Origin of the sequence: Enterobacter sp. AC1, assembly GCF_050434705.1 — a bacterium.
GTDB lineage: Bacteria > Pseudomonadota > Gammaproteobacteria > Enterobacterales > Enterobacteriaceae > Enterobacter > Enterobacter cloacae_L.
In genome coordinates this window covers 284289-514974 of sequence record NZ_JBNDIZ010000003.1, presented here as the reverse complement: position 1 = coordinate 514974, position 230686 = coordinate 284289, and the positions used below count along the sequence as shown (strand labels likewise).

Genomic DNA, 230686 nt, shown 5'->3' with positions numbered 1-230686 from the left:
AGTAAATGCAGTGCTGATGAAACCCCGGTTTGCTGCTGTATGGATGTTGGGACCATCATGGACAACACCGATTGCACCGCCTCTTACAGCCGCGTATTCACCAACCGTGCCGAAGCGGAAGAGACCCTGGCTGCGCTGAGTAAGCGCGCGCGTGATGTTGAATCCGATCCGTGCGAAATCAAGTCTACCTTCACCGAAGTGGATGGCGGCGTGAAGCTGGACATCGATTTTGTCTTCGCCTGCGAAGCCGAAACGCTGATTTTCCAGTTAGGCCTGCGTTAATCTCTGCGGCCTGATGCCCTCACCCCCAGCCCTCTCCCACGGGAGAGGGTGCAAACACTAAAAACGGTAACCTATGGGTTACCGTTTTGCTTTTACCTCGGGGCATTTTTCTTTTTCTTCTCTGTGTTTTAGCTCGCACTTTTTCGTTTCCCCGATTGGCTGAATGTAAAAAAATGGTTAAGACTATTATCAGGTCAGACCACTTTATGTTTGAGTTAATTTTTTACAGGGGAGTGTTATGAGTCAGGCATTACCGCTTATTACCCGTCAGGGCGATCGCATTGCCATCGTCAGCGGATTGCGCACGCCATTTGCGCGTCAGGCAACGGCGTTTCATGGCATACCGGCCGTCGACCTCGGGAAAATGGTAGTGGGAGAGATGCTGGCTCGCAGCGAAATTCCGCCTGAAGTCATCGAACAGCTGGTTTTCGGCCAGGTTGTGCAGATGCCGGAAGCGCCCAATATTGCGCGGGAAATCGTTCTCGGTACCGGAATGAACGTTCATACCGATGCCTATAGCGTCAGTCGCGCCTGTGCGACCAGTTTCCAGGCCGTTGCTAACGTCGCAGAAAGCCTGATGGCGGGTACTATCCGCGCCGGGATTGCAGGTGGGGCGGATTCCTCTTCGGTACTGCCTATTGGCGTCAGCAAAAAGCTGGCGCGCATCCTGGTGGATGCCAACAAAGCCCGCACGACGGGGCAGAAACTCAAACTCTTCTCGCGTTTACGCCTGCGCGACCTGATGCCTGTGCCACCTGCCGTCGCGGAATACTCTACCGGCCTGCGCATGGGAGATACCGCTGAGCAGATGGCCAAAACGTACGGCATCACCCGCGAACAGCAGGATGCCCTGGCGCATCGTTCACATCAGCTTGCGGTAAAAGCCTGGTCGGAAGGCAAGCTGACCGACGAGGTCATGACCGCCTATATTCCCCCTTACCGCGAACCGCTCGCGGAAGATAACAACATTCGCGGCAACTCGACGCTGGCGGATTACGCAAAACTGCGCCCAGCGTTTGACCGCAAGCACGGTACGGTAACGGCGGCTAACAGTACGCCACTGACGGATGGGGCCGCCGCCGTGATCCTGATGACCGAATCCCGCGCGAAAGAGCTGGGCATCACCCCTCTGGGCTATTTACGCAGCTATGCCTTCACCGCCATTGATGTCTGGCAGGACATGCTGTTAGGGCCTGCCTGGTCCACGCCGCTGGCGCTGGATCGCGCGGGACTGACGCTGGCTGATTTAACCCTGATTGATATGCACGAAGCGTTCGCCGCGCAAACCCTGGCCAACGTACAGCTGCTGGCAAGCGAGCGTTTTGCGCGCGACGTGCTTGGCCGCGCGCATGCCACGGGCGAAGTGGATCAGAGTAAATTCAACGTGCTGGGGGGCTCCATCGCCTACGGTCATCCGTTCGCGGCGACGGGGGCGAGGATGATCACGCAAACATTACACGAGCTACGCCGCCGTGGCGGCGGTTTTGGTCTCGTCACCGCCTGCGCGGCGGGTGGGCTGGGTGCAGCAATGGTTCTGGAGGCTGAATAATGGACATGACATCTGCATTTAACCTAACGGTTCGCCTCGATAACGTCGCCGTGATAACCATTGATGTCCCTGATGAAAAGATGAATACCCTGAAGGCCGAGTTTGGTGTTCAGGTGCGCGCGATGCTAAAGCAGATCCGCGAAAACAAGGCTATTCGCGGCCTGGTGTTTATCTCTGCCAAGCCGGACAACTTTATTGCCGGGGCCGATATCAACATGATCGCCCGGGCGCAAAGCGCGCTGGAGGCGGAAGAGCTGGCGCGTCAGGGCCAGCAGGTGATGGCGGAGATTAATGGTCTGCCGATCCCGGTCATCGCAGCCATCCACGGTGCCTGTCTGGGCGGTGGGCTGGAGCTGGCGCTGGCCTGTCATAGCCGCATCTGTACTGACGATGCGAAAACCGTTTTAGGCCTGCCTGAAGTGCAGCTTGGCCTGCTGCCTGGCTCCGGCGGAACGCAACGTCTGCCGCGCCTGGTGGGCGTCAGCACGGCGCTGGAGATGATCTTAACCGGTAAACAGCTGCGTGCCCGCCAGGCGCTAAAGGCCGGTCTGGTCGATGACGTCGTACCGCATTCCATTTTGCTGGAGGCTGCCGTTGAGCTTGCGCTGAAGGGACGTCAGGCAAAACGTCCTTTGCCGGTCCGCGAGCGCGTGCTGGCCGGGCCACTGGGGAGAACGCTGCTGTTCAACATGGTGGGCAAAAAGACCGAACAAAAAACCAAAGGCAACTACCCGGCGGCAAAGCGGATCCTGGAGGTTATTGAAACCGGGCTGTCCCAGGGAAGCAGCAGCGGCTACGCCGCTGAGGCCAAAGCCTTTGGCGAACTGGCGATGACGCCGCAGTCGCAGGCGCTGCGCAGCATCTTCTTCGCCAGTACAGACGTGAAAAAAGATCCCGGTAGCGAGGCGCAGCCTGCTCCGCTGCGTGCCATTGGCGTGCTGGGTGGTGGGCTTATGGGCGGGGGCATCTCATTTGTTACCGCCAGCAAAGGTAAATTGCCTGTACGTATCAAAGACATTAATCCTAAGGGGATCAACCACGCGCTGCAGTACAGCTGGCAGAACCTTGATCAAAAGGTAAAACGCCGCCATATCAGAGCTAGCGAGCGGGATAAGACCCTGGCGCTAATCTCCGGCACGACGGACTACAGCGGCTTTGCCCATCGCGATCTGGTGATTGAGGCCGTGTTTGAAGACCTGGCGCTTAAGCAGCAGATGGTCGCTGACGTTGAGCAACATTGCGCCCCGCATACCATTTTTGCCTCAAACACGTCGTCATTACCGATTGGCGATATCGCGGCGAAAGCCGCGCGTCCGGAGCAGGTGATAGGCCTGCACTTCTTTAGCCCGGTCGAAAAAATGCCGCTGGTGGAGGTGATCCCACATGCCACGACCAGCCCGCAAACCATCGCCACCGTAGTGAAGCTGGCTAAAATGCAGGGCAAGACGCCGATCGTGGTGGCGGACAAAGCCGGCTTTTACGTCAACCGCATTCTGGCCCCCTACATAAATGAAGCCATGCGGCTGCTGACGGAAGGCGAGAAAATTGAGCACGTCGACGAGGCGCTGGTAAAGTTTGGTTTCCCCGTTGGCCCAATCCAACTTTTGGATGAGGTGGGAATAGACACCGGCACTAAAATTATACCAGTGCTGGAAGCTGCCTATGGCGATCGTTTTAGCCCACCTGCAAACATTGTTTCTGCAATTTTGAAGGACGATCGCAAAGGGAGAAAAAATGAACGTGGTTTCTATCTTTACGGCGCGAAAGGGCGTAAAAGCAGAAAACAGGTCGACCCTTCGGTTTATGGGCTTATTTCGACCACCGGTCAGGGAAAACTGTCCGCCGTTCAGTGTGCTGAACGCTGCGTGATGATGATGCTCAATGAGGCGGCGCGCTGCTTTGGTGAGCAGGTGATCAAGAGCGCGCGCGATGGTGACATCGGCGCGGTATTTGGTATTGGTTTCCCGCCGTTCCTTGGCGGCCCGTTCCGTTACATGGATACGCTCGGCGCGGATGAAGTGGTTGCAATACTGCAACGTCTGGCTTCGCAATATGGTCCACGGTTTACACCGTGTGACGAATTATTGCAGATGGCGGAACGGGGCCAGACATTTTGGCCCGCAAGGGAAACTGTCCTCGTAAGCTGAGGTCAAAGAAGGGTAAATCCTGAAGTGAATGAACCTGTTCTGGCGATTTTGTAAACAGAGATTGACTATACTTACGCCAATGAGGTAAAAAACAGCGTTTCATTCACCGAATGGATCAGGCACAATGCCCGGCCATCGGGTTTTCTACCTCTCAGTATTTATCGCGGGTAGTTAACGCCGGTGATTCTGGTTAACAAAAGCGGTGCAATATGCAAGTTTTTATCATGCGTCACGGCGACGCGGCACTCGATGCCGCCAGTGACTCAGTACGTCCTTTGACCGTCTGTGGCTGCGACGAATCTCGTCTGATGGCGACCTGGCTTAACGGTCAAAAAGTGGACATCGAACGCGTTCTGGTGAGTCCGTTCCTGCGTGCAGAACAGACGCTGGATGCGGTGGGGGAGTGTATGAACCTGCCGGCCAGTGTAGATGTTCTCCCTGAACTCACCCCCTGTGGCGATGTAGGCCTTGTCAGCGCTTATCTTCAGGCGCTGTGCAATGAAGGTGTCGCTTCCGCGCTGGTCATTTCCCACCTGCCACTGGTTGGCTATCTGGTATCTGAGCTCTGCCCGGGCGAAACCCCACCGATGTTCACGACATCCGCCATTGCTAATGTTTCTCTGGACGAAACGGGCAAAGGTGTCTTCAACTGGCAGATGAGTCCGTGCAATCTGAAGATGGCAAAAGCCATCTGACGTGACGTGCGTTAGGGCGGGGGAGCACAATCTGCCCCCACCGTCCTGTCAGGGTAATTCTGGCGGCTGCCACTCTTCCACTTCTATCAACACCAGTAATGCGGCATCTCCGCCGTACTCTTTGGGTGCCTGATGGAAAGCCATTACGTGTGGATGCTGAGCCAGCCACAGCGGTGTCTGTTGCTTGAGGATATGTTTACCGTGGCCGTGCATCACGCAGGCGCAAAAAACATGTTCACGGCGACAGGCCGCGATCAATGCACCCAGCTCCTGTTTGGCCTGCATCTGCGTTAACCCGTGCAGATCGAGAAACAGCTCTGGCGAATAATCCCCGCGACGTAATTTTTTCAGCTCAAAATGGCTGACGTCTTCGCGTACATACTTTACAGCCCCTTGCGTGTTCAGCAGCGGCTGAAATTCATCTGAAAAAAAGTGGCTGTTATCGGCCTGCTCCTGCAGCAGCCGTTTAACCGGTACTTCGCTGATTTTTTTACGCTGCGGGCGATGGACAATGGTGTCCTGCGCGATTTTACGCGTCCCGGTCATCAGCTGTCGGAAGAGCGCCTGATCCTCCTCAGTGAGCGATGTTTTCTTTTTCATTCGTCATTCTCATCTCGTATTTCCGATAGTGTACCCGACTAAACGCATTTTTTAACCTCAAGCGCGACGCGTCATTGCTGATTTATCGCCGTCTTCATGGCAAACTAGCCGCCGAAAATTATGCGAGCATGCCCTGGAGGAAAGAGTGGATAAAATATTTGTCGATGAAGCAGTAAACGAGCTGCATACCATACAGGACATGTTGCGCTGGTCGGTTAGCCGCTTCAGCGCCGCCAATATCTGGTACGGTCACGGTACCGATAACCCATGGGATGAGGCCGTGCAGCTGGTGCTGCCGTCTCTCTATCTGCCGCTGGATATTCCGGAAGACATGCGCACCGCGCGCCTGACCTCCAGCGAAAAGCACCGTATCGTTGAGCGCGTGATCCGCCGCGTGAACGAGCGCATCCCGGTCGCCTACCTGACCAACAAAGCCTGGTTCTGTGGCCACGAGTTCTATGTCGATGAACGCGTGCTGGTGCCGCGCTCGCCGATTGGTGAACTGATCAACAATCACTTTGAAGGCCTGATCGGCCATCAGCCGCAGCACATTCTGGATATGTGTACCGGCAGCGGATGCATTGCCATTGCCTGCGCTTACGCCTTCCCGGAAGCGGAAGTGGACGCCGTAGATATCTCCACCGACGCGCTGGCGGTGACCGAGCACAACATTGAAGAGCACGGCCTGATCCATCACGTTACGCCAATTCGCTCTGACCTGTTCCGCGACCTGCCGACGCTGCAGTACGATCTGATCGTCACCAACCCGCCGTACGTTGATGCGGAAGACATGTCCGATCTGCCGAACGAATATCGTCACGAGCCGGAGCTGGGTCTGGCGTCAGGCTCTGACGGCCTGAAGCTGACCCGCCGCATCCTGGCCTGCGCGCCGGATTATCTGACCGATGACGGCGTTCTGATTTGTGAAGTGGGCAACAGCATGGTACATCTGATAGAGCAGTACCCGGATGTGCCGTTCACCTGGCTTGAGTTCGACAACGGCGGTGACGGCGTCTTTATGCTGACCAAAGCGCAGCTGCTCGACGCGCGCGAACACTTCAGCATCTATAAAGATTAATCCAGCGGGCTTCGGCCCGTTTCACAACGCTCAAACACAAACAACTACATCGGAGCCGTGATGGCAGGAAACAGTATTGGACAGGTATTCCGGGTGACCACGTTTGGTGAGTCGCACGGGCTGGCACTGGGCTGTATCGTTGATGGCGTACCGCCGGGCATTGAACTGACCGAAGCAGATTTACAGCACGACCTTGACCGTCGTCGTCCGGGTACCTCTCGCTACACCACGCAGCGTCGCGAGCCGGACCAGGTCAAAATTCTCTCCGGCGTTTTCGAGGGCCGCACCACAGGCACCAGCATTGGTTTGCTTATCGAAAACACCGATCAGCGCTCTCAGGACTACGGCGCCATCAAAGACGTCTTCCGTCCGGGCCACGCTGACTACACCTACGAACAAAAGTACGGCTTCCGCGACTATCGCGGTGGCGGACGTTCATCGGCGCGTGAAACCGCGATGCGCGTGGCGGCAGGGGCGATTGCGAAAAAATATCTGCAGCAGAAATTTGGCATCGTTATCCGCGGCTGTCTGACCCAGATGGGCGACATTCCGCTGGCGATCAAAGACTGGGATCAGGTAGAACAAAACCCGTTCTTCTGCGCCGATGCGGACAAGCTTGAAGCGCTGGATGAGCTGATGCGCGGCCTGAAAAAAGAGGGCGACTCCATTGGCGCGAAAGTGACCGTGGTGGCCGACGGCGTCCCGGCTGGCTGGGGCGAGCCGGTATTTGACCGTCTCGACGCCGACATCGCCCACGCGCTGATGAGCATCAACGCGGTGAAGGGCGTAGAGATTGGCGACGGTTTTGACGTGGTTAAGCTTCGCGGCAGCCAGAACCGCGACGAAATCACGAAAGCAGGTTTCCAGAGTAACCACGCGGGCGGCATTCTGGGCGGTATCAGCAGCGGGCAGCAGATTGTAGCCAACATCGCACTGAAGCCAACCTCCAGCATTACCGTGCCGGGCCACACGATTAACCGCGATGGCGAAGAAGTAGAGATGATCACCAAAGGACGTCACGATCCGTGCGTGGGGATCCGCGCGGTGCCGATCGCCGAAGCGATGCTGGCGATCGTGCTGATGGATCACTTCCTGCGCCAGCGCGCGCAGAATGCGGATGTGACGACCACCATTCCACGCTGGTAAACATGAAAAAAACCGCAATTGCTCTGCTGGCGCTGCTCGCCAGTGGAGCCAGTCTGGCCGCGACGCCATGGCAAAAAATCACCCACCCGGTAGCAGGGAGCGCGCAGTCCATTGGCGCCTTTTCCAACGGATGTATCGTCGGTGCTCAGGAGCTGCCTCTGCAGTCTGATACCTACCAGGTGATGCGTACCGATCAGCGACGCTATTTCGGCCACCCGGATCTGGTGCTGTTCATCCAGCGTCTGGGAAATCAGGTGCATAACCTGGGGCTGGGCACGATGCTGATTGGCGATATGGGAATGCCTGCCGGCGGACGCTTCAACGGCGGTCACGCCAGCCATCAGACCGGGCTGGACGTGGATATCTTCCTGCAGCTGCCGAAAGCACGCTGGACCTCAGCCCAGCTGCTGAAGCCGCAGGCGCTGGATCTGGTGGCGAGCGACGGTAAGCGCGTTGTGCCTTCACTCTGGACGCGGGATGTATCCAGCATGATCAAGCTCGCGGCAGAAGATAACGACGTCACGCGGATTTTCGTCAACCCGGCCATTAAGCAGCAGCTCTGCCTGGATGCCGGAACCGATCGCGACTGGCTGCGCAAAGTGCGCCCGTGGTTCCAGCATCGTGCGCATATGCACGTTCGTCTGCGCTGCCCGGCGAACAGCCTCGAGTGTGAAGATCAGCCGTCACCTCCGCCAGGCGATGGCTGCGGTGCGGAACTGCAAAGCTGGTTTGAACCGGCAAAACCTGGAGCCTCTAAGCCTGAGAAGAAGACACCGCCTCCGCTGCCGCCTTCCTGCCAGGCGCTACTGGATGAGCATGTACTTTAATGGATAATTTTGTCGATCTGTTTATGGTGTCACCGCTGCTGCTGGTGGTGCTGTTCTTTGTGGCTATGCTGGCCGGCTTTATCGATGCGCTCGCGGGCGGCGGCGGATTATTAACCGTACCCGCGCTGCTGGCGGCGGGCATGAGCCCGGCTCAGGCGCTTGCCACCAATAAGCTTCAGGCCTGCGGCGGCTCGCTCTCCGCATCGCTCTATTTTATCCGCCGCAAGGTGGTGAGCCTGGCCGATCAGAAGCTCAATATCCTGATGACCTTTATCGGCTCAACGTCGGGCGCGCTGCTGGTTCAGCACGTGCAGTCCGATATTTTGCGCCAGATCCTGCCGATTCTGGTTATCTGCATCGGTCTTTACTTCTTGCTGATGCCAAAACTCGGTGAAGAGGACCGTCAGCGTCGTCTCCACGGTTTGCCGTTTGCCCTGATTGCCGGTGGCTGCGTCGGTTTTTACGACGGTTTCTTCGGCCCGGGCGCAGGCTCGTTTTACGCGCTGGCGTTTGTGACGCTGGCCGGGTTTAACCTCGCCAAATCCACCGCCCATGCCAAAGTGCTCAACGCGACATCAAACGTCGGCGGCCTGCTGCTGTTTATCATTGGCGGCAAGGTCATCTGGGCAACCGGCTTTGTGATGATGGCAGGGCAGTTTCTCGGGGCGCGCGCGGGCTCGCGTCTGGTATTAAGCAAAGGACAAAAGCTGATTCGCCCGATGATCGTTATCGTCTCGGCGGTAATGAGCGCCAAACTGCTTTATGACAGCCATGGACAGGAGATCCTCACCTGGTTGGGGATGAACTAATGAACAGTACGCATAAATACGAACAGCTGATTGAGATCTTTGACGGCTGTTTTGCTGATGATTTTAATACCCGTCTGATTAAAGGCGACGACGAACCGATCTATCTTCCTGCTGATGCCGAGGTTCCGTATAACCGCATCGTCTTTGCGCACGGTTTTTACGCCAGCGGCCTTCACGAGATTTCTCACTGGTGCATCGCGGGCAAAGCACGTCGCGAACTGGTGGACTTCGGCTACTGGTACTGCCCGGACGGACGAGACGCCGCCACGCAGGGACAGTTTGAAGATGTGGAAGTGAAACCGCAGGCGCTGGAGTGGCTGTTCTGCGTCGCGGCGGGCTTCCCGTTCAACGTGAGCTGCGACAACCTTGAAGGCGACTTCGAGCCGGACCGTATCGTTTTCCAGCGCCGCGTTCACGCGCAGGTGATGGAATATCTTGAGAAAGGCATCCCGGAACGTCCGGCGCGCCTGATCGAGGCTTTACAGAATTATTACCACACGCCGAAGATGACGGCGGAATGCTTCCCATGGCCGGAAGATCTTTAACAGAGGAAAGAAGATGATCGCAGAATTTGAATCACGCATTCTGGCGTTAATTGATGACATGGTGGAACACGCCAGTGATGATGAGCTGTTCGCCAGCGGTTATCTGCGTGGTCACCTGACGCTTGCCGTAGCCGAGCTGGAGGCTGGTGACGATCACTCTGCCGAGGCCGTTCACGATGAAGTGACTCGCAGCCTGGAGAAAGCCATTCTGGCCGGGGAGCTCTCTCCGCGCGACCAGTCACTGGTGCTGGGCATGTGGGACAACCTGTTCCAGCAGGCTAAACGCTAAGCCGCCTTCTCTTCCCTCTCCCCTTTGGGGAGAGGGTTAGGGTGAGGGGATTTGATCGCACCCTACTTAACCTTCTTACCCTTCAGCAGTTTCCGCACCCACAATCGATTCGGATTCAGTCCCGCAAGCGTAACCCTGTCCAGCGGAATCGGCTCGTCGCTCATTTGCGCGGCTAACACTTCAGCCAGCAGCGGCGCAGAGCACAGGCCGCGAGAACCCAGCCCGCCCAGCATAAACAGCTCCGGATACACCGGCGCGGCCACCGCCGTCTCCTTATGTTCAGCCAGAGCCTGATAGGCCTCAAGCGTGGCTTCGTAGTCCGGCACGTTTCCCGCCATCGGCAGATGATCGCGGGTGGCACAGCGCACGCCGCAGCGCGCATCACCCTTGCTGACGTCCACCTCTTTTGCCCACCCCGCATTCGGGAAACAGTCAATCAGACGCTGACGGTTTTGCACCTGATCCGCCTCGCTGTAGCGCATTTCCGTTTCGCCGCGATGATAGCTGGCCCCGATGCAGTGATGGCCGTTAGACGGATTTTGCGGCGTCAGATAGCCGTCATAGCACAGCACCTGGCGCAATTGGCCGAGCGCAGGCGCGGTCGGGATATGGCTCACCTGGCCGCCGACAGGATAAACCGGCAACGCTTCTGTCTGGATAAACTCGCTGATGTGGTGCCCGTTGGCCAGAACAACGCTGGCATGGTGCGCCTCTTTGCCATTGGCAAATCGCAGATGCCAGCGTTCCGTCCGGCGCAGCGATTCCACCCTGTGGGCATACTGCACCGTCAGCCCGCGCGACTGCGCGAGGGCAATGACCGCAGCGGTCAGCTCGGCCGGGCACAGCCAGCCGCCGAGAGGATACTGAATACCGCCGCAGCCGGTTTCCACGCCAGCGGTGTCTGCCACCTCTTGCGCACTTACCGCGCGGGCAATCTCTTCAGGCAGACCCAGTGAGAGCATCTGCGTAATTTTTTGCTGGCTCTTTTCATCCCAGCCGAGCTGCGTGACGCCGCACCAGTCATGGTCGAACGCTACCGGCAGAGCGTCATACAGGCGACGGGCGAAGGTAAACGCCGCCGGGAAAAACTGGAACAGCGCCGGGTCGTGCGCGCTTAAAAGCGGATAGAGCGCCCCCTGGCGGTTGCCGGACGCGCCGTGAGCTGGCGCGTCGTCAGCGCAGTAGAGCGTGACCTGCCAGCCACGGTGGAGAAGCGCGAGAGAGAGCAGGGCGCTGGCGATCCCCCCGCCGACTATCGCCACCTCACGCGAGGCGCTGGCACCGCGTGCAAACCAGGGGGCGCTGGCGGGGATGTCCAGCGTGCGCTCCATCCTGCCGACCAGCATGTCGCGCTTGCGGCCAAAGCCTTTGGTTTTCTGCATGGTAAAGCCCGCCTCCTGCAGCCCGCGGCGGACAAAGCCTGCCGAGGTAAAGGTGGCGAGCGTTGCGCCCGGGCGAGCCAGTCGCGCCATCGCGCTAAACAGGTGCTGGCTCCACATGTCCGGGTTTTTGGCGGGCGCAAAGCCGTCCAGGAACCATGCGTCCACCTTCTGATTCATCGCGTCGTCGAGCGTATCGGTCAGGTCGTTAATATCGCCCAGCCAGAGGTCCAGCGTGACGCGTCCGCCGTCCAGAATCAGGCGATGACAGCCGCCGATGTGTGGCGGCCACTGTGCCTGGAGCTGCTCTGCCCACGCTGCTAGCTCCGGCCAGCGCTGATGGGCAAGCCGCAGGTCATGCGCGGTGAGCGGGAATTTTTCGAAACTGATGAAATGTAATCTTTGTAGCGTAGCCTCAGGGTGTGCAGCGTGAAACCGATCGAACGCCTGCCAGAGGGTTAAAAAGTTCAGCCCGGTTCCAAATCCGCTCTCCGCGACCACAAACAGGCTGCGCGGGTGCGCCGGGAAGCGGGCGCTGAGCTGGTTTCCGTCGAGGAAAACATAGCGGGTTTCTTCAAGTCCGTTATCATTAGAAAAATAGACGTCATCAAAATCTCGGGAAACAGGTGTACCCTCAGCGTTGAATTCGAGGTTGGCGGGTTGTATAGCGTTTTGTTTCACGTAAGTTACTCGTCTGACAGGCAGTGGCACGATCTTAACGATGTGAGTCCATCGGTGCAAATTTCCGCAGAAAATGTCTGATCGGACTTGTTCGGCGTACAAGTGTACGCTATTGTGCGACTCGAAACTTACTATAGTGCGACTTACAGAGGTATTGAATGAAACGTGCAGTGATTACTGGCCTGGGCATTGTTTCCAGCATCGGTAATAACCAGCAGGAAGTCCTGGCATCTCTGCGTGAAGGACGCTCCGGGATCACTTTCTCTGAAGAGTTTAAAGATTCAGGTATGCGTAGCCACGTATGGGGTAACGTCAAACTGGACACCACCGGTTTGATTGACCGCAAAGTGGTTCGTTTCATGAACGATGCCTCTATTTATGCTTATCTCTCCATGCAGGAAGCGATCAAAGATTCCGGCCTGAGCGAAGAGGTTTATCAGAACAACCCGCGCGTGGGTCTTATCGCCGGTTCCGGCGGCTCATCAAAAGCGCAGGTATTCGGTGCTGACGCAATGCGTAGCCCGCGTGGTCTGAAAGCGGTAGGTCCGTACGTGGTCACCAAAGCCATGGGTTCTGCGGTTTCCGCGTGCCTGGCGACCCCATTCAAAATCCACGGTGTGAACTACTCCATCAGCTCCGCGTGTGCAACTTCCGCACACTGCATCGGTAATGCTGTTGAGCAGATCCAGCTGGGTAAACAGGACATCGTATTTGCTGGCGGCGGCGAAGAGCTGGGCTGGGAAATGGCCTGTGAATTCGACGCCATGGGCGCACTGTCCACCAAATACAACGAAACGCCAGATAAAGCGTCACGTACCTATGACGCGCACCGTGACGGTTTCGTTATCGCGGGCGGCGGCGGCATGGTTGTGGTTGAAGAGCTGGAGCACGCGCTGGCACGCGGTGCGCACATCTACGCTGAAATCGTGGGCTACGGCGCCACGTCTGACGGCGCCGACATGGTGGCTCCATCCGGTGAAGGGGCGGTGCGCTGCATGAAGATGGCGATGCACGGTGTTGATACCCCAATCGACTACCTGAACTCCCACGGTACCTCTACGCCAGTAGGCGACGTGAAAGAGCTGGGTGCGATCCGTGAAGTGTTTGGCGACAACAGCCCGGCGATCTCCGCCACCAAAGCCATGACCGGTCACTCTCTGGGTGCGGCTGGCGTGCAGGAAGCGATCTACTCTCTGCTGATGCTGGAAAACGGCTTTATCGCGCCAAGCATCAACATTGATGAGATGGATGAGCAGGCTGCTGGCCTGAACATCGTAACCAAACCAATGGACGAGACGCTGAACACCGTCATGTCCAACAGCTTCGGTTTCGGCGGCACCAACGCCACGCTGGTGATGCGCAAGCTGAAAGCATAAGTTTTATGTTTGATTCAGAAAGGGAGCCATAAGGCTCCCTTTTTTTTATGCATTGACAACCGGCTGATCTCACAGGCAAACTTCACCCCTCAACATTATCCTCACGATAATGCGTAAGCGTTTAACGTCAACCAACGCGCCTTAATCCTGATAGCCAGGTAGAGGGGGCGTGGCATTTTCCCGCCTTACTCTTCATTTCGGAGTAAAGCATGACTGCAGTAACTCAAACAGAAACAACGCCTTCAGCGAACGTCTCGCTGTTCCGTATCGCCTTTGCGGTATTCCTGACCTATATGACCGTTGGCCTGCCGCTGCCGGTGATCCCGCTGTTTGTTCACCAGGAACTCGGCTATGGCAACACCATGGTTGGCATCGCCGTAGGCATCCAGTTTTTAGCGACGGTTCTAACCCGCGGATACGCCGGACGGCTGGCGGATCAGCACGGTGCTAAACGTTCAGCGCTGCAGGGGATGTTTGCCTGCGGACTGGCGGGCGGCGCATGGCTGCTGGCGGCTCTCCTGCCGGTAGACGCCGCGTATAAATTTGCGCTGCTGGTGCTGGGCCGCTTAATCCTGGGCTTTGGTGAAAGCCAGCTGCTGACCGGCACCCTGACCTGGGGAATGGGCCTGGTGGGCCCGGCACGTTCTGGCAAAGTGATGTCCTGGAACGGCATGGCTATCTATGGCGCGCTGGCCGCGGGCGCCCCGCTTGGGCTGCTCATCAATAGCCAGTTTGGATTTGCGGCGCTGGCAGCTACCACCATGGTGCTGCCGCTGCTGGCGTGGGCGTTTAACGGCTCGGTGCGTAAAGTGCCCGCGCATAAAGGCGAGCGTCCTTCCCTGTGGAGCGTGGTCGGCCAAATTTGGCAGCCGGGACTTGGCCTGGCGCTGCAGGGCGTAGGGTTTGCGGTGATTGGCACGTTCGTCTCGCTCTATTTTATGAGCCGTGGCTGGGCGATGGCCGGTTTTACGCTCACCGCTTTTGGCGGCGCGTTTGTGCTGATGCGCGTGCTCTTCGGCTGGATGCCGGATCGCTTTGGCGGCGTGAGGGTGGCGGTGGCGTCGCTGGTGATAGAGACCATCGGTCTGCTGCTGCTGTGGAATGCACCCGTAGCATCCGTTGCGCTGCTTGGGGCGGCGCTGACCGGCTGCGGCTGTTCACTGATTTTCCCGGCACTCGGCGTTGAAGTGGTGAAGCGCGTGGCCCCGCAGGTGCGCGGTACGGCGCTGGGCGGCTATGCGGCGTTTCAGGATATCTCATACGGAGTCACCGGGCCGCTGGCCGGTCTGTTAGCCACCTCGTTTGGTTATCCGTCGGTCTTCCTGGCTGGTGCGGTTTCAGCAGTTGTTGGGATTGTGGTGACGCTGGTGGCGTTTTGCAGGACTTAAGCCGTTGTTGCCGGGGGCGGCTGCGCCTTACCCGGCCTACGGTTTGAGCCGTTGTAGGCCCGGTAAGCGTAGCGCCACCGGGCAAAACATCAGGCAACCAGCCAGAAAATCGCCAGCGCAATCAGTAGCCCAATAAACAGCAATCCTGGACGCGCAGAGAGGGTTCTGAACGTCTCCACGACGGGCGCAAACAGCGGGTTGTAGATTGGCTGAATGTTTCTCACCTCCGGCACGCCGCCTTCACGCTCGGCGCGGCGAACGAAGATCTGATTGAGCACATCCTGCACCTGTGCGGTGGTCAGTACCGTTTGCGGTGTGGCCTGCCAGTTTTGCTGGACGTAATCCCGAATCATCTCGAACTCACGCGGTTCAAGCGGCTGTTTCAGTGCGGCCTGAACGGTATGCAGGGTAGGCGCATTCTGGGTGCTGAGCGTCTGGCGCGCCTGGAGCCAGGTCACCAGATGGGTAAACTGTTTGGCAGGGATCAGCTCGCCCGCCTTCACGCCAGACAGTTCAAGCATGGATTGCCAGATAAGCTTCGTCGGTTCGCCGGTGGCCGCGGCCAGCTTTGTCACCATCTGTTTGAGGGTGTTGTGCTCGGCGGGCAGCAGCGAACGCTCGGTCGACGGGCGCACCTGAGGCTGTGGAATTGACAGCTCATTGTTCTGCAACAGCGTCAGCACGGTTTTAAGCTGGTCTGGCGTCAACTGGCCCAGGGCGGTTTGACCATACTGCTGGCGAATAAAATCACTCACCGCCTGGCGGTTATTTCCCTGTCCAAGCAGCTCCGTCAGCTGCGCGACAATCTGGCGCGTGGTGTGGTTCTGCTGCGCGTTATTGATACGCTGGTTCAGGTTTTGCTCGGCTGCAGGGAAGTGGCGCGACTGCAGCGGCGCGTCGTTTCTCATGCCCAAATCATGCTTTACCCCAGCCCAGACTTCCGCGTTTTGCTGCGAAGTCAGCGCAATCAGGCGCGTGATCAGTCGCTCCAGCACGGTGCGCTGTTGCGTGGATAGCGGTTGTTCGCCGGCAACGTTTGGCGTAACAGGGCCTTCACCCGGAGGGCGCGGCGGCGTGCCTGAAATGGGCTGCATCGTCAAAAATCCTTAAAGTCAAAACTCAGCGTAAACCTGGCAGACGTATATGCCTGGCGGCCAGATTATGGCACACTTGGCAGGTTTTCTTCCTCTCAAACAGGTACTCAGACGTGAAAATCCTCGTTGATGAAAATATGCCTTATGCCCGTGAGCTGTTTAGCCGCCTGGGTAACGTTAAGGCTGTCCCTGGTCGCCCGATCCCGGTCAACGAACTGGATGACGCAGACGCGCTGATGGTGCGCTCGGTGACCAAAGTAAATGAGTCGTTGCTCGCCGGTAAAGCGATTAAGTTCGTCGGGACCGCAACGGCAGGGACCGATCATGTGGATGATAAATGGCTTACGCAGGCCGGGATCGGTTTCTCCGCCGCGCCGGGCTGTAACGCCATTGCCGTCGTGGAATACGTTTTCTCCTCGCTGCTGATGCTGGCCGAGCGCGACGGTTTTATGCTGAAAGACCGCACCGTGGGAATTGTTGGCGTGGGTAACGTGGGCGGACGCCTGCAAAAGCGCCTGGAAGCGTTAGGGATCCGCACGCTGCTGTGCGATCCGCCGCGCAAAGACAACGGTGATGACGGGGATTTCCGCTCGCTGGACGAGCTGGTTGAGCAGTGTGACGTGCTGACTTTCCACACGCCGCTGTTTAAAGAGGGGCCGTATAAGTCGCTGCATCTTGCTGACGACGCGCTGATCCGCCGTCTGAAGCCTGGCACTATTCTGATAAATGCCTGCCGTGGCCCGGTGGTGGACAACGCCGCGCTGCTGACGTGTCTGAATGAAGGACAAGACCTCAGCGTGGTGCTGGACGTCTGGGAGCCGGAGCCGGATCTCAACGTTGAGCTGCTCAATAAGGTGGACGTGGGCACCGCGCATATCGCCGGTTATACCCTCGAGGGGAAAGCCCGCGGCACGACGCAGGTCTTCGAAGCCTACAGCGCCTTTATTGGCCATCCGCAGCAGGTGGCGCTGGATACCTTACTCCCCGCGCCTGAATTTGGCCGCATTACCCTGCACGGCCCGCTCGATCAGGCAACGCTGAAAAGGCTGGTGCATTTGGTGTATGATGTGCGCCGCGATGATGCGCTGCTGCGTAAAGTGGCGGGGATCCCGGGTGAGTTTGATAAGCTGCGCAAGAACTACGTTGAGCGCCGCGAGTGGTCTTCCCTGTATGTAATATGCGACGACGCCCCGGCGGCGACGCTGCTGCATAAGTTAGGGTTTAACGCCGTTCATCACCCGGCGCATTAATGTCTTCTTAATGCTCCCTGTCGGATACTCCGACAGGGACGCTTTTTTATTTCTGGAGTAAACCACCATGTCTGAAGGCTGGAACATTGCCATTTTAGGTGCCACGGGTGCCGTGGGCGAAGCCCTGCTCGAAACCCTTGCCGAGCGTCAGTTCCCGGTGGGCGATATCTATGCGCTGGCGCGTACGGATAGCGCGGGTGAGCATCTGCGTTTTAACAGTAAATCCGTGATGGTCCAGGATGCGGCAGCGTTCGACTGGACCCAGGCGCAGCTGGCTTTTTTCGCTGCGGGCGCTGAAGCCACTGCTGCGTACATTGAAGAGGCGACCAACGCAGGCTGTCTGGTGATCGACCTGAGCGGCCTGTTCTCAATGGAGCCGGATGTGCCTCTGGTGGTGCCGGACGTGAACCCATTTGTGCTGGCTGACTACCGCAACCGTAACGTCATTGCGGTACCGAACAGCCTGACCAGCCAGCTGCTGACCGCCCTGAAGCCGCTGATCGACGACGGCGGCCTGTCGCGCATTACCGTCACCAGCCTGCTGTCCGCGTCCGCAAACGGCAAAAAGGCCGTTGACGCGCTTGCCGGACAGAGCGCGAAGCTGCTGAACGGCATCCCGATTGACGAAGACGATTTCTTTGGTCGCCAGCTGGCGTTCAATATGCTGCCGTTGCTGCCGGATCGCGAGGGTTCCGTACGCGAAGAGCGCCGTATCGTCGATGAAGTTCGTAAAATTCTGCAGGATGACGGACTGATGATCTCTGCGAGCGTCGTGCAGTCCCCGGTCTTCTACGGCCACGCGCAGATGGTTGGTTTTGAAGCGCTGCGTCCGCTGGCAGCAGAAGAGGCGCGCGATGCGTTCGGCCGCGGTGAAGACATCGTGCTTTCTGAAGAGAGCGAGTTCCCGACTCAGGTGGGCGATGCCTCAGGGAGCGCACACCTCTCCGTAGGCTGCGTGCGCAACGATTACGGTATGCCGGAGCAGGTTCAGTTCTGGTCTGTTGCCGATAACGTTCGCTTTGGCGGCGCGCTGATGGCGGTGAAGATCGCTGAAAAACTGGTGCAGGAGTATCTGTACTGATGTCAGCAGTGGAGCAAAAGCCGGTTCATAAAATTGCCCTCGGCATTGAGTACGACGGCAGTAAATATTATGGCTGGCAGCGTCAGAATGAGGTGCGCAGCGTCCAGGAAAAGCTGGAAAAAGCGCTCTCTCAGGTGGCAAACGAGCCGATTAACGTCCTGTGTGCAGGACGTACGGACGCGGGTGTTCACGGCACGGGGCAGGTGGTTCACTTTGAAACCACCGCCGTACGTAAGGATGCCGCCTGGACGCTGGGTGTAAATGCGAATTTGCCTGGTGACATTGCGGTGCGTTGGGTAAAAGCTGTGCCAGATGATTTTCACGCGCGCTTCAGCGCCACGGCGCGCCGCTACCGTTATGTCATCTACAACCAGCGCCTGCGTCCGGCTGTGTTAAGCCAGGGCGTGACGCATTTTTATGAACCGCTTGATGCTGAACGGATGCATCGTGCGGCGCAGTGCCTGATTGGTGAAAATGACTTTACCTCGTTTCGTGCGGTCCAGTGTCAGTCCCGTACGCCGTGGCGTAACGTCATGCACATAAACGTTAGCCGTTATGGCGCGTATGTGGTGGTGGATATCAAAGCCAATGCCTTTGTACATCATATGGTTCGGAATATTGTGGGCAGCCTGATGGAAGTGGGTGCCGGACACCAGCCGGAGAGCTGGATTGCAGAACTGCTGGCAGCGAAGGACAGAACGCTTGCGGCAGCCACGGCGAAAGCGGAAGGATTGTATCTGGTCTCGGTAGACTATCCGGATCGGTTTGACCTGCCAAAACCGCCAATGGGCCCGCTGTTTTTAGCGGACTAAACAAAGGTGCAATTAGGGCTTAGACAATATGGACGTAATTCGTTTTTTGATTGATTTCATCCTGCATATTGATGTTCACCTGGCGGAGCTGGTCGCGCAGTATGGCGTCTGGGTATACGCCATTCTGTTCCTCATTCTGTTCTGTGAAACCGGTCTGGTCGTTACCCCGTTCCTGCCGGGAGATTCCCTGCTGTTCGTCGCCGGGGCGTTATCGGCGCTACCTACCAATGACCTGAACGTGCACCTTATGGTTGTGCTGATGGTGATTGCCGCCATTATTGGCGATGCGGTCAACTATACGATTGGACGCGTGTTCGGCGAGCGGCTTTTCAGTAATCCTGATTCGAAAATTTTCCGTCGCAGCTATTTAGATAAAACCCACGCGTTTTATGAGCGTCATGGCGGAAAAACCATTATCCTTGCGCGTTTTGTGCCTATTGTGCGTACATTTGCACCGTTTGTGGCGGGAATGGGGCATATGTCCTATCGTCATTTTGCGGCATACAACGTGGTTGGCGCGCTGCTGTGGGTATTGCTGTTTACCTATGCAGGCTACCTGTTCGGCGATCTCCCGGTGGTTCAGGAAAACCTTAAGTTACTGATTGTAGCGATTATTGTGCTTTCCGTACTGCCAGGCGTTGTTGAAATCATTCGTCACAAACGTGCGGCGGCAAAACAAGCGAAGTAAATGCACTCTGGCGGTTCGACCACTTTTTTATCCAAAGTTTCGGGCTGTTATGTTTTAATGTGCAACATTCATGGTCTGTTGGAGGCAAAAATGGCATTATTCGCCTCTTATAGCAAAACTGGCATACGACCAGGTTCAGGCAGAAAGGTTATCAATGAGCTGGATTGAACGAATTAAAAGCAACATTACCCCAACGCGCAAAGCGAGCATTCCTGAAGGGGTATGGACGAAGTGTGATAGCTGCGGCCAGGTTCTGTATCGCGCAGAGCTGGAACGCAACCTTGAGGTGTGTCCGAAGTGTGACCACCATATGCGTATGTCGGCGCGCAACCGCCTGCATAGCCTGCTGGACGAAGGTTCTCTGGTAGAACTGGGCAGCGAGCTTGAGCCAAAAGACGTGCTGAAGTTCCGCGATTCCAAAAAATACAAAGATCGTCTGGCCTCTGCACAGAAAGAGACCGGCGAGAAAGACGCGCTGATCGTCATGAAAGGCACCCTGCACGAGATGCCGGTTGTTGCCGCTGCGTTTGAGTTCGCCTTTATGGGCGGCTCAATGGGCTCCGTGGTCGGTGCGCGCTTCGTGCGTGCCGTTGAGCAGGCGCTGGAAGACAACTGCCCGCTGATCTGCTTCTCTGCCTCCGGCGGTGCGCGAATGCAGGAAGCGCTGATGTCTCTGATGCAGATGGCGAAAACCTCTGCAGCGCTGGCGAAAATGCAGGAGCGCGGTCTGCCGTATATCTCCGTGCTGACCGACCCAACCATGGGCGGCGTCTCGGCAAGCTTCGCGATGCTGGGCGATCTGAACATCGCTGAACCAAAAGCGCTGATCGGCTTTGCGGGTCCTCGCGTCATTGAGCAGACCGTGCGTGAAAAATTGCCGCCTGGCTTCCAGCGCAGTGAGTTCCTCATTGAGAAAGGCGCCATCGACATGATTGTCCGCCGTCCGGAAATGCGCCTGAAGCTGGCGAGCATCCTGGCGAAGCTGATGAATCTGCCGGCGCCAAACCCGGATGAGCCGCGCGAAGGCGTGGTGGTACCGGATCAGGAACCCGAGGCCTGATAACTGAAAAGGGCAGGGCCGTTTGGCGCTGCCCTTTTGCTTTCTAATCTGTTAATGACAACCGGGCATTATGGAAAATAAAAGCATTCCCCAAGCCACGTCGCCCCTGGCCGCGTGGCTTTCTTATCTGGAAAACCTGCACAGTAAAACCATCGATATGGGGCTTGAACGCGTAAGCCAGGTCGCCGCGCGTCTTGATGTGCTCAAACCGGCACCTTTCGTGTTTACCGTCGCGGGCACCAACGGCAAAGGTACCACCTGCCGTACCCTGGAATCCGTGCTGATGGCTGCGGGTTACAGGGTAGGCGTGTACAGCTCTCCACACCTGGTACGCTACACCGAACGGGTGCGCGTGCAGAACGGCGAACTGCCGGAATCGGCGCATACGGCGTCGTTCGCGGAAATTGAAGCCGCGCGCGGTGAAACCTCATTAACCTATTTTGAATACGGTACTCTGTCGGCGCTGTGGCTGTTCAGGCAGGCGCAGCTGGACGTGGTGATCCTTGAGGTCGGCCTCGGCGGTCGTCTTGATGCGACTAATATGGTGGATGCGGACGTGGCGGTAGTCACCAGCATCGCGCTGGACCATATCGACTGGCTGGGTCCGGACCGGGAAAGCATTGGCCGCGAGAAGGCCGGTATTTTCCGGGCCAATAAGCCCGCCGTGGTCGGCGAGCCGGATATGCCGCATACCATCGCGGACGTGGCAAACGAGAAGGGCGCGCGTCTGCTGCGCCGCGGCGTTGACTGGCAGTATGAAGTGCGTGACAACGCGTGGCGTTTTAGCGATGCACAGGGCGCGCTGGACAACCTGCCGCTGCCGCAGGTGCCACAGCCTAACGCGGCGACGGCCCTGGCGGCACTTCGTGCGAGCGGCCTTGCGGTCAGCGAGCAGGCGATCCGCGACGGCATACAGAACGCGATTCTGCCCGGGCGTTTCCAGATTGTCAGCGAGTCACCGCGTTTGATACTGGACGTGGCGCACAACCCCCATGCGGCGGCGTATCTCGCGGAACGTCTCAAATCGTTACCAAAAACCGGGCGCGTGCTGGCGGTTATCGGTATGCTTCATGATAAAGATATCGGCGGGACGCTGGCCTGCATGGAGAGTGTGGTCGATAGCTGGTATTGTGCTCCTCTGGAGGGGCCGCGCGGCGCGACGGCTGAGCAGCTGATGGAGCATCTCGGCAAAGGCGCAAGCTACAGTAGCGTGGCGCAGGCCTGGCATGCCGCGATGGCGGATGCTAAACCAGAAGATACCGTGCTGGTGTGTGGTTCATTCCATACGGTGGCACATGTCATGGAAGTGATGGACGCGGGGAGAACCGGTGGCGAGTAAGTTTCAGAACCGTTTAACAGGAACCATTGTGCTGGTCGCGCTCGGGGTGATTATTCTCCCGGGTCTGCTCGACGGGCAGAAAAAGCATTATCAGGATGAGTTTGCCGCTATTCCGCTGGTCCCTAAACCGGGTGACCGCGATGAGCCGGATATGCTGCCGGCGGCGACGCAGGCGCTTCCTGCTCAGCCACCGGAAGGTGCGGCGGAAGAGGTGCGTGCGGGCGATGCTGCAGCGCCGTCGCTCGATCCGTCTCGCCTGGCGGCAGCGAGCAACAGCGACATCGATCCTGTGCCGGTAGAGCAGCCTAAGCCTGTTGAAAAACCGAAGGCGGTCGACAAACCGCAGCCGAAACCGCAGCGTGATAAAACGGCAGAACAGCTTGCCGCGGCGTCAGAGACGCCTCCGCCAGCGAAACCGGCTCAACAAGAGGCCGCTACCCCAACGGGTAAAGCCTACGTAGTACAGCTGGGCGCGCTGAAAAATGCGGATAAAGTCAATGAGGTGGTGGGTAAACTGCGCAGTGCGGGATATCGTGTTTACACTTCACCAACCACGCCGGTGCAGGGTAAAATTACCCGTATTCTCGTGGGGCCAGAAGCGTCTAAGGACAAGCTGAAAGGTTCGCTCGGCGAGCTGAAGCAGATCTCCGGCCTGAGCGGCGTAGTGATGAGCTACAGCGCGAACTAAAAACCTGCCCCTCACCCCGGCCCTCTCCCCAGAGGGGAGAGGGTGAAAATCGCACTGAGTGAGCGTGTAACAGACTGCATCGTACAGTCCCCTCTCCCCTTTGGGGAGAGGGTTAGGGTGAGGGGGCGTTGAACATTTTTTCAGCGCCTTTTTTATTTACGCGGGGGAAGGAAATCCCTACGCAAACGTTTTCTTTTTCTGTTAGAATTCGCCCCGAACTGGATGACAGGGCGTTAAATCGTGGGACACATATGGTCTGGATTGATTACGCCATCATTGCGGTGATTGGTTTTTCCTGTCTGGTTAGCCTGATCCGTGGCTTTGTTCGTGAAGCGTTATCGCTGGTGACATGGGGTTGTGCTTTCTTTGTCGCCAGTCATTACTACACTTACCTGTCTGTCTGGTTCACGGGCTTTGAAGATGAACTGGTCCGAAATGGAATCGCCATCGCGGTGCTGTTTATCGCGACGCTGATTGTCGGCGCTATCGTGAATTACGTGATAGGTCAGCTGGTCGAGAAAACCGGTCTGTCAGGAACGGACAGGGTGCTCGGGATCTGTTTCGGGGCATTACGAGGCGTGCTGATTGTGGCCGCGATCCTGTTCTTCCTGGATACCTTCACCGGGTTCTCCAAAAGCGAAGACTGGCAAAAATCGCAGCTCATTCCAGAGTTCAGCTTCATCATCAGATGGTTCTTTGACTATCTGCAAAGCTCGTCGAGTTTTTTGCCCAGGGCATAAACCCTGAGATGTGGCTTAACGAGGAAAAGACGAATGTGCGGTATTGTCGGTATCGCCGGTTTCATGCCGGTAAACCAGTCGATTTATGACGCGTTATCGGTGCTTCAGCACCGTGGGCAGGATGCTGCGGGTATCATCACCATTGATGCAAACAACTGCTTCCGTTTACGCAAGGCGAATGGCCTGGTAAACGATGTGTTTGAAGCCCGCCATATGCAGCGTCTGCAAGGTAATATGGGTATCGGTCACGTTCGTTATCCTACTGCTGGCAGTTCCAGCGCTTCTGAGGCACAGCCTTTCTACGTCAACTCACCGTACGGCATCACGCTTGCTCATAACGGCAACCTGACCAACGCGCACGAGCTGCGTAAAAAGCTGTTCGAAGAGAAACGTCGCCACATTAACACCACCTCTGATTCTGAAATCCTGCTCAACGTGTTTGCCAGCGAGCTGGATAACTTCCGTCACTACCCGCTGGAAGCCGACAACGTCTTTGCTGCTGTCGCAGCGACAAACCGCCAGATCCGCGGAGCGTACGCCTGCGTCGCGATGATCATCGGTCATGGCATGGTGGCCTTCCGCGATCCAAACGGCATTCGTCCGCTGGTGCTCGGCAAACGTGACCTCGGCGATGGTCGTACCGAATATATGGTTGCGTCTGAAAGCGTGGCGCTGGATACCCTGGGCTTTGAGTTCCTGCGTGACGTTGCGCCGGGCGAAGCGGTTTACATCACCGAGAAGGGCCAGCTGTTTACTCGCCAGTGTGCCGATAACCCGGTCAGCAACCCGTGCCTGTTTGAATACGTTTACTTTGCCCGTCCGGACTCCTTCATCGACAAGATTTCCGTCTACAGCGCGCGCGTGAATATGGGCACCAAGCTGGGCGAGAAGATTGCCCGCGAGTGGGACGATCTCGACATCGACGTCGTCATTCCTATCCCGGAAACCTCCTGCGATATCGCGCTGGAAATCGCCCGCATTCTGGATAAGCCATACCGTCAGGGCTTCGTGAAGAACCGCTACGTTGGCCGCACCTTTATCATGCCTGGTCAGCAGCTGCGTCGTAAGTCCGTGCGCCGCAAACTGAACGCCAATCGCGCCGAGTTCCGCGACAAGAACGTTCTGCTGGTGGATGACTCCATCGTTCGCGGCACCACCTCTGAGCAGATTATCGAGATGGCGCGCGAAGCGGGTGCGAAGAAAGTCTACCTGGCCTCTGCGGCCCCGGAGATTCGCTTCCCGAACGTGTACGGTATTGATATGCCAACCGCTAACGAGCTGATCGCTCACGGCCGTGAAGTGGACGAAATTCGCCAGATCATCGGCGCCGACGGCCTGATTTTCCAGGATCTGAACGATCTCATCGACGCGGTGCGCGCCGAGAACCCGGATATTCAGCAGTTCGAATGCTCCGTGTTTAACGGTATTTACGTGACTAAAGACGTTGACCAGCAGTATCTCGACTACCTGGATTCCCTGCGTAACGACGATGCCAAAGCCGTTCAGCTGCAAAACGATCTCGAAAGTTTAGAGATGCACAACGAAGGCTGATGTTCAGGCAAGTGAGGGCATTCGCCCTCACTTGCAACTCCCCGCAAAATCCTGCACAGTCTGCCCTGAATCAGTAAGGGTAAAAATCATGAAACGACTCATTGTTGGGCTCAGCGGCGCCAGTGGCGCGATTTACGGCGTACGTCTGTTACAGGTTTTGCGTGACGTGGCGGAAGTCGAGACCCATCTGGTGATGAGCCAGGCGGCGCGGCAGACCCTCTCGCTGGAAACCGATCTCTCCCTGCGCGATGTTCAGGCCATGGCGGATGTCGTGCACGATGCCCGTGATATCGCTGCCAGCATCTCCTCAGGCTCGTTTAAAACAGCCGGCATGGTTATCCTGCCCTGTTCCATTAAAACGCTCTCCGGCATTGTGAACAGCTATACCGATACCCTGGTAACCCGCGCGGCGGATGTGGTGCTGAAGGAGCGTCGTCCTCTGGTGCTCTGCGTGCGGGAAACGCCGCTGCATCTGGGGCACCTGCGCTTAATGACTCAGGCCGCCGAGCTCGGCGCGGTCATCATGCCGCCGGTACCGGCGTTCTATCATCGTCCAGCTTCGCTGGATGACGTGATTAATCAGACCGTTAACCGCGTGCTGGATCAGTTCGACATTGACCTGCCGGAAGATCTCTTTACCCGCTGGCAGGGGGCCTGATTCTGTGCACAAACAGAGTGCATGAAAAGAGACGTTGCCCTGTTTCAGGGCAATTATGCAACGGCGATCATATCCTCGACATTTAATTCGTTTTTTCCCTTTTTCTCTCTCCGGTTCGTTCGGCAGACCTGCTATCTTTCACCATTAAGGCAATATCGCAACGTTTTATTAACATATTTAACGTCGAAGTTTTGAGCAGACGGCAATGTGGCATAAGACCTGCAAGATGAAGCCTGCAACACAACACACAACACAATACATAATAAAATCACGGTACTTGAGGGTAAATGTATGAAGAAGACGGTTCTGGCTCTGTCTTTGCTCGTGGGGTTAAGTGCGGCAGCAGGTAGCTACGCAGCGCTTCCACAGACGGTTCGTATCGGTACAGACGCAACCTACGCGCCATTCTCTTCCAAGGATGCGAAAGGCGATTTCGTGGGGTTTGATATCGATCTGGGTAATGAAATGTGCAAACGCATTGCGGTGAAATGCACATGGGTGGGCAGCGACTTCGACGCGTTAATCCCGTCGCTGAAAGCCAAGAAAATCGACGCCATTATCTCTTCTCTCTCCATCACCGAAAAACGTCAGCAGGAGATTGCCTTCTCTGACAAGCTCTACGCCGCAGATTCTCGCCTGATTGCCCCTAAAGGTTCCCCGATTAAGCCAACCATCGACTCGCTGAAAGGCAAGCATGTTGGCGTGCTGCAGGGATCGACCCAGGAAGGTTACGCCAATGCGACCTGGCGTGAGAAGGGCGTAGACGTGGTGGCTTACCAGAACCAGGATCTGATTTACTCTGACCTGGCGGCAGGCCGTCTGGATGCGGCATTCCAGGATGAAGTCGCGGCGAGCGAAGGCTTCCTGAAGCAGCCGGCGGGTAAAGATTATGCATTTGCAGGCCCGTCAGTGAAAGACAAAAAGTACTTTGGTGACGGCACCGGTATTGGCCTGCGTAAGGATGATACCGAGCTGAAGGCCGCCTTCGACAAAGCCTTTGCAGAGCTGCGTAAGGACGGTACTTACGACAAACTGGCGAAGAAATACTTCGACTTCAACGTATACGGTGACTAAGACCAGGCGATAGCGCACCGCAAAGGTGCGTTGTGGCAGCGGTTGACCCAATACGGTGCGTTTATTGCACCGTATTGGATCGCTATGTGCATACTTACGCATTTATAATGCAAAAATTCCCGACTGAAGGGCATTAGTCTTTGCCTGAAAGAGGGGATTGATGGCACATTAGCACCACCCCGTCGTCGTAAAAACCCCGTATGAAGACAGTTTGTTGAGGACAAATATGAAAAAACTCGTGTTGTCATTATCTCTGGTACTGGCCTTTTCCAGCGCCACCGCGGCATTCGCAGCCATTCCACAGAAAATCCGGATTGGGACCGACCCAACCTATGCGCCGTTCGAATCGAAGAATTCAAAGGGTGAACTGGTCGGTTTTGACATCGATCTGGCCAATGAACTGTGTAAACGCATCAAAGCACAGTGTACCTACGTTGAGAACCCGCTGGATGCGCTGATCCCATCCCTGAAAGCGAAAAAAATCGACGTGATCATGTCCTCTCTTTCCATCACCGAAAAACGCCAGCAGGAGATTGCCTTCACCGACAAACTCTACGCAGCGGATTCTCGTCTGGTGGTGGCGAAAGCTTCTGACATTCAGCCAACGCTGGAGTCGCTGAAAGGCAAACGCGTCGGCGTGCTGCAGGGCACCACGCAGGAAACCTACGGCAACGAGCACTGGGCGCCGAAGGGGATTGAGATTGTCTCCTATCAGGGCCAGGAAAATATCTACGCTGACCTGACGGCAGGCCGTATTGATGCGGCATTCCAGGATGAAGTCGCGGCGAGCGAAGGCTTCCTGAAAACGCCGGTGGGTAAAGATTATAAGTTTGGCGGTCCGTCCATTAAGGATGTGAAGCTGTTTGGCGTGGGCACCGGTATGGGCCTGCGCAAAGAAGACAACGAGCTGCGTGAGGCGCTGAACAAAGCGTTTGCTGAAATGCGCGCGGACGGCACCTACGACAAGCTGGCGAAAAAGTACTTCGATTTTAACGTTTACGGCGGCTAATCGCCCCGTCAAATAACGTGCGGCCCCTCCCGCTGCGGGAGGGGAAAAGACACGGTTCCACCACTCACGATACGACAGGGCTCGCGGTATGCTGTACGGATTTTCTGGCGTTATTTTACAGGGCGCGCTTGTCACCCTTGAGCTGGCTATCAGCTCCGTGGTGCTGGCGGTGCTGATAGGTCTGGCAGGCGCAGGGGCGAAGCTTTCAGCTAACAAACCGCTGGCGCTGATCTTTGAAGGCTACACCACGCTCATTCGCGGCGTTCCCGATCTGGTTCTTATGCTGCTTATCTTTTACGGTCTGCAGATTGCGCTTAACAGCGTGACGGATGCGATGGGCATGGGACAAATAGATATCGACCCGATGGTGGCCGGTATTATTACCCTCGGTTTTATCTACGGTGCCTACTTCACCGAGACCTTCCGCGGTGCTTACATGGCCGTGCCGAAAGGCCACATTGAGGCGGCGACCGCATTTGGTTTTACCTCTTCACAAACGTTTCGTCGGATTATGTTCCCGGCTATGATGCGCTACGCGCTGCCGGGCATCGGCAACAACTGGCAGGTTATCCTCAAAGCCACAGCGCTGGTCTCGCTGCTCGGTCTGGAAGATGTGGTGAAAGCCACTCAGCTGGCAGGCAAAAGTACCTGGGAGCCGTTCTACTTTGCGGTGGTCTGTGGCGTTATCTATCTGGTCTTTACGACCGCCTCCAATGGTGTGCTGCTTCTGCTCGAGCGTCGCTACTCCGTGGGTGTGAAGAGGGCTGACCTGTGATTGAGATTATTCAGGAATACTGGAAATCGCTGCTGTGGACAGATGGCTATCGCTTTACCGGCGTGGCGATCACGCTCTGGCTGCTGATCTCCTCCGTGGTGATGGGCGGCATTCTGGCGGTGTTTCTTGCCATTGGCCGCGTGTCGAACAATAAATTTATTCAGTTCCCTATCTGGCTGTTTACCTACGTCTTTCGCGGTACGCCGCTGTACGTACAGCTGCTGGTGTTCTACTCGGGGATGTACACGCTGGAGATCGTCAAAGGCACCGAGATGCTGAACGCGTTCTTCCGCAGTGGCCTGAACTGTACGGTGCTGGCGTTGACGCTCAACACCTGCGCCTATACCACCGAGATTTTTGCGGGGGCAATTCGCTCTGTGCCTTACGGCGAGATTGAAGCGGCGCGCGCGTACGGCTTCTCCTCAGTGAAGCTTTACCGCTGCATCATTCTGCCCTCAGCGCTGCGTATCGCGTTACCGGCGTACAGCAACGAAGTAATTTTGATGCTGCACTCCACCGCGCTGGCCTTCACCGCGACGGTGCCGGACCTGCTCAAAATTGCGCGCGATATTAACTCCGCGACCTATCAGCCGTTTACCGCGTTTGGCATTGCGGCAGTACTCTATTTAATTATCTCTTATGTTTTGATTAGCCTGTTCCGTAAGGCTGAAAAACGCTGGTTGCAGCATATAAAACCTTCGACGCACTGAGAAAGATGATGGCTGAGAACAAATTAAACGTTATTGATTTGCACAAACGCTACGGCGAACATGAAGTGCTGAAAGGGGTGTCGCTGCAGGCGAATGCGGGCGACGTGATCAGTATTATCGGCTCATCCGGCTCGGGGAAAAGTACCTTCCTGCGCTGCATTAACTTCCTCGAAAAGCCGAGCGAAGGCTCGATCGTGGTGAGCGGACAGAATATCAATCTGGTGCGCGATAAAGACGGCCAGCTGAAGGTGGCAGATAAGCATCAGCTGCGCCTGCTGCGTACGCGTCTGACGATGGTGTTCCAGCACTTCAACCTCTGGAGCCATATGACGGTGCTGGAGAACGTGATGGAAGCGCCGGTTCAGGTGCTGGGCCTGAGCAAGCAGGAAGCCCGCGAGCGCGCGGTGAAATACCTGGCGAAAGTGGGTATCGACGAGCGCCAGCAGATGAAATATCCGGTGCATCTCTCCGGCGGTCAGCAGCAGCGCGTCTCCATCGCCCGCGCGCTGGCGATGGAACCCGAGGTGCTGCTGTTCGACGAACCGACTTCAGCCCTGGACCCGGAACTCGTCGGCGAAGTGCTGCGCATCATGCAGAAGCTGGCCGAAGAGGGCAAAACGATGGTGGTGGTGACGCACGAGATGGGCTTCGCCCGTAACGTTTCGAACCACGTTATCTTCCTGCATCAGGGTAAAATTGAAGAGCAAGGGCACCCGGATGAGGTGCTGGCGAACCCGCAAAGCCCGCGTTTGCAGCAGTTCCTGAAGGGGTCTTTGAAGTAGGTTTTGCCCTTCTCCCTCTCCCTGTGGGAGAGGGCTGGGGTGAGGGCATCAGGCCGCACCGCACTCCAGTCGATACACCCAGTCGTCGTACCGCATGCCGTCAATCTCATACGCCTTTTCCAGCACCTGCGTACGCACAAACCCCGCTTTCTCCAGCACGCGCACCGAGCCGCCGTTATCGGCCAGCACGTAGGCGTTAATCGCTTTCACGCCGGTCTGGCTAAAGGCGTAATCACATACCGCGCGCAGCGCCTCGCTGGCGATACCTTTTCCCTGCGCGGCTGGCACAACCGTATAGCCGATGTCGGCCTCCTCTCGATTCTCAGCGCTGATTTGCAGGCCGATATCGCCAAGCGGCGTGTCATCATTCTGAAAGCGGATCACAAACACATGTGCAGCCGTGAGTCGTGCGGCAAACACGCGTCGCGTCTCTTTTTCGGGGGCGATGGCGGCCATATAGCGCATGATGGCGGGGTCTTCACGCAGCGAGCGGAAGAAGGCCCAGTCAGTGGGTTCGAAAGGGGTGAGGTGCAGACGGGGTGTGGTGATGGTTGCCATTGTTACGCCATTTCATCGGAACATGGCGTACGACTGTAGCATATTCACCGCACCACATCCCGCAGCGCTTCTTCTAAATCATACCAGCGGAACGCAAACCCGGCCGCTTCCAGCCGTTTGGGTAGCGCGCGCTGTCCGCCTAATACCAGCACAGAGGCTTCGCCCATCATCAGGCGGATGACCGTGGCTGGTACGCGCAAAATCGCCGGGCGGTGCAGGACATGCCCCAGCGCGTGGGCAAACTGTTCATTACGCACCGGATACGGCGCAACCATGTTAAACGGCCCGCGCAGGTCGTTATCCAGCAGCCAGAGAATACCGTTGACCATATCGTCGATGTGGATCCACGCCAGGTACTGACGGCCATTGCCGATGGGGCCGCCGAGGCCAAGTCGGAATGGTGGCAGCATCTTCCCCAGGATTCCGCCTTTCGGCGCAAGCACGACGCCGGTCCGCAGCAGGCAGACGCGGGTACGATCGCTCTGCGCCGCGCAGGCAAGACGCTCCCACTGGGCGCAGAGCTTATGGGTAAACTCGTTATGCGGCGGCTCTTCCTCGGTCACCACCACCTCGCCGAGATCGCCATAATAGCCCACTGCTGAGCCCGAAATCAGCACTGAAGGCGGCGTGTGGCTGTTGCGGATTAGCTCGACAAGCTTTTCGGTAATGTTCCACCGGCTGCTGCATAACAGCTGTTTTTGCTCTTGCGTCCAGCGCTTATCGGCGATGGGTTCGCCCGCGAGGTTAATGACGGCGTCGAAGCCGTCCAGATTTTGCTGCTCGGCCAGATTTTTCCAGATGTCGATACCCGCCCCCAGCACCTGGCGTGCCTTCTCCGGGCTGCGCGTGACCACGGTAACGTCGTGATGCAAGGCCTGCAGACGCGCAATAAGGTGGCGACCAATAAGGCCAGTACCGCCGGTCAGCAAAATCTTCATACAACCTCCAGGTTTACGCCTGGCGTTTCCAGCTTAACGTCATAGAGACGGAGTCGGCGTAACGCAGGGCGTGAAGTTTATCGATCTCAACTTCAGCATAAGTGACCCAGTGATGTTCGCGTGCGATATCGAGCACATCCTGAGTTAATTTTTCCAGCAGAGAGAAGCGGTTATTTTCCACGTACTGGATGATGTTTTTGGTGATGGTGCGGTAGTTCAGCGCGTCATTAATGTCTTCGCTTGCCCGCGCTTTGTCTGCTGGGTAGTGAATCACTACGTTAATGACAATATCCTGACGGTTGGCGATCTCTTCCTCTTTGATGCCGATAAAGGTACGCAAGCGTAAATTTTTTATACGAATAACAGCGTCTGGCTGTGACATTGCAGGTCTTCTCCGTGTCAGTATTTCCCGCTCATCATACATGAGAGGCTCGCGGGCACCCAGCCTCATACCGGGTTAAATCTGCTGGATTTTTTGCATCGCGCGTTCGGTGGCCGGGCGGGTCCGAATGCGCTCAAACCAGTTGTTCACGGCCGGGTAAGCGGCTAAATCAATTCGGTGTTTTTCATGCGTATTCACCCACGGCCAGCAGGCGATATCGGCAATGCTGTAATGATCGCCCCCGAGCCACGGCGTTTTCCTCAGCCGACGGTTCAGCACGTCATAGAGCCGTTGAGTCTCTACCTGATAGCGCTCTATCGCATAAGGAATAGGCTGCGGGGCGTAAGCGGTAAAATGGTGATTCTGCCCCAGCATGGGCCCCAGTCCGCTTGCCTGCCAGAAGAGCCACTGCAGGGTATGGTGACGTTCGCGCAACTCTCCGCTCAGCAGTTTGCCGGTTTTCTCCGCCAGGTAGAGCAAAATTTCACCGGATTCGAACAGGCTCAGCGGCCTGCCCCCGTCCGCCGGCTGGTTATCAATAATGGCCGGGATTTTATTGTTCGGCGAGATAGCCAGAAAGAGAGGGCTGAACTGATCGCCTTTGCTGATATCCACGCGAATGATCCTGTAATCCAGCTCGGCTTCCTCAAGAAAGAGGGTGATCTTATGGCCGTTTGGGGTAGGGGCATAATAAAGGTCGATCATTCTCAACTCCTGTCCATGCGAATAGTGATGCCATGACAAATGAGTATAGGTGGTTGTTGTAAATCGTGAGTTTTCATCAAGTGACAGCGAGGCAAAGAGATTATATGTTGAGTAAAAACCGATCAGCCGATGAGGATGTTATGAACCAGCCCGTAATCACGTTGTGGTCCGATGCGAATTTCTTTTCTCCCTATGTTATGAGCGTATACGTTGCGCTGGCCGAAAAAGGGCTCACTTTTACGCTGAAAACCGTCGATCTTGACGGCGGTGAACATCTCAAACCTCAGTGGAAGGGTTACGATCTGACCCGACGCGTGCCGGTGCTGGAAATTGATGGTTTTGCCCTGAGCGAATCCTCGGCGATCGATGAGTATCTGGAAGAGCGGTTCGCGCCGCCTGAGTGGGAGCGGATCTACCCGCACGACCTGCAAAAGCGCGCCCGGGCGCGGCAGATCCAGGCGTGGCTGCGCAGCGATCTGGTGCCAATTCGCGTGGAACGCTCAACGGATGTCGTGTTTGCCGGGGTGAAAAAGCCATCCCTGAGCGCAGAGGGCAACGAAAGCGCGCAGAAGCTGATTGAAACCGCCACCGCACTGCTCTCCCACGGCAACCCGAACCTGTTCGGCGAGTGGTGTATTGCCGACACCGATTTGGCGTTGATGCTAAACCGCCTGATCCTCAATGGTGATGAGGTGCCGCAGCTGCTGGTCGATTATGCCGCGTTTCAGTGGCAGAGAGCCTCCGTGCAGCGCTATGTGGCACTCTCCGCTAAGCGTGCGGGCTGATAAGCCCTGACGCTTCAGGTATGATGTGGGCAGTCTTTTTCCCGAGGAGTGACTGATGAAACTGATGTTTGCGTCGGATATCCATGGATCGCTGCCCGCTACCGAGCGCGTGCTCTCTCAGTTTGCACAAAGCGGCGCGCAGTGGCTGATTATTCTGGGCGATGTGCTCAATCACGGCCCGCGCAATGCGCTGCCGGAAGGCTATGCCCCTGCGCAGGTGGCTGAAAAACTGAATGCGTATGCCTCGCGCATCATCGCCGTTCGCGGCAACTGCGACAGCGAAGTGGACCAGATGCTGCTGCATTTTCCCATCACCGCGCCGTGGCAGCAGGTGCTGCTGGAACAAAGCCGCCTGTTCCTCACCCACGGGCATCTTTTTAGCCCGGATAATCTCCCGGCGCTCGCGGCTGGCGATGTCCTGGTTTACGGTCATACTCATATTCCGGTTGCTGAAAAACGCGGTGATATTTATCACTTTAACCCGGGTTCGGTCAGCATCCCGAAAGGCGGATATCCTGCGAGTTATGGCATGCTGGATGGAAATACCCTGAGTGTTATCGCACTTAATGATCAGCAAGTTATTGCGCAGGTAGCGATTAATCCGTAAGTTACACCTCAATTACAAACGCGCCGAAAGAGCGCTTAGACGAGAAGGTTTCCCGATGGTGGAGCAGAGTCATTTGGCAAGTACAGAGTGGGTTGACATTGTCAACGAAGAGAATGAAGTGATCGCGCAGGCCAGCCGCGAACAAATGCGTGCGGAGCGCCTGCGTCACCGTGCGACATATATCGTTGTTCATGACGGTATGGGCAAAATTCTGGTTCAGCGCCGCACGGACACCAAAGATTTTCTCCCTGGTATGCTGGATGCCACAGCCGGTGGCGTTGTTCAGGCGGATGAAGTGCTGCTGGATTCTGCGCGTCGTGAAGCGGAAGAAGAGTTAGGTATTGCCGGTGTGCCGTTTGCCGAGCACGGTCAGTTCTATTTCGAGGACGAGCATTGCCGCGTCTGGGGCGGGCTGTTTAGCTGCGTCTCTCACGGCCCGTTCGCCCTGCAGGAAGAAGAAGTCAGCGAAGTGAACTGGATGACGCCGGAAGAGATTACCGCGCGCTGCGACGAGTTCACGCCGGATTCGTTAAAAGCGCTGGCGCTGTGGATGACCCGTAATGCCAAAAACGAATCCGCTAAACCGGAAAAAGAGGAAGAGGCCGAGTAAGCTTCAGCAACTCTCTCTCAGACACAGACTGGACGCGATGGGCTTTTGATCGCGCCAGTCCCCGTCATTCAGCCGCTCCAGTAACGCTTTCCCGGCTTCAATCCCAATCTTACGATGCGGTACCGCCATCGTCGTCAGCGGCGGCTGACAGACGCGGCTGACGTCGCTATCGCCAAAACCCACGACCGCCAGATCGTCCGGCACCTTGATTCGCCTGCGCTGGCACTCGTACAGCACGCCACAGGCCAGCTCGTCAGAGACGCACACCAGCGCATCCAGCTCGGGCCAGGCCAGCAGGAATTCAGGCAGCTGCGCTGCACCGGTTGAGAAACTCGGCGACATCGCCGCGTTAATGACCCGGTTCGGCGACATATGGTGGCGAAGCATGGCCTTGTACCAGCCCTGCAGATGCTGCTGAAAAATCCACTGCTCCTGGTTGGCGCACAGCAGGCCAATATTTTGGTAGCCGCGCTTAATCACCATTTCCGTCAGCTCATACATGGCCGCCACGTTATCAATCCCGATGTTCATATCAATCGGGTCGGCACGCATGGCACCCATTTCCATCACCGGAATGGAGGCATTTTTGAGCCAGTGACGAACGGTATCGGTATGTTCAACGCTGAGCAGGATAGCGGCGGCAATATTCGACGCCAGCAGCGTCTCCAGCAGCTTCTCTTCCTGCTCAAGACGGTGCTGGGATTCAGCCAGCATGATCTGATATCCGGCAGGCTGCAGCACCTGCTGTAGCCCGGCGAACATCTCCGAGCAGCCGGCCTCGGAGAGATTAGGCACTACCATGGCTATCGTCCATGACGACGCCGAGGCCAGCGCGCTGGCGGCAAGATTAGGCATATAACCCAGCTCCTGCACCGCTGCTTCAATTTTTTCACGTAGTTTATCGGAAACCTGTTCGGGCGTGCGGAGTGCACGGGACACGGTCATCGTGCCCACACCGGCAAGCTGTGCGACATCGGCGAGTGTCACTTTACCAGTACTGCGCCGTTTTCGGGTTAGAGACATACACCTTCCTGCTGACCAGACGCGTTCTTATTTTCCTTCGCTTCACGTGACAGGCAGTATACGCCTTAAATCCCTTTTTTTGCTGTGTTTTAGCACAGTGATTGCAATTTGATAGCGCTATCACATTTCTGAATGTTAACGATTGGTAGCGCTATCTTTGTGATCGCGATCGCAGTCATTAGGCGATGCGTTGAATAAAGTTTGCTCATCTTTAGCGTGTATCGGGAGTGAAAAGTGCTCAAAAAATGGATATATGATACAACCATCACGCTGCAGGATAGCGTGGAAAACTGGCCGCAGGCGCTGGAGCTGTGCGCGAAACCGCTGTTGGATTTGCAGGTGATTGAGCCTGAATACGTCACGGCCATCATTCAGCAGCACCACGCGCTAGGACCCTATTATGTGCTGGCACCAGGGCTGGCGATGCCGCATGCGCGGCCGGAGGAAGGAGCCAAAGGACTGGGGTTGTCATTATTAAAACTAAAACAGGGCGTCTCATTTGGTGCCGGCGAGTTTGACCCTGTCGATGTGATTATTATGCTCGCGGCACCCGACAAAAATAGCCATATCGAAATGATCTCATCGCTGGCCGAATTATTTTCCAGCGATGAAGATATGGCTGAACTGCATCAGGCGAATACTCTGGAGGAGATAAAAACGATTATTAACCGCTTCTGATTTATTTTTAATCCGGTTTTTCACAACATTACGCGTCAGCGTGGTGGGGCGTACTCTACTCAAAATAAGGGGACAACAATGAAAATCATGGCTATTTGCGGTTCTGGCCTGGGCAGTAGTTTTATGGTCGAAATGAACATTAAAAAGGTTCTCAAAAAGCTGGACATTGAGGCCGACGTTGAGCACTCCGATCTCTCCTCGGCAACGCCGGGCGCGGCCGATCTGTTCGTGATGGCAAAAGACATTGCGGCCAGCGCCAGCGTGCCGGAAAGCCAGCTGGTGGTGATCAACAACATCATTGATATCAACGAACTTGAAGCGCAGCTGCGCGGCTGGTTCGAAAGACAATAACCCTGATAAGGCGAGGTGGATATGTTTATCCTTGAAACGCTGAATTTCGTTGTTGATATATTAAAAGTCCCTTCGGTACTGGTGGGGTTAATTGCTTTAATTGGTCTGGTTGCACAGAAAAAAGCATTTTCCGACGTGGTGAAAGGGACGATTAAAACCATACTGGGCTTTATTGTACTGGGCGGCGGGGCCACGGTGCTGGTCGGGTCATTAAATCCTTTAGGCGGCATGTTTGAACACGCCTTTAATATCCAGGGAATTATTCCTAATAACGAGGCGATTGTCTCCATTGCGTTGGAAAAATACGGTGCTTCAACCGCGCTCATTATGGCCTTCGGTATGGTGGCGAATATTATCGTCGCCCGCTTTACCCGTCTGAAGTATATCTTCCTGACCGGGCATCACACCTTCTACATGGCATGCATGATTGGCGTGATCCTGACGGTGGCGGGCTTTGAGGGCGTAGGGCTGGTGTTTACCGGATCGCTGATCCTCGGCCTGATCATGGCTTTCTTCCCGGCGATTGCGCAGCGCTACATGAAGCGCATTACCGGCAACGATGAGATTGCCTTCGGCCACTTCGGCACGCTGGGCTACGTGCTCTCCGGCTGGATTGGCAGCAAGGTCGGCAAAGGCTCACGATCAACCGAAGAGATGAACCTGCCGAAGAACCTGAGCTTCCTGCGCGACAGTTCCATCTCTATCTCCCTGACCATGATGATTATCTACCTGATCATGGCGGTGAGCGCCGGACGCGAGTACGTCGAGGCCACCTTCAGCGGCGGTCAGAACTACCTCGTCTACGCCATGATCATGGCGATTACCTTCGCGGCGGGCGTATTCATCATCCTGCAGGGCGTGCGCCTGATTCTGGCGGAAATCGTCCCGGCCTTTACCGGCTTCTCGGAAAAGCTGGTGCCCAATGCGCGTCCAGCCCTGGACTGCCCGGTGGTCTATCCGTATGCGCCAAACGCGGTGCTGATCGGCTTCCTGTTCAGCTTCCTCGGCGGGATTGTGGGGTTGTTCATCTGCGGGCAATTCAGCTGGGTGCTGATTCTGCCGGGCGTGGTGCCACACTTCTTCACCGGCGCGACGGCGGGCGTGTTCGGTAACGCCACCGGCGGACGTCGCGGGGCAATGATTGGTGCCTTCGCTAACGGCCTGCTGATCACCTTCCTGCCGGTCCTGCTGCTGCCCGTACTGGGCGCAATTGGCTTTGCCAACACCACCTTCTCGGATGCTGACTTCGGCGCCGTCGGGATTGTGCTCGGCAACCTGGCGCGCTTCCTGTCGCCGCTTGCCATTACCGGACTGGTCGTTGCGTTGTTCGCGCTGCTGGTGGCGTACAACGTCTTCGCGAAAAACAAACCTGCGGGCGGTAACGCGCAGGAAAACACCGGAGCCAAATCATGAATGAGAAAGAGATAACCGAACTCGCGCGTCAAATTCGTCTTGAGACCCTGAAATCGCTGACGCAGCTGGGCTTTGGCCACTACGGCGGCAGCATGTCGGTGGTTGAAACGCTGGCCGTGCTGTACGGCGCGGTGATGAAAATCGACCCGGCAGACCCGGACTGGCCAGAGCGGGACTATTTTGTCCTGTCGAAAGGCCATGCGGGCCCGGCGCTCTACAGCACGCTGGCGATTAAGGGCTACTTCCCGATGGAGGAGCTGAGCACGCTAAACCACAACGGTACGCGCCTGCCAAGCCATCCGGACCGTCTGAAAACGCGCGGTGTGGATGCCACGACCGGTTCGCTGGGGCAAGGTATTTCCATCGCCGCCGGCATGGCGCTGTCGCACAAGCTGGCGGGGCGTCCGAATCGGGTCTTCTGCATCGTCGGTGACGGCGAGCTGAACGAGGGGCAGTGCTGGGAAGCCTTCCAGTTTATTGCCCACCATCGTCTGAACAACCTGACGGTTTTCGTCGACTGGAACAAACAGCAGCTGGATGGCGAACTGGATGAGATCATCAGCGCATTCGATCTGGAGGGGAAATTCCGCGCCTTTGGCTTCGACGTGGTAACGGTGAAAGGTGACGATATCCGAACGCTGCTGGAGGTGACGTCTCGGGTGCCTGCCGCAGACGCTCGCCCGCGGGTGGTGATCCTCGACAGCATCAAAGGGCAGGGGGTGCCGTATCTTGAGCAGCTCAGCAACTCGCACCACCTGCGATTAACCCCGGAGAGCAAAGCGGCCCTCAACGAGACGATTCGCCAACTGGAGGCTTCACATGATTAAGGTTGCACCGGCAGGACAGAAAGATGCCGTTGAGATGCGTAAAGTTTACGCTGGCTTTGTGGCAAAACAGATTGAGGCTGGCAGTGAGATTATCGCCCTCGAAGCTGACCTGATGAGTTCGATGGCGATGGACGGCGTGGCGCGCGATTATCCGCAGCACGTGATTAACTGCGGCATTATGGAAGCCAATGTCATCGGCACGGCGGCGGGGCTGTCGCTTACCGGACGTAAGCCGTTTGTTCACACCTTCACCGCGTTTGCCAGCCGCCGCTGCTTCGACCAGCTGTTTATGTCCCTGGACTACCAGCGCAACAACGTGAAGGTAATTGCCTCGGATGCGGGGGTAACGGCCTGTCACAACGGCGGGACCCATATGTCGTTTGAGGATATGGGCATCGTACGCGGTCTGGCGCACTCGGTTGTGCTGGAGGTGACCGATGCGGTGATGTTCGAGGACGTGCTGCGCCAGCTTATCGACCTGGAAGGGTTCTACTGGGTGCGCACCATCCGTAAGCAGGCACCGAGCGTCTACGCGCCGGGCTCAACCTTCACCATCGGTAAAGGCAACGTGCTGCGCGAGGGGAGTGATATTACGTTGATCGCCAACGGCATCATGGTGGCGGAAGCGCTGGAGGCGGCGCGTCAGCTGGAGCAGGAGGGCGTCAGCGCGGCGGTTATCGACATGTTTACCCTGAAGCCCATCGACCGGATGCTGGTGAAAAACTACGCCGAGAAAACCGGGCGCATCGTCACCTGTGAAAACCACAGCATTCACAACGGGCTGGGATCGGCGGTGGCGGAAGTGCTGGTGGAAACCTGCCCGGTGCCGATGCGGCGGGTGGGGGTGAAGGAGCGTTACGGCCAGGTGGGGACGCAGGAGTTCCTGCAGAAGGAGTATGGCCTGACGGCACATGACATTGTGTCGGCGGCGAGAGAGCTGCTGTAAATAAAAAAGGCGACCGTGAGGTCGCCTTTTTGTTGCAGTAAAACTTACTGCTGCTGCGAAGACTGGATCGCGGTCAGCGCGATGGTGTAGACGATATCGTCAACCAGCGCACCACGGGACAGGTCGTTCACAGGTTTGCGCATGCCCTGCAGCATTGGCCCGATGGAGATCAGGTCTGCAGAACGCTGTACCGCTTTGTAGGTGGTGTTACCGGTGTTCAGATCCGGGAAGATGAACACGGTAGCGCGACCCGCAACCGGAGAGTTCGGCGCTTTGGATTTCGCAACGTCAGCCATAACGGCGGCATCGTACTGCAGCGGGCCGTCGATCATCAGGTCAGGACGTTTTTCCTGTGCCAGACGGGTCGCTTCACGCACTTTCTCTACGTCGCTACCTGCACCAGAGGTGCCGGTGGAGTAGGAGAGCATCGCCACGCGAGGTTCGATGCCGAAGGCAATCGCGGAGTCCGCGGACTGGATTGCGATTTCTGCCAGCTGCTCTGCAGTTGGATCCGGGTTGATCGCGCAGTCGCCGTAAACGTAAACCTGTTCAGGCAGCAGCATGAAGAATACGGAAGAGACCAGAGAGCTGCCCGGTGCCGTTTTGATCAGCTGCAGCGGTGGACGGATGGTGTTTGCGGTGGTGTGAACCGCACCGGAAACCAGACCGTCAACTTCGTCCTGCTCCAGCATCAGCGTACCCAGCACCACGTTGTCTTCCAGCTGTTCGCGCGCAACGGCTTCGGTCATGCCCTTGCTCTTACGCAGCTCAACCAGACGGGCAACGTAGCTTTCGCGAACCACTTCAGGGTCAACGATTTCGATGCCTGCGCCCAGCTCAACGCCCTGAGACGCCGCAACGCGGTTGATCTCATCAGGGTTACCCAGCAGCACACAGGTCGCGATGCCGCGCTCTGCACAGATAGCAGCCGCTTTAACGGTACGTGGTTCGTCGCCTTCTGGCAGAACCACGCGCTTGCCTGCTTTACGCGCCAGCTCGGTCAGCTGATAACGGAATGCAGGAGGAGACAGACGGCGGCTGCGCTCGGAGGTCGCGGTCAGGGATTCGATCCAGTCTGCGTTAATGTAGCCCGCAACGTATTCCTGAACTTTCTCAATACGCTCATGGTCATCAACCGGAACTTCCAGGTTGAAGCTCTGCAGGCTCAAAGAGGTCTGCCAGGTATTGGTGTTGACCATGAAGACCGGCAGGCCGGTTGCGAACGCGCGCTCGCACAGTTTGCTGACGCGTGGGTCCATTTCGTAAGCGCCGGTCAGCAGGATGGCACCGATCTCCACGCCGTTCATCGCGGCCAGACACGCTGCAACTAGCACGTCAGGACGGTCTGCGGAGGTCACCAGCAGGGAACCTGCGCGGAAGTGCTCCAGCATGTGCGGAATGCTGCGCGCACAGAAGGTTACGGACTTCACGCGGCGGGTGTTGATGTCGCCTTCGTTAACGATGGTGGCGTTCAGGTGACGCGCCATGTCGATTGCACGGGTGGCGATCAGATCGAAGCTCCAAGGCACCGCGCCCAGAACTGGCAGCGGGCTGGATTCCTGCAGCTTAGCCGGGTCAACTTTAACCACTTTCGCTTTGGAAGAGTCGTCGAAGATTTCGGACAGGTCAGGACGAGTACGGCCCTGCTCATCAACTGGCGCGTTCAGCTTGTTCACGATCACGCCGGTGATGCTGGTATTTTTCGCGCCGCCGAAGCTGCTGCGCGTCAGTTCGATACGCTCGTTCAGCTGCTCTGGGGTATCAGTGCCCTGAGACATCACGAAAATGATCTCTGCGTTCAGGGTTTTCGCGATTTCGAAGTTCAGAGACTGGGCAAACTGGTGTTTGCGCGTCGGGACCAGGCCTTCAACCAGCACCACTTCAGCGTCTTGCGCGTTAGCATGGTAGTTAGCGATGATCTCTTCCATCAGCACGTCTTTCTGGTTGCTGGACAGCAGAGATTCAACGTGGCTCATCTTCAGCGGTTCGGCCGCTGGCAGATTGGAATTCTTGCGAACGATGGTGGTGGTCTGGTCTGGCGCATCGCCACCGGCACGTGGCTGGGCGATTGGCTTAAAGACGCTCAGACGAACGCCTTTGCGTTCCATAGCACGGATCACGCCAAGGCTGACGCTGGTCAGGCCGACGCTGGTTCCGGTAGGGATCAGCATAATAGTACGGGACACGGTTTATCCTCTTTCGTTACCGCCCAAATGTGGCGGGTTACAAAACAGCACCGCCAGCATTGCTGGCGGTGTGGAATCAGGCAGTCAGGCGGTGCGCGTCTTGCGCAATGACCAGTTCTTCGTTAGTTGGGATAACGAGAGCAGGGCGGGTGCCTTCTTTGTTGATGAAGCCAGACTTGCCGAAGCGGGCAGCCAGGTTACGCTCGTGATCAACGTCGAAGCCCAGAACGCCCAGTTTGCCCAGGGACAGTTCACGAACCATTGCCGCATTCTCACCGATACCACCGGTGAAGATAACCGCGTCCAGACGACCGTCCATCAGCGCAGTGTAAGAGCCGATGTATTTCGCCAGACGGTGGCAGTAAACGTCCATTGCACGTTTAGCGTCTTCTTTCTCTGCGTAGTTGTCTTCAACGTAACGGCAGTCGCTGGTGACTTCGGTCAGACCCAGCAGGCCAGACTCTTTGGTCAGCATTTTGTTGATCTGGTCAACGCTCATGCCCAGGGTGTCGTGCAGGTGGAAGATGATCGCCGGGTCGATGTCACCGGAACGGGTACCCATCACCAGACCTTCCAGCGGGGTCAGACCCATGGAGGTATCAACACATTTACCGTTACGGATAGCAGAAACAGAACCACCGTTGCCCAGGTGGCAGGTGATGATGTTCAGTTCTTCAACCGGCTTGTTCAGAACTTTTGCGGCTTCCTGCGTCACATAGAAGTGGCTGGTGCCGTGCGCGCCGTAACGACGTACGCCGTGCTCTTTGTACAGGCTGTATGGCAGGGCATAGAGGTAAGACTCTTCCGGCATGGTCTGATGGAACGCGGTGTCGAATACGGCCACGTTTTTGTCTTTCAGATTCGGGAAGGATTTCAGCGCTTCAGCGATGCCGATCAGGTGCGCCGGGTTGTGCAGCGGTGCAAAAGAGGCGGAGTCTTTGATGCCCTGGATAACAGATTCATCGATCACGACGGAGCTGGTGTATTTTTCGCCGCCGTGGACGATACGGTGACCAATCGCAGTCAGCTGAGCAGACAGTTCTGGTTTTTGTGCCAGAATAGTGTTAACGATAAAGTTCAGCGCTTCACTGTGAGCGGCGCCTGCACCTAAAGCCGCTTCTTGTTTGCTGCCGTCCATCTTCCACTTGATACGTGCTTCAGGCAGATGGAAACATTCGGCCAAACCAGAGAGGTATTCGTCACCGTTGAGCGCATCGATGATGGCGAATTTCAGTGAGGAGCTACCGCAGTTCAGAACCAGTACTAACTTACTCGACATGGAAGTACCTATTATTGATACGTGGCTAAAAAAACGTCAGTGAGTCTAACAGCGTAACGCATGATGACTCAGACATTTATGATTAACATCATGCCAAACGAACATTGTGGCATGATGGAAGAAATAACTATGATTTTATGCCATTTTGCACAATTTTCAGCCAATGGCATAATATGCGATAATTTGACGAGTTAAAGATTCTCGTCTAAGGCCCTATCAGGCTGGCACAGGATACCCGATACGGGGTAGAGATGACAAAATATTTTGAACGTTGTCATAGCTTGTTGTGGTTTTGCACGAAAATTTTAATTTTTATATGTGAAGTTGAGGTACAGCCATGTCGACACCAGAGAACCCGTCCGTAAATTTCTTCAGTCTGTTTCGTCGGGGACAGCATTACGCAAAGACGTGGCCAATGGAAAAGCGCCTTGCGCCGATGTTCATTGAGAATCGCACTATCCGCGCCACGCGCTATGCGATTCGCTTTATGCCGCCCGTCGCTGTCTTTACGCTGTGCTGGCAGATAGCGCTGGGTGGGCAGCTTGGTCCTGCCGTCGCGACGGCGCTGTTCGCGTTAAGCCTGCCGATGCAGGGCCTGTGGTGGTTAGGTAAACGCTCTGTCACGCCACTCCCACCTTCTATTTTACACTGGTTTTATGAAGTTCGCGGAAAACTGGAGGAGGCCGGGCAGGCGCTCGCCCCGGTCGAAGGTAAACCCGATTACCAGGCGCTGGCGGACACGTTAAAGCGTGCTTTTAAGCAACTGGATAAAACATTCCTCGATGACTTGTGATTGATCATCGAAACGACGACGAAAAGAAGGCACAGTAACAATCAGTTACCGTGTCTTTTTTTTAAGTGCAATGCGCTACAGGAGTCGAAAGATGGAAATGACCCATGCTCAACGTCTGATTTTGTCTAACCAGTACAAGATGATGACTATGCTTGATCCCGATAACGCTGCGCGCTACAGCCGCCTGCAGACCATCGTCGAACGCGGCTTTGGTTTGCAAATGCGCGAACTGGACCGCGAGTTTGGCGAGCTGAAAGAAGAAACCTGCCGCATCGTGATCGACATCATGGAGATGTATCACGCCCTGCACGTCTCCTGGACGAATCTCAAAGATCAGCAGTCCATTGACGAGCGCCGCGTGACTTTCTTAGGCTTTGATGCGGCAACGGAAGCGCGTTATCTAAGCTATGTTCGCTTTATGGTGAATACCGAAGGGCGTTACACCCACTTTGACGCGGGCACCCACGGTTTCAACGCGCAGACCCCAATGTGGGATAAATACCAGCGAATGCTGAGCGCGTGGCACGCCTGCCCGCGTCAGTACCATTTAAGCAGCAACGAAATTCAACAAATCATTAATGCCTGACGGAGGTGCGTGTGCAGTGTAGAGGTTTTCTGTTTGATCTGGACGGTACGCTGGTGGATTCGCTGCCGGTTGTGGAGCGTTCATGGTGCCACTGGGCTGACAGACATGGCATCGACCATCAGGAGGTGCTGAATTTTATCCATGGCAAACAGGCCATTACCTCGCTACGGCACTTCCTGGCCGGACGCTCTGAGGACGAAATTCAGGCGGAGTTCAAATACCTGGAGCACATTGAAGCCACAGACACGGACGGTATTACCGCCTTACCGGGCGCGCGTGAACTGCTTGAGCATCTGAACGAAGCGCAGATCCCGTGGGCTATCGTCACCTCAGGCTCCATTCCCGTCGCCCATGCCCGCCATAAGGCGGCAGGGTTACCGAAGCCGGAAGTGTTTATCACTGCGGAACGCGTTAAGCGTGGCAAACCCGAACCCGATGCATTTTTACTGGGTGCTGAACTACTTGGGCTCGCCCCGGCAGAGTGTGTGGTAGTAGAAGATGCGGCCGCCGGCGTACTGGCCGGGCTGAACGCCGGAAGCCACGTTATCGCGGTGAATGTTCCGGCGGGATCTCCCCGCCTGGAGGAGGCCGACTTTGTGCTGGATTCTTTGACGGCCCTGGCTGTTTCGAAAGCCCCTGACGGCGTTGTAACCGTCTCGCTAAAAATGTAAACCCATGATATAGCCCCACGCTGATGGGGCTTTTTTATGGCAAAATTTCTCATCTCCCACTGACAAGGACATGTTGTGAACGGTGAACTAATCTGGGTCCTGAGCCTGCTTTTAATCGCCATCATCCTTTTTGCAACGGGCAAGGTGCGCATGGACGCCGTCGCCTTGTTTGTCATCGTCGCGTTTGTGCTGAGCGGTACGCTCACGCTGCCGGAAGCCTTCTCCGGGTTTAGCGATCCCAACGTTATCCTGATTGCTGCCCTGTTTATCATCGGCGATGGCCTCGTGCGCACCGGTGTGGCAACCATCATGGGGGCGTGGCTGATTAAGGTGGCCGGCAACAGCGAAACGAAAATGTTGATCTATTTGATGCTGACGGTCGCCGGGTTGGGGGCATTTATGAGCTCAACGGGCGTGGTCGCTATCTTTATCCCGGTGGTGCTGAGCGTCTCCATGCGCATGCAGAGCTCGCCGTCGCGCCTGATGATGCCTCTGAGTTTTGCCGGTTTGATCAGCGGCATGATGACGCTGGTGGCAACGCCGCCGAACCTGGTCGTCAACAGCGAGCTCATTCGGGAAGGCTTCCAGGGCTTCAGTTTTTTCAGCGTCACCCCGCTTGGGCTGGTCATTCTGGTGCTGGGCGTGCTCTATATGCTGCTGACCCGTTTTGCCCTCAAAGGTGAAAAACAGGACAAAAGCAAAGAGGGCTGGAAACGACGCACCTTCCGCGATCTGATAAAAGAGTACCGCCTCACCGGGCGCGCGCGCCGTCTGGCCATTCGCCCCGGCTCGCCGATGGTGGGGCAACGGCTTGACGACCTGAAACTGCGTGAGCGCTATGGCGCGAATGTGATTGGTGTCGAGCGCTGGCGTCGTTTTCGCCGGGTCATCGTCAACGTCAACGGGGTGTCGGAATTCCGCGCGCGGGATGTCCTGCTGATTGATATGTCCACCGCGGATGTAGATCTGCGCGAGTTTTGCAGTGAACAGCTACTCGAACCCATGGTGCTGCGCGGAGAGTATTTCTCAGACCAGGCGCTGGATGTCGGCATGGCCGAAGTGTCGCTGATCCCCGAATCGGAACTGTTGGGCAAAACCGTGCGGGAAATGGGGTTCCGGACGCGCTATGGCCTGAATGTCGTGGGGCTGAAGCGCGATGGCGTGGCGGTGGAAGGGGCGGTGGTGGACGAGCCGATCCTGCTGGGCGATATCTTTCTCGTCGTCGGCAACTGGAAGCTGATTAGCCAGCTCGGGCAAAAGGGCCGCGACTTTGTGGTGCTCAACATGCCTGTTGAAGAGAGCGACGCCTCCCCGGCGCACAGCCAGGCGCCCCATGCCATTTTTTGTCTGGTATTGATGGTGGCGCTGATGCTGACCGACGAGATCCCAAATCCGGTTGCGGCCATTATTGCCTGCCTGTTAATGGGGAAATTTCGCTGCATTGATGCCGAGAGCGCCTATAAAGCGATTCACTGGCCAAGCATCATTTTGATTGTAGGGATGATGCCGTTTGCCCTTGCCCTGCAAAAAACCGGCGGTGTGGATTTAGTCGTTAAAGGACTTATGGACGTTGGCGGAGGATACGGCCCGTATATGATGATGATGTGCCTGTTCGTCATGTGCGCCACCATTGGGCTGTTCATTTCCAATACCGCCACGGCGGTGCTGATGGCACCCATCGCGCTGGCGATGGCGAAATCCATGGGCGTATCGCCGTATCCCTTTGCGATGATGGTGGCGATGGCGGCATCAGCGGCGTTCATGACGCCGGTCTCTTCACCGGTCAATACCCTTGTGCTGGGGCCGGGGAACTACCGGTTCAGCGATTTTGTGAAGCTGGGTGTGCCGTTCACCGTGCTGGTGATGCTGGTATGCGTGGTGTTGATACCGGTGTTATTCCCGTTTTAGCGTGAGCGCAGAAACGTAGGCCGGGTAAGGCGAAGCCGCCACCCGGCGAAAAATTACAACGGAGAATCCTGGCTAATCTCATCCAGCGATAAATGGAAGCTCGGTACAAATACCTGCATAAAGTAATCCATCTCTTCGCTGCGGCGGGATTCCAGCGTTTTTTCCAGACGCGTTTTCGCCAGTAAAAACTCGTTATTCCCCGCGGACAGCTCTTCGAGACACTTCAGGTAGGCACACAGCGCGTCGGCTTGTTTGACCAGCGACTTTTCGTCTTCCGTATACTGATGCTCATCGATGAGCGGTTCAAAGATGTCGCGCAGCTCTTCTGGCACCATGTCAATCAGCTTCTGCTGGGCAATCTTTTCGATGGCCTTATATTCCTGCGCAATCTGCGAGTTGAAATATTTCACCGGCGTAGGCAGATCGCCGGTCAGCACTTCTGACGCATCGTGGTACATCGCCAGCAGAGCGATGCGTTCTGCGTTGACCTGTCCGTTGAATTTGCGGTTTTTAATGGCGGCCAGCGCGTGCGCGACCATAGCAACCTGCAGGCTGTGCTCTGACACATTCTCAGTGCGGACATTACGCATCAGCGGCCAGCGGTTGATGAGTTTCAGACGGGAGAGGTGGGCAAAGAAATGACTCTGACTCATAGGTTACCTTTTGTCTTTACTGCGACAGGCATTCATTGTGCGGGGAGGGGAAGGAAGATGCAAATCAGGCTACCGAAGTAGCCTGATTTTAAGATTACTGATGGTATCCAGAGAGGAATCGCCCGAAGCGGCTGATGGCCATTTCGAGGTCATCTTCGCGCGGCAGCGTCACGATACGCACGTGATCCGGCCACGGCCAGTTAAACGCCGTGCCCTGAACCAGCAGCACTTTTTCCTGCAACAGGAAATCGAGCACCATTTTCTGGTCGTCGTGAATGTTGAAGCGCTTCGCGTCGATTTTCGGGAACATATACAGCGCCCCATTCGGCTTCACGCAGGAGACGCCGGGGATATCGTTGATCAGCTCCCACGCGCGGTTACGCTGTTCGTACAGGCGACCGCCGGGAACGATGAACTCGCTAATGCTCTGATAGCCGCCGAGTGCCGTCTGGATCGCGTGCTGCGCCGGAACGTTGGCGCATAAACGCATGGAGGCCAGCATCTCCAGCCCTTCAATATAGCCTTTGGCGTGTTTTTTCGGACCGTTTAAGACCATCCAGCCCTGACGGAAACCGGCCACGCGGTAGGTTTTAGACAGGCCGTTAAAAGTGACGGTCAGCAGATCCGGGGCCAGCGCGGCAATAGAGTGGTGCTGCGCTGCGTCGTACAGGATCTTGTCGTAAATCTCGTCAGCGAAGATGATCAGGTTATGCTGGCGGGCGAGCTCGACGATCTCCATCAGCAGCTCTTTTGAGTAGACCGCGCCCGTCGGGTTGTTCGGGTTAATGATCACGATGCCGCGCGTACGAGGCGTAATTTTTGCGCGAATGTCATCGAGGTCAGGGAACCAGTCAGAGGACTCGTCGCACAGATAGTGCACGGCTTTACCGCTGGACAGCGATACGGCTGCCGTCCACAGCGGATAGTCCGGCGCGGGGACCAGCATTTCGTCCCCGCTGTTCAGCAGCGCCTGCATTGCCTGCACAATCAGTTCGGAAACGCCGTTACCGATATAAATATCTTCAACGGTAACATCACGCATACCGCGTGCCTGGTAGTGCTGCATGATGGCTTTACGTGCGGAGTAAAGTCCTTTTGAATCGCAATAGCCCTGTGCGGTAGGAAGGTTGCGGATCACATCAACCAGAATTTCATCCGGCGCTTCAAAACCAAATGGCGCGGGGTTACCAATGTTGAGTTTCAGAACCTTATTGCCTTCTTCCTCAAGGCGTTTAGCCTCTTTCAGAACCGGGCCACGGATGTCATAACAGACGTTATCAAGCTTGCTGGATTTTTCGATAGGGGACATGAACCTTTAACCTTTTCGCTATTATTGCCACTCCCTGCCGTGGAAGTCAGCACGGAATAATGTACTCCCCCCTCGCTTCGTTTTGAAGGGCGTGCAGTAGAAGATTTTGTGCCGGTAGCGAAATTTTGATAAATCTTTTTCTCTGAGGGTAAACTTTTTTACTGCCTTAAAGTTGTACACACAGAGAGGAATGAGGTTAATTGTGCTACGTGGTCGTAGAAATGCTGTATATTGTGCTGGTGAAAAATAAGTGATGAGGAGACAGCGGTGGCAATCACTCTGGGTGACTTTTCGTAAAACCTGAATGCTTGATACATCTTACGGTAATAGCATACTGTGGCTAAAAGTTACTCATGTGAAATTAATGTTAAGTGCCATTAATGAATGGTCTTAATCTAAATTAAAATTTATTTATTATTAACCTAAAAAATGCAACTTTAGTTAATTCTAATAAAATTAGTTTAGAAGCTTAACATTCTTCTTTAATCCTCAATATTGCAATAAGACTTATAAATAAAGTGGATTTGGGTTAAGATGTCTTTCAGGAAAGCAGAGGTCAGATGCCAGCTTTTTGTATATCAGACACTGATTTTCCGAATTAATTGATTGTTATTGTTGGAGTTATCTCTGGCTGGAATGTGTTGAACATCTCCTGCTACGTTGACAGCGCTGCGATAAAGATGGCAGAAAAGGTGTTATACCTTTAATGTAATTTACATAAACCTGCGAACATCTAAATATCCTGAACGTTAAAAGAGAATAAAAATAACGTCATGAAACGTGCTTTCTGACTGTTGATATAAAGCAGCACAATAACTATCTGTCAGGCAGTCTGCCGGGCCGGGATGCGAGGGAAAACCTTCAGAGGGAATTGCTTAACTGTTATACACACAGCTTCAACCCGGGCAGCTCCGCACGAGCAACCTGAAAGTGAAAAGATATGATAAATGCAAATCGTCCGATAATGAATCTCGACCTCGATCTGCTGAGAACGTTTGTTGCGGTCGCCGATCTCAACACTTTTGCAGCTGCTGCTGCCGCCGTTTGCCGAACCCAGTCCGCCGTTAGCCAGCAAATGCAGCGGCTGGAGCAACTGGTTGGTAAAGAGCTTTTTGCCCGTCACGGGCGTAATAAGCTTTTAACGGAACACGGTATTCAGCTTCTGGGTTATGCCAGGAAAATTCTTCGCTTTAATGATGAAGCATGTATGTCATTAATGTTTAGCAACCTTCAAGGGGTGCTAACGTTAGGCGCATCTGATGAGTCAGCGGATACTATATTGCCGTTTCTTCTCAACCGCATTAGTTCGGTTTATCCGAAGCTTGCGCTGGATGTCAGCGTAAAGCGTAATGCCTTTATGGTTGAGATGTTAAATGAGAATAAAGTCGACCTGGTGGTCACCACGCATCGTCCCGGGCAGTTTGATTGCCTGACGCTGCGTACATCGCCTACGCACTGGTATTGCGCAGCCGAATATGTGCTGCAAAAAGGGGAGCCGGTTCCTCTGGTGTTACTGGATGACCCGAGCCCGTTCCGCGATATGGTGCTGACGGCGTTGAATGAGGCCAACATTCCGTGGCGTCTGGCGTACGTGGCTTCCACGTTGCCAGCGGTTCGTGCCGCGGTGAAAGCCGGGCTTGGCGTAACGGCCCGTCCGGTAGAGATGATGAGCCCGGATCTGCGCGTCCTGGGTAAATCTGATGGGCTTCCAGCGCTGCCAGATACGGAATATCTGCTCTGCCATAACTCAAGCAGTCATAACGAGTTGGCAAAAGTGGTGTTCGAGGCGATGGAAAATTACCACAACCCATGGCAGTTCGAGCGTGTTACCTCCGAAGGGGGGGATGATTCCCTGATCGTTGAAGGTGACTTTGAGTGATCGCTAGCTCAAATTGTGGTAACAAAATGTAAGTGTAAAAAAAAGCCACTCGTGTGATTTTCACATGCAGTGGCTTTTTTTTAGCAATAATACCCGCTAGCGGTGAGTGGGTTTTCAGAATTACATATATTAATCAAATGGTTGAATTATTTTGGTTAAAGATTATCCGTTTTCCGTTCTCACGTCATCCGTATCCCACCTTTGTTAAAAAAACAGGAAAGATGTTGCCGTTTTCCAGGTTGAATTAACAAAAGCGTGTCTCAGATCAAGAAAATACTCCTATTTGGGGGGAGGAATCGTTGGCAAATCCTGTCAAAATAGGAGGGTTATTTTTTTTACTTCCGAAACGGACACGATTCAACAACATACATTTGACGGAAAGTCATGTACCCACCAGGGTTAAAGGGCACCAAATGTTAATGAGAATCGCTCGATGTAATTTAATGTGAAGAAACCTTTGTTAAAGTTGACAATAGGTTATAGAAAGGAGTAAAAAACCCCATCATTTTGCTGTCTACGTCTCATTTCTGACAGTTAGTGTAAGGTTATTTGTTCCTCCCCATGAATCGATGTGATGCCCATCTGCCAGCAAGAGCAGTGTCGTTGGTATCACTTTTGATGAGTAAGCAATGAGTATGTCAACATCCACAGAAGTCATCGCTCATCACTGGGCATTCGCAATCTTTCTTATTGTAGCCATTGGCCTGTGCTGCCTGATGTTAGTCGGCGGCTGGTTCCTGGGCGGTCGCGCCCGCGCAAGGCACAAAAACACACCTTTCGAATCAGGTATTGATTCCGTAGGTACCGCTCGCTTACGCCTGTCTGCCAAGTTCTACCTGGTAGCCATGTTCTTCGTCATCTTCGACGTGGAAGCGCTTTACCTCTTCGCGTGGTCTACCTCCATTCGCGAAAGTGGTTGGGTGGGCTTTGTCGAGGCCGCAATTTTCATTTTAGTGTTACTGGCCGGTCTGGTTTATCTGGTGCGTATTGGCGCGCTGGACTGGACACCTGTGCGTTCACGCCGTGAACACATCAACCCGGAAAACAGTATCTCTAATCGTCAGCAGTAACAGCGAGGCAATAAGATGGATTATACGCTCACCCGCATAGATCCTAACGGTGAGAATGACCGTTACCCCCTGCAAAAACAGGAGATCGTAACCGACCCCCTGGAGCAAGAAGTCAATAAAAGCGTGTACATGGGCAAACTCGAGCATGCCATGCACGATATGGTCAACTGGGGTCGTAAGAACTCCATCTGGCCGTACAACTTTGGCCTTTCTTGCTGCTACGTTGAAATGGTGACGTCATTCACTGCGGTGCATGACGTTGCGCGTTTTGGGGCAGAGGTATTGCGTGCTTCCCCACGTCAGGCTGACCTGATGGTGGTAGCCGGTACCTGCTTTACCAAGATGGCACCTGTTATTCAGCGTCTTTATGACCAGATGCTGGAGCCAAAATGGGTTATCTCCATGGGCGCATGCGCAAACTCTGGCGGTATGTACGACATTTATTCCGTCGTGCAGGGCGTAGATAAGTTTATTCCAGTGGATGTGTACATCCCGGGTTGTCCGCCACGTCCGGAAGCTTACATGCAGGCGCTGATGCTGCTGCAGGAGTCCATCGGTAAAGAACGTCGCCCACTGTCGTGGGTAGTTGGCGATCAGGGTGTGTATCGCGCGAACATGCAGTCTGAGCGCGAGCGTAAACGTGGTGAACGTATTGCCGTCACCAATCTGCGTACGCCTGACGAAATTTAATTTGCGCCTGTAGGCCTGGAGAATACCTTCGCATATCACTACTCAAATAGCGCGAAGCCAGGCTCAACAGTCACCACGGACCATTTGCAATGGTGAACAATATGACCGACTTAACCGCGCAAGAAGCCGCCTGGCAGACAAGGGATCATCTGGATGACCCCGTCATTGGCGAACTGCGCAACCGTTTTGGGCCGGATGCCTTTACCGTTCAGGCTACCCGCACCGGGGTACCCGTTGTTTGGGTGAAGCGTGAGCAATTGCTGGAAGTTGTCGATTTCCTCAAGAAATTGCCAAAACCGTACGTCATGCTGTTTGACTTACACGGCATGGATGAACGTCTGCGTACCCACCGCCAGGGTCTCCCTGCTGCGGATTTTTCCGTTTTCTACCACCTGATCTCAATAGACCGTAATACGGATATCATGCTCAAGGTGGCATTGTCTGAAAACGACATGCATCTGCCGACAATCACCAAACTTTTCCCAAACGCCAACTGGTATGAGCGTGAAACCTGGGAAATGTTCGGCATGACCTTTGACGGCCACCCGCATCTGACGCGCATCATGATGCCGCAGACCTGGACCGGCCACCCGCTGCGTAAAGACTACCCGGCACGTGCGACCGAATTCGATCCGTTTGAGCTGACCAAAGCCAAGCAGGATCTGGAAATGGAAGCGCTGACCTTCAAACCGGAAGACTGGGGCATGAAGCGCGGTACCGATAACGAGGACTTCATGTTCCTCAACCTCGGTCCAAACCACCCGTCCGCGCACGGTGCATTCCGTATTATTCTTCAGCTTGATGGCGAAGAGATTGTCGACTGCGTACCGGACATCGGCTACCACCACCGTGGTGCCGAGAAGATGGGCGAGCGTCAATCCTGGCACAGCTACATCCCGTATACCGACCGTATCGAGTACCTCGGCGGCTGCGTAAACGAAATGCCATACGTGCTGGCCGTTGAGAAACTGGCGGGTATCGTTACGCCGGATCGCGTTAACGTGATTCGCGTCATGCTGTCAGAGCTGTTCCGTATCAACAGCCACCTGCTGTACATCTCTACGTTCATTCAGGACGTCGGCGCGATGACGCCGGTCTTCTTCGCCTTTACCGACCGTCAGAAAATTTACGATCTGGTCGAAGCGATAACCGGCTTCCGTATGCACCCGGCCTGGTTCCGTATCGGCGGTGTGGCGCACGATCTGCCGCGCGGCTGGGACCGTCTGCTGCGTGAATTCCTCGACTGGATGCCAAAACGTCTGGCGTCTTACGAGAAAGCCGCACTGCGTAACACCATCCTGAAAGGCCGTTCCCAGGGCGTTGCTGCCTACGGCGCGAAAGAAGCGCTGGAGTGGGGGACCACCGGTGCAGGTCTGCGCGCAACCGGTATTGATTTCGACGTGCGTAAAGCGCGTCCTTACTCTGGCTACGAGAACTTCGACTTTGAAGTCCCGGTTGGCGGCGGTGTTTCCGACTGCTACACCCGCGTGATGCTGAAAGTAGAAGAGCTGCGCCAGAGTCTGCGCATCCTTGAGCAGTGCCTCAACAACATGCCGGAAGGCCCGTTCAAAGCGGATCACCCGCTGACCACGCCGCCGCCGAAAGAGCGCACGCTGCAACATATCGAAACCCTGATCACCCACTTCCTGCAGGTTTCCTGGGGCCCGGTCATGCCGGCGCAAGAATCCTTCCAGATGATTGAAGCGACCAAGGGTATTAACAGTTACTACCTGACCAGCGACGGCAGCACCATGAGCTACCGCACCCGCGTGCGTACGCCGAGCTTTGCGCACCTGCAGCAGATCCCGTCCGCCATCCGCGGCAGTCTGGTCTCCGACCTGATTGTGTATCTGGGTAGTATCGATTTTGTTATGTCAGATGTGGACCGCTAATTATGCACGAGAATCAACAACCACAAACCGAGGCTTTTGAGCTGAGTGAAGCAGAACGTGCCGCCATTGAGCACGAGATGCACCACTACGAAGACCCGCGTGCGGCGTCCATTGAAGCGCTGAAAATCGTACAGAAACAGCGTGGTTGGGTGCCGGATGGGGCGATCTATGAGATCGCAAAAGTGCTGGGTATTCCGGCAAGTGACGTAGAAGGCGTAGCCACGTTCTACAGCCAGATCTTCCGTCAGCCGGTTGGCCGCCATGTGATCCGCTACTGTGACAGCGTTGTCTGCCACATTACCGGCTATCAGGGCATTCAGGCTGCGATTGAGAAAAAACTCAATATCAAGCCGGGCCAGACCACGTTCGACGGTCGCTTTACGCTGCTGCCGACCTGCTGCCTGGGTAACTGCGACAAGGGGCCGACCATGATGATTGATGAGGACACTCACAGCCATCTGACGCCGGAAGCGATTCCTGACCTGCTGGAGCAGTACAAATGAAAACTGTAATTCGTACTGCTGAGACGCATCCGCTGACCTGGCGTCTGCGTGATGACAAACAGCCGGTATGGCTCGACGAATATCAGAGCAAAAACGGCTATGCCGGTGCGCGTAAAGCCCTCGGCGGCATGGCGCCGGACGACATCGTAAATGCGGTGAAAGATTCTGGCCTGAAAGGGCGCGGCGGCGCGGGCTTCTCCACCGGTCTGAAGTGGAGCCTGATGCCGAAAGACGAATCCATGAACATCCGTTACCTGCTGTGTAACGCTGATGAAATGGAGCCGGGCACCTATAAAGACCGCCTGCTGATGGAACAGCTGCCGCACCTGCTGGTGGAAGGCATGCTGATCTCCGCGTTCGCGCTGAAAGCCTACCGTGGCTACATCTTCCTGCGCGGTGAGTACATCGAAGCGGCAGAAAACCTGCGTCGTGCGATTGCCGAAGCCACCGAAGCGGGCCTGCTGGGTAAAAACATCCTGGGCACCGGCTTTGACTTCGAACTGTTCGTGCACACCGGTGCCGGGCGTTATATCTGCGGTGAAGAAACCGCGCTGATTAACTCCCTGGAAGGTCGCCGTGCGAACCCGCGTTCTAAGCCACCGTTCCCGGCAAGCTCCGGCGTATGGGGTAAACCGACTTGCGTAAACAACGTCGAAACCCTGTGTAACGTTCCGGCAATCCTCGCCAACGGCGTGGAGTGGTATCAGGGCATCTCCTCAAGTAAAGATGCTGGTACCAAGCTGATGGGCTTCTCCGGCCGCGTTAAAAATCCTGGCGTCTGGGAACTGCCGTTCGGTACCACCGCGCGCGAAATTCTTGAAGACTACGCCGGCGGCATGCGCGATGGCCTGAAATTCAAAGCCTGGCAGCCGGGTGGGGCAGGGACAGACTTCCTGACCGAAGCTCACCTTGACCTGCCAATGGAATTCGAAAGCATTGGTAAAGCAGGCAGCCGTCTGGGGACGGCGCTGGCGATGGCCGTCGACCACGAGATCGGCATGGTATCGCTGGTGCGTAACCTGGAAGAGTTCTTCGCCCGCGAGTCCTGCGGCTGGTGTACACCATGCCGTGACGGTCTGCCGTGGAGCGTGAAGATCCTGCGTGCTATCGAACGTGGCGAAGGCCAGCCAGGGGATATCGAGACGCTTGAGCAGCTGTGTCGATTCTTAGGCCCGGGTAAAACCTTCTGTGCCCACGCACCGGGTGCCGTCGAACCTCTGCAGAGCGCGATTAAATATTTCCGCGACGAGTTCGAAGCAGGCATCAAGCAGCCGTTCAGCAATACTCATGCGATTAATGGGATTCAGCCGAACCTGCTTAAAGCGCGCTGGTAACGACAAGAATTTTGATTAACGCTCGGTTTCGACTGAGCCAACTGGAAGCATGCTAATGGCTACGATTCATGTAGACGGCAAAGAATATGAGGTCAACGGGGCGGACAACCTGCTGGAAGCTTGTCTGTCGCTCGGCCTTGATATTCCGTATTTTTGCTGGCATCCGGCGCTGGGCAGCGTCGGTGCTTGCCGCCAGTGTGCGGTGAAGCAATATCAAAACGCGGAAGACACGCGTGGTCGCCTGGTGATGTCCTGTATGACGCCAGCCACCGAAGGCACCTTTATTTCGATTGATGACGAAGAAGCGAAACAGTTCCGCGAAAGCGTTGTGGAATGGTTGATGACCAACCACCCGCACGACTGTCCGGTCTGCGAAGAGGGCGGTAACTGCCACCTTCAGGATATGACCGTGATGACCGGTCACAGCTTCCGTCGCTATCGCTTTACCAAGCGTACCCACCGTAACCAGGACCTGGGGCCGTTCATCTCTCACGAAATGAACCGCTGCATCGCCTGCTACCGCTGCGTGCGTTACTACAAAGATTACGCGGACGGCCAGGATCTGGGCGTCTATGGCGCACACGATAACGTCTACTTCGGTCGTCCGGAAGACGGGGTGCTTGAGAGCGAATTCTCCGGTAACCTGGTGGAAATCTGCCCGACCGGCGTATTCACCGATAAAACCCACTCCGAGCGCTACAACCGTAAGTGGGACATGCAGTTTGCGCCAAGCATCTGCCAGCAGTGTTCCCTCGGCTGTAACACCAGCCCGGGCGAGCGCTACGGCGAACTGCGTCGTATCGAAAACCGCTACAACGGCACCGTTAACCACTACTTCCTGTGCGACCGCGGTCGTTTCGGCTATGGCTATGTGAACCTGAAAGACCGTCCGCGTCAGCCGGTTCAGCGCCGTGGCGACGACTTCATTACCCTGAACGCTGAACAGGCGATGCAGGGCGCGGCAGACATTCTGCGCCAGTCGAAGAAAGTGATCGGTATCGGTTCCCCGCGCGCCAGCATCGAAAGCAACTTCGCGCTGCGCGAGCTGGTTGGCGCAGAAAACTTCTACACCGGCATCGCCCAGGGCGAGCAGGAACGTCTGCAGCTGGTGCTGAAGGTGCTGCGTGAAGGCGGTGTCCACACCCCTGCGCTGCGCGAAATTGAATCTTATGATGCGGTTCTGGTGCTGGGTGAAGACCTGACGCAGACCGGCGCACGCGCGGCTCTGGCGGTTCGTCAGGCGGTGAAGGGTAAAGCACGTGAAATGGCAGCGGCGCAGAAAGTGGCCGACTGGCAGATTGCGGCAATCCTGAACATCGGTCAGCGCGCGAAGCATCCTCTGTTTGTGACCAACGTTGATAATACCCGTCTGGACGACATCGCGGCGTGGACCTACTGCGCACCGGTTGAAGATCAGGCGCGTCTTGGCTTTGCGATTGCCCACGCGCTGGACAGCAACTCTCCGGCCGTTGAGCTGGATCGCGACCTGCAGAACAAGGTCGACGTGATTGTTCAGGCCCTGGCCGGTGCGAAAAAACCGCTGATTATTTCCGGGACCAACGCCGGTAGCGCCGAGATCATTCAGGCCGCAGCCAACGTTGCCAAAGCCCTGAAAGGCCGCGGTGCCGACGTCGGCGTGACCATGATTGCCCGTGCGGTAAACAGCATTGGTCTGGGCATGATTGGCGGCGGCTCGCTGGAAGAAGCGTTAAGCGAACTGGAATCCGGTGCCGCTGACGCCGTTGTGGTGCTGGAAAACGACCTGCATCGTCATGCTTCTGCCGCGCGCGTAGACGCCGCGCTCTCCAAAGCGCCGCTGGTGATGGTTATCGATCATCAGCGCACCGCGATTATGGATAAAGCGCACCTGGTGCTCTCTGCGGCAAGCTTCGCGGAAAGCGACGGTACGGTAATCAACAACGAAGGCCGCGCGCAGCGTTTCTTCCAGGTTTACGACCCGGCGTACTACGACAGCAACACCGTGATGCTGGAAAGCTGGCGCTGGCTGCACTCCCTGCACAGCACCGTGCAGAGCCGTGAAGTGGACTGGACGCAGCTCGACCACGTTATCGACGCGGTAGTCGAAAAACTGCCTCAGCTGGCAGGCATTAAAGATGCCGCGCCTGAAGCAAGCTTCCGCATTCGCGGCCAGAAACTGGCGCGAGAACCTCACCGTTACAGCGGTCGTACCGCAATGCGCGCCAATATTAGCGTGCATGAACCGCGCCAGCCGCAGGATAAAGACACCATGTTCGCCTTCTCAATGGAAGGGAACAACCAGCCGTCTGCTCCGCGTTCACAGATCCCATTCGCATGGGCTCCGGGCTGGAACTCCCCGCAGGCATGGAACAAGTTCCAGGCTGAAGTGGGTGGTTCACTGCGCCACGGCGATCCGGGCGTACGTCTGATTGAAGCCTCCGAAACCGGTCTGGACTTCTTCACCACCGTTCCGGCGAGCTTCCAGGCGCAGGAAGGTAACTGGCGCATTGCGCCGTACTACCATCTGTTCGGTAGCGACGAGCTGTCCCAGCGTTCACCGGTCTTCCAGACCCGCATGCCGCAGCCGTACATCAAGCTCAACCCGGCGGATGCCGCAAAGCTTGGCGTTAACGCGGGTGCACACATTGCCTTTAGCTATGACGGCCAGACAATCAGCCTGCCGCTGATTATCTCCGAAGGTCTGACAGCAGGGCAGGTGGGTCTGCCGATGGGTATGCCTGGTATCGCGCCGGTACTGGCGGGTGCGCGTCTTGATAACCTGCAGGAGGCAAAAGCATGAGTTGGTTAACGCCGGATCTTATCGACATCCTGCTGAGCATTCTGAAAGCGGTTGTGATTCTGCTGGTGGTGGTCACCTGCGGCGCGTTCATGAGCTTTGGTGAACGTCGTCTGCTCGGTCTGTTCCAGAACCGTTACGGACCGAACCGCGTGGGCTGGGGTGGTTCACTCCAGCTGGTCGCGGACATGATCAAGATGTTCTTTAAAGAGGACTGGATCCCGCGCTTCTCGGACCGCGTGATCTTTACTCTGGCTCCGATGATCGCCTTCACCTCGCTGCTGCTGGCGTTTGCTATCGTTCCCGTCAGCCCGACCTGGGTGGTCGCTGACCTGAACATCGGCATTCTGTTCTTCCTGATGATGGCAGGCCTCGCGGTGTACGCGGTGCTGTTCGCAGGCTGGTCCAGTAACAACAAATACTCGCTGCTGGGTGCGATGCGTGCTTCCGCGCAGACGCTGAGCTACGAAGTGTTCCTGGGTCTGTCCCTGATGGGCGTGGTGGCGCAGGCCGGTTCATTCAACATGACCGACATCGTCAACAACCAGGCCGACATCTGGAACGTTATCCCGCAGTTCTTTGGGTTTATTACCTTTGCTATCGCGGGCGTGGCCGTGTGTCACCGTCACCCGTTTGACCAGCCAGAAGCCGAACAGGAACTGGCCGACGGTTACCACATTGAATATTCCGGTATGAAGTTCGGTCTGTTCTTTGTGGGCGAGTACATCGGTATCGTCACCATTTCCGCGTTGATGGTAACGCTGTTCTTTGGTGGCTGGCATGGCCCGTTCTTACCGCCGTTCATCTGGTTCGCGCTGAAAACCGCGTTCTTCATGATGATGTTCATTTTGATTCGCGCAGCGTTACCGCGTCCACGTTATGACCAGGTAATGTCCTTCGGCTGGAAAGTGTGCCTGCCGCTGACGCTCGTCAACTTGTTGGTAACGGCGGCTGTCATTCTCTGGCAGCAGCCATAAGGGGCTATAGACCATGACCTTAAAAGAATTACTGGTAGGCTTCGGTACCCAGGTACGCAGTATCTGGATGATCGGCCTGCACGCGTTTGCCAAACGCGAAACCCGGATGTACCCGGAAGAGCCGGTATATCTGCCGCCGCGCTACCGTGGCCGTATCGTGCTGACGCGCGACCCGGACGGTTCCGAGCGCTGCGTTGCCTGTAACCTGTGTGCGGTAGCGTGCCCGGTAGGCTGTATCTCTCTGCAGAAAGCAGAGACGGTAGACGGCCGCTGGTACCCTGAGTTCTTCCGCATCAACTTCTCACGCTGCATCTTCTGCGGTCTGTGTGAAGAAGCGTGCCCAACCACGGCGATTCAGCTGACTCCAGACTTCGAGCTGGGTGAGTACAAGCGTCAGGACCTGGTGTACGAGAAAGAGGATCTGCTGATTTCCGGTCCGGGTAAATACCCGGAATATAACTTCTACCGGATGGCGGGTATGGCAATCGACGGCAAAGATAAAGGCGAAGCAGAGAACGAAGCTAAGCCTATCGACGTCAAGAGCCTGTTACCGTAAGGAGAGGGCAATGGAATTCGCTTTTTATATCTGTGGCCTTATCGCCATCCTGGCTACGCTGCGAGTGATTACGCACACCAATCCGGTGCATGCGCTGCTGTACTTAATCATCTCGCTGCTGGCCATTTCCGGGGTGTTCTTTGCGCTTGGCGCGCACTTCGCCGGTGCGCTGGAAATCATCGTCTACGCCGGGGCCATTATGGTGCTGTTCGTGTTCGTGGTGATGATGCTGAACCTGGGCGGCTCTGAAATTGAGCAGGAACGTCAGTGGTTAAAACCGCAGGTGTGGATTGGCCCGGCAATCTTGTCGGCCATCATGCTGGTGGTGATCGTTTACGCCATTCTGGGCGTAAACGATCAGGGCATCGACGGAACGCCAATCAGTGCTAAAGAGGTCGGTATCACGCTCTTTGGCCCATACGTTCTGGCGGTTGAACTGGCCTCAATGCTGCTGCTGGCAGGTCTGGTTGTTGCTTTCCACGTTGGCCGCGAAGAGCGCGCTGGCGAGGTGCTGAGCAACCGCACTGACGACCGCGCGAAAAGAAAAACGGAGGAGCGCGCATGATCCCCTTAACACATGGACTGATCCTCGCTGCGATTTTATTCGTTCTGGGTTTGACCGGTCTGGTTATCCGCCGCAATCTGCTGTTTATGCTGATCGGCCTGGAAATCATGATTAACGCCTCCGCGTTGGCCTTCGTGGTCGCCGGAAGCTACTGGGGCCAGACCGATGGTCAGGTGATGTACATTCTCGCCATCAGCCTTGCGGCTGCCGAAGCGAGTATTGGCCTGGCGCTGTTACTGCAGCTCCATCGTCGCCGCCAGAACCTGAACATCGATTCAGTAAGTGAGTTGCGTGGATGAACATGCTTGCCTTAACCATTATTTTTCCGCTGATTGGCTTCGTGCTGCTGGCGTTTTCTCGCGGCCGCTGGTCTGAGAATCTGTCTGCGACCGTGGGCATTGGCTCAATCGGTCTGGCTGCGCTGGTGACGGCGTATGCGGGTATCGACTTCTTTAACAACGGACGTCAGCCATTCAGCGTTCCGCTGTGGACCTGGATGTCGGTCGGTGATTTCAACATCGGCTTCAACCTGGTGCTGGATGGTCTTTCGCTGACCATGCTCTCCGTGGTCACTGGCGTCGGCTTCCTGATCCACATGTTCGCTTCCTGGTACATGCGCGGTGAAGAGGGTTACTCCCGCTTCTTCGCCTACACCAACCTGTTTATCGCCAGCATGGTGGTTCTGGTCCTGGCCGATAACCTGCTGCTGATGTATCTGGGCTGGGAAGGCGTGGGTCTGTGTTCTTACCTGCTGATCGGTTTCTACTATACCGATCCGAAGAATGGCGCGGCGGCCATGAAAGCGTTCGTCGTAACCCGCGTGGGTGACGTCTTCCTAGCCTTCGCGCTGTTCATTCTTTACAACGAACTGGGCACGCTGAACTTCCGCGAAATGGTGGAACTGGCGCCGGCGCACTTCGCCGCAGGCAACAACATGCTGTGGTGGGCAACGCTGATGCTGCTGGGTGGTGCCGTGGGTAAATCCGCGCAGCTGCCGTTGCAGACATGGCTGGCCGACGCGATGGCGGGCCCAACCCCTGTCTCCGCGCTGATCCACGCCGCGACCATGGTCACCGCGGGTGTCTACCTGATTGCGCGTACCCATGGCTTGTTCCTGATGACTCCGGAAATTCTGCATCTGGTGGGTATCGTCGGTGCGGTTACGCTGGTGCTGGCAGGCTTTGCCGCGCTGGTGCAGACCGACATCAAACGCGTTCTCGCGTATTCCACCATGAGCCAGATTGGTTACATGTTCCTCGCGCTGGGCGTTCAGGCGTGGGACGCAGCCATTTTCCACCTGATGACGCACGCGTTCTTTAAAGCGCTGCTGTTCCTCTCATCCGGTTCCGTGATCCTGGCCTGCCATCACGAGCAGAACATCTTCAAGATGGGCGGACTGCGTAAGTCCATCCCGCTGGTGTATATCTGCTTCCTGGTCGGCGGCGCGGCGCTGGCGGCACTGCCGCTGATTACCGCGGGCTTCTTCAGTAAGGACGAAATCCTTGCGGGTGCCATGGCGAATGGTCATATCAATCTGATGGTTGCGGGTCTGGTCGGTGCATTCATGACCTCCCTGTATACCTTCCGTATGATTTTCATCGTATTCCACGGTAAAGAACAAATTCACGCTCACGCAGGGAAGGGGATTACCCACCACCTGCCGCTGATTGTGCTGCTGGTACTGTCCACCTTCGTTGGCGCGATGATTGTGCCACCGCTGCAGGGCGTACTGCCAGACACCACCGAGCTTGAGCACGGTCGCGTTCTGACGCTTGAAATCACCTCCGGCGTGGTCGCTATCGCGGGCATCCTGATCGCTGCATGGCTGTGGCTGGGCAAACGTACGCTGGTGACTGCCGTGGCCAACAGTGCGCCAGGCCGTCTGCTGGGCACCTGGTGGTACAACGCGTGGGGCTTCGACTGGCTGTACGACATGATCTTCGTTAAGCCGTTCCTGGGCATTGCGTGGCTGCTGAAGCGCGACCCGCTAAACAGCCTGATGAATATCCCGGCGATCCTCTCCCGCTTTGCAGGTAAAGGCCTGCTGTACAGCGAGAACGGTTATCTGCGCTGGTATGTGGCGTCCATGAGCATCGGTGCGGTTGTCGTGCTGGCGCTGCTGATGGTGTTGCGTTGATCGTTAAGTGAATTTTATTCGAATTCGTTGAAAATCAGGCCCCTGCTGGGGGCCTTAAAAAGGAATGTAAATCGCCATGTTACTACCCTGGCTAATATTAATTCCCTTCATCGGCGGCTTCCTGTGCTGGCAGACTGAACGCTTTGGCGTGAAGATGCCGCGCTGGATCGCGCTGATCACCATGGGATTGACGCTCGCGCTTGGTCTGCAACTCTGGTTGCAGGGTGGCTACTCTCTGACCCAGTCTGCGGGCATTCCGCAGTGGCAGTCTGAGTTTATCCTGCCGTGGATCCCACGTTTCGGCATTACGATCCACCTGGCGATTGACGGTCTGTCGCTGCTGATGGTGGTGCTGACTGGTCTGCTCGGCGTTCTGGCGGTACTCTGCTCCTGGCGTGAAATCGAAAAATACCAGGGCTTCTTCCACCTGAACCTGATGTGGATCCTGGGCGGCGTTATCGGCGTGTTCCTTGCCATCGACATGTTCCTGTTCTTCTTCTTCTGGGAGATGATGCTGGTGCCGATGTACTTCCTGATCGCGCTGTGGGGCCATAAGGCGTCCGACGGTAAAACGCGTATCACGGCGGCAACCAAGTTCTTCATCTATACCCAGGCGAGTGGTCTGGTGATGCTGATCGCTATTCTGGCGCTGGTGTTTGTTCATCACAATGCGACCGGCACCTGGACCTTCAACTACGAAGACCTGCTGAAGACCCCGATGTCGCACGGCGTTGAATACCTGCTGATGCTGGGCTTCTTCATCGCGTTCGCGGTGAAAATGCCGGTGGTTCCTCTGCACGGCTGGCTGCCAGACGCGCACTCTCAGGCGCCAACAGCGGGTTCCGTTGACCTGGCGGGCATCTTGCTGAAAACGGCGGCCTACGGTCTGCTGCGTTTCGCACTGCCGCTGTTCCCGAATGCCTCCGCTGAGTTCGCACCGATTGCCATGTGGCTGGGTGTGATCGGTATCTTCTACGGTGCCTGGATGGCCTTCACGCAGTACGACATCAAGCGTCTTATTGCCTATACCTCCGTTTCCCACATGGGCTTCGTGCTGATTGCCATCTACACCGGCAGCCAGCTGGCGTACCAGGGCGCGGTTATCCAGATGATTGCGCACGGTCTGTCCGCAGCCGGCCTCTTCATCCTGTGCGGCCAGCTGTACGAACGTCTGCATACTCGCGACATGCGTATGATGGGCGGCCTGTGGAGCAAAATTAAATGGCTGCCAGCGCTCTCCATGTTCTTCGCGGTTGCCACCCTGGGGATGCCGGGCACCGGTAACTTCGTCGGCGAATTTATGATTCTGTTCGGCAGCTTCAAAGTGGTACCGGTGATTACCGTGATCTCCACCTTTGGTCTGGTGTTCGCTTCCGTGTACTCGCTGGCGATGCTGCATCGCGCTTACTTCGGTAAAGCGAAGAGCGAAATTGCTGCACAAGAACTGCCGGGGATGTCGCTGCGTGAGCTGTTCATCATCCTGCTGCTGGTCGTGCTGCTGGTGCTGCTGGGCTTCTTCCCGCAGCCGATTCTGGATACCTCGCACAGCGCGATGGGTAACATCCAGCAGTGGTTTGTTAATTCTGCTTCTACTACAAGGCCGTAATTCGCCATGACAATAACTCCACAACAACTGATCGCGCTGCTACCGCTGCTGATCGTCGGATTGACGGTGGTGGTTGTGATGCTCTCCATTGCGTGGCGACGCAATCACTTCCTGAATGCCACGCTGTCGGTCATCGGCCTGAACGCCGCGTTAGTCTCTCTCTGGTTTGTTGGCCAGGGTGGGGCGATGGACGTCACCCCGCTGATGCGCGTTGACGGTTACGCCATGCTGTATACCGGTCTGGTTCTGCTGGCGAGCCTGGCAACCTGTACCTTTGCGTATCCGTGGCTTGAAGGCTACAACGACAATAAAGAAGAGTTTTACCTGCTGGTTCTGATTGCCGCGCTGGGCGGCATTCTGCTGGCGAACGCGAACCACCTGGCCGCGCTGTTCCTCGGCATTGAGCTGATCTCTCTGCCGCTGTTCGGTCTGATTGGTTACGCCTTCCGTCAGAAGCGCTCTCTGGAAGCCAGCATCAAGTACACCATCCTGTCTGCGGCGGCCTCCTCGTTCCTGCTGTTTGGTATTGCGCTGCTGTACGCACAGTCCGGTAATCTCTCCTTCATGGCGCTCGGCAAGAGCCTCGGCGACGGCATGCTGCATGAGCCGCTGCTGCTGGCGGGTCTGGGCATGATGATTGTTGGCCTTGGCTTCAAGCTCTCTCTGGTTCCGTTCCACCTGTGGACGCCAGACGTCTACCAGGGCGCTCCGGCTCCGGTGTCGACCTTCCTGGCGACGGCGAGCAAAATCGCTATCTTCGGGGTGGTGATGCGTCTGTTCCTGTACGCACCGGTGGGTGACAGCGAAGCGATTCGCGTGGTGCTGGGCATCATCGCTTTCGTCTCCATCATCTTCGGAAACCTGATGGCGCTGAGCCAGACCAACATCAAACGTCTGCTGGGCTACTCGTCTATCTCTCATCTGGGCTACCTGATGGTGGCGCTGATTGCGCTGCAGAGCGGTGAGATGTCGATGGAAGCCGTGGGCGTGTATCTGGCCGGTTACCTGTTCAGCAGCCTCGGCGCGTTCGGCGTGGTGAGCCTGATGTCCAGCCCGTACCGTGGTCCGGATGCCGATTCACTGTTCTCCTACCGTGGTCTGTTCTGGCACCGTCCAATTCTGTCCGCGGTGATGACCGTGATGATGCTCTCTCTGGCGGGTATCCCGATGACGCTGGGCTTCATCGGTAAGTTCTACGTGCTGGCCGTCGGTGTGCAGGCGCACCTGTGGTGGCTGACCGCGGGCGTGGTTATCGGCTCCGCGATTGGTCTGTACTACTACCTGCGTGTGGCAGTGAGCCTGTACCTGAGTGCACCTCAGCAGCTCAACCGTGATGCCCCAACCAACTGGCAGTACAGCGCCGGCGGTATTGTGGTGCTCATCTCCGCACTGCTGGTGCTGATCTTCGGTATCTATCCGCAGCCGCTGATTGATATCGTGCAGCGAGCGATGCCGTTAATGTAAAAACAAAAACCCGCCTCGGCGGGTTTTTTTATGGTTTTCGCCCTCTCCCTGTGGGAGAGGGACGGGGTGAGGGCACCAGCCCGCACCAGACTTAAGCCAGCTGCTTCCTGCTTATAAGCGGCCCGTCAATCTTCTTCATCGAGCGGTCCAGCACTTCCTCAATCACCGACGACAGCTCGTTCAGCTCAAACTTCGCCACGTAACCGTCCGCCTTCACCTTACGAATATGATCTTCGTTGGCGTTGCCGGAAAGGGAAGAGTGGATCACCACCGGAATGTCTTTCAGGAACGGGTCGGTTTTGATTTTACGCGTCAGCGTAAAGCCGTCCATCTCCGGCATTTCGAGGTCGGTCAGCACCAGAGCGATCTTATCGGTGATCGGCACCCCTTCAGCCTGCGCCTGTGCCGCCAGCACGCCAATTTTTTCCCACGCCTCTTTACCGGTGATATGCAGCTGCGCCGGTATCTCCATCGCCTGCAGGCCTTTCTCCAGCATCGAACGCGCGACTTTGGAGTCTTCCGCGACGATGGCGACAGCGCCTGGCTTAATATGGAATTTGGTGGTCTTCAGGTTTGTGGCGTGCAGATCGTGATTGGCCGGGGTGATGTCATACAGGATCTGCTCAACGTCCAGCACCATTGCCAGATCGTTGGTATCGGTCTTCTCGTCCAGGCAGGCTATGCTGGTGATATAGCGGCCGCTGACGGCGGTTTCCGCCGCGTGCACCTGCTTCCAGTCCAGACGCATGATGTTCTCAACCGATTCCACGGCAAACGCCTGCACGCTGCGGGCATATTCGGTGATCAGCAGAATGTTCAGCCCGGTCGTGGGCTTACAGCCCGCTACGGCGGCCAGATCGATCACCGGAATCACCTGATCGCGAATATTCACCATTCCCATCAGCGGTGATTTCATCCCTGCGGGTTTCGTGAACTCCGGCATCGGCACAATTTCGCGCAGCTTAAAGACGTTAATGCCAAACAGCTCGGATTTATTTTCGTTAAGAGAGGTGCCCAGACGGAACAGCAACAGTTCAAAACGGTTCGACAGGGTCAGATTCGCCCTGTCATCAATATCTTTCTGGAAATTATCCATTCTACCCTCGAGAGAAATGCTGACCTTTTAATCGTTATCGGCATCCTGAGAGAAAAATGAAGGACTAAACGCTGACCTGAGCGAAATCTTCGGCCAGCTCACATTCCGGGAACAGCGCGCGGCACTCCGCCAGCAGGCTTGCGCATCCCCGCGCGTCGTAGCGTGAACTGACGTGGGTGACGATGAGCCTCCCGACGCCCGCGTCACGGGCAAGCTGCGCCGCCTGACGCGTGGAGCTATGGCCACGGCTGTTGGCTTTCTCTTCCATTGCCGCTTCAAGCGTGGCTTCGTGCACCATCACGTCCACGCCCTGGGCCAGCGTGAGCGCCGCCGGGCACGGGGCCGTGTCGCCAAAAATCACCAGTTTTTTGCCGGGTTGCGGTGCGGCGAGATAATCCTGGCCGTTAATAACGCGCCCGTCCTCCAGCGTGACGGTCTCTCCGTGCTTCAGGCGCTGGAACAGCGGCCCGGGCTTAACGCCATCGGCCATTAGCGCGGCGGCATCCAGCGCGCCGGGTTTGTCATGCGCCTCAATGCGGTAGCCATAGCACTCCACGGGATGATTGAGCGGTTGGGCGGTGACGATATAATCCCCGTCATCGAAAACCAGACCGTCGCTAATCTCAACGACCTCCAGCGGATAATCCGTCCACGAGCCGCTCAGGCGCAGCGTGGTTTCAACAAATTCTCCCACACCCGCAGGCCCATAAATCGTTAGCGGGTTGGCATTACCGGCCATTGAGCGGCTGCACAGCAGACCGGGCAGGCCAAAGAGATGGTCGCCATGCAGGTGAGTGATAAAGATTTTATCCAGCTTGCCCGGGTGATAAGCGGTATGTAATAGCTGATGCTGCGTCCCTTCACCACAGTCAAACAGCCATAGCCCGCCGCGGGTTGGGTGCTTAAGATCCAGCAGAATCGCCGTCACATTTCGTGAGCGGGTTGGCACGCCAGCGGACGTACCCAGAAAAATCAGTTCCATAACGCAATCAGCCCTTTGCCGAACGGGGAGGGGTTTAGTATAACGTGATGAACCCCAGGAAGGAGAATGACATGATCCAGTGGCAAGATTTACACCATAGCGACCTCACCGTACATTCGCTCTACGCGCTGCTTAAACTGCGCTGTGAAGTATTTGTTGTAGAACAGACCTGCCCGTATCAGGACATCGACGGCGATGACCTTGTCGGCGAGAACCGTCATATCCTCGGCTGGCGCGATAACGGGCTGGTCGCGTATGCGAGGATTCTGAAAAGCGAAGACGATTTTGAGCCTGTCGTCATTGGCCGCGTCATCATCAGCGGCAAGGCGCGCGGTGAAAAACTGGGCTACCAGCTTATGGAAAAAACGCTGGAAGCGTGCCAGAAACAGTGGCCGGACAAGGCGTTATACCTGGGCGCGCAGGCGCACCTGCAGTCGTTCTATGCCCACTTTGGCTTCGCGCCGGTAACGGAAGTGTATGACGAAGATGGCATTCCCCACATCGGCATGGCGCGGGAAGTGAAACAGGCGTAATGGCGACGCGTTGGCTATAGTTAGCGGACTGGTGTACTAACATGGAGAAAACTATGTCATTTCAATCCTGGGATACCCGTATCGATGACGATCTGGCCTTACTGAGCGAAACGCTGGAAGAGGTGTTACGTTCTTCGGGCGACCCTGCCGATCAGAAATATATTGAGCTAAAAGCCCGTGCCGAACAGGCGCTGCATGAGGTCAAAAACCGCGTCAGCCATGCGTCTGATACCTATTACTACCGCGCCAAAAAAGCGGTTTATCGTGCTGATGATTACGTGCATGAAAAGCCGTGGCAGGGTATTGGCGTAGGCGCCGCTGTTGGCCTGGTTCTCGGCCTGCTGCTGGCCCGTCGTTAAGCCGCTTAACCACTCCCTATACGTGGGTACTGCTATTTATGGTCAGTACCCCGTATAATACGAGGTTTTAACAGGGAGAGGTTCGCGTGAATTCGATTTTCCTCGCGCTGGAGCATCTGCGTACCCAGCTTACGCAAGCGTTCCCCGCAGCACCCGGCATACGTCATTTCGACGTCTCTTTCCCGTTAAACGATGCCTTCGATCCCCTTGCCTGGCTGGGGGCGCAGCAGTGCTATCCTCAGTTTTACTGGCAGCAGCGTAACGGCGATGAAGAGCTGGCTGCGCTGGGGGCGGTTGCCCATTTTTCATCTCTGGCGATAGCCTCGCAGTTTTTGCGCGAGCAAAATGCGGCAGGTGATACCCGAATCTGCGGCCTGAACGCCTTTAACCCGGAGCAGGGCAGCCTCTTTTTACCCCGTCTGCTCTGGCGACGCTCGGCCGGAAACGCCACGCTGCGCCTGCAATTATGGAGCGATCGCTCGCTTCAGGACGACGCCTTTGCCGCTCGGGATTTTTTACAGCAGCTCCAGCCAGCCAGGCCTATCCGCCCGCTGGCCGTTCAGGTTGAGCGCGAAACCCATCAGCCGCAACAGGCCGAATGGCTGAGACTTGTCCGCAGGGCGACCGAAACCATCGCGGGCGGTGATTTTGAGAAGGTCGTCCTTGCGAGGGCCACCGATCTTCAGTTTACACAGCGCATTAATCCCGTCGCGCTGATGGCGGCCAGCCGCGCCCTGAATTTACATTGCTACCATTTCTGCATGGTATTCGACGCCGGTAACGCCTTTCTCGGCTCAACGCCCGAGCGTCTCTGGCGGCGGCGCGGCAGGCTGCTGCGCACGGAAGCGCTGGCGGGCACGGTTGCCAGCCACGCTGATGATAAACAAGCGCAGCGTCTGGGCGAGTGGCTGCTGAATGACGATAAAAACCAGCGCGAAAATATGCTGGTTGTGGAAGATATCTGTCAGCGTCTTCAGCACCACACGCAGACGCTTGAGGTACTGCCAGCCCAGGTGGTGCGCCTGCGTAAAGTGCAGCATTTGCGCCGCTGTATCTGGACAGAACTCAAGCAGGCCGATGATGAGCAGTGTCTTAACATGCTGCAGCCAACCGCGGCCGTCGCCGGATTGCCGCGACAGCCTGCACGCGAGTTTATCCAGAAGGTTGAACCCTTTAACCGCGAGTGGTACGCCGGTTCGGCCGGGTATTTATCGCCCGATCAAAGTGAGTTCTGCGTGGCGTTGCGCTCCGCCCGCGTGCTGGAGGATTCCCTGCGGCTTTACGCCGGCGCCGGCATTGTCAGCGGGTCTGACCCGGAGCAGGAGTGGCAGGAGATTGAAAATAAAGCCGCCGGATTGCGCTCTCTGCTCCTAAGGGATTAATACTGATTCGCGCAATCCCGATTCACATCAAAATTCCAATTTTTTCTATTATTTATACTGTGTCGCATTCTTGATACCGGACAATCTCATGTCAGTAAGTTCTTTTAACCGACGCTGGGCGGCGGTGATCCTTGAAGCCCTGACGCGCCATGGCGTCAGGCACGTGTGTATTGCACCGGGTTCTCGCTCAACGCCGATGACGCTGGCGGCCGCCGAAAACCGGGCGTTGATTCATCACACCCACTTTGATGAACGCGGCCTTGGCCATCTGGCGCTGGGCCTGGCGAAAGCCAGCAAAGAACCTGTGGCGGTGATTGTCACCTCCGGTACCGCGGTGGCAAACCTCTATCCGGCGCTGATTGAAGCCGGGTTAACCGGTGAAAAGCTGATCCTGCTCACCGCCGATCGCCCCCCTGAGCTTATCAACTGCGGCGCCAATCAGGCGATTCGCCAGCCGGGACTCTTTGCTTCACATCCGTCGCAGACGATTTCGTTACCGCGTCCCACCCAGGATATTCCGGCAAGCTGGCTGGTTTCCACCGTCGATCACGCCATGGAGACGTTGCGCGGCGGGGCGTTGCACATCAACTGCCCGTTTGCCGAGCCGCTGTACGGTGAGCTGGACGACACGGGTCTGGAATGGCAGCACGCTCTCGGTGACTGGTGGGAGAGTGAAAAACCGTGGCTGCGCGAGCAGACGCATCTTGAGAGCGCAAAACAGCGCGACTGGTTCTTCTGGCGGCAGAAGCGCGGCGTGGTCATCGCCGGGCGCATGAGCGCCGCTGAAGGCAAGCTGGTCGCGGAATGGGCGCAAACGCTCGGCTGGCCGCTGATTGGGGACGTGCTTTCCCAGACCGGTCAGCCGCTGCCGTGCGCCGACCTCTGGCTGGGTAATGCGAAAGCGGTTACCGAGCTGTCGCAGGCGCAGATTGTGGTTCAGGTGGGCTCGAGTTTGACCGGCAAGCGGTTACTGCAGTGGCAGGCTACCTGCACGCCGGAAGAGTACTGGCTGGTGGATCCGCTGGAAGGGCGGCTCGACCCGGCGCACCATCGCGGTCGTCGCCTGGTCAGCCGTATTGACGCCTGGCTGACGCTCCATCCGGCGGAAAAGCGCAAACCCTGGGCGGTGACCCTCCCGGACCTTTCGCGTCAGGCGTGGGAGCTGACCAAAGCGCACTGCGACGCGTTTAGCGAGGCCGGGCTGGCGCACCGTATTCGCCAGCTTCTACCTGAGCAGGGGCAGCTGTTTGTCGGCAATAGCCTGGTGGTGCGCCTGATTGACGCCTTTTCGAAGCTGCCTGCCGGCTACCCGGTTTACAGCAACCGCGGCGCCAGCGGCATCGACGGGCTGATTTCAACGGCGGCGGGCGTACAGCGCGCCAGCGCGAAATCGACGCTGGCGATCGTGGGCGATCTCTCCGCGCTCTACGATCTCAACGCGCTGGCGCTGCTGCGTCAGGCGTCAGCCCCGTTTGTGCTGATTGTGGTCAACAACAACGGCGGGCAGATTTTCTCCCTTTTGCCCACGCCGCAGAGCGAGCGCGAGCGCTTCTATCTGATGCCGCAGAACGTACACTTCGAGCACGCCGCGGCGATGTTCAGCCTTAAATACCATCGCCCTGAAAGCTGGGAACAGCTGGATGACGCGCTGGGCACCGCCTGGAAACAGCCCGGTGCGACGCTGATTGAGCTGGTGGTGAATGATGCAGACGGTGCGCAGATGCTGCAAAGCCTGCTGGCGCAGGTGAGCCAGCTGTGAACCTCTCGGGCGTGCAGCAGGCCGGCAAGCCGGGCTATCCCTGGCTGGTCTTTTTGCACGGCTTTTCCGGGGACTGCCGCGAGTGGCAGAAGGTCGGTGAAAAACTCAGCGACTACCCCCGGCTGTATCTGGATCTGCCGGGTCACGGTGGATCCCGAGATTTTAGCGTGATGGGGTTTGAGGAGATGAGTACGCTGCTCGCCCAAACCTTGCTTAGTTACAACATACTCAAGTTCTGGCTCATCGGGTACTCCCTCGGCGGCCGCATTGCGATGTTTCATGCCTGCCAGCAGCCTGAGGGGCTGCTGGGCGTGATGGTTGAGGGCGGGCATCCGGGCCTGCAGGATGCCGAAGCGCGAAATGCGCGGCTGGCCTCTGACCGCCGCTGGGCGAGACGTTTTCGCACCGAACCGCTAAGTAAGGTATTCGCTGACTGGTATCAACAGCCCGTTTTTGCCTCACTCACGGATGCCCAGCGCGAGGCGCTGGTTACCCTGCGCAGCCAGAACAGCGGCGCGGCGCTGGCGATGATGCTTGAGGCGACGTCGCTGGCCGTGCAGCCCGATTTGCGTGCCGCGCTTGGGGCACGCCATTTCTCTTTTAATTACCTCTATGGCGAACGCGATGAGAAGTTTGCGGCCCTTGCCGCTGAGCTGAACGCCGTTCGCCATGTCATTCCCAACGCCGGACACAACGCCCACCGGGAAAATCCCGATGCGGTTACCGCGAGTCTGGCTCAGATACTGCGTCTTCGTATAAAGGACATTCCATGATCTATCCTGATGAAAACATGCTCTATGCACCGGTTGAATGGCAAGACTGCTCCGAAGGCTACACCGACATTCGCTACCATAAATCCACCGACGGCATTGCCAAAATCACCATTAACCGTCCGCAGGTGCGCAACGCCTTCCGTCCGCTGACCGTTAAAGAGATGATTCAGGCCCTGGCGGATGCGCGCTACGACGACAATATCGGCGTGATTGTCCTGACCGGCGAAGGCGAGAAGGCGTTCTGCTCCGGCGGCGATCAGAAAGTGCGCGGTGACTACGGCGGATACCAGGACGATGCGGGCACGCACCACCTGAACGTGCTCGATTTCCAGCGCCAGATCCGTACCTGTCCGAAACCGGTGGTGGCGATGGTGGCAGGCTACTCCATCGGTGGCGGTCACGTGCTGCACATGATGTGTGACCTGACCATTGCGGCAGAGAACGCCATCTTCGGCCAGACGGGCCCGAAAGTCGGATCCTTCGACGGCGGCTGGGGTGCCTCCTACATGGCACGCATCGTCGGGCAGAAAAAAGCCCGTGAAATCTGGTTCCTGTGCCGTCAATACAACGCTCAGGAAGCGCTGGATATGGGCCTGGTGAATACCGTGGTACCGATTGCCGATCTCGAAAAAGAGACCGTACGCTGGTGTCGCGAAATGCTGCAAAACAGCCCAATGGCGCTGCGCTGCCTCAAAGCCGCGCTCAACGCCGACTGTGACGGTCAGGCGGGTCTGCAGGAGCTCGCGGGCAACGCCACCATGCTGTTCTACATGACCGAAGAGGGTCAGGAAGGGCGCAACGCGTTTAATGAAAAACGCCAGCCGGACTTCAGCAAATACAAACGGAACCCGTAATGCGTCGCGCGCAGGTTTACCGCTGGCAGATACCGATGGACGCGGGCGTGGTGCTGCGTGAACGGCGGTTAAAAACCCGTGACGGCTTCTTCGTGCATCTGCAGCAGGGCGAGCGGGAAGGCTGGGGCGAGATTTCGCCTCTGCCGGGCTTTAGCCTCGAGTCGCTGGAGGACGCGCAGGCTGCATTGCTGGCGTGGACGGCAAGGTGGCGTGAGGGCGAGAACCCGGCGTTATCGGACGTGCCTTCCGCGGCTTTTGGTATCAGCTGCGCGCTGGCGGAGCTGGACGGCAGCCTGGCTGAAAAGGCTAACTACCGCGCGGCACCGCTCTGCACGGGAGACCCGGACGAACTCTTCGCGCTGCTCTCAGCCATGCCGGGCGAGAAGGTCGCGAAAATTAAAGTCGGCCTCTACGAAGCGGTGCGCGACGGCATGGTTGCCAACCTGCTGCTGGAGGCGATCCCCGATCTGCACCTGCGTCTGGATGCCAACCGCGCCTGGACGCCGCTGAAGGCGCAGCAGTTTGCGAAATACGTCAACCCGGCGTACCGCAGCCGCATTGCCTTCCTGGAAGAGCCGTGTAAAACCCGCGACGATTCGCGCGCGTTTGCCCGCGAAACGGGGATTGCCATCGCCTGGGATGAAAGCCTGCGCGAAGCGGATTTTGCCTTCGTTGCCGAACCCGGCGTCAGCGCGGTAGTGATTAAGCCGACGCTGACCGGCAGTCTGGCGAAGGTGCGCGAGCAGGTCGCGGCGGCGCACGCCGCAGGGCTGACGGCGGTGATCAGCTCGTCGATTGAGTCCAGCCTGGGGCTAACCCAGCTGGCGCGTATTGCCGCCTGGTTAACGCCGGACACGGTGCCTGGCCTCGATACGCTGAACCTGATGCAGGCCCAGCTTATCCGCACGTGGCCAGACAGCGCGCTGCCGTGCCTCGGCACCGAGGCGCTGGAGCCGCTGCGATGAGTTTTACCGACTGGCCCTGGCGGCACTGGCGCGCGCTGTCTGCCGATAAGCCTGCCCTGAGGCTTAACGACGAGACGCTTACCTGGCAACAGCTGTGCGCGCGCGTCGACAGCCTTGCGGCGGGGTTTCACCAGCAGGGCGTGGAGGAGGGCGACGGCGTGCTGCTGCTGGCCTATAACCACCCGCAAACCCTGCTGGCGTGGCTGGCGCTGCTCCAGTGCGGAGCGCGTATCCTTCCCGTTAATCCGCAGCTGCCGCGCCCGCTGCTGGACGTGTTGCTTCCCCAGATGACCCTGCGCTTTGCGCTGGTGCTGGATGGTCTCTACGACGGTCTTCCTCCCCTGAACATGCGCGAGCGCGCGGGTGAATATCGCGCCGCGTGGCAGCCTGCGCGGCTGGCGTCCATGACGCTGACCTCCGGCTCTACCGGTCTGCCTAAGGCGGCGGTGCATACCTGCGAGGCCCATCTGGCCAGCGCGCGCGGCGTGCTGGCGCTGATGCCCTACGGAGATGACGACGACTGGCTGCTTTCGCTGCCGCTGTTTCACGTTTCCGGTCAGGGTATTTTATGGCGCTGGCTGCTGGCCGGCGCACGGTTAACCGTGCGCGAGAAACAGCCCCTGGCGCAGGCCTTGCGCGGCTGTACGCACGCCTCGCTGGTGCCGACCCAGCTCTGGCGTCTTCTGAATACCGAAAGCCACATTGCCCTGAAAGCGGTTTTGCTTGGCGGGGCGGCCATTCCGGTAGAATTGACGCAAAAGGCGAGAGAGCAGGGAATTCGCACCTTCTGCGGTTACGGCCTGACCGAGTTTGCCTCTACCGTCTGCGCGAAAGCGGCGGACGGCGAGCCGGACGTGGGCAGTGCCCTGCCGGGTAGAGAGGTACAGGTCGTTAACGGTGAAGTCTGGATCAGGGCGCAAAGCATGGCCTCAGGCTACTGGCGCGACGGCGCGCTGATGCCGCTGACCAATGCGCAGGGATGGTTCGCCACCCGCGATCGCGGCGAGCTGAATAACGGTCGCCTGACGATTCTGGGCCGCATGGACAATCTCTTTTTTAGCGGCGGAGAAGGGATCCAGCCGGAAAGCCTTGAGCGGGTTATCGCCCGGCATCCGCAGATTAACCAGGTATTTATCGTTCCGCTGGACGACGCCGAGTTCGGGCAACGTCCGGTGGCGGTGGTGGAGTGTGAGCCGGGAACGGATATCGCCTGTTTTCCCGACTGGGTCAGGGATAAGCTGGCGCGTTTTGAGCAGCCCGTCCGCTGGCTGCTGCTGCCGACCGAGCTTAAAAATGGCGGCATTAAAGTTTCGCGTCGCGCGCTGCAGCAGTGGGTGAACGCATCGCTGAAAGGATAATAGCCGTTTCAAACAGTTACAATCTATCGACCTGCCGCACGCAGAGTGCTTGATCCCCGGAAGAGTCAGGTTAAAATCTCGCGGTTTTGGGACTTCTTATAAAATGTGCGGGATCGCGACAATGAAAAAAGTGGCATTAATGGGCTTCGGCCTGATGGTTGTTTCTGCGGCGGCTAACGCTATTAGCATTAACGGCTCGGCGGGTCAGGACTACACCCACCTGGGCTTTGGCATGGGTACAGAGACCTCCGGTCTGGCGATGACCGGTGGCTGGACGCATAACGATGACGACGGCGACGCGGCCAGCCTCGGCCTGGGTCTTAACGTTCCTCTCGGCCCGTTCCTGGCGACCGTCGGCGGTAAAGGTATCTATACCAACCCAAATGACGGTGACGAAGGATACGCGGCGGCAGTGGGCGGCGGCCTGCAGTGGAAAATTGGCGACAGCTTCGGCCTGTTTGGCGAGTACTACTATTCTCCGGACTCCCTCTCCAGCGGTATCGAAAGCTATGAAGAGGCCAACGCCGGCGCGCGCTGGACTATCATGCGTCCGATTACCATCGAAGCAGGCTATCGTTATCTGAACCTGGCCGGCAAAGACGGCAACCGCGACAACGCGCTGGCCGACGGCCCGTACGTGGGCGTTAGCGCAGGCTTCTAATCACTCCGGCGCGGCATTCTGTCGCGCCAGTTTCTCTCTTCTCCACCCCGCGTTTGCGCTATAGTGTTTTGACCAAATTAGCGGGAGAACATAATGATTAACGTGGAGATGTTATCCACCGGCGACGAAGTGCTGCATGGCCAAATTATTGATACCAATGCTGCCTGGCTTGCCGATCTTTTCTTTGAGCAAGGATTACCGTTAACGCGCCGCAACACGGTGGGCGACAATCTTGAGTCACTGGTCGCTATTCTGCGCGAGCGCAGCGAACACTGTGACGTGCTGATTGTGAACGGTGGGCTCGGCCCCACCAGCGACGATCTCAGCGCGCTGGCTGCCGCGACCGCAAAAGGCGAAGGGCTGGTGCTGCACGAGGCGTGGCTTTCGCAGATGGAGCGCTTTTTCTCCGAACGCGGCCGCATCATGGCCCCCAGCAACCGCAAGCAGGCTGAAATCCCCGCCAGCGCGGAGCTGGTCGATAACCTGGTCGGCACCGCGTGCGGGTTTGCCATGCAGTTGAACCGCTGCCTGATGTTCTTCACGCCGGGCGTGCCCTCAGAATTTAAAGTGATGGTCGAGCAGCAGATCCTGCCGCGCCTTCGCGATCGTTTTACCCTGCCGGAACCCCCGCTTTGCCTGCGTCTGACCACCTTTGGCCGCTCGGAAAGCGATCTGGCTCAGAGCCTCGACCACCTGGCACTGCCGCCGGACGTGTCCATGGGGTATCGCTCCTCCATGCCGATCATTGAACTTAAGCTTACCGGTCCGGCCACGCAGAAAGAGGCGATGCTGGCCCTGTGGCCTGAGGTGCAGCGCGTGGCGGGCGAAAGCCTAATTTTTGAAGGCACGGAAGGGCTTCCGGCGCAGATTGCGAAGCATCTGCAGTCGCGCCAGCTGAGCGTGACCTTAAGCGAGCAGTTCACCGGCGGCCTGCTGGCGCTGCAGCTGTCGCGCGTCAACGCGCCGCTGCTGGCCAGCGAAGTGGTGCCGTTCCAGCAGGAAACGCTGGCGCAGACCGCCCGCTGGGCTTCTGAAAGAAGGGTGAAACATTTTGCCGGCCTGGCGCTGTTTGTCGGGGGGCTGGATGAGGAATACCTTAACTTCGCGCTGGCCACGCCGGAAGGCACCTGGGCGCTGCGGGTAAAAATGAGCATCACCCGCCACAGCCTGGCGGTGCGTCAGGAGGTTTGCGCCATGATGGCGTTGAACATGCTGCGCCGCTGGTTGAATGGTAAAGAGGTTGCCAGCGAGCACGGCTGGATCCAGGTGGTCGAGTCGCTGTTCGTTGAATAAAACCCGTGCCGGGGCCTTTCGCCCCGGCACCGTTCAGCCCAGCGCCTTCGCCAGCAGGGTAATCGGATGTTCACAGCGCTTGCTGGTGGACATCTCAATCTGCCACTTGCAGGTTTCGCAGTCGGTCACCACGATATCCGCGCCGCTCTCTTCAATCTGGCGAAACAGCGGGGCGCCAATCGCCTGTGACGTTTCGTAGTTCTCACGCTTGAAGCCGTAGGTTCCCGCAATCCCGCAGCAGCGCGAATCCAGCACCGTCAGCTCAAGGCCCGGAATCAACCGCAGCAGTTCAAGCGTATAGAGCGACCAGCCCATTTTTTCCATATGACACGGCGTGTGGTACACCACTTTCAGGGGGAGTTTTCCCAGCGGCAACGTCTGCCCGCTATCCAGTTTGCGCCACAGGAAACGCGTTGCCAGCTCGATGTGCTCGCGTAGCCCGCTGTTATCGACGTCCAGCAGATGCGGGTACTCGTCGCGCAGGGTGAAGGTGCAGGTGGACGAGGTCGCCAGCACCGGAATACCCTTGTCGACAATGGCTTCGCGCAGGGAGGTGACGTTGCTTTTTGCCTGCCTGCGCGCTTTATCGGTAAACCCGTTGGCAATCAGCGGTACGCCGCAGCACTTCTCCTTGTTCAGTAGCTGGACGCCCGTTCCCATGGCGTTCAGCACCTTCAGCAGATCTTTACCCAGCTGCGGGTGGTTGTAATTCACATAGCAGCCGTGGAAAAAGGCCACCTGGTCGGCGTATTGGGCCTGCTCCGCGGCGACGGACCTGTACCAGCGGCGGAAGGTGCCGTGAGAGTATTTCGGCAGGATGCGGTGATGGTCTATCTTGAGCGTGGCATCCAGCAGCTGGCGCACCGGTTTGAGAGAGGTCGCCGCGTTGACCAGCGGGGCAAAGGGCGTAGAGATGCTGCCCATCAGGTCGGTGTGGCTCAGAATGGCGTCCCGCAGCGTCGGCTTTTGCGTGCCGTAGCGCGCCCGGGCGCGCTGGATGATATCGCCGATTTTAACATCCGACGGGCAGGCCACCTCGCAGCGTTTGCAGTTGATGCAGTATTTCAGCGCCTCGTCGTACAGCCTGCCGTCCTTCAGGCGCAGACGCTCGCCGTCCGGCCCGGCCTGTTTCGGGCCAGGGTAGCGGGGATTGACGCCGCTGACCGGGCAGACGGTGGTGCAAACCGTGCATTTGATGCAGCTTTCGAAACGGGTGTCGTTCATTGTGCAACCTCCGTGCGCTGGATAATCTGCTCTGCCACATACAGCGCCGTGACGGCGCAGACGCCGCCACCGCATCCCTGAGCGATCGGGTCGTATCCGCCCAGCAGCGAGCCGATGACAAAGAGATTGCGGACGGGCCTACCGGAAAGCTGCGGGTGTAGCTGGTTATCGACAATTACGCCGAACTGTTGCCAGGGCTGAGGCGAGAAGAAATCACTCTGATACCAGTCCGCGCGGGAGGCGCTTTGCCGGACATCCAGCCCCATAATGGCTTCCCGAATGCCCTCCCGGCTGCTCAGCAGTCCGTTACTGAAGAAACTGCCGCTTGCCAGCACCGTATAGCGGGCGCGAAGCGGAATATCATCGTGGTTGCGCGTCCAGACTTCGCTCACCGCGCCGTCCGTCAGGGTGATTTTTTTCACCTCATCACCCGCCATCCAGACGCCGCCCTGCGCAACAAACTGGCGCTGGAGCTGGGTATGCAGGCGAATACCCGGTACGGAAGGCGGCAGCGTTGGCAGCAGGCCGAGCGTGCAGGGCAGTCGGTCCGAGAGCCAGCGCCAGAGCCGGTTGTCGCGTAAGCCAAAGCAGGCGGGCATCAACAGCGCGTCGCAGCTTTCGCCGAGCGGCCTGAGCGCGTCATACAGCAGCGGCCACTTATCTTCGTTATCGAGGAAACGGGCGATATTCACCGCGCGAAACTCGCTCGGGTTGTCGCGCAGAACATCAAGTTCGGGCAGCTCTATCTCTGCCGTTTCGGCGTTAACGCCCTGGCGGCAAAGCGATGCCGCCGCGAGATGGGGCTGAAAATCAAGAAAACCGCTGATACCCACTACCCGCACGCGCGCGGCGCTGAACGGGGCAACGGGCACCTCCTCCGGACTGAGCCAGGCGGAACGCAGGGTACCGAGCGGCGTGACGCGCTGATGATTTTGCCTGGCGCTCCCCTTCATGCGCGCGCCGCAGTCCGCCAGTAGCGCTTCGGTTTCCAGCGCAAAGCGGTCAATATTATGCGCGCCGATCAGGTGATATGGGTGCTCCGGCGGCAGCTTATCGCGGTACGTATCGTCCACCAGATCCAGCGAGCCCGACGAGAAGTGCAGGGCGCTCTGGCCTCGGGTGATAATGGCGCAGCGCAGCCCTCGCTTTGTGAGTTTGATGCCGCAGAGCAGGCCTGCCAGCCCGCCGCCGACAATCACGGTATCAAATTTCATCGCGTTGCTCCTTCTCAAGACCGCAAAGCCCCTGGTAAACCCAGCGGGTAAACTCGCTTTCACGCAGGGCATCTCCCCAGGCAACAGGCTGAATGCCTTTCCAGCGCTCGTTTAAAAACGCGCTGAGCTGATCGAGCGACTGGGTGGCGGTGGTGGTATGAAAACGCTGCAGCAGCCCGGCGGCACGACAGGCGCACAGCTCGCCCTGGCAGGTTCCCATTCCGACGCGGGTGCGGCGGCGGAGATCGAGCAGGCTATTGACCGTCAGGTTCTCCACCGCGTACTGCACTTCACCGGCGGTCACGGCTTCGCATTCGCATACCAGGCTGCGGCTCAGTCGCCCTTCGCCCAGCCAGGCCGGCGTTCTGTCGCCATGGCGATAGATGGCCGACCCGCGCAGGGGGGCGGGGAGGGAGATAATTTTTTGCAGCGTCTTCTCGGTGGACTGCCGCGAACCGGGCAGAGGCTGTTCTGCCGTTACGCACGGTTCGGTATTGCCCAGCTTGCGGCAGACGGCATCCGTTGCCCACTCCGCCATCAGACGGTAGGTCATCAGCTTGCCGCCGGTAATGGTGATAAAACCGTCCAGGCCGTCACGCGCGGCATGGTCGAGCAGCACGATGCCGCGGCTGACGTTACGCCCGCTTGGGTCGTTATCGCTGGCGACCAGCGGACGTACGCCCGCGTAGGCCCGCAGGATCCGGGTCTGCGCCATTACCGGGGCCAGTTTTTCCCCTTCGCGCAGCAGAATATCCACCTCTTCGGCGGTCACGCGGTTGTAATCAATCTCGCTGTAGTCCACGTGCGTTGAGGTGGTACCGATTAACGAAATGGTATCGCCGGGGACGAGGATGTCGGCATCGGACGGTTTGCGGCAGCGGTTAATCACGTGGTTATTAATGCGGTGGTCGAGGATCAGCAGGGAGCCTTTCGCCGGGAACATGCGAACCGAGAGCTCAGCGTATTCCGCAATGTGCTGCCCCCAGATCCCCGCGGCATTCACGACGACGGAGGCAAACAGCTCGCTGTGCTCATTGTATTGCGTGTCAAACACCCGCACGCCGCAGATGCGATGGCCTTCGCGGATAAGCCCGGTCACTTCATGCCCGGTCAGTATGCGCGCGCCATGCTCGCGGGCGTCCAGCATGTTGGCGGCGGTCAGGCGAAAAGGATCAACCGTACCGTCAGGCACTTTTACCGCGCCCGTCAGGGCCGGGTTGACGGAGGGTTCAATGCGCCGCGCGAGGGCCGGGTCGATAGCCTCGGCCTGAATTCCCGCCGCGCGGCAGGCGGTAATAAAGGGTGGCTGAAAGGCGAGATCGTCTTCGGGAAGCGTAATAAACAGACCGTCGGTCGGTTCAATACAGTGGCGGGCAATACGCCGCAGGATCTGATTTTCGGCGATACATTCGCGCGCGGATTCACCGTCGGTCACGGCGTAGCGGGCGCCGCTGTGAAGCAGTCCATGATTGCGGCCGGTAGCGCCCGTCGCTATGTCATGGCGCTCCAGAAGCGTGACGCTTAATCCCCGCAGGGCGCAATCGCGCGCGATGCCGGCGCCGGTTGCACCACCGCCAATGATAATCACATCGCTGTAACGAGGATCGTGAATTGTCATTGTCATCCCTCTGTGTTCGTTTTTTATCATTTAGCCACATGAAAACTGTGGTTTGTTTGATTTCGAACACAAACGAGCGAAATTCGAAAGTGAAACGTGATTTCATGCGCTTTTTTGCGCATTCTGTCATATTTCTGTAACAATCTGTGCGTTGATTCACAGTAACAATCACTGTGATTTCTTAACATCGCGACCTCTCTGGAGTATGGGGCAGTTAAACCCCTGTAAATTCAATTTTTGGCCACGGAGGCTGTCATGCTCAGTATCTTCAAACCTGCGCCGCATCGGGCGCGTCTGCCAGAGGCAGAAATTGATCCGCTATACCGCCGTCTGCGTTGGCAAATTTTCCTCGGGATCTTCTTCGGGTACGCGGCGTACTACCTTGTGCGTAAAAACTTTGCGCTCGCCATGCCGTACCTGGTAGAGCAGGGCTTTTCCCGTGGCGATCTGGGGTTCGCGCTGTCGGGTATTTCCATCGCCTACGGTTTTTCCAAATTCATTATGGGTTCCGTGTCCGACCGCTCGAACCCGCGCGTCTTCCTGCCGGCCGGCCTGATTCTGGCGGCAGCAGTCATGCTGTTTATGGGCTTTGTGCCGTGGGCAACCTCCAGCATTGCCGTCATGTTCGTGCTGCTGTTCCTCTGCGGCTGGTTCCAGGGAATGGGGTGGCCGCCGTGCGGACGCACCATGGTGCACTGGTGGTCGCAGAAAGAGCGCGGCGGTATCGTGTCGGTGTGGAACTGCGCGCATAACGTGGGGGGCGGCATTCCGCCTCTGCTGTTCCTGCTGGGGATGGCCTGGTTCAACGACTGGAAAGCCGCGCTGTATATGCCTGCCTTTGGCGCCATCGTGGTGGCGATTATTGCCTTCGCCCTGATGCGCGATACGCCGCAGTCCTGCGGCCTGCCGCCGATCGAAGAGTACAAAAACGACTATCCGGATGATTACAGCAAGGAGCACGAAGAAGAGCTGACCGCAAAGCAGATCTTCATGAAGTACGTCCTGCCGAACAAGCTGCTGTGGTACATCGCGGTAGCGAACGTGTTCGTTTACCTGCTGCGCTACGGCATTCTGGACTGGTCACCGACCTACCTGAAAGAGGTGAAGCACTTCGCGCTGGATAAATCTTCCTGGGCCTACTTCCTGTATGAATACGCTGGGATCCCGGGCACGCTGCTTTGCGGCTGGATGTCGGACAAGGTGTTTAAAGGCAACCGCGGTGCGACGGGCGTCTTCTTTATGACCCTGGTCACCATCGCCACCGTAGTGTACTGGCTCAACCCGCCGGGCAACCCGTCAGTAGATATGGCCTGTATGATCGTCATCGGCTTCCTTATTTATGGTCCGGTTATGCTGATCGGTCTGCACGCGCTGGAGCTGGCACCGAAGAAAGCGGCAGGCACGGCGGCAGGCTTTACCGGTCTGTTCGGCTATCTGGGTGGGTCGGTCGCGGCGAGCGCTATCGTGGGCTATACCGTTGACTTCTTCGGCTGGGACGGCGGCTTTATGGTGATGATTGGCGGTAGCGTGCTGGCGGTACTGCTGCTGATTATCGTGATGATCGGTGAGAAACGTCACCACGCGGAAGTGCAGGCACGTCGTCAATAAGGAGCATTGCCATGAAATTATCTTACGTAGCAACCGGCCTGCTGCTGGCGGGCCTGATGACCGGGTCCGCGCTGGCGGCAGATAAAATTGTCATCGCCCACCGCGGCGCGAGCGGCTATCTGCCGGAGCATACGCTGCCGGCAAAAGCGATGGCCTATGCGCAGGGCGCGGATTACCTGGAACAGGACCTGGTGATGACGAAGGACGACCAGCTGGTGGTCCTGCACGATCATTATCTTGACCGCGTGACGGACGTGGCGGAGCGTTTCCCCGACCGCGCCCGCAAAGATGGTCGCTTCTACGCCATTGATTTTACCCTGGATGAGATCCGTTCCCTGAAGTTTACCGAAGGCTTCGAGATTGAAAACGGCAAGAAGGTGCAGGTCTATCCGGGACGTTTCCCGATGGGCAAATCTGACTTCCGGATCCACACCTTCCAGGAAGAGATTGAGTTTGTTCAGGGGCTGAACCACTCGACCGGGAAAAATATCGGTATCTACCCGGAAATCAAAGCGCCGTGGTTCCACCACCAGGAAGGGAAAGACATTGCCGCGAAGACGCTGGAGGTGCTGAAGCAGTACGGCTACACCAGCAAGAAGGACAAGGTTTACCTGCAGTGCTTTGACGCCGCCGAGCTGAAGCGCATCAAAACCGAGCTGGAGCCGAAGATGGGGATGAACCTCAATCTGGTACAGCTGATTGCCTATACCGACTGGAATGAAACCCAGGAGAAGCAGCCGGACGGCAAGTGGGTGAACTACAACTACGACTGGATGTTTAAGCCGGGCGCGATGAAGCAGATTGCGCAGTACGCCGACGGCATCGGGCCGGATTACCACATGCTGGTGGCGGAGGGCTCGACCCCGGGCCACGTGAAGCTGACGGCGATGGTAAAAGAGGCGCATGCCAGCAAGATGCAGGTTCACCCGTACACGGTGCGTGCAGACCAGCTGCCGCCGTATGCCACGGACGTGAATCAGCTTTATGAGGTGTTGTATAACCAGGCGGGCGTGGACGGACTGTTTACGGATTTCCCGGATAAAGCGGTGACGTTCTTAAAATAGTTTTGTAGGTCGGGTAAGGCGAAGCCGCCACCCGACAATCAGGCTCTGCGGCCTGATGCCCTCACCCTAACCCTCTCCCACAGGGAGAGGGAAACAGGGCAATCACATCTCGATCTCAATATCGCCTTTTGCCCGGCAGCAGCAGGGCAAAATTTCCCCTTCGTTGATAAAGGCCAGCGGTTCGGTCAGCCAGTCCACCTGGCCTGCGACCAGGCGGCAGCGACACGAGCCGCAATAGCCTTCACGACACTGGTACTCTACCTCCACCTGATGCGCTTCTAGCGCCACCAGCAGGGAAGGGTGCTCTTCCTGGCACAACACTTCGGTGCCCGAAAGGCTCAGCGTTACGCGCGTCATCAGAGCTGGAAGTCGCTCAGGTCGTCAGTGTTGACTTCAGAATCAATCTGACCGACCAGGTAAGAACTCACTTCCACTTCCTGCGGCGCCACCTGCACGTTATCGGACACCAGCCAGGTGTTGATCCACGGGATTGGGTTAGAGCGCGTCTGGAACGGCAGGTCGAGACCGACGGCCTGCATGCGGATGTTGGTAATGTACTCAACGTACTGGCACAGAATGTCTTTGTTCAGGCCAATCATGGAGCCGTCGCGGAACAGGTAGTCTGCCCACTCTTTCTCCTGCTGGGCCGCCAGCACGAACAGGTCATAGCACTCCTGCTTGCACTCTTCGGCAATCGCAGCCATTTCCGGGTCGTCCGCGCCGCTGCGCAGCAGGTTCAGCATGTGCTGAGTCCCGGTCAGGTGCAGGGCTTCGTCACGGGCGATCAGGCGGATGATTTTGGCGTTGCCTTCCATCAGCTTGCGCTCGGCAAAGGCGAAGGAGCAGGCGAAGCTCACGTAGAAGCGGATCGCTTCCAGCGCGTTAACGCTCATCAGGCACAGGTACAGCTGCTTTTTCAGCGCGCGCAGGTTCACGGTAACGGTTTTGCCGTTCACGTTATGCGTGCCTTCACCCAGCAGATGCCAGTAGCTGGTCATCTCGATCAGCTCGTCGTAGTAGTGGGCAATGCCTTCCGCGCGCTTCTGGATCTGCTCGTTGGTGACGATATCGTCAAACACTACCGCCGGATCGTTCACGATGTTGCGGATGATATGGGTGTAAGAGCGGGAGTGGATCGTCTCGGAGAACGCCCAGGTTTCCACCCAGGTTTCGAGCTCAGGAATCGAGATCAGCGGCAGCAGCGCCACGTTCGGGCTACGACCCTGAATGGAGTCCAGCAGCGTCTGGTACTTCAGGTTGCTGAGGAAGATATGCTTTTCGTGATCCGGCAACGCCTGGAAATCAATACGGTCGCGGGAAACGTCCACTTCTTCCGGGCGCCAGAAGAAGGAGAGTTGCTTTTCAATCAGCTTTTCGAAGATGTCATATTTTTGCTGATCGTAGCGTGCCACGTTGACCGGCTGGCCGAAGAACATCGGCTCTTTGAGCTGGTCGTTTTTCGTCTGTGAAAAGGTGGTATATGCCATGAATGTGTCCTGTGGTGTTATTTCCCTCACCCCGGCCCTCTCCCACAGGGAGAGGGGGAAAGAGTTCCCTCTCCCTGTGGGAGAGGGTTAGGGTGAGGGGATTTATTAGATCTTACATGCGCCGCTTTCGCAGCCATCGTCCTGAATTGACGGCACCATGTCGTCCTGCGCGTCTTCCGCACCGTCACGGGTGTTGTGATAGTACAGGGTTTTCACGCCAAACTTATACGCGGTCAGCAGGTCTTTCAGCAGCTGCTGCATCGGAACCTTGCCGGACGGGAACCGCGTCGGGTCGTAGTTGGTATTGGCAGAGATCGACTGGTCGATAAACTTCTGCATGATACCCACCAGCTGCAGATAGCCGTCGTTGTTAGGCATTTCCCACAGCAGCTCGTAGTTGTTACCCAGCGTCTCGTAATCCGGTACCACCTGACGCAGCACGCCGTCTTTCGACGCTTTAATGCTGACGTGGCCGCGCGGCGGTTCAATACCGTTGGTAGCGTTAGAGATCTGCGAAGAGGTCTCGGACGGCATCAGGGCAGAGAGCGTGGAGTTACGCAGGCCGTGGGTCTTGATGGACTCGCGCAGGCCTTCCCAGTCGAGGTGCAGCGGCTCGCTGACAATCGCGTCCAGGTCTTTCTTGTAGGTGTCGATGGGCAGAATGCCTTTCGCGTAGGTGGTTTCGTTGAACCACGGGCACGCGCCTTGCTCTTTCGCCAGCTCGTTGGAGGCTTTCATCAGGTAGTACTGAATGGCTTCAAACGTCTGGTGCGTCAGGTTGTTGGCGCTGCCGTCAGAGTAACGCTTGCCGTTTTTCGCCAGCCAGTAGGCGAAGTTGATCACGCCGATACCCAGAGTACGGCGGCCCATTGCACCGCGTTTGGCTGCCGGGATTGGGTAATCCTGGTAATCCAGCAGGGCGTCGAGCGCACGTACGGCCAGCACGGCCAGCTCTTCCAGCTCGTCCAGGCTCTTAATTGCACCCAGGTTAAACGCGGACAGCGTACACAGCGCGATTTCACCGTTTTCGTCGTTCACGTCTTCCAGCGGTTTGGTCGGCAGGGCGATCTCCAGGCACAGGTTAGACTGGCGCACTGGCGCAACCACCGGGTCAAACGGGCTGTGGGTGTTGCAGTGGTCCACGTTCTGGATGTAGATACGACCGGTAGAGGCACGTTCCTGCATCATCAGGGAGAACAGGTCTACCGCCTTCACGCGCTGTTTGCGGATGCTGTCGTCTTTTTCGTATTTGGTATACAGACGCTCGAACTCGTCCTGATCGGCGAAGAACGCGTCATACAGGCCCGGGACGTCGGACGGGCTGAACAGGGTGATGTCTTCGCCCTTCAGCAGACGGGTGTACATCAGCTTGTTGATCTGCACGCCGTAGTCCATGTGACGCACGCGGTTGCCTTCGACGCCGCGGTTGTTTTTCAGAACCAGCAGGCTTTCCACTTCCAGGTGCCACATTGGGTAGAACAGGGTCGCAGCACCGCCGCGCACGCCGCCCTGAGAGCAGGATTTTACTGCCGTCTGGAAGTGCTTATAGAACGGGATACAGCCGGTGTGGAACGCTTCACCGCCGCGAATCGGGCTGCCCAGCGCACGGATGCGACCGGCATTGATGCCGATACCGGCGCGCTGGGAAACGTATTTCACAATGGCGCTGGAGGTGGCGTTAATGGAATCCAGGCTGTCACCACACTCGATCAGTACGCAGGAGCTGAACTGACGGGTTGGGGTGCGCACGCCAGACATGATTGGCGTAGGCAGAGAAATCTTGAACGTCGATACCGCGTCGTAGAAACGCTTCACGTATTCCAGACGGGTGTCGCGCGGGTAGTTAGAGAACAGGCAGGCAGCCACCAGAATATAGAGGAACTGGGCGCTTTCGTAGATCTCACCGGTTACGCGGTTCTGAACCAGGTATTTGCCTTCGAGCTGCTTCACCGCCGCATAGGAGAAGTTCATGTCGCGCCAGTGATCGATAAACCCGTTCATCTGCTCGAACTCTTCTTCCGTATAGTCTTCCAGCAGATGCGTGTCGTATTTGCCCAGCTCGACCATTTTCACCACGTGATCGTACAGCTTAGGCGGCTCAAACTGGCCGTAGGCTTTTTTACGCAGGTGGAAAATCGCCAGACGTGCAGCGAGGTACTGATAATCCGGTGCTTCGCGGGAGATCAGATCCGCCGCTGCCTTGATGATGGTTTCATGGATATCAGACGTTTTGATGCCGTCGTAGAACTGGATGTGGGAACGCAGTTCAACCTGGGAGATAGATACGTTGTTCAGTCCTTCTGCTGCCCAGTCGAGTACTCGATGGATTTTGTCCAGATTGATACGCTCGGTGGTACCGTCGCGCTTTGTCACCAGCAGACTCTGATTCATGTGGGGTTTACCTGTCCGTGAAATAAAAAAATATCCCCCGCTTATCCACAGATCCGTCTTGTGACTAACTCTGTGGATAAATACTACATATAGGGGGTTTGCGATAAGAAAAACGCTATATGGTGAGTATTCTAGTATCGAATCTTTTCAGCACAAGGGTTGATTTTGACGTTAAATTGAGGTTGTGAAAGGGTAAAAAAGGCTAAGTCCTCGTACCGTAAGGCCTGGAAGACATGTCAATAATTAAGAAAAAAAATTCAAAATTTGATCGAGTGCTGATTTCTTCAACGGGAGGTCAGAATTGCGCAACATGATGTCGCGCAATCTTTATAAGAATAACGAATGACGTTAGTCGTTTTTGGCGGTGGTATGCAACATATAGTTAACATCTACGCCCGGTGCGAGCTTGAATTTATCGGTCAGCGGATTGTAGTGCAGGCCGGTGATGTGCTGCTCCTTGAGCCACGTCTGGTCAACCCAGCTTAACAGCTCCGCAGGCTTGATGAATTTCTTCACGTCGTGCGTCCCTTTCGGCACCATGCGCAGGACATATTCCGCGCCGACGACGGCCATCAGCCAGGCTTTACCGTTACGGTTGATGGTCGAGAAGAAGACCTGGCCGCCCGGTTTCACCAGTTTTGCGCAGGCGTGCACCACGGACTGCGGATCGGGAACGTGCTCCAGCATCTCCATACAGGTCACCACATCGTACAGATGAGCATGTTTTGCCGCGTGTTCTTCGACGGTTTCCTGCACGTATTCCACCTGGATGCCGGACTCCAGCGCATGAAGACGGGCAACCTGCAGCGGTTCAAAGCCCATATCGAGGCCAGTGACGTTCGCCCCTTCGCGCGCCATGCTCTCAGCCAGGATACCGCCGCCGCAGCCGACATCGAGCACTTTCTTACCGAACAGACCGCCGGAACGCTCCGCGATATAGCCCAGACGCAGCGGGTTAATGCGGTGCAGCGGTTTGAACTCACCTTCGAGATCCCACCAGCGGGACGCCACCGCTTCAAATTTGGCAATCTCTTCATGGTCAACGTTGTGAGCCACCGGGGATTTTTCGGCATTCATGGGCGCTTTTACTCCTTATTTAGCAAGACAAAGGAGTATATCAGGCAATCCCTGTGAATAAAGCGTATAGGTTTACCTCAATCACCTCGGCTGTGTTATAATTTGCGACCTTTGAATCCGGGATACAGTAGAGGGATAGCGGTTAGATGAGCGACCTTGCGAGAGAAATTACACCGGTTAACATCGAGGAAGAGCTGAAGAGCTCCTATCTGGACTATGCGATGTCGGTCATTGTTGGCCGTGCGCTGCCGGATGTCCGCGATGGCCTGAAGCCGGTACACCGTCGCGTACTATACGCCATGAACGTATTGGGCAATGACTGGAATAAAGCCTATAAAAAATCTGCCCGCGTCGTGGGTGACGTCATCGGTAAATATCACCCGCATGGTGATACCGCCGTGTACGACACCATCGTCCGTATGGCGCAGCCATTCTCCTTGCGTTACATGCTGGTAGATGGTCAGGGTAACTTTGGTTCTGTTGACGGCGACTCCGCAGCGGCGATGCGTTATACGGAAATCCGTATGTCGAAAATCGCCCACGAGCTGATGGCCGACCTGGAAAAAGAGACCGTTGATTTCGTCGATAACTACGACGGCACCGAGCGCATTCCTGATGTTATGCCAACCAAGATCCCGAACCTGTTAGTGAACGGTTCGTCCGGTATCGCCGTCGGTATGGCAACCAACATTCCGCCGCATAACATCACCGAAGTGATCAACGGCTGCCTGGCCTATATCGACGATGAAGACATCAGCATTGAAGGGCTGATGGAACACATCCCGGGTCCGGATTTCCCGACGGCGGCGATCATCAACGGTCGTCGCGGTATTGAAGAAGCGTACCGCACCGGTCGCGGCAAGATTTACATCCGTGCCCGCGCCGAAGTGGAAGCGGACGCCAAAACCGGCCGTGAGACCATCATTGTTCACGAGATCCCGTATCAGGTGAACAAAGCGCGTCTGATTGAAAAAATCGCCGAGCTGGTAAAAGAAAAACGTGTTGAAGGTATCAGCGCGCTGCGTGATGAGTCTGACAAAGACGGTATGCGCATCGTGATTGAGATCAAACGCGACGCGGTGGGTGAGGTTGTGCTGAACAATCTGTACTCCCAGACTCAGCTTCAGGTCTCCTTCGGTATCAACATGGTTGCGCTGCACCATGGTCAGCCGAAGATCATGAACCTGAAAGAGATCCTGAGCGCGTTCGTGCGTCACCGCCGTGAAGTGGTGACCCGTCGTACTATCTTCGAACTGCGCAAAGCGCGCGACCGTGCGCACATCCTTGAAGCGCTGGCCGTTGCCCTGGCTAACATCGACCCGATTATCGAGTTGATTCGCCGTGCGCCGACGCCGGCAGAAGCGAAAGCCGCCCTGATCGCGCGTCCGTGGGAGCTGGGTAACGTCGCCGCTATGCTGGAACGTGCGGGCGACGACGCTGCGCGTCCTGAGTGGCTGGAGCCTGAATTCGGCGTGCGTGACGGTCAGTACTACCTGACTGAGCAGCAGGCCCAGGCGATTCTGGATCTGCGTCTGCAGAAACTGACCGGCCTTGAGCACGAAAAACTGCTCGACGAATACAAAGAGCTGCTGGAACAGATTGCCGAACTGCTGCATATCCTGGGTAGCGCAGATCGCCTGATGGAAGTGATCCGTGAAGAGCTGGAGCTGGTCCGCGATCAGTTCGGCGATGAGCGTCGCACCGAAATCACCGCGAACAGCTCTGATATCAACATTGAAGACCTGATCAACCGTGAAGACGTGGTGGTTACCCTCTCTCACCAGGGCTATGTGAAGTATCAGCCGCTGACCGACTACGAAGCACAGCGTCGTGGCGGTAAAGGCAAATCGGCAGCACGTATTAAAGAAGAAGACTTTATCGACCGCCTGCTGGTGGCAAACACCCATGACACGATCCTCTGCTTCTCCAGCCGGGGCCGTCTGTACTGGATGAAGGTCTATCAGCTGCCGGAAGCGAGCCGTGGTGCGCGTGGTCGTCCAATCGTTAACCTGCTGCCGCTGGAAGCGAACGAACGCATCACCGCCATTCTGCCGGTACGCGAATACGAAGAAGGCGTGAACGTCTTTATGGCCACCGCTAGCGGTACCGTGAAGAAAACCGCCCTGACTGAATTCAGCCGTCCGCGCTCTGCGGGGATCATCGCGGTGAACCTGAATGAAGGCGATGAGCTGATTGGCGTTGACCTGACTTCCGGCTCTGATGAAGTCATGCTGTTCTCTGCCGCCGGTAAAGTGGTGCGCTTTAAAGAGAACGCCGTCCGCGCAATGGGTCGTACCGCTACGGGCGTTCGCGGTATCAAACTGGCGGGTGAAGACAGCGTCGTTTCCCTGATCGTTCCACGCGGCGAAGGGGCTATCCTGACCGTCACGCAGAACGGCTACGGTAAACGTACGGCGGAAAGCGAATATCCGACGAAGTCCCGTGGTACGCAGGGCGTTATCTCTATCAAAGTGACCGAGCGCAACGGTTCCGTTGTTGGTGCGGTGCAGGTGGACGACGCCGACCAGATCATGATGATCACGGATGCCGGTACGCTGGTGCGTACCCGCGTTTCTGAGATTAGCGTGGTGGGCCGTAACACCCAGGGCGTGATCCTCATCCGTACTGCGGAAGATGAAAACGTGGTGGGTCTGCAGCGTGTTGCCGAGCCAGTGGATGACGAAGAGCTCGACTCCATCGACGGTAGCGTCGCGGAAGGTGATGATGATATCGCGCCGGAAGCCGACACCGACGATGACGTAGCGGATGACGCTGACGAGTAATGTCTCCTGATGCAAAAAAGGGCCGGATTCCGGCCCTTTTCTTTTGCAGAAGCAGATAAGTCAACGTTGCGACCTGGCGCGTTTACCGCTACCTTAACCACATTCTTTTGACCCCGACGGCGGAGCCTCGCCCCTTTGAAATACCTCGTCTCCTTTCGTAATACGCTGAAAGTTTCTCGCTATCTGTTTCGGGCGCTGGCGCTCTTGCTTTGGCTGCTGGTAGCCTTGTTCTCGGTGTTTTACATCGTTAACGCGCTGCACCAGAAAGAAGCGGAGATCCGCCAGGAGTTTAATTTAAGCTCCGACCAGGCCCAGCGCTATATTCAGCGAACGTCTGACGTGATGAAGGAGCTGAAGTATATTGCCGAAAATCGCCTGACGGCGGAAAATGGTATCCTTGCGCTTCGCGGGCGTAATGACAAAACTGAAGTTCCGGACTTCCAGCCGCTTTTCCCGGACTCCGACTGCTCCACCATGAGCAATACCTGGCGCGGGTCGCTGGAATCGCTTGCCTGGTTTATGCGCTACTGGCGCGACAATTTCTCCGCCGCCTATGACCTGAACCGCGTATTCCTGATTGGCAGTGAGAATCTCTGCATGGCTGACTTTGGCCTGCGCGATGTCCCCGTTGAGCGTGATGACGCGCTGAAAAGCCTGCATGAACGTATTGTGAAATATCGCAATGCGCCGCAGGACGAGCGCGGGAATAACATCTTCTGGGTTAGCCAGGGCCCGCGCACTGGCGTGGGTTATTTCTACGCCCTGACGCCGGTTTATCTGGGCAATCGCCTGCAGGCGCTGCTGGGGATTGAGCAGACCATTCGCATGGAAAACTTCTTCACCCCAGGCAGCCTGCCGATGGGGGTGACCATTCTTGACGAAAATGGCCATCAGCTGATCTCGCTTGCCGGGCCCGATAACCGTTTAAACGTCGAACCGCACTGGATGCAGGAGCGGTCGTGGTTTGGCTATACCTCGGGTTTCCGCGAGCTGGTGCTGAAGAAGAGCCTGCCGCCTTCGTCGCTGAGTATCGTCTATTCGCTGCCGGTGGATATGGTGCTTGAGCGGATACGCATTCTTATCATGAATGCCATTCTGCTGAACCTGATCGCGGGAGGGGCGCTGTTTACGCTGGCGCGCATGTACGAGCGGAAAATCTTTATTCCTGCCGAAAGCGATGCTCAACGGCTGGAGGAACACGAGCAGTTTAACCGCAAGATCGTCGCGTCGGCACCGGTAGGGATCTGTATTCTGCGTACTCAGGACGGGACAAATATCCTGAGTAACGAACTGGCGCATAACTACCTGAACATGCTGACGCATGAGGACCGGCAAAGGCTGACGCAGATTATCTGCGGTCAGCAGGTAAACTTTGTCGACGTGCTCACCAGCACGCACACCAACCTGCAGATTAGCTTTGTCCATTCCCGCTATCGTAATGAAAACGTGGCGATTTGCGTGCTGGTGGATGTCTCCGCGCGCGTGAAAATGGAAGAGTCGTTGCAGGAGATGGCGCAGGCCGCGGAGCAGGCGAGTCAGTCGAAATCCATGTTCCTTGCGACCGTCAGCCACGAGCTGCGCACACCGCTGTATGGGATTATCGGTAACCTCGATCTGCTCCAGACGAAAGAATTACCGAAAGGGGTCGACAGGCTGGTAACGGCGATGAACAACTCCTCCAGCCTGCTGCTGAAAATCATTAGCGATATTCTCGATTTCTCTAAAATTGAATCTGAGCAGCTGAAAATCGAACCGCGGGAGTTCTCGCCGCGCGAGGTGATGAACCATATCAGCGCCAACTATCTGCCGCTGGTCGTGCGGAAACAGCTGGGGCTCTACTGCTTTATCGAACCGGACGTGCCGCTGACGCTGCACGGCGATCCGATGCGCCTGCAGCAGGTCATCTCTAACCTGCTCAGCAACGCCATTAAATTCACCGATGTTGGCTGTATCGTGTTGCACGTCTGCCGGGCGGGGGATTACCTGAGCATTCGCGTGCGCGACACGGGGGTGGGCATTCCGGCGAAGGAGGTGGTTCGTCTGTTCGACCCGTTCTTCCAGGTCGGTACCGGCGTGCAGCGTAACTTCCAGGGCACCGGCCTGGGGCTGGCGATTTGTGAGAAGCTTGTCAGCATGATGGATGGTGATATCTCCGTTGATACCGAGCCCGGCATGGGCAGCCAGTTCACCATCCGCATTCCGCTCTATTCGGCGCAGTATCCGGCGAAAGCGACGCTTGACGGGCTGAGTGATAAGCGCTGCTGGCTGGCGGTGCATAATGCTTCACTGAATGACTACCTGACGGCACTGCTCACCCACAGCGGTGTCAGGGTGTGCCGCTATGAAGGCCAAACGCCGGACGTGGACGATGTGCTGATTTCCGACGAGATGCTGGAACAGCCGTGGCAGGGGAGAGGAACGGTGCGCTTCTGTCGGCGCCACATCGGCATTCCGGTTGAGCGCGAGCCGGGTGAATGGGTACACAGCGTTGCAACGCCGCACGAGCTGTTGAGCCTGCTGGCGCGCATCTACAAGGTGCAACTGGAAGAGAGCGACAGCGCCGGCGGATTGCCATCACCGGATTCTCTGGCGTCGGTGAATGACGATATGATGATTCTGGTGGTGGATGACCATCCGATTAACCGCCGCCTGCTGGCAGACCAGCTCGGATCGCTTGGCTATCAGTGCAAAACCGCTAATGACGGCGTGGATGCGCTGAATGTGCTGAGTAAAAATCACATTGATATCGTGCTTAGCGACGTCAACATGCCCAACATGGACGGTTACCGCCTGACGCAGCGCATCCGGCAGCTTGGCCTGACGCTGCCGGTGGTGGGCGTAACGGCGAACGCGCTGGCGGAAGAGAAACAGCGCTGTCTGGAGTCAGGAATGGACAGCTGTCTGTCGAAGCCGGTGACGCTGGACGTGCTGAAGCAGACATTGTCGATTTACGCAGACCGCGTGAGAAAAACCAGAATATAAAAAAGGCCCGCGAGGGCCTTTTACTTTTCACCTTCTCCCACTGGGAGAGGGACGGGGTGAGGGCATCAGGCCGCACACCCGTCCGGGATCAATCCTTGTCCGTTGCGCTCAGCGTAACGGAGGAGAGATAGTTCAGCAGAGCAATATCGTTATCCACCCCCAGCTTCATCATCGCTGATTTCTTCTGGCTGCTGATGGTTTTAATACTGCGGTTCAGCTTCTTGGCAATTTCGGTGACCAGGAAACCTTCTGCGAACAGGCGCAGAACTTCGCTCTCTTTCGGCGACAGGCGTTTGTCACCGTAACCCCCCGCGCTGATTTTCTCCAGCAGACGAGAGACGCTCTCAGGCGTGAACTTCTTGCCTTTCTGCAGCGCAGCAAGCGCTTTTGGCAGATCGGTCGGTGCGCCTTGTTTCAGCACAATCCCTTCGATATCCAGATCCAGCACGGCGCTCAGGATCGCCGGGTTGTTGTTCATGGTCAGAACAATGATCGAGATATCCGGGAAGTGGCGTTTAATATATTTGATGAGCGTGATCCCATCACCGTATTTGTCCCCAGGCATGGAGAGATCGGTAATGAGCACGTGTGCATCAAGCTTTGGGAGGTTATTGATCAGTGCTGTAGAGTCTTCAAATTCACCGACTACATTCACCCACTCGATCTGTTCAAGTGATTTGCGAATACCGAACAGTACAATCGGATGGTCATCGGCAATAATTACGTTCATATTGTTCATGTATAAGGCTACCTTGCTACAGCAAGCTTTTGACGTAGGCGTCAATGTCGCTGATGTATTTTTCAATGCCAGAGGCATCTTTCTCACGAATTAGATGTTCCAGCGTTTCACATAACTGCTTGCCGGGAACCAGATTAAGCATGGCAAACACCCCTTTAAGCCGGTGTGCTGTCTGTGCCAGCGCTGCAAAATCATTCGCAGCGGACTCAGTATACAACCGCTTAACATCATCTGGTACTGTATCAACAAAGAGTGAATAATATCCGCTGGCGTGAAGCTCGGCATTTTCATTGCCGCCTAACGGTGATTCCGCTATCTCTTCCTGCGCCAGCTGCTCTTCTATTAGTTGTAGTACAGCTTCCTGCATCGCATTGCTTATATTAAAGTTGACGCGCAGCTGGCCAGGGCCGATTTTCCGCACGCCTGACTCATCATCGCTTAAAAGCAAGCCGGAGGCAGTAAGATTAGACGGATTATCAGTTAAAAACAGATCATATTCTTGACTTGCGAGCCTTTCATCCGGCGTGATGCAGGCCGCCCCCCAGTTTTCTAACTGACGAACCACGATGTTACGGATTTCATTCGAGGTCACATCAACCATCACCACCACATCATCCAGCAGACGTTCTTCATCCTCTTCCTGCGGATTGGCGGGCATTTTGACGTGCAGAGAATAACGGGTGCCAAGGGATTCACGGGCTTTGATATTCAGATGACCGCCGAGCTTACGCGCCAGCTGATCGCACAGCCAGAACGTCAGCGCATTGGCCTTGCCGTAGCGATCGCTTTGCGTGTCATTCAGGAACGGGAAGTGCAGATTATCAATTTCACTCGTCGTTACCCCTTCCCCGGTGTCCAGAATGCGGAACGTCAGGCGATCTTCTGCCGACTCGTCCGTACTGACTTCGAGGGTGATCTTACCGATCTGCGTGGTGGTCACGGCATACTGAATAATCATCAACAGAATGCGACGCAGCGCTTCACGATCGCCGTGGCGTACGTCATTCGCGGACAAACGGTTATTGATCAGCAGCTGCAGCCCTTTACGCTTAATCACGGGCAGAACTTCCGGAACCACTTCGTCGATCAGATCCTGAATGGAGAAGAGGGTTGGCGTTCCCTTCCAGAAGTCATTCTCCAGCATGTTCGCCAGCTGGATCTCATCAACCATACGCACCAGCGAATCGGCCTGGCAGGCAAGCTGGTGGCTTTCAGAGGTGTTTAGCGCCGCTGCCTGGGTCGCCAGCGTTTTTAACGGCTGCTTGAAGGCATCGCCAATGTTTTGCATAAATGCGGCGCGCCCCTGCTGGTTTTTCTCATACAGCCTTTGCGCCTGCTTGAGCTTTTTATTCACCAGCACTTCGCGATCCTGATCGCGGATAATAAAGATTTGCGTGCGCGAGGCCACCTGGCTGCGAAACTGACGGATCTCGTACAGCTCGTTGTTAATCGTGGCCTGAATGACCCCCTGATGCTGATCCGCCATGGTGGTGATGTTCTGCAGGTTCAGATGCGGCAGCAGATGGTCAGCAATTTTGTTGCTCATCACCGTACGATTCGCTTCCTGATCGTGAACTAACACCCCGAGCGGCAGCACGGAAATAATCTCTTCATTCAGCGCACGCAACACGCGCAGCTCATTGCCGGTACCGGCCGGAACCGCAGAGGCGTCGCTCTGCCGTCCCGTCTGGAAGCGGAACGTGCTGTAGCCAAACAGGGCCAGCGCCAGCAGGCCGATATTCAGCAGCAGAGGTAGCAGGATATTTTGCAGGGTGTCGAGTAACAGCGTGCCAAACGGAACCTGCCACACCAGACGCATCCCGGTCGAGTTGAGCGACGAGGCAATTTCGATTTTCGAGCCGTTAAAGGAGATTGATACGCTCTCTGCGGCCTCTTTGTCAGGCGCTGAACGCATATTCTGGCTACTGCTGTCTGGCTCCAGACGGAAGCTGTCGAGCGGCATGTCCGGCGGAATTAAATCATTAATCGGTAAGTCGAAAGCCACGACCGTTGCCAGATGCCCCGGCTGGTTAAAGGTGGTACGCAGGGTAAAATAATGACCATTTTGCCATGCCAGCCGGCGCAGTGATGAGAAGCTCTCACGTTCATCAAGGGCGTTGGCCTGCTGCAGCATCTCTGCCCGGCGGGAATCGACAATGCTGCCCACGGTCGTCTCTTTAAATCCGGAAGAGAGATCTTTCAACGGCAGCGTTGAGATCAGGATCATGCTGTTGTCCTGACCGTTCAGATAGTACATCGACCACGGTACCGTTTCGGCACCCCAGAGGGTATCCAGATAGGTCGAAATGCGCTGGGTCATCTCAAGCGTCGCGCTGTCATGAGAGCCAAAGATAAGCGCCTCAGTCTTGCGCTGCGGTTTTTCGAGGTAATAGACATCCTGCTTAAGCCGCGTCTCCTGAAGCCCATCCCCGGATGAAGATGCCGGTGCTGCCGCAATGTTGTCGTATATCTGCCACGTAGCGTAGCGCCAGGTATCTATACGTTTGTGCACGGCGTGGGTGATATCAACGACCTGATAGCTCTTATCCTTCAGCCAGGCGTTAACCGCGCTCTGTACCATTACCCCCATTGTGACTAACAGCACAACGATCAAAAGAAGAAAGAAACGGGTGATGCTCCCGGGAAGGAGGGAGAATTTGCTCGGGGCGGTAGTTTCAGTCTGACTCATTGATATCTTTAACCCGTTATGGTCGTGCTCTGTGGCGATAGGGCAGTATAAAGGGTAATAACTGAATTTCCAGCGCCACTGTCCTGGAACAGGCGACTTTTTCAACCAACAATATCGGCGGCGAGGAGTGCCGTAAACATGTACAAACGCGCCCTGCGCGTACAGTTATAACGCATTATCAGCCGATAAATAGCACGAATTAACAAGAAATTAAGTTTTGCATCATTGGCGTGCTTTCGGTGGCTTCACGGCGAGAATTTAGTTAATAGTCGTTACAATTACGCTGCGGTAGCACAAAAAAAGAAAGATTACGTAAAGAAAGGTAAAAAAAAACCGAATGCGAAGCATCCGGTTGAATTAGGGATAAACAGACATTCAAAGCTGAATGACGGTAATAAATAAAGTTAATGATGATAGCGAGAGTTATTTTAGAGATTAGGGGCGATCTTGTTTTGTCATTCAGTGCGGTAACGTTTTTTATTGTAACCCGTTGATAATAATGAGATGGCTTTTCTGTTTGATTATAAGTGCTAAATTTCTAAGCTATTTGTGCTTTGTAAAAGTTCCTTGATGTTTACATATTGAAACATGTTGGTAGATAAATGAAACATCTTCAAAGTTTTCGTATCATATTCGCATTGGATTATTCTGTAATTTTGAGGAGAATGAAATTGCCGACTGGTTAATGAGGGTTAACCAGTAAGCAGTGGCAATTATAAGGCATATAACAGAGGGTTAATAAAATGAAAGTTAAAGTACTGTCCCTCCTGGTACCAGCACTCCTGGTGGCAGGCGCAGCAAATGCGGCCGAAATTTATAACAAAGATGGCAACAAATTAGATCTGTACGGCAAAGTCGATGGTCTGCACTATTTCTCTGACGACAAGAGTGCTGACGGCGACCAGACCTACATGCGTCTTGGCTTCAAAGGCGAAACTCAGGTTAACGATCAGCTGACCGGTTACGGCCAGTGGGAATACCAGATCCAGGGCAACACCTCTGAAAGCGACAACCAGGCCTGGACGCGTGTGGCGTTCGCGGGTCTGAAATTCGCTGAAGCGGGTTCTTTCGATTACGGTCGTAACTACGGTGTGATCTACGACGTAACCTCCTGGACCGACGTTCTGCCAGAATTTGGCGGCGATACCTACGGCGCAGACAACTTCCTGCAGTCCCGCGCTAACGGCGTGGCGACCTACCGTAACCAGGACTTCTTTGGTCTGGTCGATGGCCTGAACTTTGCTCTGCAGTATCAGGGCAAAAACGGCAGCGTAAGCGGCGAAAACGACACCGGTCGTAGCACCCTGAAACAGAACGGCGACGGCTACGGTGCGTCCCTGACCTATAACCTGGGCGAAGGCTTCAGCATCGGTGGTGCAATGTCTTCTTCTAAGCGTACTGCTGACCAGAACAACACCGCTAACCCGGCGCTGAAGGGTGAAGGCGACCACGCTGAAGTGTATACCGGTGGCCTGAAATACGACGCCAACAACATCTACCTGGCGGCGCAATACTCTCAGACCTACAACGCAACGCGTTTCGGCAACTCTCAGAGCAGCAGCGACATTTACGGTTTTGCTAACAAAGCGCAGAACTTCGAAGTGGTTGCTCAGTACCAGTTCGACTTCGGTCTGCGTCCATCCGTGGCTTACCTGCAGTCTAAAGGTAAGGACATCGAAGGTTACGGCGACCAGGATCTGCTGAAATATGTTGATGTGGGTGCGACATACTACTTCAACAAAAACATGTCTACCTACGTGGATTACAAAATCAACCTGGTTGATGAAAATGAATTCACCCGTCAGGCGGGTATCGGTACTGACGATATCGTCGCGCTGGGCCTGGTTTACCAGTTCTAATCGCTTCACCGAATAGCACAGGGGCCTGACGGCCCCTTTTTTGTGTTTTTTTTAGGCCCTCACAATTCACCCGTTTTGGTGTACTCTTGCCGCCCTGGCATGAGGATAATAATGAATGGACATGACTTTTTTACGCGCCAGCTTTCTGGCAACCCTTTTTTTCCTGACCGCTTGTGATTCTTCCACGCCGGTGGCAACCCCCGATGCACCCGCCGCGACGGTGCTTGAAGGCAAAACGATGGGCACCTTCTGGCGCGTCAGCGTGATGAACCTTGATAAGACACGCGCAGATGAGCTTCGTGGCAAAATTCAGACGCAGCTGGACGCTGACGATCAGCTGCTGTCGACATATAAAAACGACTCGGCGCTGATGCGCTTTAATCTTTCAAGCACGACCTCCCTGTGGCCGGTGAGCGAGGCGATGGCCGATATCGTGACCGAGGCAATGCGCGTGGGCTACAAAACCAACGGTGCGATGGATGTGACCGTCGGCCCTCTGGTGAACCTCTGGGGATTTGGTCCCAACAAGCAGCCAGTTACCGCGCCCGATCAGGCGGCCATTGATGACGCTCGCGCCCGGACCGGGCTTCAGCATCTGACGGTGATCAATCAGTACGGGCAACAGTATCTGCAAAAAGATATTCCCGATCTGTTTGTCGATCTGTCGACGGTAGGGGAAGGCTATGCGGCGGATCATCTGGCTGCGCTGATGGCGCAGGAGGGGATTTCGCGCTATCTGGTGTCCGTGGGCGGTGCGTTAGTCAGCCGGGGCATGAACGCCAGCGATAAACCGTGGCGCGTGGCGATTCAAAAGCCGACCGATCGGCAAAATGCCGTGCAGGCGATGGTGGATATCAACGGACATGGCATCAGCACCTCCGGGAGCTACCGTAACTATTACGAGCTCGACGGGAAACGTATTTCGCACGTTATTGACCCGCAGACCGGGCGTCCAATCGAGCATAACCTGGTGTCGGTGACGGTGATTGCCCCCACCGCGCTGGAGGCGGATGCCTGGGATACCGGGCTCATGGTACTCGGTCCGGAGAAAGCCAAAGAGGTGGTGCGTCAGGAAGGGCTGGCGGTTTATATGATCGTTAAAGAGGGCGACGGGTTTAAAACCTGGCATTCGCCGCAGTTCAACAGCTTCCTGATGAGCGACAAAAATTAAAAAGCAAGGTTGCGGGTTTTTAATCAGTGGCACTCAGGCACGCTGTATATATGCTTATAAGAGGAGCCGATAATGAGAAACCCGACCTTAATGACCGATGAGGATCGCTGGCTGGCCGTGCTGGCACGCGATCCGCACGCTGACGCTCAGTTTGTCTTTGCCGTGCAGACGACGGGGATTTTCTGTCGCCCGTCGTGCCGTGCCCGTCACGCGCTGCGTAAAAATGTCCGCTTTTATCCTGATGCCCAGCATGCCGTTCAGGCAGGGTTTCGTCCGTGCAAGCGCTGCATGCCGGACAAACGCGATCCGCAGGAGCAGAAGCTGGCAAAAGTGGAACACGCCTGCCGTCTTCTGGAGCAGGATCCTGCGTTAACCCTGGAGAAACTGGCGCAGCAGGTTGCCATGAGTCCTTTCCATTTCCACCGTCTGTTTAAGTCCGTAACCGGTATGACGCCAAAAGCCTGGCAGCAGGCTGCGCGGGGACAGCGCCTGCGCACCGCGCTTGCGCAGGGAGACAAAATTACCGATGCCGTGCTGGCGGCCGGATTTCCTGACAGCAGTAGCTATTATCGCAAAGCTAACGATGCGTTGGGCATGACGGCGAAGCAGTACCGTAAAGGTGATGCGGCCGTACGTTATGCCATCGATGACTGCTCGTTAGGACGCTGCCTGGTGGCGGAAAGCGAGCGGGGGATCTGCGCGATCCTGCTGGGCGACAACGACGCAGAATTAGTCGAGGAGCTTGCGACGGTATTTCCAAAAGCAGAGCACGCGCCGCTGGACGATGCTTTCGCGCGGCGGATCCATCAGGTGATTGCCAGTATTGATGACCGCGCGGTTCCGCTCGCGCTGCCGCTGGATATTCGCGGAACCGCGTTCCAGCAGCGGGTCTGGCAGGCCCTTCGCCACATCCCCTGTGGTGAAACGGCAAGTTACCAGCAGGTGGCGCAGGCGATTGGTCAACCCGGTGCGGTGCGCGCCGTTGCCGGCGCCTGTGCCGCAAACACGCTGGCGATTGTAATCCCCTGTCATCGCGTTGTTCGCAGCGACGGGGCGCTGTCAGGCTATCGATGGGGAACGGAGCGAAAAGCGCTATTACTGAAACGTGAGGCGAAACGCCAGGAGGGATAATGCTCGATCTTTTTGCGGATGCTGAACCCTGGCAGGAGCCGCTTGCGCCGGGGGCGGTTATCCTGCGCCGCTTTGCGCTCTCCCGTGCGGCGGCGCTGCTAGCCGGTATCGAAGAGGTGACGGCCGTTTCACCGTTTCGCCATATGGTGACGCCGGGCGGATACACCATGTCGGTGGCCATGGCCAACTGCGGCGAATTAGGTTGGGCGACAAACGCGCGGGGCTATCTGTATGCGCCGAACGATCCCACCACCGGCCAGCCGTGGCCCCCTATGCCTGCGGTTTTTCAGGCGCTTTGTCACGATGCCGCGGTTGCGGCGGATTATGCCGACTTCCGTCCGGATGCCTGCCTGATTAACCGCTACGCCGTCGGCGCGAAGCTCTCGCTGCATCAGGACAAGGATGAGCCCGACCTGCGCGCGCCTATTGTTTCGGTATCGTTAGGTTTGCCTGCCGTCTTCCAGTTCGGCGGATTACGCCGCAACGATCCGCTCAAGCGCATTATGCTGGAACATGGCGATGTGGTGGTGTGGGGCAGGGAGTCGCGGCTTTATTATCACGGCATTCAGCCGCTGAAGCCCGGGGTTCACCCGCTCACGGGCGAGTACCGTTATAATCTGACCTTCCGTCAGGCGGGGTACGGTAAACTAAAATAAGAATTATTCTTGATGTCCGCGCAGGGCAGTTTACACTGCTGGCTGATTTTTATTGTCCGGATTGCCTGTATGCAACTACTTCTCCTCGTCTGGCGTCAGTATCGCTGGCCATTCATCGCCGTAATGGCGTTAAGCCTCGCCAGCGCCGCGCTGGGTATTGGCCTGATTGCGTTTATCAACGTGCGCTTGATTGAAATGGTCGATACTTCACTCTCCGTATTGCCGGAATTTCTTGGCCTTCTCCTGCTGCTGATGGCGGTAACGCTTGGCTCTCAGCTGGCGCTGACCGCGCTCGGCCACCATTTCGTTTTCCGTTTGCGCAGTGAGTTTATCAAGCGGATTCTGGATACCCAGGTAGAACGCGTGGAACAACTCGGCAGTGCTTCTCTGCTGGCGGGGCTGACCAGCGATGTCCGCGCCATTACCATCGCGTTCGTTCGGCTGCCGGAACTGGTTCAGGGGATCATTCTGACCTTTGGCTCTGCGGCCTATCTCGCCTGGCTCTCCAGCAAAATGCTGGCGGTAACCGCGCTGTGGATAGCGATCACCATCTGGGGCGGTTTTGTGCTGGTCTCCCGTGTCTATAAACACATGGCGGTACTGCGTGAAACCGAAGATAAGCTCTATAACGATTACCAGACGGTACTGGAAGGGCGCAAAGAGCTGACCCTGAACCGCGAGCGTGCCGAGTATATCTTCAACAATCTCTATATCCCGGACGCGCGCGAATACCGGCACCATATTATCCGTGCCGATACGTTCCACCTGAGCGCGGTGAACTGGTCGAATATCATGATGCTGGGCGCTATTGGCCTGGTGTTCTGGATGGCGAACAGCCTGGGCTGGGCGGACACGAACGTCGCGGCAACTTATTCGCTGACGCTGCTGTTCTTGCGTACGCCGCTGCTCTCGGCCGTCGGTGCCTTGCCTACTTTGCTAAGCGCGCAGGTGGCGTTCAATAAGCTCAAAAAATTCGATCTCGCGCCGTTTAACGCCGAATTCCCGCGTCCGGAGACCTTCCCGAACTGGCAGACGCTGGAGCTGCGTAACGTCACGTTCCGCTATCAGGACAACGCCTTCTCCGTGGGGCCGATCAATCTGACGATTCACCGCGGCGAGCTGCTGTTCCTGATCGGCGGCAACGGCAGTGGAAAATCGACCCTGGCGATGCTGCTCACCGGGCTTTATCAGCCGCAGTCGGGCGAAATTTTGCTGGATGGCAAGGCGCTGAGCGCAGAGAAGCCCGAGGATTACCGCAAGCTTTTCTCGGCGGTCTTCACCGACGTCTGGCTGTTCGATAGGCTGCTGGGGCCGGAGGGGAAACAGGCCAATCCTGCGCTGGTGGAGAAATGGCTGGCGCAGCTGCAGATGTCGCACAAGCTGGAGCTACAGGACGGGAAGATCCTCAACCTGAAGCTCTCTAAAGGGCAGAAAAAACGCGTGGCGCTGCTGCTGGCGCTGGCGGAAGAGCGTGACATCATTCTGCTCGACGAGTGGGCGGCCGATCAGGACCCGCATTTCCGCCGCGAATTTTATCAGGTGCTGCTGCCGCTGATGCAGGAGATGGGCAAAACCATTTTCGCCATCAGCCATGACGATCATTACTTTATTCATGCCGACCGTCTGCTGGAGATGCGCGACGGCTGTCTGAGCGAGCTGACCGGCGAAGAGCGCGATGCGGCGTCTCGCGATGCGGTGGCGCGTACGGCCTGATGCCAATGTGCCGGGTGGCGGCTTCGCCTTACCCGGCCTACGTTTTTGTAGGCCCGTGCAAGCGTAGCGCCGCCGGGCACAATGATTTGCATAATATGCCGATTTTTTCTTCATCCCACTTCGTTGTTTATTCTTATTTACATATCCCCGCGCTATGCTTAATACCAACTTATTTCATGGATTTATGATTGATGTCGGTATTAAAGAAAAACAGCGCCAGGCAGCGTGACCAGGAACGTGCGCGACTTATCTGGCTTCTCACGACCGATAAAGCGGTCACTTCTACGTTATTAGGCAAACTCACCCTGGCTGAGCAATATGATGTCGGCACCCTGGCCGACGATATTGCTGAGGTAGGTGCGCTGGTTGCTCATTTACCCCCGCCGGATCTGGCGGATACCCTTGAAGCGCTCCCCTCAGAAGAACGCCACGCCCTGTGGCGGCTGGTGCAGGATCACGAGCGCGGGCAGGTGCTGCTTGAGGCCTCCGAAAACGTCTGGGATGACCTTATCGACGAGATGAGCGACCGGGATATTCTCGACGCCCTGCAAACCCTGGATATCGACGAGCAGATTTACCTCGTTCAGCACCTGCCGCGAAACCTGACCGGTCGCCTGCTGGCTTCCCTGCCTGCCGATGAACGCGCGCGCGTGCGCCAGGTGATGCACTACGAGAAAAACAGCGTCGGCGCGATCATGGAATTCGGCGTTATCACTGTCCGCCCGGACGTGACGCTCGGTACCGTGCAGCGCTACCTGCGCCGTCTGGGCAAGATGCCGGACAACACCGATAAACTGTTTGTCACCTCGCGGGATAAAACCCTGCTCGGCGAGCTGGAGCTGAAAACTATCCTGCTCAACAGCACCCAGCGAAAGGTGAGCGAGGTGATGGAAAACGAGCCGATGGTCTTCTCACCGGAAGACGATGCGGAAAAAGCGGCGCGTACCTTCGAACGTGATGACCTCGTGAGTGCCGCAGTCGTGGATTCGGTCGGCAAACTGATGGGGCGTCTGACCATCGATGAGATCGTTGATGTGGTCTATGAAGAAACCGATAACGACCTGCGTGCGCTTGGCGGGATCAGCGCCGAAGATGACGTCCATGCCTCCGTCGGCAAGGCGGTGAAAACGCGCTGGGCCTGGCTTGCTATCAATTTGTGTACCGCGTTTATCGCCTCCCGCGTGATTGACGGCTTTGAACATACCATTTCGCAGCTGGTGGCTTTAGCCTCGCTGATGCCGATTGTGGCCGGAATTGGCGGCAACACCGGAAACCAGACCATCACCATGATCGTTCGCGCGCTGGCGCTGGAAAATATTCAGCCCGGCAACTTCGCCTTTCTGATCTTCAGAGAGATGGGCGTGGCGTTGATTAACGGCCTGGTGTGGGGCGGCATTATGGGGGGCATCACCTGGTGGCTGTATGACGATATGGCGCTGGGGGGAGTGATGATGCTGGCGATGGTGCTGAACCTGCTGGTGGCATCAATGATGGGCGTCATTATTCCGTTGACGATGACCAAGCTGGGGCGCGACCCCGCGGTGGGGTCGAGCGTGATGATCACCGCCATCACCGATACCGGCGGTTTCTTTATTTTTCTTGGGCTGGCGACGATTTTTCTTCTTTAAGCCGACGCTTAGCGCGGGCGGGAAGCAGCGCCATAATGATGATCCCGCCCAGCACGCCAATCGCCAGGTTGCCGGTTGATACCGTTGCGGCCACGGTGACCAGCATCACCACCGTTTCCGCAATCGGGGCATTTTTTACCGTGGCTGGCTGAAGGCTGTGCCAGCTGAACGTTTTAATGGCGACAATCGCCATGATCCCGGCCAGTACGGCCATCGGGATTTTAGCCATCACTTCACTGAGCGCCGTCACGAGAACTAGCAGTACGACGCCTGCCGCGATGGTTGAGATGCGGCTTCGTCCTTTCCCCATCTCGACGTTGACAATGGTTTGCCCGATCATCGCGCAGCCCGCAATACCACCATAAAAACCGGACAGAATATTACCCACGCCCAGCCCGATGCTCTCACGGCGCTTGCTCGACGGCGTTGCGGTCAGCTCATCCACCAGCTTTGCCGTCAGCAGGGATTCCAGCAGGCCGACGAAGGCAATACTCAGCGCGCACGGCCAGATGATGCTTAGCGTCTGTAAATTCAGCGGAACCAGCAGTTCAGTAAGCCCCGGTAAACCGCCGCTTATCGCGCCTTCATCACCCACGGTCGGCAGGATTTGACCGGTGGTCACGGTATAAAGCGTCAACACAACAATGGCAATCAGCGGCGACGGGACGCTTTTGATATAGCGCGGTACCCACAGCACGATCAGCACCGTCAGTACGAATAGGCCTACAATCAGCGGGCTTCGGCTCCAGAAGTGAGGTACCTGGGCGAAGAAAATCAAAATACCGAGCGCGTTAACAAACCCGGTCATGACGGCCTGAGGGATAAAGCGCATCAGCCGCGCCATGCCCGATACCCCAAACAGGATCTGAATCACGCCAGCCATCAGTACCGCCGGCAGAATGTACTGCACACCGTGCTGATGCACCATCGGGCCAATGACCAGCGCGACGGAACCGGCCGCTGCTGTGACCATCGCCGGACGACCGCCCAGCACGGACAGGGCAAGACACAGCACCACGGAAGCAAAAAGGCTGACCTTCGGGTCAACGCCCGCGACCACCGAAAATGAAATAACTTCGGGGATCAGCGCCAGAGCGGTAATCACGCCCGCCAGCGTTTCACGCATCAGAAGTTTGGGTGAGCTGAGGACCGTGGTGACGCGGCCTTCGTTGGGCAAAGCAGGTTGGGGTAAGGACATAACAATTCGCTGGTTAGGGCAGGCTTCCGTGCGCGCGATCACAAAGTGCAGGATAGTAGCCAGAAAATGCCCCTATTGCCAGCCGCCAGCGTAATTCCCTACAAACAATCCATCATTAAATTTCACAATTACAATAATTTCGTAACCTTTAAACAATATTTAAAAGTTGTTACCGTGCCCCCGCAGCTTTTTTCACCTGCAATTTCCACGCATCAAGCACTTTTACACTAAGGCATAAATTATGAAAAAAATGACTGCCATGCTCTTTTCTCTGGCCGTGGGGCTTAACACCGTCTCTATGGCGGCGAAAGCTGACGCACCAAAAGAGCAGGAAACGGACGTCCTTTTAATTGGTGGCGGTATCATGAGCGCCACGCTGGGAACCTATCTGCAAGAACTGCAGCCGGACTGGTCAATGACCATGGTCGAGCGCCTTGATGGCGTGGCGCAGGAGAGTTCGAACGGCTGGAATAACGCCGGTACCGGACATTCGGCACTCATGGAACTGAACTATACGCCGCAGAAAAAGGACGGTTCCATTAGTATCGAGAAGGCGGTAGAAATCAACGAAGCCTTCCAGATTTCTCGCCAGTTCTGGTCTCACCAGGTCAACAGCGGCGTGATGCACGATCCGCACTCCTTCATCAATACCGTACCGCACATGAGCTTTGTGTGGGGCGAACAGAACGTTAACTTCCTGCGCGCGCGCTACGCGGCTCTGCAGCAGAGCACGCTGTTCCGCGGCATGAAATACTCTGAAGACCACGCGCAGATCAAAGAGTGGGCTCCGCTGGTCATGGAAGGTCGTGACCCGAACCAGAAAGTCGCGGCGACCCGCACCGAAATTGGTACCGACGTCAACTACGGTGAAATTACCCGCCAGCTGGTAACGTCTCTGAAGAAGAAAGAAAACTTCAACCTGCAGCTCAGCACCGAAGTGCGCGGTTTCAAGCGCAACGCGGATAACAGCTGGAGCGTGACCGTTGCCGATCTGAAAAACAATGAAGCCGAACACGTCATCAAGGCGAAGTTTGTGTTTATTGGGGCAGGTGGCGCGGCGCTGAAGCTGCTGCAGGAGTCCGGTATTCCGGAAGCGGACGACTATGCGGGCTTCCCGGTTGGCGGTCAGTTCCTGGTGTCCGATAACCCGGAAGTGGTGAATCGTCATCTGGCAAAAGTGTACGGCCAGGCTTCTGTCGGTGCGCCGCCAATGTCCGTTCCGCATATCGATACCCGTATGCTTGACGGCAAGCGCGTGGTGCTGTTCGGACCGTTCGCGACCTTCTCCACCAAGTTCCTGAAAAACGGCTCTCTGTGGGATCTGCTGAGCGCCACGACCACCTCTAACGTCAAGCCGATGATGGATGTGGGGCTGGATAACTTCGACCTGGTGAAATACCTGATTAGCCAGGTGATGCTCTCTGACGACGACCGTTTCGAGGCGCTGAAAGAGTACTATCCGCAGGCGAAGAAAGAAGACTGGCGTTTGTGGCAGGCGGGTCAGCGCGTGCAAATCATCAAACGCGATCCGAAAGAGGGCGGCGTGCTGCGTCTGGGTACGGAAGTGGTAAGCGATAAGGATGGCACCATCGCCGCGCTGCTGGGTGCGTCACCGGGTGCGTCTACCGCTGCGCCAATCATGCTGCACCTGATGGAAAAAGTGTTTAAGGATAAAGTTTCCAGCCCGGAATGGCAGGCTAAGCTGAAAACCATTATTCCATCCTACGGCACGAAGCTGAACGGTAACGTGGACGCGACGGAGCAGGAGCTGGAATACACCAGCCGCGTGCTGCAGCTGCAATATGTTAAGCCGCAGTCTGCTGATGCTGCACCAAAAGCGGAGCTGAAGCCTCAGCCGGAAAACAAACCGGTTGCGGATATCGCGCTGTAAGATAAAAGCAAAACGGCAACATACGTTGCCGTTTTTGGTATTTTCCCCCTCTCCCGGCGGGCGAGGGGTGGGGTGAGGGCACCAGAGCGCACCCGACCTGGTTTTAACGTACTACCGCTTGTCCGACATTCTCATCGGCCTTCCACACGCGATATTTCACCTCGACGTTTTCAGGCGTATATACCACGATTGGCAGCTTGCTGTTGTAACGCAGCAGACTGTTGTCACCCAGATACGCAGTCACAAATTTCTTCTCTTTTTTGCCGTCCGGGCAGGCCATCATGGTGGAGACCGGAGAGGTCACTTTATCAAAGACGTAATAGTCATAACCCCAGCCTTCCAGCGTTTTGCTTTCAAGTTGACCGCCCAGACGGTGCTGGTTGCAGTCCACTTCCAGCGTCTTGCCAATTAACAGTTCCACTTTGAAGTTCCCTTCATCCTGCTGAACCGGTAACTGAATCACCTGACGCTTCATCCCTTTGTCCGCTTTCGGATACGGGGCAACTTTTTCCAGCGGCTGCTCTTTTGGGGTATCGCTGGCGAAAGCACCGGTGCTGGCGCACGCGGCGGCGATGAGGGCGATGGCAAATTTAGGTGCGTTTTTCATTGTCATTCCTTTATGTCAAAACGATCCTGCACAGGTTAACATAACAATAATAAATGATTGGTGTTATTTACTTACATTTTCAATATATACAGAGTTATAAGCTTTTAATTTGCGTGTTATGTGGTTTTTTGTGCTGGTGTGGAGTGGGGGGCCAGTTCGTGTTATTTTAAGCACTCTATAATGTTATTCATCTGTAAAGGGAAGAGAGATGGTTCGTGCAAAACTTAAAACACCTGAAGGCCGCAAATTCCTCCTGGCGCTGCTGGTGGTATTTATGATTGCTGCCGCGTGCGTGGGGCGGGCAACCATTGTTGGCGTTATCGAACAGTACAATATCCCCCTCTCAGCCTGGACGACCAGCATGTACGTCCTGCAGTCGGCCATGATCTTCGTCTACAGCCTGGTGTTCACCGTTCTGCTGGCCATACCGCTGGGCATTTTCTTCCTGGGCGGTCGCGAGAAGCACTAAGCGTCGATATGCGAAAACTAAGCCACCCATCAGGGTGGCTTTTTTATGTCTGACGATATTTTACCCGCACTTCCAGGATATTCTGTTCCGAGCAAAATGTTCTACATACAGCAGGAGATGCGCAATGTTATCCCGGTTTGCAACGCTCAGCCGGATCCCGAAAGGCGTCTGGGTTGTTGGTGGGGTCAGCATGTTGATGGATATTTCCTCGGAGATCATTCACAGCCTGCTACCGCTGTTTATGGTGACGACGCTCGGAGCCAGCGTGATTTTCATCGGTTTGATCGAAGGTCTGGCCGAAGCCACTGCGCTGTTTATCAAGGTGTTTTCCGGGGCAATCAGCGACTATCTGGGTAAACGTAAAGGGCTGGCGGTGCTGGGCTATGGCCTCGGCGCGCTAAGTAAACCGTTGTTTGCTATTGCCTCTTCGTCCGGCATGATTCTGGGGGCCCGCTTAATCGACCGGGTAGGGAAGGGGATCCGTGGCGCACCGCGCGATGCGCTGGTCGCTGACGTTACGCCGCCCGAGTTGCGCGGTGCAGCGTTCGGTCTGCGTCAGTCTATGGACACCGTTGGCGCATTTCTCGGCCCGCTTCTGGCCGTTGGCTTGATGCTGCTGTGGAACGATGATTTTCGTACTATTTTCTGGATTGCGGTCATCCCGGGCGTGCTCGCCGTTGCATTGCTTTTCTTCGGGCTGCATGAGCCGAAAACCCCTGTTGAACATAAGCACTCGAATCCTATAAAAAAAGAGAACCTGAAGCGGTTGGGTAGCAACTGCTGGTGGGTGATTGGGTTAGGCGCCGTTTTCACACTCGCACGTTTCAGTGAGGCATTTCTTGTCCTGCGTGCCCAGCAGTCGGGCGTACCGCTGGCGTTAATCCCGCTGGTGATGGTGGCGATGAATCTGCTCTACTTCCTCTCTGCCTATCCGTTTGGCAAGTTATCTGACGTCATGAGCCACACCCGGTTACTGCAGTGGGGGCTGGTGGTGCTGATAGGCGCAGACATTGTGCTGGCGCTAAGCACCCACTGGGCGGGTATTATTTTAGGCGTTGCGCTTTGGGGCGTACATATGGGGATGACGCAAGGATTGCTGGCGGCAATGATTGCTAAAACCGCGCCAGCGGATTTACGCGGCACGGCTTTCGGTATTTTTAGTCTGGTCAGCGGCATGGGATTATTAATAGCCAGCGTGGGAGCCGGGGTGATATGGGAAACGTTTGGCGCAGAATATACGTTTTATGCTGGTGCGGTGATTTGCCTGGTTGCGCTAGTATATCTGCGTAAAACACCAGAAGCGGCAAGATGACTTTTCTTAGAATGCCATGATGTGGAAATAATGGTTTCTGGTTGACCTTTTTTTGATGAGTTATCATGCTTTTTGCAAAAGAGAGTTTAGGGGTTAATGAAAATTCCGAGTGATATAATTTTCTGATGCATTAACTCTCGCTATGGAACTGGTCCTTTTCTGGACTCTGCATCTTTATTCTTTATTCATTTATCAGCCGATTATCTTAAACGATAGTTTTTTGTGCTCTCTTTATAAGAATTTTCCAATGAAATTGATGTCCATCAATAAAATACATTAACCATACAATAAATCTGTTGTTTCTCATTACCGCCGACTTTAACACTACCTTGTTAGCTAAATATGGTTTAATCACTCCATAATTAAGTCGTTAACTAGTGCTTTAATTACTCTGTTTTAGCATAAAACACTTACGAAAATTCTTATCGTAGATCTTTGATCTGTAAAGTTGATCTTGGTTGGTTCATTGCTCTATTATGCTTGCGCAAAGAAACGTCGTTCACTCAACAATCATTCCTCAAGGAAAGGGACTGCTATGGCTGATACGTTCCAGAATGAAGTACCCAAGGCGCGCATTAATTTAAAATTATCCCTGCATACGGGAGGTGCTCAGAAGAAAGTCGAACTGCCGCTTAAACTTCTCACCGTCGGTGATTTCAGTAATGGCAAAGAGAACCGACCATTATCCGAAAGAGAAAAAATCAACGTCAATAAAAACAACTTCAATAGCGTACTTTCGGAATTTAACCCGGAAGTAAATCTGAGTGTGAAGAATACGCTGTCGGACGATGGTTCTGAGGAAGCTATTAAACTGAATTTTTCCGATATTAAAGACTTCGAACCGGAGCAGGTCGCCCGCCAGATCCCACAACTTCGCGCCATGCTTGCCATGCGTAACTTATTACGGGATCTCAAATCCAACCTTCTTGATAACGCCACTTTCAGAAAAGAACTAGAGAAAATTCTTAAAGACCCGGCGCTGTCTCAGGAATTACGCGACGAAATGAGTGCTCTGGCGCCGAAATGAGTGGTGCTCGTCTTTTAATGGATTATCGATCCTGCTCGCGCGGCAGTCCTGTGTGGTTAATGCAAAGAAATGAGTGCCGGAAAATGATGCCGGTGATATTAATGATTTTAGGAATATAAAGTTTCATGAAAATAACTAACTTTGCAGCATGCATTGTCATGGTGCTATTACTGGCCGGGTGTACAGCAATTTTGTGGGGTGGAAATAAAGTCTCAGGTAGTCATCGGGTGAATGTTATGAAAATGCAGGATAATGTCACCGATATTTTTCAGTATGAAAATATCTCCGCTTCTGTTGTTCAGGATAAGACCAATATACCTCTGATTATTCCTTCGGAAGGTATTGCATTTTTAGGTGAAAAAAATATCTATATTCTGACAAGGGGGGCTGATGAGTTACTGTCTTTAAACAAGTTAACAGACAAATTTCCACTGATTGCAGGTAAAGAAGAAAATACGCTCAAGCTCCAGTTGGCTCATCCTGTAAAAGGGGATGCTGTCGTTCGATTCAAGGATTTGTTACGTGTCTGGGTTAATAAAAGCGAAGGTGAGCTTTCAGAATACGATATAGGTGTCATTAAGCATGCAGGCTTCCAGAGTTCGAAGGGGGGATACTGGAAAGACGTCAATATTGAGGGCATGGTTCTTCCAAGGAAAAGTATCAATTATACATTTACCAATACCGAGTCACTGGGGCGAAAGTATAAAGTTGAATTTTACGCGACCGGCAATGAAACCGATTTTTATCCGAAGAATCTTGCTACAAACATTGTGCTCACACCTGTGGCACTTGCTGCAGATATCGTATTTTTCCCTGTCTCCCTCACGTTTCTACGCTTAATCATCGGGCAACAACACTAGGGTTAACTCCTGCTGGAACGCATATGAAAGATCAGACCCTGCGCTATTTCGATGCAGAAATGCGCTACCGAAATCACCATTTCGAATGGTTTGCCCTGTTCAGCGACAAAACGAAAAAAGACAGCCTGAATGTGAATGGCCTTAACCGCACAGGCTTTCGCCTTCATCCGCTGAACAGCGATGGTTCCGGTGAATTCTGGGGCTGTATCACCCTGCGTCGTTACTGCGATTTTCAGCACCTAAGCCGCCTGTTGCTTCAGCGGGGGGCATTTCCGGTCCCTGGTGGCAATGGCCTGAAGGCCTATGCCCGTATCGATGTGCGCGGTACTCCGGACTATAGCCTGCGCGAGAAAGAGACCGAATAAAGAAAAGAGGCAGAGAAACGCCGGACACAGAAGGCTTTGAAAAAGCGAGCGGAGAATGCCGAATGAAAATCCTGCTGTTTATTGTGCTGTTCTGGAGCGGGAGCCACTTCATACCCGATGCATGGATTGCGAGTTTTGTGAAAGCCCATATCCCGATTAGTGATGACGGAGAAGAAGCAATGGACAGCTTCGAAATTCATATCATCATGATTAAAACAACGTTGTGTATTGTCGGGGCGTTTCTCCTGATGAAACTTTTTTTCTTGCTGTGCAAACACCCCAAAAGATAACTACGCCTACTTCTTTGACCCACCCTAATGGAATAATCGATTACATAATGGAGTCAACGCCATGAGTCTGACGGATACCCTGAACACGATGGTGACCACCTTCGCCGGAAAATCCCTGAACCGCTACCGCCTCGATATCCCTTCCTGCACGGCAGATATCGACGTGGAGGATTTCAGGGGATCGGAGGCGGTGAGTGAGCTGTACAGCTACACCATCAATTTCACCAGCGCCGATAAAAACATTGATGCCCGCCAGATGCTGAGTAAGCCGGCGACCCTGACCATGGGGGCGGGTAACCTGCTCTCCCTGACGGAGCGCAAGGTTGTTCACGGGGTGGTGACCCGTTTTGAACGTACCGGTGGTTCAGCCGAGGAAGCGCACTACTGTATCGTGCTGGAGCCGTTTCTGGCGCTGCTGGGTAACCAGTTCCGTACCCACCGCTTTTTCGTCAACAAATCTGTCCCGGAAGTGGTGGAGCAGGTATTGCAGGAGCATAACCTGCATGGCTGGGAGTATGAGTTTAACCTCAGACAGAGTTACCCGAAGCGCGAGCAGATAAACCAGTACCAGGAAAGCGACCTTGCCTTTATTGAACGTCTGCTGGCCGAAGTGGGAATTTTCTACTTCTTCACTCTGCAGCCCGACACGCAGACTGAAGTGGTGCATTTTGCTGACAAACAGAGCGCCTGGACGTTCGGTAAAAACCTGCCGCTGAACAGCCCGTCGGGGGCAAATGACAACGGCGTTGATTCGGTGTGGGGGGTGCATGTCTTGCACAACGTGGTGGCGCGCTCGGTGACGGCCAGCGACTATAACCACCGTGAAGCGCAGAACATCCTGACCTCGGTACCGGCGGACATGACCCGAGGCGACGGTGAGGGAAACACCTACGGCGATGTGTACCATTACCGCCCGCGTCACCTTGAGCGTGGCGACAAGATTAACCCCGCGGCGGAAACCGGCAACTTCTGGGCGCGTCTGGAGCATGAACGTTTTCTGTCGAACCAGACCACCATAACCGGCAGCAGCACCGACCACACCCTCGGCCCGGCGCAGGTGCTGACTATCACCGAAACGGCCATACCGCAGACGCTGCCCCGGGAAACGGAAAATGGCGTTGTAATCATCCGTGCCAGCTACACCGCCAGCCGGAAGAATGCGCTGAAGGTGGACTGGGCGGCCATGCCGTATTACGAGAACCGTTGCTGGCGCCCGGAGGCGAAAAAACGCCCGGTGGTGAGCGGGACCCTGATGGCGCGGGTGACCAGCGCCAAAGATAACGATATCTACGCCTGGCAGGATGCCTCGGGCATGTACCGGGTGAAATTTGATGCTGACCGTGACGACAAGCGCCAGGGCATGGAAAGTATGCCGGTGCGCTTCGCCAAACCCTACGGCGGTGATAAATACGGCTTCCACTTCCCGCTGATACATGGCACAGAGGTTGCGATTGCGTTCCATGAAGGTGACCCTGACCGACCGTATATTGCGCACGCAATGCATGACTCCCGCCACGTTGACCATGTTACCGAGCTGAACAGCACGCGCAATGTTATCCGCACAGCCGGCCTGAACAAGCTGCGGATGGAGGACAAGCGCGGTGAGGAGCATATTAAGCTCAGTACAGAGTACGGCGGTAAGACGCAGCTTAATTTAGGTCATAACGTGGATGCTGACAGGGTGCTTCGGGGTGAAGGTGCGGAGTTACGTACTGATAAATGGGTGGCCGTTCGCGGTGGAGCTGGTGTATTTATCACAGCAGATAAACAGCCGTTTGCCGGGAACAAGATGCTTTCGATGCAGGAAGCTATTGCCCAGTTGGAAAATGCACTGAGTATTGCCAGAAGTTTGTCTGATGCTGCAGAAACGGCACAAGCACTTCCTGCTGATATCCAGAGCCATGTGAAGTTGACTGATGCTCTTAAAGACCTTGCCCAGCCAGGAATGGTGCTAAATGCGCCTGAAGGAGTAAGCATTACCAGCCCGCAGGCGGTTCGTATGGCATCGGGTAGTGCCAGCGTAGGAATTATGTCCCAACAGAATACTGACATCAGTGCACTGAGGCGTTTTACAGTCGCGGCGGGTGAAGCTGTGAGCATGCTGGCCCGTAAGGCCGGAATGAAACTCTTTGCGGCTAAGGGCAAGGTGGAAATTCAGGCTCAGGATGACGCACTGGATGCAATCGCCAAAAAAGATGTCACCGTGACCAGTACGGAAGGGAGGGTCGAAATCACAGCGGCGAAAGATGTTGTGCTGAAAAACCTGGATGGGTCGTTCATTCAGTTGCAGGGTAAAAATATAATTCTGGGCTGTGAAGGTAATATTCTGTTGAAATGTGCAAATGCTCAGAAGATGGGGCCAGCCACAATAAGCTCGCCTCCACATGAATTTCCTAAAGGTTATGGTGGCGTTTACGCTCTCAAGGATGATGGTGGAAACATCATTCCAAAGACTGAATACAAGATCACTACCGCTGAAGGCCATGTATTCACGGGGACGTCAGATGAAAATGGCAAAACTTTGCCGATTTACACTTCAATGCCGGGTAAAATCAATATTGAAATACTAGGAACCGGTAACTCAACTGCAGGGAGCAATAAATCATGACTGATTACCATGCATGGGAAGCCAGTGACTGTGAACACTTTACTGATGTAAACATTTCAGAAAAAACAGTCGTCTGTAAGCGTAAGCCTGTACCAGGAATTACGATTACTATCGGGATGTTTTTTGATGGTACAGGGAACAATGTTTTCAATACAGATGAGCGCCTGTTAAAGAGCTGCACACACCTTGATGTTGGTCTAAAGAAGGAAGATCTTGAACTTTGTACCAAAAAACTGGGGATGAGTGCAAATGGTAACGGTAGTTATATGGGGTACTATTCAAACATTCATTGGTTGAATACACTTTATTCTATTGATGACAATATTATTGAAGATAAGTTACTTTTTCAGCGCGCTGTTTATATTCAAGGTATTGGAACGCAAAAAGGAAAAGAAGACAGCTTGCTTGCGATGGGAACAGGGACATTATCAGAAGGTGTTGTAGATAAAACCGATGAGGGCATATCTAAGATTGCAAATGAAATCCAGGCCCTGCTGGGAGAAGGCAGCAATGTAACGAATGCAATTCAAAAAATTCAATTCGATATTTTTGGTTTCAGTCGGGGAGCGGCAGCTGCTCGTCATTTTGCAAATTGCGTCAGAAATAATGACAAGGCTATTCAGCAAGCAATAATTGAAGGGCTTAAAGGCCGAAACCAACATGGCAAACCTGCCGGGGAAGTTAGATTTATCGGCTTGTTTGACACTGTTTGTGCTGTAGGTCTTGACCCGCACGAAGCGGTTAACCCTGGAGTAGATTTAGATTTGCCTTCCGATATCGCGCAGAAGGTTTTCCAGATAGCTGCGATGCACGAGTGTCGATATAACTTTAGCCTGAACAGTATAAAAGAATCATGGCCAGAACTTTCTCTCCCCGGGGTACATTCCGATATTGGTGGCGGTTATAACCCAAATGAAAAGGAATATTATTTTTTAACTAAGCCAAAAAATGAAACGGTCAGGGAAAGCGTTCCTCCTGAAATTACGGATATTTACCGACAAACAGCAGCTGAAATACCTGATTTGAGGACTTTCCCTACACTAAACCCTTTAATGGCTAGTGGTGAGATAAAAACTGAAACTTGGTATGACTATCTGGTAAACCATGATAAACGGCGCCAGGAGATAATAGAAAAACGTGTTGGCGCTGCAGTGACATGTCAGCGAGTCATCCCCAATGACTGGAGCAAGGTCAGTTTACGGGTGATGTTGGATGCCGCCATTGATGCTGGTAGTGTGTTTAACCCAATAAGAAAGACTAATGACGACTTAAGAATACATCCTGAGTTAGAAGATTTATGCCAAAAGGCGATCAATCAAGGAAAATCGGTTAGAGGTGGAGATACCCCTGTGCATTTTTCTTCAGCAGAAATTCAGTTTATTGGAAAATACATTCACTGCTCAGCAAACTGGAATCCCGTTGAATTCAAAACTGTATGGCTTGATGGCGACCATATTAGAACGATATATGGGGCAGTAAAAGCGAATGAGGTATTTGGATTTATTAATCGACCAAACCCCGACTGGACCCGCGCTGTATGGAATATGAAAGGAGAAAAAGTATGAGATTGATTACCACACTGTTACCATTTATTTTTCTGGTGGGCTGCAACAGCAGTTCGGCCACTGACCAGCAAGGGAAGATTAAAGCCCCTTTTGATGAGTGGTACTTTACCTTTTCGACACCCAAAGCGTTACCTGCGCAGGTAACACTTGTAAAGCTTATTGATGTCAATGGTTATGGAAAGGTATTTTGGACAATAGACCAGCCACAAGGGCAAAGTGTGGGCACATGGAGTCAGCATGCAGGAAAGGGGACCTCGCCTTTTAATAAAGCCTCCTCTCCCCCGCAAGTTATACAATTTTGCTGGGATTCGATTATTGACAAAAAAGTTTATGAAACCACACTGGTATTCTCTTCTGAAACTAAAAACAAAATGCTAAGCACGGAACCCAGCAACTATAGTCCTGAGGATACTTATTACTTTAAGTATATGGTGATTGGCCTTGCTCCTGAAGGAAAGGTCAGGGTCTGGCTAAAAGATAACGGCAGGCCTAATCTTGAACAGACCGGCACGGAAATTATAACGGTTTCTGGTAAAGAATTGGATATGTGTAAAGGAGTGACAAATAGTGACTTTAGCTATGGGTATGATGACGATACAATTGAGTTTATAAAAAATAAAAAATACCCTTACGGTGTTTGGTAGTGAAGTAAAATAGCAAATGACTTAAACATTCCGACCTCCAATATGCCTTGTGTGGTATAGCATAAGAAGGAATAAAAGCATGAGATTGATTACCACACTGTTACCATTTGTTCTTCTGGTGGGCTGCAACAGCAGTTCGGCCACTGACCAGCAAGGGAAGATTAAAGCCCCTTTTGATGAGTGGTACTTTACCTTTTCGACACGCCAAAGCGTTACCTGCGCAGGGGACACTTGTAAAGCTTATTGATGTCAATGGCTATGGAAAGGTTTTTCGGACAATAGACCAGCCACAAGGGTAAAGTGTGGGCACATGGAGTCAGCATGCAGGAAAGGGTACTTCGCCTTTTAATAAAGCCTCCTCTCCCCCGCAAGTTATACAATTTTGCTGGGATTCGATTATTGACAAAAAAGTTTATGAAACCACACTGGTGTTCTCTTCTGAAACTAAAAACAAAATGCTAAGCACGGAACCCAGCAACTATAGTCCTGAGGATACTTATTACTTTAAGTATATGGTGATTGGCCTTGCTCCTGAAGGAAAGGTCAGGGTCTGGCTAAAAAATAATGGCAGGCCTAACCTTGAGCAGACAGGCACAGAAATTACAACGGTTTCAGGGATGGATTTAGATATGTGTAAGAACATAACTGGCCATCCCAATGGATTTACATACTATGGAGATACTCCAGACTTTATCAAAGGCAAGAAATATCCTTATAGTAAATGGTGATTACTGCAAATAGTTAATTTTAATGATAAGCGTCATTCACTGTTAATGAATTGTCATATTTGTGTGAAAGGTGTTTTATGAAACAATTTTGCGTATTAGTATTGCTTTTTATCGCCGTCCCATGCTTTGCTGAAATGGCCATTATAGATCCAACATCAACAACTAAAGCAGATGATGCAAATACAATAGCCAATATGTATCGTATGGGCATGGGTGTTCCAAAGGATATGAAAAAAGCCTTTGAACTCTATCAGATCGCTGCTGAGCTCGGAAACACGGATGCTCAGGTTGATTTGGGTGATATGTATTACTATGGTAAAGAAACTACTCAGAGCTACGAAAAGGCCAATTACTGGTATGAGAAGGCTGCGAAAAACAACAGTGCTAAAGCTCAGATGTATTTAGGTTACGCATACCTTTATGGTGAGGGTGTCGCTGTAGATTATGATAAAGCCAAAAATTTTCTTGAGCTTGCAGTTAAACAAGGCGAGCCTTCAGCTATGTATCATTTAGGTACGATGTACTTTGATGGTAAAGGAATAACTAAAAATAAAAATCAGGCTCTCTCATTATTCCAAATAAGTTGCTCCGGAGGTGATTCAAATGCGTGTGATAAGTTAAAGGAATTAAAAATAAAGAAGTAATGATCTTATCTGCATGGAGAAATGCAAATGTGGAGCTTTAAAAATGGATTTTCATATGTCTAAAGGTTTTGTATTGCTTGGTGATAAAACCACGCATGGTGGTGAGGTAATTTCAGCCTCATCTACCTTGATTGTCAATGGAAAAAGTGTCGCTCTGGTTGGCGATAATGTTAATTGTCCGGTTGTAGGACATGGCATCAATGCCATTATTGAGGGCTCCTCGGAATGGATTTCTGACGGTAAGTCTGTTGTTGTGGATGGTTGTCACTGTGAATGTGGATGCCAGGTGATCTCCAGCGCACCGGATTGTGCAATAGGATAAATAATGAGTTGGGAACGTCAGAAATCAACAGTATCTGCAATGCCTGAAGAGCCTTCATTATCACTATGGTTAATGCTGGGTATCGTTTCGCTAGTTGGGAGTGTGCTGCTGTTCGTCCTGCATGCCAATAAGCTGGCTGGCTTTTTGATGGGTTACAATATCTGGATCATCACAGCCTGTCCGCTACTTGTCTGGTTTTTTTTCCTTTGCCTGCGTGGCTGGATTTATAACAACGCCTGTGACAAACATCAGTTTGAATCTGATGAAGCAGAATATGCGCAGCAGCAATGGACAGCGTGGGCCGGCCGTTATCTCGCGGTCTTGCATTGCGGGGTAATGTTATCACACAACCTGACTCCAAAACTTTTTCTGACTTCTCCGCCTGGTCTGGAACAATCTACGCATTTAGCAAAGCGGTTGGTGTTGCCCGATACAGACGCCCATTTCCCGATCCTGCTTATGGGACTTGAAAATCAACTGACAAAGGTACCGCCAGATTTACCTTTCGGTGTAACACTGCTGACGGATTCCAGAGACGAACCAGCCACATTACAAACCTTCTTTACTAAAGCCTGGCAGACGATTTTTCTGGCTCGTCCAGTGCCTGAGCTGAACATTGTGACCGAAAAAACTTTCCAGTCGATTGAAGAACGCATCAAAGCACCGATTCTGGATGTTGAACTGTTACTTATTCAGCAGACGCAGGGAGGAGATACCTACAGTGATGCGCTTGCGACCCTATTGTTAACCTCAGATGATGTTGCAACCCAATATCAGCTCACTCATCACGCTCGTTTACTACGGCCCATGGTGCTTGAGCCGACTCAGGATATGACAGAGGAATTCGACACCTTTTTGTCGACCCAGTCACAGTCCCTTACTACGGGGGCGATTGTGGGAGATAGCGTCGCATGGGGGAGGGATTTTTCGACGCTCCTGGCCAGTGCGAAAAAACATGAAGGCAGCTGGAAACCACTGCAATGTCACTGGCTGGAAAAGTACGCTGGACTCAGCGGTCCCTTCTCACCCTGGATTCTGGCAGCCGTCGCCAGCGATATTGTTGCGCTAACGAAAGAGGACTGCCTGATGCTTTCCAGTGACGAAGAACGACGTTATATGAATACCGTGACTATAGGGAACCCTTTATAGTCTTCGCTGGAGCCGTAGAATACAGCTTCCTGCTGTAACCGGCACCGCTTCCGCCCGGCCTTAAAGGGCAGTTCCAGCAGGAAGACGGAGGATACTTCTGCTGCGGGGCGGTGACATTGTTCCTGCTCAACTTCGTCAGGGCAGGAATACAGGTTGCGTAAGCAAACACAAGGCATAAAAAAACCAGCCATCAGGCTGGTTTTCAAAGTATTTTTGGTCGGCACGAGAGGATTTGAACCTCCGACCCCCGACACCCCATGACGGTGCGCTACCAGGCTGCGCTACGTGCCGACGCATAGAAAGAATACTACTCGATTCCGTTTTGAATGCAAGGGAATCTGTCGCTAACTGGTTTATAATTAATCAGTTAGCGATGAAACGCTTCTCATCCGTCAGGACCTGCAGCAGCAGGCTCAGCTGCGGTTTCTGGTCTTTCAACCGTTCACCCTGCAGATTATACGTCTGGTAATTCCCGTTGCTGTTCAGCACCAGCGTCAGCTTCGGCGTGGTCACCACCAGCGTGTTACTTCCGGCAGCCGTGACCCAGTTATGGCGGCGCGCGGCGCTGAAGAGATCCTGCCCCTGCGAATACTCGTTTGCTGGCGTGCTGACGTGCAGCAGGCGTTGCATCAGGGTGGTCATGACATCTTTATGCTCGGTAAGCATATTGATGCGCTGAGCCGGGGTGCCAGGCCAGTGGATCACCAGTGGAACATGCAGGTTCGGGCGTGACCAGCTCATACTCTTCGTCTCGTTGCCCAACGGGACGCCGTGGCCTGCGGTGACGATCACCACGGTGTTGTCCAGCTTGCCTGACTCGCGTAACGCGTTTAGCACGCGGCCTATCTGCGCATCGACATCGCCAGCCGCACGGCCGTAGCGTCGCGCAAAGTCATTCTTATTACTGTTGGCAAGCGTTGTGCCGTTAAAGGCAACCCATGAGAACCAGCGGTTATCTTCCTGCGCGTAGCGCTGCAGCCAGTTGATCCATTGGCTGGCGGTCTGCGCGTCGGACTGATCTTGCGCCGGCGGCAGTGAGAAATCTGACAGCAGTGCCTGACGGTAGAGCGGGCTGTTAAAGCCATCTGATGAGAACAGCCCTAACTGGTAACCTTGCTGATTCAGCCCGGTGATCAGCGCCGCAGGTGTGCGGGTAGAGAGTACGCCGTCCATGTAGCCGGCTGAAATACCGTAGAAGAGGCCAAAGATGCCCGCATCGGTTGAGTTACCGGAGCTCATATGCTGAGTAAACGTGACGTTTTGACTCGCAAACTCGGCCAGGACAGGCATCTGCTTCTCGTAACGGGAATAGTTCAGGCCGTCGACGGTGATCAGCAGGACGTTTTGCCCGCGGCCCATGTCGCGATAGCGCAGGTCGCTCAGCGGATACTGAACGCTGACGGCTTCCGGGTTACCCTGTTCGACCAGGCGGCGCTGATACTCCTGCGCATCAAGCAGGCCATGTTTCTCAAGGAAGCGACGGGCCGTCATTGGATACGAGAGCGGCAGGTTAGCGCGCTGCATGGTAATAGGGCGATAGAAGTTCGCATCCGCCCAGATATACATGATGTGCGAACTGATAAAAGAGACGAAAAAGAGCGTGGCGACGGGCTTCGCATAATGGCGTCGCCGGGTCAGACTACGAAGTTTTTGCCAGCTCCAGGTGGCAAACAGCATCTCAATCAACAGGATCACCGGGACGCTGATAAACATCAGCTGCCAGTCACGGGCCGTTTCATTCTGGTCGGGGTTAATCACCAGTTCCCAGACGATGGGGTTGAGATGCAGGTGGAAGCGGGTGAACACTTCGCTGTCGATAAGCAGCAGCGTCATCCCCACCGTCGCAAGGATAGCGGACAAGAACCGCATCAGACGCTGCGACATGACGATAAACGTCAGGGGGAACAGGATCAGCAGATAGGTGGCGAAAACCAAAAAGCTAAAGTGACCCACAACGCTCATCCAGGAGTAGATCCGCCCGGTTAGCGTTGTTGGCCAGTCTGCGACAAAAAGATAACGACAGCCAATGACCGTCGCCAACAGAATGTTGAACAGGGCAAACCAGTGCCCCCAGCTGACCATCTGGGAGACTTTTTCACGGTAGCGCTGACGATTCGTCACCATAAACTGTTGTTCGTATCCCTTAATGGGCCTGGTCGTTGCTGACGGATGACTGTAAAGCCTGGGCGAAAGATTTTGCGATCGCCTGACGCTGAGCCGGAGCAACGCTGGTGTTAATAAGGTTGGTGACCATATTTCCCAAAACCATCAGGGAGAGATCGGTCGGCGTTTTATGTTTTTCCAGTACGTTGACCAGCTCACTGAGCAGTTGTTCAACGTGTTCATCACTGTAGCGGGAATGTTGTGGCATAAATCAAAATCAGTTTGTTGATGAAAGGGCAACATATTACCGTAGCAACAGCTTTTTTTCCCCTTTTTTATCTGTTGTTGCACACATGTCCTGGTGGTGGTTGAATACCGCCCGGTCTAAAAGGAGAGTTTATCATGAGTCTGGAAATCAACCAGATTGCCTTGCACCAGCTTATCAAGCGCGATGAGCAAACCCTTGAAGTGGTGCTGCGCGATTCGTTACTGGAACCCACGGCGACCGTTGTGGAGATGATGGCAGAGCTGCATCGCGTCTACAGCGCCAAAAATAAAGCCTATGGTCTGTTCAGCGAAGAGAGTGAACTGGCGGATAGTCTGCGCCTGCAGCGTCAGGGTGAAGAGGATTTCCTGGCGTTTAGCCGTGCCGCAACCGGCCGTCTGCGCGACGAACTGGCGAAATATCCCTTCGCCGATGGCGGGATCGTGCTGTTCTGCCACTATCGCTATCTGGCCGTAGAGTATCTGCTGGTTACCGTGCTGAATAACTTAAGCAGCATGCGCGTGAACGAGCAGCTGGATATCAGTTCGACCCATTATCTGGATATCAACCATGCGGATATCGTGGCGCGTATTGATTTGACCGAGTGGGAAACGAACCCGGAGTCGACCCGCTACCTGACTTTCCTGAAGGGGCGCGTGGGCCGAAAAGTGGCTGATTTCTTCATGGACTTCCTCGGTGCCAGCGAAGGTCTTAACGCCAAAGCGCAGAACAAAGGTCTGCTCCAGGCGGTTGATGACTTCACGGCTGAAGCACAGCTCGATAAATCTGAGCGTCAGAACGTACGCCAGCAGGTTTACAGCTACTGCAACGAACAGCTGCAGGCAGGGGAGGAGATTGAGCTGGAGTCGCTGTCAAAAGAGCTGGCGGGCGTGAGCGAAGTCAGCTTCCAGGAATTCACCGCGGATAAAGGCTACGAGCTTGAAGAGAGCTTCCCGGCGGATCGCAGTACGCTGCGTCAGTTAACCAAGTTTGCCGGCAGCGGCGGCGGGTTAACCATCAACTTTGACGCCATGCTGTTGGGGGAACGCATCTTCTGGGATCCGGCCACCGACACGCTGACCATCAAAGGCACGCCGCCGAACCTGCGCGATCAGCTTCAGCGCCGCACCTCTGGCGGTAAATAGCAGCCATAAAAAAACCCCGCAGAAGCGGGGTTTTTATTCGACGAGTTTGCGATTACGCGCGAACGAAGTCGATGTGAGACAGTTTTGGCTTGAACGGGTGACGCTGTACAGCCTGAACCTTCACTTTTTCTTCTTTACCGCCAACAACGATGGTCAGAACTTCGCTGTAGAATTCAGCTTTGGTCTGCAGGTTCCATACTTTGTCGTGGTCCAGTTCGATTGCAACTGGAGCAGCTTCGCCACCGTAAACGATAGCTGGGAACTTGTTGGCGTTACGCAGGCGGCGGCTCGCACCCTTACCCTGCACGTTACGTACTTCTGCTTCGATAGTGAACATTGATTTCTCTCTGTATTTAAAACCCTACTACAGGCGACCCAGCAGCAGGTGAGTGTTCTGCCTCACGGATGTGAAGCGGGCGGCATTTTATACTCAAATGCCCCTCACATCAACGAAAAGTCCCGTTAACCGCGCAATTCATTTGCCCGGCGGAAGCGTCCTTCGTAGTCGAAGACCTTCTCACGCACCTGCCAGAACTGGCCTTTCTTACGGGCGACGACAAAATCCGGATGGCGCAACAGCACCTGCTGACGCACGATATCGGCCACGGTTATCCAGCGCAGGGGCACGCCCGGCGTGCGGGTGTGCGGGCGGATAAACAGCTGTTCGAAAGCCGTCCGCTGGGCGGGCGTCTGAACCCGGAAGCGTTCGCTGACGTCCGCCCCGTCCTCATCGTAATAGGTGATTTTTAACCATTCACCTTTTTCATCGGCACCGGGCTGCAGTGCCATGCCGGAACAGCGCAGCACCAGCGCATCTTTTAACTTCAGCGCCGCTTTCAGCATGTCGTCCGGGTCGACCAGCACCGTGTCGCACTCCCGGCATCGGCGGGCGGCAATGTCATTTTCGGCGTTGCACTGCGGGCAGTTTTTAAAGCGGAAACGGAAATCGCACTGCTCGCGATGCCCCTCGTCATCTTCAAACCAGCCCTGACAGCGGCGGCCAAAGTGTTCGATCAGCGTCCCGTCAGCGGTGGTTTTTCCCCAGAAGGTGTTGGCGAACCCGCAGGCAGGGCAAAAGACCTGCGCGGGCACGTTGTCGCTTTTCCCTTTTGGCGCGCCGACTTCGGGCGTATAGAGATCGTGCGGATTCCCGGCGTAATCCAGAATCAGGCAGTCGGTTTTGCCCGGCGAGAGGCGCAGGCCGCGACCCACAATCTGCTGGTAGAGACTCACCGATTCGGTCGGGCGTAAAATAGCAATCAGGTCAACGTGCGGCGCATCAAACCCGGTGGTCAATACCGACACGTTAACCAGATAGCGGAACCGCTGGGCTTTAAAAGCATCAATCAGGGCGTCGCGCTCCGGGCCGGGCGTCTCGCCGGTGATTAACGCCGCGTCGCCGGAGGGCAATAACCCCGTGATCTCGCGCGCGTGCTCAACGGTGGCGGCAAAGATCATCACCCCTTTGCGCGTCGCGGCAAACTCCTCAATCTGGCTGATGATGTGCGGCGTAATGCGCTTTTGCTTTTTCAGCTCCTGGTTAAGATCCGCTTCGCTGAACAAGCCGTTGCTCTGCGCCTGCAGACGGCTGAAATCATACTGCACCACCGGCATATCCAGCCGTTCTGGCGGCGTCAGGTAGCCATGTTTAATCATGTAGCGCAGCGGAAGTTCGTAAATGCAGTCGCTAAACAGGGCTTTGTCATCGCCGCGCACCATGCCGTGATAATGGTAGCGATAGATCCAGCCCTTACCCAGGCGAAACGGGGTCGCCGTCAGGCCCAGCAGGCGTAAGTGAGGGTTCACTTCTTTCAGGTGTGCCAGGATTTGCTGATACTGGCTGTCGTCGTCATCGCTGATGCGGTGACACTCATCGACAATCAGCAGCGAAAATTCGCTGCGAAACAGGTCCAGATTGCGGGCCACCGACTGCACGCTGCCAAACACCACTTTGCCGTGGCTCTCTTTACGCTTTAGCCCGGCGGCGAAAATGTCGGCCTCCAGCCCAAGCGCACAATACTTGGCGTGGTTTTGCGCGACGAGCTCTTTGACGTGGGCCAGCACCAGCACGCGGCCACGGGCCAGGCGCGCCAGTTCGGCGATGACCAGGCTTTTGCCTGCACCGGTCGGGAGCACAATCGCCGCCGGCTCGCGATGTTTACGGAACCAGGCGAGCGTGGCGTCAACGGCTTCCTGCTGGTAGGGTCGAAGTGTAAAAGTCATAGGGTCTCGGTTTCGTTATTCCGCACATATACCCGTCATACTTCAAGTTGCCTGTGCGTTGGCTGCACTCGAATTATTTAGGGTACAGATAGTATGCCACGAAACTTTTTCCCTTGAGTGGCGCAACCAGACCATTATACTGAACGGTTCCAGACTGCTTCTTTTTTCGGACCTCTAGTCCGACTTCCAGCACCATTAAGGCTAAAAAGATTTCATGCGACTTGATAAGTTTATCGCTCAGCAACTCGGCGTAAGCCGCGCTATTGCCGGGCGCGAAATTCGCGCCAGCCGCGTTACCGTGGATGGCGACATTGTGAGAGACAGCGCGTTCAAACTCCAGCCTGACCACCAGGTGGAATATGACGGCAATCCGCTGACCCAGCAGCACGGTCCGCGCTACTTCATGCTCAATAAGCCGGAAGGCTATGTCTGCTCAACGGACGATCCGGATCACCCGACGGTACTCTATTTTCTCGACGAACCGGTTGCACACAAGCTGCATGCCGCAGGCCGCCTCGATATCGACACCACCGGTCTGGTGCTGATGACCGACGACGGGCAGTGGTCGCACCGTATCACCTCGCCGCGCCATCACTGCGAGAAAACCTATCTCGTGACGCTGGAATCTCCGGTTGCGGATGACACGGCAGAGCAATTCGCCAAAGGCGTTCAGCTGCATAATGAAAAAGACCTCACCAAACCGGCGGTACTGGAAGTCATTACCCCGACGGAAGTCCGTCTGACCATCAGTGAAGGGCGCTACCATCAGGTGAAACGTATGTTTGCCGCGGTGGGGAACCACGTTGTGGGCCTGCATCGTGAGCGGATTGGTGCGATTGAACTCGATCCCGACCTGGCACTAGGCGAATACCGCCCGTTAACGGAAGAAGAGATCGCCAGCGTCGGTCTGCCTTCGCATTAATTTCAGGAGAACTCTGTGACCACCAGGCCACGCTCGTCGTTCAAAATCGTCTTCATTCTTGGCCTGCTGGCCATGCTGATGCCGCTGTCTATTGATATGTACCTGCCCGCGCTGCCGGTCATTTCCGCGCAGTTTGGCGTTCCGGCGGGCAGCGCGCAGATGACGCTCAGCACCTATATTCTCGGTTTTGCCCTTGGGCAGCTGTTTTATGGCCCGATGGCGGACAGCCTTGGACGCAAGCCCGTCATTCTGGGCGGGACGCTGGTCTTCGCGGCGGCTGCGGTTGCCTGTGCGTTGTCGCAGACCATCGATCACCTGATTATCATGCGCTTCTTGCACGGTCTGGCGGCAGCTGCGGCAAGCGTAGTGATTAACGCCCTGATGCGCGATATCTACCCGAAAGAAGAGTTCTCCCGCATGATGTCGTTTGTGATGCTGGTGACGACGATTGCGCCGCTGGTGGCCCCGATGGCGGGTGGTGCGGTGCTGGTGTGGTTTAGCTGGCACGTGATTTTCTGGATCCTGGCACTGGCCGCGCTGCTGGCCTCGGCGATGATTTTCTTCTTTATTGATGAAACGCTTCCCGCCGAGCGACGCCAGAAGTTCCACATCCGTACCACAATCGGCAACTTTGCCTCGCTGTTCCGCCACAAGCGCGTGCTGAGCTATATGCTGGCGAGCGGGTTCAGCTTCGCCGGAATGTTCTCCTTCCTGAGCGCCGGGCCGTTTGTCTACATCGAGCTGAACCACGTTTCACCGCAGCATTTCGGCTATTACTTTGCGCTCAACATCGTATTCCTGTTTATCATGACCATCATCAACAGCCGATTTGTCCGGCGGGTGGGCGCGCTGAACATGTTCCGCGCCGGGCTGTGGATCCAGTTTGTGATGGCTATCTGGCTGGTGGTGAGCGCGTTTCTGGGCGTGGGCTTCTGGGCGCTGGTCGTCGGTGTGGCGGCCTTTGTCGGCTGCGTGTCGATGGTGTCGTCCAACGGGATGGCGGTTATCCTGGATGAGTTTCCGCATATGGCGGGTACCGCATCGTCGCTGGCGGGGACGTTCCGCTTCGGTATAGGCGCTATCGTCGGCGCGCTGCTTTCTATGGCCACCTTTACGACGGCGTGGCCAATGCTGTGGGCGATGGCTTTTTGCGCAACCAGCTCCATACTCTTCTATCTTTACGCCAGTCGACCGCGAAAAGCGGCTCACTAAAACGCAAAGAAGGCCCGGCAGGGCCTTTTTTGTTGATACATATCAACCAAACCCACGTTCGTTTATGCCGTGTTTGTTTATTTTATGTAAAATCTATTTATGTAAAAAGTCACATCATTGTATTCAAAAAGGTTGAGTTAGATCGCAGAAACGGGTACATATAGCGCCGAAGCGAGCCTGGATACGAATAAAAAGCGCTGAATAGTGCAGGCTGGCGCTGATGTGTTACTATAAATGTAAATAAATTGTGAAGTAAATTTTGCTTCCGGGGAACGAACGTGAATACATTACAACTCTCCATTGTCCATCGCTTGCCTCAGAGCTATCGCTGGTCAGCGGGTTTTGCAGGTTCGAAAGTTGAACCGATTCCGCAAAACGTCGCGGGCTGCGAGAATTGCCTCGTGGCACTCAAACTCCTGAGCCCGAGCGACGAAAATGCATGGCGGGTGATGGAACGTCTTAGCCAGGCCCTGACGGATATTGAAGTGGACAGCTCCGTGCTGGAGTGCGAAGGCGAGCCGTGCCTGTTTGTGAAAAGCCAGGACGAATTTGCCGCCACCTGCCGCCTGAAAAATTTTGGCGTTGCGATTGCTGAGCCTTTCTCTGGCCAGTACCCGTTCTGAGCGCTAGTCTGCCGACAACAGCTGGCGCGTGTAGCGCTGCGTTGGTGCGCTAAATACGCGCTGGCACTCACCTTGCTCGACCACTTCTCCCTGTCGCAACACAATTACCTGATGGCATAGCGCCCGCACCACCTGTAAATCATGGCTGATAAAGATATAGGCCAGCCGGTGTTTTTCCTGTAATCCTTTGAGCAGCGCCAGGATCTGCGCCTGAACGGTCCTGTCCAGAGACGACGTTGGTTCATCGAGAATAATCAGCTCCGGTTTCAGGATCAGCGCGCGGGCAATCGCGATTCGCTGGCGCTGTCCGCCGGAGAATTCAGCCGGATAGCGGTGACGCGTCTCGGGATCTAAACCCACTTCAACCATTACCCGCATGACCTCCTGCTCGCGCTGCGGAGCGCTCAGAGCCGGCTGATGCACCCGCAGACCCTCTTCGACAATCTGCAATACGCTGAGCCGCGGGTTAAGCGAGGAGTTGGGATCCTGAAAGACCACTTGCATGCGGGGACGCACGGGCAGCATCTGGCGCCGGTTCCAGCGGTGCAGCGGCATGCCGTCAAAGAGGATCTCGCCCTGCGAGGCAATTAAGCGCAGCAGTGCCAGACCGGTGGTGCTTTTCCCCGAACCGGATTCGCCCACCAGCCCCAGGGATTCGCCAGGGCGCAGCGAGAAGCGGAGGTTTTTCAGCACCGGGTTCCGATCGACAATGCGCCGCAAAATACCTTTGCGGATTGGGAACGAAACGGACAGATCCTCAACGCGCAGCAGCGGCGCGCTGTCCGCATCTAGAGGAACCGGATCGCCGGAGGGTTCGCTGTCGAGCAGGCGCTGCGTATACGGATGTTGCGGTGCGTGCAGCAGCGTGGACGCGATATTCTGTTCAACACACCGCCCGTTTTGCATCACCGCAACGCTGTCGGCCAGCTTTCTCACAATGCTGAGGTTGTGCGTGATAAACAGCAGGCTCATATTGAGCTCGTCACGTAGCTCCCGCAGCAGCGTTAATATTTGCGCCTGTACCGTCACGTCGAGCGCCGTTGTGGGCTCGTCGGCAATCAGCAGTTCCGGGCGCGTGAGCAGGGCCATAGCAATCATCACGCGCTGGCGTTCGCCGCCGGAGAGCTGGTGCGGAAAATCATTCAGCCGTTTGGCCGCATTGCGTATGCCTGTCCGTTCAAGACAGTCCAGAATTTCTCCCCGCGCGGCCTCTTTGCGTATTCCCCTGTGTAGCGAGAGCACTTCATAGAGCTGTTTTTCCAGGCTGTGCAGAGGGTTAAGCGAAACCATTGGCTCCTGGAAGATCATCGCAATTTTGTTGCCGCGGATGCCGCGCAGGGTATGTTCGTCGGCATGCAGCAGCGAACTGCCGTGAAACAGAATATCTCCCTGCGGGTAGCTTACCGGCGGAGACGGCAGCAGGCGCAGGATAGAAAGTGCCGAAACGCTCTTGCCTGAACCCGACTCGCCCACCAGGGCCAGCGTTTCACCGCGCTGGATCTGCAGCGACAGATCGGTAACCACGGTGCGCGTCTCGCCCTGATTTGAAAAAGCAATCGACAGGTTATCAATGCTGAGAAGGGGCTGGGTCATCTTATACCGCCTTGTTAGGATCGAAGGCGTCGCGCACGGCTTCACCAATAAAAATCAGCAGCGAAAGCAGCACGGCCACAGAGAGGAAGGCGGCGATGCCTAACCACGGCGCCTGCAGGTTGTTCTTGCCCTGCAGCAGCAGTTCGCCGAGCGACGGGGAACCCAGCGGTAGCCCAAAGCCAAGAAAATCCAGAGAGGTGAGGGTGGTGATGGAGCTGCACAGAATAAACGGCAGGAAGGTGAGCGTTGCCACCACGGCGTTTGGCAGCATGTGGCGGAAGATGATCCCCCGGTCGCTTACGCCAAGCGCCTGCGCGGCGCGAATATAGTCGAAGTTGCGGGTGCGCAGGAACTCCGCTCGCACCACCCCCACCAGCGCCATCCAGCCGAACAGGACGGTGATGCCTAACAGCCACCAGAAGCCCGGCTGCACCACGCTGGAAAGCAGGATAATCAGAAACAGCGTTGGCATGCCGGACCAGACCTCAATAACCCGTTGACCCCACAGGTCGATTTTGCCGCCGTAGTAGCCCTGAACCGCGCCCGCCACGACCCCCATCACGCTGGAGAAGACCGTCAGCATAAGGCCAAAGAGGATAGAAATTCGCGTGCCGTACAGAATGCGCGCCAGCACGTCGCCACCGTTGGCATCCGTTCCCAGCCAGTTTTGCGCGGAGGGCGGGGAAGGGAAGGGGGCCGTTGTCGCGAAGTTAATGCTGTTTGCGCCAAAACGCACCGGCGCCCAGAGCGCCCAGCCGTGCTGCTCGATCTGCTGGCGGAGCCACGGATCCTGATACTCTGCCGGCGTTGCAAACGGGCCGCCAAAGTCGCTTTCGCTGTAGTTGGCAATCACCGGCACGTACCAGCGGTCGTTAAAATGCACCAGCAACGGCTTGTCGTTAGCGATGAGCTCCGAAAACATGCTTAAGACAAACAGCACGGCAAAAATCCACAGCGACCAGTAGCCGCGGCGGTTGTGGCGAAAACGGGCCCAGCGGGCCTGGTTGACGGGGCTTAAGTGCGGCATCAGCGGCCCTCAAAATCGATTCGGGGATCGACCAGCGTATAGCTAATATCACTGATGATATTCAGCAGCAGGCCAATCAGGGTGAAAATATAGAGCGTGCCAAACATCACCGGATAATCACGCGACACGGTGGCCTCATAGCCCAGCAGGCCCAGACCGTTGAGCGAGAACATCACCTCTATCAGCAGCGAGCCGGTAAAAAACATACTGATGAACGTGGCTGGAAATCCGGCAATGACCAGCAGCATGGCGTTGCGGAACACGTGTTTCCACATGATCTGCTTCTCGCTCACGCCCTTGGCGCGGGCAGTGACGACGTACTGTTTGCGAATTTCATCGAGAAAGGCGTTTTTGGTCAACATGGTCAGGGCGGCAAACCCGCCAATGACCGTGGCCAGGACCGGCAGAGTAATATGCCAGAGATAGTCGGTAATTTTCTGATACCACGGCAGGGAACTGAAATCGGCGGAGACCAGCCCCCGCAGCGGGAAGAGGTCGAAATAAGTTCCGCCAGCAAAAAAGACGATCAGCAGGACGGCAAACAGAAACGCCGGAATGGCGTAGCCGATGATGATGAACGTGCTGCTCCAGATATCAAACCGGCTGCCGTTGTAAACCGCTTTACGGATCCCCAGCGGAATAGAGACCAGATAGACGATCAGTGTTCCCCACAGCCCCAGCGTTATCGAAACCGGCAGACTTTGCTTAATCAACGTTAACACTGACGCGCTGCGAAACAGGCTATCGCCAAAATCAAAGCGGATGTAATCCCAGAGCATTTTGAAATAGCGCTCGTGAATCGGTTTGTCAAAGCCGTAGCGATGGGTGATCTCGGCGATCACCTCCGGATCCAGGCCGCGCCCGCCGCGATAATGGCTTTCACTAATATTCCCCACGCCGGTTCGCGCATGGCTCGCGCCCATGCCTTCACCGCCACCGCCGGGCATGCCGCCGCTGTTGCCAAATTCAATGGCGGCAATAGCTTGATCGACCGGCCCCCCGGGGGCGATTTGCACGATAAAAAAGTTAATCGTGATGATGGCCCACAGGGTGGGGATGACCAGCAGAAGACGGCGGATAAGATATGCACCCATGATGATTCCCTATCGCCGCTCAGCGGGAAGTCTGGCGGCTTTATTAACGTCATACCACCAGGTATCAAAGCCCAGGGAATAGACCGGGCGCACGGCAGGCACGGAGAACTTGTCCCAGCGCGCAAGCCGATCTTCACCCATATACCACATCGGCAGCATGTAGTAGTTCCAGGTTAACACCCTGTCGAGGGCGCGCCCAAGCGGCAGGAGCTTCTCTTTATCCCCCTGCGCCGCCACAATTTTCGCAATCAGCGCGTCAATCGCCGGGCTTTTTACCCCCGGGGCATTGTATGAGGAGTCGATGTAGCTGGAGGCCCAGGATATTTGCAGGTCCGAGCTGGGCCACGGCTGCGCTGGCCACAGGCGCTGCATCATGTCGTAATCACGGCTGCGCATGCGGCTGGTAATCTGCGCGTTATCAACCTGACGAATGTTCATGGTCACGCCCAGCCGCTCAAGGTTGTGCTTAAACGGCAGAACCCACTGATCGTTGCCCCCGGACGAAAGCAGCAGCTCAAAGCTGAGAGGCTTGCCCGTTTTGGCATCAACACGTTTTTGATTCTTCAGGGGCCAGCCCGCGTCATCCAGCAGCTTGCTGGCTTTCAGCAGGTTGTCGCGATCGTAACCGTCACCGTTCGACGCGGGCGGCTGAAACACGCTGGTGAAAACCTGCGGAGGAACCTCGGCTTTCAGCGGTGCCAGCAGGACCAGCTCGTCGGCCTTCGGGTAATCGCGTGCGGCATACTCGGTATTCTGAAAATAGCTGTTCGCGCGGCTGTAGGCGCCGTAAAACAGGGCTTTGTTCATCCATTCGAAATCAAAGGCCAGGGAAATGGCTTCCCGCACCCGGCGGTCATTAAAAACCGGACGCTGAATATTAAACGCCAGCCAGCGCGTGTCCTGGGCGGATTCATTTTTATGCTCGTCTTTGACGATATAGCCTTTGGCGAAATTTTTCCCGATATAGCGGGTTGCCCAGTTTTTAGCGCTGCTCTCGACGCGTAAGTCGAAGGCGCCGGCTTTGAAGGCTTCAAACGCCACGTTATCGTCAAGGTAGTAATCATAGCGAAGGGTGTCGAAATTCCAGCGCCCGCGGTTTACCGGCAGGTTGGCCGCCCAGTAGTCTTTGACGCGGGAATAGACTACATACTGCCCCATGCGCCAGTCGGTGATGCGATACGGGCCGCCCGCCAGCGGTGGCGTCGAGAGCGGGTCGCTTAGCTTATGGTTTTTCCAGAACGATTCCGGCATGACGGGCAGAGAGAACAGGCTGAGCATATTCTCTTTGTTCGGTTCGTTCAGCTCAATGCGCACGGTGAGCGGCGCAATGGCTCTGACCGACGCGCCTTTATACACGATGCGGAACTGGGGAACGCCTTCGGTCATGAATTTATGGAAGGTGAACGCAACGTCGCTGGCCTTAACCGGCGAGCCGTCATGAAAGCGGGCCCGCGGGTTCAGCGAGATTTCCGCCCAGGCGAAGTTATCGGCATAGCGCACGTTCTCGGCAATCAGCGGATAGTAGCTGCCGGGCTCGTCATCAGACGTGACAAAGAGCGTATCGTAAAGCGATTCCGTTCGCGCCGCCGCCACGCCGCGCAGGGCGAAGCGGTTGAAGTTGTCGAAGGTTCCCGTGGCGGAAAGCGTGACCTTTCCGCCTTTCGGCGCGGCAGGATTGACGTAATCGAAGTGCGTAAAATTGACCGCGTATTTCGGCTCGCCAATGACCGCGAAGGCGATATTTTCTTTGATGGCCTGCGCCTGGCTGGACAGGCTCGTTAATGCCAACATCAGCAACATGAAGCGCATAAGCATCTCGCGGCAGCTCCCTCTTTTACAGACCGGCTCGGTTAAGCTGAATAATAAGTGACGCCACGGGCATTGTGAAATTATTCACCGTCGAGTGAAACGTCAGGACGCCATTGGCGGAACTGCTCCAGCGGCATCGGACGGCTAATCCAGTATCCCTGAAGGAAGTTAACGCCATGCTCGCGCAGCCAGGCGGCCTGTTCCGGCGTTTCTACGCCTTCGGCAACGGTCAACATACTCAGTCGTCTTGCCAGCGTCAGAACCGCATCCAGCACCGGTGACGTCACGGTCTCGGTGCCGATCGCATTCACGAAACCACGGTCAATTTTGAGGTAGTCCATGGTGAAATGCTCAAGATAGATCAGCGCGCTGTGGCCGGTGCCAAAGTCATCAATGGCTATCTCAAAGCCTTCGTTATGCAGCCATTCGAAGAGGCTGTTGGCTTCCCGATGGTTAAGCATGTCGCGCTCGGTAATTTCCAGCACGATCTGGAAGTAATCCGGCGGCAGGAGGGCTTTGAAGGTGCGCATGTCGTCTTTGAAGCTTTCCGCATGCAGATGCCCCGGCGCAATGTTGATGCCCACCTTTGCGCCCGGAGGGAGCAGCGTTTGTAACACGGGGGCATCACGAATAATAAGATCAAAGAGATGCAGCGTCAGCGGAACAATCAGCTTCTGGGCTTCGGCAAAATTGATAAACGCGTCCGGCGGAATTTCCCCCATGGTCGGGTGTTTCCAGCGCATCAGCACTTCAAGCCCGGTCATCCTGAGCGATGCGGCATCGACGACGGGCTGATACACCACGTAAAACTGGCCGCGCTTGATGGCGCTTAAAATCTCTTTGCCAGGATTGAGCCGTATGCTGAGGATATAGTAATTGAGCGATCCGGCACAAATTCCACAGACCAGCCCGAAGAACAGGGCGTAGAGAATTTCATCGCTGGTCCATGCGTCCGCATAAAGATTAATGGTCAGGGGAACGTCTTTCAGCGTCGCGGTGCGTGCCGGGATCTCACGTAAGTCATGCGCCTTCACCAGCGTGCTGGACCGCGTTGACAACGCATGATCGCCAATGATGATGGCGATGCCCGCGAATTCATCCTGGCGTGCGGTATAGAGCAGGTAAGGCGTCAGATTAAGATTCACCGAGGTAAACACGCCGCCGTCCTTCACTAACGGGTTACGGTACCAGATGGCAATCGCGGGCTTATTGGGCAACATCGGGGTGCCTGGAAGCAGTGCCATATCGATCTGCTTATCAATGTGCAGCTCGGGTATCAGCCCCTCCATCGGGGTATTCATCGGGCCCGTGGCAGAAGAGCAGAACGCCATTTTGTCTCTGACCAGCAGGAATGCGCGAACGTTAATGCTAAAGGCGGCGCGCGAGGTGAGCTCCTGGCTGACGTCATGGCAACTGTTCAGCGTGAGCGGCTGGAGGGCATCGATGGCGCTTTTTAACTCATCGAAATAGCTTTCCATGTAGATGCTGACGTCGTGAATCAGGGTGTCGAATTTGACTTCGCGCTTGTGGTAGCTCCAGAAAAATTGCAGCGACCCCAGGAGCAGGGCGGCAATAAGGCCTGTGATAATGCTGAGGATCAGTATCTTGCGATTACTGGAGAAGTAGCGGGTGAACATAGACGTCGTGATTCCTGAAATGCCGCTGGATGTATTCAGTGTAATGGGCAAAAAAAAACACTGCCGAAGCAGTGCTTTTTTTCATCATATCGTCAGCCAAGGGATAACCAACGATACAATTATCATATTAACTGCGGGTCAATACGCGGCGCGCTTCGTTATAGCGCTTCTTCCAGTACGGCTCGTTCATGCTGGAAATGGTCACACCGCTGCTGGTGGAGGCATGTACAAACTGGTCGTTACCAATATAGATGCCAACATGTCGACCCGTGGAACCTGCACGGAACAGAACTAAGTCACCGGTGCGAAGTTTAGTGCGCGAAATCGACTTGCCCATCTCCTGCTGTTCATAGGTTGAACGCGGAAGATCTAACCCAAACTGCTCGCGGAACGTACGCTGTACAAAACCGGAACAATCAATACCTGTTTTTGTGCTGCCGCCAAGACGATAGCGCACGCCTTTCCAGCTAGCATACTGGTCCATAATGCGGGACTTCACGTCCAGATTACGTACCATATTTTCAAATTCATCCTGAGAGGCTTGCAGTGACGAGGAATCTTCCATTCCCACAACACGCGTCTCAGGATGCATATTCTTTGCGGTGTTCGATGTACTACATGCAGACAACAGTACCGCGACTGCTATCGCCGGGATCCCCCGTAAGATATATCTCAGAAACGGTTGAGATTTGACCATTTTGTTTATTATCCCTTGAAGTCCTTAACGACAAATATCGTTATAAAAATGCCAAACGTGACGAGACTAATTATCTGTTCACATTGAGACAATTCTTTCTGGTCACATTTGTGGCACAGCGCACAAAATTATTCACCAGCGAAATAATTATCTCTATGGGGCAAAACGAGTTCGAGATTAACCGATTGCCAGGGGTATTGCGAGTAAAAAAAGCCTTTTTTTTATAAGAAAATGTGATACAGAAAGTAAAAATCCGTAATTGCTTAAATTACCGTCAGATCCGACGCCTAATCGCGCAATTGCTTCATTTTTATCATGAATATGATGACGAGAATATGACAGTGGGGAAAGATCGCGCTGGGAGCAGCATCAGGGATCATGTCGATCCCTGATAGCTAGCGTTAATTTGAGTGAGTTATTTGTTTAATTATTGTTGCGCTTTGCCGGGAAGATAGCGATCGAACAACGCTATTATCCTGTCGCTCAGCGGGGTCAACAGACACCACGGCAGCGCAATCAGCGCAACGGAAAGCGAACCGACGGCAATATCGGTGAACCAGTGGGCGCCAATCATTACGCGCGGGAAGGCAAAAACCACAAAAATAATCAGGGCTATGGCAAAGGCTTTTTTGCCGAAATAGCGAAGCATAATTGCGGAAAAAATAAGCAGCATCATCCCGTGATCGCCGGGGAAACTGTCCTTCGACGCATCTTTTGTTGGAATATGCAGCAGCTCGCTGACGCGATAAATATCGGTGAAGAACAGCGTTGGGCTTGAACGCTTCACCGGAATAATCGCAGTGGCAAGCTGGTTAATTAGCACAGCAAACAGCAGCATCACCAGGCCGATAATCAGGATGCGCCGACGTCCGGCCTTATCCTCTTTCAGCCAGAAAGAGAGCATCAGGCAGCCCATGGCCAGCAGGGAGAAGCCGTCAAAGGCGCGGTTGTTGGTGATTGCCACCAGCCACAGGAACGCGTTGCTCTTCACCAGCTCCTGGTTGAAGAAGTGAAAAATGGCAGAATCCAGCGGGAACCAGAAACCATGATCCGCCGGGATATACCAGGAGAAGAACAGCGCCAGGCCGGCGACATTAAGCAGTAATATCAGGGGAAATCGAGTTGTCATAACGTTCTGCATAGAGTGAAAACTGGGGCAACGTTAGCCGCCCGAACTTAAACGAATCCTCAACAGGCTGGACTGTAGGGCATTCCAGTCGGCGTTAACCGCACTAATTAACTCTATACGGCTGTCAGGCGGCGCCACATTTTGCGTTTCGATAAAGAAATCGTCGCCCTGGCGATTGATCCGCACCAGGCCGTCCGGCGTGCGCATGATCCCTTTCACGCGATCGACGGGCGCAAGTCTGGCCCACTCCAGAATCCCGATGGTGTCGAAAACGGTGTCAGCATCAAAAATCCATCCACAGGCCTGATATCCCTGGCCGCTGTTCAGATTACGACGCCAGCGCTGGTGCTCCGGCAGGCTCAGTGCAGCCAGACCCTGCTTAATCGGATGACCGTGCGCGTGATCCGCGCTGGCAGGCAGCTCGGTGAGGTTCAGACGAGGCAAGTCAAGCAGGGCGCCGTCAATTTTCCCCTGTGTGGCCTGCACTCGCGTGCGGTTGCCGCCGAAATGCTGCCACCACGCGTCCAGCGCGGCCTGGCTTTCCGCCGTGGCGCGATCTTCTTTATTGGCGACGATAACGTCTGCCGAGGCGAGCTGATCGCGGAAGTTCTCATTGGCCACCGATTTTTCATCCAGTAGCTGACGAGGATCGAGCAGGCACAGGGTGGCGCGCAGATCGATCCACGGCTCGTACACCGGGGCGGTGAGTAAATCGAGGATCTGCTTCGGGTGACCGAGCCCGGTGGGTTCAATCAGCAGACGGTCGGGTTTGCCCTGACGCAGCAGGGTATTGAGCCCCACCTGCATCGGCAGGCCATTGACGCAGCACATGCATCCACCGGGGATCTCTTTAATCATCGCGCCGCTGGATGACAGCAATGCGCCATCAATGCCCACCTCGCCAAATTCATTGACCAGCACAGCCCATTTCTCGGCCGGATCTTTATTCGCCAGCAGGTGAAGAATGGAGGTGGTTTTACCGCTGCCGAGAAAACCGGTGATGAGGTTGGTTTTGGTCACGTGTGCTCCGCAAGAGAATTGTGATGCTATAACACTATTCTCTTATCCTGGCGAAAAATGTGCCCAATGAGAAGGGGAAGGGCGAACGGAGGCCGCATCCGTTCGCGTTAAGCGCAATAATCGCTAAATATTTAACGTTTCAATAACAGCCTGACGCGCGCCGCGGTGGGCTATGCGCTGATATGCCTGGCTGACAGCATCAACAAACGTGCGGTTTTGCGCGAGATCGTGTCCAAAGACCTCGCTCAGCCCCAGCAGCGCGTTGACGCGCCCGGCGTCGCTGCTGGCGTCGACAATCGCGCGGATTTTCTCGCTGAGGGGATCGCGAACGTCAATCGCGTTGCCACGGTCATCGGTACCGCTGACATAGCGTATCCACCCGGCCACGCCCAGGGCCAGCAGCGGCCACGGCGTTTTCCGCTCAAGATGGACGCGGATCCCATCCAGCATTCTCTGGGGCAGCTTCTGGCTGCCGTCCATCGCAATTTGCCACGTGCGATGCTGAAGTGCCGGGTTGGCAAAGCGTTCGAGCAGGCTGTCGGCGTATGCGGTAAGGTCGACATCCTTAATACGCAATGTAGGAGCCTGTTCGTTCAGCATGAGCCGCCGGGCGGCTTCGCGGAAGGCTGCGTCTTCCATACATTCATTAATATGCGCGTAGCCGGCGAGATACCCCAGATACGCCAGGAAAGAGTGGCTGCCGTTGAGCATGCGTAACTTCATCTGCTCCCACGGCAGAACGTCCTGCACCATCTGGACGCCCGCAGCTTCCCACGCCGGACGGCCGGCGACAAAATTATCTTCCACTACCCACTGAATAAACGGCTCGCAGCTGATGGCGCACGGATCTTCAACGCCGAGCGCGTCGGTGATTTCCGCCAGCGAGGCTTCGGTCGCGGCGGGAACAATCCTGTCGACCATCGTTCCCGGGAAACTGACGTGGCTATCAATCCATTCTGACAGCGCTGCGGAACGTTTTTGCGCCATGCCCAGCACCGCGTTTTTCACCACGTGCCCGTTGTCGGGAATATTGTCGCACGAAAGCACGGTAAAGGCGGGCAGGCCGCGCTCGCGGCGGCGGTGGAGCGCTTCGACCAGGATCCCAGGGGCGGAATGCGGCTCTGAGGGGTTTTCAAGGTCGTGGACGATCCGGGCGTTGTGTAAATCCAGCTTACCGGTCGCGGGATCGATACAGTAGCCTTTCTCCGTGATGGTGAGCGACACAATCGCCACCTGAGGCTCACAAAATTTCTCAATAATCGCCGGCAGAGAGTCCAGCTTTGCGTTCAGGCATTCGTGGACGGCACCGACGATAATCGGCTGATTGCCTTCTGCGCCTTTCTCCAGCACGGTAAACAGATGATCCTGCGCGCGCAGCTGGCCCATCAGCACGTCGCCGCTGAAAAGGCTAATCTCACAAATCCCCCAGTCGCCGCCTTTTTCATTCAGCACCCGGTTTGTTAACAAAGCCTGGTGCGCGCGGTGAAAGGCACCAAAGCCAAAATGGACGATGCGGGAGCGTAATTGCGACCGATCGTAGCGAGGTTGCTGAACGTGGGCAGGAAGCGAGGTGGAGGCAATTGTCTTCATGAAATACACACCTGATTAACCATTAATTAACAATGTCAGTGTAAAGTTATATGACAGCAAATAAAATTGGTGAGCCGTAAATATCCCCGTTCTGTGAGTTTGATCAATCAATGTGTGGCGGTATGTTGACCCTTAGCGGCAAACATGTATGGTAGTCGTCATTGCAGTAACGCATATTGGTATAACAACTTAAGAGGGTGAGGCAATGGAACAAACCTGGCGTTGGTACGGGCCGAACGATCCGGTTTCTCTTGATGATGTGCGTCAGGCTGGCGCAACGGGTGTCGTCACGGCGCTGCATCATATTCCTAACGGTCAGGTATGGCCGATTGAGGAAATTCAACAGCGTCAGGCGCTGCTGGCGGAGAAGGGATTAACCTGGTCTGTGGTGGAAAGTATTCCGGTTCATGAAGAGATCAAAACCCATTCCGGTGAGTACCAGACCTGGATTGCTAACTACCAGCAGAGCATTCGCAACCTGGCGGCCTGCGGCATTGATACGGTCTGCTATAACTTCATGCCCATTCTGGACTGGACGCGGACCGACCTTGAGTATCAGATGCCGGACGGTTCAAAAGCGCTGCGTTTCGATCAGATTGCCTTTGCGGCATTCGAACTGCACATTCTGAAACGCCCTGGTGCCGAAGCGGATTACACCGCAGAAGAGCAGCAGCAGGCGCGTGAGTGGTTTAACGCCGCTAGCGAAGCAGACATCGAAAAGTTGACCCGTAATATTATTGCTGGCCTGCCGGGTGCTGAAGAGGGGTATACGCTGGATCAGTTCCGCGCGCGTCTGGCTGAATACGGCGATATTGATAAGCACCAGCTGCGTGAAAACATGGCGTATTTCCTGCGCGCTATCGTGCCGGTCGCTGAAGAGGCGGGAGTGCGCCTCGCCGTGCACCCGGACGATCCACCGCGTCCTATCCTTGGCCTGCCGCGTATCGTTTCCACCCTTGAAGATATGCAGTGGCTAAAAGAGACGGTAAACAGCATCTATAACGGCTTTACCATGTGTACCGGCTCCTACGGCGTGCGCGCGGATAACGATCTGGTACGGATGATTGAAACCTTCGGCGATCGTATCCACTTCACGCATCTGCGTGCGACCTGCCGTGAAGCGAACCCGAAAACCTTCCACGAGGCGGCGCACCTTGGCGGCGATGTGAATATGGTCGCGGTGGTGGATGCTATTCTGGCGGAAGAAGCACGTCGTAAGCAGGCTGGCGATGTGCGTCCTATCCCGTTCCGTCCGGATCACGGACACCAGATGCTGGACGATCTGCGTAAGAAGACCAACCCGGGCTATTCGGCGATTGGCCGTCTTAAAGGAATGGCGGAAGTGCGCGGCGTTGAGCTGGCGCTGAAGATGACGAAGTATCCGGAGCTTCTGTAAGCTCTGTTGCCCGGTGGCGCTACGCTTACCGGGCCTACACAAAAACCGGCCTGAGAGCCGGTTTTTGTGTTTTTGTAGGTCGGGTAAGGCGAAGCCGTCACCCGACAAATGCCGCAATCAGTCAGCGCGACCCATATAGCGTTTTTCTTCGATATGGATGCGGATTTTCTCGCCAGCGGAGAGATATTCCGGCACCTGCACAACCAGGCCGGTCGTCAGGGTAGCCGGTTTGTTGCGGGCACTTGCTGATGCGCCTTTGATGCCAGGCGCGGTTTCAACGATTTCCAGATCGACGGTCTGAGGCAGTTCCAGCGCCAGCAGCACGCCGTCCCAGGTCAGAACCTGCATATCAGGCATACCGCCTTCAGGGATGAACAGCAGTTCTTCTTCGATCTGATCTTTGGTGAAGATGTACGGGGTGTAATCTTCTTTATCCATGAACACGTATTCGTTGCCGTCGATGTAGGAGAAATCGACATAGCGGCGGGTCAGGGTCACGGTATCGACGATATCGTCACCTTTAAAGCGCTCTTCCACTTTCAGGCCGGTACGCACATCGGCGAAACGCATTTTGTACAGCGTTGCTGCACCACGGGCGCTCGGGGCCTGAATGTCGATATCTTTCACAATCAGCAGTTTGCCGTTGTAATTCAGCACCATACCTTTCTTAATTTCGTTCGCTCTTGGCATTGCAGTAATCCTGTTTACGGAAGGTAAAAAATATCGCGCCAAATTACTCGCGCGCGGCCTTTCAGGCAAGAGGAATTCGCGGCTTTTGCTATCAATACGCAAAAGGTGTTACTGTGCGCGCGATGCCCGACTGCGCGGGCGTCCGTCAGCGAAAGAGAGCATTTATGGATTGCCGTCCAGACTGTGGCGCGTGCTGTACTGCACCGTCCATTTCAAGTCCCATTCCAGGAATGCCCGAGGGCAAGCCTGCCAATACCCGCTGCGTTCAGCTCTCGGAAACGAATCTGTGCATGATCTTTGGCTCACCGTTGCGCCCGAAGGTCTGCTCCGGCCTTCAGCCCACTGCCGAAATGTGCGGCAGCACGCGAGGGCAGGCGATGACGTACCTTCTTGAACTGGAAGCGCTCACCGCGCCCTAAACGTCTTTAATCCGCGTCAGGCAGCCAATCGTCAGCGTACACATCACCAGCGCAATCCAGAACACCGTGTGGTAGTTCCAGATTTCAGCCACGACGCCAGCCATTGAGCCGGCGATAATCCAGCCCACGCGGGTGGTATTAGTATAAAGGGTGGTGGCAGAGCCTGCCTGACCCGGCATCAGATCCTGGAAGTAGAGCATGCCTATCCCGGCGAGAATGCCAATATAAATGGCGTTCAGCAGCTGTAAAGCCAGCAACAGCCCCGGCGTATGAACCGTCAACATACCGATATAGAACAGCAGGCCGGCGACGGCGGCGATGCGCATTAAAAAACGCTTCCCAAAGCGCTTTGCGTAATAGCCCGCGATAAGCATGGTCGGGATTTCAAGCCCGGCTGCGGTACCCATCATAATACCCGCCAGCTTCTCCGACAGGTGCAGTTCATCAATAATAAACAGCGGCATATTGATGATATACAGGCTGTTGGTACCCCACATCAGCGTGCAGACAACAAACAGGAGCAGGGCATCGCGGCGGTTGCGGCGCGGCGCTTCCAGCACGCCCGTTACCACTTTCGGCTCTTTGCGCATGGACGGCAGAAAGAACCACACCAGCACGCCGCACGCCACAAATGCGACGGCCGCGCTCAGGTACATCACCGTAAAGCCAAACCCCATCGCCAGCGCGTAAGCCAGCGGCGGGCCAATTACCCACGCCAGCGACACCTGAGCACGCAGAACGGAGCTGAACATCACCGCTTCACGCCCGGTATGGTCGGCGTGTTCGCGGGCAAGGGCGAACATCTGCGGGTTCGCCGTCGAGCCAAAGCTGCTCAGGAACACCCCGACGAAGAGCAAAATGAAATAGTTGCGGTTCCAGGCAAACAGAACGCAGGCCAATACCCCCAGCAGACAGCAGAAAACGATCAGGCTTTTACGATCGCCTTTTCTGTCGGATCGCCCCGCCAGAAACTGACTGACCAGAATGCCGATGATGGCGCTGCCGGTAAAAAAGAAGCCGACCATTGCCGGGCGGGCGTGAACCTCATTCGTCAGAAATAAACTCAGCGTCGGCGTCTGTAACGCACCGGCAATGCCCGTGAAGAAGGCAACAACCAGAAATGCCGCTGAGGTTAAATCAAAGGGCTTCGGCGAGGCGGCCGCAGGGGTGTTATGCATGTTTTATAATTAGCGAGTAGCAGAGAGGAGGCGGAGTTTACGCCGTCAGCTAAAAAATAAACAGTGGGTGCGGTCAATGATGCCACGAAAAATCAAAATGGCATTTCAACTTCTGAACAGGCTGGCTGACCTTAGCTGAAACTGACTTGCTGAACTTCAGCAAAATTCAGCTGAACGAAGAAGAAATGTGCTGTATCTCTAAATTCTGACATCAGAAAGACGAGTTTACTTGCAAGGCTTTGCAGAAAGCGCAAGACTTTTTGAAACGTTTCAGCGCTATCTTGTTTAAACAAACGGAGCAGGCTAGCGCATTTTTTCTTATTAAAGCTGAAACGATTCAAGTTCAGCAGGAGTGGAGAACCATGTTCCAGTTATCTGTTCAGGATATCCACCCGGGCGCTCAGGCCGGGGATAAAGAAGAGGCTATTCGCCAGGTTGCCGCTGCGCTTGTGCAGGCGGGTAACGTCGCGGACGGCTATGTAAACGGCATGCTGGCGCGTGAGCAGCAGACCTCAACCTTCCTCGGCAATGGCATTGCCATTCCGCACGGCACAACCGACACCCGCGATCAGGTGCTGAAAACCGGCGTTCAGGTTTACCAGTTCCCGCAGGGCGTGCTCTGGGGTGACGGTCAGGTGGCTTACGTGGCTATCGGTATCGCGGCCAGCAGCGACGAACATTTAGGCCTGCTGCGTCAGCTGACGCATGTCCTGAGCGATGACGCGGTAGCTGAACAGCTTAAGTCCGCTACGACGGCGGAAGAGCTGCGCGCCTTGCTGATGGGCGAAAAACAGAGTGAAGCGCTGAAACTGGATAACGAAACGCTGACGCTGGACGTGGCAGCCTCCGATCTGGTGACGCTGCAGGCGCTGAACGCGGGTCGTCTGAAAGAAGCCGGTGCGGCAGATGCCACCTTTGTCACCCGCGCGATCAACGATAAGCCGTTGAATCTGGGGCAAGGTATCTGGCTGAACGACAGTGCTGAAGGCAACCTGCGCAGTGCTATCGCCGTGAGCCGTGCGGCCAATGCGTTTGACGTCGAAGGCGAGCGCGCAGCCATGCTGGTGACCGTAGCGATGAACGACGATCGGCCGGTTTCCGTGCTGAAGCGTCTGGGCGACCTGTTGCTGAACAACAAAGCTGAAAAACTGCTGAACGCTGATGCCTCTACCGTGCTGGCACTGCTGACCAGTGATGATGCGCTGACGGATGACGTGCAGTCGGCGGAGTTCGTTGTGCGCAACGAGCACGGCCTGCATGCCCGTCCTGGCACCATGCTGGTGAATACCATTAAACAATTCGAGAGTGAGATCACCGTGGCGAATCTTGATGGCACGGGCAAACCGGCCAACGGCCGTAGTCTGATGAAAGTTGTCGCGCTGGGCGTGAAGAAAGGCCACCGACTGCGTTTCACCGCGCAGGGTGCGGATGCTGAACAGGCGCTGAAAGCGATTGGCGACGCCATCGCTGCAGGTCTGGGGGAGGGCGCATAATGAGCAGACGTGTTGCGACTATTACGCTGAACCCGGCTTATGACCTGGTGGGATTTTGCCCGGAAATTGAGCGCGGCGAAGTCAACCTCGTGCGTACCACTGGCCTGCATGCTGCGGGTAAAGGGATTAACGTCGCGAAAGTGCTCAAGGATCTCGGTATCGATGTCACCGTGGGCGGATTCCTCGGTAAAGATAACCAGGATGGCTTCCAGCAGCTGTTCAGCGAGCTGGGCATTGCCAACCGTTTTCAGGTTGTTCAGGGCCGTACCCGTATCAACGTTAAGCTGACCGAGAAAGACGGTGAAGTGACCGATCTCAACTTCTCTGGCTTCGAAGTAACGCCATCAGACTGGGAACGTTTTGTTAACGACTCGCTGACCTGGCTTGGCCAGTTTGACATGGTCTGCGTTAGCGGCAGCCTGCCGTCCGGCGTGAGCCCGGAGGCGTTTACCGACTGGATGACGCGCCTGCGCAGCCAGTGCCCGTGCATTATTTTCGACAGCAGCCGCGATGCGCTGGTGGCGGGTCTTAAAGCCTCTCCGTGGCTGGTGAAACCAAATCGTCGCGAGCTGGAGATCTGGGCAGGCCGTAAGCTGCCAGAATTAAAGGATGTGATTGAAGCTGCCCATGCGCTGCGCGAGCAGGGTATCGCTCACGTGGTGATTTCGCTGGGTGCTGAAGGGGCGTTATGGGTTAACGCTTCAGGTGAATGGATTGCCAAACCGCCGTCAATGGAAGTCGTGAGTACCGTTGGCGCGGGGGATTCCATGGTTGGTGGCCTTATCTACGGTCTGCTGATGCGTGAATCCAGTGAACATACTTTACGTCTTGCCACCGCCGTTGCTGCCCTGGCCGTAAGCCAGAGCAATGTCGGTATTACCGATCGTACCCAGTTAGCCGCGATGATGGCGCGCGTTGACTTAAAACCTTTTAACTAACAGCAGGAGAGGAATAATGAAAACGCTGCTGATCATTGACTCCGGTCTCGGACAGGCTCGCGCCTATATGGCGAAGACCTTGCTGGGCGCGGCGGCACAAAAAGCACATCTGGATATTATCGATAATCCAGGCGATGCGGAGCTGGCCATTGTACTGGGCGATAAAATCCCGGCTGACAGTGCGCTGAACGGCAAAAAAGTGTGGCTGGGCGATATTAATCGCGCGGTGGCACACCCGGAACTGTTCCTGAGTGAAGCGAAAGGTCACGCGTCCGTCTACAGCGCGCCTGTCGCGACGGCGCCGGCTGCGGCCTCAGGGCCGAAACGCATTGTGGCGGTGACGGCCTGCCCGACGGGCGTAGCTCACACCTTTATGGCGGCTGAAGCCATTGAAACCGAAGCGAAAAAACGCGGCTGGTGGATAAAAGTTGAAACCCGCGGCTCCGTTGGTGCCGGCAACGCCATCACCCCTGAAGAAGTGGCTGAGGCCGATCTGGTGATCGTGGCGGCGGATATCGAAGTGGATCTGGCGAAATTTGCCGGTAAGCCTATGTACCGTACCTCTACCGGCCTGGCGCTGAAAAAAACCGCTCAGGAGTTTGATAAAGCGCTGGTGGAAGCGAAGCCGTATCAGGCAACCGGCGCGCGTCAAACCGCAACGGAAGGTAAGAAAGAGTCTGCAGGCGCCTATCGCCATCTGCTGACCGGCGTGTCTTACATGCTGCCGATGGTGGTTGCGGGTGGTCTGTGTATTGCCCTCTCGTTCGCATTTGGCATTACCGCGTTCAAAGAACAAGGAACGCTGGCCGCTGCGTTAATGCAGATTGGCGGTGGATCCGCGTTCGCGCTGATGGTCCCCGTTCTGGCAGGCTTTATTGCCTTCTCCATCGCTGACCGTCCTGGCCTGACGCCGGGTCTTATCGGCGGTATGCTGGCCGTGAGCACCGGTTCCGGCTTTATCGGCGGTATCATCGCCGGCTTCCTGGCCGGTTACGTCGCGAAGCTCATCAGCGCGAAGCTGAAGCTGCCGCAAAGTATGGAAGCCCTGAAGCCGATTCTGATCATCCCGCTGATTTCCAGCCTGGTGGTCGGTCTGGCGATGATTTACCTGATTGGTAAACCTGTTGCGGGCATCCTGGCGGGTCTGACCCACTGGCTGCAAACCATGGGCACCGCTAACGCGGTTCTGCTGGGGGCTATCCTCGGTGGCATGATGTGTACCGACATGGGTGGTCCGGTGAACAAAGCGGCGTACGCCTTTGGCGTTGGCCTGCTGAGTACCCAGACCTACGCGCCGATGGCGGCCATCATGGCGGCCGGTATGGTGCCTCCGCTGGCGCTCGGTCTGGCGACGATTATTGCCCGCCGTAAGTTCGACAAAGCGCAGCAGGAAGGCGGTAAAGCCGCGCTGGTGCTGGGTCTGTGCTTCATCACCGAAGGGGCGATTCCGTTCGCGGCCCGTGACCCAATGCGCGTGCTGCCGTGCTGTATCGTGGGTGGTGCTGTGACGGGGGCTATCTCCATGGCGGTTGGCGCAAAACTGATGGCACCGCACGGCGGCCTGTTTGTTCTGCTGATCCCTGGCGCTATCACCCCAGTACTGGGCTACCTGCTGGCAATCGTTGCCGGTACGCTGGTGGCGGGTCTCTCTTACGCAGTGCTGAAACGTCCGGAAGCGGAAGTCGTGGCAAAAGCAGCGTAAGCAATAAACAACAAAAAAGCCGGGTTGCATTATGCCCCCGGCTTTTTTTTATGCCGCCTGTTCAGCAGTTTGCTGCGCCTTGAGCCAGGCAATCTCTTCTGCCCAGATATCCGGATTGATGGTTTCAAGCACCATCGGAATACCGTCGAAGCGGGCGTCCTGCATGATAAAGCGGAACGCGTCATGGCCGATGTTGCCTTCGCCCAGGCTGTGGTGGCGGTCAACGCGGCTGCCAAAGGCGCTTTTCGCATCGTTTAGGTGCATTCCGCGCAGATACTTAAAGCCCACGATGCGCTCAAACTCATCAAACGTGTTTTTCGTTGCCTCGGTCGTGCGCAGGTCATAGCCGGCCGCAAAGGCGTGGCAGGTATCAATGCACACGCCGACGCGGGTTTTATCTTCCACGCCGTCAATAATGGCCGCCAGATGTTCGAACTTAAAGCCGAGGTTGCTGCCCTGACCGGCGGTATTCTCAATCACCGCGGTGACGCCCTGGGTTTTATCCAGGGTGATGTTGATGGACTCAGCAATGCGCGCCAGGCAGGCATCTTCATCGATTTGCATCAGGTGGCTACCCGGATGGAAGTTCAGCAGCGTCAGCCCCAGCTGTTCGCAGCGCTGCACTTCATCCAGAAACGCTTCGCGAGACTTATCCAGCGCTTCCTGAACCGGGTGCCCGAGGTTGATCAGGTAGCTGTCGTGGGGGAGGATCTGGCCGGGCCCGTAGCGGTATTTCTCACAGGCGGCTTTGAAGTCATCAATCACTTCAGAGGTCAGCGGCGCGGCGCGCCACTGACGCTGATTTTTGGTGAACAGGGCGAAAGCGGTTGCCTCAATTTCGGCGGCGCGAATGGCGGCATTCGCAAGGCCACCTGCAGCGCTAACGTGCGCTCCAACATATTTCATAAAAAAACTCCTGCTAACCCGAAACGCTTATGATAGCGGGTTAGCAGGAGAAGGACGAGATGGTTTATGCCATCAGGCTATGGACCACGAGGTTAATGGCACCGCCACCGACAATCAGCCAGATGAAGAGCACCAGCGCCATCAGCAGCGGTTTCGCACCGGCTTTTTTCAGCGCGCTGACGTGCGTGGTCACCCCCAGCGCCGCCATTGCCATTGCCAGCAGCACGGTATCCAGCGTCACCAGCATATCGACTACGGCTTTTGGCAGCAGGTGGAAGGAGTTGAAAATCGCCACCACGATAAACAGGATCGCAAACCACGGAATGGTGATTTTGCTTTTCTGGCTGCCACCCGCCGGAGCCAGCTGTTTAACCCGCGCGGCCAGGAAAATCAGGAACGGCGCCAGCATCATTACGCGCAGCATTTTGGCAATCACCGCCGCGTTTTCGGCTTCCGGGTTAATGGCGTGTCCTGCTGCGACTACCTGGGCCACTTCGTGCATGGTTGAGCCAATATAAATGCCGTACGTTTCCGGGCTAAACCAGTGGGCAACCAGCGGATACATCGCCGGGTAGAGGAAAATTGCCAGCGTACCGAAGATCACCACCGTCGCCACCGCTACTGTCACCTTGCTGGCTTCGGCTTTAACGACGGGTTCCGTTGCCAGCACCGCCGCGGCCCCGCAGATACTGCTCCCGGCCCCGATCAGCCAGCTGGTGTGCTTATCCAGGCCAAAGACTTTCTGACCGATAAAGCAGGCCAGCAAAAAGGTGCTGGTGAGGGTCAGGACGTCGATGGCGATCCCGCTCACGCCCACATCTGCAATCTGCGAGAAGGTGAGACGAAAGCCGTAAAGAATGATCCCCAGACGCAGCAGATGCTGTTTAGCGAAGATCACGCCGCCGTCGCAGGATTTCCAGATACGCGGGTAGACGGTATTGCCCACGACCATGCCGAGCAGTATTGCCAGGGTTAATGCGCTAAAGCCTGCCCCCGCGATGGCCGGAATACTTCCGCCCCATAGCGCCACGCCGGTAACCGCTGCGCTGAGCGCAAGACCCGGCACGAAGTGCCACAATGTACGATGATGCTGTAAGGTGAGTTCTGACATAACCTTCTCCTTTGTCTGGCTAAAGGTTACGGCGCTCTGGCTTAAAAATAAAATTGATTATATACTTATAATTAATCTATATAAGTGGTAAGTAACCATGCACATTACATTGCGTCAGCTGGAAGTCTTTGCCGAAGTGCTGAAAAGCGGATCGACAACGCAGGCCTCGCAGATGCTGGCGCTCTCTCAATCTGCGGTTAGCGCGGCGTTGACCGATCTTGAAGGGCAGCTGGGCGTCCAGCTTTTCGACAGGGTAGGGAAGCGTCTGGTGGTCAACGAACATGGCCGTCTGCTCTATCCGCGCGCGCTGGCGCTGCTCGAGCAGGCTATCGAAATCGAACAGCTGTTCCGCGAGGACAACGGTGCGATCCGCGTCTACGCCAGCAGCACCATCGGGAATTACATTCTGCCGGAAGTGATTGCCCGCTACCGCCGGGATTTCCCAACCCTGCCGCTGGAGATGAGCGTGGGCAATAGCCAGGACGTCATCAACGCGGTGATCGATTTCCGCGTGGATATCGGCCTCATCGAAGGACCCTGCCATAACGTCGATATTATTGCCGAGCCCTGGCTGGAGGATGAGCTGGTGGTGTTTGCTTCCCCGGCCTCGTCTTTACTGCAGGGGGAAGTGACGCTGGAACGCCTCGCGCAGGCGCAGTGGATCCTGCGCGAGCAGGGCTCCGGCACGCGTGAAATTGTCGATTACCTGCTGCTTTCCCATCTGCCGCATTTCCAGCTGGGGATGGAGCTGGGGAACTCAGAGGCCATCAAGCACGCGGTGCGCCACGGGCTGGGCATCAGCTGTCTTTCCCGGCGCGTCATTGCTGAACAGCTTGAGACGGGCTCGCTGGTGGAAATCCCCGTTCCGCTTCCGAAACTGGTGCGCACCCTGTGGTGCATCCATCATCGTCAGAAACACCTTTCCAGCTCGCTGCAGCGTTTTCTGCGCTATTGCGAGATGTAATCTTCCCCTCTCCCCAAAAGGGAGAGGGGAAAGCCCCGATTTCTGCTTTACTTATAATCCTGGCCGAGTCATGAAGCTCTCTTATAACTGAGTATTTCTGCCGGAAGGAACGCGGATCGTCTGCTACAATCGCGCCTCATTTATTAAATGGACAGCATTTTCATATGGTTTCAGAAATTAAAACCACAGAAGCGCCCACGCTACGTCGTGAACTGAAGGCGCGTCACCTGACGATGATCGCGATTGGCGGTTCAATCGGTACAGGTCTTTTTGTTGCCTCTGGCGCAACGATTTCGGCAGCAGGCCCGGGTGGGGCACTTTTCTCTTATATTCTGATTGGCCTGATGGTGTACTTCCTGATGACCAGCCTGGGCGAACTGGCCGCGTACATGCCGGTATCCGGTTCGTTTTCGACCTACGGTCAAAAATACGTTGAAGAAGGCTTCGGTTTCGCGCTGGGCTGGAACTACTGGTACAACTGGGCGGTCACCATCGCCGTTGACCTTGTCGCCGCACAGCTGGTGATGAACTGGTGGTTCCCGGATACGCCGGGCTGGATCTGGAGCGCTCTGTTCCTGGCCGTCATCTTCCTGCTGAACTACATCTCCGTGCGCGGTTTCGGCGAAGCGGAATACTGGTTCTCTTTGATCAAAGTGGCAACCGTCATCATCTTTATCGTCGTCGGTGTGGCGATGATCGTTGGTATTTTCAAAGGCGCTGAACCTGCGGGCTGGAGTAACTGGGCGATAGGCGATGCACCGTTTGCCGGTGGCCTTTCGGCGATGATTGGCGTGGCAATGATTGTCGGCTTCTCCTTCCAGGGGACCGAGCTGATTGGCATCGCCGCCGGTGAGTCAGAGAACCCGGAGAAAAATATTCCGCGGGCGGTCCGTCAGGTCTTCTGGCGTATCCTGCTGTTCTATGTGTTCGCGATCCTCATTATCAGCCTGATCATTCCGTACACCGATCCAAGCCTGCTGCGCAATGACGTTAAAGACATTAGCGTCAGCCCGTTCACGCTGGTCTTCCAGCACGCCGGCCTGCTTTCTGCCGCGGCAGTGATGAACGCCGTTATCCTGACCGCCGTGCTTTCAGCCGGTAACTCCGGGATGTACGCGTCCACCCGTATGCTTTACACGCTGGCATGCGACGGTAAGGCACCGCGTATCTTCGCGAAACTGTCCCGCGGCGGCGTCCCACGTAACGCGCTGTACGCGACAACGGTAATCGCCGGTCTGTGCTTCCTGACCTCCATGTTTGGCAACCAGACGGTGTACCTCTGGTTGCTTAACACCTCAGGGATGACGGGCTTTATCGCGTGGCTGGGCATTGCCATTAGCCACTACCGTTTCCGCCGCGGCTTCGTCAAGCAGGGTCATGATATTAACTCGCTGCCGTATCGCTCCGGCTTCTTCCCGCTGGGACCCATTTTCGCCTTCATTCTTTGCCTGATCATTACGCTCGGACAGAACTATGAAGCGTTCCTGGCGGACACCATTGACTGGGGCGCCGTCACGGCGACCTACATTGGTATTCCGCTGTTCCTCGTCATCTGGTTTGGCTACAAGCTGACGAAAGGAACACACTTCGTTCGCTACAGTGAAATGGAATTCCCGGAACGATTTAAACAATAACCGCACTTCCTCTCTCTTTAGCCCGCTCATTCGAGCGGGCTTTTTTATTCCCGCGTCCTGAAACAAAGATATATTTCTTAACAATTTAATTGATAATAATTATCGTTTGCTTTATCGTTATCAAAAATAAGCGTGTCACCGACCCACCGCAGATGTGGGCGGCAAGGAAGACGCTGTGAGCGATGATGATTTGATTTAGTTGTATTTACCTCATGGAGATATGGAATGTTTAGGTTGAATCCCTTCGTCAGGGGAGGACTTTGTGCGTCCGCAATGTCCCTGGCCCTGCCTGTTATCGCAGCGGAATCCGGCGACACAATGGTTGTAACGGCCTCCGCGACCGAGCAAAACCTGAAAGACGCACCCGCAAGCATCAGCGTGATTACCCAGGAAGATTTGCAGCGCAAACCCGTTCAGAATCTGAAAGATGTGTTACGGGATGTGCCGGGCGTTCAGCTCACGAGCGAAGGGGACAACCGTAAAGGGGTAAGTATTCGCGGACTGGACAGCAGCTATACGCTGATCCTGATCGACGGCAAGCGCGTCAACTCCCGTAACGCGGTGTTCCGTCATAATGATTTCGACCTCAACTGGGTGCCGGTTGACGCCATCGAACGAATCGAAGTGGTGCGCGGACCGATGTCTTCTCTTTATGGTTCCGATGCGCTGGGCGGCGTGGTGAACATTATCACCAAAAAAATCGGCCAGAAATGGACGGGCACCCTGAGCGCCGATTCCACGATTCAGGAACATCGCGATCGTGGAGATACGTATAACGGTCAGTTCTACACCAGCGGACCGCTGGTCGACGGCCTGCTGGGGCTGAAAGCCTACGGTAGCCTCGCGAAGCGTGAGAAAGACGCTCAGCAGAAATCATCCACTACGGCGAGCGGTGAAACACCGCGCATTGAGGGCTTCACCAGCCGCGATGCGAATGTGGAATTCGCCTGGACACCGTCTGAAAATCACGACTTTACGGCGGGCTACGGTTTCGACCGTCAGGATCGTGACTCGGATTCCCTCGATAAAAACCGCCTTGAACGTCAGAACTACTCTCTCAGCCACAATGGTCGCTGGGGCGTCGGCAACAGCGAGCTGAAGGTTTACGGCGAAAAGGTGGATAACAAAAACCCGGGCAACAGCAATCCGATCACCTCCGAGAGCAACGCGGTGGACGGAAAATACGTGCTGCCGATGGGCGAAATCAACCAGTTGCTGACCTTCGGCGGCGAATGGCGTCACGATAAGCTGAAAGACCCGGTCAACCTGACGGGCGGTTCCAGCAGCAGTACCTCGACAAGCCAGTATGCTCTGTTCCTGGAGGATGAGTGGCGTATCTTTGAACCTCTGGCGCTGACCACCGGCATCCGTATGGACGACCATGATACCTACGGTGACCACTGGAGTCCGCGAGCCTATCTGGTCTACAACGCGACCGATACCGTAACGGTGAAAGGCGGCTGGGCTACCGCGTTTAAAGCGCCGTCACTGCTGCAGCTGAGCCCGGACTGGGTCACCGGCTCGTGCCGCGGTGCCTGTGAGATTGTCGGTAACCCGGACCTGAAACCGGAAACCAGCGAGAGCTTTGAATTCGGTCTCTACTACAGCGGAGAAGAGGGCTGGTTAGAGGGCGTGCAGGCCAGCGTCACCACCTTCCAGAACAATGTGGATGACCGCATCAGCATTAGCCGTACGGCCAATGTGAATCAGGCGCAGGATTATCCTAACTACGTTGGCCTGAATGCGGACGGCGAACCGATTTTCCGCTACTACAACGTCAACAAGGCGCGCATCCGTGGGGTGGAAACCGAGCTGAAATTCCCGCTGGCGGAAGACTGGAAAGTGACGCTGAACTACACCTATAACGACGGTCGTGATATCAGCAACGGTGGCAACAAGCCGCTGTCCGATCTGCCGTTCCATACCGCCAACGGTACCGTTGACTGGAAGGCGACGCAGGACTGGTCGTTCTATGTTCAGGGCAACTACACCGGTGAGAAACGCGCGCTGACCAGTAGTGCACCAACGCCGGGTGGCTACGTCATCTGGAATACCGGCGCCGCATGGCAGGCGACGAAAAGCGTGAAGCTGCGTGCGGGCGTGCAGAACCTGCTGGATAAAGATCTGAGCCGTGACGATTACAGCTATACGGAAGATGGCCGCCGTTACTTCGTGGGTGTGGATTACAAGTTCTGATCCAGTCAGGTTAAAAGCAAAACGGCAACGTAAGTTGCCGTTTTTAGTGTTTATTCCCTCTCCCTGTGGGGTGAGGGATCCCCAGTAATTTTTTTAACCGGAAGCGATGAATGTTGCTTCGGAAAAATTAATGGCTTACAGCGGTGCCCTGGTCCGGCTGTACATCGCCGAGGCGTTTCCGTAAGGCCGGGGCGAGGCGCAGGGATGCGCCGAGAGGGCGGGCTTTACAGGGACGTTACCTCCGCCCGTCCCCGATAAGCCGGTAGGAATAAGCTGAGGGCACCGCGAAGCGGCGATTTACCGCCGGGAGCCCGGGTCGCCAGGGTGGTGGCGATTGAGCCACCCTGGCACGTTCACAGGCCATGCCGTTACAGAGTAGCAAGGTACATAAAGTGAACGGAATGACCACCAGAGCCGTATGTTCCCCCTCACCCCAGCCCTCTCCCTCAAGGGAGAGGGGGTCGTCTGTGCAGGCATTATTTTGTGGGGATCCCTCAGCCCTGCGGGAGAGGGTTAGGGTGAGGGCATCAGAGCGCACTTAACCGCACTTAACCGAACAAATGCTCCGCATGGAAGCGGAGATGGTCCTCAATAAAGGACGCGATGAAGTAATAGCTGTGATCGTATCCTGGCTGAATGCGCAGCGTCAGCGGCCAGTCCTTCTGGCGCGCTGCTTCTGCCAGTACCGCAGGCTGTAGCTGACCGGCGAGGAACTGATCCGCATCACCCTGATCGATAAGAGTGGGAATGGCCTCTTCAGGGTTGCTGTTCAGCATCAGCGCACAGCTGTCCCATGCCAGCCATTTTTCCGCATCTTCACCCAGATAGTGGGTAAAGGCTTTTTGCCCCCACGGCACCTGTGAGGGGTTCACGATAGGGGCAAATGCCGACACGCTGGTGTATTTACCCGGGTTTTTCAGCGCCATTATCAGCGCCCCGTGACCGCCCATCGAGTGGCCGCTAATCGCGCAGCGGTTACCCACCGCAAACTGAGCCTGCACCAGGGCAGGAAGCTCATCGCGAATGTAATCGTACATACGGTAGTGGCGTGCCCAGGGCTGTTCGGTCGCATTCAGATAAAACCCGGCGCCTTTGCCCAGGTCATATCCTGCGTCGTCAGCCACATCATCGCCACGCGGGCTGGTGTCTGGCATCACCAGCGCAATGCCCAGCTCGGCGGCAATACGCTGCGCGCCCGCTTTGGTGGTGAAGTTTTCGTCGTTGCAGGTCAGGCCTGAAAGCCAGAACAGAACCGGCGGGTTTTCCGTCGGGGGCAGGAAAATATTGAACGTCATCGCACAGTTGAGAACGGTGGAGTCGTGCCGCCAGCGCTGCTGTCGACCTTCAAAACAACGGTGCTCTTCGAGCAGTTCCATGCAGGGCTCCTTAATGAGAATGCGCATTCATACCATCCATAATACAGCGTTTTCATTGACCTGTGAGCAACTTTCTCTTTCACCGGACGGCGAGATGCTGCATCATAAATTTACTTTTCTTTAACATTTGGAGCAGTCATGGCGCTGCGTATTGCGCTCAGTGGGTTCGTCGTTCTGGTGGTGGCAATGGGGATCGGGCGCTTTGCCTTTACGCCTCAGGTGCCGCTGATGATTGCTGCCGGGCAGCTTACGCTGACCAGCGCGGGCCTGGTGGCGGCGATGAATTACCTGGGCTATCTGGTGGGCGCATGGGATGCGATGCGCGCGCACCGCTTTGTTGAAACGCGCCTCTGGCTGGGCATCACGGGCGCGGTGGCGTTGACGCTGCTCTCTGCCGCGGCGGATAACGCCGTTGTACACGGTTTGCTGCGCTTTGTGATTGGCTGCATGAGCGGCTGGTCGATGGTGCTGATTGCCGCCTGGACTAACGAGCGCCTGGGGCAGCTGGGTAAACCGGGCCTGAGCGCGGCCGTGTTTGCCGGCCCGGGAGCGGGAATAGCCCTGAGCGGGCTCCTCGCCGTCTATATTCAGGCGAAATCCCTGTCGGCCGGGGCGGCATGGCAAATCTACGGCGTGCTGGCGCTGGCGCTGATTGCCCTGGTGGCGCGCTACCTGCCGCGTTCCGGTCAACTTCATCGACCGGGAACCGCGCCGGAGCCGCTGGTGCTGACGGCAGATTTAAAACGCCTGGTCTGGAGCTACAGCCTGGCCGGGTTTGGCTATATTCTGCCGGCGACCTTCCTGTCGCAAATGGCGGCAGTACGTTTTCCCGGCAGCCTGTTCGCCCAGTTCGTCTGGCCGATTTTTGGTATCGCCGCCGTGGTGGGGATTGCGATCAGCATTCTGTTGCGCCACACCTCAACGGCTAACCGCAGGCTGGCTATCGTGCTGTGGTTGCAGGGGGCTGGCGTGCTGGCGGCCTGGCTGCTGCCGGGAATAGTTGGATTGCTGACGGGGGGGCTGCTGGTGGGTGGCGGTTTCCTCTGCGCCGTTCAGCTCTCGCTTTTATACGGCCGCGAGCTGGCACCGAACCACACGCGGTATATGGCGGGTCTGCTTACCACCGGGTATGCCATAGGGCAGCTGGTAGGGCCGATGACCTCGGCGTTATCAACCTGGCTTACCCACCGGCTGGAGCCTGCGCTGGGGCTGGCGGGCGTTGCGCTGTTCGTCGGCGGGGCTCTGGTCTGGAATCGTCACGCTGAAAGGCAGCAGCAATTGCAATAATTATCGTCGTGAATACTGGATTATGTGCGCGGCCTCACGCACAATGAGCGCATACTTTTGCCACAACGAGGGCAAAAGACGCCACACCTGCAGGAGAACAAAATGTCATCACTCAGTAAAGAAGCTGCCCTGGTCCACGAAGCCCTGGTTGCGCGCGGTCTTGAAACGCCACTGCGTCCGCCCGTACAGGATCTGGACAATGAAACCCGCAAGCGTCTGATTGCCGGTCATATGACCGAGATCATGGAGCTGCTGAATCTCGATCTGAGTGACGACAGTCTGATGGAGACGCCGCACCGCATCGCAAAAATGTACGTCGACGAAATTTTCTCCGGCCTGGATTACGCCAACTTCCCGAAAATTACCGTCATCGAAAACAAGATGAAAGTGGACGAGATGGTCACGGTACGCGATATCACGCTGACCAGCACCTGCGAACACCATTTCGTCACCATCGACGGTAAAGCGACCGTGGCGTATATCCCAAAAGATACGGTGATCGGCCTGTCGAAGATCAACCGCATCGTGCAGTTCTTTGCACAGCGTCCGCAGGTGCAGGAGCGTCTGACGCAGCAGATCCTGACCGCGCTGCAAACGCTGCTGGGCACCAATAACGTGGCCGTCTCTATCGACGCGGTTCACTACTGCGTGAAAGCGCGCGGCGTGCGTGATGCGACCAGTGCAACCACCACAACCTCGCTGGGTGGTCTGTTTAAATCAAGCCAGAATACCCGCCAGGAGTTCCTGCGCGCCGTTCGTCACCACAACTAAGTCTTACAGGGCAGGGACCATGGAGCGAAACGTCACGCTCGATTTTGTTCGCGGCGTCGCCATTCTCGGTATCCTGCTGCTTAATATCAGCGCCTTCGGCCTGCCGAAGGCGGCTTATCTCAATCCTGCATGGTATGGCGACATCACGCGCAGTGATGCCTGGACGTGGGCAATCCTCGATCTCTTTGCCCAGGTCAAATTCCTCACGCTCTTTGCCCTGCTGTTTGGCGCAGGCCTGCAGCTCCTCCTCAAACGCGGTACGCGCTGGATACAGTCGCGCCTGACGCTGCTGGTACTTCTCGGGTTTATCCACGGTCTGCTCTTCTGGGACGGCGATATTCTTCTCGCGTATGGCTTAGTCGGGCTCATCTGCTGGCGCCTTATTCGCGACGCGCACAGCGTGAAAAGCCTGTTTAACACCGGCGTGATGCTCTATATCATGGGGCTTGGGGTACTGCTGCTGCTGGGGATGATCTCCGGTGAGGCGACAAACCGTGCCTGGGTCCCGGATGCCGCTAACCTGCAGTACGAGCAGTTCTGGAAGCTGAAGGGCGGTACGGAAGCGATAAGCAACCGTGCGGATATGCTGGGGGATAACCTCCTTGCGCTGGGCGCGCAATACGGCTGGCAGCTGGCGGGAATGATGCTGATGGGCGCGTCGCTGATGCGCACCGGCTGGCTGAAAGGCGAATTTAGCCTGCGCCACTATCGCCGCACGGGCGCCGGGCTGGTCCTGCTCGGCGTGCTGATTAACCTTCCGGCGGTGATTGCGCAGTGGCACCTCCACTGGGATTACCGCTGGTGCGCTTTCCTGCTCCAGGTGCCGCGTGAACTGAGCGCGCCGTTCCAGACCATCGGCTATGCGGCGCTGATCTATGGCTTTTGGCCAACGCTTTCTCGCCTGTGGATTGTCAGCGCTATCGCCTGCGTGGGCCGCATGGCGTTAAGCAATTACCTCCTGCAAACGCTGATATGCACCACGCTTTTCTATCGCTTTGGCCTGTTTATGAAATTCGACCGCCTCGCGCTGCTGGCGTTTGTTATCCCGGTCTGGGTAGTAAACCTGGCGTTTTCTGTTCTCTGGCTACGCTATTTCCGCCAGGGACCGCTGGAGTGGGTGTGGCGTCAGTTAACCGCACATGCTTCAGGGATATCATTGAAAAATACATCCAGATAACGATCTGGATCACAATCATTAACAAAACGGATGTAAGCGTTTTCATGAGTGTGAGCTTCTTCACGTAGTCCCCTTTCTCTCGCTGCCAAAATAGCCACCTTGCTAAACACAGGGGGTGTCTGTGAGTTGCTGCAATCCTTTGAAGGATGGTGAATATGATCACCATTCGTGACGTCGCCCGTCAGGCGGGCGTTTCCGTGGCTACCGTTTCGCGCGTGCTGAACAACAGCGCGCTGGTCAGCCCTGAAACCCGTGAAACCGTAATGAAAGCCGTGACCCAGCTCGGGTACCGGCCAAATGCCAATGCTCAGGCGCTTGCGACGCAGGTTAGCGACACTATCGGTGTTGTGGTGATGGATGTATCGGATGCCTTTTTCGGCGCGCTGGTGAAAGCGGTGGACGTAGTCGCCCAGCAGCATCAGAAATATGTCCTGATCGGCAATAGCTATCATGAGGCAGAAAAGGAACGCTATGCCATAGAAGTGCTTATTCGCCAGCGCTGTAATGCCCTGATTGTCCACTCAAAAGCCCTGAGCGACGAAGAGTTAATCGGGTTTATGGATCAGATCCCGGGCATGGTGCTCATTAACCGCATCGTCCCGGGCTATGCCCACCGCTGCGTCGGGCTGGATAACGTCAGCGGCGCCATGATGGCCACCAAAATGCTCATCAACAACGGGCATCAGCGGATCGGTTATCTGGCCTCCAGCCACCAGATTGAAGATGACGAACTGCGGCGCGAGGGGTGGCAAAACGCCCTGAAAGAGCACGGCATTACGCCATCAGACAGCTGGACGGGAACCGGAACGCCTGACATGCAGGGCGGTGAGGCGGCCATGGTGGAGCTGCTGGGGCGAAATCTGCAGCTTACTGCGGTGTTTGCCTATAACGACAGCATGGCGGCAGGGGCCCTGACGGCGCTGAAGGATAACGGCATTGCGGTGCCACAGCATTTGTCGCTCATCGGCTTTGACGATATCCCGATTGCCCGTTACACCGACCCGCAGCTGACAACGGTGCGTTACCCCATTGCCTCTATGGCGAAACTGGCGACTGAGCTGGCGTTACAGGGGGCAGCAGGGCTGCTGGATCCGGGGGCAACACATTGTTTCATGCCGACTTTAGTGCGTCGTCACTCCGTGGCACCCCGGCAAATTGTGGTTCCGATCACTAACTGATCACGTGATGTGATGTAACCGTTTTCAATCTGTGAGTAAATTCACAGTATCTTAACAAGGCGCTGACTATGATGTCAGCGTTTTAGGGGCTGAAACGCTATGTAACGGTGATTATTCACTTTCACTATAGCCAACGTGCCGCAAACAACGAATAAAACGCATTTCTGGATCGTTACCGAACACGGAAGATAGAAATTTTATAAGTGAACTTCGGCTGTCAGTAACGTTTTATTAACATCTGCCCGCCGATCGTTATTCACAAGAACTACCCTGCATAAAAAAAACCGGAGATACCATGAATAAGAAGGTGTTGACCCTGTCTGCTGTAATGGCAAGCATGCTTTTTGGTGCAGCAGCGCACGCTGCGGATACCCGTATTGGTGTGACCATCTATAAATACGACGACAACTTCATGTCTGTTGTGCGTAAAGCAATTGAGAAAGATGCTAAAGCAGCGCCAGACGTTCAGCTGCTGATGAATGACTCCCAGAACGACCAGTCCAAACAGAACGACCAAATCGACGTTCTGCTGGCGAAAGGCGTGAAAGCCCTGGCTATCAACCTGGTTGACCCGGCTGCAGCAGGCACGGTGATTGAAAAAGCGCGCGGCCAGAACGTGCCAATCGTCTTCTTCAACAAAGAACCTTCCCGTAAAGCGCTGGATAGCTACGACAAAGCGTATTACGTCGGTACCGACTCTAAAGAGTCCGGTATTATTCAGGGCGATCTGATCGCCAAACACTGGGCGGCGAACCCGAACTGGGACCTGAACAAAGACGGCCAGATTCAGTTCGTTCTGCTGAAAGGCGAGCCAGGCCACCCGGATGCTGAAGCCCGTACCACCTACGTTATCAAAGAGCTGAACGACAAGGGCCTGAAAACCCAGCAGCTGGCGTTAGATACCGCGATGTGGGATACCGCTCAGGCGAAAGATAAGATGGATGCGTGGCTGTCCGGCCCTAACGCGAACAAAATCGAAGTGGTTATTGCCAACAACGACGCGATGGCAATGGGCGCGGTAGAAGCGCTGAAAGCACACAATAAATCGTCCATCCCGGTATTCGGCGTGGATGCGCTGCCAGAAGCGCTGGCGCTGGTTAAATCCGGCGCGATGGCCGGTACCGTGCTGAACGATGCCAACAACCAGGCGAAAGCGACCTTCGATCTGGCGAAAAACCTGGCCGATGGCAAGGGCGCGGCAGATGGCACCAGCTGGAAAATTGAAAACAAAATCGTTCGCGTACCTTACGTGGGCGTAGACCAGTCCAACCTGGCTGAGTTTATCGGTAAATAAGTTATTCGTACTGTCTTCACTGGGCGCAATTCGTTGCGCCCTTTTATAACGCGATATGCGAGGCCAACAAGGTATAATTATGGTCAGCACAACTACTCAGTCATCCGGTGAATACCTGTTGGAAATGAGCGGTATCAACAAGTCATTTCCCGGCGTTAAGGCACTCGATAATGTTAATTTAAAAGTGCGTCCTCACTCTATTCATGCATTGATGGGTGAGAACGGTGCGGGTAAATCAACATTATTAAAATGCCTTTTTGGGATCTATCAAAAAGATTCTGGCAGCATTCTTTTTCAGGGGAAAGAGATCGATTTCCATTCAGCGAAAGAAGCGCTGGAAAACGGTATCTCAATGGTTCACCAGGAATTAAACCTGGTACTGCAGCGTTCGGTCATGGATAACATGTGGTTGGGGCGTTATCCAACCAAAGGTGTCTTTGTCGATCAGGACAAAATGTATCGCGACACCAAAGCGATTTTCGATGAGCTGGATATTGATATCGATCCGCGCGCCCGCGTGGGGACATTATCCGTATCCCAGATGCAGATGATCGAAATTGCCAAAGCGTTCTCCTATGATGCGAAAATCGTCATCATGGACGAACCGACATCGTCATTAACGGAAAAAGAGGTTAATCACCTTTTTACCATTATTCGTAAGCTGAAAGATCGCGGCTGCGGCATTGTGTATATCTCCCACAAAATGGAAGAGATCTTCCAGCTGTGCGATGAGATAACCATCCTGCGCGACGGCCAGTGGATTGCCACGCAGCCGCTGGAAGGGCTGGACATGGACAAGATCATCGCCATGATGGTCGGCCGTTCCCTGAACCAGCGTTTCCCGGATAAAGAAAACAAGCCGGGCGAAGTGATCCTGGAAGTGCGCAATCTGACCTCGTTACGCCAGCCGTCCATCCGCGACGTCTCCTTCGACCTGCACAAGGGTGAAATCCTGGGGATTGCCGGTCTGGTAGGCGCAAAACGTACCGACATCGTGGAAACCCTGTTTGGCATCCGTGAGAAGGCTCAAGGCACCATTACGCTGCACGGAAAGAAAATTAACAACCACAACGCCAACGAAGCCATTAATAATGGTTTTGCACTGGTAACGGAAGAGCGTCGTTCGACCGGTATTTACGCCTATCTGGATATTAACTTTAACTCGTTAATTTCTAATATTCGCAATTACAAAAACAAAGTCGGTCTGCTGGATAACTCCCGCATGAAGAGCGATACCCAGTGGGTTATTGACTCCATGCGCGTGAAAACGCCAGGGCACCGCACCCAGATTGGTTCGCTTTCAGGCGGCAACCAGCAGAAAGTCATTATCGGCCGTTGGTTATTAACCCAGCCAGAAATTCTGATGCTGGATGAACCGACCCGCGGTATTGACGTCGGCGCGAAGTTTGAAATTTATCAGCTGATTGCCGAGCTGGCGAAAAAGAATAAAGGGATCATTATTATTTCTTCCGAAATGCCGGAATTGTTAGGGATCACGGATCGTATTCTGGTTATGAGCAATGGTCTCGTTGCCGGTATTGTTGACACCAAAACGACAACGCAAAACGAAATTTTGCGTCTTGCGTCTTTGCACCTTTAAGATCAGGGGCTCCTCATGAGTGCGTTAAATAAAAAAAGTTTTCTCACTTATCTGAAAGAAGGCGGTATTTACGTTGTTCTTTTAGTACTGCTGGCTATCATCATTTTCCAGGACCCTACGTTCTTAAGCCTGTTGAACCTGAGTAACATTCTGACCCAGTCCTCCGTGCGTATTATCATTGCGCTGGGCGTGGCGGGCCTGATCGTGACCCAGGGGACGGACCTCTCCGCGGGGCGTCAGGTGGGTCTGGCGGCGGTTATCGCGGCAACCCTGCTGCAGTCGATGGAAAACGCCAACAAGGTGTTCCCTGAAATGGCCACCATGCCGATTTTCGTGGTGATCCTGATTGTCTGCGCCATCGGCGCGGTGATTGGTCTGATCAACGGCATTATCATCGCTTACCTGAACGTGACGCCATTCATCACCACGCTGGGTACGATGATCATCGTTTACGGCATCAACTCCCTGTACTACGACTTTGTCGGTGCTTCTCCTATCTCGGGCTTTGACAGCGGTTTCTCGACCTTTACGCAAGGGTTTATCGCGCTCGGCAGTTTCCGCCTGTCGTACATCACATTCTATGCGCTGATTGCGGTGGCCTTCGTCTGGATCCTGTGGAACAAAACGCGCTTTGGTAAAAACATCTTCGCTATCGGCGGTAACCCGGAAGCGGCGAAAGTCTCCGGCGTCAACGTTGCCCTGAACCTGCTCTTCATCTACGCGCTGTCTGGGGTGTTCTACGCCTTCGGCGGGATGCTGGAAGCGGGCCGTATCGGCTCTGCCACGAACAACCTTGGCTTTATGTACGAGCTGGATGCGATCGCAGCCTGCGTGGTGGGCGGCGTCTCCTTCAGCGGCGGCGTGGGTACCGTACTCGGCGTTGTGACCGGTGTGATCATCTTTACCGTCATCAACTACGGGTTGACCTACATCGGCGTGAACCCGTACTGGCAGTACATCATCAAGGGCGCCATCATTATCTTCGCGGTCGCGCTGGATTCCCTGAAATACGCGCGTAAGAAGTAAGCGTCTCTCGCACTAGCCGGCCCGCTCACCGAGCGGGCTTTTGCCCTATGCCAGATTTGATTCCTCCCGGGTCACAATGCGCTCAAACCAGTCGAGTTCAGAGAGCTTGCAGGCGACCCACTGTGCGGAAAAAGCGTCACCCAGGCTGTCGGTGAGATACTGACAGCGGGCAAAGGTCTCAATCGCTTCCTGCTGAAACAGCGGCAGATCGGGGTGATCCTGCTGCGGTTCCGGTAACTCCTCCTCGTCGATATTTTCCAGCCCGTACAGCATGCCGGTCAGGATGGTTGCGGCCACCAGATACGGATTCGCATCGGCCCCGGCCAGCCGGTACTCGATACGCCGGTTGTTGTCATCCGAGCAGGGAATACGCAGGGCGGCGGCGCGGGTGTTATAGCCCCAGGAGTTAAACACGGGCTCCGTCAGGTTTTTACGCAAGCGACGAAACGCGTTGACGCCTGGTGCGAGAATGGCGACGGAGGCGGGCATCAGCGCCAGCTGGCCCGCAATGCATAAACGCATCATGCTGTTAAGCGCGTTCACTGGTGAGGCAAAGACGTTGTCGCCGCGGCTGTCGTTGAGGCTGAAATGAAAGTGCAAACCGCTGCCGGAAAGGTCGCTGAAGGGCTTGGCCATAAAGTTGGCCTGCAGGCCGTGCTTTTCGGCAACGTATCGGGTCAGGCGGCGCAGCGCCAGCACGTTATCGCAGACCTCAACAACGCGATGGCTGTGCTTCAGGTTTAATTCGTACTGGCCGGACTCGGCCTCCGCCACGATCCCGGTCAGCGGGATGCGCTGAAGGTGTGCCAACCGTTCCAGCTCATCAAACAGCGCCGCGTGGGCTGCCGTGGTATCCATATGAAAACAGCCCTGATTTTGCGCATCCTGGCGTTCATGTCCCGTCAGATAAAATTCGATTTCCGGGGCAATGACCGGGAAAAGGCCGTGCTGGTGGAAGCGGGCCAGGACGTTCTGCAGGATCGCGCGCGGCTCAAGCGGGCAGGATTTATCGTCGCTGTCTCTCATGGTCAGAAGGATCTGCGCGTTGTGCTGCGGATCCTGCGGGCAGGGGCGCAGGGTGCCGGCAACGGGGAGGCAGAGTCGGTCGGGTTCATCATGAAGCGGGGTCGCAATTTTTCCTTTCTGGTCCATCGAGTAGACGGAAAGGGGAAAATAACAGCCGTTTTCCAGCGTCAGCATGCTCTCCACCGAGAGGCGCTTGCCGCGCATCGTGCCGTTGATATCGTTCAGGTAGACGTCAACGTGTTTCGTCTGCGGGTAGCGTTCCAGGTAATCGGCCACTTCAACGGCAACGTTGTGCTGCAGGGCGTCAATTTTTTCATCGAGCCAGAGGCCAGAATTGAGTGTGCCGGGAAGTGACAAACCGGGGAAGTTAAAATACGGGCGGAGACTTTTCAGGAAAAACGCATTCATTATCGAGTTCATAGTCATTCTTCAATGAAGCCGTAGCGGCAGTGAACTCAGGTTAAAAGAGCCGGCGTAAAGGGGGGATAAAAAGCGTCAGGACAGGCGTAAAGAAAGTATAAAGGCAGGCCTATTTTTTCTCTTTTTTCTGCATATCCAGCAGCTGCTCCGGCGTCACCGCCGGATAACCCTGCGCGTCTTCCGGCACTTCATGCATCGCCGGGATCGGCACCAGCGGGCCTAAAAAGCGCGGTTCGCGTTTGAAAATATAGAGGTCGGCCAGGGCACCAAAACGGGCGCCAAACTCGCGGACGCGCACGCTCAGCATATCTTTTGGCGACGGCACCGCGTAGCACTGCGCCTGAATGCCCATGTGCAGGGCGATAAACAGCGCGCGCTCGCAGTGGAAGCGCTGGGTGATGATGATGAAGTCGTTGGTGTCGAAGACTTTGCGCGTGCGCACGATGGAGTCCAGGGTGCGGAACCCGGCGTAGTCGAGCACGATATCGGCAGGGTCCACGCCCCCGGCAATCAAGTCCTTACGCATCGTCACCGGTTCGTTATAGCTTTGCAGGGCGTTATCCCCGCTCAACAGCAGGTAGTTCACCTTGCCGCTGTTGTAGGCGTTCAGCGCGCCCTGAATGCGGTAACGGTAATACTGGTTAATGACGCCGGTGCGGTAGTACTTGGCGGTGCCGAGCACCACGCCAACCTGACGATAGGGCAGGTCCTGCAGGTCATCAAAGATGTAGGGGGCGGTTTTCCAGCTCATCCAGCGATCGAGACCCAGCACGATCAACAGCAGTATGCCGACCAGGACAGACAGGCTGTAAAAAACGCGCTTTAACATGCAGATGGCTCGTACCAAAGGTGAAATTTAACTCAGGCTACTTTACCCGCCTGGTTAGCGCAAGAAACAGAGACTCAACTGAGGGGTTTTTCAGCAAACGGGCGGGCATTTCTGCCCGCCGGAAGGATTATGCAAGCAGCACGCGGTCAATCGTCGTGCAGCCGAGCGCCTTAAGCGTCGCGGCGGTCGCATCCCACTGAATCAGCGGCGCATCGGCAATTTCTGCCAGAATAGCGCGCTGAATGTCCGGATAGTCATAGCCGTTCAGGCTCAGCAGGTTAAGTGCGCCCTGCAGCGGCGGCAGCGTTGGGTTAAACGCGGCGTTTTCCGCATAGCTGCCGCTAAAGATACGGCCATCGCGGCACTGCAGCGCCACGCCGCTCGGGGACTTGCTGTACGGCGTGTGGCTCTTGTTGGCAGCGGCAATGGCCGCCTGGATCAGGTCATCGCCGGACAGGGCGAAACCGTGGTCCTGCTCGTCCATCAGCAGCGTTTTGATCTCCAGATCTTTCGGGCCAAACGCGTCCGGCAGGTAATCCGCCAGCGTGTGCGGCGCGCGACCCGGCAGGTTGATGCGCAGCTGCAGCCCGCTGTTCAGCTCGTTCATGAACTGACGGCAGTGGCCGCAGGGGGTGTAGTTCACGGTAATGGCGCTCAGCGCTTTTTCACCGCGCAGCCAGGCGTGACTGATGGCGCTCTGCTCGGCGTGAACGGTTTGCTGCATGGTTGCGCCCAGGAACTCCATATTGCCGCCGAAGTACCAGGTGCCGCTGACGCCCCGCGCAATGGCCCCGACGTTGAAGTGGGAGAGATCGGCCCGCGCGCAGGCGGCGGCCAGGGGGAGCAGTGCGAAAGCCAGCGCGTCTTCGTCCAGTCCCGATGCCTGTTTCAGCATCGTGACCTGCTCAGCCGTCAGCAGGGCGGGGAAGTGTGCATCTGCCAGAACGGGAGCCAGGGCTGACTGCAAATTCTCTGCAAGCTGGGCGAAAGCAGCTTGAAAACGTGGGTGCATGGCGTTTGCCTCATAAAGGTTAATGGATCGGTAGTTTACGGAGCCGTCAGGGCTTTATATGTGATCCACTTCTCATTATGTATGCAACTTATGAAATCAAAATGAAATTTGCGCGACGCATCGCAAATTTTAGCCCATCACCGCCAGAATCAGCGGGAAAATGAACGGGGCCAGCAGGGAGGTGATAATCCCGCAGATCACCAGCGCCAGGGAGCTAAACGCCCCTTCCTGATAATCCAGCTCCGCACAGCGGGCGGTGCCCAGCGCGTGTGAGGCGGTGCCCATCGACAGCCCACGTGCTGCCTTAGTATGAATACGCATCGCGTTCAGCAGGGTGTGGCCAAACACCGCGCCGAGAATCCCGACGAAAATAACGCACATCGCGCTGATGGCCGGAATACCGCCGAGGCTGCCGCCGACCGCCATCGCGATAGGCGTGGTGACAGATTTGGGCAGAATAGACGCCGCAATCTGCGGAGAAGCCCCCATCAACAGCGCCACCGACGTCCCGGTGATCATCGCCACAAGGCTGCCCACAAAACAGATGGTAATGATGGATTTCCAGCGAGCGCGGATCTGGTGCAGCTGCTCATAAAGCGGAAAGGCCAGCGCGACAACGGCGGGCTGCAGCAGGTCGTTTAAAATTTTGCTGCCGGCAAAGTAGCGCTCATAAGGAATGCCGGTGAGCAGCAGGAACGGAATAATCACCACCATCGCCACCAGCAGCGGGTTCAGCAAGGGCATTTTGAAACGTGCGGCAAGCTTACGCGCGGCGAAGAACACCGCCAGGGTTAACGGCAGAGACCACCAGATATTGGCCATCATTTTTTTGTTTTCTCCCCAATCACGTTACGTTCGCCATGCACCAGATGCGAACTCCAGCTCACTACCAGGAAAACCACCAGCGTACTGACCGCGCAGGAGACCACAATCGGGCCGAACTGGGCCTTGAGCAAATCAAAATACTGCATGACCCCGACGCCGATAGGCACGAAAAGTAGCGCCATATAGCGAATGAGAACGAAGCAGCCGGGGTTGACCCACTTTGCGGGCAGGATTTGCAATGCCAGCAAAACAAAGAGGATCAGCATACCGATAATGCTGCCGGGAATGGTGATGGGCAGCAGCGACGCGATGAAAATCCCGGCATACAGACAGGCGTAAATCAGGACGAATGCGCGCAGGTATTGCCAGATAATGTTCAATGATTTACTCATGGTGATAGTCCTTGCTGAAACGCATTCATCATACAATTAAACCTTAAAATGTGCCACGGATCACATCATGAATTTTGAGCATACCAGACATTCCAGAATGGAACGTCCGGTATCGCCTTACAGGGGCAGGCTACAGTTTAGAGGAAAGGGATTGCGCTGGCGAAGTGACGCGCCAGAGATTGCATCAGCGCGAGGCGGTCAGTTTATCGAGAAAGGAAAACAGCGCCTGGTTCATTTCGCAATAATCATGGGAGCGGAGTTTTTCCGCCGTTTCGACAAAACGGAATTCACCCGCCCGGCGGAGGTCGTTCTGCGAATGCTCAATCAGCAGCTCTACCACCTCCGGCGTCAGTTCCATGTGACACTGAAAACCGTAAACCCGTTCGCCATATTGCACGATCTGGCGGGGACAGCCCTCGCTGTAAGCGAGAACCTTAGCCTGCGGCGTCAAGCCCGGCATGTCGTTATGCCAGTGACCGACGTTCAGCACGCTGCCAAAGTCCTCAAACAGCGGGTTCGCCTTGCCTGCATCCGTAAGCCTGACGGGAAATTTGCCGATCTCTTTTTCCGGGCTATGACAAAATGCTGCGCCCAGCGCCTCACCGATAAGCTGTGAGCCCAGACAAACGCCTATCACCGCTTTACCTGCTTCTATCGCGCGGCTGATGAGCGCCTTTTCCGCCTGCGCATCAAACCAGGGGCATTCCTCAAGCGTGGTGGCGGGTGACTGCGGGCCTCCCATAATGATAAGCAGGTCTGTGCGTCCCAGCTCCTCGGGTAAAGGATCGCCCTGATAAACTCTGGTGTAGCTCAGACGACAGCCGCGATTTTTCCCCCAGGTCTCATAGGCGCCTGGCGCTTCGAAATGTTCATGAATGATAAAATGGATGTGCATTGCGTCTCTCTCTGGTTACGTGTACAAGCAGCATCATAAGAGGAAGGGGGGAATGTGAAATGCCAACCGTTATCGATAAAACGCCAATTCACGACGATGCCATCGGATGGTCAAGAGGGGCCATTAGCTATAAGCGCGGCGAAGTGGACCCGCCTCACCAGCATTCGCAGGGGCAGCTATTGTTTGCCATCAAAGGGGTCATGCTGGTCGAAACCGGCCGCAAACGCTGGGTCATACCGCCGCAGCGCGCGCTGTGGATCCCTCCCTTTCAGGAACACACCTACAGCGTGCTATCCACAACGGAGCTCCGCGCGGTCTGGTTTAGCCCGGCGCTGATATCGCAATGCGAGCCTTTTAAGCGGAAAGAAGAGGTTCACGTGATTATGGCGACAGCGTTGTTCAAAGAGCTGATTGCCGGGCTGTTCAGCGCGGAATACCGCCCGGCAAGCCAGCGCAGCATGGCCGTTTTGCTGCTCGATATCCTCAGCGAGACGCAGCAGATTTCGGCCGAACTGCCGATGCCCGTGGATGAGCGCTTACATCGCGTTGCCTGTGACATCATTGCCAACAATCTCTGGGATCTTTCTCTGGAAAGGCTAGCGGAACGAGCCGCGATGTCTGAACGCACATTTTCGCGCGCGTTTATCAAAGATACCGGCTTTAGCTTCCGGGCCTGGCGACAGCGTGCAAGAATTTGTGCCTCGCTGGACCTCCTCGCAAACGGATACCCGGTTAAGCAGGTGGCCTGGATGCTGGGGTTTTCCGGCCCGGCGGCATTTGCGGCGGCGTTTCGCGCCATTGTTGGGGCAACGCCAGGTGACTTTCTCCCTGAACAGAAGCGCTTCCCAGCGATATAGAGAGCGGCTACTATAGCGCGTCTTTTTTCACAGGTACTGCTATGCGTGTTTTACTGGCCCCAATGGAAGGCGTGCTCGACTCCCTCGTGCGCGAGCTTCTGACCGAGGTGAACGATTACGATCTTTGCGTGACGGAATTTCTGCGCGTGGTCGATATGTTGTTGCCGGTAAAATCCTTCTTTCGCCTGTGCCCCGAGCTGCACAACCAGAGCCGGACCTCTTCCGGCACGCTGGTGCGTATTCAGCTGCTCGGCCAGTATCCTGAATGGCTGGCGGAAAACGCCGCCCGCGCGGTTGAGCTGGGCTCTTACGGGGTGGATCTCAACTGCGGCTGTCCGTCGAAGCTGGTGAACGGCAGCGGCGGCGGGGCGACGCTGCTGAAAGATCCTGAGCTGATTTACCGCGGTGCGAAAGCGATGCGTGAGGCCGTGCCCTCGCACTTGCCGGTAACGGTTAAGGTGCGCCTGGGGTGGGACAGCGACGCGCGGCAGTTTGAAATCGCCGATGCGGTGCAGCAGGCCGGGGCTACCGAGCTGGTGGTGCATGGCCGCACCAAAGACGATGGCTACAAGGCCGAGCGCATTAACTGGCAGGCGATCGGTGAGATCCGCAAGCGCCTCACCATTCCGGTGATCGCCAACGGCGAAATCTGGGATTACGAGAGCGCGCAGGCCTGTCTGAACGCCACCGGCTGCGATGCGGTAATGATCGGCCGCGGCGCGCTTAACGTACCTAACCTCAGCCGGGTGGTAAAATATAACGAGCCGCGTATGCCGTGGGAAGACGTCGTCACGCTGCTGCAAAAATACAGCCGTCTGGAAAAGCAGGGCGACACCGGTTTGTATCACGTGGCGCGAATTAAGCAGTGGCTGAGCTATTTACGCAAAGAGTACGATGAAGCGCTGGGATTATTTCAGGAGATCCGGACATTACAGACTTCTGCTGATATTGCCCGGGTGATTCAGTCCAAATAATAAGCGTTAAATTGCTCACACTTTTTTAAACCGGAAAACAGTTCAGGTTTTCAACGTGGCGCGACGGTGTTAAGGTGCCACTGTTTCAACGCAGGATTGTTACTGGTTAACAGGCAAAACCTAAGCGTTTCACAGCATTCTCGCTGTGGAGCGCTTAGGTTTTTTTTTGCCTGTCGTTTACGCAGGAGAAACATTTGGCTTAGCGCTTTTTACTGATTTTAAAAAAATGAAATATCGACAGGAAATAGAAAAATTTCCTGCGGCCGGTTACGCACTAAATACTCACTCACAGGTTGTTAAAATGGCATATAAAAATAAACTCTACGCGTTCGCCTTATTGACGATATCCCCGCTGTCGATGGCGCAAGACTGGAACGGAACGGTATTAGGCTTCGAGGCTCCGCCGGATCCCCTTCTCGGCGAAATGCTCGGCGTTCGAAAAATCCTCAACGATAACGGCTTTACGTACAATCTCGGCTATTTAAATGAAATCGGCTGGAACGGCGGCGGGGGCTATAACCACGATTCCCACGTGGCGTATATCGACCAGTTTGCGCTGACCTTTAACCAGGATCTGGAGCGCTGGACCGGCATCCCGGATGCGCGTATCGAAGGGAACATCGTTAACCGCAACCACAATGACGATCTCACCACCAAACGCGTTCAGGACCCGCGCGTCAACTTCAACGATCTGACCCAGGAGAGCTGGGGCGGGCAGTCCATTACCCGTCTGGGCTGGCTGACTTTTGCCCGCAGCTTTGACGACCGGCGTCTGACCTGGCGCATCGGGATGATGAACAAGGTGCAGACCTTTGACCAGATCATCCCGTGTGATTTCCAGCTGCTGTCGCAGTGCGGCGGGAAGTCAGCCAACTCGCTGACCTGGAACAACTGGAACGTGCATACCTGGGGCACCACGCTTGCCTATAAACTCACGCCGACGCTGACCCTGAAAGGCGGCGTGATGGAGCAAAACCCGGAAGCCTCCAGCCGCAGCCACGCGTGGAGCTGGTCGACGAAGGGCAGTAAAGGGGTCCTACTGCCGGTTGAAATCGAGGCGCGTCCGCTAATTAACGGCCTGCCGGGCGCGTACAACCTGGGCGTGGTGTTTACCAACGCGCCGCAAACCGATCTCTATCGCGGCAAATCCGGCGGAGCGGGCGCGACGGACCCGGACGGGTTTGAAACGCACAGCCGGACCTGGTTTATGTACGCCGGGCTTAACCAGCAGATTACGCAGCATCAGGATGACCCGAATCGCGGGTTGAGCACCTCGTTCAGCATGAGCGTTGCGGATCAAAGCACCAACTATATGCACCAGGTTTACGCCGCCTCGCTGCGCTACCGCGGGCTGTTTGATGCGCGGCCGGAAGACTGGATTGGCTTCGGCTTAACCTGGGTGGATATGAGCAGCCAGTACGCGCGCAACCAGCGTTACCAGAACAGCCTGAGCGGCGTTGCCGATTATAACAATCCGGCATATCACCCGGTGCCGGGCCATTCCCTGAACGGCGAGTTTTACTACCGTTTCCGCCCGGTGTCCTGGCTGGAGCTGCAGCCGGGCATTCAGTACTGGCACCATCCGGGAGGGGTTTCCCGCACGCAGGACGCCTGGGTAACCGAGCTGAAAACGGTGGTGAGCTTCTGATATCTCCGTAGCAAGTTCGATCCGCGTCACGTTTCTGATGCGTGAGGCATTGAGGCTACGAATGAAACTGATAGAGTGCCAGAACTGGATTGTTACTGCTTAGGCAGGCAAAACCTGATTTTCTGGCATCTGCCGGAGGTCAGGTTTTTTTGTTTCTGGGGTTCCGATGAAAATCGCCAAAATTCTTAATAACAATGTGGTGGTTGTTCAGGATAAGCGCGGGCGCGAACAGGTGGTGATGGGCCGTGGGCTGGCCTTTCAGAAGCGCGTCGGTGAAGCGCTGGATACCGCACTGATTGAAAAGGTGTTTGCGCTGCAAAGCGATGAGCTGGTGCGGCGTCTCGGGGAGCTGCTGAGCCAGATCCCGCTGGAGGTGATGACCACCTGCGATCGCATCATTGAGCTGGCGGCGCAGCGGCTCGGGAAATTGCAGGAAAGTCTGTACATCACCCTAACAGACCACTGCTACTTTGCGATTGAACGCCAGAAGAAAGGGCTGGCGATCAAAAACGTGCTGTTGTGGGACATCAAGCGGCTGTATCCGAAGGAGTTCGAATTAGGGCAGGAGGCGCGGGCCATTATCGCCAGACGCCTGAACGTCGAACTGGAGGAGGATGAGGCAGGGTTCATTGCCCTGCATCTGGTGACTGCGCAGCTGAACAGCGAAATGCCGGAAGTGATGCACGTGACGCGGGTGATGCAGGAGATCCTCCAGCTGGTGAAGTATCAGCTGCAGCTTGAATATGACGAAGAGTCGCTCAGCTATCAGCGTTTTGTCACCCACCTGAAGTTTTTTGCCCAGCGGATGCTCACCCGTACCGTGGTGGAGGATGACGATGTCTCGCTGCATACGGCGGTAAAGGACAACTACGCGAAGGCGTGGAAATGCGCCGAGAAAATCGCGCAGCACCTGCATAAAAGCTATCAGCGCGAGCTGACAACCGAAGAAATTATGTTCCTCGCCATTCATATTGAGCGGGTGAGAAAAGAGGGGCGTTAAGCCTCACCGCGGGATTGTTACTGCATCACGCAGGCAAAACCCGAGCGCGGCCTTCGTAAGGAGGTCGTTCTCGGGTTTTTTTATTTTGTACTCAGTCAACAGGTGCCTGCGGGCATCGGATGTAAGGAAATCGAGATGGAATACCAGGCTTTAGCGAAGGATATTCTCGGCCACGTTGGCGGAAAAGAGAACATCGTCAGTCTTGTACACTGCGCGACCCGGCTTCGCTTCAAATTAAAAGAAAATCAACGGGCGGACGCGGAAGGGCTCAAGAAAAACCCGGGCGTGATCATGGTGGTTGAAAGCGGCGGCCAGTTTCAGGTGGTGATTGGCAACCACGTTCACGACGTCTGGCAGGCGGTGCGCCAGGAAGCGGGCCTCACCGATGACGCGCACGTCGTGGAAGAGAAAGGCGAAAAAGGCAACCTGCTGGGCCGCCTGATTGACATCGTCTCCGGGATCTTCACCCCGTTTATCGGCATTCTTGCCGCCTCCGGTATCCTGAAAGGGCTGCTGGCGCTGGCCGTGGTGTGCGGCTGGCTCACCACCGAAAGCGGAACCTATAAAATCTGGTTCGCCGCCAGCGACGCGCTGTTCTTCTTCTTCCCGCTGGTGCTGGGCTATACCGCCGGGAAAAAATTCGGCGGCAACCCGTTCATTACCATGGTGATCGGTGGGGCGCTCACCCACCCGATGATGATTGCGGCGTTTAACGCCAGCCAGCAGCCGGGTGCGGTTGCCGAGGCATTTCTCGGCATTCCGGTGACCTGGTTTAACTACAGCTCGTCGGTAATCCCGATTATTCTCGCCTCGTGGGTGAGCTGCTGGCTGGAAAAACAGAGCACCAGGCTGCTGCCTTCCTCAATGAAAAACTTTTTCGCGCCGCTGATCTGCTTAGGCGTGACCGTGCCGCTGACTTTCCTGGTTATCGGGCCGCTGGCGACCTGGCTGAGCCAGATGCTGGCGAACGGCTATCAGGGCATCTACGTTCTGGCGCCGTGGCTGGCTGGGGCGGCGATGGGCGCGCTGTGGCAGGTCTGCGTTATATTTGGCCTGCACTGGGGGCTGGTGCCGCTGATGATTAACAACCTCGCGGTGCTGGGACATGACTCTATGCTGCCTATGTTACTGCCCGCGGTGTTTGGCCAGGTGGGGGCGGCGCTCGGGATCTTTATTCGCACCCGCGACGCCCGCCAGAAGATGCTGGCAGGCTCATCGGTCACGGCCGGGATATTTGGCATCACCGAACCGGCGGTCTATGGCGTCAACCTGCCGCTGCGCCGTCCGTTTATCTTTGGCTGCGTGGCGGGGGCAATCGGCGGGGCGATTGTTGGCTTCAGCGATACCCACGTTTACTCCTTCGGCTTCGCCAATATCTTTACCATCGCCCAGATGATCCCGCCGGGTGGGATAGACGCCACGCTGTGGGGCGGTCTTATCGGCACCGCGGTGGCGCTGGTGCTGAGCTGCGGCCTGACGCTGGCGGCCGGCATGCCGGGCCGCACAGCGCCGGAGGCTGCGGTTTCGGCAGGGGAAAACGATGTCTTATCCCCGATGACCGGGACCGTGCTGGCGCTCGACCAGGTGCCGGATACCACCTTTGCCAGCGGCCTGCTGGGCAGCGGTGCCGCCATTATTCCTTCCGATAACAAAGTGGTTGCCCCGTTTGCCGGCGTGGTAGCCTCGCTGTTCCAGACCAAACACGCCATCGGCCTGCTCAGCGACAGCGGGATTGAAGTTTTGATTCACGTGGGTATCGACACCGTGAAGCTCGACGGCAGGCCGTTTACCGCCCACGTGAAGGTGGGCGATAAGGTACAGCCCGGCGACCTGCTGCTGGAGTTTGACCGACAGGCGATTATCGATGCCGGATACGACCTGGCGACCCCGATTATTATCAGTAACAGCGATGAGTATCGTGACGTGGTGACCGTGGCGGCAACGTCCGTCAGCGCCGGTGCGCCGCTGCTCAGCGTAAGCCATCAATAACAGGAGAACGTGATGAAAACTTTCCCGGACGATTTTTTATGGGGCGGCGCGGTAGCCGCAAATCAGGTAGAAGGCGCGTATCTGGAGGAGGGTAAAGGGCTGTCCACCTCAGACGTTCAGCCGCAGGGGGTCTTCGGCCCGGTAGTTGAACGCGTCCCAGGGGACAGCGGCATCAAGGATATCGCCATCGACTTCTATCACCGCTACCCGGAAGACATCAAGCTGTTCGCCGAGATGGGCTTTAGCTGCCTGCGCGTCTCCATTGCCTGGACGCGTATTTTCCCGAACGGTGACGAGCAGCAGCCGAACGAGGCGGGGCTGGCATTTTACGACAGGCTGTTTGACGAGCTGGCCGCGCACAACATCACGCCGCTGGTGACGCTGTCCCACTACGAAATGCCGTGGGGGCTGGTGAAGCAGTACGGCGGCTGGGGCAGCCGTCAGACTATCGGATTCTTTGAACGCTACGCCCGCACCGTGTTTGCGCGCTACAGGGAGAAGGTGAAGCTCTGGCTGACCTTTAACGAGATCAATATGTCTCTGCACGCGCCGATGACCGGCGTGGGCCTGCCGGAAACCAGCAGCAAAGGTGAGGTGTACCAGGCAATCCACCATCAGCTGGTGGCCAGCGCGCTGGCGGTGAAGGCCTGCCACGAGATTATCCCGGATGCCAGAATCGGCAACATGCTGCTGGGTGGCCTGATGTATCCGCTGACCTGCAAGCCGGAAGATGTTCTGGAGACGCTGCAGGAAAACCGCGCGTGGCAATTCTTTGGCGACGTGCAGTGCCGCGGCGCCTACCCGGGGTATATGCAGCGCTTCTTCCGCGACAGCGGGATCCAGCTGGAGGTAACGGATGCCGACCGCGAGGCGCTGAAATCGACCGTCGATTTTATCTCGTTCAGCTACTACATGACGGGCTGCGTCACCGCGGATGAAGCCCTCAACCAGCAGGCGCGCGGCAACATCCTGAGCATGGTGCCCAACCCGCATCTGGCCAGCTCCGAATGGGGCTGGCAGATTGACCCGATAGGCCTGCGTACCCTGTTAAACGTGCTCTGGGATCGCTATCAAAAGCCGTTGTTTATCGTGGAAAATGGCCTGGGTGCGAAGGATAAACCGGACGCTGACGGCGTGGTGCAGGACGACTACCGCATCAGCTATCTCAACGATCACCTGGTACAGGTGCGGGAAGCCATTGACGACGGCGTTGAGGTGATGGGATATACCAGCTGGGGGCCAATCGACCTGGTGAGCGCGTCTAAAGCTGAACTCTCTAAGCGCTACGGCTTTATTTACGTCGATCGCGACGACAGCGGAAAAGGCACGCTGGCGCGCAGCCGCAAGAAAAGCTTCTACTGGTATAAAGAGGTCATTGCGACGAAAGGCGCTTCGCTGAAAGCCTAATACAGGCAATTTGCCCGGCGATGCGCCGGGCAAATGAATCAGAAAATCATCTTGAATACGCCGGTGACCACCAGCAGTCCTATCAGAAATATAATTAAAATAACCCACAGTAATATTTTCATTCGCTTCTCCTGCGTATGTATGTCGACTGTAAGTGTAGCAGTCAATTCATAAGCAAGATGAATTCTCTAATTTAATTTATTTGCAGGGCGTATAATTTGCTGAATATGAAAATGTATGACTAATTGCGCATTGCCACGCATTACTAAAAAAAAGAGCGGCATCAGGCGTAATTTGCGCCTTTATTTTTTGCGTGAATGGCGTAATGAAACGTTTTCTTATTTTATCGCTGAGTGCTCCCCTGACATTTATTCTCTTCGGCTGTGCGCCGCAGCATGCCACGGTATCCGCTATTCAAACCCAGCCGGTCACGGCGTCGGTAAATACGGTTCTCAATCATCAGGGCTGGCCGAAAAATGAGTGGTGGAAGGAATATAACGATCCTCAGCTTACCGGGCTTATTGCAAAAGCACTGAACGATGCGCCGGATATGCAGATTGCCCGTCAGCGCATTACGCTTGCCGAAGCGCAGGCGAAAGCCGCTATGGCTGCCGACGGTCCGCAGATTGATTTTTCAGCGGATGCCGAACGTCAGAAAATGTCCGCCGAAGGGCTGATGGGGCCCTTTGCCATTACCGACCCGGCGGCAGGCACCACCGGGCCGTGGTACACCAACGGCACCTTTGGCCTGACGGCAGGCTGGGATCTCGACCTGTGGGGGAAAAACCGTGCGCAGGTCGAGGCCCGAATCGGCAGAGTGAATGCGCAAAAAGCGGAGCTTGAGCAGACCCGACAGCTGCTGGCCAGCAGCGTGGCGCGGCTCTACTGGGAGTGGCAAACTCAGGCCGCTGCGGGGGAGGTCCTCTCGCAGATTAAACGCGAGCAGGAAAATATTATTGGCGCCGACCGCGAGCTGTATCAGCACGGGATCACCTCCTCCGTGGAAGGGGTCGAAACCGATATCAACGCCAGCAAAACCGAAGCGCAGCTGGCGGAAGTCAACGGGAAGATGAAGGCCGTAGAGGCGCGCCTTGTGGCGCTGACGAATTCCTCCTTCGTGACGCTTACGCGGCACGCGCTGCCGACGGTGGACGCCGCTTTACCGGCGACGCTGGGATATGAACTGCTGGCGCGCCGCCCGGATCTCCAGGAAGCGCACTGGTACATCGAAGCCTCCATGAGCGAGGTGGAGGCCGCCAGAGCGGCTTTTTATCCTGACGTGAACCTGATGGCCTTCTTACAGCAGGATGCGCTCCACCTGAGCGATCTTTTCCGCGCGTCAGCGCAGCAGATGGGCGTGACCGCCGGGCTGACGCTGCCGATTTTCGACAGCGGCCGGCTGAACGCCAACCTTGATATCGCCCAGGCGCAGAACAATCTCTCGGTAGCGAACTACAACAAAGCGGTAGTGGAGGCTGTCAACCAGGTGGCGCGTACGGCCAGTGAGGTCGAAACGCTGACGGCGAAGAACCGCCAGCAGCAGCAGGTTGAAAAAGATGCGGCACGGGTGGTGGCGCTGGCGCAGGCGCGCTTTAGCGCGGGTATCATTGCGGGTTCCCGGGTCAGTGAAGCCAGAATACCGGCCCTCAAAGAGCATCTCGCCGGCGTGATGCTGAAAGGCCAGTATGTCGACGCCACGCTGCAGCTGACGTCCGCGCTTGGCGGTGGCTATCATCATGGCTAAAAATGGCCATTATCTATACTTACCTCTTTGCAGTTTTTCAGGAGGTGAGTATGACCAGAGTAGCGATTGTGACCGCATCGGATTCCGGGATTGGTAAAACCACGGCCCTGATGCTGGCCGAACGCGGTTTTGATATCGGCGTCACCTGGCACTCGGATGAAAAAGGGGCGCTGGAAACCTGCCGGGAGGTCGAAGTGCAGGGGCAGCGCGCAGAGGCGATCCATCTTGATTTAAGCACGCTGCCGAAAGGCGCCGAAGCCATTGAAACGCTGATTGCGCGCCTCGGGCGGCTGGACGTGCTGGTTAATAATGCGGGCGCGATGACCAAAGCGCCCTTCCTTGATATGCCGTTTGACGACTGGCGGAACATTTTCACCGTCGACGTGGACGGCGCGTTTCTTTGTTCGCAGATTGCCGCACGGCAGATGGTGAAGCAGGGGGAAGGAGGGCGGATCGTGAATATCACCTCGGTGCATGAGCACACGCCGCTGCCGGAGGCCAGCGCCTACACGGCGGCAAAACATGCCCTCGGCGGGTTAACCAAGTCCATGGCGATGGAGCTGGTTAAGCACAATATTCTGGTGAACGCCGTCGCACCGGGCGCCATTGCCACACCGATGAATGATATGGACGACAGCGAAGTGAAGGAAGGTTCAATGCCGGAAATCCCGCTGGCAAGGCCGGGCCACACGAAAGAGATTGCCAGCCTGGTGGCGTGGCTGTGCGACAGCGACGCCAGCTACACGACGGGGCAATCGTTTATTGTCGACGGGGGGTTTATGCTGGCGAACCCGCAGTTTAAGCCGGAAGGGTAGGTTCCCCTCACCCTAACCCTCTCCCACAGGGAGAGGGAACTAAAAACACCCTCTCCCTGTGGGAGAGGGCCGGGGTGAGGGCATCAGACCGCACTCACTCCACATCCTTCTTCTTCTCTCTGTGCCGCATCCACAGCCTGACCCCAATCACCGCCACGACCACCAGAATCAGCCACGCCCAGTGCTTCAGGTGCTGGTCGAGATTATGCAGCCATGGGGCAATCACTTCGCCGCCGACGTAACCGAGCGTCGTAAAGATCAGCGCCCAGGCAATCGCGCCAACTACATTGAGCGGCAGGAAAATTTTTGGCGACAGACGGCTGGCACCTATCAGTATTGGCCCGATAACCCTGAAGCCGTACATAAAGCGGGTACCAATCACGAACAGGTAAGGATGGCGCTGAATCAGACGCTGCGCGCGATTGATTTTCTTTTTGTGTTTAGCAAAACGCTTAAGCAGCGTTGGACCAAAGCGCAGCCCCAGAAAATAGAGCAGCTGATCGCCAATCATGCCCCCCAGCGCGACCGCGGCAACAACCAGCGGGAATTTCAGCAACCCCTGATGCGCGGCGACGCCGCCCAGCAGCGTGATGGTTTCACCTTCTGCCACGCTGCCGATGACCAGCGCGGCGTATCCGTATTGTTCAATAAGACTGTTGATATCCATTACGTGAACGTTATCTCCCTCAGCGTTTCCTCGTTAATCATATACCCCATGAATCAACAGCGGGGAAATCAACGGAAATTTCCCACTGTACAGAAAATAATCTAAAGCCTGCATTATACTTAAGGTATCGATGACGGGCCGACAACAAGGGGGCGCTATGAACCATGTCTGGGGACTTTTCTCCCATCCCGATCGTGAGATGCATGTCATTAAAAGTGAGAACGAAACGGTCTCGCATCATTACACGCACCACGTGCTGCTGATGGCGGCGGTGCCGGTAATATGCGCCTTTATTGGAACAACACAAATCGGCTGGAACTTCGGTGATGGCACCGTGGTTCAGCTTTCATGGTTTACCGGGCTTTATCTGGCTATCGTTTTTTATGGCCTGATGCTGGCGGGTGTGGCGGTCATGGGGCGCGTTATACACTGGATGGCGCGTAACTATCCGCAGCGTCCATCGCTTACGCACTGTATGGTCTTCGCCGGGTATGTCGCGACCCCGCTGTTCTTAAGCGGTATTGTTGCGCTCTATCCACTGGTCTGGCTGTGCGCGCTGATCGGTACTATTGCCCTCTTTTACACCGGCTATCTGCTGTATCTGGGGGTTCCTACCTTCCTCAATATCAATAAAGAAGAGGGCCTGAGCTTCTCCAGCTCAACGCTCGCCATCGGCGTGCTGGTCCTGGAGGCGCTACTGGCGCTGACGGTCATCCTTTGGGGTTACGGATACCGTCTCTTCTAGGCTCACTGCATTGCTGGCGTAAATGCCAGCAATGCAGCATCTGTTCACGATTATCCGCTGGCGACAACGCCCGGTGACCGCTATGATGCCGAAGCCAGCCTGTGTTTATCCGTCGACACAGGCGGTGTACGTCATAACGTGCGTGAATAATTATCAGAAGTCTCACCATGCTGAAATTCCGAGTCTCTTTACTTAGCCTGGCGCTGCTGCTGGGTGCGTCTGCTGCCGTGCCGGCCGTCGCTAAAACGCCCGCGGTGACCGCCGCTGCTGCCCAGCCGCAAATTGCGTCCGGCAGCGCGATGATTGTCGATCTCAACACCAATAAGGTGATTTACGCCAGCCACCCGGACCTGGTGCGCCCGATCGCCTCGATTACCAAATTAATGACCGCGATGGTGGTGCTTGATGCCCATCTGCCGCTGGACGAAAAGCTGAAAGTGGATATCAGCCACACGCCGGAGATGAAAGGGATCTACTCCCGCGTGCGTCTGAACAGCGAAATCAGCCGTAAAAATATGCTGCTGCTGGCGCTGATGTCGTCTGAAAACCGCGCTGCGGCGAGCCTGGCGCACCACTATCCGGGCGGCTACGACGCCTTCATCCGCGCGATGAACGCGAAAGCCAAAGCGCTGGGGATGACCAATACGCACTACGTTGAGCCGACGGGGTTGTCGATCAACAACGTCTCCACGGCTCGCGACCTGACGAAACTGCTGATAGCCAGCAAACAGTACCCGCTGATTGGACAGCTCAGTACCACCCGTGAAGAGATGGCGACCTTTGCGAACCCGGCCTACACGCTGCCGTTCCGCAATACTAACCATCTGGTTTACCGGGATAACTGGAATATTCAGTTAACGAAAACGGGCTTTACCAACGCGGCAGGGCACTGTCTGGTGATGCGCACCGTGTTTAACGGTAAGCCGGTGGCGCTGGTGGTAATGGATGCCTTTGGCAAATACACGCACTTTGCCGATGCCAGCCGTCTGCGTACCTGGATTGAGACCGGGAAAGTGCAGCCCGTTCCGGCCGCAGCATTGACGTATAAAAAGCAGAAAGCGGAACAGATGGCGACGGCGCAGAACGACTGAGCCTCCTCTGCGCGCTGATGCCCTCACCCCGACCCTCTCCCACAGGGAGAGGGAGAAAACACTAAAAAACGGTAACCCAGGTTACCGTTTTGCTTTTATTCCGGCAGCGTCCAGTCTCCGTCGTTCAGCGGGCGCTGCATAATCACCGTATCCCGCCAGTCGCCTTTCTTATATCCCACGCTGCGGAGCTGTCCGACAATCTCGAAGCCATGTTTTTTATGCAGCCGCAACGAGCCGGAATTATTATTGCCATCACCCACCACGGCAACCATCTGGCGCCACGGGCCTTGTTCGCAGCGTTCAATCAGCGCGGACAGTAACGCCGAGCCAAAACCACGCCCGGTGATGCTGGCATCCACGTAAATCGACTCTTCTAAGGTATAGCGGTAGGCGTGTCGCGGACGGTAAGGGGTGGCGTAGCAATAGCCCACAACGATGCCGCGATACAGCGCGATAAGCCACGGTAAACCGTTCTCAGCCACGCTTTTCATACGATGACGCATTTCATCGACGGTGGGGGGGACTTCTTCAAATGACGCGCGTCCGTGTAGCACATGCCAGGCATAAATGGCGGCGATGGCGTGCACATCATCGGGAAGGGCATCGCGCACTTCCAGTTCGGTCTCGGATAAAATGTCAACAGCCGACATGATGTGCCCGCTCCTCGTTATAGAAAGCCGGAGAAAGGTTTCTCCGGCGACAGGCAGTTACTCTATAATGATTAAGGAGCGCTAAACAATCTCTCAAATTTGGCTGTATGAATTAATCAGGCGCTTGCGTAATCTGCTGCTCCGTGTCAGCCCTTTCTTTCCAGTATTTGTTCCGCGTTGTTTTGCCAATGCCGGGATTCATGCTGTTTGTAGGGTCATTCTCGCGATAAAACTGCTTAAGTGCGTCAGGGGCTTTATAAAGATGCCCGACGTTGTGTTCCGCAGGATATTGTGCGCCACGCTCGTGCAGCAGGGCGAGCATCTGCTCCTTCAGCGCGTGCGCGTCGACCCCTTTTTTGACAATGTAGTCCTGATGGAAGACGTAACACATAAAGTGGCCGTAATAGAGTTTGTGCACCAGCTTGCTGTCGATTTCCGGCGGCAGGTGTTCAAACCACTCGGTGTCGTTGCGTCGCAGGGCGATATCCAGCGCCAGAATATCTTCCACCTCTTCGGAATGTACCGCCTGATATCGGATGGCGGCGCCTGCGGCGGCAAAGCGGTGCAGGAACGCTTTGCTGCCTTCTTCAGGCGTGCAGGCAAAGAAATCCCCTTCGGCGGTTTTGAAGAATTCGCTCAGCCAGGTCTGCGCCTCGGCAATCCCGTCCCCGGCCATTTTTAGCAGCAGATGGTGCTCGTACTTGTCGCGCCAGGTTTTCATCCTCTCCGGTAAATGCGCCGGGAAAACGTTGCCCAGCTTCTGCATAAAGCGGTCGGTGAAGTGGGGTTTAAACAGCGACACTTTCTCCAGCATCGCGTCGGTGCGGCCCTTCATGGTGAAGAAGAACGGCATTTTGTCGGTGCCGAGCTTGTCGATCATCAGGAAAGTATCTTTGCCGTAGCGCTCGGCGATGTCGTAAATGTCCCGGTGCATGTACTCGCCGGCCACCGGCAGGTGGGTGAATTCGCCCAGAATATGACGGCGGATCTCCGTCAGCACCTCAGGCTGGTTGGTACCGATGTAAAACACCTGCTGCTTTTTCTCTGCCGGGAAGGTATCGAGACGCACCGCAAAAACGGCCAGCTTGCCCGCGCAGCCGGAGGATTCAAACAGGCGATCCGGGTCGGCGTTATAGCGCGCCGGCGTATCGGCGTCGATATCCCGCACGCGGGTCACGTAATCATGATCGTGCGCGTGGCGGCCATCGTGCTGAACGTCTTCGTCCTTCACGCGATCGTCGTCGAGCTTGCTGAGGATCTGCTCCGGCGTCACGCCCAGATCGATACCCAGATGGTTAACCAGCGTCAGCTTGCCGTTTTCGTCAATGCGGGCAAACAGCGACATCTCGGTGTAGGCGGGACCGCGCTGCACCAGCGAGCCGCCGGAGTTATTGCAGATCCCACCGACCACCGAGGCGCCAATGCAGGAGGAACCGATCACCGAGTGCGGCTCACGGCCCAGAGGCTTAAGCGCTTTTTCCAGGGAGTAGAGCGTCGTGCCGGGGAAGGCGAGCACCTGCTCGCCTTTATCCAGCAGGTGCAGCTTGTCGAGGCGCAGGGTGCTGATAATGACGATGTCGCGATCGTAATCGTTGCCGTTCGGCGTTGAACCTTCTGTCAGGCCGGTGTTGGCTGCCTGCATTAAAATAATCTTGTCGGCGGCGACGCAGGCGCTCAGCACGCGCCACAGTTCAAGCAGCGTGCCGGGGAAAACCACCGCCAGCGCTTCGCCCTGGCCGGAGCGGAAACCCTTACGGTAGCGGGCGGTTTTGGCCGGGTCGGTAAGCAGGTGAGAGGAGCCAACCAGGCGCGACAGTTCGTTAATAAAAGTCGTGTTATCGTTTGTTCGAACAGAAGACATCTTCCACTCCTTGTGGTGGGGCAAATTTCTCGCTGTAAAGCATAGCGCGATTAACTGTTAAGCGGTCGAGTATTCACGAGAAAAATCAGAGAATAACCCTGCAACGTTCAGAGGGTTTGTGGCACACTGCGCTTTTCGCACGGTTTGGCCGAGATCTTCCGGCGGTTATTGATGAGAGAGTAAAACGACATGAAATGGCTATGTTCTGTAGGTGTCGCCGTCAGCCTGGCGCTGCAACCTGCGCTGGCAGAGGATTTGTTTGGCAATCACCCGCTCACGCCTGAAGCGCGGGACGCGTTTGTCACGGAATTGCTCAAGAAAATGACGGTTGACGAGAAGATCGGCCAGCTGCGTCTTATCAGCGTCGGCCCGGATAACCCGAAAGAGGCTATCCGCGAGATGATCAAAGACGGGCAGGTGGGCGCCATCTTTAATACCGTCACCCGCCAGGATATCCGCAAAATGCAGGATCAGGTGATGGATCTCAGCCGCCTGAAAATTCCCCTGTTCTTCGCCTATGACGTGGTGCACGGCCAGCGTACCGTTTTCCCGATTAGCCTCGGCCTAGCCTCCTCCTTTAACCTCGACGCGGTGAAAACCGTTGGGCGCGTGTCGGCTTATGAAGCCGCGGACGATGGCCTGAACATGACCTGGGCGCCAATGGTGGACGTCTCGCGCGATCCGCGCTGGGGCCGTGGTTCGGAAGGTTTTGGTGAAGATACGTATTTAACCTCCACGATGGGCAAAACCATGGTGGAAGCGATGCAGGGCAAAAGCCCGGCAGATCGCTACTCGGTAATGACCAGCGTCAAGCACTTCGCCGCCTATGGCGCAGTGGAGGGCGGGAAAGAGTACAACACCGTCGACATGAGCCCGCAGCGCCTGTTTAACGACTACATGCCGCCGTATAAGGCTGGGCTGGATGCGGGCAGCGGCGCGGTGATGGTGGCGCTGAACTCGCTGAACGGCACGCCAGCGACGTCCGATTCCTGGCTGCTGAAAGACGTGCTGCGCGACCAGTGGGGCTTTAAGGGCATTACCGTCTCTGACCACGGCGCGATTAAAGAGCTGATCAAACACGGCACGGCGTCCGATCCGGAAGACGCGGTGCGCGTGGCGCTCAAGTCCGGCATCAACATGAGCATGAGCGACGAGTACTACAGCAAATACCTGCCGGGGCTGGTGAAGAGCGGCAAGGTCACGATGGCGGAGCTGGACGATGCCGCGCGCCACGTGCTGAACGTGAAATACGATATGGGGCTGTTTAACGATCCTTACAGCCACCTGGGTCCGAAAGATTCTGACCCGGCGGACACCAACGCCGAGAGCCGTCTGCACCGCAAAGAAGCGCGTGACGTGGCGCGCGAAAGCCTGGTGCTGCTGAAAAACCGTCTCGACACGCTGCCGCTGAAAAAATCCGGCACCATTGCCGTGGTGGGCCCGCTGGCCGACAGCAAGCGCGACGTGATGGGCAGCTGGTCTGCCGCAGGCGTGGCCGACCAGTCCGTGACCGTGCTGACCGGTATTAAGAGTGCCGTGGGTGATAACGCGAAGGTGGTGTACGCCAAAGGGGCGAACGTTACCAACGATAAAGACATCGTCACCTTCCTCAACCAGTATGAGGAAGCGGTGAAGGTCGATCCGCGCACGCCGAAGGAGATGATCGACGAGGCGGTGAATACCGCGAAGCAGTCTGACGTCGTTGTCGCGGTCGTGGGCGAAGCGCAGGGGATGGCGCACGAAGCCTCCAGCCGTACCGATATCACCATTCCGCAGAGCCAGCGCGATCTGATCGCCGCCCTGAAGGCCACCGGCAAGCCGCTGGTGCTGGTGCTGATGAACGGTCGTCCGCTGGCGCTGGTGAAAGAAGATCAGCAGGCTGATGCCATTCTGGAAACCTGGTTCGCCGGTACCGAAGGCGGTAACGCCATCGCCGACGTGCTGTTTGGTGATTACAACCCGTCTGGCAAGCTGCCGATGTCCTTCCCGCGCTCCGTCGGGCAGATTCCGGTTTACTACAGCCACCTGAACACCGGTCGTCCGTACAACGCCGACAAGCCGAACAAGTACACCTCGCGCTACTTCGACGAAGCCAACGGCCCGCTGTATCCGTTTGGTTACGGCCTGAGCTACACCACCTTCAAGGTCTCCGACGTGAAAATGTCTGCACCGACCCTGAAGCGTGACGGCAAGGTTACCGCCAGCGTCGAGGTGACCAACACCGGCAAGCGCGAAGGGGCGACGGTTATCCAGATGTACGTTCAGGACGTGACGGCCTCAATGAGCCGTCCGGTGAAACAGCTGCGCGGCTTTGAGAAAGTCACTCTGAAGCCTGGCGAAACCAAAACCATCAGCTTCCCGATTGACGTGGATGCGCTGAAGTTCTGGAACCAGCAGATGAAATACGATGCGGAACCGGGCAAGTTTAACGTATTTATCGGCGTGGATTCCGCCCGCGTGAATAAAGGCGAGTTCGAGCTGCTGTAACCTTTCCTTCCTTTGCCTCCCCGCCTACGGGGAGGCGTCTTACCTTATGCTAAAAAGGCATTTTGACGGTTAATTCCGCCGTTTTAAGCTACGCTTTTCTCTCAAGCCTCTGAAAAAGGCAGCAAAAAAATGAGGATAGTGGAATGACGATTGCTAAGGGGATGTTGGGATCTGCAGTGCTGCTGGCGGCGCTGAGTTTGCCGCTACAGGCGGCGGAGCCGGTAAAAGTGGGGTCAAAGATTGATACCGAAGGCGCGCTGCTCGGCAATATTATTTTGCAGGTGCTGGAGAGCCACGGCGTGAAAACGGTCAATAAAGTCCAGCTCGGCACTACGCCCGTCGTGCGCGGCGCGATTACCTCCGGCGAGCTGGATATCTACCCGGAATACACCGGCAACGGTGCGTTTTTCTTTAAACAGGAAAACGATCCGGCATGGAAAAATGCCAAAGCCGGGTATGAGAAAGTCAAAAAGCTGGACGCGGAGCAGAACAAACTGGTCTGGCTGACCCCGGCCCCTGCCAACAATACCTGGACTATCGCGGTGCGCAAGGACGTGGCGGAGAAAGGTAAGCTGACCTCGCTTGCGGATCTCAGCCGCTATCTGAAAGAGAAGGGCGACTTTAAGCTTGCGGCGTCCGCAGAGTTTATCGAGCGTCCTGACGCGCTGCCCGCGTTTGAAAAAGCCTACGGCTTCAAGCTCGACCAGCCGCAACTGCTCTCTCTGGCAGGCGGGGATACCGCGGTGACCATCAAAGCTGCGGCGCAGCAAACCTCTGGCGTTAACGCGGCCATGGCCTACGGTACCGACGGTCCGGTGGCGGCGCTTGGTCTGCAGACTCTGACCGATCCGAAGGGCGTTCAGCCGATTTACGCTCCGACCCCGGTCGTGCGTGAGGCGGTGCTGAAAGCGCATCCGGAGATTGCCGACTGGCTTAAGCCGGTCTTCGAAAAGCTGGATGAAAAAACGTTGCAACAGCTGAATGCCAGCATTGCCGTCGAGGGGCTGGATGCCAAAAAAGTGGCCGCCGACTTCCTGAAACAACAAGGGCTTGTGAAGTAACGGGAAAAGGGCTGTGCCAATAAAATGTCATAACCGCGTACTGCTGCTGTTGGCCTGCGTGGCCATCGCGGCAGTCGCGCTGCCGTTTGTGAATGTCGCTCCTAACCGCCTGATGTCAGGGGAAGGGCGCTATCTCTGGGAAGTGTGGGCGTTTACGCCGTGGTGGCTGGCGGCGGCGCTGGGCGCGTGGGTGGCGCTATCGCTCAGGCAAGGGCGCACGGCGAACTGGCTGACGCTGCTCCTCGCCGAAGGGCTGTTTATCATCCTGTTCTGGGGGGCCGGGCAGGCGGCAACGCATATGGCGTCGGCGGAAAGCCCGCTGGCGAGAACCACGGTGGGCAGCGGCCTCTGGCTGTGGCTGGCGCTGTGCCTGCTGGCCTGCAGCGATGCCATTCGTCGACTCATCTCCAGCGCCGTCTGGCGCTGGGTGCTCAACGCACAGATATGGTGTATTCCGTTATTGCTGCTGTTCAGCGGTGAGCTTAACAATCTCTCGCTGTTAAAAGAGTACGCCAACCGTCAGGAGGTGTTTGATGATGCCCTGGCGCAGCATCTGACGATCCTCTTCGGCACGCTCTTTCCGGCGCTTCTGCTCGGGATCCCCCTGGGCATGTGGTGCTATCGCCATCCTTCACGTCAGGGCGGGGTCTTTGCCGTGCTCAACGTTATCCAGACCATTCCCTCCGTCGCGCTGTTTGGCCTGCTGATTGCGCCCCTGGCCGGGCTGGTGAAGTCGTTTCCGGTGCTGGGAACGCTGGGAATAGCCGGAACGGGGTTAACGCCCGCCCTGATCGCGCTGGTGCTGTACGCGCTGCTGCCGCTGGTGCGCGGCGTGGTCGCGGGCTTAAGCCAGGTCGCGCCGGATGTGCTGGAAAGCGCCCATGCGATGGGCATGAGCGCGCGGCAGTGTTTCTGGAAGATTCAGCTGCCGCTGGCGCTGCCTCTGCTGCTGCGTAGCCTAAGGGTGGTGGCGGTACAAACCGTCGGCATGGCGGTGATTGCGGCGCTGATTGGCGCGGGCGGCTTTGGCGCGCTGGTGTTCCAGGGTCTGCTGAGCAGCGCCCTGGATCTGGTGTTATTGGGCGTGGTTCCCACGATTGCGCTGGCGGTTGTCGTCGACGCGCTGTTTGCCTTATGGCTCGCGCTGCTCAGGAGAAGAGCCAATGATTGAATTTCATGATGTCAGTAAAACCTTTGCCGGCCGTCCGGCGGCGAGTCATCTGAACCTGAACTTTGCCGAGGGCGCGTTTTCCGTGCTGATTGGCACTTCCGGATCGGGAAAATCCACCACGCTGAAGATGATCAACCGGCTGGTTGAGCACGACAGCGGGGCGATCCGCTTTGCCGGAGAAGAGATCCGCAGCCTGCCGGTGCTGGAGCTGCGTCGCCGGATGGGGTATGCCATTCAGTCTATCGGCCTGTTTCCGCACTGGACGGTGGCGCAGAACATCGCCACCGTGCTGCAGCTGGAAAAATGGTCGCGGGCTAAAATCGCTGATCGGGTGGATGAACTGATGTCTCTGCTGGGACTCGAGCCCGCGCTGCGTGACCGCTATCCGCACCAGCTTTCCGGTGGCCAGCAGCAGCGCGTAGGCGTGGCGCGCGCGCTGGCGGCCAATCCGCAGGTGCTGCTGATGGATGAACCCTTCGGCGCGCTGGACCCGGTAACGCGCGGGGCGCTTCAGGCGGAGATGACCCGCATTCACCGCATTCTCGGACGCACGATCGTTCTCGTGACGCACGATATTGATGAAGCACTGCGCCTGGCCGACCATCTGGTGCTGATGGATCACGGCGAGGTGGTGCAGCAGGGCTCGCCGCTTGAGCTATTAACATGGCCGAAAAACGACTTTGTGCGCGAGTTTTTCGGCCGCAGCGAGCTGGGGGTGAGGCTGCTCTCCCTGCGGACGGTCAGCGACTATATGCGTCGGGAAGAGGTGCCGGCGAGCGGCGAACCGTTGCAGGCGCAGATGAGCCTGCGGGATGCCCTCTCCGCGTTTGTCGCGCGCCAGTGTGAGGTATTGCCCGTTTCGGACGCCCGCGGGGCGCCGTGCGGAACCTTACACTTCCGCGATCTGCTGGCAGGGGAGGTGACGCGTGAAGGCACTGCGTGATCCGCTTCTCTGGCTGGTAGCGCTTTTTGTTGCCTTACTGGTTCTGATGCCGCACAGCGCGGCGCTGTTTAACGCCCTTTTTCCCGGGCTGCCGCGGCCGGTGTATCAGCAGGAGAGTTTTGTTAATCTCGCCCTGGCGCATCTCTGGCTGGTAGCGCTTTCAAGCGTCATTGCGGTTGTGTTGGGTACAGGCGCTGGCATCGCGGTCACGCGGCCTGCGGGGCGGGAGTTTCGTCCGCTGGTGGAGACGATAGCGGCGATTGGTCAGACGTTCCCGCCGGTGGCGGTGCTGGCGATAGCGGTTCCGGTGATGGGCTTTGGCCAGCAGCCCGCCATTATTGCGCTGATTCTGTACGGCGTATTGCCGGTGCTGCAGGGCACGCTGGCGGGCCTCGCGGCGGTACCGGCGTCAGTGCTGAGCGTGGCAGAAGGGATGGGGATGAGTCGCGGCCAGCGGCTGCGCAAGGTTGAACTGCCGCTTGCGGCACCGGTTATCATTGCCGGGATCCGCACGTCGGTCATTATTAACATCGGGACGGCGACCATTGCGTCTACGGTCGGCGCCAGTACGCTGGGAACGCCGATTATTATCGGCCTGAGCGGGTTTAATACGGCTTACATCGTGCAGGGAGCGGTGCTGGTCGCGCTGGCGGCAATCGTCGTCGATCGCGTTTTTGAGCGGCTGGCAAAGTACCTCAGCCGACACCGCCGCGAACAATAAACGAGTATCCTGCCAGCATCACGCCGCCGATACCGCTCACGGCCATCAGGACAAAAAGGGTAATAATGGCCAGTTTGGTTGCCTTCATCATGTGCTCCTGTTGTTAACGGAGCAATTATACGGTGAAGCGCTGGTGTTAATGAACCATTAAATGCCGTTATGGCTCATCCGGGCCAAGGGAATAAACCGGATAACCATTTTCGCGCCATTGTGACAGTAGCTGCTGCTGCGAGGCGGACGGCACTTCCCCACACCAGACCAGCAGGGTCTGGCCGTCGAAAAACTCAGGTCTGAGCTGCGCCAGGGAGTGCGCAAGGACATCCACGCGCCAGCCTTTTTGGGTCGCTATCCACGCTTCCAGCCACAGGCGGGTGGTATCGTGCACGTTCCAGCCGACCACCAGCGCATCTTTTCCGGCCTTGTTCTTCGCTGAGGCAAGGCAGACGGCGATGTAGTTGATTAGCACCCCGTCGAGCAGGCTGAGCAGCGCCTGCAGGGTGGACTGCTGGCACTGCAGGCGTCGACGGAGCGGAATGAAAAGATGGGTGATCAGCGTCTGTGCCGGATACTCGCGACCCTGCTCTTTTATCCACCCGCGCAGGCGCTGCAGGTTGCCCGCCTGCAGGAGCCGTAGCAGGGTTTCCTGCTGTTCGCGCCAGCGGTGCTGCGTGTCAGGGTCGTCGTGGCTGAGCAGGGACTTGACTTTACCGACCTGCACCCCGTTGTCGATCCAGCTTTTGATCTCGCGGATCCGGTCGATATCGGCATCGTTAAACAGGCGATGCCCACCGTCCGTTCTCTGCGGTTTAAGCAATCCATACCGTCGCTGCCACGCCCGTAGGGTAACGGGATTGATATCACAAAGGAGTGCCACTTCACCTATCGTGTAAAGCGCCATATTCGCCCCCTGGCTTACGCGTCCCCAGCTTAACTGTAGACCCACTTTGCTGAACCAGGAAGAATTGATTGTTTTTTGCACAAATAATGCGAAGCGTATGCGATGTTCTGAAAAAGGTGTGATAACGGACACGATTTTGCGCTTTTTTGGGATGCTTCAAAGAAAGTTGAGCCGCATCCGTGTATGTTACGCGTTTTTAGCGTGTGCGGTTTTGAGTATGTACGAGTTTAATCTGGTGCTGCTGTTGCTTCAGCAGATGTGCGTGTTTCTTGTCATTGCCTGGTTGATGAGTAAAACGCGCCTGTTTATCCCGCTGATGCAGGTCACCGTACGTCTGCCGCATAAGCTGCTCTGCTACGTTACCTTCTCCATTTTCTGCATCATGGGGACCTATTTTGGTCTCCATATCGAAGACTCTATTGCCAATACGCGCGCTATCGGCGCGGTGATGGGCGGGCTGCTCGGCGGTCCCGTCGTCGGTGGCCTCGTCGGCTTAACCGGAGGGCTGCATCGCTATTCCATGGGCGGGATGACGGCGCTGAGCTGTATGATCTCGACGATCGTGGAAGGGCTGCTCGGCGGGCTGGTCCACAGCTACATGATTAAGCGCGGCCGGCCGGATAAAGTTTTTAGTCCGCTTACCGCCGGGGCGATCACCTTTGTGGCCGAAATGGCGCAGATGGCGATCATTCTGCTGATTGCCCGTCCGTTTGAAGATGCGCTGCACCTCGTCAGCAGTATTGCCGCCCCGATGATGGTGACCAACACCGTGGGGGCGGCGCTTTTTATGCGTATTCTGCTCGACAAGCGTGCCATGTTTGAGAAGTACACCTCGGCCTTTTCCGCCACGGCGCTGAAGGTTGCCGCGTCGACCGAAGGGATCCTGCGCCAGGGGTTTAACGAAGAGAACAGCATGAAGGTCGCGCAGGTGCTCTACAAGGAGCTGGACATCGGCGCGGTGGCAATAACTGACCGCGAGCGGCTGCTGGCCTTTACCGGCACCGGGGACGATCACCATCTGCCGGGTAAACCCATCTCTTCAGCCTATACGCTGCGCGCCATTGAAACCGGCGAGGTGGTGTATGCCGACGGTAACGAAGTGCCTTACCGCTGTTCGCTGCATCCGCAGTGCAAGCTGGGCTCCACGCTGGTGATTCCGCTACGCGGGGAAAATCAGCGGGTGATGGGCACCATCAAGCTGTATGAGGCAAAAAATCGTCTGTTCAGCTCGATCAACCGCACGCTGGGGGAGGGGATCGCCCAGCTGCTGTCAGCGCAAATTCTCGCCGGGCAGTACGAACGGCAAAAAGCGCTCCTGACGCAGTCGGAGATTAAGCTGCTGCATGCCCAGGTCAACCCGCATTTCCTGTTCAATGCCCTTAATACGCTTAAAGCGGTGATTCGCCGCGACAGCGATCAGGCCGCGCAGCTGGTGCAGTTTCTGTCGACCTTTTTCCGCAAAAACCTGAAGCGGCCGTCGGAGATCGTCACCCTCGCCGACGAGATTGAGCACGTGAATGCGTATCTCCAGATTGAGCAGGCGCGTTTCCAGTCGCGCCTGCAGGTGTCGCTCTCCGTTCCGGACGAGCTGGCGTATCAGCATCTCCCGGCCTTTACCCTGCAGCCTATTGTCGAAAACGCCATTAAGCACGGCACGTCACAGCTTCTCGGAACAGGGGAGATAACCATTGCCGCCAGCCGTTTCAACCACCATCTGGTGCTGGATATTGAAGATAATGCCGGGCTATATCAGCCTTCCGCCTCCGGCGGTTTAGGGATGAGCCTGGTGGATAAACGCCTGCGCGCCCATTTTGGCGATGACTGCGGCATTACCGTCGCCTGTGAGCCAGACCGATTTACCCGTATTACCGTACGACTGCCGCTGGAGGAAAACGCATGTTAAGAGTGCTGATTGTGGATGACGAGCCGCTGGCACGGGAAAACCTGCGCGTTCTGCTGCAGGAGCAGTCTGATATAGAGATTGTGGGAGAGTGTGCGAACGCCATTGAGGCCATTGGCGCGGTTCACAAGCTCCGCCCGGACGTGCTGTTCCTCGACATTCAGATGCCCCGAATCAGCGGGCTGGAGATGGTTGGCATGCTCGACCCGGAGCATCGCCCCTACATCGTGTTTCTGACGGCGTTTGATGAATATGCCGTTAAGGCCTTTGAGGAGCACGCGTTTGACTATTTACTCAAGCCGATTGAAGAGAAGCGTCTGGAAAAAACGCTCGCCCGCCTACGCCAGGAGCGAACCGCACAGGACGTTACGCTGCTGCCGGAAAACCAGCAGCCGCTGAAGTTCATTCCGTGCACCGGGCACAGCCGGATTTACCTCCTGCAGATGGATGACGTGGCGTTTGTCAGCAGCCGCCTGAGCGGCGTATTTGTCACCAGCGCGGAAGGAAACGAAGGGTTCACCGAGCTGACCCTGCGCACACTGGAGAGCCGCACGCCGCTGATTCGCTGTCATCGTCAGTATCTGGTCAATATGGCGCACCTGAAGGAGATCCGCCTGGAAGATAACGGCCAGGCCGAGCTGGTGCTGCGCGCGGGGCAAACCGTCCCGGTCAGCCGCCGCTACCTGAAGAGTTTGAAAGAGGCGATTGGGCTGTAAAACTGGTACACTGCGCGCCATTGCATCATCGACATTCGAAGGCTCTATGCTAAGTAACGATATTCTTCGTAGCCTGCGCTACACCCTGAAAGCAAACAATAACGACATGGTGCGCATTCTTGCGCTGTCGGACATGGAGTCCACGTCGGCCGGTTTCGACACCTGGATGACCAAAGAAGACGAAGAGGGCTTTGTTCGCTGCCCTGACATCATTCTGTCGGGTTTCCTGAACGGCCTGATTTACGATAAGCGTGGCAAAGATCCGGCCGCGCCAGAGCTGGCGCTGGAGCGTCGGGTGAACAACAACACGGTGCTGAAAAAGCTGCGCATCGCGTTCTCGCTGAAAACGGACGATATCGTGGCGATTATGACGGAGCAAAAATACCGCGTATCCGTACCGGAAGTGACCGCCATGATGCGCGCGCCGGACCACAAAAATTACCGCGAGTGCGGCGACCAGTTCCTGCGTAATTTCCTGCGCGGGCTGACCCACCGGGTGCATCATCCGAAGGGGTGATTTTTAGCCGGGTGGCGGCTTCGCCTTACCCGGCTTACAAAACCCGTAGGCCCGTGCAAGCGTAGCGCCGCCGGGCAAAAAAAAGCCGGAGACACTCTCCGGCTTTTTTATTACTTCACCTGCTGGCCAGGCTTAGCGCCTTCGTCAGGGCTTAACAGGAAGATATCTTTCCCGCCAGGGCCCGCGGCCATCACCATCCCCTCAGAGATGCCGAAGCGCATTTTGCGCGGTGCCAGGTTGGCGACCATTACGGTCTGACGACCAATCAGCACCTGCGGGTCCGGATACGCAGAACGGATGCCGGAGAAGACGTTACGCTTCTCGCCGCCCAGATCCAGCGTCAGGCGCAGCAGTTTGTCAGAACCCTCCACGAATTCCGCGTTTTCGATCAGCGCCACGCGCAGGTCGACTTTGGCGAAATCGTCAAAGGTAATGGTTTCCTGAATCGGGTCGTCTGCCAGCGGGCCGGTAACCGGTGCCGCAGCCGCCTTCACCTCTTCCTTAGAGGCTTCCACCAGGGCTTCAACCTGCTTCATCTCGATACGGTTGTACAGCGCTTTAAAGGTGTTCACCTTGTGGCCGAGCAGCGGCTGCGCCATGGCATCCCAGGTCAGTTCGGTGTTCAGGAACGCTTCAGCACGGGCTGCCAGCTGCGGCAGAACCGGCTTCAGGTAGGTCATCAGCACGCGGAACAGGTTGATGCCCATAGAGCAGATGGCCTGCAGATCGGCATCGCGACCTTCCTGTTTCGCCACCACCCACGGTGCCTGCTCGTCCACGTAGCGGTTCGCCAGGTCGGCCAGCGCCATGATTTCGCGCACGGCTTTACCGAACTCACGGGTTTCCCAGGCTTCGCCAATGGTCGCCGCCGCGTCGGTAAAGGTTTTGTACAGGGCAGGGTCAGCCAGCTCGGCCGCCATCACGCCGTCAAAACGCTTGGCGATAAAGCCTGCGTTACGGGAGGCCAGGTTCACTACCTTGTTGACGATGTCGGCGTTCACGCGCTGCACGAAATCTTCCAGGTTCAGGTCGATATCGTCGATGCGGGAAGAGAGCTTCGCGGTGTAGTAATAGCGCAGGCTGTCCGCGTCGAAGTGGTTCAGCCAGGTGCTGGCCTTAATGAACGTCCCGCGAGACTTGGACATCTTCGCGCCGTTGACCGTCACGTAACCGTGCACGAACAGGTTGGTTGGCTTGCGGAAGTTGCTGCCTTCCAGCATGGCCGGCCAGAACAGGCTGTGGAAGTAAACGATGTCTTTACCGATGAAGTGATACAGCTCGGCCGTGGAATCTTTCTTCCAGTATTCGTCGAAGCTGACAGTGTCGCCACGCTTGTCGCACAGGTTCTTGAAGGAGCCCATATAGCCGATTGGCGCGTCCAGCCAGACGTAGAAATATTTGCCCGGCGCGTTCGGGATTTCAAAGCCGAAGTACGGCGCATCGCGGGAGATATCCCACTGCTGCAGACCGGATTCGAACCACTCCTGCATTTTGTTCGCCACCTGCTCCTGCAGCGCGCCGCTGCGAGTCCACGCCTGCAGCATTTCGCTAAACGACGGCAGATCGAAGAAGAAGTGCTCGGAGTCACGCATCACAGGCGTTGCACCGGATACCACGGACTTCGGCTCGATAAGCTCGGTCGGGCTGTAGGTCGCGCCGCACACTTCGCAGTTATCGCCGTACTGGTCCGGGGATTTACATTTCGGGCAGGTGCCTTTGACGAAACGGTCCGGCAGGAACATGCCTTTTTCCGGATCGTACAGCTGAGAGATGGTGCGGTTTTTAATAAAACCGTTCTCTTTGAGACGGGTGTAGATCAGCTCCGACAGCTCGCGGTTCTCGTCGCTGTGCGTGGAGTGATAGTTGTCATAGCTGATGTCAAAGCCAGCGAAATCGGTCTGATGCTCCTGACTCATTTCGGCAATCATCTGCTCCGGGGAAATCCCCAGCTGCTGTGCTTTCAGCATGATCGGCGTGCCGTGGGCATCGTCCGCGCAGATGAAGTTAACCTCGTGGCCGCGCATTCGCTGGTAACGGACCCAGACATCAGCCTGGATATGCTCCAGCATGTGGCCGAGGTGGATTGAGCCGTTGGCGTACGGCAGTGCGCACGTTACCAGAATTTTCTTCGCGACTTGAGTCATAGTAGGCATTACTTCTTTTAACTGTGAAAAGGGTTTTTGATATTACCAAAAGGGGCATTATTAAGTAAGCACAAACCACGGCCTTTCAGGTAAACTTGATCTCCTAAGGTCTTATTCACAAGAACAAAGGAGTCGGGATGAGTTCTCAATCCCAGGCCAAATCACCGGAAGCCTTACGAGCAATGGTCGCCGGGACGCTGGCTAACTTTCAGCATCCAACCCTGAAGCACAATCTCACTACGCTGAAAGCGTTACACCACGTTGCCTGGCTGGACGATACGCTGCACGTTGAGCTGCAGATGCCGTTCGTCTGGACCAGCGCCTTTGACGCGCTGAAAGAGCAAACCAGCTCTGAGCTGCTGCGCATTACCGGCGCGAAGGCGATTGACTGGAAGCTGAGCCACAGCATCGCCACGCTGAAGCGTGTGAAAAACCAGCCGGGCATTAACGGCGTGAAAAACATCATTGCCGTCAGTTCGGGCAAGGGTGGGGTGGGTAAATCCTCAACGGCCGTCAACCTGGCGCTGGCGCTGGCGGCGGAAGGGGCAAAGGTCGGTATTCTTGATGCCGATATCTACGGCCCGTCTATTCCGAACATGCTGGGCGCGGAAAACCAGCGCCCAACCTCGCCGGACGGCACCCACATGGCGCCGATTATGGCTCACGGTCTGGCCACCAACTCCATCGGTTACCTGGTGACTGACGATAACGCCATGGTCTGGCGCGGCCCAATGGCCAGCAAGGCGCTGCTGCAGATGCTGCAGGAGACGATGTGGCCGGATCTGGATTATCTGGTGCTGGACATGCCGCCGGGTACCGGTGATATTCAGCTGACGCTGGCGCAAAATATCCCGGTCACGGGCGCGGTTGTCGTGACGACCCCGCAGGATATTGCGCTGATCGACGCCAAAAAAGGCATCGTGATGTTCGAGAAGGTGGAAGTGCCGGTGCTCGGTATCGTGGAGAACATGAGCATGCACATCTGCAGCAACTGCGGTCACCACGAGCCTATCTTCGGTACCGGTGGGGCAGAAAAACTGGCCGCGAAGTATCACACCCAGCTGCTGGGTCAGATGCCGCTGCACATTACCCTGCGTGAAGATCTGGACAGCGGAAAGCCGACGGTGGTCAACCGTCCGGACAGCGAATTTGCCGAAATGTATCGTCAGCTGGCGGGGCGCGTTGCGGCGCAGCTCTACTGGCAGGGCGAAATCATCCCGGGGGAAATCGCGTTCCGCGCGGTGTAAATCTCCAACGCTGGATTGCCGGGTGGCGGCTTCGCCTTACCCGGCCTGTGAAATACGGTTTTGTAGGTCAGGTAAGCGAAGCGCCACCTGACTTTACCCAAGCCGATAATGCATCAGATAGTACTCTCCCTCCGGAGAATCCCCCGTCGCCTCAATGTGCCAGCCGTGCCGCTGGTAAAACGCGATAGCCCGCGCATTCTTCACCAGACACTTAAGCGAACCCGTACTGGTAAACGTCTTCTGCACATGTTCCAGGAGCACATGCCCGACCCCGAGGCTTTGATACTGCGGGTCAACAAACAGGCTGTGCAGAAAATTATCGTTTGCCCAGACGGAGGCAAAACCCAGACGATGGCCGTCCTGAACAGCAACCCAGATCACTTCGTCACGGGTTGCCGCATCAAAATCTTCAAGCTGCCAGTCTGAACTGTCCAGCCAGGGCCAGGCTTCGCGCCGGGCGTGGAGGAAGAGCGTGCGCAGGAAAGGGCGGTCACTTTCCTGCCAGGGACGAACCAGGAGGGTATCAGCGATGATAGAAGATATCTCCATTGTAGGCTTTGTAGATTTTGCCGTCTGCATCGCCAATCAGGACGTAGTTTTCGCCCATATACGTCCAGTGCGTTCCCGCATCCGGGGCCGGAAGGTTACGCAGCTGGTACTGTTTGATGGTGTACTCAGGCGTTTGATACTGTGCTGGCGCAGTGTCGCCAATTTTAAACTTTGTAAAATCCGCGATGAACTCTTGTTCCTCATAGGCTTTGATGCCGGACGGCGCCGCGGCCGTTTGCGGGGCAGCAAATGCGGATCCCGCCAGAGACAGTAATACACCCAGTAGCAGCAATTTACGCTTAGCCATTTTTTCTCCAGTGATATCGTTACAGATACTCTCAGCCTGCTGTTGTGTTGATGCTATGGCAGGCAGCCTATTTTAAGTATCACAACAGAGTCTGTTCGAAAAAAAATGTAACAAAAGTGGACGATTTTGGGTAGTGCAAACGGTTAATACTATTTTATTTATGAATGTTATTTGCTAAGACTAATTCAGCACAGTAATGTTTTTTTTAATCAAATCTGAAAATACAGCTTTACTATCATTTTTTGACTCGAAATACATGCATTTTATTAAAAGCCGATTTAAACTTAAAAAGCGGGGCGGGTTAATTCATATTTTACATCGTTCCGGTCTTTCAGTAATTTCCATGCATCATTCGATGATGTGTGTTTTTATTTAATTGCTTTAAATGCAGTGCATTGAAAAAGTGGGTGATTCTTATGGGTTGCCTGTTGCGCGTTTGTTGCGACCATGAATGATAAATTTATTCTAATGAAAAACACAACGATATTATCTGTAATATTCTTAGCGATAAGTCTGTTAACGGGCTGCGTATTTTCTCCTGGGCAAACATTAAGCTCATCGGGAAAAAATATTATCGCGTCCGGAGATGACAATACTAATTTAGATAAGCGCGTGGATCTTTATCCTCTTACCCCTTCACTGATAGAGAAGCTGCGTCCTGCCATCGCGAAATCTCAGCCAAATCCGAAGCTGGATGAGCAGATCAGAAACTGGGAATACCGTATCGGAACCGGGGATATTTTAACCGTCACCGTCTGGGATCACCCTGAACTGACGACCCCGGCAGGTCAGTATCGCAGCGCCAGCGACACCGGTAATTGGGTGAATGCGGACGGTACGCTCTTTTATCCCTATGTAGGCAAACTCCCTGTTGCAGGGAAAACGGTCTCTGAAGTCAGGGAAGAGATTGCCGCACGCCTGGATAGCGTCATCGAAAGCCCGCAGGTGGATGTCAGCGTGGCGGCATTTCGCTCACAAAAAGCCTATGTCACCGGAGAGGTTGCCAAATCTGGCCAGCAGGCGATTACCAATATCCCCCTGACCGTAATGGACGCCGTCAACGCGGCGGGTGGGCTATCTGCCGACGCTGACTGGCGCAATGTGGTACTCACTCACGAGGGGAAAGATTCGCGCCTCTCTCTTTACGCGCTGATGCAGCACGGTGACCTGACGCAGAATAAGCTGCTTTATCCCGGCGACATCCTGTTTGTGCCGCGTAATGACGCGCTGAAAGTCTTCGTGATGGGCGAAGTAATCAAGCAGAGCACGCTGAAGATGGACAGGAGCGGGATGACCCTTGCAGAAGCGCTAAGCAATGCGGGCGGCTTAAATCAGGACATGGCCGATGCGACGGGCATTTTCGTCATTCGTTCTGTCAGAAAAGACAGTAAGGCCGGAAAAATCGCCAACATCTATCAGCTTAACGCCCGGGATGCCTCCGCGATGGTGCTTGGCACCGAATTTCAGCTTGAACCCTACGACATTGTCTATGTCACCACGGCACCGCTGTCGCGCTGGAACCGCGTCATCACTCAGCTTGTACCGACCATCACTGGCGTTCATGACCTGACCGAAACGGTTCGTTACATCAGACGGTGGCCGCAATAATGTTCGACTCCATCTTAGTGGTATGCACGGGAAATATTTGCCGTTCACCGATAGGAGAGCGGCTGCTGCGCCAGCGGATACCGGGAAAGCGGATAACGTCGGCAGGCATATTTGGGCAGGAGGGAAGCCCGGCGGATGTCGTTGCCCGGGAGGTAGCCCGGCGACACGGGATCTCACTCGAAGGGCATCGCGCGCGCAGGCTGACCCCGCAACTGATGCGGGAATCGGATCTTATTCTGGTGATGGAGCCTGCCCATCTTCGCTTTATCTCTGCCATGGCCCCGGAAATTCGCGGCAAATCACTGCTCTTTGGACAATGGCTTGAGCCGCAGGACATCCCCGATCCCTATCGCAAGAGCCGTGAAGCATTTGACTATGTTTTCGGGCTGTTGGGCAAAGCCAGTCAGGAATGGGCGCATCGGTTGAGTCAAAAAGGAATTAAGCGTTAATGTCGTCATATAACACAGACAGTTACGGTGCAGCAGCACCTGAAAATCACGAAATTGATCTCGTCCGTCTCCTCGGCGAGATGCTCGATCACCGTGCAGTTATTTTAACGATGACGCTCGTTTTCACTCTGCTTGCGGGGCTGTATGCCTTTTTGGCTACTCCCGTTTATCGCGCTGATGCCCTAATCCAGGTAGAAGGAAAACAGGATAACAGCCTGCTTAAGAACTTAAGCCAGTTCAGCAGTGAACTGTCTCCCGATGTTGAGCCCGAAATTCTCCTGCTGAAATCGCGCATGGTCCTGGGCGCCACGGTAGACGCACTGGGCTTAACCCAGCATGTGACAGAGCGAACTCTCCCTGTTGTGGGACGCCTGTGGGCGCGTTTGCAGGACCATAAGCCCGCCACCATAACCTTGAGCTGGCTTCAGCTCTCTCCGGTCGAGGGCAAACCACGCTCTCTTGTGCTTACCGTGCTGGAAAATGGCGCGTACCGGCTGGAGGGGGACAATTTTTACGCCGAGGGCAGGGAAGGCATAGCGCTTGAAAAGGAGGGGGTTTCCCTGCTGGTCAAGGCGCTTAATGCCTCACCAGGCACGCGGTTTACGCTCCAGACCAGGACCCGGCTGGAGGCGATTAACGACCTGAGTACACAATTCAACGTGGCGGAGTCTGCCAGGCAGAGCGGCGTGCTGACGTTAACCTTGACCGGTAGCGATCCTGAGCATATTGCGACTGTCCTCAACCGAATTGCCCACATTTATCTGCAGCAGAACATTGCCCGCCAGGAGGCGCAGGATTCCCGCAGCCTTGCCTTTTTGCAGCAGCAGTTACCCAAAATCAGAAGCGATCTGGATTTGGCCGAAGAGCGTCTGAACCAGTATCGCAAACAGCGGGATTCGGTCGACCTCTCGCTTGAAGCGAAATCGGCTCTCGAGCAGATCGTGAATGTTGAAAACCAGCTTAACGAGCTGACGTTTCGTGAAGCGGAAATCTCGCAGCTGTTTAAGAAAGAGCACCCGAACTATCGCGCACTGCGTGAAAAACGACAGACGCTGGAGCAGGAAAAGGTCCGCCTGAATCAGCGTATTTCAGCCATGCCCTCCACCCAACAGGACATCTTGCGCCTCAGTCGGGACGTGGAGTCCGGGCGCACCATTTACCTGCAGCTTCTTACCCGCCAGCAGGAGCTGAGCATTTCTCGTTCCAGCGCCATCGGCAACGTGCGCATCATCGACAGCGCGGTCACGCAACCCGACCCCATTAAGCCACGAAAGCCGCTGATTATCCTCGCTGGCATCCTGCTGGGGCTCATGTGCTCGGTGGGTCTGGTGCTGGTCCGCATTGCGCTGCGACGCGGCATCAACACCTCTGAGGAGCTTGAAGGGCTGGGCGTCCAGGTGATGGCTACCTTGCCGCGTTCGGTGTGGCTGTGGAAAAAAACTAACCTGCGCAGAAGACGGGCGTTTGGCACGCGCTGGAAACACAGGATCACCGATGTGCCCTTTCTGCCCGTTGACCAGCCTGCGGATATTTTCGTCGAGGCCGTACGGGGGCTGCGCACCAGCCTGCATTTCACGCTGCAGGAAGCCGCTAACCGGATCGTCATGATTTCAGGCCCCACGCAGGACTGCGGAAAAACGCTTGTCAGCACCTCGCTGGCCGCGATTGAGGCACAGGCCGGGCTCAGGGTGTTATTCATCGATGCAGATATGCGCGAGGGATATGTCCACAACGTGTTTGCCCTGAAGAACCACACCGGACTGTCCGGCGTACTGGAGGGGCAGTGCGAGTGTCAGGAGGCCATTCAGCACTATGAAAAAGGCAACATTGATGTACTGACCTGCGGGCCGGTTCCGCTGCGGCCGGTAGAACTGCTGATGAGCGAACGCTTCAGGGCGGTAATGGCATGGGCGGATGAACACTATGACCTCGTGATCCTGGATACGCCGCCGGTGCTCGCCGTTACCGATTCCGCAGTGGCCGCCCGGGTGGCGGCAACCGTAATACTGGTTGCCCGCTCTGATAAGACCAGTCTGAAAGAGATGGAAAACAGCATCAAGCGTCTGCAACAAACGGGCGCGCGTATCAACGGTACCGTGCTGAATGACGTGGTGAAATCGGCCGCGCTTTATTACCGCGCGGGCTATGGCCATTACGAGTATGGTCAAAGCCCGACACGGCAACAGCGCAAGGATTAATGCTTCACCAGCGTGGCAAAGTAATAGACCAGCGGGATGGCGAGGATCCAAAGCCCAACAGGGATTTCTCGCCATTTTCCAGCAATCGCTTTAATCACAACGTAAAACAGTAGTCCCCCTGCAATACCTGTCCCGAAGCTGTTGGCAATAAGCGTAATCATCGCCATCATCAGCACCGGCAACCCGTCGGTGAAGTTCGCCAGATCCACCTTACGCAGGCCGCTGAACATGTTCAGACCGATCAGGATCAGGGCGGGCGCAGTGGCTTCTTTCGGGATCATCAGCGCAACGGGGGTAAACAGCAGCATCAGCAGAAACATGAACGCGGCAGCCAGCGCCGTCATACCGGTTTTCCCGCCCGCTTCCGCGGCCGCCGAGGATTCAATCAGCGCCGTGGCGGCAGGAATGCCGACCCACGGGCCGAGCGCGGCGGCAATGGAATCCACCATAAACGGACGATTGATATTGGCCATATTGCCCTCTTCATCCAGCAGCCCGGCTTCGCCGCCAACTGCAAGCGTGGTGCCCATGGTGGAGAAAAACTCCGAGGCAAAGAAGACAAACAGGAACGGCAGGAAGGCAATATTCAGTGCGCCCAGCATGTCGATGTGGCCCAGCACCGGCGCGAGCGAGTGGGGCATGTCGATGAAGCTGGCGGGAAGTTTTGTGACCCCCATCGGAATGCCCACGAGGGTAGCAAACAAAATCGCCCACAAAATGGCACCCGGAATACGACGCGCCTGCAGGGCAATAGCCAGAAACAGGCCAGCGAGCGCCACCAGCGCGCCGGGTGACAGGAAATCCCCCAGCATCAGCGCGTTGGTTTTCGCGTTGGCCAGCACTAACCCGGCATTGCGGAAGCCGAGTATGGCGACAAACAGACCGATAGAGGCCGTTAGCCCCAGCTTGATAGACTGCGGTACGGAGCGGGTCACGACTTCACGCAGGCCAAAGCGGGTGAGAAGGAAGAACAAAATCCCCGACCAGCAGGCAATGCCCAGGCCGATTTGCCAGCCGATGCCTTCACTCCCTGCCAGCGTTACCCCGACCAGCACCGAGCCACCAATGCCCGGCCCGACAATAAACGGCAGGTTGGCGTAAAACGCCATCAGCAGCGTACCGGCCACGAACACTAAAATCGTGCCCGTGGTCGCCGCCCCTTTATCCATCCCGCCCACGGCCAGCAGCCCCGGGATGACCACCAGCAAATAGGCGGCGGCGAGAAAACCGGTAAGGCCTGCCAGACACTCGGTACGCACGGTGCTGCCGCGCGTATGCAGTGCAAAACGACGTTCAATCCAGCTCCCTGGTGCTGGCGAATTCACGGTGTTGTCGGCCATTATCCGGCTCTCCTTCGGTATCATTGTGTGGTGTCCGGGGTTTCCCGGTAAGAAATCAGCGGATTGACAATCTGACGCGTGCTGCCGTCGGTCAGTCCAAGATCGGTCAGATGCGGCCCGGCGTTACACGCAAGACAGGTTCCTTCAATGGCTTTGAAGACACGGTACGGCGGCTCCCAGTCGGCAATCTGGCTGCTGCGATCGCGTAATTCCTTGAACTGGCGGGCCAGCTCGGCAGGGGGAAGTTCTGACAGCATGCCCGCGATCGGCATCGCAACATGGGCGATAACGCGACCGTTTTGGACCAGCGCCATGCCGCCGCCGCTCTCGATCAGCGTGTTGGCGGCCAGCGCCATATCGTCGGGATCGCGGCCCAGCACTACCAGATTGTGCGAGTCGTGAGAGTAGCTGGTGGCAATGGCTCCCCGCAGCTCTCCCCAGCCTTCCAGCAGCGCGATTTGCGGCGTTGCCGCATGGCGCGCGTGGCGGTGCTGAACCCAGATCAGGCTAAAGCCAGCCGGTATTTCTACGCGTCCGTGACGAACCCGGGCGTCAGTTTCGCCCCAGCGGGTAAAACGCGCGCCGCTGATATGGCGCAGGCGCGCAACGCCGTGTTTCGCGTTATCGATGCGCATGGAAAAATCTCTGGCGGCCAGGGGCGACAGGCGCACGGTATCACGCGGCAGCGCCAGCGGTGTGTCAACGATGGGCTCGATCATCACCCCGTCGCGGGCAATGCATTTTCCGGCGACGTACACCCGGCGAGCCGTCAGTTTTTCCAGGGAGTCGAACACCACCAGGTCCGCGCGTCGACCGGCGGCAATCAGCCCGAGGTCGTTGCGCTGCAGGCGAAGGGAGGCATTCAGGGTGGCAAACCGCAGCGCGTCCGTCGCCGGAAGACCGTGCTCAATCAGCAGGTTGAGCAGGGCGATAATACCGCCTTTTTCCAGCAGCACGTCAGGCGGCACGTCATCGGTGCAGACCGTGATTTGCGACGAGAGATGCGGCAGCGTTTTCAGGGCGCTGACAATCTCGGGCAGCAGATAGGGATGCGAACCGCGGATCTCCAGCGTCAGCCCGGCGCGCAATTTTTCCAGCGCGTCCTCGGCGGAGGTGAGCTCATGGTCAGAGGTGACGCCCGCCGCCAGATACGCCTGTAAATCGGCGCCGCTGAGTCCACGCGCGTGGCCTTCAATGAGCTTCCCGCTTTCCAGGCCGGCCTGCAGGATTGCCAGCATACGCTGGCTGCCGTTCAGCACCCCGTGCATATCCATCACCTCCGCCACGCCGCGCACCTCCGGCCAGCCGAGCAGGGTATTCATCTCTTCGCCTGCAAAGTCCGCGCCGGACATCTCCAGCCCCGGTGTGGAAGGCACGCTCGAGGGCGCCGCGACCATCACCTGCAGCGGCAGGTTGCGGCTGGCCTCAATCGCAAAACGGACGCCATTCATCCCGAGCACGTTTGCCAGCTCGTGTGGATCCCAGAAGACCGCCGTGGTGCCCTGGGCCAGCACGATCTCCGCGTAGCGCGCGGGCAGCAGGTGCGAGCTTTCAAGGTGAACGTGCGTATCCATAAGGCCCGGCGAGAGGAACTGGTTGTTCAGGTCGTGGGTCTCAAGCGCATCGTCACGGCTGCCGCGCGGGTGGACGCTGGCGATAAGCGAGCCGACGATACCCACATCCGCCTCGCGGATCTCACCGGTTGCCATATCGACAATCCGGGTATGGGTAAGCAGCAGGTCAAACGGCGTTTCGCCTCGTGCGGCCTGAACGGCGCGGCGTCGGGTTTCGGCAGTCATGCAATTAACAGTTCCAGCATTGAAATATTGACGTTACTCTATGCACCCGGCAAACGTTTGCCCAGCTGATAAAATTTATCGCCCGATAACCCCGGCTTATTCTTTGACGCGTGTAATGGATAATCATGACGGAACCCTGGCAGCGCTTGCCTGCGCTCTCCCTTCGGCAGCTACAGTATTTTGTCACCCTGGCGCAGCTGCGTCATTTTACGGAAACTGCCAGTAAACTTGCCATCAGCCAGCCTGCGCTCAGCAGCGCCCTGCGGCAAATCGAAACGGTACTTGGCGGCAAGCTGGTTAACCGTACCGCGTCGGCAGTCACGCTGACCGAGCTGGGGAATGCCATTTTGCCACACGCGCAGCGGGTGCTCAGCGTGGCGCAGCTTGCGTTTGATGATATGCAGCAGATTGTGCAGGCCGGCGGCGACGGCACGGTGCGTATTGGCCTGGTGCCTTCCGTCAGCTCGCTGCTGTTTCCGCTGCTGCCGCAGACGCTTGCCCAGGCTTTCCCACGCCTCCGGGTGGAGTTTCACGATCAAACCAACGACGCGCTGGTGGCGCAGCTTCTGAAAGGGCAGATTGACTTTGGTATCGGGGCGCTGGACAGCTCGGTACCCGAAGAGCTGGACGTGTTCCCGCTGCAGGAGGATCCGTTTGTGGCGGTGTTCCACTGCGACGATCCGCTGGCCGCGTCGGCGCACGTGCCCTGGAAACAGCTGGTGGGCCGGGATATTGCCGTCTTCTCCAAAGGCAACATCCAGCGGCTGGTCAATGCGCTTGCCGAAAGCCATCGTCTCTCGCTGCAGACGCGCTATCAGCTGGACTACATCGAGACGCTTTACGGCCTGGTGCGTTCGAAACTGGCCGTGGCGATCTTACCGCAGCTTTATACCACCCATCTGCAGGATCCGCAGCTTAAGGTGGTTCATCTTCAGCAGCCGGCCCTGTCCCGCACGGTGGCGCTGATGCGTGCCCCGCAGGCGCTTCCCCCGCTCATTGAATCCTGCTTTACGCTGATGGTCGACACCTTACGCACGAAGTAACGCGACACTTCTTTACAGCGCGGCGGCGCGCAGCCCGCTAAGATGACCTCCGTTAAATCAAGAGGTCACAATGGACAACCGCAAAATGAGTCGACTGCGCCGCTGGGCGCGGGAAGGGATCATTCTCGTTCTGCTGACGCTGGTCGTGGTATGGGGCGTGGATCGGTACCGCAAGCCGACGCTGCCCGCCAGCTTTAGCGCAACTCCAATGCAGAGCATTGACGGCAAAAGGCACGATATCGCGGCGCTCAGCCAGGAGCGCCCGCTGCTGATTTACGTCTGGGCCACCTGGTGCAGCATTTGCCGCTACACGACGCCTGCGGTTAATCAGCTGGCTGAAGAGGGCGGGAACGTGGTGAGTATTGCCATGCGTTCCGGTGATAACGCGAAGCTTGAGCGCTGGGTTGAAAAGAAACAGCTGAAAATGCCGGTGATAAACGATGAAAACGGCGCGCTGTCGCAGGAATGGCAGGTAAGCGTGACGCCAACGCTGGTCATTGTGTCGAAGGGAAACGTTGTCAGTACCACGACGGGCTGGACGAGCTACTGGGGATTAAAAATCAGAATGTGGTGGGCAGGCGTATAAAGATAAACCCCTCTTCCGGCGGAAGAGGGGTTTTGTATTACTTAGCCAGAACTTCCTGCGCGGTGCGCTCAACCAACGACAGCAGGATTTTAATATCCTCCAGCGTCACGGTTGGGTTCAGCAGCGTCAGCTTCAGGCAGGTCACGCCGTTATGCTCGGTCACGCCGACGTTTGCACGGCCGGATTCCAGCAGCGCATCACCAATTTTCTGGTTCAGCAGGGCGAGACCCGCGTCGTCCATCTGGACCTGTCCGCGGAAGCGGAACAGAACGCTTGCCAGCTGTGGCTGCATAACCAGTTCCAGAGCAGGCTGCTCTTTCACGTAAGCCGCAACCTGCTGTGCCAGCGTCACGCCGTGATCGATGATCGCCGCGTACTGCTCCTGACCCAGCGCTTCCAGGCTCATCCACAGCTTCAGCGCGTCGAAACGGCGGGTGGTCTGCAGAGATTTGGACACCAGGTTTGGCACGCCTGCCTCTTCGTCGAACTCGGAGTTCAGGTAGGCCGCCTGGTAGCGCATCAGCTCATAGTGGCGCGCTTCTTTCAGCAGGAACGCGCCGCAGCTGATGGTCTGGAAGAACTGCTTGTGGAAGTCCAGGGTAACGGAATCCACCAGCTCAATGCCGTCCAGGTAGTGACGATACTGCTCAGACATCAGCAGTGCGCCGCCCCAGGCCGCATCAACGTGTACCCAGATGTTCTGCTTCGCCGCCAGTTCTGCAATGGCACGCAGCGGGTCGATAGCACCGGCGTCGGTGGTACCTGCCGTCGCAACAATCGCCAGAATCTGTTCGCCGTTCGCGTTGCACTGCGCAATTTTCGCCGCCAGATCGGTCAGATCCATACGGGAGAATTCGTCTGTTTTCACCTGCACGACGGACTGGTAGCCCAGACCCATCAGCGCCATGTTCTTCTGCACGGAGAAGTGCGCGTTCTCGGAGCACAGCACGCGGATTTTACGCAGATCGCCAACCAGACCGTCCTGCTGAACGGAGTGGCCCTGACGCGCGAAGAACGCATCGCGGGCCAGCATCAGGCCCATCAGGTTGCTCTGGGTGCCGCCGCTGGTGAAGACACCGGCGTCGCCAGCCTGATAACCCACGCGGGTACGCAGCCATTCGATCAGTTTGATCTCGATGATGGTTGCGGACGGGCTTTGATCCCAGGAGTCCATACTCTGGTTGGTGGCGTTGATCAGCACTTCCGCCGCCTGGCTTACCACCAGGCTTGGGCAGTGCAGGTGCGCCACGCACTGCGGGTGATGAACGGACAGGCTGTCTTTCAGGAAGAACTCCACAGCGCGTTCAATCGCCGCTTCGTTGCCCAGCCCTTTCGGGTTGAAATCCAGCTTAATGCGGTCGCGCAGTTCCGCGACCGTTTTGCCCTGGTACATCTCAGGCTGTTTCAGCCACTGCATCACAGCCTGAGTGCTTTGTTCAATCGCCTGCTGGTAAGCTTCAATGCTCTGCGCAGAGGAGAACAAAATTGGGTTTGAATCAGACATCGTAATCAACAACTCCGGTTACGCCGGGCGAACGCCCGCAGCAAGCAGCGCCTGCTCGAATTTATCCAGGAAGATCTTCAGCTCTTCATCGCTGATCAGCAGAGACGGCAGCAGACGCAGAACGATACCGTTACGGCCACCGCGCTCCAGAATCAGACCGGCTTCGAAGCACTTCTTCTGAATCAGTGCAGACAGCTCGCCGTCGCCCGGGAAGCAGCCCATGTGGTCAGCGGCTTCGTGCGGCTTAACGATCTCGATACCGATCATCATGCCCAGACCGCGAACGTGGCCGATAACCGGATAACGTTTCGCCATCTCTTTCAGCTGGCCTTTCAGCCATTCGCCTTGTGCCGCGACTTTGCCCGCGATGTTCTGGTCTTTCAGGATTTTCAGCGTCGTCAGACCGGTTGCCATCGCCAGCTGGTTGCCGCGGAAGGTACCGGTGTGGTGACCTGGCGCCCATGCATCGAACTGCTTTTTGATACCGAGCACGGCCAGCGGCAGACCGCCACCGACAGCTTTAGACATCACGATGATGTCTGGCTCGATGCCAGCGTGTTCGAAGGCGAAGAATTTACCGGTACGGGCAAAGCCAGCCTGAACTTCGTCGAGGATCAGCAGAATGCCGTGTTCCTGAGTCACTTTACGGATGCGCTGCAGCCACTCAGCCGGAGCCGGGTTCACGCCGCCTTCGCCCTGAACCGCTTCCAGAATGACGGCAGCAGGTTTACGCACGCCGCTTTCAACGTCGTTAATCAGGTTATCGAAGTAATAGGTCAGCGCTTTCACGCCCGCTTCGCCACCGATACCCAGCGGGCAGCGGTACTCGTGCGGGTAAGGCATGAACTGCACTTCTGGCATCATACCGTCAACCGCTTCTTTCGGAGACAGGTTGCCGGTCACGGACAGCGCGCCGTGAGTCATGCCGTGGTAACCACCAGAGAAGCTGATGATACCGCTACGGCCGGTCACTTTTTTCGCCAGCTTCAGCGCCGCTTCAACGGCGTCAGCACCGGATGGACCGGTGAACTGCAGGCAGTACTCTTTGCCCTGACCAGGCAGCAGAGAGAGCAGGTATTCGGAAAACGCGTCTTTCAGAGGCGTTGTCAGATCCAGGGTATGTAACGGCAAGCCGCTGGTAATGACATTTTGGATGCTTTTCAGCACATCAGGATGGTTATGGCCAAGCGCAAGGGTGCCTGCGCCTGCTAAACAGTCAAGGTATTCTTTATTATCTGCATCGGTGATCCATACGCCTTCTGCTTTAGTGATGGCTAAAGGCAGTTTGCGCGGATAACTCCTGACGTTAGATTCAAACTCGGCCTGACGGGCCAGATAGGTTTCGTTGCTTTTGTGGGCATCTACGGTGTCAATACGGACTTTATCCGTCATCATATCACTCCTACAACCGCCGCTTCGTTATGAGCCACGATTGAATAAAAAGTTAAAAAACAGATGGGGGCCTGAAAAAAACGCCGCCAATATAGAGCCTTTTGCCACGGGGCTCAATGGTTAATTTGTTTACTGTTTTGTGACACGAGGCGCAGGGGAAGGATTATCCCCGTTTTCAGAAAGGAAGTTGTACTTTATGGCAAATAAAAACAGCCTGTTACGTGCTTTCTGCTATGACGGTAAAAACATAAAAAAGAGTGTGACAAATCGTGCCATTCGCTCACTGAAAAGGAGGGTGACCGCCTCGTTAGCACGCTTATTTCTGCGACAGGTGCAAAAAGTTGTGGTCATGATGGATGCGCAACGGAATTACGCATTAAAAATGGGCTCTCAACGCGCGTGGTTTCGCGATGGGTTTCACCGTTAATAATATGCAGGGCGCTCAGGCGGCCAATTTCATAATGCGGCAGCTGAACCGTTGAAAGAGGCGGAAGAAAGAGCTCTCCGATGCCCACCATATTGTCATAGCCGATAACCGCGATATCTTCAGGGATGCGAAGCCCTTGCGCCAGCAGGGTCTGGTACACCATCAATGCGATACGATCGTTGCCGCAGATAACGGAGTCGAACCGGGGAATGCCTTTCTGAATGCGCGCCCGCACGGCTGACGGAATGTCGCGATAGTGCTCGTCCCCGAATGCCATGTAGCTGTGTTCCAGGCTGTCCGGGTCGAGCCCCGCTTCACGGCATGCGCGCTCCAGCCCCCGGCGGCGCCGGGTTGTGGCCAGATGGTCCGCCGGTAAATGCAGGCACAGGGGCTGTCGATAGCCCTCGGCGAGTAACGCCTGCACGGCGGCGTACTGCCCCTGTTCATCATCAGGGATATAGCTGGCGACCTGTTCACCGACGCTTTCGCAGTTGGCCAGCACGCAGGGAAGGGTGAGGAGCTTGGCAGGGAGAGGAACCTGGCGTAATCCCATTGTGGTGTAAATAATCCCGTCCGGGCGGTGGGAGAGCAGCAGATCGACGATCGCATCCGGGTTGTCATCGGTAAACATATTCATGACGAAGCTGTTCCACCCGTGCATCCGGGCGGTCTCTTCTATGGACAGCGTAATCTCCACCGAGAAGGGGGTCGTCACCGTATCAAGCGCCAGCACGCCGATGGTTTTCGGTGAGGCATGCGCGCCGCGTATTTTCTTGGCGGAAAGATCGGGTACGTAGCTGGTCTGCTCGATAGCCTGCTGTACGCGCGCCAGCGTTTCCGGCTTAAGGCGCTCCGGGCTGTTAAGCGCGCGTGAGACGGTCATCAGCGATACGTTAGCCAGCTTTGCGACGTCCTTCAGGGAAGCCATTTTCTTACTCCGTTAATGCCACGTGTTAAAGAGTATACAACTAAGTGACTGATGTAAAAGGAAAGGGTATGCAGTAGTGGTGTCAGACAGACATCAATGATGAATAGTCGATCGCGATCTCACTTCTGTAATGTTAACGTTAACTTTCGTGATTAACATCATGAATCTGATCTAAATCGCATGAGGAATGTTTAATGTTAACGTTACCATCGCGCCATTACTCCAACATGAGAATGTCATGATGAAAACGCATCACTCTCACAGCTACCCCTTATTGAGCGCATTACTGTTTTTCTTTTTTGTCACCTGGTCTTCTTCCGGCTCTTTGCTGTCCATCTGGCTTCATCAGGAGGTGGGCCTAAAAGCGGGCGATACCGGCATTATCTATGCCGTGCTTTCTGTCTCCGCGCTTTTCGCTCAAATCTGCTATGGATTCATTCAGGACAAACTCGGTCTGCGCAAAAACCTGCTCTGGTTTCTGACCAGCCTGCTCATTCTTTCTGGTCCGGCCTTTTTGCTGTTTGGCTATCTGCTGCAGATTAACGTTTTACTCGGCAGTATTTTCGGCGGGATTTATATCGGCCTGACGTTTAACGGCGGGATAGGGGTACTGGAGTCCTATACCGAGCGCGTGGCCCGCCAGAGCCAGTTTGAGTTCGGCAAGGCGAGGATGTGGGGATCGCTTGGCTGGGCGGTAGCAACCTTTTTCGCGGGGCTCCTGTTTAACATTAATCCGAAGCTTAACTTCGCCGTCGCGAGCTGCGCAGGGCTGGTGTTTTTTGTTTTGCTGGCGCGTCTCAGGGTCTCTTCCGCTCCGCACGCCATGCAGGAAGCGGTGTCCGGCGGTAAGGTCACGCTGGAAGATGCCTTGCGCCTGCTGACGCTGCCGCGGTTCTGGGCGCTGGTGTTTTTCGTTATCGGCACCTGTATTTATGGCGTTTACGACCAGCAGTTCCCGGTCTATTTCTCCTCCCAGTTCCCGACCTTACAGGAAGGGAACGCCATGTACGGCTATCTCAACTCCTTCCAGGTTTTCCTTGAGGCGGCGGGTATGTTCTGCGCGCCATGGCTGGTGAATCGCCTTGGCGCGAAGAATGGCCTGATTGTCGCGGGCATGGTGATGGCAATGCGCATGGTGGCATCGGGGCTGGTTGAAGGGCCGGTACTGATCTCCATTACCAAGCTACTGCACGCGGTTGAACTGCCCGTATTGCTGGTCTCAATCTTTAAATACAACAGCTTACATTTTGATAAACGGCTCTCTTCCACCCTCTATCTGGTGGGCTTTGCCTGTACAAGCTCGGTAATTGCCTCGGTCCTGTCGCCGCTGGCCGGTTACAGCTATGAGAAATACGGCTTTGCCCAGTCCTATCTCATTATGGGGCTATTAGTGTTCAGCACCACGTTTATCTCCATCTTCCTGTTGCGCTCGGGTAAGTCCTCTTCTGACCCGCTCATGACGCAACCTTCCACCATCTGATTGAAAGAGTAGAGAAATGACGTATTCCATTACAAAAGCAGAGCAGGAACTTCAGTCCAGACGCGAAGGGCTTAACCTGCGTTGGTATCCGCGTTACCACCTCGCTGCACGCGCTGGCTGGATGAACGACCCAAATGGCCTGGTCTGGTTTGACGGCTGGTATCACGCTTTTTACCAGCATCATCCGTACTCCACCCAGTGGGGGCCCATGCACTGGGGCCATGCGCGCAGCAAGGATTTAGTTCACTGGGAACACCTTCCGGTTGCGCTGGCGCCGGAAGGACCAGAAGACAAGGACGGCTGTTTTTCCGGATCGGCAGTGGTGGATGGCGATACGCTGGCGCTGATATACACCGGACATAAATTCCACGGCGATCCGGATGATGAGGCGAATCTCTACCAGGTGCAGTGCCTGGCGACCAGCCACGACGGCATTCATTTTGCCCGGCAGGGAATGATTGTTGACACGCCGCCTGGCCTGCATCACTTCCGTGACCCGAAGGTGTGGCGTGAAGGGGAGAGCTGGTACATGGTTGTTGGCGCGCGGGACGGCGAGACGGGCCAGGTGCGCGTTTATCGTTCTGCCGATCTGCGCGCGTGGCAGGATATGGGCGTGCTTGCGGTGGCAGAAAAAGAGATGGGCTACATGTGGGAATGCCCCGACTTTTTCACCCTCAACGGTAAACGCGTGCTGATGTTTTCACCTCAGGGGATGGCGGCAGAAGGATTCGAAAATCGCAATCTTTTCCAGAGTGGCTATCTGGTGGGCGATTGGCAGCCCGGTCAGCCTTTTGTGCATGAAGGTGAGTTTGTGGAAATGGATCGCGGGCATGATTTCTATGCGCCACAAAGTTTCCTCACGCCTGATGGCCGCCGTATCGTTATCGGCTGGCTGGACATGTGGGAATCCCCGCTGCCGGAACAGGAGGACGGCTGGGCAGGCATGCTCTCTTTACCGCGCGAACTGACGCTTGGCGCGGATAACCGTCTGCAAATGCGGCCGGCCAGAGAGGTCGAAGGTCTTCGGGGCGCGTGGTTCCCCTGGCCGGTTAGCACGCTTAACAATCAGCAGATGACTCTGCTGGAACGCTGCGACGCGATGGAGGTGATTCTGCAGTGGGATTGTGCTAACAGCACTGCGGAACAATACGGTATCCGACTTGGAGCCGGGCTACGCGTCTATGTTGATGCGCAGATGCAGCGCCTGGTGCTGGAGCGACACTACCCGCAGTACGGCCTGTGCGGTACCCGTAGCGTCACGCTCGATATGAGCGGCACGCTAAACCTGCGCCTGTTCGTTGACAGCTCTTCCGTAGAGGTGTTTGTGAATGACGGAGACGCCTGCCTTAGCAGCCGTATTTATCCTGATGAAGATTGCCGCGAGCTGGCGCTGTTTGCCTGGACCGGGACGGCGGCGCTTATCGATGCCGGGGCCTGGCAGTTAGGCTAACAGGGGCTTACGGCGTTTTAGTCATGCCAGCAATGATAAAAGGCGACCGGAGTCGCCTTTTGTATCTATTATAAAATATAACCTAAGGGCTAATGCTCAATGTTAAAAAATAGAGTTTCGTCAGCGGCCACAAATAAAGTACGCCTGGTACATAAAACCTAACCATGCTCCAATGACGATAAATGTCAGGTACATTACAACAGAAATAAAAATATATTTTGCCATGCTGATTACGTATTAAAGACCGATCCCCACACCTACTGAAGCACCCATGTTATTAGCGGTATCATCAGAGAAACTGACTTTCGCGATGGTATGTGAATTGACTTTCACGGAAGCCCCGACGGCAAGGGCGCTTTCACTGTTGTACGTTGCGCCGCCAGCGGAGAACATGACGCGCTGATTCGTTTGTACCTGCGGTAAACCGGCCATCGCCATGGCTCCGGAGATACCGGCGTTTGCCTCTTTTTTGTTATTGTCTATGAGAAAACTGGTACGGGGATAACAATACGATATCTCCACACCTTCCCTCTATCCGTTGTATGCCATATCATTGATGGACTTGACTGGCGTTAAACGCTTCATAACTAACACAGCGATAAGGCATATAAGCGATGGCTAGACCGTTTTCTCAAAGATATGGGCACGTTAAAGTTTCAGAGGTAATTCAGGTAGACAGTATTACTAAAGACTCCAGAATGGCTATGTGGAACTGCATCCATGAGGAGCTATTGAGGTATAGAAGTCAGACCAATGATACTATAGAAAATATTGTTAGAAGTGTATGGGTTAATTTTTTAAAAAATGATTCGTCTAAAGTACCAATATACCGTTCTACCGTAGGTGCCCCAGATTTAGTAGGGGAGGTTAAGAGGGCTATAATTAGCGCTCCTTGGTATCATGTTTACGACCTTATTGAGTTTATTGTTAATGAAACTCAAGGGACAAGCTTCGATGATTTATCAATATATTTGAATTCTGTTTTCAAATCCGAAGGGTTAGCATACTCCATTATTGAGGGTATGGTTGTTCCTGTGTCCACCTCTGTTGAGGTTGAAAGCATACAAGAAGGTATTGACACTGGCAGTGATTCTTCAAGAAAACATTTCGAATGTGCATTAGAGTTACTTTCTAACAGGGAACAACCTGACTTTAGAAACTCAATTAAAGAATCTATTTCTGCTATTGAATCCCTCTGCAAAAAAATCTCCGGTAATGATAAAGGAACTCTTGGAGATTGCCTTAAAACTATTGAGGATAAAGGGCATATTCATCCAGCAATGAAACGGGCCTTCCAACAACTATACGGATATACAAGTGACCAAGGCGGAATACGTCACGCTTTAATGGATGGAAGTGAAGAGCCAACCTTAGAGGAAGCTCGTTACATGTTGGTTATCTGTAGCGCGTTCAGTAATTATCTTATTTCTAAGATGAGTGATTAATTATCATAATGCGAGGCTAATAAAGTCTCGCATTTTAATGCATCTGCTGTACATTTTCATCTCCTCCATAGCTTGCCTGACCTGCCCCGAGTATTAGATACAACCGTCAGTTAGTCATGTCGGTTTGTTTACCTTCACATTTTCCATTTCGCCACCGTGCGGCAAGCTCTGGTTGTGTCTGATAATTCAGTGCCGAATGTGGCCGACACTCGTTATAATCCTGCCGCCAGTCGTTAATGATTTTCCTGGCGTGAACGATATCGCTGAACCAGTGCTCATTCAGACATTCATCGCGAAATCGTCCGTTAAAGCTCTCAATAAATCCGTTCTGCGTTGGTTTACCCGGCTGGATTAACCGTAACTCAACACCATGCTCAAAGGCCCATTGATCCAGTGCGCGGCAAGTGAACTCCGGTCCCTGGTCCGTTCATAACGTTGCCGGTTAGCCTCGAAACAGTGCAATACTGTTCAGAATACGCGTGACCTGAACGCCTGCAATCCCGAATGCGGTGATAATTGTCAGACACTCCTTCGTGAAGCCGTCCACATAGGTCAGGCACTTGATCCTGCGACAGGTGTCCAGCGCTTCCATGACGAATTCCATTGACTAGGTCAGGTTGGGTGCAGCCGGACGGAGCAGCGGCAGACGCTCCGTTGCCAGGCCTTTACGACGCCGTCTGCGTTTTACGCCCAGCCCACTGAGATGATAAAGGCGGTACACGCGCTTGTGATTAACATGAAGGCCTTCACGGCGCAGTAACAGCCAGATGCGGCGGTAGCCAAAACGCCTGCGCTCGAGTGCCAGTTCAGTGATGCGCCCTGATAAATGCGCATCAGCCGCCGGATGCTGAGCCTCGTAGCGGCAGGTCGACAGAGACAAACCTATAAGCCTGCAGGCATGAAGTTGCGACAGACCGGTCGCATCACACATAAACTTAACGGCTTCCCGCTTGTGGTCTTTCGTCAGTGCTTTCGCCCCAGAGCCATCTGAAGTGCCTCCTTATCAAGCATGGCTTCGGCAAGCAGCTTCTTGAGTCTGGTGCTCTCTTACTCAAGCGACTTCAGGCGTTTAACCTCCATACCGCCATACTACTTGCGCCAGTTATAAAAAGGTGGCGTGGGAAATGGCGTGCTTAAGACAGAGCTCAGGGCAGAAACCCCGGCTTCAGTCTTGCGGAGAATATTGATGATCTGTTCGTCGGAAAAACGCTTCTTCATGGGGATGTCCTCATGTGGCTTATGAAGATATTACTTACATCGAGGTTTATTAATCAACGGGTAGCAGGTCAGTGATAATCGCTGTGTTAAAACTAGTATAAAAGTGAAATAGTGCGTTGCTCCTTCTGCGTGAAGAAACGATGACCGGGAAGGCGGGCTTGTGCTAACGAGCCACTTACCTTAAGCTGGCGAGAAATCAGAAGATTGTTTTACCAAATGACTCGGGGTGCCCTTCTTTATGAAGGCTGAGAAATACCCGTATTACCTGATCTGGATAATGCCAGCGTAGGGAAGTCAGATGCCTTCCCGGTCATCGCTTCTTCACGCAAGGCAGGAGCGAAACTATGCAGCCTGACCTGCTCGATTTACACGTTTTACACCACTTCCGAACCCGTTCTCCGCTTACCCATTGTATGACCAACGATGTCGTGCAGACCTTTACGGCTAACGTTTTGCTGGCGCTTGGCGCATCCCCGGCGATGGTGATTGAGGCCGAAGAGGCCGAACAGTTTGCCGGGATGGCCGATGCGCTGCTGATTAACGTTGGCACGCTGACGTCGCCGCGCGCCCAGTCGATGCGCCGGGCGATTGAGGGCGCGGTGGCGGCAGGAAAACCCTGGACGCTGGACCCGGTTGCCGTCGGCGCCCTGGCGTTCCGCACCCGTTTTTGCCATCAAATTCTCGCCCTGAAGCCGGCGGCCATTCGCGGCAATGCCTCCGAAATTCTGGCCCTTGCCGGCATGAGCGCGGGCGGGCGCGGCGTTGATACCACCGACACCGCCGCCAGCGCGGTGCCTGCTGCCGAGGCGCTGGCCCGCCAGATTAATGCCATCGTGGTCGTCACCGGTGAGGTGGATTACATCACGGACGGACAACGAACCCGCACGGTCACGGGCGGTGATCCGCTGATGACGCGCGTGGTGGGCACAGGGTGCGCGCTCTCTGCCGTTGTGGCGGCGAGCTGCTCGCTGCCGGGCGATCGGCTGGATAACGTCGCTGCCGCCTGCGGATGGATGAAGCGGGCCGGAACGATCGCCGTTGCGCAGTCTGGTGGCCCGGGCAGTTTTGCCAGCGCGTTCCTGGATGCGCTGTACACGCTGGAGGAGCAGGCATGAAGCGGATTAACGCACTGACCATCGCCGGCACCGATCCCAGCGGCGGAGCAGGCATTCAGGCCGACCTGAAAACGTTCTCCGCGCTTGGCGCGTACGGCTGCTCGGTCATTACCGCGCTGGTGGCGCAAAACACGCGCGGCGTGCAGTCGGTCTACCGTATCGAGCCTGATTTTGTCGCCGCGCAGCTGGATTCGGTGTTCAGCGACGTGCGCATCGATACCACCAAAATCGGCATGCTGGCCGAGACGGATATTGTTGAAGCGGTGGCGGAACGGCTTCAACGCTATCAGGTGCAAAACGTGGTGCTGGATACCGTCATGCTGGCAAAAAGCGGTGACCCGCTGCTCTCCGCTTCCGCCGTTGAGACGCTGCGCAAAAAGCTGCTGCCGCAGGTGGCGCTCATTACGCCAAACCTGCCCGAAGCCGCCGCGCTGTTAGGTGCGCCGCACGCGCAAACTGAACGCGAGATGAAAGAGCAGGGGAATGCGCTGCTGGCAATGGGCTGCGGGGCGGTGCTGATGAAGGGCGGGCATCTGGATGACGCGGAAAGCCCGGACTGGCTCTTCACCCGCGATGGCGAGCTGCGCTTCACCGCGCCGCGCGTGCAGACCAAAAATACCCACGGCACCGGGTGCACGCTCTCTGCCGCGCTGGCGGCGCTGCGCCCACGGCATGAAAGCTGGGCCGATACGGTGCAGGAAGCGAAAGCCTGGCTCTCGGCGGCGCTGGCAAAAGCGGATAGTCTGGAGGTCGGTCACGGTATTGGGCCGGTTCACCATTTTCATGCATGGTGGTAGGCCTTATACTGGCAGGATACACCACGCCTGAGAAAAACAGAGATGGAACAAGCGCATACCCGGTTAATCGCTCAACTGAATGAACGGATCGCCACGCCCGACAACACGCCGCTGTACCTGAAGTTTGCCGAAACGGTAAAAAATGCGGTGCGCAGCGGGGTGCTGGAGCACGGCAATATTTTGCCCGGCGAGCGCGATCTGAGTCAGTTAACCGGCGTGTCGCGCATCACCGTGCGTAAAGCGATGCAGGCGCTTGAGGAAGAGGGCGTGGTGACCCGCGCCCGCGGCTATGGAACGCAAATCAACAACATCTTTGAATACTCGCTCAAAGAGGCGCGCGGTTTTTCCCAGCAGGTGGTGCTGCGCGGCCAGAAGCCGAATACGCTGTGGGTCAACAAGCGGGTGGTGAAGTGTCCGGAAGAGGTGGCGAATCACCTTTCAATTCCTCCCGAAAGCGAGGTATTCCTGCTCAAGCGTATTCGCTACGTTGACGAGGACGCGGTCTCGATTGAGGAGTCCTGGGTGCCGGTCGGGTTAATTCCCGATCCGGATGCGATCGGTATCTCACTCTACGATTACTTCCGCAGCCAGAATATCTTCCCGCAGCGCACCCGCTCGCGCGTCAGCGCCCGCATGCCGGATAGCGAGTTTCAGGCGCACATCAGGATGGATGAAAAAATACCGGTGCTGGTGATCAAGCAGGTCGCGCTCGATCAGCAACACCGGCCGATTGAGTACAGCATCAGCTACTGCCGCAGCGATCTATACGTCTTTGTGTGCGAGGAGTAATGCCTCGCGAGTGGGGGCGCAATCGCCGCCGCGGTGGCTGACCACCCAGGCGGCGACCGCGTTGCCGAGCTGCACCGCTTCCGCCAGCGACCATCCCGCCGCCAGCCCGGCAAGCGTGCCGCCCGCATGGCTATCGCCTGCGCCAATGGTGTCCACGACCGTAGCCGGGCACGCCGGAATAACGCCCGAGGCGTCGCCGTCATACCAGGCGGCACCGTCTTTATCATGCCGCACAATCAGCGCGGCGCCGAAGCGCTGCTGCCACTGTGTTCCTAGCGTTTCGACCTCCACGCCGAGCCGTTCAGCGGCAAGTTGCGCCTCCTGGCGGTTGAGCGACACGATCGGCCTGCAGGCCATGATCCGCGCCATCAGCGCGTCGGGGATATCCGCGATGCGAGGGCCGAAATCGATAAACGCCGTCACGTCCCGCAATCCTTCCAGCCAGCCCGTCAGCAGCTCGCCGCACGGCGAGGCCAGCTGGTAGCCGGACAAATAGACCAGGCTGTTTTGCGGAACATGAAGCGCATCAAGCCAGCGCTGCTGCCACTGGTTCTCCACCCCGCTAAACGACATAAAGGTGCGCTCGCCGTCTGGCTCCACCAGCGCCAGGCACCAGCCGTTGTCGCCGGTTTCAGCCTCCACCGCGCTGTGCAGATCCTGCTTTGCCATCGCGTTACGGATAATATCCGCCCACACGCCGTGGCCGACGGGCAGGGCGTTTTGCGCGGCGATCCCGAGCCGCTTCAGGGCGATGGCAATGTTCAGCGCACAGCCGCCGATATTCACCCCCTGCTGTTTTAACTCGATGTCACACCCGCGCCAGGGCAGGGCGTAGGCGTCGGCGATGACGTCAATCACCGCCGCGCCCAGCACCGTCACCGGGCGCGCGGCGTGCAGGGCGTCGAGACGTTGGGCAAATGAATTCATACGCCCTCCCTTTGCTCCCGGTAGTGCAACAGTTTCTCGCAGTAATGGCCGAAATCGAGCCTGTTAACCGCGTCGAGCTCGGCTTTGAGCGCCGGGTCAATGGCCTGCACGCCGTGGAGCGCCCCGCAGATGGCCGTCGCCATTGCGCCAATGGTGTCGGTGTCGCCGCCCAGGTTGGCGCATAGCACCGCGCAGCGGTTCGGGTCGGTTCCCGCCAGTTCGACCATCGCGATGGCCGCCGGAACGGACTCAACGGTACTGGTTCCCGCGCCAATAAGCTGATAAATCTGCTCGCTGGCGGAGTCGATGCCGTTGGCTTCCCGCACGGTCTTCAGCGCCAGCTCAATACGCGCCGCCAGCGACGCGCTGAAGGTGGTGGTTTTCGCTTCCTGCGCGTAGCGGGCGATACCCGGCAGGGCATCGACGATGTTCTGCCAGCTTTCCCCGTCGATAGCGCGTGACACCGCCCAGGCAATCACCACCGCGCCGGCAATCGCGAGGTCCGATTTATGGGTCGGGCTGGAGGCCAGCGCCACCTGCGCCACAAAGTGTTCCAGCCGCGTCGCCGGGAGCAGGCAGCCCAGCGGGGAGGCACGCATCGCCGCCCCGTTGGTCACACCGTTGTTTTCCAGCTCGCTGACCGGCTTTCCGTCACGAATCGCGTTAAGCGCGATTTTTGACGTCGGGCCGAGCACGTTCTTGTTAAAGGCGTCGAAATCGAGCGCCCAGCGCAGAATATGTTTGCCTATAACATCCGCGTTAATTTCCCCCTCGCACTCAATAATCGCATCCGCCAGGCACAGCGCCATTGAGGTATCGTCGGTGAACTCTGCCTGCCTGAAATAGCAGGCCGCGTTATTCTCAGCCGGGCCGGGTAAGAAGCGATCTATCCAGCCGAAGTGCGCTTTGACGCGCTTTCTCGGCCACAGCTCCGACGGCATGCCCATCGCATCCCCTAACGCCTGCCCGTAAAGGGCACCGAGAACACGTTCTTGTTTCATTTAACTTCCCCTTGTGTCAGCGCAGCATCGCCATCAACCACCTCAATTGCAGTGATCTCTTTGTCCGATTCGCGGAAAAACAGCATAAACAGCACGGCAATCACGGCAATCATGATCCCGCCGAATGCCCACATTCCGGCCCAGTTGAAGGTCAACCCATTCACCGGCTCTTTGTATGCGAACATTTTTTCCATCATTACGCCGCCGAGGCGGTAACCCAGCAGGCTACCAAACCCCTGACAGCACAGCGTAATCAGGCCTTGCGCGGCGGTGCGCATATGCACCGGCGCTTTTTTGTCCACGTAGATATACGCGGTTACGTAGTAGAAGTCGTAGCTCACCCCGTGTAGCAGAATGCCGAGGAACAGCAGGGCATAGGTAAAGTACTGCTCTGCACCGCCGTAAACGAAGAAACCGTAGCGGATAGCGGCGGTGATCAGGCCCAGCAGTAAGACCTTCTTAATACCAAAGCGTTTGGTGAAGAACGGCAGCGCCAGCATAAAGAAGATTTCGGAGAACTGGCCGAGCGTCATCCAGCCGGTGGCATTTTTCATCCCCACTTCGGTGAGATAGCCGTTGGCGAAGATGTAATAGAAGGCCAGCGGCATGGCGAACAGGAACGAGCAGAAGAAGAACACCAGGAAGTTTTTGTCGCGCAGCAGGATCAGCGCATCCAGGCCCAGCATCACTTTGATATCCAGCTTGCCGGTGCTTTTCGGCGGGGTGTTCGGCAGGAACAGGGCAAATACGCCGAGCAGGGCGGAGCTGGCGGCCGTCATCAGCAGCGGAATATTGGTATCAGAAATATCGCTATAGCCCAGCATCTGCGGCAGGAAGCCGCACGCCAGCCCGGAGGCGATCCAGCCGATCGTGCCCATCACGCGGATGCGCGGGAAATCGGCCTCGACGTCTTCAACGTTGGCGAAGGCAATACTGTTGGTCAGCGCAATGGTGGGCATATAGGTCAGGGAGTAAACCAGCAGCAGCGGGAAGAAGGTGCTGAACTGGGTTTGCTGTGCGGCGAAGTACATCAGAATCGCGCCGGCAAACATCAGCACCGCCAGCACTTTCTGCGCGGCAAAGAAGCGGTCCGTCAGCGAGCCGACAAGAATAGGGGAGAGGATTGCGGCAATCGCGGTACAGGCATAGGACCAGCCGATTTCCCCGGCGGTAAACCCGCTTTTGCTCAGCCACAGCCACAGCGGCACGAACCAGGCTCCCCAGATAAACCATTCAACAAACATCATGAATGACAGTTGGACTTTCGTTTTCATTTTTTAATCCTGCATGTCAGAGAGGGTACGCCTTTAACATACCACTTAATAATACCTTTTAAATACCTTTGAGGCGATTGTTTGATCAATGTAACAGTTTTGTTGTACACGAATCGAGCCAGCAGATTGTGCTGAAAAAAAATGCAAATGGTGGAAAATCTGTTAAGTCGGTACCAGGCTTAGTCTGCCCATAAATAATGGGACTGGATAAACACACACCGACACGACGTCGGACTTACGGGAGTATCACATGACTGATATTGCGCAGTTGCTTGGCAAAGACGCCGACAGCCTTTTACAGCATCGTTGTATGACCATTCCAGCCGACCAGCTGTATCTGCCTGGTCACGACTACGTTGACCGCGTGATGATCGACAACAACCGTCCGCCTGCGGTTCTGCGAAACATGCAGACGCTCTACAACACCGGGCGACTCGGCGGCACGGGGTACCTCTCTATTCTGCCGGTAGACCAGGGCGTTGAGCACTCGGCGGGCGCGTCTTTCGCGGCGAATCCACTCTATTTTGATCCGAAGAACATCGTTGAGCTGGCGATTGAAGCGGGCTGTAACTGCGTGGCGTCCACCTACGGCGTGCTGGCCTCCGTCTCGCGTCGCTATGCCCACCGCATTCCGTTCCTCGTGAAGCTGAACCACAACGAAACCCTCAGCTACCCCACCGAATATGATCAGACGCTCTACGCCAGCGTTGAGCAGGCGTTCAATATGGGGGCGGTTGCCGTCGGGGCGACGATTTACTTCGGCTCTGAACAGTCTCGCCGTCAGATTGAAGAGATCTCTGCGGCGTTTGAGCGCGCGCACGAGCTGGGAATGGTGACCGTGCTGTGGGCTTACCTGCGTAACAATGCGTTCAAAAAAGACGGCGTGGATTACCACGTGTCCGCAGACCTGACCGGGCAGGCGAACCACCTGGCGGCCACCATCGGCGCGGATATCGTGAAGCAGAAAATGGCTGAGAATAACGGCGGGTACAAAGCGGTGAACTTCGGTTACACCGATGACCGCGTTTACAGCAAGCTGACCAGCGATAACCCGATCGACCTCGTGCGCTACCAGCTGGCGAACTGCTATATGGGCCGTGCCGGGCTGATTAACTCCGGCGGGGCGGCGGGCGGGGATACTGACCTGTCAGACGCGGTTCGTACGGCGGTTATCAACAAACGCGCGGGCGGCATGGGGCTGATCCTCGGCCGTAAGGCGTTTAAGAAAACGATGGCCGACGGCGTGAAGCTGATCAATGCGGTTCAGGACGTCTATCTGGACAGTAAAGTGACGATTGCCTGACGCTTCCATTTGGGCTGAGGGTTCCCCACAAAATAATGCCTGCACGGACGACTCCCTCTCCCTTGAGGGAGAGGGTTGGGGTGAGGGGGAACATACGGCTCTGGTGGTCATTCCGTTCACTTCATGTTCCTTGCTACTCTGTAACGACATGACCGGTGAACGTGCCAGGGTGGCTCACTCGCCACCACCCTGGCAACCCGGGCTCCCGGCGGTAAATCGCCGCTTCGCGGTTCCCTCAGCTTATTCCTTCAGGCTATCGGGTCGGGCATGAGCCTGCATCCCTGCAGGCCACGCCCTCTCGGCGCATCCCTGCGCCTCGCCCCGGCCTTCCGGAAACGCCTCGGCGATTTACAGCCGGACCAGGGCATCGCTGTAAGCCATTCATTTTCCTGAAGCAACATTCACTGCTTCTGGTTAAAAAATTACCGGGGATCCCTCAGCCCGGTGTGAGAGTGCATCATCGCGCGCCATGTGAAACATCAGCGCAGAAGCGCACAGTCCGGCGGCAGCCGGCACTGCAGCGCGCCGGGCAAGACCTCAATGCGGAACTGCGTCCCGCTCAGCGGTTCCCCGTCGAGGTTAAACGTCATCCCGTGCGGGGCATTCACTTCAAACCACGCCGATTTTCCGGCGATGATATTTGGGCTCTCTTCCGGCTGCGTCAGCGTGGTAAACAGCGCGGGCAGCAGACCGTCGCCCGTGAAAATACGCAGCTGTAGCTGACCGTCATTGATCAGCGCTTCCGGGCATAGCTGCTGCCCGCCGCCTGCCTGGCGTCCATTGCCAATGCCAATCACCAGCGCGTCACCCTGCCACTGAAAATCCTCGCCGTGAATTTCGCAGCGGTCCGGCTTTAGGGTGTCCATGCGCATCAGGCCGTGGATCAGATATGACACGCCGCCCAGCGCCGCCTTCAGCTTTTCGGGCGTTTCGCTGGTGATGCGCGTGCCGAACCCACCGGTTGCCATATTGATAAAGCAGGTTTTGTCATTCACCTGAGCAATATCCACGGCGGTGGCTTTGCCGAGGATCGCCAGCTGGAGCGCTTTCTCTAACGCCTCCGGGATCCCGGCGCTGGTGGCAAAATCATTGGCGGTGCCGAGCGGTAAAATACCCATTACCGGGCGGTCTGTCGTGGGAAGATCGATAAGCGCAGAGGCGATCTCATTGATGGTGCCATCCCCGCCGCCGGA

204 protein-coding genes, 1 tRNA gene, 1 pseudogene and 1 riboswitch (2 of these 207 only partly in view) are annotated in these 230686 nt (G+C 56.1%); of the genes and pseudogenes, 137 read left to right on the top strand and 69 right to left on the bottom strand.

Annotated elements, in window-relative coordinates:
- From M2433_RS12140 to sixA, 4 genes are all read left to right on the top strand, one after another.
- Nucleotides 1–282: the 3' portion of a YfcZ/YiiS family protein gene (locus tag M2433_RS12140; protein ID WP_028013973.1), read on the top strand. The gene continues 3 nt to the left of window position 1, outside the view; 282 of the gene's 285 nt are visible here — the last part of the coding sequence; its start codon lies off the left edge, out of view; the stop codon is at nucleotides 280–282.
- 238 nt (nucleotides 283–520) lie between these two features.
- Entirely contained in the window at nucleotides 521–1831 is a 1311-nt protein-coding gene (gene fadI, locus M2433_RS12135) for an acetyl-CoA C-acyltransferase FadI (RefSeq protein WP_429054159.1), read from the top strand.
- Nucleotides 1831–3978, top strand: a complete 2148-nt coding sequence (gene fadJ / locus M2433_RS12130; RefSeq protein ID WP_429054161.1) for a fatty acid oxidation complex subunit alpha FadJ — start codon at nucleotides 1831–1833, stop codon at nucleotides 3976–3978. The genes fadI and fadJ overlap by 1 nt, the downstream gene beginning before the upstream one ends.
- Before the next feature lie 209 nt (nucleotides 3979–4187).
- Nucleotides 4188–4673, top strand: coding sequence for a phosphohistidine phosphatase SixA (gene sixA, locus M2433_RS12125; protein ID WP_429054163.1), 486 nt, complete (start codon nucleotides 4188–4190; stop codon nucleotides 4671–4673).
- 48 nt (nucleotides 4674–4721) lie between these two features.
- On the opposite strand, the gene smrB is transcribed toward sixA, so the two are convergent.
- Nucleotides 4722–5273: an endonuclease SmrB gene (smrB, locus tag M2433_RS12120; protein ID WP_429054164.1), complete on the bottom strand. Its 552-nt coding sequence runs from the start codon at nucleotides 5271–5273 to the stop codon at nucleotides 4722–4724.
- A gap of 145 nt (nucleotides 5274–5418) precedes the next feature.
- Between smrB and prmB the strand changes: the two genes are divergently transcribed.
- From prmB to M2433_RS12090, 6 genes are read left to right on the top strand one after another with little or no spacing between them, the layout of a single operon-like run.
- Nucleotides 5419–6351, top strand: coding sequence for a 50S ribosomal protein L3 N(5)-glutamine methyltransferase (gene prmB, locus M2433_RS12115; protein WP_008502612.1), 933 nt, complete (start codon nucleotides 5419–5421; stop codon nucleotides 6349–6351).
- Between the two features lie 60 nt (nucleotides 6352–6411).
- Nucleotides 6412–7497: a chorismate synthase gene (gene aroC, locus M2433_RS12110; protein WP_429054165.1), complete on the top strand. Its 1086-nt coding sequence runs from the start codon at nucleotides 6412–6414 to the stop codon at nucleotides 7495–7497.
- A 2-nt stretch (nucleotides 7498–7499) separates the two neighbouring features.
- Nucleotides 7500–8324, top strand: coding sequence for a penicillin-insensitive murein endopeptidase (mepA, locus tag M2433_RS12105; RefSeq protein ID WP_429054166.1), 825 nt, complete (start codon nucleotides 7500–7502; stop codon nucleotides 8322–8324).
- Nucleotides 8324–9133 carry a sulfite exporter TauE/SafE family protein gene (locus M2433_RS12100; RefSeq protein ID WP_047346651.1) on the top strand — a complete coding sequence of 270 codons (810 nt, stop codon included), beginning with the start codon at nucleotides 8324–8326 and terminating at the stop codon, nucleotides 9131–9133. Before mepA ends, M2433_RS12100 begins: the two co-directional genes overlap by 1 nt.
- The gene (locus tag M2433_RS12095; RefSeq protein WP_059312866.1) at nucleotides 9133–9678 is read left to right on the top strand and encodes an elongation factor P hydroxylase; all 546 of its coding nucleotides are present in this window, start codon (nucleotides 9133–9135) and stop codon (nucleotides 9676–9678) included. Before M2433_RS12100 ends, M2433_RS12095 begins: the two co-directional genes overlap by 1 nt.
- A gap of 13 nt (nucleotides 9679–9691) precedes the next feature.
- Nucleotides 9692–9967, top strand: coding sequence for a YfcL family protein (locus M2433_RS12090; protein WP_371183207.1), 276 nt, complete (start codon nucleotides 9692–9694; stop codon nucleotides 9965–9967).
- A gap of 62 nt (nucleotides 9968–10029) precedes the next feature.
- Here M2433_RS12090 and mnmC read toward each other — a convergent pair whose 3' ends face one another.
- The gene (gene mnmC, locus M2433_RS12085; RefSeq protein WP_429054169.1) at nucleotides 10030–12027 is read right to left on the bottom strand and encodes a bifunctional tRNA (5-methylaminomethyl-2-thiouridine)(34)-methyltransferase MnmD/FAD-dependent 5-carboxymethylaminomethyl-2-thiouridine(34) oxidoreductase MnmC; all 1998 of its coding nucleotides are present in this window, start codon (nucleotides 12025–12027) and stop codon (nucleotides 10030–10032) included.
- A gap of 158 nt (nucleotides 12028–12185) precedes the next feature.
- Here mnmC and fabB point away from each other — a divergent pair, with 158 nt between their 5' ends.
- Complete coding sequence (gene fabB / locus M2433_RS12080) at nucleotides 12186–13403, top strand: beta-ketoacyl-ACP synthase I (protein ID WP_429054171.1); 1218 nt, start codon at nucleotides 12186–12188, stop codon at nucleotides 13401–13403.
- A gap of 209 nt (nucleotides 13404–13612) precedes the next feature.
- Nucleotides 13613–14791 carry an MFS transporter gene (locus M2433_RS12075; protein WP_429054172.1) on the top strand — a complete coding sequence of 393 codons (1179 nt, stop codon included), beginning with the start codon at nucleotides 13613–13615 and terminating at the stop codon, nucleotides 14789–14791.
- 89 nt (nucleotides 14792–14880) lie between these two features.
- Here the strand turns inward: M2433_RS12075 and flk are convergent, their stop codons facing one another.
- On the bottom strand, nucleotides 14881–15885 hold the full coding sequence (flk, locus tag M2433_RS12070) for a flagella biosynthesis regulator Flk (RefSeq protein WP_429054174.1): 1005 nt from the start codon (nucleotides 15883–15885) through the stop codon (nucleotides 14881–14883).
- A 113-nt stretch (nucleotides 15886–15998) separates the two neighbouring features.
- Here flk and pdxB point away from each other — a divergent pair, with 113 nt between their 5' ends.
- The 15 genes from pdxB to hisP all read left to right on the top strand — a co-directional run bounded on the left by pdxB (nucleotide 15999) and on the right by hisP (nucleotide 30102).
- Nucleotides 15999–17135: a 4-phosphoerythronate dehydrogenase PdxB gene (pdxB, locus tag M2433_RS12065; RefSeq protein ID WP_429054176.1), complete on the top strand. Its 1137-nt coding sequence runs from the start codon at nucleotides 15999–16001 to the stop codon at nucleotides 17133–17135.
- Nucleotides 17136–17202: 67 nt separating this feature from the next.
- Nucleotides 17203–18216, top strand: coding sequence for an aspartate-semialdehyde dehydrogenase (locus M2433_RS12060; RefSeq protein WP_063957835.1), 1014 nt, complete (start codon nucleotides 17203–17205; stop codon nucleotides 18214–18216).
- On the top strand, nucleotides 18216–19028 hold the full coding sequence (gene truA / locus M2433_RS12055; RefSeq protein WP_264438528.1) for a tRNA pseudouridine(38-40) synthase TruA: 813 nt from the start codon (nucleotides 18216–18218) through the stop codon (nucleotides 19026–19028). Before M2433_RS12060 ends, truA begins: the two co-directional genes overlap by 1 nt.
- 28 nt (nucleotides 19029–19056) lie before the next feature.
- On the top strand, nucleotides 19057–19716 hold the full coding sequence (locus tag M2433_RS12050) for a DedA family protein (RefSeq protein ID WP_059312859.1): 660 nt from the start codon (nucleotides 19057–19059) through the stop codon (nucleotides 19714–19716).
- Nucleotides 19717–19870: 154 nt separating this feature from the next.
- Nucleotides 19871–20776, top strand: coding sequence for an acetyl-CoA carboxylase, carboxyltransferase subunit beta (accD, locus tag M2433_RS12045; protein ID WP_023336427.1), 906 nt, complete (start codon nucleotides 19871–19873; stop codon nucleotides 20774–20776).
- A 70-nt stretch (nucleotides 20777–20846) separates the two neighbouring features.
- Nucleotides 20847–22115, top strand: coding sequence for a bifunctional tetrahydrofolate synthase/dihydrofolate synthase (folC, locus tag M2433_RS12040; RefSeq protein WP_429054179.1), 1269 nt, complete (start codon nucleotides 20847–20849; stop codon nucleotides 22113–22115).
- A complete protein-coding gene (gene dedD, locus M2433_RS12035; protein ID WP_429054181.1) occupies nucleotides 22105–22803 on the top strand; it encodes a cell division protein DedD in 699 nt (232 codons plus the stop codon). Before folC ends, dedD begins: the two co-directional genes overlap by 11 nt.
- Before the next feature lie 251 nt (nucleotides 22804–23054).
- On the top strand, nucleotides 23055–23543 hold the full coding sequence (gene cvpA / locus M2433_RS12030) for a colicin V production protein (protein WP_000262116.1): 489 nt from the start codon (nucleotides 23055–23057) through the stop codon (nucleotides 23541–23543).
- Nucleotides 23544–23576: 33 nt separating this feature from the next.
- Nucleotides 23577–25094 (top strand): amidophosphoribosyltransferase, encoded by a 1518-nt coding sequence (gene purF, locus M2433_RS12025; RefSeq protein WP_047346639.1) that lies wholly within the window; start codon nucleotides 23577–23579, stop codon nucleotides 25092–25094.
- An 88-nt stretch (nucleotides 25095–25182) separates the two neighbouring features.
- Entirely contained in the window at nucleotides 25183–25752 is a 570-nt protein-coding gene (locus tag M2433_RS12020; protein WP_429054185.1) for a UbiX family flavin prenyltransferase, read from the top strand.
- 291 nt (nucleotides 25753–26043) lie between these two features.
- The gene (argT, locus tag M2433_RS12015; RefSeq protein ID WP_047346637.1) at nucleotides 26044–26826 is read left to right on the top strand and encodes a lysine/arginine/ornithine ABC transporter substrate-binding protein ArgT; all 783 of its coding nucleotides are present in this window, start codon (nucleotides 26044–26046) and stop codon (nucleotides 26824–26826) included.
- A 226-nt stretch (nucleotides 26827–27052) separates the two neighbouring features.
- Nucleotides 27053–27835, top strand: a complete 783-nt coding sequence (hisJ, locus tag M2433_RS12010; RefSeq protein ID WP_023336423.1) for a histidine ABC transporter substrate-binding protein HisJ — start codon at nucleotides 27053–27055, stop codon at nucleotides 27833–27835.
- Nucleotides 27836–27923: 88 nt separating this feature from the next.
- Nucleotides 27924–28610 (top strand): histidine ABC transporter permease HisQ, encoded by a 687-nt coding sequence (locus tag M2433_RS12005; protein WP_023336422.1) that lies wholly within the window; start codon nucleotides 27924–27926, stop codon nucleotides 28608–28610.
- Complete coding sequence (locus M2433_RS12000) at nucleotides 28607–29320, top strand: ABC transporter permease (RefSeq protein WP_010433272.1); 714 nt, start codon at nucleotides 28607–28609, stop codon at nucleotides 29318–29320. Before M2433_RS12005 ends, M2433_RS12000 begins: the two co-directional genes overlap by 4 nt.
- Before the next feature lie 8 nt (nucleotides 29321–29328).
- Nucleotides 29329–30102, top strand: a complete 774-nt coding sequence (gene hisP, locus M2433_RS11995; protein WP_010433274.1) for a histidine ABC transporter ATP-binding protein HisP — start codon at nucleotides 29329–29331, stop codon at nucleotides 30100–30102.
- A gap of 48 nt (nucleotides 30103–30150) precedes the next feature.
- Here the strand turns inward: hisP and M2433_RS11990 are convergent, their stop codons facing one another.
- The 4 genes from M2433_RS11990 to yfcG form a co-directional block, all read right to left on the bottom strand.
- Complete coding sequence (locus M2433_RS11990; protein ID WP_429054188.1) at nucleotides 30151–30660, bottom strand: GNAT family N-acetyltransferase; 510 nt, start codon at nucleotides 30658–30660, stop codon at nucleotides 30151–30153.
- Between the two features lie 44 nt (nucleotides 30661–30704).
- Complete coding sequence (locus M2433_RS11985) at nucleotides 30705–31598, bottom strand: TIGR01777 family oxidoreductase (RefSeq protein WP_429054189.1); 894 nt, start codon at nucleotides 31596–31598, stop codon at nucleotides 30705–30707.
- A gap of 13 nt (nucleotides 31599–31611) precedes the next feature.
- Nucleotides 31612–31980, bottom strand: a complete 369-nt coding sequence (gene folX, locus M2433_RS11980) for a dihydroneopterin triphosphate 2'-epimerase (protein ID WP_047346633.1) — start codon at nucleotides 31978–31980, stop codon at nucleotides 31612–31614.
- 75 nt (nucleotides 31981–32055) lie between these two features.
- A complete protein-coding gene (gene yfcG, locus M2433_RS11975; RefSeq protein WP_429054191.1) occupies nucleotides 32056–32685 on the bottom strand; it encodes a GSH-dependent disulfide bond oxidoreductase in 630 nt (209 codons plus the stop codon).
- A 140-nt stretch (nucleotides 32686–32825) separates the two neighbouring features.
- Between yfcG and yfcF the strand changes: the two genes are divergently transcribed.
- The 3 genes from yfcF to yfcD are packed head-to-tail and all read left to right on the top strand — an operon-like array spanning nucleotide 32826 to nucleotide 34687.
- Complete coding sequence (gene yfcF / locus M2433_RS11970) at nucleotides 32826–33470, top strand: glutathione transferase (protein WP_429054193.1); 645 nt, start codon at nucleotides 32826–32828, stop codon at nucleotides 33468–33470.
- A gap of 55 nt (nucleotides 33471–33525) precedes the next feature.
- A complete protein-coding gene (gene yfcE, locus M2433_RS11965; protein ID WP_429054194.1) occupies nucleotides 33526–34077 on the top strand; it encodes a phosphodiesterase in 552 nt (183 codons plus the stop codon).
- Between the two features lie 55 nt (nucleotides 34078–34132).
- Nucleotides 34133–34687: an NUDIX hydrolase YfcD gene (yfcD, locus tag M2433_RS11960; RefSeq protein ID WP_047346629.1), complete on the top strand. Its 555-nt coding sequence runs from the start codon at nucleotides 34133–34135 to the stop codon at nucleotides 34685–34687.
- A 3-nt stretch (nucleotides 34688–34690) separates the two neighbouring features.
- On the opposite strand, the gene M2433_RS11955 is transcribed toward yfcD, so the two are convergent.
- Nucleotides 34691–35710 carry a LacI family DNA-binding transcriptional regulator gene (locus M2433_RS11955; RefSeq protein WP_047346628.1) on the bottom strand — a complete coding sequence of 340 codons (1020 nt, stop codon included), beginning with the start codon at nucleotides 35708–35710 and terminating at the stop codon, nucleotides 34691–34693.
- A 234-nt stretch (nucleotides 35711–35944) separates the two neighbouring features.
- On the opposite strand from M2433_RS11955, the gene M2433_RS11950 reads away from it, so the two are divergent.
- From M2433_RS11950 to M2433_RS11930, 5 genes are all read left to right on the top strand, one after another.
- Complete coding sequence (locus M2433_RS11950; RefSeq protein ID WP_429054197.1) at nucleotides 35945–36388, top strand: PTS sugar transporter subunit IIA; 444 nt, start codon at nucleotides 35945–35947, stop codon at nucleotides 36386–36388.
- A 78-nt stretch (nucleotides 36389–36466) separates the two neighbouring features.
- A complete protein-coding gene (locus M2433_RS11945) occupies nucleotides 36467–36739 on the top strand; it encodes a PTS sugar transporter subunit IIB (RefSeq protein WP_047346626.1) in 273 nt (90 codons plus the stop codon).
- A 21-nt stretch (nucleotides 36740–36760) separates the two neighbouring features.
- Nucleotides 36761–38152: a PTS ascorbate transporter subunit IIC gene (locus M2433_RS11940; protein ID WP_429054199.1), complete on the top strand. Its 1392-nt coding sequence runs from the start codon at nucleotides 36761–36763 to the stop codon at nucleotides 38150–38152.
- Nucleotides 38149–38979 carry a transketolase gene (locus tag M2433_RS11935; RefSeq protein ID WP_429054200.1) on the top strand — a complete coding sequence of 277 codons (831 nt, stop codon included), beginning with the start codon at nucleotides 38149–38151 and terminating at the stop codon, nucleotides 38977–38979. The genes M2433_RS11940 and M2433_RS11935 overlap by 4 nt, the downstream gene beginning before the upstream one ends.
- Nucleotides 38972–39925 (top strand): transketolase family protein, encoded by a 954-nt coding sequence (locus M2433_RS11930; protein ID WP_047346623.1) that lies wholly within the window; start codon nucleotides 38972–38974, stop codon nucleotides 39923–39925. Before M2433_RS11935 ends, M2433_RS11930 begins: the two co-directional genes overlap by 8 nt.
- A gap of 44 nt (nucleotides 39926–39969) precedes the next feature.
- Here the strand turns inward: M2433_RS11930 and pta are convergent, their stop codons facing one another.
- Together pta and ackA are read right to left on the bottom strand one after the other, a co-directional pair.
- A complete protein-coding gene (gene pta / locus M2433_RS11925) occupies nucleotides 39970–42111 on the bottom strand; it encodes a phosphate acetyltransferase (protein ID WP_429054202.1) in 2142 nt (713 codons plus the stop codon).
- Nucleotides 42112–42187: 76 nt separating this feature from the next.
- Nucleotides 42188–43390: an acetate kinase gene (gene ackA / locus M2433_RS11920; protein ID WP_033146081.1), complete on the bottom strand. Its 1203-nt coding sequence runs from the start codon at nucleotides 43388–43390 to the stop codon at nucleotides 42188–42190.
- A gap of 337 nt (nucleotides 43391–43727) precedes the next feature.
- Between ackA and yfbV the strand changes: the two genes are divergently transcribed.
- From yfbV to M2433_RS11900, 4 genes are all read left to right on the top strand, one after another.
- Nucleotides 43728–44183, top strand: a complete 456-nt coding sequence (gene yfbV / locus M2433_RS11915; RefSeq protein WP_032641969.1) for a terminus macrodomain insulation protein YfbV — start codon at nucleotides 43728–43730, stop codon at nucleotides 44181–44183.
- A gap of 91 nt (nucleotides 44184–44274) precedes the next feature.
- Entirely contained in the window at nucleotides 44275–44769 is a 495-nt protein-coding gene (locus M2433_RS11910) for a YfbU family protein (RefSeq protein ID WP_008502874.1), read from the top strand.
- A gap of 11 nt (nucleotides 44770–44780) precedes the next feature.
- A complete protein-coding gene (locus M2433_RS11905) occupies nucleotides 44781–45440 on the top strand; it encodes a sugar phosphatase (RefSeq protein ID WP_429054203.1) in 660 nt (219 codons plus the stop codon).
- Nucleotides 45441–45515: 75 nt separating this feature from the next.
- Nucleotides 45516–47348 (top strand): SLC13 family permease, encoded by a 1833-nt coding sequence (locus M2433_RS11900; protein WP_429054204.1) that lies wholly within the window; start codon nucleotides 45516–45518, stop codon nucleotides 47346–47348.
- 53 nt (nucleotides 47349–47401) lie between these two features.
- Here the strand turns inward: M2433_RS11900 and yfbR are convergent, their stop codons facing one another.
- Entirely contained in the window at nucleotides 47402–48001 is a 600-nt protein-coding gene (yfbR, locus tag M2433_RS11895) for a 5'-deoxynucleotidase (RefSeq protein WP_028016242.1), read from the bottom strand.
- A 94-nt stretch (nucleotides 48002–48095) separates the two neighbouring features.
- Nucleotides 48096–49310 (bottom strand): alanine transaminase AlaA, encoded by a 1215-nt coding sequence (gene alaA, locus M2433_RS11890; RefSeq protein WP_008500204.1) that lies wholly within the window; start codon nucleotides 49308–49310, stop codon nucleotides 48096–48098.
- A gap of 940 nt (nucleotides 49311–50250) precedes the next feature.
- Here alaA and lrhA point away from each other — a divergent pair.
- The 14 genes from lrhA (at nucleotide 50251) to nuoN (ending at nucleotide 66759) form a co-directional block, all read left to right on the top strand.
- Complete coding sequence (gene lrhA / locus M2433_RS11885; RefSeq protein WP_021241557.1) at nucleotides 50251–51189, top strand: transcriptional regulator LrhA; 939 nt, start codon at nucleotides 50251–50253, stop codon at nucleotides 51187–51189.
- A gap of 629 nt (nucleotides 51190–51818) precedes the next feature.
- Nucleotides 51819–52259, top strand: coding sequence for an NADH-quinone oxidoreductase subunit NuoA (gene nuoA / locus M2433_RS11880; RefSeq protein WP_003861475.1), 441 nt, complete (start codon nucleotides 51819–51821; stop codon nucleotides 52257–52259).
- 15 nt (nucleotides 52260–52274) lie between these two features.
- Entirely contained in the window at nucleotides 52275–52949 is a 675-nt protein-coding gene (gene nuoB, locus M2433_RS11875; protein WP_003861482.1) for an NADH-quinone oxidoreductase subunit NuoB, read from the top strand.
- A gap of 89 nt (nucleotides 52950–53038) precedes the next feature.
- Nucleotides 53039–54841, top strand: a complete 1803-nt coding sequence (gene nuoC / locus M2433_RS11870; RefSeq protein ID WP_023312537.1) for an NADH-quinone oxidoreductase subunit C/D — start codon at nucleotides 53039–53041, stop codon at nucleotides 54839–54841.
- Between the two features lie 2 nt (nucleotides 54842–54843).
- Complete coding sequence (nuoE, locus tag M2433_RS11865; RefSeq protein WP_006176513.1) at nucleotides 54844–55344, top strand: NADH-quinone oxidoreductase subunit NuoE; 501 nt, start codon at nucleotides 54844–54846, stop codon at nucleotides 55342–55344.
- Nucleotides 55341–56678: an NADH-quinone oxidoreductase subunit NuoF gene (nuoF, locus tag M2433_RS11860; RefSeq protein WP_023312536.1), complete on the top strand. Its 1338-nt coding sequence runs from the start codon at nucleotides 55341–55343 to the stop codon at nucleotides 56676–56678. Before nuoE ends, nuoF begins: the two co-directional genes overlap by 4 nt.
- Before the next feature lie 55 nt (nucleotides 56679–56733).
- Entirely contained in the window at nucleotides 56734–59457 is a 2724-nt protein-coding gene (nuoG, locus tag M2433_RS11855) for an NADH-quinone oxidoreductase subunit NuoG (RefSeq protein ID WP_429054206.1), read from the top strand.
- Complete coding sequence (gene nuoH, locus M2433_RS11850) at nucleotides 59454–60431, top strand: NADH-quinone oxidoreductase subunit NuoH (RefSeq protein WP_047346615.1); 978 nt, start codon at nucleotides 59454–59456, stop codon at nucleotides 60429–60431. Before nuoG ends, nuoH begins: the two co-directional genes overlap by 4 nt.
- 13 nt (nucleotides 60432–60444) lie before the next feature.
- Nucleotides 60445–60987 carry an NADH-quinone oxidoreductase subunit NuoI gene (gene nuoI, locus M2433_RS11845; RefSeq protein WP_003861491.1) on the top strand — a complete coding sequence of 181 codons (543 nt, stop codon included), beginning with the start codon at nucleotides 60445–60447 and terminating at the stop codon, nucleotides 60985–60987.
- Nucleotides 60988–60997: 10 nt separating this feature from the next.
- On the top strand, nucleotides 60998–61552 hold the full coding sequence (gene nuoJ, locus M2433_RS11840; protein ID WP_047346614.1) for an NADH-quinone oxidoreductase subunit J: 555 nt from the start codon (nucleotides 60998–61000) through the stop codon (nucleotides 61550–61552).
- The gene (nuoK, locus tag M2433_RS11835) at nucleotides 61549–61851 is read left to right on the top strand and encodes an NADH-quinone oxidoreductase subunit NuoK (protein ID WP_003861496.1); all 303 of its coding nucleotides are present in this window, start codon (nucleotides 61549–61551) and stop codon (nucleotides 61849–61851) included. Before nuoJ ends, nuoK begins: the two co-directional genes overlap by 4 nt.
- Entirely contained in the window at nucleotides 61848–63689 is a 1842-nt protein-coding gene (gene nuoL / locus M2433_RS11830; RefSeq protein ID WP_032659160.1) for an NADH-quinone oxidoreductase subunit L, read from the top strand. The genes nuoK and nuoL overlap by 4 nt, the downstream gene beginning before the upstream one ends.
- 76 nt (nucleotides 63690–63765) lie before the next feature.
- Nucleotides 63766–65295: an NADH-quinone oxidoreductase subunit M gene (nuoM, locus tag M2433_RS11825; protein WP_023312532.1), complete on the top strand. Its 1530-nt coding sequence runs from the start codon at nucleotides 63766–63768 to the stop codon at nucleotides 65293–65295.
- Between the two features lie 6 nt (nucleotides 65296–65301).
- A complete protein-coding gene (gene nuoN / locus M2433_RS11820) occupies nucleotides 65302–66759 on the top strand; it encodes an NADH-quinone oxidoreductase subunit NuoN (protein WP_429054211.1) in 1458 nt (485 codons plus the stop codon).
- 91 nt (nucleotides 66760–66850) lie between these two features.
- On the opposite strand, the gene M2433_RS11815 is transcribed toward nuoN, so the two are convergent.
- Nucleotides 66851–67855, bottom strand: a complete 1005-nt coding sequence (locus tag M2433_RS11815; RefSeq protein WP_032643418.1) for a chemotaxis protein — start codon at nucleotides 67853–67855, stop codon at nucleotides 66851–66853.
- A gap of 64 nt (nucleotides 67856–67919) precedes the next feature.
- Nucleotides 67920–68837, bottom strand: a complete 918-nt coding sequence (rbn, locus tag M2433_RS11810; RefSeq protein WP_429054214.1) for a ribonuclease BN — start codon at nucleotides 68835–68837, stop codon at nucleotides 67920–67922.
- Between the two features lie 71 nt (nucleotides 68838–68908).
- On the opposite strand from rbn, the gene M2433_RS11805 reads away from it, so the two are divergent.
- The 10 genes from M2433_RS11805 (at nucleotide 68909) to M2433_RS11760 (ending at nucleotide 78774) form a co-directional block, all read left to right on the top strand.
- Nucleotides 68909–69370, top strand: coding sequence for a GNAT family N-acetyltransferase (locus M2433_RS11805; protein ID WP_429054215.1), 462 nt, complete (start codon nucleotides 68909–68911; stop codon nucleotides 69368–69370).
- 53 nt (nucleotides 69371–69423) lie between these two features.
- Nucleotides 69424–69729: a stress response protein ElaB gene (gene elaB / locus M2433_RS11800; protein ID WP_008500219.1), complete on the top strand. Its 306-nt coding sequence runs from the start codon at nucleotides 69424–69426 to the stop codon at nucleotides 69727–69729.
- Nucleotides 69730–69815: 86 nt separating this feature from the next.
- The gene (menF, locus tag M2433_RS11795; RefSeq protein ID WP_429054216.1) at nucleotides 69816–71111 is read left to right on the top strand and encodes an isochorismate synthase MenF; all 1296 of its coding nucleotides are present in this window, start codon (nucleotides 69816–69818) and stop codon (nucleotides 71109–71111) included.
- Nucleotides 71112–71199: 88 nt separating this feature from the next.
- Nucleotides 71200–72870, top strand: coding sequence for a 2-succinyl-5-enolpyruvyl-6-hydroxy-3-cyclohexene-1-carboxylic-acid synthase (gene menD / locus M2433_RS11790; protein WP_429054218.1), 1671 nt, complete (start codon nucleotides 71200–71202; stop codon nucleotides 72868–72870).
- On the top strand, nucleotides 72867–73643 hold the full coding sequence (gene menH / locus M2433_RS11785; RefSeq protein ID WP_429054220.1) for a 2-succinyl-6-hydroxy-2,4-cyclohexadiene-1-carboxylate synthase: 777 nt from the start codon (nucleotides 72867–72869) through the stop codon (nucleotides 73641–73643). Before menD ends, menH begins: the two co-directional genes overlap by 4 nt.
- A complete protein-coding gene (gene menB / locus M2433_RS11780) occupies nucleotides 73640–74497 on the top strand; it encodes a 1,4-dihydroxy-2-naphthoyl-CoA synthase (RefSeq protein ID WP_014832749.1) in 858 nt (285 codons plus the stop codon). Before menH ends, menB begins: the two co-directional genes overlap by 4 nt.
- Nucleotides 74497–75462, top strand: a complete 966-nt coding sequence (gene menC, locus M2433_RS11775) for an o-succinylbenzoate synthase (protein WP_429054222.1) — start codon at nucleotides 74497–74499, stop codon at nucleotides 75460–75462. Before menB ends, menC begins: the two co-directional genes overlap by 1 nt.
- Nucleotides 75459–76820 carry an o-succinylbenzoate--CoA ligase gene (gene menE / locus M2433_RS11770; RefSeq protein WP_429054223.1) on the top strand — a complete coding sequence of 454 codons (1362 nt, stop codon included), beginning with the start codon at nucleotides 75459–75461 and terminating at the stop codon, nucleotides 76818–76820. The genes menC and menE overlap by 4 nt, the downstream gene beginning before the upstream one ends.
- A gap of 121 nt (nucleotides 76821–76941) precedes the next feature.
- Entirely contained in the window at nucleotides 76942–77481 is a 540-nt protein-coding gene (locus M2433_RS11765) for a YfaZ family outer membrane protein (RefSeq protein WP_059312833.1), read from the top strand.
- A 93-nt stretch (nucleotides 77482–77574) separates the two neighbouring features.
- Nucleotides 77575–78774, top strand: a complete 1200-nt coding sequence (locus tag M2433_RS11760) for a nicotinamide mononucleotide deamidase-related protein YfaY (RefSeq protein WP_429054225.1) — start codon at nucleotides 77575–77577, stop codon at nucleotides 78772–78774.
- Nucleotides 78775–78807: 33 nt separating this feature from the next.
- On the opposite strand, the gene glpC is transcribed toward M2433_RS11760, so the two are convergent.
- Genes glpC through glpA form a run of 3 tightly spaced genes read right to left on the bottom strand, consistent with a single transcriptional unit; the run spans nucleotide 78808 to nucleotide 82830 of the window.
- The gene (gene glpC, locus M2433_RS11755) at nucleotides 78808–79998 is read right to left on the bottom strand and encodes an anaerobic glycerol-3-phosphate dehydrogenase subunit GlpC (protein WP_429054226.1); all 1191 of its coding nucleotides are present in this window, start codon (nucleotides 79996–79998) and stop codon (nucleotides 78808–78810) included.
- On the bottom strand, nucleotides 79995–81212 hold the full coding sequence (gene glpB, locus M2433_RS11750; protein WP_429054227.1) for a glycerol-3-phosphate dehydrogenase subunit GlpB: 1218 nt from the start codon (nucleotides 81210–81212) through the stop codon (nucleotides 79995–79997). Before glpB ends, glpC begins: the two co-directional genes overlap by 4 nt.
- Complete coding sequence (gene glpA, locus M2433_RS11745) at nucleotides 81202–82830, bottom strand: anaerobic glycerol-3-phosphate dehydrogenase subunit A (RefSeq protein WP_429054229.1); 1629 nt, start codon at nucleotides 82828–82830, stop codon at nucleotides 81202–81204. The genes glpB and glpA overlap by 11 nt, the downstream gene beginning before the upstream one ends.
- Before the next feature lie 255 nt (nucleotides 82831–83085).
- Here glpA and glpT point away from each other — a divergent pair, with 255 nt between their 5' ends.
- Together glpT and glpQ are read left to right on the top strand one after the other, a co-directional pair.
- Nucleotides 83086–84438, top strand: a complete 1353-nt coding sequence (gene glpT / locus M2433_RS11740; RefSeq protein WP_059312828.1) for a glycerol-3-phosphate transporter — start codon at nucleotides 83086–83088, stop codon at nucleotides 84436–84438.
- Nucleotides 84439–84449: 11 nt separating this feature from the next.
- Entirely contained in the window at nucleotides 84450–85502 is a 1053-nt protein-coding gene (gene glpQ / locus M2433_RS11735; protein WP_429054231.1) for a glycerophosphodiester phosphodiesterase, read from the top strand.
- A gap of 102 nt (nucleotides 85503–85604) precedes the next feature.
- Here the strand turns inward: glpQ and yfaE are convergent, their stop codons facing one another.
- The 4 genes from yfaE to ubiG form a co-directional block, all read right to left on the bottom strand.
- Nucleotides 85605–85859 carry a class I ribonucleotide reductase maintenance protein YfaE gene (gene yfaE / locus M2433_RS11730; RefSeq protein ID WP_025757202.1) on the bottom strand — a complete coding sequence of 85 codons (255 nt, stop codon included), beginning with the start codon at nucleotides 85857–85859 and terminating at the stop codon, nucleotides 85605–85607.
- Nucleotides 85859–86989, bottom strand: coding sequence for a class Ia ribonucleoside-diphosphate reductase subunit beta (gene nrdB, locus M2433_RS11725; protein ID WP_429054234.1), 1131 nt, complete (start codon nucleotides 86987–86989; stop codon nucleotides 85859–85861). Before nrdB ends, yfaE begins: the two co-directional genes overlap by 1 nt.
- Nucleotides 86990–87094: 105 nt before the next feature.
- The gene (gene nrdA / locus M2433_RS11720; RefSeq protein WP_023312513.1) at nucleotides 87095–89380 is read right to left on the bottom strand and encodes a class 1a ribonucleoside-diphosphate reductase subunit alpha; all 2286 of its coding nucleotides are present in this window, start codon (nucleotides 89378–89380) and stop codon (nucleotides 87095–87097) included.
- 348 nt (nucleotides 89381–89728) lie between these two features.
- Nucleotides 89729–90457: a bifunctional 2-polyprenyl-6-hydroxyphenol methylase/3-demethylubiquinol 3-O-methyltransferase UbiG gene (gene ubiG, locus M2433_RS11715; protein ID WP_429054237.1), complete on the bottom strand. Its 729-nt coding sequence runs from the start codon at nucleotides 90455–90457 to the stop codon at nucleotides 89729–89731.
- A 146-nt stretch (nucleotides 90458–90603) separates the two neighbouring features.
- Here ubiG and gyrA point away from each other — a divergent pair, with 146 nt between their 5' ends.
- Complete coding sequence (gyrA, locus tag M2433_RS11710; RefSeq protein ID WP_429054238.1) at nucleotides 90604–93240, top strand: DNA topoisomerase (ATP-hydrolyzing) subunit A; 2637 nt, start codon at nucleotides 90604–90606, stop codon at nucleotides 93238–93240.
- A 135-nt stretch (nucleotides 93241–93375) separates the two neighbouring features.
- Nucleotides 93376–96222 (top strand): two-component system sensor histidine kinase RcsC, encoded by a 2847-nt coding sequence (gene rcsC, locus M2433_RS11705; RefSeq protein ID WP_429054240.1) that lies wholly within the window; start codon nucleotides 93376–93378, stop codon nucleotides 96220–96222.
- Between the two features lie 88 nt (nucleotides 96223–96310).
- Here rcsC and rcsB read toward each other — a convergent pair whose 3' ends face one another.
- Nucleotides 96311–96961 (bottom strand): response regulator transcription factor RcsB, encoded by a 651-nt coding sequence (gene rcsB / locus M2433_RS11700; RefSeq protein ID WP_003859405.1) that lies wholly within the window; start codon nucleotides 96959–96961, stop codon nucleotides 96311–96313.
- A 16-nt stretch (nucleotides 96962–96977) separates the two neighbouring features.
- The gene (rcsD, locus tag M2433_RS11695) at nucleotides 96978–99650 is read right to left on the bottom strand and encodes a phosphotransferase RcsD (protein WP_429054243.1); all 2673 of its coding nucleotides are present in this window, start codon (nucleotides 99648–99650) and stop codon (nucleotides 96978–96980) included.
- A 743-nt stretch (nucleotides 99651–100393) separates the two neighbouring features.
- Between rcsD and M2433_RS11690 the strand changes: the two genes are divergently transcribed.
- The 6 genes from M2433_RS11690 (at nucleotide 100394) to mgtE (ending at nucleotide 107808) form a co-directional block, all read left to right on the top strand.
- Nucleotides 100394–101509 carry a porin OmpC gene (locus M2433_RS11690; protein ID WP_059312821.1) on the top strand — a complete coding sequence of 372 codons (1116 nt, stop codon included), beginning with the start codon at nucleotides 100394–100396 and terminating at the stop codon, nucleotides 101507–101509.
- A 115-nt stretch (nucleotides 101510–101624) separates the two neighbouring features.
- The gene (gene apbE / locus M2433_RS11685; protein WP_429054245.1) at nucleotides 101625–102680 is read left to right on the top strand and encodes an FAD:protein FMN transferase ApbE; all 1056 of its coding nucleotides are present in this window, start codon (nucleotides 101625–101627) and stop codon (nucleotides 102678–102680) included.
- A 72-nt stretch (nucleotides 102681–102752) separates the two neighbouring features.
- The gene (gene ada / locus M2433_RS11680; protein ID WP_429054246.1) at nucleotides 102753–103811 is read left to right on the top strand and encodes a bifunctional DNA-binding transcriptional regulator/O6-methylguanine-DNA methyltransferase Ada; all 1059 of its coding nucleotides are present in this window, start codon (nucleotides 102753–102755) and stop codon (nucleotides 103809–103811) included.
- Nucleotides 103811–104467 (top strand): DNA oxidative demethylase AlkB, encoded by a 657-nt coding sequence (gene alkB / locus M2433_RS11675; protein ID WP_429054248.1) that lies wholly within the window; start codon nucleotides 103811–103813, stop codon nucleotides 104465–104467. Before ada ends, alkB begins: the two co-directional genes overlap by 1 nt.
- A 69-nt stretch (nucleotides 104468–104536) precedes the next feature.
- Nucleotides 104537–106180 carry a multidrug ABC transporter permease/ATP-binding protein gene (locus M2433_RS11670; RefSeq protein WP_429054249.1) on the top strand — a complete coding sequence of 548 codons (1644 nt, stop codon included), beginning with the start codon at nucleotides 104537–104539 and terminating at the stop codon, nucleotides 106178–106180.
- A 191-nt stretch (nucleotides 106181–106371) separates the two neighbouring features.
- Nucleotides 106372–107808 (top strand): magnesium transporter, encoded by a 1437-nt coding sequence (mgtE, locus tag M2433_RS11665; protein WP_021241530.1) that lies wholly within the window; start codon nucleotides 106372–106374, stop codon nucleotides 107806–107808.
- Here mgtE and M2433_RS11660 read toward each other — a convergent pair.
- Complete coding sequence (locus M2433_RS11660; protein ID WP_429054666.1) at nucleotides 107771–109060, bottom strand: SulP family inorganic anion transporter; 1290 nt, start codon at nucleotides 109058–109060, stop codon at nucleotides 107771–107773. The genes mgtE and M2433_RS11660 overlap by 38 nt on opposite strands.
- 187 nt (nucleotides 109061–109247) lie before the next feature.
- Here M2433_RS11660 and mqo point away from each other — a divergent pair, with 187 nt between their 5' ends.
- Nucleotides 109248–110897, top strand: coding sequence for a malate dehydrogenase (quinone) (mqo, locus tag M2433_RS11655; RefSeq protein ID WP_429054251.1), 1650 nt, complete (start codon nucleotides 109248–109250; stop codon nucleotides 110895–110897).
- Nucleotides 110898–111000: 103 nt separating this feature from the next.
- Here mqo and eco read toward each other — a convergent pair whose 3' ends face one another.
- Nucleotides 111001–111504, bottom strand: a complete 504-nt coding sequence (gene eco, locus M2433_RS11650; RefSeq protein ID WP_429054252.1) for a serine protease inhibitor ecotin — start codon at nucleotides 111502–111504, stop codon at nucleotides 111001–111003.
- A gap of 208 nt (nucleotides 111505–111712) precedes the next feature.
- Here eco and M2433_RS11645 point away from each other — a divergent pair, with 208 nt between their 5' ends.
- The 13 genes from M2433_RS11645 to M2433_RS11585 all read left to right on the top strand — a co-directional run bounded on the left by M2433_RS11645 (nucleotide 111713) and on the right by M2433_RS11585 (nucleotide 123487).
- Nucleotides 111713–111973, top strand: coding sequence for a DUF2534 family protein (locus M2433_RS11645; protein WP_008500962.1), 261 nt, complete (start codon nucleotides 111713–111715; stop codon nucleotides 111971–111973).
- A gap of 124 nt (nucleotides 111974–112097) precedes the next feature.
- Nucleotides 112098–113285 (top strand): MFS transporter, encoded by a 1188-nt coding sequence (locus tag M2433_RS11640; RefSeq protein ID WP_429054254.1) that lies wholly within the window; start codon nucleotides 112098–112100, stop codon nucleotides 113283–113285.
- Between the two features lie 535 nt (nucleotides 113286–113820).
- Complete coding sequence (gene tssB, locus M2433_RS11635) at nucleotides 113821–114312, top strand: type VI secretion system contractile sheath small subunit (RefSeq protein ID WP_429054255.1); 492 nt, start codon at nucleotides 113821–113823, stop codon at nucleotides 114310–114312.
- 125 nt (nucleotides 114313–114437) lie between these two features.
- On the top strand, nucleotides 114438–115172 hold the full coding sequence (locus M2433_RS11630; RefSeq protein ID WP_429054257.1) for a hypothetical protein: 735 nt from the start codon (nucleotides 114438–114440) through the stop codon (nucleotides 115170–115172).
- 23 nt (nucleotides 115173–115195) lie between these two features.
- Complete coding sequence (locus M2433_RS11625; RefSeq protein ID WP_429054259.1) at nucleotides 115196–115537, top strand: tlde1 domain-containing protein; 342 nt, start codon at nucleotides 115196–115198, stop codon at nucleotides 115535–115537.
- Between the two features lie 62 nt (nucleotides 115538–115599).
- Nucleotides 115600–115827: a hypothetical protein gene (locus M2433_RS11620; protein WP_429054260.1), complete on the top strand. Its 228-nt coding sequence runs from the start codon at nucleotides 115600–115602 to the stop codon at nucleotides 115825–115827.
- Between the two features lie 61 nt (nucleotides 115828–115888).
- Nucleotides 115889–118435 carry a type VI secretion system Vgr family protein gene (locus M2433_RS11615; RefSeq protein ID WP_429054261.1) on the top strand — a complete coding sequence of 849 codons (2547 nt, stop codon included), beginning with the start codon at nucleotides 115889–115891 and terminating at the stop codon, nucleotides 118433–118435.
- A complete protein-coding gene (locus tag M2433_RS11610) occupies nucleotides 118432–120000 on the top strand; it encodes a T6SS phospholipase effector Tle1-like catalytic domain-containing protein (protein ID WP_429054263.1) in 1569 nt (522 codons plus the stop codon). The genes M2433_RS11615 and M2433_RS11610 overlap by 4 nt, the downstream gene beginning before the upstream one ends.
- Nucleotides 119997–120644 (top strand): DUF2931 family protein, encoded by a 648-nt coding sequence (locus tag M2433_RS11605; RefSeq protein ID WP_429054265.1) that lies wholly within the window; start codon nucleotides 119997–119999, stop codon nucleotides 120642–120644. The genes M2433_RS11610 and M2433_RS11605 overlap by 4 nt, the downstream gene beginning before the upstream one ends.
- Before the next feature lie 302 nt (nucleotides 120645–120946).
- Nucleotides 120947–121372: a DUF2931 family protein gene (locus M2433_RS11600; RefSeq protein ID WP_429054266.1), complete on the top strand. Its 426-nt coding sequence runs from the start codon at nucleotides 120947–120949 to the stop codon at nucleotides 121370–121372.
- Nucleotides 121373–121449: 77 nt separating this feature from the next.
- Nucleotides 121450–122016 carry a tetratricopeptide repeat protein gene (locus M2433_RS11595; RefSeq protein WP_429054268.1) on the top strand — a complete coding sequence of 189 codons (567 nt, stop codon included), beginning with the start codon at nucleotides 121450–121452 and terminating at the stop codon, nucleotides 122014–122016.
- A gap of 55 nt (nucleotides 122017–122071) precedes the next feature.
- Nucleotides 122072–122338, top strand: coding sequence for a PAAR domain-containing protein (locus tag M2433_RS11590; RefSeq protein WP_429054668.1), 267 nt, complete (start codon nucleotides 122072–122074; stop codon nucleotides 122336–122338).
- A 3-nt stretch (nucleotides 122339–122341) separates the two neighbouring features.
- Complete coding sequence (locus M2433_RS11585; protein WP_429054270.1) at nucleotides 122342–123487, top strand: hypothetical protein; 1146 nt, start codon at nucleotides 122342–122344, stop codon at nucleotides 123485–123487.
- Nucleotides 123488–123701: 214 nt separating this feature from the next.
- Here the strand turns inward: M2433_RS11585 and M2433_RS11580 are convergent.
- The 3 genes from M2433_RS11580 to M2433_RS11570 all read right to left on the bottom strand — a co-directional run bounded on the left by M2433_RS11580 (nucleotide 123702) and on the right by M2433_RS11570 (nucleotide 125858).
- Nucleotides 123702–123778: transfer RNA gene (locus tag M2433_RS11580), tRNA-Pro, on the bottom strand.
- Between the two features lie 72 nt (nucleotides 123779–123850).
- Entirely contained in the window at nucleotides 123851–125611 is a 1761-nt protein-coding gene (yejM, locus tag M2433_RS11575) for an LPS biosynthesis-modulating metalloenzyme YejM (protein WP_429054271.1), read from the bottom strand.
- 19 nt (nucleotides 125612–125630) lie between these two features.
- Nucleotides 125631–125858 carry a YejL family protein gene (locus M2433_RS11570; protein WP_014884596.1) on the bottom strand — a complete coding sequence of 76 codons (228 nt, stop codon included), beginning with the start codon at nucleotides 125856–125858 and terminating at the stop codon, nucleotides 125631–125633.
- 134 nt (nucleotides 125859–125992) lie between these two features.
- On the opposite strand from M2433_RS11570, the gene yejK reads away from it, so the two are divergent.
- Nucleotides 125993–127000 (top strand): nucleoid-associated protein YejK, encoded by a 1008-nt coding sequence (gene yejK / locus M2433_RS11565; RefSeq protein WP_047346586.1) that lies wholly within the window; start codon nucleotides 125993–125995, stop codon nucleotides 126998–127000.
- Between the two features lie 52 nt (nucleotides 127001–127052).
- On the opposite strand, the gene rplY is transcribed toward yejK, so the two are convergent.
- Complete coding sequence (rplY, locus tag M2433_RS11560) at nucleotides 127053–127337, bottom strand: 50S ribosomal protein L25 (protein WP_010433464.1); 285 nt, start codon at nucleotides 127335–127337, stop codon at nucleotides 127053–127055.
- Between the two features lie 125 nt (nucleotides 127338–127462).
- Nucleotides 127463–129223, bottom strand: a complete 1761-nt coding sequence (locus M2433_RS11555) for a DEAD/DEAH box helicase (protein ID WP_429054274.1) — start codon at nucleotides 129221–129223, stop codon at nucleotides 127463–127465.
- A gap of 214 nt (nucleotides 129224–129437) precedes the next feature.
- On the opposite strand from M2433_RS11555, the gene rsuA reads away from it, so the two are divergent.
- The 3 genes from rsuA (at nucleotide 129438) to M2433_RS11540 (ending at nucleotide 131980) form a co-directional block, all read left to right on the top strand.
- Entirely contained in the window at nucleotides 129438–130145 is a 708-nt protein-coding gene (gene rsuA, locus M2433_RS11550; protein WP_347481685.1) for a 16S rRNA pseudouridine(516) synthase RsuA, read from the top strand.
- Between the two features lie 15 nt (nucleotides 130146–130160).
- A complete protein-coding gene (locus M2433_RS11545) occupies nucleotides 130161–131357 on the top strand; it encodes a Bcr/CflA family multidrug efflux MFS transporter (protein ID WP_047346584.1) in 1197 nt (398 codons plus the stop codon).
- A gap of 278 nt (nucleotides 131358–131635) precedes the next feature.
- On the top strand, nucleotides 131636–131980 hold the full coding sequence (locus M2433_RS11540) for a YejG family protein (RefSeq protein ID WP_008500952.1): 345 nt from the start codon (nucleotides 131636–131638) through the stop codon (nucleotides 131978–131980).
- Nucleotides 131981–131983: 3 nt separating this feature from the next.
- Here the strand turns inward: M2433_RS11540 and yejF are convergent, their stop codons facing one another.
- From yejF to M2433_RS11495, 9 genes are all read right to left on the bottom strand, one after another.
- The gene (gene yejF / locus M2433_RS11535; protein WP_429054277.1) at nucleotides 131984–133573 is read right to left on the bottom strand and encodes a microcin C ABC transporter ATP-binding protein YejF; all 1590 of its coding nucleotides are present in this window, start codon (nucleotides 133571–133573) and stop codon (nucleotides 131984–131986) included.
- A 1-nt stretch (nucleotide 133574) separates the two neighbouring features.
- Nucleotides 133575–134600, bottom strand: coding sequence for an ABC transporter permease (locus tag M2433_RS11530; RefSeq protein ID WP_429054279.1), 1026 nt, complete (start codon nucleotides 134598–134600; stop codon nucleotides 133575–133577).
- Nucleotides 134600–135694 (bottom strand): microcin C ABC transporter permease YejB, encoded by a 1095-nt coding sequence (locus M2433_RS11525; RefSeq protein ID WP_063428806.1) that lies wholly within the window; start codon nucleotides 135692–135694, stop codon nucleotides 134600–134602. Before M2433_RS11525 ends, M2433_RS11530 begins: the two co-directional genes overlap by 1 nt.
- A 9-nt stretch (nucleotides 135695–135703) precedes the next feature.
- A complete protein-coding gene (locus tag M2433_RS11520; RefSeq protein ID WP_429054281.1) occupies nucleotides 135704–137509 on the bottom strand; it encodes an extracellular solute-binding protein in 1806 nt (601 codons plus the stop codon).
- A gap of 74 nt (nucleotides 137510–137583) precedes the next feature.
- Nucleotides 137584–139140 (bottom strand): cyclic di-GMP phosphodiesterase, encoded by a 1557-nt coding sequence (locus M2433_RS11515; protein ID WP_429054283.1) that lies wholly within the window; start codon nucleotides 139138–139140, stop codon nucleotides 137584–137586.
- A gap of 127 nt (nucleotides 139141–139267) precedes the next feature.
- Entirely contained in the window at nucleotides 139268–139837 is a 570-nt protein-coding gene (gene mepS, locus M2433_RS11510; protein ID WP_047346578.1) for a bifunctional murein DD-endopeptidase/murein LD-carboxypeptidase, read from the bottom strand.
- A 427-nt stretch (nucleotides 139838–140264) separates the two neighbouring features.
- Complete coding sequence (locus tag M2433_RS11505; protein WP_429054284.1) at nucleotides 140265–140966, bottom strand: phosphatase PAP2 family protein; 702 nt, start codon at nucleotides 140964–140966, stop codon at nucleotides 140265–140267.
- Nucleotides 140967–140999: 33 nt separating this feature from the next.
- Nucleotides 141000–141986 (bottom strand): CobW family GTP-binding protein, encoded by a 987-nt coding sequence (locus M2433_RS11500; RefSeq protein ID WP_429054285.1) that lies wholly within the window; start codon nucleotides 141984–141986, stop codon nucleotides 141000–141002.
- A gap of 123 nt (nucleotides 141987–142109) precedes the next feature.
- A complete protein-coding gene (locus tag M2433_RS11495) occupies nucleotides 142110–143576 on the bottom strand; it encodes a mannitol dehydrogenase family protein (protein WP_429054286.1) in 1467 nt (488 codons plus the stop codon).
- A 205-nt stretch (nucleotides 143577–143781) separates the two neighbouring features.
- Here M2433_RS11495 and uxuA point away from each other — a divergent pair, with 205 nt between their 5' ends.
- The gene (gene uxuA, locus M2433_RS11490; RefSeq protein ID WP_059311501.1) at nucleotides 143782–144972 is read left to right on the top strand and encodes a mannonate dehydratase; all 1191 of its coding nucleotides are present in this window, start codon (nucleotides 143782–143784) and stop codon (nucleotides 144970–144972) included.
- A gap of 117 nt (nucleotides 144973–145089) precedes the next feature.
- Here uxuA and yeiP read toward each other — a convergent pair whose 3' ends face one another.
- On the bottom strand, nucleotides 145090–145662 hold the full coding sequence (yeiP, locus tag M2433_RS11485) for an elongation factor P-like protein YeiP (RefSeq protein ID WP_008500940.1): 573 nt from the start codon (nucleotides 145660–145662) through the stop codon (nucleotides 145090–145092).
- 164 nt (nucleotides 145663–145826) lie between these two features.
- Between yeiP and M2433_RS11480 the strand changes: the two genes are divergently transcribed.
- Nucleotides 145827–146081, top strand: coding sequence for a YkgJ family cysteine cluster protein (locus M2433_RS11480; protein WP_023312483.1), 255 nt, complete (start codon nucleotides 145827–145829; stop codon nucleotides 146079–146081).
- Here the strand turns inward: M2433_RS11480 and setB are convergent.
- Nucleotides 146078–147259, bottom strand: coding sequence for a sugar efflux transporter SetB (gene setB, locus M2433_RS11475; RefSeq protein WP_429054287.1), 1182 nt, complete (start codon nucleotides 147257–147259; stop codon nucleotides 146078–146080). The genes M2433_RS11480 and setB overlap by 4 nt on opposite strands.
- A 362-nt stretch (nucleotides 147260–147621) precedes the next feature.
- Here setB and fruB point away from each other — a divergent pair, with 362 nt between their 5' ends.
- From fruB to fruA, 3 genes are read left to right on the top strand one after another with little or no spacing between them, the layout of a single operon-like run.
- On the top strand, nucleotides 147622–148752 hold the full coding sequence (gene fruB, locus M2433_RS11470) for a fused PTS fructose transporter subunit IIA/HPr protein (RefSeq protein ID WP_429054289.1): 1131 nt from the start codon (nucleotides 147622–147624) through the stop codon (nucleotides 148750–148752).
- Nucleotides 148752–149690: a 1-phosphofructokinase gene (gene fruK / locus M2433_RS11465; RefSeq protein WP_115875857.1), complete on the top strand. Its 939-nt coding sequence runs from the start codon at nucleotides 148752–148754 to the stop codon at nucleotides 149688–149690. Before fruB ends, fruK begins: the two co-directional genes overlap by 1 nt.
- Before the next feature lie 16 nt (nucleotides 149691–149706).
- Nucleotides 149707–151392, top strand: coding sequence for a PTS fructose transporter subunit IIBC (gene fruA / locus M2433_RS11460; protein ID WP_429054290.1), 1686 nt, complete (start codon nucleotides 149707–149709; stop codon nucleotides 151390–151392).
- A 48-nt stretch (nucleotides 151393–151440) separates the two neighbouring features.
- Here the strand turns inward: fruA and nfo are convergent, their stop codons facing one another.
- Both nfo and M2433_RS11450 read right to left on the bottom strand, forming a co-directional pair.
- Nucleotides 151441–152298 carry a deoxyribonuclease IV gene (nfo, locus tag M2433_RS11455; protein ID WP_429054291.1) on the bottom strand — a complete coding sequence of 286 codons (858 nt, stop codon included), beginning with the start codon at nucleotides 152296–152298 and terminating at the stop codon, nucleotides 151441–151443.
- 64 nt (nucleotides 152299–152362) lie between these two features.
- Nucleotides 152363–153409 (bottom strand): YeiH family protein, encoded by a 1047-nt coding sequence (locus M2433_RS11450; RefSeq protein ID WP_429054293.1) that lies wholly within the window; start codon nucleotides 153407–153409, stop codon nucleotides 152363–152365.
- A 97-nt stretch (nucleotides 153410–153506) separates the two neighbouring features.
- Between M2433_RS11450 and yieE the strand changes: the two genes are divergently transcribed.
- The 3 genes from yieE (at nucleotide 153507) to cirA (ending at nucleotide 158203) form a co-directional block, all read left to right on the top strand.
- A complete protein-coding gene (gene yieE, locus M2433_RS11445; protein WP_024908171.1) occupies nucleotides 153507–154373 on the top strand; it encodes a DNA-binding transcriptional regulator YeiE in 867 nt (288 codons plus the stop codon).
- A 164-nt stretch (nucleotides 154374–154537) separates the two neighbouring features.
- Nucleotides 154538–156007: an amino acid permease gene (locus M2433_RS11440; RefSeq protein ID WP_047652522.1), complete on the top strand. Its 1470-nt coding sequence runs from the start codon at nucleotides 154538–154540 to the stop codon at nucleotides 156005–156007.
- Nucleotides 156008–156232: 225 nt separating this feature from the next.
- Nucleotides 156233–158203: a catecholate siderophore receptor CirA gene (gene cirA / locus M2433_RS11435; protein ID WP_059311497.1), complete on the top strand. Its 1971-nt coding sequence runs from the start codon at nucleotides 156233–156235 to the stop codon at nucleotides 158201–158203.
- Between the two features lie 548 nt (nucleotides 158204–158751).
- Here cirA and fghA read toward each other — a convergent pair.
- Nucleotides 158752–159579, bottom strand: a complete 828-nt coding sequence (gene fghA / locus M2433_RS11430) for an S-formylglutathione hydrolase (RefSeq protein ID WP_429054296.1) — start codon at nucleotides 159577–159579, stop codon at nucleotides 158752–158754.
- Between the two features lie 138 nt (nucleotides 159580–159717).
- Here fghA and M2433_RS11425 point away from each other — a divergent pair, with 138 nt between their 5' ends.
- From M2433_RS11425 to mglC, 7 genes are all read left to right on the top strand, one after another.
- Entirely contained in the window at nucleotides 159718–160866 is a 1149-nt protein-coding gene (locus tag M2433_RS11425; RefSeq protein ID WP_429054297.1) for a YbfB/YjiJ family MFS transporter, read from the top strand.
- Between the two features lie 102 nt (nucleotides 160867–160968).
- Nucleotides 160969–161637, top strand: coding sequence for a GTP cyclohydrolase I FolE (gene folE / locus M2433_RS11420; RefSeq protein WP_023312471.1), 669 nt, complete (start codon nucleotides 160969–160971; stop codon nucleotides 161635–161637).
- Nucleotides 161638–161656: 19 nt separating this feature from the next.
- Nucleotides 161657–162814, top strand: coding sequence for a DUF418 domain-containing protein YeiB (gene yeiB, locus M2433_RS11415; RefSeq protein ID WP_429054299.1), 1158 nt, complete (start codon nucleotides 161657–161659; stop codon nucleotides 162812–162814).
- A 155-nt stretch (nucleotides 162815–162969) separates the two neighbouring features.
- Nucleotides 162970–163992 (top strand): HTH-type transcriptional regulator GalS, encoded by a 1023-nt coding sequence (gene galS / locus M2433_RS11410; protein ID WP_063957675.1) that lies wholly within the window; start codon nucleotides 162970–162972, stop codon nucleotides 163990–163992.
- 295 nt (nucleotides 163993–164287) lie between these two features.
- On the top strand, nucleotides 164288–165286 hold the full coding sequence (gene mglB / locus M2433_RS11405; RefSeq protein ID WP_023312468.1) for a galactose/glucose ABC transporter substrate-binding protein MglB: 999 nt from the start codon (nucleotides 164288–164290) through the stop codon (nucleotides 165284–165286).
- Between the two features lie 79 nt (nucleotides 165287–165365).
- Nucleotides 165366–166886, top strand: coding sequence for a galactose/methyl galactoside ABC transporter ATP-binding protein MglA (mglA, locus tag M2433_RS11400; RefSeq protein ID WP_047174129.1), 1521 nt, complete (start codon nucleotides 165366–165368; stop codon nucleotides 166884–166886).
- A gap of 15 nt (nucleotides 166887–166901) precedes the next feature.
- Nucleotides 166902–167912 (top strand): galactose/methyl galactoside ABC transporter permease MglC, encoded by a 1011-nt coding sequence (gene mglC, locus M2433_RS11395; RefSeq protein WP_029740401.1) that lies wholly within the window; start codon nucleotides 166902–166904, stop codon nucleotides 167910–167912.
- Nucleotides 167913–167957: 45 nt separating this feature from the next.
- On the opposite strand, the gene M2433_RS11390 is transcribed toward mglC, so the two are convergent.
- The 6 genes from M2433_RS11390 to M2433_RS11365 all read right to left on the bottom strand — a co-directional run bounded on the left by M2433_RS11390 (nucleotide 167958) and on the right by M2433_RS11365 (nucleotide 173311).
- Complete coding sequence (locus M2433_RS11390) at nucleotides 167958–169346, bottom strand: glutamine synthetase family protein (protein WP_429054670.1); 1389 nt, start codon at nucleotides 169344–169346, stop codon at nucleotides 167958–167960.
- Nucleotides 169347–169467: 121 nt separating this feature from the next.
- Nucleotides 169468–170187, bottom strand: coding sequence for an outer membrane permeability protein SanA (gene sanA, locus M2433_RS11385; RefSeq protein WP_047346560.1), 720 nt, complete (start codon nucleotides 170185–170187; stop codon nucleotides 169468–169470).
- Nucleotides 170188–170314: 127 nt separating this feature from the next.
- Nucleotides 170315–171199: a cytidine deaminase gene (cdd, locus tag M2433_RS11380; RefSeq protein ID WP_429054301.1), complete on the bottom strand. Its 885-nt coding sequence runs from the start codon at nucleotides 171197–171199 to the stop codon at nucleotides 170315–170317.
- Nucleotides 171200–171328: 129 nt separating this feature from the next.
- Nucleotides 171329–172024 carry a CidB/LrgB family autolysis modulator gene (locus M2433_RS11375; RefSeq protein ID WP_024908161.1) on the bottom strand — a complete coding sequence of 232 codons (696 nt, stop codon included), beginning with the start codon at nucleotides 172022–172024 and terminating at the stop codon, nucleotides 171329–171331.
- Nucleotides 172021–172416, bottom strand: coding sequence for a CidA/LrgA family protein (locus M2433_RS11370; RefSeq protein WP_014884558.1), 396 nt, complete (start codon nucleotides 172414–172416; stop codon nucleotides 172021–172023). Before M2433_RS11370 ends, M2433_RS11375 begins: the two co-directional genes overlap by 4 nt.
- A gap of 184 nt (nucleotides 172417–172600) precedes the next feature.
- A complete protein-coding gene (locus M2433_RS11365; protein WP_429054302.1) occupies nucleotides 172601–173311 on the bottom strand; it encodes a type 1 glutamine amidotransferase in 711 nt (236 codons plus the stop codon).
- A gap of 59 nt (nucleotides 173312–173370) precedes the next feature.
- Here M2433_RS11365 and M2433_RS11360 point away from each other — a divergent pair, with 59 nt between their 5' ends.
- The 8 genes from M2433_RS11360 to M2433_RS11325 all read left to right on the top strand — a co-directional run bounded on the left by M2433_RS11360 (nucleotide 173371) and on the right by M2433_RS11325 (nucleotide 183745).
- Nucleotides 173371–174168 (top strand): helix-turn-helix domain-containing protein, encoded by a 798-nt coding sequence (locus M2433_RS11360; RefSeq protein WP_429054304.1) that lies wholly within the window; start codon nucleotides 173371–173373, stop codon nucleotides 174166–174168.
- A gap of 41 nt (nucleotides 174169–174209) precedes the next feature.
- Nucleotides 174210–175142, top strand: a complete 933-nt coding sequence (dusC, locus tag M2433_RS11355) for a tRNA dihydrouridine(16) synthase DusC (RefSeq protein WP_429054306.1) — start codon at nucleotides 174210–174212, stop codon at nucleotides 175140–175142.
- 358 nt (nucleotides 175143–175500) lie between these two features.
- Nucleotides 175501–176790: a carbohydrate porin gene (locus M2433_RS11350; RefSeq protein WP_429054672.1), complete on the top strand. Its 1290-nt coding sequence runs from the start codon at nucleotides 175501–175503 to the stop codon at nucleotides 176788–176790.
- 166 nt (nucleotides 176791–176956) lie between these two features.
- On the top strand, nucleotides 176957–177790 hold the full coding sequence (gene licT / locus M2433_RS11345; protein ID WP_429054308.1) for a BglG family transcription antiterminator LicT: 834 nt from the start codon (nucleotides 176957–176959) through the stop codon (nucleotides 177788–177790).
- Between the two features lie 24 nt (nucleotides 177791–177814).
- Nucleotides 177815–179779 carry a PTS beta-glucoside transporter subunit IIABC gene (bglF, locus tag M2433_RS11340; RefSeq protein ID WP_429054674.1) on the top strand — a complete coding sequence of 655 codons (1965 nt, stop codon included), beginning with the start codon at nucleotides 177815–177817 and terminating at the stop codon, nucleotides 179777–179779.
- A 12-nt stretch (nucleotides 179780–179791) separates the two neighbouring features.
- Entirely contained in the window at nucleotides 179792–181186 is a 1395-nt protein-coding gene (locus M2433_RS11335; RefSeq protein WP_429054310.1) for a glycoside hydrolase family 1 protein, read from the top strand.
- A gap of 325 nt (nucleotides 181187–181511) precedes the next feature.
- Nucleotides 181512–182930 carry a multidrug resistance outer membrane protein MdtQ gene (gene mdtQ / locus M2433_RS11330; RefSeq protein WP_429054311.1) on the top strand — a complete coding sequence of 473 codons (1419 nt, stop codon included), beginning with the start codon at nucleotides 181512–181514 and terminating at the stop codon, nucleotides 182928–182930.
- 50 nt (nucleotides 182931–182980) lie between these two features.
- Nucleotides 182981–183745, top strand: coding sequence for an SDR family oxidoreductase (locus tag M2433_RS11325; RefSeq protein WP_429054312.1), 765 nt, complete (start codon nucleotides 182981–182983; stop codon nucleotides 183743–183745).
- A gap of 94 nt (nucleotides 183746–183839) precedes the next feature.
- On the opposite strand, the gene M2433_RS11320 is transcribed toward M2433_RS11325, so the two are convergent.
- Nucleotides 183840–184412, bottom strand: a complete 573-nt coding sequence (locus M2433_RS11320) for a DedA family protein (protein WP_429054313.1) — start codon at nucleotides 184410–184412, stop codon at nucleotides 183840–183842.
- 157 nt (nucleotides 184413–184569) lie between these two features.
- On the opposite strand from M2433_RS11320, the gene M2433_RS11315 reads away from it, so the two are divergent.
- Together M2433_RS11315 and pbpG are read left to right on the top strand one after the other, a co-directional pair.
- The gene (locus M2433_RS11315; RefSeq protein ID WP_047346547.1) at nucleotides 184570–185157 is read left to right on the top strand and encodes a Yip1 family protein; all 588 of its coding nucleotides are present in this window, start codon (nucleotides 184570–184572) and stop codon (nucleotides 185155–185157) included.
- A gap of 167 nt (nucleotides 185158–185324) precedes the next feature.
- The gene (gene pbpG, locus M2433_RS11310) at nucleotides 185325–186248 is read left to right on the top strand and encodes a D-alanyl-D-alanine endopeptidase (RefSeq protein ID WP_023312453.1); all 924 of its coding nucleotides are present in this window, start codon (nucleotides 185325–185327) and stop codon (nucleotides 186246–186248) included.
- Between the two features lie 95 nt (nucleotides 186249–186343).
- Here the strand turns inward: pbpG and M2433_RS11305 are convergent, their stop codons facing one another.
- The gene (locus tag M2433_RS11305; RefSeq protein WP_429054315.1) at nucleotides 186344–186898 is read right to left on the bottom strand and encodes an N-acetyltransferase family protein; all 555 of its coding nucleotides are present in this window, start codon (nucleotides 186896–186898) and stop codon (nucleotides 186344–186346) included.
- 112 nt (nucleotides 186899–187010) lie between these two features.
- Nucleotides 187011–188759: a D-lactate dehydrogenase gene (gene dld, locus M2433_RS11300; RefSeq protein WP_429054317.1), complete on the bottom strand. Its 1749-nt coding sequence runs from the start codon at nucleotides 188757–188759 to the stop codon at nucleotides 187011–187013.
- 189 nt (nucleotides 188760–188948) lie between these two features.
- Here dld and bglX point away from each other — a divergent pair, with 189 nt between their 5' ends.
- From bglX to M2433_RS11275, 5 genes are all read left to right on the top strand, one after another.
- Nucleotides 188949–191246, top strand: coding sequence for a beta-glucosidase BglX (bglX, locus tag M2433_RS11295; RefSeq protein ID WP_429054319.1), 2298 nt, complete (start codon nucleotides 188949–188951; stop codon nucleotides 191244–191246).
- Between the two features lie 143 nt (nucleotides 191247–191389).
- Complete coding sequence (gene osmF, locus M2433_RS11290) at nucleotides 191390–192307, top strand: glycine betaine ABC transporter substrate-binding protein OsmF (protein ID WP_429054321.1); 918 nt, start codon at nucleotides 191390–191392, stop codon at nucleotides 192305–192307.
- A gap of 13 nt (nucleotides 192308–192320) precedes the next feature.
- On the top strand, nucleotides 192321–193478 hold the full coding sequence (locus M2433_RS11285; protein WP_429054323.1) for an ABC transporter permease: 1158 nt from the start codon (nucleotides 192321–192323) through the stop codon (nucleotides 193476–193478).
- Nucleotides 193471–194421 (top strand): ABC transporter ATP-binding protein, encoded by a 951-nt coding sequence (locus M2433_RS11280; protein WP_429054324.1) that lies wholly within the window; start codon nucleotides 193471–193473, stop codon nucleotides 194419–194421. The genes M2433_RS11285 and M2433_RS11280 overlap by 8 nt, the downstream gene beginning before the upstream one ends.
- On the top strand, nucleotides 194405–195142 hold the full coding sequence (locus M2433_RS11275) for an ABC transporter permease (protein WP_429054326.1): 738 nt from the start codon (nucleotides 194405–194407) through the stop codon (nucleotides 195140–195142). The genes M2433_RS11280 and M2433_RS11275 overlap by 17 nt, the downstream gene beginning before the upstream one ends.
- On the opposite strand, the gene M2433_RS11270 is transcribed toward M2433_RS11275, so the two are convergent.
- Entirely contained in the window at nucleotides 195117–195230 is a 114-nt protein-coding gene (locus M2433_RS11270) for a protein YohO (protein WP_008500895.1), read from the bottom strand. The genes M2433_RS11275 and M2433_RS11270 overlap by 26 nt on opposite strands.
- Before the next feature lie 69 nt (nucleotides 195231–195299).
- Nucleotides 195300–196040, bottom strand: coding sequence for an HTH-type transcriptional regulator MlrA (gene mlrA, locus M2433_RS11265; protein WP_429054677.1), 741 nt, complete (start codon nucleotides 196038–196040; stop codon nucleotides 195300–195302).
- A 217-nt stretch (nucleotides 196041–196257) separates the two neighbouring features.
- On the opposite strand from mlrA, the gene M2433_RS11260 reads away from it, so the two are divergent.
- From M2433_RS11260 to M2433_RS11250, 3 genes are read left to right on the top strand one after another with little or no spacing between them, the layout of a single operon-like run.
- The gene (locus M2433_RS11260; RefSeq protein WP_024908145.1) at nucleotides 196258–197943 is read left to right on the top strand and encodes a sensor histidine kinase; all 1686 of its coding nucleotides are present in this window, start codon (nucleotides 196258–196260) and stop codon (nucleotides 197941–197943) included.
- Entirely contained in the window at nucleotides 197937–198656 is a 720-nt protein-coding gene (gene btsR, locus M2433_RS11255) for a two-component system response regulator BtsR (RefSeq protein ID WP_429054328.1), read from the top strand. Before M2433_RS11260 ends, btsR begins: the two co-directional genes overlap by 7 nt.
- A gap of 46 nt (nucleotides 198657–198702) precedes the next feature.
- Nucleotides 198703–199173 carry a DUF1456 family protein gene (locus M2433_RS11250; protein ID WP_193042283.1) on the top strand — a complete coding sequence of 157 codons (471 nt, stop codon included), beginning with the start codon at nucleotides 198703–198705 and terminating at the stop codon, nucleotides 199171–199173.
- Between the two features lie 110 nt (nucleotides 199174–199283).
- Here M2433_RS11250 and metG read toward each other — a convergent pair whose 3' ends face one another.
- Nucleotides 199284–201317, bottom strand: a complete 2034-nt coding sequence (gene metG, locus M2433_RS11245) for a methionine--tRNA ligase (protein ID WP_047346535.1) — start codon at nucleotides 201315–201317, stop codon at nucleotides 199284–199286.
- A gap of 137 nt (nucleotides 201318–201454) precedes the next feature.
- Here metG and apbC point away from each other — a divergent pair, with 137 nt between their 5' ends.
- The gene (gene apbC, locus M2433_RS11240) at nucleotides 201455–202564 is read left to right on the top strand and encodes an iron-sulfur cluster carrier protein ApbC (protein ID WP_429054330.1); all 1110 of its coding nucleotides are present in this window, start codon (nucleotides 201455–201457) and stop codon (nucleotides 202562–202564) included.
- A 93-nt stretch (nucleotides 202565–202657) separates the two neighbouring features.
- Here apbC and M2433_RS11235 read toward each other — a convergent pair whose 3' ends face one another.
- Together M2433_RS11235 and M2433_RS11230 are read right to left on the bottom strand one after the other, a co-directional pair.
- Nucleotides 202658–203113, bottom strand: coding sequence for a GNAT family N-acetyltransferase (locus M2433_RS11235; RefSeq protein ID WP_429054331.1), 456 nt, complete (start codon nucleotides 203111–203113; stop codon nucleotides 202658–202660).
- Nucleotides 203088–203420, bottom strand: coding sequence for an RcnB family protein (locus tag M2433_RS11230; RefSeq protein WP_023336316.1), 333 nt, complete (start codon nucleotides 203418–203420; stop codon nucleotides 203088–203090). Before M2433_RS11230 ends, M2433_RS11235 begins: the two co-directional genes overlap by 26 nt.
- Before the next feature lie 468 nt (nucleotides 203421–203888).
- On the opposite strand from M2433_RS11230, the gene M2433_RS11225 reads away from it, so the two are divergent.
- The 3 genes from M2433_RS11225 to M2433_RS11215 are packed head-to-tail and all read left to right on the top strand — an operon-like array spanning nucleotide 203889 to nucleotide 207675.
- Nucleotides 203889–205028: a polysaccharide export protein gene (locus M2433_RS11225; protein ID WP_429054333.1), complete on the top strand. Its 1140-nt coding sequence runs from the start codon at nucleotides 203889–203891 to the stop codon at nucleotides 205026–205028.
- The gene (locus M2433_RS11220) at nucleotides 205028–205477 is read left to right on the top strand and encodes a protein tyrosine phosphatase (RefSeq protein WP_429054334.1); all 450 of its coding nucleotides are present in this window, start codon (nucleotides 205028–205030) and stop codon (nucleotides 205475–205477) included. Before M2433_RS11225 ends, M2433_RS11220 begins: the two co-directional genes overlap by 1 nt.
- On the top strand, nucleotides 205477–207675 hold the full coding sequence (locus tag M2433_RS11215) for a polysaccharide biosynthesis tyrosine autokinase (protein WP_429054335.1): 2199 nt from the start codon (nucleotides 205477–205479) through the stop codon (nucleotides 207673–207675). Before M2433_RS11220 ends, M2433_RS11215 begins: the two co-directional genes overlap by 1 nt.
- On the opposite strand, the gene M2433_RS11210 is transcribed toward M2433_RS11215, so the two are convergent.
- Together M2433_RS11210 and M2433_RS11205 are read right to left on the bottom strand one after the other, a co-directional pair.
- A complete protein-coding gene (locus tag M2433_RS11210) occupies nucleotides 207672–209015 on the bottom strand; it encodes an NCS2 family permease (RefSeq protein ID WP_429054336.1) in 1344 nt (447 codons plus the stop codon). The genes M2433_RS11215 and M2433_RS11210 overlap by 4 nt on opposite strands.
- Nucleotides 209016–209035: 20 nt before the next feature.
- Entirely contained in the window at nucleotides 209036–210814 is a 1779-nt protein-coding gene (locus M2433_RS11205) for an adenine deaminase (protein WP_429054338.1), read from the bottom strand.
- A gap of 122 nt (nucleotides 210815–210936) precedes the next feature.
- On the opposite strand from M2433_RS11205, the gene M2433_RS11200 reads away from it, so the two are divergent.
- Complete coding sequence (locus tag M2433_RS11200; RefSeq protein ID WP_429054679.1) at nucleotides 210937–211857, top strand: LysR family transcriptional regulator; 921 nt, start codon at nucleotides 210937–210939, stop codon at nucleotides 211855–211857.
- Nucleotides 211858–211927: 70 nt separating this feature from the next.
- Complete coding sequence (locus tag M2433_RS11195) at nucleotides 211928–212443, top strand: protein disulfide oxidoreductase (RefSeq protein WP_429054339.1); 516 nt, start codon at nucleotides 211928–211930, stop codon at nucleotides 212441–212443.
- A gap of 37 nt (nucleotides 212444–212480) precedes the next feature.
- On the opposite strand, the gene M2433_RS11190 is transcribed toward M2433_RS11195, so the two are convergent.
- From M2433_RS11190 to M2433_RS11180, 3 genes are all read right to left on the bottom strand, one after another.
- Nucleotides 212481–213947 (bottom strand): pyridoxal phosphate-dependent decarboxylase family protein, encoded by a 1467-nt coding sequence (locus M2433_RS11190; protein ID WP_429054341.1) that lies wholly within the window; start codon nucleotides 213945–213947, stop codon nucleotides 212481–212483.
- Between the two features lie 18 nt (nucleotides 213948–213965).
- A complete protein-coding gene (locus M2433_RS11185; RefSeq protein WP_014884533.1) occupies nucleotides 213966–215342 on the bottom strand; it encodes a diaminobutyrate--2-oxoglutarate transaminase in 1377 nt (458 codons plus the stop codon).
- A gap of 344 nt (nucleotides 215343–215686) precedes the next feature.
- Nucleotides 215687–216694 carry a LacI family DNA-binding transcriptional regulator gene (locus M2433_RS11180; protein WP_429054342.1) on the bottom strand — a complete coding sequence of 336 codons (1008 nt, stop codon included), beginning with the start codon at nucleotides 216692–216694 and terminating at the stop codon, nucleotides 215687–215689.
- A gap of 238 nt (nucleotides 216695–216932) precedes the next feature.
- Here M2433_RS11180 and M2433_RS11175 point away from each other — a divergent pair, with 238 nt between their 5' ends.
- A complete protein-coding gene (locus M2433_RS11175; RefSeq protein WP_429054343.1) occupies nucleotides 216933–218174 on the top strand; it encodes an MFS transporter in 1242 nt (413 codons plus the stop codon).
- A gap of 16 nt (nucleotides 218175–218190) precedes the next feature.
- On the top strand, nucleotides 218191–219624 hold the full coding sequence (locus M2433_RS11170; protein WP_429054345.1) for a glycoside hydrolase family 32 protein: 1434 nt from the start codon (nucleotides 218191–218193) through the stop codon (nucleotides 219622–219624).
- Nucleotides 219625–219861: 237 nt separating this feature from the next.
- On the opposite strand, the gene M2433_RS11165 is transcribed toward M2433_RS11170, so the two are convergent.
- Nucleotides 219862–220056: a YadA C-terminal domain-containing protein gene (locus tag M2433_RS11165; protein WP_429054346.1), complete on the bottom strand. Its 195-nt coding sequence runs from the start codon at nucleotides 220054–220056 to the stop codon at nucleotides 219862–219864.
- Between the two features lie 182 nt (nucleotides 220057–220238).
- Between M2433_RS11165 and M2433_RS11160 the strand changes: the two genes are divergently transcribed.
- Nucleotides 220239–221069 (top strand): AbiJ-NTD4 domain-containing protein, encoded by an 831-nt coding sequence (locus tag M2433_RS11160; protein ID WP_429054348.1) that lies wholly within the window; start codon nucleotides 220239–220241, stop codon nucleotides 221067–221069.
- A gap of 106 nt (nucleotides 221070–221175) precedes the next feature.
- On the opposite strand, the pseudogene M2433_RS11155 reads toward M2433_RS11160, so the two are convergent.
- Nucleotides 221176–222287: pseudogene (locus M2433_RS11155) on the bottom strand (IS3 family transposase).
- 212 nt (nucleotides 222288–222499) lie between these two features.
- Nucleotides 222500–222596, top strand: a riboswitch (TPP riboswitch).
- 35 nt (nucleotides 222597–222631) lie between these two features.
- On the opposite strand from M2433_RS11155, the gene thiM reads away from it, so the two are divergent.
- From thiM to M2433_RS11140, 3 genes are read left to right on the top strand one after another with little or no spacing between them, the layout of a single operon-like run.
- Nucleotides 222632–223402, top strand: coding sequence for a hydroxyethylthiazole kinase (gene thiM, locus M2433_RS11150; protein WP_429054349.1), 771 nt, complete (start codon nucleotides 222632–222634; stop codon nucleotides 223400–223402).
- Nucleotides 223399–224199, top strand: a complete 801-nt coding sequence (gene thiD / locus M2433_RS11145; RefSeq protein WP_063431391.1) for a bifunctional hydroxymethylpyrimidine kinase/phosphomethylpyrimidine kinase — start codon at nucleotides 223399–223401, stop codon at nucleotides 224197–224199. Before thiM ends, thiD begins: the two co-directional genes overlap by 4 nt.
- A 42-nt stretch (nucleotides 224200–224241) precedes the next feature.
- Nucleotides 224242–224988: a GntR family transcriptional regulator gene (locus M2433_RS11140; RefSeq protein ID WP_429054352.1), complete on the top strand. Its 747-nt coding sequence runs from the start codon at nucleotides 224242–224244 to the stop codon at nucleotides 224986–224988.
- On the opposite strand, the gene M2433_RS11135 is transcribed toward M2433_RS11140, so the two are convergent.
- Genes M2433_RS11135 through M2433_RS11125 form a run of 3 tightly spaced genes read right to left on the bottom strand, consistent with a single transcriptional unit; the run spans nucleotide 224962 to nucleotide 228190 of the window.
- A complete protein-coding gene (locus tag M2433_RS11135; RefSeq protein WP_429054354.1) occupies nucleotides 224962–225915 on the bottom strand; it encodes a PfkB family carbohydrate kinase in 954 nt (317 codons plus the stop codon). The genes M2433_RS11140 and M2433_RS11135 overlap by 27 nt on opposite strands.
- Entirely contained in the window at nucleotides 225912–226916 is a 1005-nt protein-coding gene (locus M2433_RS11130) for an ADP-ribosylglycohydrolase family protein (protein WP_429054356.1), read from the bottom strand. The genes M2433_RS11135 and M2433_RS11130 overlap by 4 nt, the downstream gene beginning before the upstream one ends.
- A complete protein-coding gene (locus tag M2433_RS11125) occupies nucleotides 226913–228190 on the bottom strand; it encodes a nucleoside permease (RefSeq protein ID WP_429054358.1) in 1278 nt (425 codons plus the stop codon). Before M2433_RS11125 ends, M2433_RS11130 begins: the two co-directional genes overlap by 4 nt.
- 250 nt (nucleotides 228191–228440) lie before the next feature.
- Between M2433_RS11125 and fbaB the strand changes: the two genes are divergently transcribed.
- Nucleotides 228441–229493: a class I fructose-bisphosphate aldolase gene (gene fbaB, locus M2433_RS11120; protein ID WP_047346516.1), complete on the top strand. Its 1053-nt coding sequence runs from the start codon at nucleotides 228441–228443 to the stop codon at nucleotides 229491–229493.
- A gap of 479 nt (nucleotides 229494–229972) precedes the next feature.
- Here the strand turns inward: fbaB and yegS are convergent, their stop codons facing one another.
- Nucleotides 229973–230686 carry the 3' portion of a lipid kinase YegS gene (gene yegS / locus M2433_RS11115; RefSeq protein ID WP_429054359.1) on the bottom strand. Its footprint extends 186 nt past the window's final position, so the window shows 714 of its 900 coding nt (coding positions 187–900); its start codon lies off the right edge, out of view; its stop codon occupies nucleotides 229973–229975.

Bases quoted from the DNA above. Each gene is read 5' to 3' on its own strand.
- fadI (WP_429054159.1), top strand. From the start codon at position 521: ATGAGTCAGGCATTACCGCTTATTACCCGTCAGGGCGATCGCATTGCC.
- fadJ (WP_429054161.1), top strand. From the start codon at position 1,831: ATGGACATGACATCTGCATTTAACCTAACGGTTCGCCTCGATAACGTC.
- sixA (WP_429054163.1), top strand. From the start codon at position 4,188: ATGCAAGTTTTTATCATGCGTCACGGCGACGCGGCACTCGATGCCGCC.
- smrB (WP_429054164.1), bottom strand. From the start codon at position 5,273: ATGAAAAAGAAAACATCGCTCACTGAGGAGGATCAGGCGCTCTTCCGA.
- aroC (WP_429054165.1), top strand. From the start codon at position 6,412: ATGGCAGGAAACAGTATTGGACAGGTATTCCGGGTGACCACGTTTGGT.
- mepA (WP_429054166.1), top strand. From the start codon at position 7,500: ATGAAAAAAACCGCAATTGCTCTGCTGGCGCTGCTCGCCAGTGGAGCC.
- M2433_RS12100 (WP_047346651.1), top strand. From the start codon at position 8,324: ATGGATAATTTTGTCGATCTGTTTATGGTGTCACCGCTGCTGCTGGTG.
- M2433_RS12095 (WP_059312866.1), top strand. From the start codon at position 9,133: ATGAACAGTACGCATAAATACGAACAGCTGATTGAGATCTTTGACGGC.
- M2433_RS12090 (WP_371183207.1), top strand. From the start codon at position 9,692: ATGATCGCAGAATTTGAATCACGCATTCTGGCGTTAATTGATGACATG.
- fabB (WP_429054171.1), top strand. From the start codon at position 12,186: ATGAAACGTGCAGTGATTACTGGCCTGGGCATTGTTTCCAGCATCGGT.
- M2433_RS12075 (WP_429054172.1), top strand. From the start codon at position 13,613: ATGACTGCAGTAACTCAAACAGAAACAACGCCTTCAGCGAACGTCTCG.
- flk (WP_429054174.1), bottom strand. From the start codon at position 15,885: ATGCAGCCCATTTCAGGCACGCCGCCGCGCCCTCCGGGTGAAGGCCCT.
- M2433_RS12060 (WP_063957835.1), top strand. From the start codon at position 17,203: ATGTCTGAAGGCTGGAACATTGCCATTTTAGGTGCCACGGGTGCCGTG.
- truA (WP_264438528.1), top strand. From the start codon at position 18,216: ATGTCAGCAGTGGAGCAAAAGCCGGTTCATAAAATTGCCCTCGGCATT.
- M2433_RS12050 (WP_059312859.1), top strand. From the start codon at position 19,057: ATGGACGTAATTCGTTTTTTGATTGATTTCATCCTGCATATTGATGTT.
- accD (WP_023336427.1), top strand. From the start codon at position 19,871: ATGAGCTGGATTGAACGAATTAAAAGCAACATTACCCCAACGCGCAAA.
- folC (WP_429054179.1), top strand. From the start codon at position 20,847: ATGGAAAATAAAAGCATTCCCCAAGCCACGTCGCCCCTGGCCGCGTGG.
- cvpA (WP_000262116.1), top strand. From the start codon at position 23,055: ATGGTCTGGATTGATTACGCCATCATTGCGGTGATTGGTTTTTCCTGT.
- purF (WP_047346639.1), top strand. From the start codon at position 23,577: ATGTGCGGTATTGTCGGTATCGCCGGTTTCATGCCGGTAAACCAGTCG.
- M2433_RS12020 (WP_429054185.1), top strand. From the start codon at position 25,183: ATGAAACGACTCATTGTTGGGCTCAGCGGCGCCAGTGGCGCGATTTAC.
- argT (WP_047346637.1), top strand. From the start codon at position 26,044: ATGAAGAAGACGGTTCTGGCTCTGTCTTTGCTCGTGGGGTTAAGTGCG.
- hisJ (WP_023336423.1), top strand. From the start codon at position 27,053: ATGAAAAAACTCGTGTTGTCATTATCTCTGGTACTGGCCTTTTCCAGC.
- M2433_RS12005 (WP_023336422.1), top strand. From the start codon at position 27,924: ATGCTGTACGGATTTTCTGGCGTTATTTTACAGGGCGCGCTTGTCACC.
- hisP (WP_010433274.1), top strand. From the start codon at position 29,329: ATGGCTGAGAACAAATTAAACGTTATTGATTTGCACAAACGCTACGGC.
- M2433_RS11990 (WP_429054188.1), bottom strand. From the start codon at position 30,660: ATGGCAACCATCACCACACCCCGTCTGCACCTCACCCCTTTCGAACCC.
- M2433_RS11985 (WP_429054189.1), bottom strand. From the start codon at position 31,598: ATGAAGATTTTGCTGACCGGCGGTACTGGCCTTATTGGTCGCCACCTT.
- folX (WP_047346633.1), bottom strand. From the start codon at position 31,980: ATGTCACAGCCAGACGCTGTTATTCGTATAAAAAATTTACGCTTGCGT.
- yfcG (WP_429054191.1), bottom strand. From the start codon at position 32,685: ATGATCGACCTTTATTATGCCCCTACCCCAAACGGCCATAAGATCACC.
- yfcF (WP_429054193.1), top strand. From the start codon at position 32,826: ATGAACCAGCCCGTAATCACGTTGTGGTCCGATGCGAATTTCTTTTCT.
- yfcE (WP_429054194.1), top strand. From the start codon at position 33,526: ATGAAACTGATGTTTGCGTCGGATATCCATGGATCGCTGCCCGCTACC.
- yfcD (WP_047346629.1), top strand. From the start codon at position 34,133: ATGGTGGAGCAGAGTCATTTGGCAAGTACAGAGTGGGTTGACATTGTC.
- M2433_RS11955 (WP_047346628.1), bottom strand. From the start codon at position 35,710: ATGTCTCTAACCCGAAAACGGCGCAGTACTGGTAAAGTGACACTCGCC.
- M2433_RS11945 (WP_047346626.1), top strand. From the start codon at position 36,467: ATGAAAATCATGGCTATTTGCGGTTCTGGCCTGGGCAGTAGTTTTATG.
- M2433_RS11940 (WP_429054199.1), top strand. From the start codon at position 36,761: ATGTTTATCCTTGAAACGCTGAATTTCGTTGTTGATATATTAAAAGTC.
- M2433_RS11935 (WP_429054200.1), top strand. From the start codon at position 38,149: ATGAATGAGAAAGAGATAACCGAACTCGCGCGTCAAATTCGTCTTGAG.
- M2433_RS11930 (WP_047346623.1), top strand. From the start codon at position 38,972: ATGATTAAGGTTGCACCGGCAGGACAGAAAGATGCCGTTGAGATGCGT.
- ackA (WP_033146081.1), bottom strand. From the start codon at position 43,390: ATGTCGAGTAAGTTAGTACTGGTTCTGAACTGCGGTAGCTCCTCACTG.
- yfbV (WP_032641969.1), top strand. From the start codon at position 43,728: ATGTCGACACCAGAGAACCCGTCCGTAAATTTCTTCAGTCTGTTTCGT.
- M2433_RS11910 (WP_008502874.1), top strand. From the start codon at position 44,275: ATGGAAATGACCCATGCTCAACGTCTGATTTTGTCTAACCAGTACAAG.
- yfbR (WP_028016242.1), bottom strand. From the start codon at position 48,001: ATGAGTCAGAGTCATTTCTTTGCCCACCTCTCCCGTCTGAAACTCATC.
- alaA (WP_008500204.1), bottom strand. From the start codon at position 49,310: ATGTCCCCTATCGAAAAATCCAGCAAGCTTGATAACGTCTGTTATGAC.
- lrhA (WP_021241557.1), top strand. From the start codon at position 50,251: ATGATAAATGCAAATCGTCCGATAATGAATCTCGACCTCGATCTGCTG.
- nuoA (WP_003861475.1), top strand. From the start codon at position 51,819: ATGAGTATGTCAACATCCACAGAAGTCATCGCTCATCACTGGGCATTC.
- nuoB (WP_003861482.1), top strand. From the start codon at position 52,275: ATGGATTATACGCTCACCCGCATAGATCCTAACGGTGAGAATGACCGT.
- nuoC (WP_023312537.1), top strand. From the start codon at position 53,039: ATGGTGAACAATATGACCGACTTAACCGCGCAAGAAGCCGCCTGGCAG.
- nuoE (WP_006176513.1), top strand. From the start codon at position 54,844: ATGCACGAGAATCAACAACCACAAACCGAGGCTTTTGAGCTGAGTGAA.
- nuoF (WP_023312536.1), top strand. From the start codon at position 55,341: ATGAAAACTGTAATTCGTACTGCTGAGACGCATCCGCTGACCTGGCGT.
- nuoG (WP_429054206.1), top strand. From the start codon at position 56,734: ATGGCTACGATTCATGTAGACGGCAAAGAATATGAGGTCAACGGGGCG.
- nuoH (WP_047346615.1), top strand. From the start codon at position 59,454: ATGAGTTGGTTAACGCCGGATCTTATCGACATCCTGCTGAGCATTCTG.
- nuoI (WP_003861491.1), top strand. From the start codon at position 60,445: ATGACCTTAAAAGAATTACTGGTAGGCTTCGGTACCCAGGTACGCAGT.
- nuoJ (WP_047346614.1), top strand. From the start codon at position 60,998: ATGGAATTCGCTTTTTATATCTGTGGCCTTATCGCCATCCTGGCTACG.
- nuoK (WP_003861496.1), top strand. From the start codon at position 61,549: ATGATCCCCTTAACACATGGACTGATCCTCGCTGCGATTTTATTCGTT.
- nuoL (WP_032659160.1), top strand. From the start codon at position 61,848: ATGAACATGCTTGCCTTAACCATTATTTTTCCGCTGATTGGCTTCGTG.
- nuoM (WP_023312532.1), top strand. From the start codon at position 63,766: ATGTTACTACCCTGGCTAATATTAATTCCCTTCATCGGCGGCTTCCTG.
- nuoN (WP_429054211.1), top strand. From the start codon at position 65,302: ATGACAATAACTCCACAACAACTGATCGCGCTGCTACCGCTGCTGATC.
- M2433_RS11815 (WP_032643418.1), bottom strand. From the start codon at position 67,855: ATGGATAATTTCCAGAAAGATATTGATGACAGGGCGAATCTGACCCTG.
- rbn (WP_429054214.1), bottom strand. From the start codon at position 68,837: ATGGAACTGATTTTTCTGGGTACGTCCGCTGGCGTGCCAACCCGCTCA.
- M2433_RS11805 (WP_429054215.1), top strand. From the start codon at position 68,909: ATGATCCAGTGGCAAGATTTACACCATAGCGACCTCACCGTACATTCG.
- elaB (WP_008500219.1), top strand. From the start codon at position 69,424: ATGTCATTTCAATCCTGGGATACCCGTATCGATGACGATCTGGCCTTA.
- menD (WP_429054218.1), top strand. From the start codon at position 71,200: ATGTCAGTAAGTTCTTTTAACCGACGCTGGGCGGCGGTGATCCTTGAA.
- menB (WP_014832749.1), top strand. From the start codon at position 73,640: ATGATCTATCCTGATGAAAACATGCTCTATGCACCGGTTGAATGGCAA.
- menC (WP_429054222.1), top strand. From the start codon at position 74,497: ATGCGTCGCGCGCAGGTTTACCGCTGGCAGATACCGATGGACGCGGGC.
- menE (WP_429054223.1), top strand. From the start codon at position 75,459: ATGAGTTTTACCGACTGGCCCTGGCGGCACTGGCGCGCGCTGTCTGCC.
- M2433_RS11765 (WP_059312833.1), top strand. From the start codon at position 76,942: ATGAAAAAAGTGGCATTAATGGGCTTCGGCCTGATGGTTGTTTCTGCG.
- M2433_RS11760 (WP_429054225.1), top strand. From the start codon at position 77,575: ATGATTAACGTGGAGATGTTATCCACCGGCGACGAAGTGCTGCATGGC.
- glpC (WP_429054226.1), bottom strand. From the start codon at position 79,998: ATGAACGACACCCGTTTCGAAAGCTGCATCAAATGCACGGTTTGCACC.
- glpB (WP_429054227.1), bottom strand. From the start codon at position 81,212: ATGAAATTTGATACCGTGATTGTCGGCGGCGGGCTGGCAGGCCTGCTC.
- glpA (WP_429054229.1), bottom strand. From the start codon at position 82,830: ATGACAATTCACGATCCTCGTTACAGCGATGTGATTATCATTGGCGGT.
- glpT (WP_059312828.1), top strand. From the start codon at position 83,086: ATGCTCAGTATCTTCAAACCTGCGCCGCATCGGGCGCGTCTGCCAGAG.
- glpQ (WP_429054231.1), top strand. From the start codon at position 84,450: ATGAAATTATCTTACGTAGCAACCGGCCTGCTGCTGGCGGGCCTGATG.
- yfaE (WP_025757202.1), bottom strand. From the start codon at position 85,859: ATGACGCGCGTAACGCTGAGCCTTTCGGGCACCGAAGTGTTGTGCCAG.
- nrdB (WP_429054234.1), bottom strand. From the start codon at position 86,989: ATGGCATATACCACCTTTTCACAGACGAAAAACGACCAGCTCAAAGAG.
- nrdA (WP_023312513.1), bottom strand. From the start codon at position 89,380: ATGAATCAGAGTCTGCTGGTGACAAAGCGCGACGGTACCACCGAGCGT.
- ubiG (WP_429054237.1), bottom strand. From the start codon at position 90,457: ATGAATGCCGAAAAATCCCCGGTGGCTCACAACGTTGACCATGAAGAG.
- gyrA (WP_429054238.1), top strand. From the start codon at position 90,604: ATGAGCGACCTTGCGAGAGAAATTACACCGGTTAACATCGAGGAAGAG.
- rcsB (WP_003859405.1), bottom strand. From the start codon at position 96,961: ATGAACAATATGAACGTAATTATTGCCGATGACCATCCGATTGTACTG.
- rcsD (WP_429054243.1), bottom strand. From the start codon at position 99,650: ATGAGTCAGACTGAAACTACCGCCCCGAGCAAATTCTCCCTCCTTCCC.
- M2433_RS11690 (WP_059312821.1), top strand. From the start codon at position 100,394: ATGAAAGTTAAAGTACTGTCCCTCCTGGTACCAGCACTCCTGGTGGCA.
- apbE (WP_429054245.1), top strand. From the start codon at position 101,625: ATGGACATGACTTTTTTACGCGCCAGCTTTCTGGCAACCCTTTTTTTC.
- ada (WP_429054246.1), top strand. From the start codon at position 102,753: ATGAGAAACCCGACCTTAATGACCGATGAGGATCGCTGGCTGGCCGTG.
- alkB (WP_429054248.1), top strand. From the start codon at position 103,811: ATGCTCGATCTTTTTGCGGATGCTGAACCCTGGCAGGAGCCGCTTGCG.
- M2433_RS11670 (WP_429054249.1), top strand. From the start codon at position 104,537: ATGCAACTACTTCTCCTCGTCTGGCGTCAGTATCGCTGGCCATTCATC.
- mgtE (WP_021241530.1), top strand. From the start codon at position 106,372: ATGTCGGTATTAAAGAAAAACAGCGCCAGGCAGCGTGACCAGGAACGT.
- mqo (WP_429054251.1), top strand. From the start codon at position 109,248: ATGAAAAAAATGACTGCCATGCTCTTTTCTCTGGCCGTGGGGCTTAAC.
- eco (WP_429054252.1), bottom strand. From the start codon at position 111,504: ATGAAAAACGCACCTAAATTTGCCATCGCCCTCATCGCCGCCGCGTGC.
- M2433_RS11645 (WP_008500962.1), top strand. From the start codon at position 111,713: ATGGTTCGTGCAAAACTTAAAACACCTGAAGGCCGCAAATTCCTCCTG.
- M2433_RS11640 (WP_429054254.1), top strand. From the start codon at position 112,098: ATGTTATCCCGGTTTGCAACGCTCAGCCGGATCCCGAAAGGCGTCTGG.
- tssB (WP_429054255.1), top strand. From the start codon at position 113,821: ATGGCTGATACGTTCCAGAATGAAGTACCCAAGGCGCGCATTAATTTA.
- M2433_RS11630 (WP_429054257.1), top strand. From the start codon at position 114,438: ATGAAAATAACTAACTTTGCAGCATGCATTGTCATGGTGCTATTACTG.
- M2433_RS11625 (WP_429054259.1), top strand. From the start codon at position 115,196: ATGAAAGATCAGACCCTGCGCTATTTCGATGCAGAAATGCGCTACCGA.
- M2433_RS11620 (WP_429054260.1), top strand. From the start codon at position 115,600: ATGAAAATCCTGCTGTTTATTGTGCTGTTCTGGAGCGGGAGCCACTTC.
- M2433_RS11615 (WP_429054261.1), top strand. From the start codon at position 115,889: ATGAGTCTGACGGATACCCTGAACACGATGGTGACCACCTTCGCCGGA.
- M2433_RS11610 (WP_429054263.1), top strand. From the start codon at position 118,432: ATGACTGATTACCATGCATGGGAAGCCAGTGACTGTGAACACTTTACT.
- M2433_RS11605 (WP_429054265.1), top strand. From the start codon at position 119,997: ATGAGATTGATTACCACACTGTTACCATTTATTTTTCTGGTGGGCTGC.
- M2433_RS11595 (WP_429054268.1), top strand. From the start codon at position 121,450: ATGAAACAATTTTGCGTATTAGTATTGCTTTTTATCGCCGTCCCATGC.
- M2433_RS11590 (WP_429054668.1), top strand. From the start codon at position 122,072: ATGTCTAAAGGTTTTGTATTGCTTGGTGATAAAACCACGCATGGTGGT.
- M2433_RS11585 (WP_429054270.1), top strand. From the start codon at position 122,342: ATGAGTTGGGAACGTCAGAAATCAACAGTATCTGCAATGCCTGAAGAG.
- yejM (WP_429054271.1), bottom strand. From the start codon at position 125,611: ATGGTGACGAATCGTCAGCGCTACCGTGAAAAAGTCTCCCAGATGGTC.
- M2433_RS11570 (WP_014884596.1), bottom strand. From the start codon at position 125,858: ATGCCACAACATTCCCGCTACAGTGATGAACACGTTGAACAACTGCTC.
- yejK (WP_047346586.1), top strand. From the start codon at position 125,993: ATGAGTCTGGAAATCAACCAGATTGCCTTGCACCAGCTTATCAAGCGC.
- rplY (WP_010433464.1), bottom strand. From the start codon at position 127,337: ATGTTCACTATCGAAGCAGAAGTACGTAACGTGCAGGGTAAGGGTGCG.
- M2433_RS11555 (WP_429054274.1), bottom strand. From the start codon at position 129,223: ATGACTTTTACACTTCGACCCTACCAGCAGGAAGCCGTTGACGCCACG.
- rsuA (WP_347481685.1), top strand. From the start codon at position 129,438: ATGCGACTTGATAAGTTTATCGCTCAGCAACTCGGCGTAAGCCGCGCT.
- yejF (WP_429054277.1), bottom strand. From the start codon at position 133,573: ATGACCCAGCCCCTTCTCAGCATTGATAACCTGTCGATTGCTTTTTCA.
- M2433_RS11530 (WP_429054279.1), bottom strand. From the start codon at position 134,600: ATGCCGCACTTAAGCCCCGTCAACCAGGCCCGCTGGGCCCGTTTTCGC.
- M2433_RS11525 (WP_063428806.1), bottom strand. From the start codon at position 135,694: ATGGGTGCATATCTTATCCGCCGTCTTCTGCTGGTCATCCCCACCCTG.
- M2433_RS11520 (WP_429054281.1), bottom strand. From the start codon at position 137,509: ATGCTTATGCGCTTCATGTTGCTGATGTTGGCATTAACGAGCCTGTCC.
- M2433_RS11515 (WP_429054283.1), bottom strand. From the start codon at position 139,140: ATGTTCACCCGCTACTTCTCCAGTAATCGCAAGATACTGATCCTCAGC.
- mepS (WP_047346578.1), bottom strand. From the start codon at position 139,837: ATGGTCAAATCTCAACCGTTTCTGAGATATATCTTACGGGGGATCCCG.
- M2433_RS11505 (WP_429054284.1), bottom strand. From the start codon at position 140,966: ATGACAACTCGATTTCCCCTGATATTACTGCTTAATGTCGCCGGCCTG.
- M2433_RS11495 (WP_429054286.1), bottom strand. From the start codon at position 143,576: ATGAAGACAATTGCCTCCACCTCGCTTCCTGCCCACGTTCAGCAACCT.
- uxuA (WP_059311501.1), top strand. From the start codon at position 143,782: ATGGAACAAACCTGGCGTTGGTACGGGCCGAACGATCCGGTTTCTCTT.
- yeiP (WP_008500940.1), bottom strand. From the start codon at position 145,662: ATGCCAAGAGCGAACGAAATTAAGAAAGGTATGGTGCTGAATTACAAC.
- M2433_RS11480 (WP_023312483.1), top strand. From the start codon at position 145,827: ATGGATTGCCGTCCAGACTGTGGCGCGTGCTGTACTGCACCGTCCATT.
- setB (WP_429054287.1), bottom strand. From the start codon at position 147,259: ATGCATAACACCCCTGCGGCCGCCTCGCCGAAGCCCTTTGATTTAACC.
- fruB (WP_429054289.1), top strand. From the start codon at position 147,622: ATGTTCCAGTTATCTGTTCAGGATATCCACCCGGGCGCTCAGGCCGGG.
- fruK (WP_115875857.1), top strand. From the start codon at position 148,752: ATGAGCAGACGTGTTGCGACTATTACGCTGAACCCGGCTTATGACCTG.
- fruA (WP_429054290.1), top strand. From the start codon at position 149,707: ATGAAAACGCTGCTGATCATTGACTCCGGTCTCGGACAGGCTCGCGCC.
- nfo (WP_429054291.1), bottom strand. From the start codon at position 152,298: ATGAAATATGTTGGAGCGCACGTTAGCGCTGCAGGTGGCCTTGCGAAT.
- M2433_RS11450 (WP_429054293.1), bottom strand. From the start codon at position 153,409: ATGTCAGAACTCACCTTACAGCATCATCGTACATTGTGGCACTTCGTG.
- yieE (WP_024908171.1), top strand. From the start codon at position 153,507: ATGCACATTACATTGCGTCAGCTGGAAGTCTTTGCCGAAGTGCTGAAA.
- M2433_RS11440 (WP_047652522.1), top strand. From the start codon at position 154,538: ATGGTTTCAGAAATTAAAACCACAGAAGCGCCCACGCTACGTCGTGAA.
- cirA (WP_059311497.1), top strand. From the start codon at position 156,233: ATGTTTAGGTTGAATCCCTTCGTCAGGGGAGGACTTTGTGCGTCCGCA.
- fghA (WP_429054296.1), bottom strand. From the start codon at position 159,579: ATGGAACTGCTCGAAGAGCACCGTTGTTTTGAAGGTCGACAGCAGCGC.
- M2433_RS11425 (WP_429054297.1), top strand. From the start codon at position 159,718: ATGGCGCTGCGTATTGCGCTCAGTGGGTTCGTCGTTCTGGTGGTGGCA.
- folE (WP_023312471.1), top strand. From the start codon at position 160,969: ATGTCATCACTCAGTAAAGAAGCTGCCCTGGTCCACGAAGCCCTGGTT.
- yeiB (WP_429054299.1), top strand. From the start codon at position 161,657: ATGGAGCGAAACGTCACGCTCGATTTTGTTCGCGGCGTCGCCATTCTC.
- galS (WP_063957675.1), top strand. From the start codon at position 162,970: ATGATCACCATTCGTGACGTCGCCCGTCAGGCGGGCGTTTCCGTGGCT.
- mglB (WP_023312468.1), top strand. From the start codon at position 164,288: ATGAATAAGAAGGTGTTGACCCTGTCTGCTGTAATGGCAAGCATGCTT.
- mglA (WP_047174129.1), top strand. From the start codon at position 165,366: ATGGTCAGCACAACTACTCAGTCATCCGGTGAATACCTGTTGGAAATG.
- mglC (WP_029740401.1), top strand. From the start codon at position 166,902: ATGAGTGCGTTAAATAAAAAAAGTTTTCTCACTTATCTGAAAGAAGGC.
- M2433_RS11390 (WP_429054670.1), bottom strand. From the start codon at position 169,346: ATGAATGCGTTTTTCCTGAAAAGTCTCCGCCCGTATTTTAACTTCCCC.
- sanA (WP_047346560.1), bottom strand. From the start codon at position 170,187: ATGTTAAAGCGCGTTTTTTACAGCCTGTCTGTCCTGGTCGGCATACTG.
- cdd (WP_429054301.1), bottom strand. From the start codon at position 171,199: ATGCACCCACGTTTTCAAGCTGCTTTCGCCCAGCTTGCAGAGAATTTG.
- M2433_RS11375 (WP_024908161.1), bottom strand. From the start codon at position 172,024: ATGATGGCCAATATCTGGTGGTCTCTGCCGTTAACCCTGGCGGTGTTC.
- M2433_RS11370 (WP_014884558.1), bottom strand. From the start codon at position 172,416: ATGAGTAAATCATTGAACATTATCTGGCAATACCTGCGCGCATTCGTC.
- M2433_RS11365 (WP_429054302.1), bottom strand. From the start codon at position 173,311: ATGCACATCCATTTTATCATTCATGAACATTTCGAAGCGCCAGGCGCC.
- M2433_RS11360 (WP_429054304.1), top strand. From the start codon at position 173,371: ATGCCAACCGTTATCGATAAAACGCCAATTCACGACGATGCCATCGGA.
- dusC (WP_429054306.1), top strand. From the start codon at position 174,210: ATGCGTGTTTTACTGGCCCCAATGGAAGGCGTGCTCGACTCCCTCGTG.
- M2433_RS11350 (WP_429054672.1), top strand. From the start codon at position 175,501: ATGGCGCAAGACTGGAACGGAACGGTATTAGGCTTCGAGGCTCCGCCG.
- licT (WP_429054308.1), top strand. From the start codon at position 176,957: ATGAAAATCGCCAAAATTCTTAATAACAATGTGGTGGTTGTTCAGGAT.
- M2433_RS11335 (WP_429054310.1), top strand. From the start codon at position 179,792: ATGAAAACTTTCCCGGACGATTTTTTATGGGGCGGCGCGGTAGCCGCA.
- mdtQ (WP_429054311.1), top strand. From the start codon at position 181,512: ATGAAACGTTTTCTTATTTTATCGCTGAGTGCTCCCCTGACATTTATT.
- M2433_RS11325 (WP_429054312.1), top strand. From the start codon at position 182,981: ATGACCAGAGTAGCGATTGTGACCGCATCGGATTCCGGGATTGGTAAA.
- M2433_RS11320 (WP_429054313.1), bottom strand. From the start codon at position 184,412: ATGGATATCAACAGTCTTATTGAACAATACGGATACGCCGCGCTGGTC.
- M2433_RS11315 (WP_047346547.1), top strand. From the start codon at position 184,570: ATGAACCATGTCTGGGGACTTTTCTCCCATCCCGATCGTGAGATGCAT.
- pbpG (WP_023312453.1), top strand. From the start codon at position 185,325: ATGCTGAAATTCCGAGTCTCTTTACTTAGCCTGGCGCTGCTGCTGGGT.
- M2433_RS11305 (WP_429054315.1), bottom strand. From the start codon at position 186,898: ATGTCGGCTGTTGACATTTTATCCGAGACCGAACTGGAAGTGCGCGAT.
- dld (WP_429054317.1), bottom strand. From the start codon at position 188,759: ATGTCTTCTGTTCGAACAAACGATAACACGACTTTTATTAACGAACTG.
- bglX (WP_429054319.1), top strand. From the start codon at position 188,949: ATGAAATGGCTATGTTCTGTAGGTGTCGCCGTCAGCCTGGCGCTGCAA.
- osmF (WP_429054321.1), top strand. From the start codon at position 191,390: ATGACGATTGCTAAGGGGATGTTGGGATCTGCAGTGCTGCTGGCGGCG.
- M2433_RS11280 (WP_429054324.1), top strand. From the start codon at position 193,471: ATGATTGAATTTCATGATGTCAGTAAAACCTTTGCCGGCCGTCCGGCG.
- M2433_RS11270 (WP_008500895.1), bottom strand. From the start codon at position 195,230: ATGAAGGCAACCAAACTGGCCATTATTACCCTTTTTGTCCTGATGGCC.
- mlrA (WP_429054677.1), bottom strand. From the start codon at position 196,040: ATGGCGCTTTACACGATAGGTGAAGTGGCACTCCTTTGTGATATCAAT.
- M2433_RS11260 (WP_024908145.1), top strand. From the start codon at position 196,258: ATGTACGAGTTTAATCTGGTGCTGCTGTTGCTTCAGCAGATGTGCGTG.
- btsR (WP_429054328.1), top strand. From the start codon at position 197,937: ATGTTAAGAGTGCTGATTGTGGATGACGAGCCGCTGGCACGGGAAAAC.
- M2433_RS11250 (WP_193042283.1), top strand. From the start codon at position 198,703: ATGCTAAGTAACGATATTCTTCGTAGCCTGCGCTACACCCTGAAAGCA.
- metG (WP_047346535.1), bottom strand. From the start codon at position 201,317: ATGACTCAAGTCGCGAAGAAAATTCTGGTAACGTGCGCACTGCCGTAC.
- apbC (WP_429054330.1), top strand. From the start codon at position 201,455: ATGAGTTCTCAATCCCAGGCCAAATCACCGGAAGCCTTACGAGCAATG.
- M2433_RS11235 (WP_429054331.1), bottom strand. From the start codon at position 203,113: ATGGAGATATCTTCTATCATCGCTGATACCCTCCTGGTTCGTCCCTGG.
- M2433_RS11230 (WP_023336316.1), bottom strand. From the start codon at position 203,420: ATGGCTAAGCGTAAATTGCTGCTACTGGGTGTATTACTGTCTCTGGCG.
- M2433_RS11225 (WP_429054333.1), top strand. From the start codon at position 203,889: ATGAAAAACACAACGATATTATCTGTAATATTCTTAGCGATAAGTCTG.
- M2433_RS11220 (WP_429054334.1), top strand. From the start codon at position 205,028: ATGTTCGACTCCATCTTAGTGGTATGCACGGGAAATATTTGCCGTTCA.
- M2433_RS11215 (WP_429054335.1), top strand. From the start codon at position 205,477: ATGTCGTCATATAACACAGACAGTTACGGTGCAGCAGCACCTGAAAAT.
- M2433_RS11210 (WP_429054336.1), bottom strand. From the start codon at position 209,015: ATGGCCGACAACACCGTGAATTCGCCAGCACCAGGGAGCTGGATTGAA.
- M2433_RS11205 (WP_429054338.1), bottom strand. From the start codon at position 210,814: ATGACTGCCGAAACCCGACGCCGCGCCGTTCAGGCCGCACGAGGCGAA.
- M2433_RS11195 (WP_429054339.1), top strand. From the start codon at position 211,928: ATGGACAACCGCAAAATGAGTCGACTGCGCCGCTGGGCGCGGGAAGGG.
- M2433_RS11190 (WP_429054341.1), bottom strand. From the start codon at position 213,947: ATGTCTGATTCAAACCCAATTTTGTTCTCCTCTGCGCAGAGCATTGAA.
- M2433_RS11185 (WP_014884533.1), bottom strand. From the start codon at position 215,342: ATGATGACGGATAAAGTCCGTATTGACACCGTAGATGCCCACAAAAGC.
- M2433_RS11180 (WP_429054342.1), bottom strand. From the start codon at position 216,694: ATGGCTTCCCTGAAGGACGTCGCAAAGCTGGCTAACGTATCGCTGATG.
- M2433_RS11175 (WP_429054343.1), top strand. From the start codon at position 216,933: ATGATGAAAACGCATCACTCTCACAGCTACCCCTTATTGAGCGCATTA.
- M2433_RS11170 (WP_429054345.1), top strand. From the start codon at position 218,191: ATGACGTATTCCATTACAAAAGCAGAGCAGGAACTTCAGTCCAGACGC.
- M2433_RS11165 (WP_429054346.1), bottom strand. From the start codon at position 220,056: ATGGCCGGTTTACCGCAGGTACAAACGAATCAGCGCGTCATGTTCTCC.
- M2433_RS11160 (WP_429054348.1), top strand. From the start codon at position 220,239: ATGGCTAGACCGTTTTCTCAAAGATATGGGCACGTTAAAGTTTCAGAG.
- thiM (WP_429054349.1), top strand. From the start codon at position 222,632: ATGCAGCCTGACCTGCTCGATTTACACGTTTTACACCACTTCCGAACC.
- thiD (WP_063431391.1), top strand. From the start codon at position 223,399: ATGAAGCGGATTAACGCACTGACCATCGCCGGCACCGATCCCAGCGGC.
- M2433_RS11140 (WP_429054352.1), top strand. From the start codon at position 224,242: ATGGAACAAGCGCATACCCGGTTAATCGCTCAACTGAATGAACGGATC.
- M2433_RS11135 (WP_429054354.1), bottom strand. From the start codon at position 225,915: ATGAATTCATTTGCCCAACGTCTCGACGCCCTGCACGCCGCGCGCCCG.
- M2433_RS11130 (WP_429054356.1), bottom strand. From the start codon at position 226,916: ATGAAACAAGAACGTGTTCTCGGTGCCCTTTACGGGCAGGCGTTAGGG.
- M2433_RS11125 (WP_429054358.1), bottom strand. From the start codon at position 228,190: ATGAAAACGAAAGTCCAACTGTCATTCATGATGTTTGTTGAATGGTTT.
- fbaB (WP_047346516.1), top strand. From the start codon at position 228,441: ATGACTGATATTGCGCAGTTGCTTGGCAAAGACGCCGACAGCCTTTTA.